The organism is Rhodohalobacter halophilus (assembly GCF_001715195.1).
GTDB lineage: Bacteria > Bacteroidota > Rhodothermia > Balneolales > Balneolaceae > Rhodohalobacter > Rhodohalobacter halophilus.
On the sequence record NZ_MDWE01000012.1, the window covers coordinates 1 to 167,391 of the forward strand.

156 protein-coding genes, 2 tRNA genes and 1 riboswitch are annotated in these 167,391 nt (G+C 43.9%); of the genes, 74 read left to right on the forward strand and 84 right to left on the reverse strand.

Features of this window, described 5'->3' with window-relative positions:
• Together BG260_RS04280 and alr are read left to right on the forward strand one after the other, a co-directional pair.
• Positions 1 to 724, forward strand: a 724-nt coding sequence (locus tag BG260_RS04280) for a hypothetical protein (protein WP_218089721.1), incomplete at its 5' end; no start/stop codon positions are given.
• Positions 725 to 814: 90 nt separating this feature from the next.
• Entirely contained in the window at positions 815 to 1,993 is a 1,179-nt protein-coding gene (gene alr / locus BG260_RS04285; protein WP_069130713.1) for an alanine racemase, read from the forward strand.
• 69 nt (positions 1,994 to 2,062) lie between these two features.
• Here alr and BG260_RS04290 read toward each other — a convergent pair whose 3' ends face one another.
• Entirely contained in the window at positions 2,063 to 3,340 is a 1,278-nt protein-coding gene (locus BG260_RS04290; protein WP_069130714.1) for a DUF4236 domain-containing protein, read from the reverse strand.
• A 164-nt stretch (positions 3,341 to 3,504) separates the two neighbouring features.
• Between BG260_RS04290 and BG260_RS04295 the strand changes: the two genes are divergently transcribed.
• Positions 3,505 to 4,617, forward strand: coding sequence for an NAD(P)/FAD-dependent oxidoreductase (locus BG260_RS04295; RefSeq protein ID WP_069130715.1), 1,113 nt, complete (start codon positions 3,505 to 3,507; stop codon positions 4,615 to 4,617).
• A 358-nt stretch (positions 4,618 to 4,975) separates the two neighbouring features.
• Here BG260_RS04295 and BG260_RS04300 read toward each other — a convergent pair whose 3' ends face one another.
• Entirely contained in the window at positions 4,976 to 6,709 is a 1,734-nt protein-coding gene (locus BG260_RS04300) for a DUF885 family protein (RefSeq protein WP_245683893.1), read from the reverse strand.
• Between the two features lie 424 nt (positions 6,710 to 7,133).
• Here BG260_RS04300 and tnpA point away from each other — a divergent pair, with 424 nt between their 5' ends.
• Positions 7,134 to 7,586 (forward strand): IS200/IS605 family transposase, encoded by a 453-nt coding sequence (gene tnpA / locus BG260_RS04305; RefSeq protein WP_069130716.1) that lies wholly within the window; start codon positions 7,134 to 7,136, stop codon positions 7,584 to 7,586.
• A gap of 271 nt (positions 7,587 to 7,857) precedes the next feature.
• Here the strand turns inward: tnpA and BG260_RS04310 are convergent, their stop codons facing one another.
• The 4 genes from BG260_RS04310 to BG260_RS04325 all read right to left on the reverse strand — a co-directional run bounded on the left by BG260_RS04310 (position 7,858) and on the right by BG260_RS04325 (position 13,701).
• Positions 7,858 to 9,861 (reverse strand): TonB-dependent receptor plug domain-containing protein, encoded by a 2,004-nt coding sequence (locus tag BG260_RS04310; protein WP_069130717.1) that lies wholly within the window; start codon positions 9,859 to 9,861, stop codon positions 7,858 to 7,860.
• Between the two features lie 139 nt (positions 9,862 to 10,000).
• Entirely contained in the window at positions 10,001 to 10,180 is a 180-nt protein-coding gene (locus BG260_RS14015) for a hypothetical protein (protein WP_141691513.1), read from the reverse strand.
• Between the two features lie 231 nt (positions 10,181 to 10,411).
• Positions 10,412 to 12,970: an ABC transporter permease gene (locus tag BG260_RS04320; protein ID WP_069130719.1), complete on the reverse strand. Its 2,559-nt coding sequence runs from the start codon at positions 12,968 to 12,970 to the stop codon at positions 10,412 to 10,414.
• Positions 12,967 to 13,701, reverse strand: coding sequence for an ABC transporter ATP-binding protein (locus tag BG260_RS04325; protein WP_069130720.1), 735 nt, complete (start codon positions 13,699 to 13,701; stop codon positions 12,967 to 12,969). The genes BG260_RS04320 and BG260_RS04325 overlap by 4 nt, the downstream gene beginning before the upstream one ends.
• Before the next feature lie 249 nt (positions 13,702 to 13,950).
• Between BG260_RS04325 and BG260_RS04330 the strand changes: the two genes are divergently transcribed.
• The 3 genes from BG260_RS04330 to BG260_RS04340 all read left to right on the forward strand — a co-directional run bounded on the left by BG260_RS04330 (position 13,951) and on the right by BG260_RS04340 (position 16,108).
• Positions 13,951 to 14,580, forward strand: coding sequence for an arylesterase (locus BG260_RS04330; protein ID WP_083750092.1), 630 nt, complete (start codon positions 13,951 to 13,953; stop codon positions 14,578 to 14,580).
• Positions 14,581 to 14,819: 239 nt separating this feature from the next.
• On the forward strand, positions 14,820 to 15,389 hold the full coding sequence (msrA, locus tag BG260_RS04335) for a peptide-methionine (S)-S-oxide reductase MsrA (RefSeq protein WP_069130721.1): 570 nt from the start codon (positions 14,820 to 14,822) through the stop codon (positions 15,387 to 15,389).
• Between the two features lie 176 nt (positions 15,390 to 15,565).
• Positions 15,566 to 16,108, forward strand: a complete 543-nt coding sequence (locus BG260_RS04340; protein WP_069130722.1) for a DUF2911 domain-containing protein — start codon at positions 15,566 to 15,568, stop codon at positions 16,106 to 16,108.
• A 210-nt stretch (positions 16,109 to 16,318) separates the two neighbouring features.
• Here BG260_RS04340 and BG260_RS04345 read toward each other — a convergent pair whose 3' ends face one another.
• Positions 16,319 to 18,790, reverse strand: coding sequence for a TonB-dependent receptor (locus BG260_RS04345; RefSeq protein WP_069130723.1), 2,472 nt, complete (start codon positions 18,788 to 18,790; stop codon positions 16,319 to 16,321).
• Between the two features lie 80 nt (positions 18,791 to 18,870).
• A riboswitch (TPP riboswitch) is annotated at positions 18,871 to 18,974 on the reverse strand.
• 251 nt (positions 18,975 to 19,225) lie between these two features.
• The gene (locus BG260_RS14140) at positions 19,226 to 19,393 is read right to left on the reverse strand and encodes a hypothetical protein (protein ID WP_176719430.1); all 168 of its coding nucleotides are present in this window, start codon (positions 19,391 to 19,393) and stop codon (positions 19,226 to 19,228) included.
• A 57-nt stretch (positions 19,394 to 19,450) separates the two neighbouring features.
• On the opposite strand from BG260_RS14140, the gene BG260_RS04350 reads away from it, so the two are divergent.
• The 4 genes from BG260_RS04350 to BG260_RS04370 all read left to right on the forward strand — a co-directional run bounded on the left by BG260_RS04350 (position 19,451) and on the right by BG260_RS04370 (position 23,994).
• Positions 19,451 to 20,692 (forward strand): M28 family peptidase, encoded by a 1,242-nt coding sequence (locus BG260_RS04350; protein WP_069130724.1) that lies wholly within the window; start codon positions 19,451 to 19,453, stop codon positions 20,690 to 20,692.
• Positions 20,693 to 20,700: 8 nt separating this feature from the next.
• Positions 20,701 to 21,651 (forward strand): tetratricopeptide repeat protein, encoded by a 951-nt coding sequence (locus BG260_RS04355; RefSeq protein ID WP_083750094.1) that lies wholly within the window; start codon positions 20,701 to 20,703, stop codon positions 21,649 to 21,651.
• A gap of 857 nt (positions 21,652 to 22,508) precedes the next feature.
• Positions 22,509 to 22,582: transfer RNA gene (locus BG260_RS04365), tRNA-Ile, on the forward strand.
• Between the two features lie 233 nt (positions 22,583 to 22,815).
• Complete coding sequence (locus BG260_RS04370) at positions 22,816 to 23,994, forward strand: tyrosine-type recombinase/integrase (RefSeq protein ID WP_069130726.1); 1,179 nt, start codon at positions 22,816 to 22,818, stop codon at positions 23,992 to 23,994.
• A 40-nt stretch (positions 23,995 to 24,034) separates the two neighbouring features.
• Here the strand turns inward: BG260_RS04370 and BG260_RS04375 are convergent, their stop codons facing one another.
• Together BG260_RS04375 and BG260_RS04380 are read right to left on the reverse strand one after the other, a co-directional pair.
• Positions 24,035 to 24,736, reverse strand: coding sequence for a potassium channel family protein (locus tag BG260_RS04375; protein ID WP_069130727.1), 702 nt, complete (start codon positions 24,734 to 24,736; stop codon positions 24,035 to 24,037).
• 28 nt (positions 24,737 to 24,764) lie between these two features.
• On the reverse strand, positions 24,765 to 26,462 hold the full coding sequence (locus tag BG260_RS04380) for a TrkH family potassium uptake protein (RefSeq protein WP_176719431.1): 1,698 nt from the start codon (positions 26,460 to 26,462) through the stop codon (positions 24,765 to 24,767).
• 409 nt (positions 26,463 to 26,871) lie between these two features.
• Between BG260_RS04380 and BG260_RS04385 the strand changes: the two genes are divergently transcribed.
• Positions 26,872 to 27,078: a hypothetical protein gene (locus tag BG260_RS04385; protein ID WP_069130729.1), complete on the forward strand. Its 207-nt coding sequence runs from the start codon at positions 26,872 to 26,874 to the stop codon at positions 27,076 to 27,078.
• Here the strand turns inward: BG260_RS04385 and BG260_RS04390 are convergent.
• The 25 genes from BG260_RS04390 to BG260_RS04510 form a co-directional block, all read right to left on the reverse strand.
• Positions 27,075 to 27,344 (reverse strand): hypothetical protein, encoded by a 270-nt coding sequence (locus BG260_RS04390; protein ID WP_069130730.1) that lies wholly within the window; start codon positions 27,342 to 27,344, stop codon positions 27,075 to 27,077. The genes BG260_RS04385 and BG260_RS04390 overlap by 4 nt on opposite strands.
• Positions 27,341 to 27,604, reverse strand: a complete 264-nt coding sequence (locus BG260_RS04395) for a hypothetical protein (protein ID WP_141691514.1) — start codon at positions 27,602 to 27,604, stop codon at positions 27,341 to 27,343. Before BG260_RS04395 ends, BG260_RS04390 begins: the two co-directional genes overlap by 4 nt.
• A gap of 49 nt (positions 27,605 to 27,653) precedes the next feature.
• Entirely contained in the window at positions 27,654 to 28,226 is a 573-nt protein-coding gene (locus BG260_RS04400; RefSeq protein ID WP_245683894.1) for a hypothetical protein, read from the reverse strand.
• Positions 28,196 to 28,438, reverse strand: a complete 243-nt coding sequence (locus BG260_RS04405; RefSeq protein ID WP_069130733.1) for a hypothetical protein — start codon at positions 28,436 to 28,438, stop codon at positions 28,196 to 28,198. The genes BG260_RS04400 and BG260_RS04405 overlap by 31 nt, the downstream gene beginning before the upstream one ends.
• A 16-nt stretch (positions 28,439 to 28,454) precedes the next feature.
• Positions 28,455 to 28,955: a hypothetical protein gene (locus BG260_RS04410; RefSeq protein ID WP_069130734.1), complete on the reverse strand. Its 501-nt coding sequence runs from the start codon at positions 28,953 to 28,955 to the stop codon at positions 28,455 to 28,457.
• Positions 28,956 to 28,958: 3 nt separating this feature from the next.
• Positions 28,959 to 29,516 (reverse strand): transglycosylase SLT domain-containing protein, encoded by a 558-nt coding sequence (locus BG260_RS04415; protein ID WP_069130735.1) that lies wholly within the window; start codon positions 29,514 to 29,516, stop codon positions 28,959 to 28,961.
• Positions 29,516 to 30,910 carry a hypothetical protein gene (locus tag BG260_RS04420; RefSeq protein WP_069130736.1) on the reverse strand — a complete coding sequence of 465 codons (1,395 nt, stop codon included), beginning with the start codon at positions 30,908 to 30,910 and terminating at the stop codon, positions 29,516 to 29,518. Before BG260_RS04420 ends, BG260_RS04415 begins: the two co-directional genes overlap by 1 nt.
• A 2-nt stretch (positions 30,911 to 30,912) precedes the next feature.
• Positions 30,913 to 31,479, reverse strand: a complete 567-nt coding sequence (locus BG260_RS04425) for a hypothetical protein (protein WP_069130737.1) — start codon at positions 31,477 to 31,479, stop codon at positions 30,913 to 30,915.
• Position 31,480: 1 nt separating this feature from the next.
• Entirely contained in the window at positions 31,481 to 31,903 is a 423-nt protein-coding gene (locus BG260_RS04430) for a hypothetical protein (RefSeq protein WP_069130738.1), read from the reverse strand.
• 1 nt (position 31,904) lies between these two features.
• The gene (locus BG260_RS04435) at positions 31,905 to 32,678 is read right to left on the reverse strand and encodes a hypothetical protein (RefSeq protein WP_069130739.1); all 774 of its coding nucleotides are present in this window, start codon (positions 32,676 to 32,678) and stop codon (positions 31,905 to 31,907) included.
• A gap of 78 nt (positions 32,679 to 32,756) precedes the next feature.
• Entirely contained in the window at positions 32,757 to 33,371 is a 615-nt protein-coding gene (locus BG260_RS04440) for a hypothetical protein (protein ID WP_069130740.1), read from the reverse strand.
• A 95-nt stretch (positions 33,372 to 33,466) separates the two neighbouring features.
• Positions 33,467 to 33,931: a hypothetical protein gene (locus BG260_RS04445; RefSeq protein ID WP_141691515.1), complete on the reverse strand. Its 465-nt coding sequence runs from the start codon at positions 33,929 to 33,931 to the stop codon at positions 33,467 to 33,469.
• Between the two features lie 104 nt (positions 33,932 to 34,035).
• Complete coding sequence (locus tag BG260_RS04450; protein WP_069130742.1) at positions 34,036 to 41,286, reverse strand: helicase-related protein; 7,251 nt, start codon at positions 41,284 to 41,286, stop codon at positions 34,036 to 34,038.
• 3 nt (positions 41,287 to 41,289) lie between these two features.
• A complete protein-coding gene (locus BG260_RS04455) occupies positions 41,290 to 41,571 on the reverse strand; it encodes a hypothetical protein (RefSeq protein ID WP_069130743.1) in 282 nt (93 codons plus the stop codon).
• On the reverse strand, positions 41,549 to 43,057 hold the full coding sequence (locus BG260_RS14335) for an ATPase/DNA packaging protein (protein ID WP_069130744.1): 1,509 nt from the start codon (positions 43,055 to 43,057) through the stop codon (positions 41,549 to 41,551). The genes BG260_RS04455 and BG260_RS14335 overlap by 23 nt, the downstream gene beginning before the upstream one ends.
• A gap of 2 nt (positions 43,058 to 43,059) precedes the next feature.
• Entirely contained in the window at positions 43,060 to 43,386 is a 327-nt protein-coding gene (locus tag BG260_RS04465; protein WP_069130745.1) for a peptidoglycan-binding domain-containing protein, read from the reverse strand.
• Positions 43,387 to 43,389: 3 nt separating this feature from the next.
• Positions 43,390 to 43,791 carry a hypothetical protein gene (locus BG260_RS04470; RefSeq protein ID WP_069130747.1) on the reverse strand — a complete coding sequence of 134 codons (402 nt, stop codon included), beginning with the start codon at positions 43,789 to 43,791 and terminating at the stop codon, positions 43,390 to 43,392.
• A complete protein-coding gene (locus BG260_RS04475) occupies positions 43,788 to 44,471 on the reverse strand; it encodes a hypothetical protein (protein WP_069130749.1) in 684 nt (227 codons plus the stop codon). The genes BG260_RS04470 and BG260_RS04475 overlap by 4 nt, the downstream gene beginning before the upstream one ends.
• Before the next feature lie 3 nt (positions 44,472 to 44,474).
• Positions 44,475 to 44,750, reverse strand: coding sequence for a hypothetical protein (locus tag BG260_RS04480; RefSeq protein ID WP_069130750.1), 276 nt, complete (start codon positions 44,748 to 44,750; stop codon positions 44,475 to 44,477).
• Positions 44,751 to 44,753: 3 nt separating this feature from the next.
• Complete coding sequence (locus BG260_RS04485) at positions 44,754 to 45,083, reverse strand: hypothetical protein (protein ID WP_069130752.1); 330 nt, start codon at positions 45,081 to 45,083, stop codon at positions 44,754 to 44,756.
• Between the two features lie 11 nt (positions 45,084 to 45,094).
• A complete protein-coding gene (locus tag BG260_RS04490) occupies positions 45,095 to 45,517 on the reverse strand; it encodes a hypothetical protein (protein ID WP_069130753.1) in 423 nt (140 codons plus the stop codon).
• Between the two features lie 7 nt (positions 45,518 to 45,524).
• Positions 45,525 to 46,475, reverse strand: coding sequence for a transglutaminase-like domain-containing protein (locus BG260_RS04495; RefSeq protein ID WP_176719432.1), 951 nt, complete (start codon positions 46,473 to 46,475; stop codon positions 45,525 to 45,527).
• A gap of 74 nt (positions 46,476 to 46,549) precedes the next feature.
• A complete protein-coding gene (locus BG260_RS04500; RefSeq protein ID WP_069130756.1) occupies positions 46,550 to 46,771 on the reverse strand; it encodes a hypothetical protein in 222 nt (73 codons plus the stop codon).
• A gap of 1 nt (position 46,772) precedes the next feature.
• Positions 46,773 to 47,204: a hypothetical protein gene (locus BG260_RS04505; protein ID WP_245683895.1), complete on the reverse strand. Its 432-nt coding sequence runs from the start codon at positions 47,202 to 47,204 to the stop codon at positions 46,773 to 46,775.
• Between the two features lie 8 nt (positions 47,205 to 47,212).
• Positions 47,213 to 48,022 carry a hypothetical protein gene (locus BG260_RS04510; protein WP_069130761.1) on the reverse strand — a complete coding sequence of 270 codons (810 nt, stop codon included), beginning with the start codon at positions 48,020 to 48,022 and terminating at the stop codon, positions 47,213 to 47,215.
• Between the two features lie 340 nt (positions 48,023 to 48,362).
• Between BG260_RS04510 and BG260_RS04515 the strand changes: the two genes are divergently transcribed.
• Genes BG260_RS04515 through BG260_RS04525 form a run of 3 tightly spaced genes read left to right on the forward strand, consistent with a single transcriptional unit; the run spans position 48,363 to position 52,036 of the window.
• Entirely contained in the window at positions 48,363 to 49,607 is a 1,245-nt protein-coding gene (locus tag BG260_RS04515; protein ID WP_069130763.1) for a hypothetical protein, read from the forward strand.
• A gap of 6 nt (positions 49,608 to 49,613) precedes the next feature.
• Positions 49,614 to 50,147: a hypothetical protein gene (locus BG260_RS04520; protein WP_176719433.1), complete on the forward strand. Its 534-nt coding sequence runs from the start codon at positions 49,614 to 49,616 to the stop codon at positions 50,145 to 50,147.
• Entirely contained in the window at positions 50,132 to 52,036 is a 1,905-nt protein-coding gene (locus BG260_RS04525; RefSeq protein WP_069130765.1) for an AAA family ATPase, read from the forward strand. The genes BG260_RS04520 and BG260_RS04525 overlap by 16 nt, the downstream gene beginning before the upstream one ends.
• Here BG260_RS04525 and BG260_RS04530 read toward each other — a convergent pair whose 3' ends face one another.
• The 9 genes from BG260_RS04530 to BG260_RS04575 form a co-directional block, all read right to left on the reverse strand.
• Positions 52,037 to 54,559: a DEAD/DEAH box helicase gene (locus BG260_RS04530; protein ID WP_069130767.1), complete on the reverse strand. Its 2,523-nt coding sequence runs from the start codon at positions 54,557 to 54,559 to the stop codon at positions 52,037 to 52,039. It lies immediately after the preceding gene.
• A gap of 1 nt (position 54,560) precedes the next feature.
• The gene (locus tag BG260_RS04535) at positions 54,561 to 56,246 is read right to left on the reverse strand and encodes a site-specific DNA-methyltransferase (protein ID WP_069130768.1); all 1,686 of its coding nucleotides are present in this window, start codon (positions 56,244 to 56,246) and stop codon (positions 54,561 to 54,563) included.
• Between the two features lie 5 nt (positions 56,247 to 56,251).
• A complete protein-coding gene (locus BG260_RS04540; RefSeq protein WP_218089722.1) occupies positions 56,252 to 56,578 on the reverse strand; it encodes a helix-turn-helix domain-containing protein in 327 nt (108 codons plus the stop codon).
• Positions 56,579 to 56,672: 94 nt separating this feature from the next.
• Positions 56,673 to 56,921 carry a hypothetical protein gene (locus tag BG260_RS04545; protein ID WP_069130772.1) on the reverse strand — a complete coding sequence of 83 codons (249 nt, stop codon included), beginning with the start codon at positions 56,919 to 56,921 and terminating at the stop codon, positions 56,673 to 56,675.
• 431 nt (positions 56,922 to 57,352) lie between these two features.
• Positions 57,353 to 59,704, reverse strand: coding sequence for a hypothetical protein (locus BG260_RS04555; RefSeq protein WP_069130776.1), 2,352 nt, complete (start codon positions 59,702 to 59,704; stop codon positions 57,353 to 57,355).
• A complete protein-coding gene (locus BG260_RS04560; RefSeq protein ID WP_069130777.1) occupies positions 59,695 to 60,462 on the reverse strand; it encodes a CHC2 zinc finger domain-containing protein in 768 nt (255 codons plus the stop codon). Before BG260_RS04560 ends, BG260_RS04555 begins: the two co-directional genes overlap by 10 nt.
• 48 nt (positions 60,463 to 60,510) lie before the next feature.
• On the reverse strand, positions 60,511 to 60,741 hold the full coding sequence (locus tag BG260_RS04565) for a hypothetical protein (protein WP_141691517.1): 231 nt from the start codon (positions 60,739 to 60,741) through the stop codon (positions 60,511 to 60,513).
• Positions 60,738 to 60,995 (reverse strand): helix-turn-helix domain-containing protein, encoded by a 258-nt coding sequence (locus BG260_RS04570; protein WP_069130779.1) that lies wholly within the window; start codon positions 60,993 to 60,995, stop codon positions 60,738 to 60,740. Before BG260_RS04570 ends, BG260_RS04565 begins: the two co-directional genes overlap by 4 nt.
• Positions 60,982 to 61,182, reverse strand: coding sequence for a hypothetical protein (locus BG260_RS04575; RefSeq protein ID WP_141691518.1), 201 nt, complete (start codon positions 61,180 to 61,182; stop codon positions 60,982 to 60,984). The genes BG260_RS04570 and BG260_RS04575 overlap by 14 nt, the downstream gene beginning before the upstream one ends.
• Before the next feature lie 134 nt (positions 61,183 to 61,316).
• On the opposite strand from BG260_RS04575, the gene BG260_RS04580 reads away from it, so the two are divergent.
• The 3 genes from BG260_RS04580 to BG260_RS04595 all read left to right on the forward strand — a co-directional run bounded on the left by BG260_RS04580 (position 61,317) and on the right by BG260_RS04595 (position 62,804).
• Complete coding sequence (locus BG260_RS04580; protein ID WP_069130781.1) at positions 61,317 to 61,742, forward strand: hypothetical protein; 426 nt, start codon at positions 61,317 to 61,319, stop codon at positions 61,740 to 61,742.
• 226 nt (positions 61,743 to 61,968) lie between these two features.
• Positions 61,969 to 62,042, forward strand: a tRNA-Ile gene (locus tag BG260_RS04585).
• Between the two features lie 552 nt (positions 62,043 to 62,594).
• Complete coding sequence (locus BG260_RS04595) at positions 62,595 to 62,804, forward strand: YgaP family membrane protein (RefSeq protein ID WP_069130868.1); 210 nt, start codon at positions 62,595 to 62,597, stop codon at positions 62,802 to 62,804.
• A 170-nt stretch (positions 62,805 to 62,974) separates the two neighbouring features.
• Here the strand turns inward: BG260_RS04595 and BG260_RS14145 are convergent, their stop codons facing one another.
• The 8 genes from BG260_RS14145 to BG260_RS04635 form a co-directional block, all read right to left on the reverse strand.
• Positions 62,975 to 63,130, reverse strand: a complete 156-nt coding sequence (locus BG260_RS14145) for a hypothetical protein (protein WP_176719434.1) — start codon at positions 63,128 to 63,130, stop codon at positions 62,975 to 62,977.
• 466 nt (positions 63,131 to 63,596) lie between these two features.
• The gene (locus BG260_RS04605; RefSeq protein WP_069130784.1) at positions 63,597 to 64,076 is read right to left on the reverse strand and encodes a hypothetical protein; all 480 of its coding nucleotides are present in this window, start codon (positions 64,074 to 64,076) and stop codon (positions 63,597 to 63,599) included.
• 83 nt (positions 64,077 to 64,159) lie between these two features.
• Positions 64,160 to 65,278, reverse strand: coding sequence for a trans-sulfuration enzyme family protein (locus tag BG260_RS04610; protein ID WP_069130785.1), 1,119 nt, complete (start codon positions 65,276 to 65,278; stop codon positions 64,160 to 64,162).
• Between the two features lie 232 nt (positions 65,279 to 65,510).
• Positions 65,511 to 65,966 (reverse strand): OsmC family protein, encoded by a 456-nt coding sequence (locus BG260_RS04615; RefSeq protein ID WP_069130786.1) that lies wholly within the window; start codon positions 65,964 to 65,966, stop codon positions 65,511 to 65,513.
• Positions 65,953 to 66,285 (reverse strand): thioredoxin, encoded by a 333-nt coding sequence (gene trxA / locus BG260_RS04620; protein ID WP_083750103.1) that lies wholly within the window; start codon positions 66,283 to 66,285, stop codon positions 65,953 to 65,955. The genes BG260_RS04615 and trxA overlap by 14 nt, the downstream gene beginning before the upstream one ends.
• 88 nt (positions 66,286 to 66,373) lie before the next feature.
• Complete coding sequence (locus BG260_RS04625) at positions 66,374 to 66,619, reverse strand: hypothetical protein (RefSeq protein WP_069130787.1); 246 nt, start codon at positions 66,617 to 66,619, stop codon at positions 66,374 to 66,376.
• Between the two features lie 134 nt (positions 66,620 to 66,753).
• Positions 66,754 to 67,398 (reverse strand): Crp/Fnr family transcriptional regulator, encoded by a 645-nt coding sequence (locus tag BG260_RS04630; RefSeq protein WP_218089723.1) that lies wholly within the window; start codon positions 67,396 to 67,398, stop codon positions 66,754 to 66,756.
• A 29-nt stretch (positions 67,399 to 67,427) separates the two neighbouring features.
• A complete protein-coding gene (locus BG260_RS04635; protein WP_069130871.1) occupies positions 67,428 to 67,898 on the reverse strand; it encodes an SRPBCC domain-containing protein in 471 nt (156 codons plus the stop codon).
• A 189-nt stretch (positions 67,899 to 68,087) separates the two neighbouring features.
• Here BG260_RS04635 and dat point away from each other — a divergent pair, with 189 nt between their 5' ends.
• Both dat and BG260_RS04645 read left to right on the forward strand, forming a co-directional pair.
• Positions 68,088 to 68,936 (forward strand): D-amino-acid transaminase, encoded by an 849-nt coding sequence (gene dat, locus BG260_RS04640; RefSeq protein WP_069130788.1) that lies wholly within the window; start codon positions 68,088 to 68,090, stop codon positions 68,934 to 68,936.
• Positions 68,937 to 69,172: 236 nt separating this feature from the next.
• Complete coding sequence (locus BG260_RS04645) at positions 69,173 to 69,610, forward strand: TraR/DksA family transcriptional regulator (RefSeq protein ID WP_083750096.1); 438 nt, start codon at positions 69,173 to 69,175, stop codon at positions 69,608 to 69,610.
• A gap of 121 nt (positions 69,611 to 69,731) precedes the next feature.
• Here BG260_RS04645 and BG260_RS04650 read toward each other — a convergent pair whose 3' ends face one another.
• Positions 69,732 to 69,950 carry a cold-shock protein gene (locus BG260_RS04650; protein WP_069130789.1) on the reverse strand — a complete coding sequence of 73 codons (219 nt, stop codon included), beginning with the start codon at positions 69,948 to 69,950 and terminating at the stop codon, positions 69,732 to 69,734.
• A 463-nt stretch (positions 69,951 to 70,413) separates the two neighbouring features.
• Between BG260_RS04650 and BG260_RS04655 the strand changes: the two genes are divergently transcribed.
• Positions 70,414 to 71,844, forward strand: a complete 1,431-nt coding sequence (locus tag BG260_RS04655; protein ID WP_069130790.1) for a sugar porter family MFS transporter — start codon at positions 70,414 to 70,416, stop codon at positions 71,842 to 71,844.
• A 281-nt stretch (positions 71,845 to 72,125) separates the two neighbouring features.
• Here BG260_RS04655 and ppc read toward each other — a convergent pair whose 3' ends face one another.
• The 12 genes from ppc to BG260_RS04715 form a co-directional block, all read right to left on the reverse strand.
• Positions 72,126 to 74,918 carry a phosphoenolpyruvate carboxylase gene (ppc, locus tag BG260_RS04660; protein ID WP_069130873.1) on the reverse strand — a complete coding sequence of 931 codons (2,793 nt, stop codon included), beginning with the start codon at positions 74,916 to 74,918 and terminating at the stop codon, positions 72,126 to 72,128.
• 148 nt (positions 74,919 to 75,066) lie between these two features.
• Positions 75,067 to 76,782: a Na(+)/H(+) antiporter subunit D gene (locus BG260_RS04665; protein ID WP_069130791.1), complete on the reverse strand. Its 1,716-nt coding sequence runs from the start codon at positions 76,780 to 76,782 to the stop codon at positions 75,067 to 75,069.
• Positions 76,775 to 76,987, reverse strand: a complete 213-nt coding sequence (locus tag BG260_RS04670; RefSeq protein ID WP_069130792.1) for a hypothetical protein — start codon at positions 76,985 to 76,987, stop codon at positions 76,775 to 76,777. Before BG260_RS04670 ends, BG260_RS04665 begins: the two co-directional genes overlap by 8 nt.
• Complete coding sequence (locus tag BG260_RS04675; RefSeq protein ID WP_069130793.1) at positions 76,984 to 78,471, reverse strand: monovalent cation/H+ antiporter subunit D family protein; 1,488 nt, start codon at positions 78,469 to 78,471, stop codon at positions 76,984 to 76,986. Before BG260_RS04675 ends, BG260_RS04670 begins: the two co-directional genes overlap by 4 nt.
• Positions 78,472 to 78,528: 57 nt before the next feature.
• Entirely contained in the window at positions 78,529 to 80,010 is a 1,482-nt protein-coding gene (locus tag BG260_RS04680; RefSeq protein ID WP_069130794.1) for a complex I subunit 5 family protein, read from the reverse strand.
• Positions 80,007 to 80,375, reverse strand: coding sequence for a cation:proton antiporter subunit C (locus BG260_RS04685; protein ID WP_069130795.1), 369 nt, complete (start codon positions 80,373 to 80,375; stop codon positions 80,007 to 80,009). Before BG260_RS04685 ends, BG260_RS04680 begins: the two co-directional genes overlap by 4 nt.
• The gene (locus tag BG260_RS04690) at positions 80,368 to 80,808 is read right to left on the reverse strand and encodes an MnhB domain-containing protein (RefSeq protein WP_069130796.1); all 441 of its coding nucleotides are present in this window, start codon (positions 80,806 to 80,808) and stop codon (positions 80,368 to 80,370) included. The genes BG260_RS04685 and BG260_RS04690 overlap by 8 nt, the downstream gene beginning before the upstream one ends.
• On the reverse strand, positions 80,805 to 81,107 hold the full coding sequence (gene mbhE, locus BG260_RS04695; protein WP_069130797.1) for a hydrogen gas-evolving membrane-bound hydrogenase subunit E: 303 nt from the start codon (positions 81,105 to 81,107) through the stop codon (positions 80,805 to 80,807). Before mbhE ends, BG260_RS04690 begins: the two co-directional genes overlap by 4 nt.
• Positions 81,104 to 81,349 carry a Na(+)/H(+) antiporter subunit B gene (locus tag BG260_RS04700; protein ID WP_069130798.1) on the reverse strand — a complete coding sequence of 82 codons (246 nt, stop codon included), beginning with the start codon at positions 81,347 to 81,349 and terminating at the stop codon, positions 81,104 to 81,106. The genes mbhE and BG260_RS04700 overlap by 4 nt, the downstream gene beginning before the upstream one ends.
• The gene (gene mnhG, locus BG260_RS04705; RefSeq protein WP_069130799.1) at positions 81,346 to 81,675 is read right to left on the reverse strand and encodes a monovalent cation/H(+) antiporter subunit G; all 330 of its coding nucleotides are present in this window, start codon (positions 81,673 to 81,675) and stop codon (positions 81,346 to 81,348) included. Before mnhG ends, BG260_RS04700 begins: the two co-directional genes overlap by 4 nt.
• On the reverse strand, positions 81,668 to 81,943 hold the full coding sequence (locus tag BG260_RS04710) for a monovalent cation/H+ antiporter complex subunit F (RefSeq protein WP_069130800.1): 276 nt from the start codon (positions 81,941 to 81,943) through the stop codon (positions 81,668 to 81,670). The genes mnhG and BG260_RS04710 overlap by 8 nt, the downstream gene beginning before the upstream one ends.
• A gap of 6 nt (positions 81,944 to 81,949) precedes the next feature.
• Positions 81,950 to 82,498: a Na+/H+ antiporter subunit E gene (locus BG260_RS04715; protein WP_069130801.1), complete on the reverse strand. Its 549-nt coding sequence runs from the start codon at positions 82,496 to 82,498 to the stop codon at positions 81,950 to 81,952.
• A 322-nt stretch (positions 82,499 to 82,820) separates the two neighbouring features.
• On the opposite strand from BG260_RS04715, the gene nuoL reads away from it, so the two are divergent.
• The 18 genes from nuoL to folE2 all read left to right on the forward strand — a co-directional run bounded on the left by nuoL (position 82,821) and on the right by folE2 (position 103,513).
• Complete coding sequence (gene nuoL, locus BG260_RS04720) at positions 82,821 to 84,839, forward strand: NADH-quinone oxidoreductase subunit L (protein ID WP_069130802.1); 2,019 nt, start codon at positions 82,821 to 82,823, stop codon at positions 84,837 to 84,839.
• A 23-nt stretch (positions 84,840 to 84,862) separates the two neighbouring features.
• Positions 84,863 to 86,482 (forward strand): complex I subunit 4 family protein, encoded by a 1,620-nt coding sequence (locus tag BG260_RS04725; RefSeq protein ID WP_069130803.1) that lies wholly within the window; start codon positions 84,863 to 84,865, stop codon positions 86,480 to 86,482.
• A 4-nt stretch (positions 86,483 to 86,486) separates the two neighbouring features.
• Positions 86,487 to 86,777 (forward strand): 4a-hydroxytetrahydrobiopterin dehydratase, encoded by a 291-nt coding sequence (locus BG260_RS04730; RefSeq protein ID WP_069130804.1) that lies wholly within the window; start codon positions 86,487 to 86,489, stop codon positions 86,775 to 86,777.
• Position 86,778: 1 nt separating this feature from the next.
• Entirely contained in the window at positions 86,779 to 88,218 is a 1,440-nt protein-coding gene (locus BG260_RS04735; protein ID WP_069130805.1) for an NADH-quinone oxidoreductase subunit N, read from the forward strand.
• A gap of 205 nt (positions 88,219 to 88,423) precedes the next feature.
• Positions 88,424 to 88,810, forward strand: a complete 387-nt coding sequence (gene rpsF / locus BG260_RS04740; protein WP_069130806.1) for a 30S ribosomal protein S6 — start codon at positions 88,424 to 88,426, stop codon at positions 88,808 to 88,810.
• A 20-nt stretch (positions 88,811 to 88,830) separates the two neighbouring features.
• Complete coding sequence (gene rpsR, locus BG260_RS04745; protein ID WP_069130807.1) at positions 88,831 to 89,082, forward strand: 30S ribosomal protein S18; 252 nt, start codon at positions 88,831 to 88,833, stop codon at positions 89,080 to 89,082.
• 17 nt (positions 89,083 to 89,099) lie between these two features.
• The gene (rplI, locus tag BG260_RS04750; RefSeq protein ID WP_069130808.1) at positions 89,100 to 89,546 is read left to right on the forward strand and encodes a 50S ribosomal protein L9; all 447 of its coding nucleotides are present in this window, start codon (positions 89,100 to 89,102) and stop codon (positions 89,544 to 89,546) included.
• A 43-nt stretch (positions 89,547 to 89,589) separates the two neighbouring features.
• Positions 89,590 to 91,512, forward strand: coding sequence for a protein-disulfide reductase DsbD family protein (locus BG260_RS04755; protein ID WP_069130809.1), 1,923 nt, complete (start codon positions 89,590 to 89,592; stop codon positions 91,510 to 91,512).
• Between the two features lie 297 nt (positions 91,513 to 91,809).
• Positions 91,810 to 92,520, forward strand: coding sequence for a MotA/TolQ/ExbB proton channel family protein (locus BG260_RS04760; protein ID WP_069130810.1), 711 nt, complete (start codon positions 91,810 to 91,812; stop codon positions 92,518 to 92,520).
• 36 nt (positions 92,521 to 92,556) lie between these two features.
• Positions 92,557 to 92,826 carry a hypothetical protein gene (locus BG260_RS04765; RefSeq protein WP_069130811.1) on the forward strand — a complete coding sequence of 90 codons (270 nt, stop codon included), beginning with the start codon at positions 92,557 to 92,559 and terminating at the stop codon, positions 92,824 to 92,826.
• Positions 92,827 to 92,830: 4 nt separating this feature from the next.
• The gene (locus tag BG260_RS04770; RefSeq protein ID WP_069130812.1) at positions 92,831 to 93,373 is read left to right on the forward strand and encodes an ExbD/TolR family protein; all 543 of its coding nucleotides are present in this window, start codon (positions 92,831 to 92,833) and stop codon (positions 93,371 to 93,373) included.
• Between the two features lie 5 nt (positions 93,374 to 93,378).
• Complete coding sequence (locus BG260_RS04775; RefSeq protein WP_069130813.1) at positions 93,379 to 93,825, forward strand: ExbD/TolR family protein; 447 nt, start codon at positions 93,379 to 93,381, stop codon at positions 93,823 to 93,825.
• A gap of 76 nt (positions 93,826 to 93,901) precedes the next feature.
• On the forward strand, positions 93,902 to 94,933 hold the full coding sequence (thiL, locus tag BG260_RS04780) for a thiamine-phosphate kinase (protein ID WP_069130814.1): 1,032 nt from the start codon (positions 93,902 to 93,904) through the stop codon (positions 94,931 to 94,933).
• A gap of 133 nt (positions 94,934 to 95,066) precedes the next feature.
• Positions 95,067 to 97,163, forward strand: a complete 2,097-nt coding sequence (gene ftsH / locus BG260_RS04785) for an ATP-dependent zinc metalloprotease FtsH (RefSeq protein ID WP_069130815.1) — start codon at positions 95,067 to 95,069, stop codon at positions 97,161 to 97,163.
• A gap of 195 nt (positions 97,164 to 97,358) precedes the next feature.
• Positions 97,359 to 98,840: a hypothetical protein gene (locus tag BG260_RS04790; protein WP_069130816.1), complete on the forward strand. Its 1,482-nt coding sequence runs from the start codon at positions 97,359 to 97,361 to the stop codon at positions 98,838 to 98,840.
• 143 nt (positions 98,841 to 98,983) lie between these two features.
• Positions 98,984 to 101,899, forward strand: coding sequence for a TonB-dependent receptor (locus BG260_RS04795; RefSeq protein WP_083750099.1), 2,916 nt, complete (start codon positions 98,984 to 98,986; stop codon positions 101,897 to 101,899).
• 262 nt (positions 101,900 to 102,161) lie between these two features.
• Positions 102,162 to 102,593, forward strand: coding sequence for a 6-pyruvoyl trahydropterin synthase family protein (locus BG260_RS04800; protein WP_083750100.1), 432 nt, complete (start codon positions 102,162 to 102,164; stop codon positions 102,591 to 102,593).
• Positions 102,594 to 102,613: 20 nt separating this feature from the next.
• The gene (folE2, locus tag BG260_RS04805) at positions 102,614 to 103,513 is read left to right on the forward strand and encodes a GTP cyclohydrolase FolE2 (protein WP_069130819.1); all 900 of its coding nucleotides are present in this window, start codon (positions 102,614 to 102,616) and stop codon (positions 103,511 to 103,513) included.
• Positions 103,514 to 103,679: 166 nt separating this feature from the next.
• Here folE2 and BG260_RS04810 read toward each other — a convergent pair whose 3' ends face one another.
• Entirely contained in the window at positions 103,680 to 107,330 is a 3,651-nt protein-coding gene (locus BG260_RS04810; RefSeq protein ID WP_069130820.1) for a multifunctional oxoglutarate decarboxylase/oxoglutarate dehydrogenase thiamine pyrophosphate-binding subunit/dihydrolipoyllysine-residue succinyltransferase subunit, read from the reverse strand.
• Between the two features lie 361 nt (positions 107,331 to 107,691).
• Here BG260_RS04810 and BG260_RS04815 point away from each other — a divergent pair, with 361 nt between their 5' ends.
• From BG260_RS04815 to BG260_RS04845, 7 genes are all read left to right on the forward strand, one after another.
• Positions 107,692 to 109,485, forward strand: coding sequence for a M3 family oligoendopeptidase (locus BG260_RS04815; RefSeq protein ID WP_069130821.1), 1,794 nt, complete (start codon positions 107,692 to 107,694; stop codon positions 109,483 to 109,485).
• Between the two features lie 17 nt (positions 109,486 to 109,502).
• Entirely contained in the window at positions 109,503 to 110,966 is a 1,464-nt protein-coding gene (locus BG260_RS04820) for a hypothetical protein (protein WP_069130822.1), read from the forward strand.
• 18 nt (positions 110,967 to 110,984) lie between these two features.
• On the forward strand, positions 110,985 to 112,148 hold the full coding sequence (locus tag BG260_RS04825) for a phosphopentomutase (protein ID WP_069130823.1): 1,164 nt from the start codon (positions 110,985 to 110,987) through the stop codon (positions 112,146 to 112,148).
• A gap of 270 nt (positions 112,149 to 112,418) precedes the next feature.
• Positions 112,419 to 113,273: a sigma-70 family RNA polymerase sigma factor gene (locus BG260_RS04830; protein ID WP_069130824.1), complete on the forward strand. Its 855-nt coding sequence runs from the start codon at positions 112,419 to 112,421 to the stop codon at positions 113,271 to 113,273.
• A 341-nt stretch (positions 113,274 to 113,614) separates the two neighbouring features.
• On the forward strand, positions 113,615 to 116,497 hold the full coding sequence (locus tag BG260_RS04835) for a sensor histidine kinase (protein ID WP_069130825.1): 2,883 nt from the start codon (positions 113,615 to 113,617) through the stop codon (positions 116,495 to 116,497).
• Complete coding sequence (locus BG260_RS04840) at positions 116,494 to 117,150, forward strand: response regulator transcription factor (protein ID WP_245683896.1); 657 nt, start codon at positions 116,494 to 116,496, stop codon at positions 117,148 to 117,150. Before BG260_RS04835 ends, BG260_RS04840 begins: the two co-directional genes overlap by 4 nt.
• 385 nt (positions 117,151 to 117,535) lie before the next feature.
• The gene (locus BG260_RS04845; RefSeq protein ID WP_083750104.1) at positions 117,536 to 118,792 is read left to right on the forward strand and encodes a mechanosensitive ion channel family protein; all 1,257 of its coding nucleotides are present in this window, start codon (positions 117,536 to 117,538) and stop codon (positions 118,790 to 118,792) included.
• Between the two features lie 89 nt (positions 118,793 to 118,881).
• On the opposite strand, the gene metH is transcribed toward BG260_RS04845, so the two are convergent.
• Positions 118,882 to 122,577, reverse strand: a complete 3,696-nt coding sequence (metH, locus tag BG260_RS04850) for a methionine synthase (RefSeq protein ID WP_069130826.1) — start codon at positions 122,575 to 122,577, stop codon at positions 118,882 to 118,884.
• A gap of 142 nt (positions 122,578 to 122,719) precedes the next feature.
• Here metH and BG260_RS04855 point away from each other — a divergent pair, with 142 nt between their 5' ends.
• From BG260_RS04855 to BG260_RS04875, 5 genes are all read left to right on the forward strand, one after another.
• Positions 122,720 to 123,673 (forward strand): methylenetetrahydrofolate reductase, encoded by a 954-nt coding sequence (locus BG260_RS04855; RefSeq protein ID WP_069130827.1) that lies wholly within the window; start codon positions 122,720 to 122,722, stop codon positions 123,671 to 123,673.
• 18 nt (positions 123,674 to 123,691) lie between these two features.
• The gene (locus BG260_RS04860) at positions 123,692 to 124,549 is read left to right on the forward strand and encodes a hypothetical protein (RefSeq protein WP_069130828.1); all 858 of its coding nucleotides are present in this window, start codon (positions 123,692 to 123,694) and stop codon (positions 124,547 to 124,549) included.
• A gap of 29 nt (positions 124,550 to 124,578) precedes the next feature.
• Positions 124,579 to 125,346, forward strand: a complete 768-nt coding sequence (locus tag BG260_RS04865; protein ID WP_069130829.1) for a TatD family hydrolase — start codon at positions 124,579 to 124,581, stop codon at positions 125,344 to 125,346.
• Positions 125,347 to 125,669: 323 nt separating this feature from the next.
• Positions 125,670 to 126,890, forward strand: coding sequence for an MFS transporter (locus BG260_RS04870; protein WP_069130830.1), 1,221 nt, complete (start codon positions 125,670 to 125,672; stop codon positions 126,888 to 126,890).
• Positions 126,891 to 126,933: 43 nt separating this feature from the next.
• Complete coding sequence (locus tag BG260_RS04875) at positions 126,934 to 128,712, forward strand: SLC13 family permease (protein ID WP_069130831.1); 1,779 nt, start codon at positions 126,934 to 126,936, stop codon at positions 128,710 to 128,712.
• Positions 128,713 to 128,724: 12 nt separating this feature from the next.
• On the opposite strand, the gene BG260_RS04880 is transcribed toward BG260_RS04875, so the two are convergent.
• The 3 genes from BG260_RS04880 to BG260_RS04890 form a co-directional block, all read right to left on the reverse strand.
• Positions 128,725 to 129,615 carry a hypothetical protein gene (locus BG260_RS04880; protein ID WP_069130832.1) on the reverse strand — a complete coding sequence of 297 codons (891 nt, stop codon included), beginning with the start codon at positions 129,613 to 129,615 and terminating at the stop codon, positions 128,725 to 128,727.
• Positions 129,612 to 130,118, reverse strand: coding sequence for a hypothetical protein (locus BG260_RS04885; protein ID WP_069130833.1), 507 nt, complete (start codon positions 130,116 to 130,118; stop codon positions 129,612 to 129,614). Before BG260_RS04885 ends, BG260_RS04880 begins: the two co-directional genes overlap by 4 nt.
• Positions 130,119 to 130,235: 117 nt before the next feature.
• Positions 130,236 to 131,234, reverse strand: coding sequence for a potassium channel beta subunit family protein (locus tag BG260_RS04890; protein WP_069130834.1), 999 nt, complete (start codon positions 131,232 to 131,234; stop codon positions 130,236 to 130,238).
• A 554-nt stretch (positions 131,235 to 131,788) separates the two neighbouring features.
• On the opposite strand from BG260_RS04890, the gene BG260_RS04895 reads away from it, so the two are divergent.
• From BG260_RS04895 to BG260_RS04920, 6 genes are all read left to right on the forward strand, one after another.
• Positions 131,789 to 134,293 (forward strand): efflux RND transporter permease subunit, encoded by a 2,505-nt coding sequence (locus BG260_RS04895; RefSeq protein ID WP_069130835.1) that lies wholly within the window; start codon positions 131,789 to 131,791, stop codon positions 134,291 to 134,293.
• A 48-nt stretch (positions 134,294 to 134,341) separates the two neighbouring features.
• Positions 134,342 to 135,082, forward strand: a complete 741-nt coding sequence (gene recO, locus BG260_RS04900) for a DNA repair protein RecO (RefSeq protein ID WP_069130836.1) — start codon at positions 134,342 to 134,344, stop codon at positions 135,080 to 135,082.
• Between the two features lie 3 nt (positions 135,083 to 135,085).
• Positions 135,086 to 136,624: a trypsin-like peptidase domain-containing protein gene (locus BG260_RS04905; RefSeq protein WP_069130837.1), complete on the forward strand. Its 1,539-nt coding sequence runs from the start codon at positions 135,086 to 135,088 to the stop codon at positions 136,622 to 136,624.
• Between the two features lie 5 nt (positions 136,625 to 136,629).
• Positions 136,630 to 137,151, forward strand: a complete 522-nt coding sequence (locus BG260_RS04910; RefSeq protein WP_069130838.1) for a hypothetical protein — start codon at positions 136,630 to 136,632, stop codon at positions 137,149 to 137,151.
• A 48-nt stretch (positions 137,152 to 137,199) separates the two neighbouring features.
• The gene (locus tag BG260_RS04915; protein ID WP_069130839.1) at positions 137,200 to 137,637 is read left to right on the forward strand and encodes a peptidylprolyl isomerase; all 438 of its coding nucleotides are present in this window, start codon (positions 137,200 to 137,202) and stop codon (positions 137,635 to 137,637) included.
• A gap of 140 nt (positions 137,638 to 137,777) precedes the next feature.
• Positions 137,778 to 139,514, forward strand: a complete 1,737-nt coding sequence (locus BG260_RS04920) for a phospho-sugar mutase (RefSeq protein ID WP_069130840.1) — start codon at positions 137,778 to 137,780, stop codon at positions 139,512 to 139,514.
• Here BG260_RS04920 and lnt read toward each other — a convergent pair.
• A complete protein-coding gene (gene lnt, locus BG260_RS04925) occupies positions 139,511 to 141,058 on the reverse strand; it encodes an apolipoprotein N-acyltransferase (protein WP_069130841.1) in 1,548 nt (515 codons plus the stop codon). The two genes, BG260_RS04920 and lnt, sit on opposite strands and share 4 nt — an antisense overlap.
• Entirely contained in the window at positions 141,058 to 141,741 is a 684-nt protein-coding gene (rsmI, locus tag BG260_RS04930; protein WP_069130842.1) for a 16S rRNA (cytidine(1402)-2'-O)-methyltransferase, read from the reverse strand. Before rsmI ends, lnt begins: the two co-directional genes overlap by 1 nt.
• Before the next feature lie 95 nt (positions 141,742 to 141,836).
• Here rsmI and BG260_RS04935 point away from each other — a divergent pair, with 95 nt between their 5' ends.
• From BG260_RS04935 to rmuC, 4 genes are all read left to right on the forward strand, one after another.
• Positions 141,837 to 142,220, forward strand: coding sequence for a VOC family protein (locus BG260_RS04935; protein WP_069130843.1), 384 nt, complete (start codon positions 141,837 to 141,839; stop codon positions 142,218 to 142,220).
• A 137-nt stretch (positions 142,221 to 142,357) separates the two neighbouring features.
• Positions 142,358 to 142,945 carry a nucleotide exchange factor GrpE gene (locus BG260_RS04940; protein WP_069130844.1) on the forward strand — a complete coding sequence of 196 codons (588 nt, stop codon included), beginning with the start codon at positions 142,358 to 142,360 and terminating at the stop codon, positions 142,943 to 142,945.
• A 9-nt stretch (positions 142,946 to 142,954) separates the two neighbouring features.
• Positions 142,955 to 144,112 (forward strand): molecular chaperone DnaJ, encoded by a 1,158-nt coding sequence (dnaJ, locus tag BG260_RS04945; protein WP_069130845.1) that lies wholly within the window; start codon positions 142,955 to 142,957, stop codon positions 144,110 to 144,112.
• Between the two features lie 104 nt (positions 144,113 to 144,216).
• Entirely contained in the window at positions 144,217 to 145,521 is a 1,305-nt protein-coding gene (gene rmuC, locus BG260_RS04950) for a DNA recombination protein RmuC (RefSeq protein ID WP_069130846.1), read from the forward strand.
• Here rmuC and BG260_RS04955 read toward each other — a convergent pair.
• Both BG260_RS04955 and BG260_RS04960 read right to left on the reverse strand, forming a co-directional pair.
• Entirely contained in the window at positions 145,518 to 146,408 is an 891-nt protein-coding gene (locus tag BG260_RS04955) for an anti-sigma factor (RefSeq protein WP_069130847.1), read from the reverse strand. The two genes, rmuC and BG260_RS04955, sit on opposite strands and share 4 nt — an antisense overlap.
• A 142-nt stretch (positions 146,409 to 146,550) precedes the next feature.
• Entirely contained in the window at positions 146,551 to 147,246 is a 696-nt protein-coding gene (locus tag BG260_RS04960) for a pseudouridine synthase (RefSeq protein WP_069130876.1), read from the reverse strand.
• A gap of 89 nt (positions 147,247 to 147,335) precedes the next feature.
• Between BG260_RS04960 and uvrC the strand changes: the two genes are divergently transcribed.
• From uvrC to tkt, 10 genes are all read left to right on the forward strand, one after another.
• Positions 147,336 to 149,168: an excinuclease ABC subunit UvrC gene (uvrC, locus tag BG260_RS04965; RefSeq protein ID WP_069130848.1), complete on the forward strand. Its 1,833-nt coding sequence runs from the start codon at positions 147,336 to 147,338 to the stop codon at positions 149,166 to 149,168.
• A gap of 208 nt (positions 149,169 to 149,376) precedes the next feature.
• Complete coding sequence (locus BG260_RS04970) at positions 149,377 to 150,012, forward strand: RNA polymerase sigma factor (protein WP_083750106.1); 636 nt, start codon at positions 149,377 to 149,379, stop codon at positions 150,010 to 150,012.
• Complete coding sequence (locus tag BG260_RS04975; RefSeq protein WP_069130849.1) at positions 150,009 to 150,590, forward strand: anti-sigma factor; 582 nt, start codon at positions 150,009 to 150,011, stop codon at positions 150,588 to 150,590. Before BG260_RS04970 ends, BG260_RS04975 begins: the two co-directional genes overlap by 4 nt.
• A gap of 178 nt (positions 150,591 to 150,768) precedes the next feature.
• Positions 150,769 to 151,566 (forward strand): ParA family protein, encoded by a 798-nt coding sequence (locus BG260_RS04980; protein WP_069130850.1) that lies wholly within the window; start codon positions 150,769 to 150,771, stop codon positions 151,564 to 151,566.
• A 12-nt stretch (positions 151,567 to 151,578) separates the two neighbouring features.
• Complete coding sequence (locus tag BG260_RS04985; RefSeq protein ID WP_069130851.1) at positions 151,579 to 152,514, forward strand: ParB/RepB/Spo0J family partition protein; 936 nt, start codon at positions 151,579 to 151,581, stop codon at positions 152,512 to 152,514.
• Positions 152,501 to 153,133: a DUF5683 domain-containing protein gene (locus BG260_RS04990; protein WP_245683898.1), complete on the forward strand. Its 633-nt coding sequence runs from the start codon at positions 152,501 to 152,503 to the stop codon at positions 153,131 to 153,133. The genes BG260_RS04985 and BG260_RS04990 overlap by 14 nt, the downstream gene beginning before the upstream one ends.
• A gap of 6 nt (positions 153,134 to 153,139) precedes the next feature.
• On the forward strand, positions 153,140 to 153,850 hold the full coding sequence (locus BG260_RS04995; protein ID WP_069130852.1) for an LOG family protein: 711 nt from the start codon (positions 153,140 to 153,142) through the stop codon (positions 153,848 to 153,850).
• Positions 153,851 to 153,964: 114 nt separating this feature from the next.
• The gene (locus tag BG260_RS05000) at positions 153,965 to 154,993 is read left to right on the forward strand and encodes a tetratricopeptide repeat protein (protein ID WP_069130853.1); all 1,029 of its coding nucleotides are present in this window, start codon (positions 153,965 to 153,967) and stop codon (positions 154,991 to 154,993) included.
• A gap of 116 nt (positions 154,994 to 155,109) precedes the next feature.
• Positions 155,110 to 155,967 (forward strand): DMT family transporter, encoded by an 858-nt coding sequence (locus BG260_RS05005; RefSeq protein WP_069130854.1) that lies wholly within the window; start codon positions 155,110 to 155,112, stop codon positions 155,965 to 155,967.
• A 129-nt stretch (positions 155,968 to 156,096) separates the two neighbouring features.
• A complete protein-coding gene (gene tkt / locus BG260_RS05010; protein ID WP_069130855.1) occupies positions 156,097 to 158,094 on the forward strand; it encodes a transketolase in 1,998 nt (665 codons plus the stop codon).
• A 92-nt stretch (positions 158,095 to 158,186) separates the two neighbouring features.
• Here the strand turns inward: tkt and BG260_RS05015 are convergent, their stop codons facing one another.
• The 3 genes from BG260_RS05015 to BG260_RS05025 form a co-directional block, all read right to left on the reverse strand.
• Positions 158,187 to 159,347 (reverse strand): PP2C family protein-serine/threonine phosphatase, encoded by a 1,161-nt coding sequence (locus tag BG260_RS05015; RefSeq protein WP_069130856.1) that lies wholly within the window; start codon positions 159,345 to 159,347, stop codon positions 158,187 to 158,189.
• A 63-nt stretch (positions 159,348 to 159,410) separates the two neighbouring features.
• A complete protein-coding gene (locus tag BG260_RS05020; RefSeq protein ID WP_083750101.1) occupies positions 159,411 to 159,839 on the reverse strand; it encodes a PaaI family thioesterase in 429 nt (142 codons plus the stop codon).
• Complete coding sequence (locus BG260_RS05025) at positions 159,826 to 161,007, reverse strand: 3-hydroxyacyl-CoA dehydrogenase NAD-binding domain-containing protein (protein WP_069130857.1); 1,182 nt, start codon at positions 161,005 to 161,007, stop codon at positions 159,826 to 159,828. The genes BG260_RS05020 and BG260_RS05025 overlap by 14 nt, the downstream gene beginning before the upstream one ends.
• Before the next feature lie 129 nt (positions 161,008 to 161,136).
• Here BG260_RS05025 and BG260_RS14585 point away from each other — a divergent pair, with 129 nt between their 5' ends.
• Complete coding sequence (locus BG260_RS14585) at positions 161,137 to 161,307, forward strand: FitA-like ribbon-helix-helix domain-containing protein (protein ID WP_408005549.1); 171 nt, start codon at positions 161,137 to 161,139, stop codon at positions 161,305 to 161,307.
• Here BG260_RS14585 and BG260_RS05030 read toward each other — a convergent pair.
• From BG260_RS05030 to paaA, 6 genes are all read right to left on the reverse strand, one after another.
• Positions 161,247 to 162,029, reverse strand: a complete 783-nt coding sequence (locus BG260_RS05030) for an enoyl-CoA hydratase (protein ID WP_069130858.1) — start codon at positions 162,027 to 162,029, stop codon at positions 161,247 to 161,249. The genes BG260_RS14585 and BG260_RS05030 overlap by 61 nt on opposite strands.
• Positions 162,030 to 162,092: 63 nt before the next feature.
• Positions 162,093 to 162,497 carry a hypothetical protein gene (locus BG260_RS05035; protein WP_069130859.1) on the reverse strand — a complete coding sequence of 135 codons (405 nt, stop codon included), beginning with the start codon at positions 162,495 to 162,497 and terminating at the stop codon, positions 162,093 to 162,095.
• A gap of 2 nt (positions 162,498 to 162,499) precedes the next feature.
• Entirely contained in the window at positions 162,500 to 163,009 is a 510-nt protein-coding gene (gene paaD, locus BG260_RS05040) for a 1,2-phenylacetyl-CoA epoxidase subunit PaaD (protein ID WP_069130860.1), read from the reverse strand.
• Positions 163,010 to 163,062: 53 nt separating this feature from the next.
• Entirely contained in the window at positions 163,063 to 163,851 is a 789-nt protein-coding gene (gene paaC / locus BG260_RS05045) for a 1,2-phenylacetyl-CoA epoxidase subunit PaaC (RefSeq protein ID WP_069130861.1), read from the reverse strand.
• A gap of 74 nt (positions 163,852 to 163,925) precedes the next feature.
• On the reverse strand, positions 163,926 to 164,231 hold the full coding sequence (gene paaB, locus BG260_RS05050) for a 1,2-phenylacetyl-CoA epoxidase subunit PaaB (RefSeq protein WP_069130862.1): 306 nt from the start codon (positions 164,229 to 164,231) through the stop codon (positions 163,926 to 163,928).
• A gap of 80 nt (positions 164,232 to 164,311) precedes the next feature.
• Complete coding sequence (paaA, locus tag BG260_RS05055) at positions 164,312 to 165,256, reverse strand: 1,2-phenylacetyl-CoA epoxidase subunit PaaA (RefSeq protein ID WP_069130863.1); 945 nt, start codon at positions 165,254 to 165,256, stop codon at positions 164,312 to 164,314.
• A 212-nt stretch (positions 165,257 to 165,468) separates the two neighbouring features.
• Between paaA and BG260_RS05060 the strand changes: the two genes are divergently transcribed.
• The gene (locus tag BG260_RS05060; protein WP_069130864.1) at positions 165,469 to 166,203 is read left to right on the forward strand and encodes a hypothetical protein; all 735 of its coding nucleotides are present in this window, start codon (positions 165,469 to 165,471) and stop codon (positions 166,201 to 166,203) included.
• Between the two features lies 1 nt (position 166,204).
• On the opposite strand, the gene BG260_RS05065 is transcribed toward BG260_RS05060, so the two are convergent.
• Positions 166,205 to 166,657 (reverse strand): hotdog fold thioesterase, encoded by a 453-nt coding sequence (locus BG260_RS05065; protein WP_245683899.1) that lies wholly within the window; start codon positions 166,655 to 166,657, stop codon positions 166,205 to 166,207.
• 181 nt (positions 166,658 to 166,838) lie between these two features.
• On the opposite strand from BG260_RS05065, the gene BG260_RS05070 reads away from it, so the two are divergent.
• The coding region (locus BG260_RS05070; RefSeq protein WP_141691519.1) for an AMP-binding protein at positions 166,839 to 167,391 on the forward strand (553 nt) is incomplete at its 3' end.

The following is a 167,391-nucleotide window of genomic DNA, read 5'->3' on the forward strand; positions in this document are numbered from 1 at the left end:
ATATCAAATACCTATGAAGACACTTATATCCACGTTATTCATCCTGCTGTTGTTCACAATCGTTCATGTTGAACAGGCGATCTCTCAGGTTCAGAACGAAGCGAATATCTCTTCCAGTGAAATGAGGAGTATGCTTAACTCCAATCAGATCCCGCTTCACCGGGCTACCAACACGGAGGGTTCACCGTACTATTTTGAGGATTTTTTTGAAGGTGTGGTGCATTTAAAAAATGGATTCAGTACCCGGCCTCTTCAGATTCGCTACAACACGCATACTCAGAGTGTGGACTTTATGAGTGGAAACCTGGCCTTTAACGTGGAGGGCGATAACATCGACTCTTTTACATTTTCTGACGGAGAGAATGAGTATAAATTTTCGAAGGGGTACGAAGCGCGCGGTATTTCTGAGGATGATTTTGTTGAAGTTGCTGCTGAGGGAGAAGCGACATTTATTGTCCGCCACTACACAAATTTCTTTGAAGATGCTTCCACATACGGACAGGCCACACAGGAGGATCGGTATGTGACGAGCGCTGTTTTCTATCTGAAGGTAGATGATGATGATTTTAACAGAATCCGAAGGCCGAATGAAAGACGAATTATGAGGAATTTTGACCGGTTTGAAGATGAGCTTGAAACATTTGCCAATCAGCACTCTCTTGACTTTTCGGACGTGAGGGATGTGGCGCGCCTGGTGAAATACTATAACTCACTGGCAGAATAGAGTAGTTACCGGTCAGCTCAGAGTTTGAGCAGCGATCCCAAAACTGTTCGCCATCAGATAGAAGAAAAGGAAACTTGTTTAAAGAAAAGAATGCAACAAAAACTTCGTGATTCTCTACAGCCATCAGCCATTGAACTGAGCCGGTTTGCCTTAGAAGGGAACTTCTCTTTTTTGAAACAAAAAGCGGGTGATGGGGTCCGGATCTCATCTGTAATAAAGGGGAATGCTTACGGCCACGGGATCTCCTCGTTTATTCCGATGGCAGAATCGTGCGGGATTAACCATTTTTCGGTCTTTAGTGCCGATGAGGCGGAGGGAGTTTTGAAGTTCAGATCTGATCCTGATACAGATGTGATGATTATGGGGATGATTCGTGATTCTGAACTTGACTGGGCAATTCAGAACGGAATTGAATTCTATCTGTTTGAAATGAGCCGGCTGAAAGCGGCTGAAAAGTTCGCAAAGAAGAATCAAAAGAGGGCATCTGTGCATCTTCAGCTTGAGACCGGTATGCACCGAACCGGATTTGAAATGAGGGAGTGGAAGGAGCTCTTTAAGCAGACATCGGAAAGTGAATGGATAGATGTGAAGGGGATTTGCACACATTTTGCCGGCGCTGAAAGTGTGGCGAACTATTTTAGGATTCAAAATCAGAATAAGCGTTTTCAGGAGGCGCTGGAGCTTGCTTCAGCCTATTTTGATCCGCTGCCTGCCCGTCACGCCGCTAGCTCCGCAGCATTTCTGACAATGCCCGAAACCCATTACGATATGGTTCGTGTGGGAATCGCACAATATGGATTTTGGCCCAGTCGTGAGACCTACATGCATCAGGCAAAAGCGAACCGTTTTCAAGAGGATGTTGATCCTTTGCGACGGGTAATGACCTGGAAAAGTGAAGTGATGAGCACTAAATGGGTGGCTGCCGGAGATTTTATCGGTTACGGGAATGTCTATATGGCCGGACGAGATATGCAAATTGCTACGGTTCCGATTGGATACACGCACGGTTTTGGTCGAAACCTGACGAATGCGGGACACGTTCTGATCAATGGAGAGAGGGCGCAGGTTTCCGGTCTGGTAAACATGAACATGATCACCGTTGATGTTACAGATATTCCCGGAGTACAAAAGGGGGATGAAGTGGTGTTGATCGGTCATCAGGGAGATGATGAGATCACTGTGGCCTCTTTTGGGGAGATGACCAATAACCTGAACTATGAAATTTTAACCCGTCTGCCGGCTTCAATTCCTAGATTGGTGGTCGCGTGAGGGGATGTACAAATAGAAGACCCGTCAGGTTTCTGAAACCTGACGGGTCTGGCCCAACCTTCAATCAAACTACTTCACTTTCTTCTCAATAATTTTTTCCAGCCTTGCCGCAATGATCATCGGATATTTTGAAGTGAGGAAAATGGGGTTTTTCCGGCCTGAGATGGTGATCTCAATCGTATTGGATTCCAGGTCAGTGATGACATCCAGCACTTTATTTAATCGATATTCTCTCGAACCGGACCCATATATAATCATTCGCCGATCGGTGATGACGAGTTTTCCATCGATCTGAATTTCATAGCCAAGCTTCCGGTACTTTACACGATTCTTCTGAAACCGGTCCTGAACCCGCTCTTCAAGCAGTCGAACATCATCAAAATCTGCATAACAGATCTCACCCTGCACCAAAGGGACAGGTGATTCCTCTTCATGAAGCGGACGCTCCATCTCCTTCCTCACTGAGGAGGCCAAGTCCAGATACTGGAGCTCTTCAAAAATAAACTGATCCGGGAGATCCAGCTTTTTGATCAGCTCCCTGATTTCATTCTCTTCTTCTTCACTGAGCAGATGATCATCGAGAGCGGCCTCCAGATGCCGGGAGAGAATGGCCTGTTTGGTTTCCATGATAAAACTGTCATTTACCGGAAGCTGTTTCTCCAGTTTGTTATAGGCAAATATGTATTCATCTTCCCGTTTTTCCATGGCAATCTGCAAAATTACGGTAAAAAGATCGGGCATAAAGCGCTCATTATATTTACGCGGCGCTTTCTCCTCAAATCGTAACATGGGGTCCAGGTCGACCTGAGATGGATTTTCTTCAAACTTTTTGGTGAGAGACTCCACCATCTGATGACCTTTCCTGCGCCATCGGTAATCCCGCAAAACGGTGAGTAAAATAATGAGGAGTCCAACTGCTGAGATGATCCATACGGTCTGTTCACCCATCAAAAGTGCTGCGGCAAGAAAGATTGCTGCAAGACTCCAGATGAGAGGACTTTTGTAGAGAGGTATGCTCTCGGCAAGCTCCGGCCACGGATGCGGTTCAATCAGATCGTATGGTGAGGAAAAAGTCGAGCCGGTATCTACAAAAAGATCGGTCGGCCCGTTCGGGTTAATTTGTGCCCGTCGGCCGTTCGGTTTGATAGCATCGGGAATATCCTTCCGTCTCTTTTGCCCAAACTTCTCCCGGTAGTAGAGTCCGTGCCGTCCGCCATAAACATAGGCTCCGTTTCTGTTCAGGCCGATTCTTGCTCCGGTAACTCCGCCCGAAACACCAACGCCGCCCTTTGAAAGGTTAATCCGTAGAGGTCCCGCTTTAAATGCTTTTCTTATAAAAAATCCCATGGCGCCAAAACTCTGAAAGTTTTAAATGTATTACAACCTTGTTTTTAGTTTAGAACTACACGGTTTATGTTCATTTGTTTCAGTTTGTCTGAGAATTCATTGCCTCGTAAGTTAAAGGTGGAATGAATAAAGTTTGCTCAGCTAAATCTATTAAATAGAGATATATGTCAGATTACTACGCAGCCATTTTCGGTGCCGGCATTTCCGGTTTGTCGTTGGCGAATCAACTTCATCAAAGAGGAAAAAAAGTTTTGCTGATCGACCCGTTTCGGGCTGACCCCGAAGCTCCCGGACCACCGGCCGCAATGGTCAACCCATCGGCGGGACGAAAAGGAAACCTGGTATGGGAGAGTGAGAAGTGCCTGAATGCATTCCGAGCAAATATTGAGAACCTTGCAGAGAAGTCGGGCAGGGATGATCTGTTTAACGCGACCGGTGTTTTGCGTCCTGCCATTACCGAGGAGCTGGCCGAGAATTTTAAACAATCACTAGAAAAACAGCCGTGGCCTGAGGGGTGGGTAGAGTGGCTTGAACCGGATCAGATAGAGGAGATCAATCCCGGAATTGCTGAAAACTATGGCGGTTACTTCATCAAACCGGGACTCACGGTTTTTGTGGACAACTATCTGAACACCTTCCGAAAAGTATTGACGAATGGCGGTGTAACGTTTAGCGGTTTGAAAACGATGTATGAATTTCGCGAGTCGGATTTTGTTCTTACCGACAAAAAGGGGAAGACCGCAACAGCAGAGCATGTGATTGTGTGCGCCGGACATGATACTCCCGGTTTTGAAGACTGGGCCGAGCTTGGGATACAGCGTGTGAAAGGCCAGGTAGCCATTTTTGAAACGGAGCAAGAATTGCCGTGGATGCACGGACTCTCAGCGCTGGGATATATTCTGCGGCGAAAACCGAATGAACTGATTGTCGGTTCAACCTACGAGCACCATTTTGATGACGTGGAGATCACGGATGAAGCACATAACCGGCTGTTTGGCAAGCTGGAGAAGATTCTGCCGGAGATCAGCAAAAAGGTGAAAAAGACCGGACAGCTGGCCGGAGTTCGAGCAACGGCGCCCAATCATCTGCCGGTTCTGGGAAGACACCGGAATAATCCGCAGTTATGCATCTTTTCGGCCATGGGGTCCAAAGGGTTGATCTATTCGGAGTATATGGCGTCCATTCTGGCGGATCATCTTATATCAGGTTTGGAAATACCTGATGAGCTGGATACGGAAAGAATTTATCGCCGATTGCGTAAGAAAGGAAAGATTTAGGAGAGTGGATTCACCGCGGAGGCGCTGGGAGCGCTGAGTGTTTTTTTACTTGGTGATGGTGGATTTCGAATCTGTCGTTAAGTATCATTCTTATAATAATCTGTAATAATTTAGAACATAACATGAGTTTGTAATATTGTTGTTGAATTTGATAAGAAATCCCCTCCTTCCCAAGGAGGGGAATAAGGGGTGGTTCGAACAGGTCAGGTTCATTTTTCAATCTATATTGAAGGAAAAAATTGAGATCCAACCACCCCTGTCCTCCGTACGAGACTTCGGAAGGCTAGCCTAGCCCCTCCTTCATAAGGAGGGGATTTTACAAGTTTTCTACTGCGATTCCCAGCGCCACTGCGGTGAATCACATCCCTTCGATGTAATCGCCGAATTTCCAATCGGATTCGAAGTCGGGATTGAGCTCCTGTTCAGTTAATATAGCCTTGACCATCGCAACCGGAATGCTGTTATTTTGCAGTATCGCATCGTGAAACTCTTTTTCGTTCATCTGTCCGGATTCAACCAGTTCCATTCTAAGCGAGTAGAACTGCATGGCCCCAACCATGTAAGCGATCTGATAGAGCGGCCCGTAATTACCTTCAAAAGATCGCCGGACTTCCGCCTCGGCATTGGCGTATTCGTGTCCCACCTTATCCACTAAATAATCGATGGACTGCTGGGGTGTCCAGTTCCCGAGGTGGTAGTTCAGTGAAAAGACAATACGCGCGGCTCGGTGCATTCTCCAATAGAGCATCCCGATTCGGTCTTCGGGATTGTTGGCAAATTCTTTTTCCCACAACACAAATTCCCAGTAGAGCGCCCACCCTTCGGTCCAGAACGGGGTTCTGAACATCCGGCGCTGTGTTTCATATCTCTGATTCATAAACTGCTGCAGGTGGTGGCCCGGAATCAATTCGTGGTGAACGACCGCTTTGGAGAAATGAGGGTTGTTGCCCCGCATGCTCATCATCTTCTCTTCGTGAGTCATGGTATGGGTCGGATAGGCAATTCGGACTGTCTCCCCGCCCAGAAAGAATGGAGCGATACGCTGCCATTCCGGGCTCAACATCATCATCCTCCAGGTCTCTTTTGCCATATCGGGGATGGTTACCAGGTTCCGGGATTCGAGAAACGTAACGGCTTCATCGGCCAGGTCCTGCACAAGTTTGGGCTGTTCTCCTGCCGGGAGGTAGGTGGTTTTAACCTGTTCGAGTGCAGCTTTCCAGTCATCGCCAAAGCCGAGTTCATTGGAGGCTTTCAGCATTTCACGTAAGGTCCAGTCATACTGCTCGTTTGCGATGTCTATCAACTCCTGCGGCGAGTAGGAGATCATCTCAAAAGCCAGCCGGCGGTTGATCTCATTTTCTCCGATGGGATTGCCGGTAATTCCGCTTTCATCCACAACTTCTTTATCCTGATCGTAATGGTTTTTAGCTAATTCAGCATAAGACTCAAACGATTCTTTGAGTATTTCAAACGGCGATTCCACCCACCAGTTGAAATCGGGAGAATAGCCGTAGTAAAAATCGTAGACCTCTTCTATAGCATCTTTCAGTTCCTCAATAGCATCCGACAAATAGGCCGCATCCCGCTTGGAGAGATGATCAGCTTCTTCTAGTTGATTCATTTTTCTTTCAATTTCATGATGCCAGCTGTTCATCCATTCGGCTACTTTTTGCCCTTCAATGGAGTGACCTCTTCGGCGCAGCTTAATAAACTCCATGATTTCCTCTGGAGCAGGTACGTATGATGCAATTCGATTATACTGCTTGCGCTCTTCCTGTAAGAAGTAGAGAGACCGGTCCAAACTGTTCTGAAACAGCAGGTAATCCACCTGTTCGGAATGAGAGAGGTCATCAAAAGAGATCTCCCCTAATCGTTGAAGCTGAGTTTCATAAAACTTTTCAAAACGGTCAAAATACTCATCTGATGGCTGAACGGAGTAGAGCCGGTTTAGAGCACCGCGATCGGCCTGGTAGTGGGTGATCAGATCGGTGACAGGCTGGGCAGACAGTGAGGTTGCTGTAGAGACAAAGAGGAATAGAAACAGATATTTTAATATGGATCGCATTGAGTGAAAGGTGTTTTCAAGTTTCATCCATGAAACCAATTATTTTTGATTTCTGCAATTTGTGAGCTGTAATTTTCAGAGTATTTGACTGTCGTCCCCTTTGGGGCTTTCGATCATACAGATTGATAGATCTTCATCGTGCGCTGCACGATGTTGTTGACCGGCGCTCCTTCGGAGCTAAGTTTGCTTAGGCTGAATGGCTCAAGGATTCAAAAGTTCTCTACAAGCTCGAACAGTCGGGTTATGAGATTTGAGTTTGATCTCTTTGTCCTGCAACTGTTTGGGCTTTCGATCAGTCAGATCGGTTGGCTATCTAAATTTTTTAATCCTACATACTGTGTGTTTGCCCCAAAGGGGCAAAGTCAATAACATAGTGCAACGCGCTATGCCGGATACTACGGCAATAGATCTATATAGCCCTGAAGGGGCTTAATCCATACAAAACATTACAATGCCTCAGTCCCTCTCGAAAGTATATACGCATATCATAATCAGCACAAAACACAGAAAAAACCTGATTGATGACAAGATAGAAAGCGATTTATATAATTATATCGGAGGGATATGTAAAGATCTGGAATGTAACCCCGTACAAATTGGTGGATATAAAAACCATGTTCACATTTTATGTCTCTTGTCAAGAAAGATTACTCAAATGAAACTTCTTCAGGAAATAAAACAGGGCTCTTCCAAATGGATAAAAACGATGGATGATCGATACGCAAATTTTTACTGGCAGGATGGATATGGAATTTTCTCAGTCTCTCCGAAAGGAGTAAACTCCGTTATCGATTACATTCAAAATCAGCATGAACATCATCATAATATGAGTTTTAAAGACGAGTATAGAAAATTTTTAGTGAAGTATGGAGTCGACTTTGATGAACGATATGTATGGGATTAACCTGCCAATTCATTCTCGGATCGCTGCCCGCGTTGGGGCAGCTCTGATGGGTTGACATTGTATCATCGTGCGCTACACGATGTTGTTGACCGGCGCTCCTTTGGAACAGAGTTTTCACAGACTGGATCGCTTAAAGATTAAAAAGTTCTCGACAAGATCGAACTGATGGTCGAATTCATTACGAATCTGAACCACCCCTATATCCTCTCCTTAAAAAAAGGGAGATATTTTTTAGATCTTCAATCGTGGTAACTAAGAAGCATAATTAAATTTACCGAATCCGCACTTTCAGGCCACCCATCAGCCACCGTCCGGGCATGGGGGCTCCGAGAATTTCCTGGTACCGGGTGTCGGTCAGGTTTAATCCCTGGACATAGGCGGCCAGTGGCCAGCCGGAGAATGTATACTGAAGCTTCAGGTTGGTGAGGAAATATCCGTCGGGTACATCTCCGGCAATCAGGTCGGCCGACTCTGCATTGCGCACTCTGTAAGAAGATTCGGATGTGATTCGGAACCTGCTCAAACTGGTATCAATGGTGAATGAGAACTGATGCTTTGGGTGATTGGCAATGTATTTTGAAATCTCGTTCTCATTTCCCGAAGTGCGAATCCAGGTGTATCCGGCATCGGTACGAACCGTTTTTTGTGATCCGACATCAAAGCGGTGGGATGCCAGAAACTCCACACCGGCGGTGTTGCTGGATGCGATGTTCAGCGTATAGAAATAGTTCTCGTCCGGCTGCAGGTTATCCGCATTGGTTATGTCAGAAGAATTCGTCAGTGCATAGTCGATCAGGTCCGATGAGGTTCGGTAGAAAAGGGTTGGGGAGATGAGTGTGCGGTTTGTAGGTCTCCAGTCCATGCCGATGTCAAAGGTCCAGGAGCGTTCGGGAAGAAGGTCGGGATTTCCGATGTTTCGCAGCGGTGCAAGATCTTCAATCTGTGAGGAGATAAAGCGCTCGGTGAAGTCACCCACTCGGATGGCTCGTCCCATGGAGCTGCGCAGGGTGATCTCTCCTCGGTTGTATGCCATGCTGAGCTGAGGCAGAAATTCAGGATCATTCTGGGTATCGAACTGCAGACGTGTGCTGGCGGTCAAGCTGAATCCGCTGCTCCACCCGGCAGAACCGATCAGGTAGATACCACCCATTCGGTCTTGATGATTCCCACGGTCTGTGCTTTCAATCTGTTTATCCAGCATCTGAGCTCCGACCATCAACCGGCTGTTCGAAAGGGATGATCTGCCGAGGTCTCCAAGAGAGATTTCGTGTGAGAGATTTACAAAAAACTGATCTGTGATGTGCTCATTTACCGGAGATCCAATCCTTGAATTAAAGTCGAAAATATCCTCCACATTTCGATAGGAGATATTAAACTCCGTTCTGTTCTGACCTGTGTCTCGTGTGATGGCACCGAGCGCCCACCGGCTGGAGATCTGCTCTACGGACTCATCAAACTCACTTCTTGTGTAGAAGTAGCGCGCACTGAAATCCCGCTCATCCGCGCCGCCACGCACGTACCACGACCAGTGATCGTTCATCCGGTAGGAGAGAGAGGTGCTGAAATTGGCCAGTTCAAAGTAGTTTTCGTAGTGAGTTTGATCGGAAACACCCGCTTCAAAACCGGGATTTGGAAGGCGTTCACCGTCAGAAAAGACTCCTCGGATTGAGGTGCTGAGTCTCCACCGATCCTGCTGAAGTTCAAAGGAGAGATCGCCCATGCGGAGATTGTTCTCCCCATAAGCGATATCGGCATCGGCGTAGGAGAGGAGCCCGTCAGGTTTGTCGATCTCTCGCTGCATGTACATTTTTGTTTTAATATGAACCACACCTCCAACGGCATCGGCTCCGAAGGAAGCGCTGGAAGGACCACGGATGATTTCTATCTGGCCGATTTCACCCAGCGAAACCGGTATATTGGTATTGAAATGAGCCGTTAGCGGATCGTTCAGCGGCACATTATCGAGCATAAAGAGAACCTGGGAGAAGGTACTGCCTCTCATACCCACATCGGACTGTACGCCAAAACCCTGCCGTGCATTGACGTTGATTCCGGGAATGGATTTGAGCAGATCATCCACAGAAGTAACAGGCATGGCCTCAATCTGCTTCTGAATGATGACGGCCACACTTTTGCCGCTTTCGGAAATGGTTGAGGTGATTCGGGAAGAGGTTACGGAGATGGAATCGAGTTCGGCGGTGAGCTGGGCAGAAGCCGTCTGAATAAATATAGGAAGCAGTAAAAGAGTCATTACGGTACGAAGAATAACTTTCATAGGAACAGAGCTGTTTTTGAACACTAAAAGATTTTCTTGAATGTGCGCAAATATAAGCGGAGGAATCAGGAGTGCAAAAAGAAATTCAGACAGACCTGGCTTTTATATTTTTCCGGTCGATGATCTTTTTTTTGCGGTATTACGTAAAGTGATCTTTTCCTTTGTTTTGCCTTTTTTTCAGAATCCAATGTATGATGGGAGGCGCAATAAAAAGAGCCAGAACAACTTGACCGGTGTATATGTAGATAAGAAGTGCAGCCAGTATGCAGGCCAATACAATGATGAAGGAAATCAGCCACACTTTTTGGTTTATAGTCATTAGTTAAATTCATTTTGAATTAAGTCTTCAATAAGAGAATGGAATTTGATCGTAAATAAACATTTTAACGTCACTACGAGCATCGTCGAGAAGTCGAAGTGGCTTTACTTTTTAATTTCTCGCAGATGTTCTGCGCAAATCTGCGAGATAGAATAGTTTCCATCTAGTGGTGTAATAAATTTTGTATATGATCCTTAAATCTAACTTATTTCAAAAGACTCAATCGTTATTTCATGTCGCTTCGCCTTCCAGTCTCAGAACCTCAATGGGCGAGTGTTTGAAAATGTGGCGGCTGCCGCTCCATCCAATAACGATGGCCGACAGTACGACCGCTCCCGTAATTATGGAGAGGACAAAGAGATCCGGTCTGAATGCCAGATCAAAGTAGAACCACGCGAGACCCCAGCTTGCGATGAGTGCGAGCAGCAGTCCTGTTAATCCTGCAAGCAGTCCAAGCAGTGCATACTCAATGGTTTGAATTCCGGAAATCTGAGCTTTATCTGCTCCCAGTGTACGCAGCAGAACAGCTTCTCTCGTTCTCTGTTTTCGACTGATGGCAATAGAGCCGCCCAGAACGATAAATCCAGTCAAAATGCTGAAGAGTGCCATAAATTGTACGGCCATGGCAATTTTATCGAGAAACTCCTGCACACTCTGCAGTGCCACCCCAATATCTATGGCTGAAATGTTCGGGTGCTGCCGGACAACCTGCTGCTGTATAGCCGTGGTTTGCCGATCATCATCGGTCTGAATTACAGTCGCAAAAAATTGAGGGGCATTTTCAAGTACTCCGGCCGGAAAAACCACGAAAAAGTTTGGTTCCGGACGGGTGAAGTCGACCTCCCGAATACTGGCAATTCGAGTCGCAACCTGAACACCCTGCACGTTAAAAGTGAGAGAATCGCCAACGGTTACATTCAGATCATCCTCAATATTTGTAGCGATGGAGATGGGAACCACTGAGTTGATTCCAGCAGCTTCAGAAACCCACTCTCCTTCGGTGATCGTCTCAGATTCGCGCAGCTCACTCCGATAGGTGACTCTGTACTCTCTGCCCAGAGCCCAGCCGCGAACGTTAATCGTGGAGTCCTCTCGTACTTCAGTGGGTGTCATTCCATTCCACTTTGCCAGCCTCATCGAAACGATAGGAACATTCTGCAGAATCCTGCCTCCGTTCTCCTCCGCAATATTCAGGATATCCTCATTCTGATCGGTTTGAATATCATAGAGCACAAGGTTTGGCATATCATCGGAAAACTGCAGGTTGATCCGCTGCAAAATGGCATCTTGCGACAGATAGAGCGTTCCAATCAGCAGCATCCCCATTCCGAGCGTGGTCATCAACATGGAGGTCTGATTGTTTGGGCGAAACAAGTTGGCTGCTCCCTGTCTCCAGACGTAGGTAAATGATTTCAGCCGAAACCCTTTAATTCCGGCCATCAAAAATGATGCAGTAACTCGTAAAAGCAAGACAAAAGCGATCATACTGAGAGTGAAAACGGCTGCCACAGTAAAACTTTCGGTGAGAAGCCCTATAATCAAAATGAGTATAAGCAGGGTAGCGCCAACTGTCACGCTTTTCACTTTTTTTGAGAGGGACCGGATGGGAGAGAAATCAGCATTCCGAAGCGTAAGCATTGGGGAGACAGTGCTGACACCGGCAAGCGGCAGAAGTGAAAACACCACGCTTATTAAAATCCCAGTAAAAAGTCCCATGGCAATTGCTTGAACCGAAACAGCCTGAACAATTTCAAACGGTAGCAGGTCGGTAAAGAGGGTGGGCAGGTAGAACTGTAAAATCAACCCGATACCTGTTCCAATAGCGGCTCCGGCAAGTCCCATCATGGAAATTTGTATGGCTACGGATGCGAGAATTTGTTCTGCCTTCATCCCGATACAGCGCAGGGTTGCGACCATGGATGTTTTACGTTTCAGGTAAACATGTACGGCACTGGATACACCGAGTCCGCCAAGCAGAAGCGCCACAAAGGCGATCAAGCCCAAAAAGCGGCTTAAATTTGAGACGATCTCATCAAAATCTTCTTTGCGTGTTTCAACGGTGTCGTACCGAATGCGATGGTCGCCCCGGAATGAGCGTACCCCCTCAACGGCTGAAGCGATCAACTCAGGGTTTTCAAATTGAAAATAGGATTTATAGGTGACGCGGCTTCCGCGGTCCAGCAGACCGGACCCCTCGAGTAGATCCCGCGACAGGTAAATTCTTGGCCCGATCAACGAGAATGCTGCGGCTTCTCCGGGTACAGAGATGAGCTCTCCCGATATAGGAACTCGAATGTTGCCAACCTGAATGGTATCGCCGGGCTGAAGGTTGAACTGCTCCATTGCAGACTGCTCCACCAGTGCGGTGCCATCTCTCTGGTAGTTTTGTGAGGCGTTTGCAGGAAGGGTCTCAATCTGGCCATACATCGGGTAGGGACCGGAAATTGCCCGTATCTGGGAGAGCCGGTTTTGCCCCTCATCCGTGAAAATTACCATAGAGTTAAACTCCACAGCATCTGCTCTGTTTGCATCCAGCGTGTCGAAAAAAGATTGAATTTCTTCCGGATAGGGCTGATCCATCCGTACTTCGAGGTCGGCACCCAAAAGTTCTCGCGACTGATCATCAACTGTGAGCAACACGTCATTTCGAAAAGATAGAATGGCAACCAGTGCGGCAACACCGGCAATGACCGCTGATGTATATAGTAGCAGGCTTTTCCACTGAGGACGCGCATCTCGAAAGGCCAGCTTCCAGCTAAAGGGATTGAATAACTCGCGAATCAATTTCATTCTGATGTGCCGGCCTCAACGCTTACAGTTTCAGGTTCAGAGGTGTATGTGTCGCGATAAATTTCTCCGTTCTTCAGCTCAATAATACGATCACACTTCTCAGCCAGGTCGCGGTCGTGCGTAACAATAACCAGTGTGGTTCCCTGTTTTCGATTCAGCTCAAAGAGCAGATCTTCTATCTGTTCGCCGGTCTCGCTGTCGAGATTTCCGGTGGGTTCATCGGCAAAAAGAATTTCCGGTTTATGGATGAATGCCCGGGCCAGGCCAACTCGCTGCTGTTCACCTCCGGATAGCTGATTGGGGTAGTGATGGAGACGGTCGCCCAATCCTACCTGCTCAAGCAATTCCCGGGCCTGGCTTTCAACCTCTCGATAGGGAACGCCGCGCAGCTCCACAGGCACCATCACATTTTCAAGTGCTGTAAGAGTAGAAATAAGCTGAAAGGATTGAAATACAAAACCTATCTGTTCGTTTCGAACACTGTTCAGCTGATCTTCCTTCATGTCGGAAATTGGCTGACCGTTCAGGATTACGTGTCCCGAGGAGGGACGATCGAGTCCGGCACAGAGCCCGAGAAGTGTGGTTTTACCACTGCCCGAGGGACCGACAATGGCGCATGAAATCCCCTTTTCAACCTCGAAGGAGACGTGATCCAGAACGGTGAGTTTATGGTCCCCGCTTTGGAAGGTTTTTGTTACATTTTCTACAGACAGGATGGAACTGTGATTCATTGATATTCAGTTAGTTGTGAAAAAGTATTCTATGTGATGGTTTCATCCTGAACGGCGTGACGATTCACACGGTTTGATCATAAAAGAGTGTCAGTTTTTAAAATCTATTCAAAAATGATCTGTTATCATCCTGAGAGTTAGGACGCCGCAGTATGTTAATATTAAAAGGTTTTTAGAACTCATTAAGAAACAATCAAACCAACACGTTGTAATACGAAAAACATTCCGCTTAAAGTATCTTATTTAGTTATGAAATGTAAACGGACCGCTCCACTTCAGGTTGCACTCTATTTTGCCTTTTTTCTACTGGCTTCAGACCTTAATGCTCAGAAAAAGCAGATTCTGATTTTTGGGGACAGCATCACCGCCGGTTATGGGCTGGAGCAGGAACAGGCTTTCCCGGCATTTATTCAGAATAAGGTTGACTCACTCGAATTGCAGTACAATGTAGTAAATGCCGGATTGAGCGGGGAGACTTCGGCCGGCGGACTTCGGAGGATTGACTGGGTGTTGCAGCAGCCGGTGGATATTTTTGTTCTGGAACTGGGCGGTAATGATGGTTTGAGAGGTATAGATCCTGAAAATACGAAACAGAACTTGCAGGGGATCATCGATAAGGTATCTGAAAAGTACCCTTCTGCAACAATAATTCTGACCGGAATGGAAGCCCCGCCAAATATGGGCGAGCAGTATACATCTCAGTTTCGTTCGATATTCAATGAGCTTGCCGAGTCGAATGATGTGGTCTTTATGCCTTTTATACTGGAAGGAGTTGCCGGTGATCCGGAGCTCAATCAGGGAGATGGAATTCATCCGACGGAGGAGGGGCACAGGATAATAGCTGAGAATTTGTGGGAATACCTGGCAAATCTTTTGTGAAAATTTCATGCTTCGGGCAGCAAGCACCAAATTCCAAGCATCAGAATCCAATTGCCAAATTTCAGATCGGAAATTGTTTATCTGGAATTGCCGTTATTTGTATAAATGAATCGCAGTGTCGTTGCAGGGAAAGCGGGCACGATATTTAATTGTGTGATGTTAATTGTGTTGAAGGAAATTGACTTGGAGATCTAATTTTTATGAAACTTATTCTAATCTTAATTACGACTTTATTTACTATGACGGATCAAGCGGAAGCTCAAAATGAGAATTATGAAACAGCTGTATTCGGTGCCGGATGTTTTTGGTGTGTGGAAGCAATTTACCAACGTGTAAATGGTGTGGTAGCCGTAGAGTCGGGCTACGCCGGCGGACATGTTGAAAATCCGACCTATAAACAGGTTGTGAGTGGAAACACAGGCCATGCCGAAGTAGCCAAAGTCACCTTTTATTCGAATCAAATCTCATTTGAAGAGCTGCTGGAAGTGTTCTGGCACACGCACGACCCGACAACCCTGAACAGGCAGGGTGCGGATGTGGGCACACAGTATCGATCAGCAATTTTCTACAACTCACTAGAGCAGAAGAAGATTGCCCAAAAGTCGATGAAACGAACGGATGAGTCAGACCTATGGGATGATCCGATTGTGACGGAAATTACACCGCTCAGTAATTATAGTGTAGCTGAGGATTACCATCAGAACTATTTTAACAACAACCCGAATGCCGGGTACTGTTCTGTAGTGATTGCGCCAAAGCTGGCGAAGTTTAAAAAGGATTTCCCGCACCTGCTTCAAGAATCTATTTAAGGGTATTTATATGAAAAGACCTGTCAGGTATTAGAAACCTGACAGATCTGATTTTTCGCAGAGTTTTGCAGAAGAAATCCGGGGTATCAAAAAAGATTGTGGCGTAAAAAATCATTGCATATTAACAGGTATCATATAGTTCAATTCAATTAACTCAAATAAAAAAACCTTCAATTATGAAAGTACAATCGATAATATTTGTTGCAATTCTGGGACTCAGTTTGATTTTTGCATCAGTTTCAACTGCACAGGAACGCGGAAATGACAGCCCGCGGGTGAGTCCCAATGCGTCAGTTTCTCAAACGATTGGCACTACTGTCGTAACAGTCACATATGGCCGACCCGGAGTGAAAGATCGGGTAGTTTTCGGTGAGCTGGTTCCCTACGATGAAGTCTGGAGAACCGGTGCGAATGAATCAACGGTGGTTACCTTTTCTGATAATGTGATGATTGAAGGCGAAGCGCTGAGTGCGGGTACCTATTCACTTTACACCTTGCCAGGGCTGGATGAGTGGAGTGTGATTTTTAACAGTAAGCTTTCGTGGGGTACCCAATATGATCCGACGATGGATGTACTTCGTGTATCTGTGGAACCTCATACCGGAGAATTCATGGAGCAGATGATGATCTATTTTGAAAATGTATCGGAAGACTCCGGCCACATGATCATCCACTGGGATGAAATCAAAGTACCGGTAAGAATTGAAGTGATGAACTAAAATAAACAGACCTGTCAGCGTGCCGATCATTATCGGTTCCTGAGAGCGTCCGGTTTCTCGCAGATGTTCACGGATGAATACGCGGAGTATCGCAGAGTAAAATTAGTGCAATTTCGGGGCTTAATATATGGGCCGGACATTTATGGCTTTTTAAAAAGTATAGACCAGTCAGGTTTTCAAAACCTGACTGGTCTTTTTTATACCCAATAATTAAAACCCAATCTTCATATTGAACATCACATGGCGTTCAGCCTGCGGGTAATAGTAGTTGAAGTGACGCTGTTCGCCGCCGGAAATCCATCCGAAGGTGTATCCGTTGGCTACATACTTCTCATTCAGGATGTTGTTTACGGTAAGTGAAGCCGTCAGGTTTCTGACAAACGGTGCCGTATCCCAGCTGTATCGAACCACCAGGTCATTGATCCAGTACGGGTCGATAGACCGGCTTTCAGTCTGTGTGTTGTCTAAATACTGGCGCGATACATATTTGGATACCCACTCGGTTCTGAATCCGCCGGATTGATAAGTGAGAATGGAGTTGGCAATGGTTGAAGGCGACATGGCGATGTCCACATCTTCAAGTAGGAAACGCTCCTGTCCGCCCTGATCAAAATCATCCAAGAAGTATTCATATTCATTTACCTTATTTCTGCTGAATGTGAGATTTCCATTCCACTCAAAACTGTTTGAAATACGTGCGCCAAGCTGAAGTTCAATCCCGGCCCGGTAGCTGTCCGGTACATTCTCACGGACGGTATTCCCAACATCATTCACCTCACCGGTTGTAATCAGTTGATCTTTGTAGAGCATGTAGTAGAGATTTACGCCCAGGCTGTACCGGCCAAAATCGCCGTGATATCCCAATTCATAGTCGTAGAGACGCTCAGGGTCGGGGCGGCTCTCTTCTGTTGATTCCACGTAATCTCGTCGCGTCGGCTCTTTTCCGCCTACGCTGAGTGATGCAAACGCACGCTGACCATCCGCAAAACGGTAAACCACACCGGCTTTCGGGTTGAAGAAGTTGATGCGGTCGCGCTGGGTTACATCGTTCACCTCGCCGGTGTTTCCGTCAATCCGAAGTCCAAGAAAACGATAAGTCACCGCGCGATACTGCAGATCCAGGTAGGTGTTAAACGAGGAGCTGAAGTAGTAGTTCAGTTTTCCGTAAACGTTGAAGTCGGTTTTAAACCCGTTGTTGTCGTAGTAACGGTCGCCGGGCTGACTATCGCCAGCAAACTCTGCCCAGATCACCTCACCAAAGTGGTCTCCGTCGTACTCATTGTATGCACCGCCCACAATCAGGTTCCATTCATCTTCCAGGCGATATTCACTGGAAGCAATCACACCGTAGAAGTCGTTGTCCAGCCATCGCCGACGAACCAGATCGCTGCGCTCAATGGTCTCACCGCCAATCTCGATTGGGTCGATATTGTAGGTGCTCAAGCGGTCGTTATCGCGGAACTGCTCAAAATAGCCGCGGCCGTACGTGTAGTGCAGAGAGGTGTTGGCGGTCCAGTTGTCGGTTAGTCTGTAGGAGTAGTGCAGCTGGTAGTGATCCTGCTGGTAGTTGTCCACCTGATCTTGATAGGTAAACTCATTGAATCGACGGTTTCCGAGATTATCTCTGAGGCGATCGGCCTCTTCAGGACCAATCCAGAGATCGGTAATGTAGTTCTCGAGCTGATTCGGATTGTTCTCAAGAATCGGTTCCGGTACTCCGTTCCACGCCTGGTAGGTTCGCTCCTGGCCCGAGAAAACATCTGCTTTCAGCAGACTTCGGTCACCGTGTCGGGAAGCAGAGAGATAGAATGAGCGAAGGTCAGATTCCGCTCGGTCGATATATCCATCCGACTCAATTTTAGAGAGACGTCCTTCAATCTGCCAGCCGTTATCCATCAGGCCGGATCCAAGCTGAACCGTCGCTTTTTGAGTGCCGTAAGCGCCAACACCGAGATCCACATCCCCGTAGGCATCGGGCCGCATCAGGGCGGACTGAAGATTCATGGTCGCTCCGAATGCTGAAGCTCCATGTGTTGAGGTTCCAACTCCACGCTGAATCTGAATGTTCTGAGTGGAGGAGGCAAAATCGGGCATGTTGACCCAAAATACACCGTGAGACTCTGAGTCGTTCAGCGGTATGCCATTTACGGTTACGTTAATTCGGGCTTGATCCACACCACGGATTCGCATGTTGGTGTATCCGATTCCTGCTCCGGCATCGGAGGCCGAAACCACGGAAGGTGACGTTGAAACCAGCATGGGTATATCCTGTCCGGTGTTGCGAAGGTCGATCTCCTCGCGCGAGATATTGCTGTAGGCTACCGGTGTGGAGTCGTCCACGCGCAGCGCGCTTACAAAAACCTCACCTGCTGTTACCGGCTGGGATATGAGCTCAATTTCGAGAAAGGAGTCTGTTTCAGTAAATGAAACTGTTTTGGTTCGATATCCGATAAAACTGACTTGGATTTCGTAGTCCGACTCCCGCAGCCTCAGGCTGAATTCACCGTCAGCGTTTGTGGATGTACCGTTGGTGGTACCCACTTCAAGAATGGATGCTCCTGCAAGCGGTTCACCGGTGTTACTGTCGGTAACTCGTCCGTCTATGGTTTGAGAAATGGCTTGAAGGGAAGTCCCGAAGAGGATCGGGATGAGTAATGAAAATAGTTTCAGGTAAAAAGACATGATGCCTCCATCATTTTAAATGCGATTGAAGGAGGAGGACAGTGCGCGGCAATCATCAGCTGAATTTGTTTGTGATGGCCTGCACTGCAGATCGGTTTCCCTACGCCGGTATAACCCGGTTCAGGTTCACAGGGTATGATCTCAGTCCCGATGAGTGACTACCGGGACACCCCCAACCTTATTGGTTAAGTATGTGGTTGAATGATACGGGTGTTTAGATTCAGACTCAAGACGAAACACGAATTTCAAGACCTGTCAGCACCAACCGGATCTGACAGGTCTGTTCGCAGGGATAAATCCCGTGCTCAAATCTTAAACCTACGAATGGGTTTGATATTTCTCCCCTTGATGGGAGTACCCGATTTGTCGGTGAAAAACCTTTCTGCACCCGAAGGTTCTGAAAGCGTCTGAATAATTGAAATCTCGAGTTATAATTTATCGCAGAGTTTCGCGGATAAAACTTTGTGCTCCTTTGAGTCCTGACGACTTGGCGGCAGGATAAAATGAGCAGGCCACGAAGGTAGAGAGTTCCGAAGTTTCACGAAGGGCCTTTTCACTGTAGGCCGCCGGGATATATTCCGTACTTTTATATATTGTTTCCATCAAAGATGTCAGAGCCGTTGGTGTTGGCAGTTCTTTGGAACACTCAATGAAATAAACATGATGAATAAATTTTATCTGCTTCTTCTTACAATTGGCTTAACCTTCATTTCATGCAGCACATCCGAACGGGAGTTAACTGTTGAGGAGAGAGTCAGGGAAGATGTGGAGTGGCTGTCTTCCGATGAGATGGCGGGTCGGCTGGCCGGATCAGAACAGGAAGCTATTGCCGCTAACTATATCGCCGATCGTTTTCAGCAGATCGGGGTCGATCCATTTGGCGACAGTGATACTTACTTTCAGCAGTTCACCCTCCAAGGCCCTATGGCACAATCGATGGGAGTGGAAAATTATATTTCACGAAATGTCATTGGAAAAATTGAGGGAAATGAGCAGCCGGGGCAGTGGATCATCGTTGGGGCTCATTATGATGGACAGGGTCACGGGGGAACCATATCTCTAAACCACGAAACGGCTGATACACTTCATAACTCGGCTGATGATAATGCCTCCGGTGTTGCGGGGTTGCTCTATATTGCAGATAAACTCTCAGAACGCTCCTTTAATAAATCGGTGATGCTGATTGCCTTTTCCGGTGAAGAGCTGGGGCTGCTTGGTTCACGATATTTTACCGATAACTTTTTTATAAACCGAGACTCCGTAGCGGCCATGATTAACTTTGATATGATTGGGCGATTGACAAATGATGAGCTGACAATTTTTGGAACCGGAACCTCCCCGGAATGGGAGGAGATCTTGAATCAAACAAGTTCAAACGGATTGGAAATTCGCCGAAATCCAAGCGGGACGGGGGCAAGCGATCACGCACCATTTCACGATATCGGAATTCCGGTACTTCACTATTTTACCGGTACCCACGACGATTACCACCGGGAGTCTGACACATCTGATAAAATCAATACAGAAGGAATTATACGGATCACAGACCATGCTCACGAGTTGATGCAGAATCTTGACAAAGTCTCTGCCGGTGAAATGGAATTCACTCCAACTGCACCTCAACAGTCAAATGTGATGAGTGGTGATAGTGTGACGATGGGCGTTTTGCCCGATTACAGCTATTCGGGAGATGGGTTTCGAATAGATGGGGTGCGGGATGGCGGACCTGCAGAGATTGCCGGCCTCAGAGCAGATGATATCATTATTCAAATGGGTGAGATTGAAATTTCAGATATCTACACCTATATGCAAGCTCTCGGAGAATTTTCACAAGGTGAAGAAATTGTTGTGAAAGTTCGAAGATCGGGAGAAATTGTAGAACTGCCACTCACATTTAAGTAAACCGAACCATGAAAAACTTTCTTCCACTTATATTCATCTTCACTTTCATTTTCGGGCTCATTTCATGCGGCGAAAATCGCGTGGATTTACCCCCCTTACCGTCGGGTGTTCAAACCATATCTCTATTGGGAGATACACTCACAACGCCGAAACTGTCTCAGGAGGTGTTTGAAAGTCATAATGAAAAATTTCTGGAGGCAATCTCGAATTACCGGATTGATCCGGAAAATGCGGAAAATATCATTTGGCTGGGCAGAAGAGCTGCATATCTGGGAGAGTATCGTGAGGCGATTAAGATCTTTACCGAGGGCACTTTTAAGAACCCCGAGGATCCTCGAATGTATCGTCATCGGGGTCACCGCTACATCACGCTGCGCCACTTCGACCGGGCAATCCGCGATTTTGAGCGGGCTGAAGAGCTGAAGCGGGGAGTACCCGATATGATTGAACCGGATGGACTGCCCAATGAGCTGAATCAGCCTGTGAGCACACTCAAATCCAATGTTTGGTATCATAAGGGGCTGACACTTTACCTGAAAGGTGAATATCATCGGGCGATTGAAACGTATGAAAAATCACTGAAAGAGCTGGATCTGACAGACGATATGCGTGTGGCAATGCTCTATTGGTACTACTCAGCTTTGAAGCGGAGTGGTCAGGATGAGCGGGCCGGTGCGTCGATAGAAGATATTACGGCGGATATGAATTTAATCGAAAATGATGTCTATCTGAATCTGATTATGGTATTTAAAGGATTGTTCAGCCCGGACAGGATGATGGAGGTATCGGATGATGCCCTGCAGAATGCCACATTGTGGTACGGCATTGGCAACTGGCACTATATGAATGGGAGAGAAGAACGTGCAATTGAGATCTGGGACCGAATTCTCGATACCGATGAATGGGCGGCTTTTGGATATATTGCGGCTGAGGCGGAGATAGCAAGGATTGTAAACTGAGTAAGACATGACCTGTAAGCACCAACCGGATCTGACAGCGTCTTGCCAGGAGCCGCGCGGATAAATCTCGCGCTGGCATGTTAAACCCATGAGTGGGTTTGATATTTCTCCCCTTGAGGGGAGTGCTCGATTTTTCGGGGAGGGGTGTAACAAAATGACTGCGTCTTGGTTTTCCATTGAATAAATAAGAGTGAACTCAATATATCTTAGAACTTCTGAGTTTCCCTTGTGGATATATATGTGTTGACCAGAAAAATAGCAAGACAAGAGATTTCAAGAAGGAGATCAATAACCTGAAAGCCCCGGTAAAACACCGCAACAAAAAATAAAAAAAGGCCGATAGCGTCGCCACCGGCCTCTGCAAGGACACTGATGTCAACGCCGGAAAGCTCAATCAGAATCCTTAACCCCAATTGAATATAACTGAATAGTTCATAGAAGGAAAATTTGATTAAAAAGATATAAGTATATGATATTCAGTTTATTACCTTAATTAAGGGGGGCGATTGTCCGATTCGGGTAGGGGTTCGGAAGAACTGATAATCGAATGGTTATCGATTTGGAAAGAGTCGTATACGGATCATACATAAGTGAGGTCAGCTTGTTCTTATGATCGTTTGCAGCCTGCGGCCTTCATAGACAAACGATTGGCCGCAGATACGTGATATTCGATTTGAAAAGGGATACAGCTAGATTTATCGGTTCGCAAAATTTGAATCGATATTCTCCAATCATGTATCAAGAGGCTTTCATATTCGAGGGGGTAGTATAAATCCGCTGAAGCCTCGAAAAACCTATTGTATATGGATATTAAACCTTGTAATTTTACCGCCCTTCAAGATGCTGTATGTATCAAAGGACCCATAGCTCAGTTGGTCAGAGCAGTCGACTCATAATCGATTGGTCGCAAGTTCAAGTCTTGCCGGGCCCACATCCTGCCAAACAGAATGAGAGGGGCTAAAAACCCCTCTCTATTCCTCTCTAAAGCAAAAAAAACCTCAAAAACTAACATTGGTAAGCGAGCAGAAGTGATCAAAAGTGATTGCTTCGCACAGCTCAATTCCCAGTCTTGGTGTCCAAATTGGTGTCCATTTTGGTGTCCAATTTTTGAGGGTTTTGGGAGTCACTCTAAACGAGAACTCTCAAATACTTTGGAGTGGAACTATGGCATTTCTCACAAAACGGGGCAAGTACTATTACGTAAAATGGAATACATCTCAGAATGGCAAAATCAGAGCAGTTCGAAAAGCTCTGGGAACCCGTCATAAAGATGTAGCTCAAAAAATGGTGACAGAGCTGGAGAAGCTGGAATCGCTCGGAAAGATCGATCCATTCTCATCCGGCTTTAATCCCAAACGAGCACTGGCAGATGACAAGCCTGATAAGACGGTTCAATGCGCAACTGTTACGGATGCACTGAATCTATTCTATTCTGCTAAACAACATTTATCACCGGCAACTGTCGATGCATATAAGCGAGCACTCGATCACTTCGTAGAATTGAACGGACTGGATAAGGCAAGTCCTAAAAGTATCCGGCCACATCACTTCGAGAATGTAATCTTCAAACGTGGTATAACAGCAGCTACCCGGCACTATTACTTTCGACATTTCCGTTCGTGGTGGAAATTTCTGAAAAAGAAAAAAGTAGTTGAAGCAGATATCTTTGACTCCCTGAAAGAAGATCTTCCACGTATTCGAGAAAATACACGGCCTAAAATGATTTCAGAGGATGAACTTAAAACACTCTTCAAAACATTCGATTCAGAATTGAAAAGAAAGAAAACCCTGCCGGAATTTGATCCTGAAAGAGTGCAGCACTGGTTCAAACCTATTGTGGCTCTCTATTTCTATGGTGGATTACGAAAGCACGAAGCCGGTTACTCACCTGAATTAAAATATTCCGGGTTGAAAGGCGAAAATTTGATCTATGAGGACGGTGAACTGACTTACATCTACCTTCCCCCAACAAAAGGCCGGAAAGAGCGTCAGATACCGATTATCAAAGAACTGCGAGTACATCTTGAAGATTATCTCAAACAACGGGGTACAGTAAAGCAAAAAGACTTTGTATTTGTTTATAAAGGTGGCACCTCTGATGGACTGCCGGTTCGAGGGGATCGTGTTTATCGTGAATTTAAACGCTACGCAAAGGTAGCCGGGATTCCCACTACCCGCAGCTTACATGGCATGAGGCACCAGGCTGTTACGACCTGGATTGAGAAAGGATTTCATACGGCTGAGGCAAGTTATATGGCTGGTCATTCAAGTCAAAAGGTGACGGAGAAGTACACTCATTTGACTGCGAAAAGGCTGAAGGAGAAGATGGATGGATTAATTTGATTGAATCCCTAAGCCTTGAGTTAAGAATAAATCGCCTATTTTAATTCAATTCCAACATTTTATCGCAATCTTTTTTGTTTCCAAGGATTACGAATTTGTCTCCTTTTTTGACTTTTGTCGAGCCTTCGGGAATTCCTATTGAGTGATATGTATTTTTTTTACTTCTATCTGAATCTTCTGAAGTCAATCGTTTAATTGTTAAGATATTCACGCCATACCTTTTGCGAAGACTGAGTTCGTTCAGGGTATGATTAATCATCGATTCTGGAGCATCAATTTCAAAAATGGATAACCCATCCCCTATTTCCAATAGATCTTCAATACCTTTTCTATGAAGAGTTACTCCCATTCTCTCCGCTACTTGTCGTTCGGGATGAATAATTTCAGTAACACCTACTTTCATTAAAATTTGTTCTTGTGTTTCTGAATTTGCTCTGGCATACACTTGCTTTACTCCGGCTTTGATTAATTCCATCGATATTAATACAACTGGTTCAAAACTTTCGCCGATAGCAATGACCGCAATATCAACTTCAGTAATTCCATGTGATCTTAATTGAACCGGATCTGTTGAGTCAAAACAGATGGCATTAGAGGTAATATTTTTTACTTCATCAAGGTGATCCATGTTATTGTCAACCGCGATGACATCAGCTCCTTCTTTGGAAAGTGTTTTTACAAGAGCCATACCAAATGCACCAAGTCCGATGACAGCAATTTGTGGTGAGTATTCTTTAGCCATAATTAGAATGATTAGTAGTTAGATAAAATCATGCAACCATTACTGATTCTTCAGGATATTTATAATTTCGGCTTGTTATTTTATGAGCAAAGGCTACGGCTACTGTAAGCATTCCAACGCGACCTGCAAACATCGAACAAATAATAACCAGTTTACCCGGATCACTTAGATCACCTGTGATGCCTCGTGATAATCCTACAGTCATAAATGCAGACACCTGCTCAAATAAAATATCAATAAATGTGAATTCTTCGAAGATAGTCAATAGAATCAGACCTATGATCATAACCACGATGGCAAGAAAAACAGCTGTAATGGCCCTGAGAACGACCGCGTTGGGCACGGTTCGATTGGTAACTTCTACTCGGTCACTACCGATGACATTTGCTACCACCGATTTGTAGAGCACATAGATGGTCGTTGTTTTTAATCCACCGGCTGTGGATGATGGAGAGGCCCCAATTACCATCAACATAACAACAATCATCGTGGCACCGGCACTTAACGCACCGGTATCAAGTGTATTGAATCCTGCTGTACGTGAAGTTACGCTCTGAAACGTTGATAAAAGTAATTTATCTCCAAATGTATAATCAGCAAGGACTCCATTCCATTCAATTAGCAGTACAAGCAGAGCGCCTGTAACAATTAGGAAAGCTGTCATTCGAAAAACAATAATACTGTGAATGGAAAACTGTTTTCGTTTACTATTTCCCGTAATTCGATTGATCGATTCCCAGACTGTAGTAAAACCAAGGCCACCAATAATTACCAATACCATTGTCGTAATATTTATTGGTAGAAATGTGGCGTTCATTGGATCAGCAAGGCTATTGGTAAATACCGAGAACCCGGCATTACAGAAAGCAGAAACTGTATGAAAAAGTGAAAACCATAAGCGCTCACCTGTATCAGGAATAGCACTTGCCCAACTGAAGTAGAACGCAATAAACCCGACAAACTCCACTGTAAACGTTAAAATGACAATCCGTTTCATAGTTTTGGAAATCGTATTCACTTCTTCACCTGAAATGGTTTCCTTCAATACATTGCGTTCTGAAAGGCTGAATCCACCGGAAAGGTACATGGCAAGAAAGGTGGCAAATGTAACTACCCCGATTCCACCTAATTGAATCAATACCAGGATTACTCCCTGACCAAACATCGTTAAATGAGTTGCTGTATCCACAACAATTAATCCTGTAACACAAACGGCACTGGTTGCCATAAATAGGGCATCTATGAAGTCCAGTCCCATGCCGTCTGTGGTTGAAGCTGGAAGCATTAATAATAACATACCGACCATGATCACGGAAAAGAAACTAAGTAATACTAATCGTGCCGGATTGATGTTTTTAGCGAGAATATCAGGGATCACCTGAATAGTTTTAACAGCTACTAAAAAAACAAGATAAATTTGAATAATAATCAGAAGAGTTTGTTCTGCTCCCGTGAGGCCGATTTGATTTAACAGTTGAAGAATGTATACATCTTCTACTACCATTAATTCAATACCAAAAATCAGCGCAAGAGTTGCAGCAATTCCCTCAGGCCAGCGTGATTTTAAAAACTGAACTCTTTTAGTTGTGATCACTAATCGCACATAAAAGTAAACTCCAAAGGCAATTAGCAATACTTGATCTATAAAGCGGACAAGATGTAATGACTCATATTCTTCAGTATAGAACAGTGGAGCAAGAAGTGATACAAAAACAGCGATACTCAATATAATCGAGAAAGCGTGCAGCCATGGAGTTGCTTTCCGATTAAATTCATAAAGATCATCTTGCAGAAATCGAAATTTAAAGGAAAAACTTTCGTGAAATGATTTGAAGTGAATAATCCACTCGGCAATTCTTCGCCTCCATCGATAAGGTAGATAATGCCACATTTAGGGTTAGATGATCTATGATTAGTTCAAATTTAGATAGGATGATAACCAATTATTTGGAATATATGTTTCGATAGTGAAAGCATTTACTATGTTTTTAGAATACTCGACTTTATTATTTTTAACAAATTGAGAGTTACATAGGAACTCGTACTTACTTTGAGCTTATCTACACAAATCGTGTAAGGATTTCTCTTTTCAGGGTTCATACTAATAGAACCTTAACCAAGAGAAAGGAGTAATTATGACTGAAGAGATCAGACTAACCAGAGATATACATAATTTTGTCCGCGGCCACCTTAGCTTGGACGAGTCATTGAGGCTTTTAGAAGAGATTATTGAATCAGAGGAATGGATGACGCATTTAGAAATCGATATGCTACTGTATGACATGGCAAGAAAGAAACGGGAAAAGGTAGGTGTTAAACCTCCTATTCCCATCTTTTATTAAGAAGTGATATTCTCAGATTGAGTAACTCCAACCGATACAGCAAAACATCCATACAGATAACCTGCTGCCTCAAGTATTCCCAGGATAAGGAATAAAGTTGTGTCAATTTCACCGATTTGAAGCTTTCCGGCTGAGATTGATCCGGCAATGGCCAGACTGGTAACACCACTTTTAGCTATATCCTTGCCCTCTTCCGGGGTTTTGCCTCTGAGTAGCTTGATGATTGCAGGAACGGCGGTAATAGTTTTTTTAAGTCGTCTGATCATTGTGATGATGGATTTAAGGATTGTTTTGGTGTGATTTCAATTTCGAGTGCTCGTATTCTGTCTTCATGATCTTCAAGCCGGAATGTTGAATGGTTTTGATGGTTCTCCATTGAATTCTTCAGCGTTTCCAGGTCAATACTTTGAATTCGCTGTTCGGCCTGAATATTGATCATCAACTCGTACCACTTTTTGATTTCGGCGGTTTGATTGTTGATCGAGTCATAGATCCCGGTTAAAAAGAGACAGATGATTGTGGTCATGATGACCTCTTTGTACCTGCTGATGTATGATTCAATGTGATATGACAGGTTAGACTGGTCTGGCTGTTGTTGCATGAAGTTTCAGCGCCTCATCAAAGGTTATGGTTTTTCTGTTGGTCTGGCAGAAGAAGGTTCCATCCACCACAGATTGATAGTAGTAGAGACCGTTTATCCGAAGCCAGCGTAATGGCCGCTGTTTCGGAGTAGATCCACTCCATCCATCAACATGTAAGCCAATGGCCGGAATATCTGCTTTGGTTGTCGGGCATTTGTAGCTCCAGTCGAAATACAAGCCCACTCCCTGAAATGGCCAGGTTGTAGCAAGCAGCCAGTGGTTCATCGCAGAAGCCTGTTGCACACGCCATTGAGTAAATAGCAGACAGTCAATGGCTTTGCCTTTTCCGTGCGATCTCTGGTTATTTCTGCGCCATGCAGACGTAATCATAGTTGGGATACCTGTCCACTGTCGCCATGCCAGGAATGATTGCAGGAATCCGGTATCCATTCTTCCGATAGAGTCCTGGATATCAAATTCACTGATCTTAAAGTGGCCACCATAAGCATCAATTAAAGCGAGATAGTCTGATCGAGTCATCGTCTCCTCCTGCGTCTGGATTTCCACCAGCAATATCCAAGACCGATGGCCAATGCTCCGGCTTTATACTTAAATGGAATCTCTTCATTGATGTAGTCTTTGGCAGTTTTGATGAGATCCTTTTTGGTTTCATTATTTGACTGATTATCAACTGGTGATTCACCAAGGCCGGGAGTTGGTTTTGAACAGCCACAACCACAGCCGAGTCCATTATCGTAGATGTATTTTGATTTACTCATGTAGGATGATTTTAGGTTAGAGGACAAGTTTTAGTAGTACAGCAGCTCCGATCAGGCCACCACCAACAAGTGCTGCTTTCTTTTTGCCAATTCGATGATTTCCGTTGATCACAAGTTGATCTCCTTCCACTTTGACAAATGGTTTACGGGGAGTGGTTGCAACTGAAGGTTCACTACCGGCATCCGGTTTCGGATCAACAATGGGGTGACTACCTCCGGTTTTGGGATTTGAAGTAGTCGTGGTAATGATGGGTTGAACCACCGGCTTTGATATTGTGGTAATTACAGGAACAGGCTTTTTAATGGGTTCGGGTTGCAAGACCGGTTGTCTTACCGTGAGAGTTTTTACCACCGTTGGCTCAATAGTTCTTTTGACTGTTGACCCACCGGATGAATAAGAATCAACGGGTTGAAGAATCATCCTGTCATCGTAAAACATTGGATCTGTTTCCCGAATGGCGATTCGTCCGAGACCGGCCGGATGTTCATTGTGCACATAGCTTGATTGTGAGCTCATGGATTATGTTTTGTGAGTTAAAAATTTATAGGAGATGAAACCGGCCAGTACCATTGGAAGTATCATTACTGAAAATGAAGATGCTTTTGATACACCAAGCATCGATTCAATGATCTGTTTTCTCCTCAATACATCTGATCCATAGTCTTTGCCGGTTGTAACCATATCAGGAGAAAGGCCGGAAGAAACTGCGGATCGAACCCTTGATGCTCCGGCATTGTAGGCAGCAACCGCTGGTTGTAGCTCTCCATGAAACTGGCGAATCAGTTGAGACAGAAACTCGGCTCCATAATGGATATTTGCCCGATGATCATTGTTTGCAAACCGATTGGTAAACTCAGGGTGGTATCTGCGATCAATTTGCATGATGCCGATACCATTGCCGTGATCTCCAGTCCAGTTAGAATCCAGATTCAAACCCATGTTGCTCTCTCGTGAAGCGATGGCCAGTAGAAGCGCAATCGGAACATTATGTTTGATTGCAGCCTCATGAAAATAGCCGATCAATCCACGAATGCGGACATAGGTGAGCTGGGAGGAAATTTGAATTGTGCCAGGCATTAAACAACCGCTTTACAGTTGAATCCAACCTTAACAGATTCGCCTGGCTGGATAGTGAACTGATCTACTTCAGCCAATGCTCTTCGAGCTAATAACCGTGGTGAATAAGCATTTGAATTTGTTCTGTTGCCATACAGACCGATCTCTCGCACAGTTATTGGATTGGCACCTCTATTTTCAAATATGCGCTCAACTGGGAAATAAACCTCATTTACTACATCATCGATTACGAGATCACCAATATGCATACCATGATGGACAAGCGCGCCATCTTCATACCCATGAGATATTCCATGTTTGTTGTTATCGTCAGGGGTCAGATTCGTGTCGGTCATTGATACGAATTTGTTGTCTTCACCAAGACGAACACCAAATTGCCATGAATGAACATTCGTTGAGGTTCCGGGTGATATTCCGGTTCCACCTCCACCCAAACCACATGCCAGATTCCATTCAACACCATACGTATGTGATGCATTAGGATTTGCACAACGGTGTAAAGCATGCATGAACTGTTCTGTCCATCCTCCGTTTGAACCATTCAGGTCAGTATCCTGATTGAAATTTTCAATCTCTGATAGAATTTCATAGTCAAGGGATAGTGTTGAGGCATGGTCAAGGTTAACCGGCGAGCCCAATATATCACGAGCCATGAGCATATCGTTGCCATACAAAGCAGATTTTAACCCGATTTCTGCAATTTGTTTAACGACTCCTGATTCGTTTGTAAATGGCCTTGATATAGTGAATTTGGAGCTTTTTTGATCCGTTAAAACACTCGATAAGGAAACATTTCCCTGATTGCACCCTCGTTTGAAATATCCCGGTAAACAAAGATCAGAAGCTTTTACTGGTCTATCGTCAGTTCCAATGATAGGAAACCACCTCAATGGCATACGCTGATATGAATCCCACCACTCAGTTTTATGGTAAGAACCAATACCAATACCTGAAGCTCCATCCCATTCACCAGTTACGGAGGGTGCAATGCCTTTTATTCTCCAGTTATAACGGCTTATGCGTTGATGGATGTAAGGGGTTTCCCCTTCATGAATCGAAAATTGTCCGTTTAGCCCCTCAAGGCCATGAACCCCCTGAATACATAGCATTTGTACATTTCCGCCATTGTAATCAATCCAGTTATCAACTGTGATATCTACGTCTCCGTCTGCTTTGACATTTATGGCTGTGATGTTTCTCTCGCCATATTGAGTGTTCCAATACTTTGGTTCTCTATGGCCGGTCATACACAGACGAATATACTTCATCAGGTTGGCGACAAAGCTCTCACACTTCATTCTGTATAAATGCTGCTCATTCAAGGTAAGGTCGCAGAACATATCAAGTCCAGAGTTTGACCGACCAATGTTTAAATCAGTTATAATTTTTTTCATAATTAAGTAATCGTAATGCTATAAGAGGTTTTAAGATTATTGCCACTCGATGACTGACTCGATTCATTATCAAGTGTCTTTGGCGCATCAATTACAGATTCAATGCTTGCTGGTGAGTCAGAACTCATGGGTTCCGTAGTGGTAGCTGATCTGGTGGTTGGTAAAGATTGAGAAACGAAATCGATGTCAGATAGGGGTATTAACTCAAGCTCAACTTCTGTAGTAAGTTTACCACCAACCTGCATCGTTATTCCGGGAGGAACGATCACCATATAAATCGGTGATTCGCCAACTCTGTCTGAAATTGTTCTTGATCGAACCCGGAAGTAATGACGGGTGTCTAAGTATGTAGTGGGAAACCACAAGCGATGATAGCGTACCATATTTTGTGGTTCAGAGTTGTACTCGGGTGTGGTCATCAAGTCATCTGGAGATATTCCCCAATCCATTTGAGATGATGCTTTTTCACCTGTTGCCCAGCTTACCTGGATAGAACCATCCAATAACATTCCGCTGACAACACGCATTTTGAAGGGTTCTCCAAATTGTTTTCCTGAAATCTTACTCATGTTAATTCGCCCAGAAGATTTCAGTTACCAGTGCCTTGGAGTCTGCTTCAGCTCCGCTTGCATCATCCCATAGCCCCATGAAGGCACCTTTGTATAGTTCTCCATAGGTTCTCAAATCAAAATGGAGAGTTTCTCCGGCCCGGATTTTGAAGGTGTAGTGATTGTCCGTGATTCGCTGGCCGTCAAGTGCAATCATCAACTCCCCATTGCTGTTGTTATGGACAATCACACCCAGTCGGCCCGGATTGGAGTTCACCAGGCGAACCGGGGAATTGCCTTGACGCATCACCGGGGAAATGGACGTACCAATTCGTTTTCCGGAAACGGTAGCCAGAGAACCGGAACCACTGCCACGCATTTCGCTTAACAGGGAATCCAGTTTGGCAGAGAGTTCACAAAGTGCTTGAATGAGCTGATTCCACATATCAAGCCTCTTCGGTCATCAGTTCATCCTGAACCACATAGCATTCACACAAGAAGCTGACTTCTGCTTTCTGTCCATTTGCATTGGTGGCGTACACATCGAATGGTACGTTTGAGCCGACAATGAATGGAACATTGGCATATTTGCCGTCGAACTCATCATTGATCTGATCGATATACAGCTCACTGCGAACCGTAGTGTTATACACCTTCATCGAAGAGGTGACATCCGGCCGGTCACTGCTCATGGCAATTCGCCGGACTTCAACATCTACGCTTTTGCTTTTCACTCCGAGATCAGCGTTGATTCCACCGGCAGGCACCGATGCATGTCCATACAAAAACCGGGGTACCGGAACGGGTGAGCCTATTTGAGCATACGCAGAACGTAGTTTACTCATGGCGTATTGATCGTACCCGATCAATTGGATATTTACAGTCTGTTTGGATGTTGCCTTGTTTTCAAGCTCGAATACGATGTTGTTGTTCTTCTGAATAATGAAAGGAGCAAAAAGTCCGTCAATCGATTTGAAAAGGGTGTGTACCACGGAAAGTTGCACGTCCCTGAACATATACAGGTCTTCGTTGAGCCGTGCCGAAACCATGATCTTGTTCATATCCTGGCTGTATGGAAGAATTCTCCGAATACCGAAGCTTTCTCCACCCATCCCGTTCATGATAATTTCACCCTTGCTACCGGCAGCAAGCTCCAGGGATTTAGAAGGGTTGTAGGGAGAGGATTCTTTAGGGGGTAAAAAGTTCTTTATGATTCTCATATCTATCTGCTTGGTTAGCCACGGTTGAAAAAAAATCACCGGCCACGATTAGTTGTGACCGGTGAATGAGAGGTTGGTTTAAGCGTCCACTTCTGCTACAACCAGCGAGGCACGAAGCCAAAGCTGGCCTTGTCCGGATTGCGTCCAGTTCTCTGCTGATGGGAAAACCGATGCATCGTCAAAATGCACAGCCAGAGATACTGTCTGGTTTACAGCCAGATCGAAAGGATCAGCCAATCGGTATTCACCGGCAGATTTCAAAGTGGCTGTTCGCTTGTAAGCGGCCACCGCATCCACGGTATTGTCCGTAGCGGAAACCAGTTGCAAACCGGTTCCGGCAAAGTTGGAGAACTCGCTGATTGGAGCACGGAGAAACTCTTTGTTGTCGTTGTCAGCCTGGAGCAGAATGGCAGCATCCTTCAGGCCGTTGACGATGGCACGGGCATCGATTCCGTGCTGTGGATCATCCTCGATGAACTGCTTGGTGATCTCAAATGAAAGGCCAAGAATTCGGCGCTTCATCGATCCCGGAAACGGATTGTTTACGTAGTTGTCTCGGGTAACTTTCCGAGTGGCATTGGCAGGAAAGAAGTTGATAACAGAATTGTTCTGTTCAACTTGCTTTGTGTCATAGTAGGTTTTGATTCGTGCAGTTGCAGGAACCAGTGCTTTTTTACTGATACGATTGCTCATAACTCGTGATGTATTAAGGGTTTATTTTTTGGCTTTTAGCCGTTGAGTATTACCAGTACCCCCCTTATGTGCTGTCAGAGCTATGAGACAAATGGTTACACTTCGATGGTGTTCTCCACCTCGAATGATGTCTCCACGTCAGCTACATGCTGAGTGGTTTCGGGAAGCCGGGGCTGAGAAGTATATACGTGTCCGGTATCTGCTCTGCGTTGGCCACCAGTGATATATCCTGATCCATCCATCAAGCCTTGTGATGGTGTCCAGTCAGGCATAATGAATTTGATGATCTCCATTACCCCCTGAACTCCCATACCCATTGCAAGACCACGGATGTGGTTATTCTTGCTCATAAGCGTTAAGAGAACGCCTGCGGTTAAAGGAATTCCGGCTCGTGTTGCTTGCTGGATGGTAGCAGATGAATTTCCTGTCAGTATGGGGACGGCCAGTGCATTCACCTGAGCTGCTACAGCTTGGCCACCAAGAATGTATCCGGCGGTAATCGCCTGCTGTTTAAACTCGGAAACAGCCTTCTCGGTTGTGATTTTGCTTTTTTTTGCCATGTTACTGCGTCTTTGGTTTGGGTTTTCGATTATGTGTAGCTCGGAAGGATTTTTTGCGAATACTCGCTCTTTCATAAGCACCTTCTCGGTTATGTCGGGCGGGCTCAATTAAGAATGCCCCTGCCGTCTATGTTTACGTTAGCGATGATGTACACATCACCGTATTTGTACACCGGTCGCTTTCCGGAGTCGAAGTAGTGGAAGTAATGGTTATCCTTACCTTTTTCATCATCGGCATAGATTACCTTGTCACTTACATACAAGATTCGGTCGGCATTTCCGGCACTGAGTAGTTTCTCGCCCGAAGGTGGAAACAGCTCATAGTCGTAGTCGTCGGCTGGGAAATGGTGAAACTCTTCAAACATTTCAGCCGCTTTTTCACTATTCATCGCTCCTTTGGAGAGCTTCATTAAACTGGTTGGAAATACAAAAATGGTGGTTCCGTCTGCATCGATGATCATAGCCAGATCATCCCGTTCTGCTTCAATTCGCTCCATCATGCCACCCTCATCGATGATCTCCAGCTCTTTTACAATTCCTGCATAGACCAGGGGTTTTTCGTAAAGCGTTTTAAGCAATGCCGGTCGATTTTTGGCTTTTGGTCGCTTACCTGTTCCACCGGAGGAGTTCTCCCGGAAGGTTCCTTTTGAACCTGATTCTCCTTTTAAGGCTCCAACATCACGAACCGTGATGGCCTTTTTGATCTTGTACGTGGGAGCGATTCGGTTGATCTCTTCATAGAGTTCATTCCGGTCGGAATAGCTTACCGCTACCAGCTCGTTGACGACATCATTGAGTTCGATCACCGTTTTCTGGTTTGTATCGAGATCCGTTTTAGCCGTTTCAAGTTCCTGACGGGTGGAGGTAAGCACCCTGCCAAGTTCGGCCAATGTCTTTTCAGTTTGTTTTAAATCGGTGTTCAACAGCTCCAAACGACTCTTGGATGTTCGTTGCCAGGCTCGTTCCAGGGCAAGGAATAGCTCAGCAAGCTTGCGGGTGATAATTGGCTGCCACTTTGAGATTTTGAACATATCCAGAGTTTGTTTGATCTCTTTAAAGCTTCGATCTCCGCCTGACTCGTCTGTTTTCGTCTTCTCCGCTTCGATATCTACTCCATACTCACGATAGAAGTCTTCTTCGGTGGCAATGATATTTCCAAGGTTGCCCGAAATGGATCGTCCTTGGCCGGTCTTTTCTTCCAGTGACCACCCGAAAGTTTCGCCAAGTTCTTCTTTGGCCATTCGTTTAATCGAACCCCAGTTCGCCTTGTTGTAAAAAGCTCTGTCCGGCATATTACTGTCGGGAATCAGATGAAACCACACCCGTCCATTTTGGTTGTTTTCCGGCACATCCAATTCAGCCTTCATCCGGAAGCTGGAAATTCGCTTCGTATCTGATGAAAGCTCAACATCGATTTGATAAGGTTCTCCATTCCATCCGAACTGTAACTGGAAAAGATTCTGCTCGATGGCCTGCTTCGCACTTGCCGGAAGCTGTGAGGTTTGCAGGGCTTTTTCTCGCTGAACTACAGACTGCATCTTTTCCTGCTTCGAAGTGATATCATGAGTCGCCTGCTTCTGGCTGGACTCTAACCGTTGCACTTCAGATTCCAAGTTCCCAATCCTGTCTTCAAGCAGGTTTTTTTGCGCCAAGGCTTCAAAGAATTGCTTTACCCGTGGATCGGAGTTGGTAGCGGCCACCATCTGTTCGTACTCCAGTGATTCGCTGTCACCATCAGTGATGGTTTCTCTGGCTGTTCCAAAAAACAGATCATCGATCCAGCTCTGTTTCTTCGATACAAGTTCCAAGCGGTATTGGTCAAAGGAGTCCTGCATCAAATAGTAGTGGATGTTGACTTCTGGATACTGATTTCCCTGGCGAAGTCCACGGCCATTACGCTGCTGAATCTGTGAAGGCGTATAGGGTACATCCATGTGGTGCATATCGGTTGTCCACTTTTGCAGGTTCATGCCCTCTGCAATGGACTGATTGCCAATCACCACCCGGTATTTGCCTTGGTTAAAATCATCTTGCACTTCTTTCTTCAGTGCTTCCTTATCGTCCTTGCTGCTTACCGAATAATCGGAACCATCTTTATTGGTACCAATGATCGCACCATTAATGATGGCGATCTGTTCTTTTGGAATACCGGCCTTCACCAATTCGGATTTAATTAGCTGATGGAAACTACCTCCCTGAGACTGATGAAGGCTGATCCAGTCGCAGAAAATGATCTGATTGCGGATAGCCGGATTGCCTGGATTTGATCGACTTGCCTTGATCTTCTCCCATTCATCATTCAGCTTCTGAGCACGCTCCTTTGCCTCTTTTTCACTGCCGAAGATTCCTTCATCCCATGTATGTTCAGGCTTCTTATCCTGCAATATGTGTAGGGGTTCATACATCTCCTTTTTATTATCCCATACCACCCAATACCCGGATTTTTCTTTAACCACACCCTTGCTGGTTATCACCTCTACATGAGAAGGGTTTGATCTCATATGTGGCGGTGAAACTGCATTTCGTTCTCTGCCGTGGCGATTGAAGTAATCCCCGTAAATGTCTTCTGATTGAGCAGCCGGTGCCGGATTGGAACGTGCCTGATACGAAGTGGCCACGGAGTCCACCAATGCACCAAGCTTCAGATAGGTTCGATCAATTCCTTCAAAATCCTTGTCATAGACACGCAGATCCGTAGCAATCTTGCTTCCATCTCCGGTAATGACCAGGAAATTATCCCTGGTTTCGCACTGCCGGTCTTTCATGCAGGCAAGTACGTCATTAGCTCGAAGGATGATATCATCGAAGAGAAGCTTGTGAAGGTCACTTGGCTCAATGACCACATTTCGGGAGTTGGCTTTTGGCCGTTTGAATTTCGGCTCCAGTACTTTGGGCTTCCCGTCAGATCCTTTAACCGGCTTGCCGTCACTACCCAGAATGTAGTCTGGATACTCTTTGTAGAATCCAATGAGCTGATCATAGCTCTTAATGTCCATCACTTCATCGATGATCTTCCGCATTTCCGGCAAATTGTAATAACCGGCCACCACTCGTTCAGACCGGTATTCGCCATTGGTCTTTTTAACGATCTTCTCTTCCTCCCGGACAAACAGGTTGATGAAGTTATCCAGGTTTTCGATTTCGTACTCTTTGAGCAGATCAGGGGCGCAAAGGTTAAGCATATGCCATACTTCCACCGGTGAATTAACTACAGGTGTTGCCGTCAGTACAAATACATTCCTGTACCCAATCTTACTGAACAGCCATCGGGTTTTCTGAAGAGCATCTTCAGCTCGTTGCGAAGGCTTATTGGCAGAAATTCCCAGCTTGGCTGCTTTCGCTGAACCGAGTGCATTTTTATAAAAATGGGCTTCATCAAAAAACAGACAGTCCACACCCAGTTCATCGAAAAAGATATCCGTTTCGAGGCGTTTGGCCTGCGCTACATTTCGAAGCTTGGTTTCCCACTCTTCCATCTGCTTTTCCAGGCGTTTCATCATCGAAGTTTTCGCCTGTTTGGAAATTGCTTCATCCTCATCCAGCAGCTCTTCAAAGTTCTCCAACATCTGGTTGAAGTACTCAATGCGCTCCTGGTAGATCCGGGCCTGCTCTTCAGGAGAAAGCGGAAGCGATTTAAACGCATGATCGGCAATGAAAATGGCATCCCAGTTGTAGAGTTGCGCCATTGACAGCTCTTTATGCTTGCTGTCTGATGTCATTTTCATATTCAGAACTTTTGCATCGGGAAACAGCATCATATACTCTTCCACCCATTTTTCCTGAACCTTACCAGGTACAACAAACATTGGCATTTGTGCAGCTCCCTGTTGCAACAGAACCTGTGAGGTAATGATTGAGGCGAGGGTTTTACCGGCTCCAACATCATGGCAGTTGGCACCTTTACCGTTCCAGACCAGCTTTTCAGCGATTGCCCGGTTGTGTTTGTACACGGTAAAATCTTTTACCCCGTAAAAGGTATCACTCATTCCACGAACACGTAGAGTACGGCCGTCAAACGGGGGATTCACAACAGCGTTGTAGGTGTTATTGTAGGCCGATTCGATGAGTTGCCGAATTTCAGTGGAGGCTTTCGTCCGTACCCAGTTATTGAACTTTTTAGGCACATGCGTCAGCATCCGGTTGTTATTCTGCCGCTGAATTTTCCGTGCCCGCTCAATAAGAATCTGCCCTTTATCACCGGACATGGACAATGCTTGCTTCAGCGTCATGTTTGGAAGCAGCTCGTCATTTTCATCGTAAAACTTCAGCGGGAAGGTACTATCCTGAATGTAGGAGTTGATGATTTTGGTAAAGGGAGTCTCGCCCCATCCTAAATTCCAGTCATCATTGGTTTCATCGCCACCGGAAACGTACCGTCCCCACTTTCGGAGCTTCATGTAAAACCGATTACCCAGATCCGCTTTATCTTTCACAAGGCCAATCTCTACCTTGTCGTAGTTCATCTCATCTTTGATCCACTCCTCAATAGCTTTGGCTGGCAGATAGGTAAAAATGTGCTGTGGATCGACTGTGATATTGTAGATATCAATCCACTCCGGAACCACTTCTTCAAGTGCAGAAATATTCTTTTCAAGCTCGTTTTCACGGGCAATGGCCAGCTTTGACCGAACATTTCCGGCCAGGTACTCATAGCGGAATTCATGACGTGAAGACTCCGGGTTCCAGTAAAAATCTGGATGTGATTCCAGAGCTTCCAAAAGTTCGCCAGAGGTAGCCGTGCCTCCTTTGTACACCGACTGGAAGAAATCAATATCAAGCGACTCACCAATCGACCGGCCAAACATGGCCAGCTCTGCCAGATCAGCGGAATCACCGATGGTGGGTACATAGTTACGGTTGAACATGGAATCGGCATCGATGATATCGGCATAAACCAACTCGCTGTTCACCGGATCACGTTTCACCAGGGTAGTTAGTTTGTAAAGCCGGTTGTCGTATTTGAAAACCGAGCGAATATCTTCGTCTTCATCAGGGATTCCGAATGATTCAATGTGGCCGGAGAGAAGCTCTTTAAATTCACTTCTAAGCGCATCCTTTTCGGTAGTTTCCCGTGCCAGTGCAGTAACGTAATCATCGTATTTGTCCAGAAGGTGACAAGCAGATCCAATTCGGTTTTTAAGCCCTTCACCTTTACCGGATAGCGGAAGAGCCTTGAAATACCTGCGCTGTTTTTCATAGAACTTGTTTTCATGCAGGACAATATTCCCCGGATGATACTCCCGGTGAATATCCAGCATGATCCCATCATCGGGAATATCATAAAGTGGCATTTGTTCCGGTAGCGGATAGACAAAGGACATTTCATCCGATAGAGCTTTTGAGATCACAGAATCCGTCAATTGCCCCTTCACGCCCATACGGGAAAAGAACTGGACGTTATGCCCCTGAATGTGTTCACCCAATACGTTTTCAGGATGCTTTTTGTAGTAAGGGTTGAAAGACGCACGATAGGTCTCACCATTATACTCGTGCGTGCTTTCAATCAGATCGTCATATGCAAATAGCCGGTTCAGTGGGCTGTCCACATCCGGATGAACCTCACCGGAATGATCGCCATACTTTTGGAAGAACAGAATATCGGTCGTAACCGACGTGTCGGCATTATCCTTGAAGGCCGAGGATGGAAGCCGGTATGCGCCAATAAACCTGGCACGCTGTACCATTGCTTGGCGAATAGCCGGATCTTTCTTATCCATCGTACCGGTGGACGTAATCACAGCCATAAATCCACCCGGTTTGAGAGAGTCCAGAGATTTAAGAATAAAATAGTCGTGAATCCTTGGGCTAAGGGGTGCAAGCGGATCTCGCTGGGTATGAATCTTCAAATCACCAAACGGCACATTCCCGACAACACCGGTAATGTTGTAGATAGACAGATCACTATCAGCAAAATTTTCATGTCGGACGGTCTGCCTTGGATATAACAGTCTGGCAATCCGTGAACTGATCGCTGATCGTTCAACCATAACCATTCGGTAGGCATCCCGATCTGGCAGAAAGCCCGCAAAATTTCCAACTCCGGCTCCCGGCTCTAAAACATTTCCGCCGGAAACACCCATCTTTTGAAGCTTATCCCAGATGAACTGCACCACCGAGTAAGAGGTGTAGTGTTCATTGAGCAGGCCACGTTTGCCACTGGCTTGTTCATCGCTATAGCCAAGCCCACCGGCTCCGGTATATTTTCGCAGTACATCAATATCGGCTTTGGTGATTGCCCGATCTTCTTTCTGTAAAACCTCAATGGCCAGCTCATTGGCTTTTCGGCGCTCGGAGGCCGTCATTTTGATCGGCTGATAGTTTTTCAGCTCAGCGTCAGAAAATCTGCTTTCAAATTTCGATTCTCCCGTTCGATCTCGTTTACCTTCATGGGATGGGCTGGCTGATTTTTCCGGTTTTTGAGCCTCTTGGAACAGACTGTCAAAATCCACACCGATAATGGAGCCATGCTTTCTGAATAGTTCCAGGGCTTCCTGGCGATGCTCTTTGGGAAACTTATCCAGGGTAAATGCCAGGGCAAGTTTCTTCACGGTTTCGCCGAATGCATTCTGAAGTTCTTTTACTTCATCCGATGGGTTTTCCCGAATCGTTAAATCTTCCTGAAGCCGGTCGAGATCTGCTAAATAAGGTTCAAGTGCTTTGGCTGCTTTAGTATTTCCCATATCCGCTTTCCATGCCAGATCGGTCAGCTCCAAAAGCAGTTCACCATTCAGATTCCCATTCTTGTACGGATAGTGGGAAGCCGCAGAAATCATCGACATTCGCTTGGTTTTGATCTGGATCTCTACCGGTGTGGTTTTATCAACCACAAGAATAAAGTGGTGTGCACGGTATCCATCAGCCGGACGGGCATACTTATCTTCATGTTCCCAGACAGTTCCAAGCTCGCCATCCAGAATTCGTTTAACAATGGCTTCAACCTGCTTTTGAGAATCGAGCACGGCCATGCACCCGGCAATATCTGTGAGTCCGGTCGTGTATTTTTCACCCGGTTGGTCGGCAACTTTTACCGTAAATGGAAATCGTTTACGAATCAGTTTTCCCAGGGTAGAATACATGGTCTTGATCCGGCCTTTTACCAATAGTGGCAATCCGGTATCGATCAGCTTTTGCATGACTGATTTCAATGCAGGCAGATAGGCGTTTTTCTGCTTGATTAATGCTTTGATTTGTGGCGTCAGTTCGGCGCTGTCAATCGGAACCGTATCGCCCGGAACCAGTGGGTTTGGATCGTCAATATTCGCAAGTCCATCCCCATCCCAATCGCCTAACCAGTGATCAAAGTCATCCTGGTGGATTTCCTGAAGCTCGTCGATATTTGTCTTAATCTGCGACATAGCTTAGCTCAACACCTTTTCTAAAAATGCATCCAGCTTATTCTGGCTTTTCCGTGCTGCCTCGATATCGATTCCTTTAGTTTTCGGGGGAGCTTTTTTCCGTTTAGCCGGTTTGCGTTTCGTTTTTGCAGGTGTGGATTCAACAATGACTGGAATCTTCTTCCAGCCGGATCGTTTGGCTACTTCCGTTGTGGCGTTACCATCTTTGATGAGGTACTGACTGCCCTTTTTTCGCACCTGAATTGGTGCCCGTTTTTTTAGGTCACCGTTTGCTGCACGTTTCATAAAACCCAGTGCATTTTCGATGCTTTTTTTCCGGGTTCTTTTTCTTGGATACCAGCTTCTCCAATGGCACAAGCTGTGTACCGTTTGGAAAGTCAAAGTAGTCCCTGTGTTCCTCCGGCAGGTTGTATCGTTTGATCTTGTCGGTCAGCTTTTCAGAGCTTTTTGAAGCCTGATCTGGTGGGCAGTCGTTTCCGGTTTTCTGCGCTTTTTTGAATTTCCGTTCCTGTCGTTTGTACTCTTTAGCTCCGAGAACTTTCTTAGCATGATCCTGCGAATAGATCATCACTTCCAGGTCGCCATACTCTTTTACCAGTTGCCGCCATGATGCTTTAAAACCTCCACTGGCACCTTCCGTGCAAATCTGTGTTTCCAGCCTGCCATCAAGCAGGAGTTCAAGTACATACTTTTTGTTGTTGTAATCAGGGGTATATCGGATGCTCAAATGGGCAGATTCCGATTCTCCTGAATGCGCCTTTGCATAACAGGGCATTTTTGAACCAAACATGGAGTTGGCACGCTTCCATGATCGAACTTTATGCAGCTTATCAATTTCTGATAGTGTGATTCTGAAAGGTACTTCTACCGGGTTAGCTCGTAATGACTTTACTTCTGTGATGAGATTCTCAAGATCGTTAAATGCCATTTCTAAAAGCTCATCAGGATCGATTCCATCGATTTCGTAAACGCTATCGAGTTTAAGCATCTTTAAAAACTCTTCTTCTTCATCGACACTAATTTCTCCATCAACTACTCTCAAAACCTGATCGGCAAAGTGCACATTGCTATCGGAGTGGTACCTGGAGTAGTTCTCTTCTAACCAGTCCAGTTTATTTATAACCTGATCTTTTAAACCTGTTGGATTACTTCGTGAGGTTTTCTGCTTGGTATCGGTTGCAGTAAATGGAACGTCTATGGAGGTTAATGTGCGGTACCGGTTCTTCTCCGCTTCGGCTTGGCCTTCTTTGGTAACTTTGATCTCAATATCACATTCGTGAGCAATACTGGTGTTGCCTTTATACTTCCCGTCTTTGGTAGCATGGGCTACCATGATGAAGCTGATATTGTTTTCCCTGCACCATTGAGCCAGCTCGACCGTTGCCTTGTCGTTGGCTTCAATCACCGTAATCGAATCCAGGACGCAAAAAGCTGTCCGGTTATTCCGAAGGGTATCTTTTAAAGCTTCGAGAGACTTCCACTTTGTGAAGTTCAGGTTCTTGTGAGTGGCATTGAGCCGTTTTACACGATCTACCAGGGTTTTGCCAAAATGCTCTTCAGCAGGGATGTATTCCACCCGGCCATGATCGGCCAATGCATTGGCAAGCCCCAGGCTGAACGTTGATTTTCCTGCACCTTTCTCGCCCCAAATAAACATCACGGCATTCCGCTCGGGTTCTCCCAAAAGCGTCCCGTAAGGTTCGGATACTTTTATTCCCTGAATATTCAGATTCGATAATTCCCGTGCGCTGAGGGTATTCAACTGATCCATCGTTACCCTCTCATCTTATGAGCTGCGAATGCAAGTGCTCCAACCAGAATACCGGCTAAGATCCATTTTTTTACTCCGGGTGAAGCGGTCTGTTCAGCAGGATAATTAGTAGATGTGATATCCGAAATCCCCAATACATCGAACAGTTTTTGATTGGCAATACCGTTGGGTTCCATCAGGAATAACCCTTGCGCCTGTTTAACCGCGGACTCCGTTTCCGGGCCAAAAATACCATCCACTCCATAGACAGGCAGTGCAATTCCGGCTTCCTGAAGAGAAGCTTGGAGTACCATTACTTTTTGTCCTTTATCACCTCTGCGTAATGTCATAACCTATTTTTTTCGATTGTATAATTTAAGTCCGGCCATGCCAATCAGAATTCCAACAGTTAGAAGACCACCAATTTTCAGAATAGCACCCGGTGCATGGCTGGCAATGGCTTTATCTACGTCCAGTTTTTTCGAAAGGGCAACCACATCCACATATTCAAAGTATTCATCAATCACCTGAGCATATTGCTCGTAGTGCCTGCTGATTCCTTCACTGCTGGTGGTTACACCTGCCATGTTCAGAGCAATGGTTGCATATTTTCCACGCCGTCCACTGGTAGCGTTGTTTATCAGTCCGGCAAAATGCAGAAAGGCATTTCGTGAGGTTCGCTCCAGGTAATCACCGATAGCTCCAAGTCCTTCATCCACTACCTCGTAATCTCTTCCTTCGATCAGTTCTTTCACTTTCTGCTGGTTTTGCCGGTTAGTTGTTTCACACCATCTCGAAGGCCGGGGAGTAAGGGAGCAGCAAAATAAAATCCGGCTCCAACACCGGCGATAATGATGACTCGTTTCAGCATGGTATTCACTTCACCTAAAGCTGATCCGGCTTTCATGGTTGGTAGTTCATACCATGAACGGGTAGGTGGAGCATAAATCCCGGACTGCTGGCCATCCTCAACACCCAGATCCAGAGTCATGGCCATTGATTGCTCAATCCGGTCTTTTTCCTGAAGATTGTTGATGTCCACACCATCCGGGTAGAGTTCGAAAACAATTCGGTTCGTTGCATCCGGCCGGAAATCTCGATCAAATACCAATCGGGCCTGGGCACGGCAATTTTCCCATATGGATGTTCTCATTCGTTGCGCACCCCACACCTGCCCATTGTCAGCCGAACGAACCACAACAAGTGCATCCGGGCACGCTCCCCAACTTGCCAGAAATGGGAGAAAGAACACCTTCGCCCAATTGCGAAATGTTTCAATTTCCAGATCCAGTGAAAACGGAACACCCTCTCTGGGGAGTCCTCTTTGTGGATTACGGCCAATAATTCGAAGCTCGGCTTTGTCAGTTGCGATGACATTACCGACAATTCGTGACTCACCAAGGCCGGTTGACGTAAAGGAGGATTGATTGCTCACGGTCTACCTCCTCAATATTCTATACCCACCATAAATGGCCAACACCGTGATGATGGTATTTCGGTTGTTGCGAAACCAATCAGCAATACCAAGATTCACCTCTCCATCGATTCGCTGGCAAATACCTTTTTTGCCATCTTCGACCTCTGATCCTTCACCCATTTCTGTGGTCTCAATATCGGGCTGGATATACATACCTTCTTCGGAATCAAAAACCCGTGGATTTCTCATTCCCGGAATGGTTCCGTCCAGGTATCGTGATTGTCTGACTGTAATCATGGGTTACTTCTTAAAACCTTTCATGACAATAATTCCACCACCAACGGCAACACCGGCAATGGCCAGGTATTTCATGAAGGAACCACTTTGGGGTGCCCTTGCAACATGCTGGCCGGGATAGAGGGGTTGTTGCACAGAACTTTGCTTATCCTTATTGATCACTCCATCAACCGTCACAATGGTATGTGTAGCGGTTTGAAGGAATTGATTGATACTGTTGAGTGCATTTGAAAATCGCGATGGCTGGCGAACGGCCGATTGGCCACCGGATGCAATAGCGGCCTCGGTATTTAACAGATCAAAACTGTCGTATCCACTGGTTTCCTTAATCATAGATGATGTTCCTATTTAGAGGGTTTCGATTTTCTTTTGCTTTTCAGAACGAGAAAAAGAACAGCTCCGGCAAGGGCAACTCCACCTATGGTAAGGCCGGTTTTCATCGCTGAATTAGCTGTCTGCTGTTTTTGAGCTGTACTTGTTACCGTGGTTTGAAGCGCCTGCATCATCTGTTCTCGCTGGCTTTCCCACTCGGCTTTTTGTTCAAGCTGTTTCTGATGTCCCTGGCATAATGCCTGGCTTCGTTCACGCTGTCTTCGGCAGCTTTTCAGTGCGCCAAAAAGTTTCCCCCTGCAACTTTGATTTGCATACCGGCAGGGATCGGTATCTTCCCAACTGCCTAAACCCGTTTCGACAGGTGAATGAGTGAGTACCTGATTGCTGTCAAGAACAAGGTCGCCGGTGCTGGATACGTAACTGCTTCGATTCATAGGGTCATCACTTTTTTATAGTCCAGATCACGATGCCGGTAAGCAGAATTCCACCTGCCGTTAAACCGATATACATGGTCATTTTTCGTTTACTGTTTTGGGCTCGTTGGTCTGCCACAAAGGAGTCCGGCAAATTCCCGAACCGGTTCAATTGATCTACTGCCGGTTTTCCCAGCTCATCAATGATTTGTGCATAGTGCTGAAGAATGTGGTTTTCGGTGTGAGAATAGGAGATCACTTCCGAACGCACTCCCTGCTGCATCAAATAATTTCGCAGGGCACTACGAAGCTGGCGTTCATCTTTATCTCCGGCTGCAAATATCTGTGAAAGGGTATTCTTTGCGCTGATCCCGGTGCTTACCGTGGAAGCAATAGCCGCTACCGCAGTAATCGGATCAAAGCCAAGTCCATCCGGCAGGTGGTTGGGAATGTGCCGGGATTTTGTGATCAGCCGTTCATCAAACGCATATCCCGGATATTTTAGAACAGTGGTGTCGAATGACCTCCATCCGGCCGGTGATTGATAAACAGCATAGATATGATCAAAGTGGTTACCGGTTCGTGATACTATCCGGAATCCGGTTCGAATGCCAAGGCTTTGTAGCAGGGAAGCTCCCAAAATTGCATGATCATCACAATCTCCGGCTTTCTGTCGAATGGTCACATCCGGCGATTGAATTCGCTCAATATTCCAGGGATCTCGAACATAGTTGATATTGCGAACCATCCATTTATAGATGGCATCCGCAATCAGATCAACATTGCGTAGGTCGGGCTGGCCGGTTGCGGAATGCTTACGTACAGAACGGGTGATGTTGAGTGCAAGACTGCGAATTCGTTCATCTCCGGTGTACTTTGCAACCAGATCCGTGGCCGCCTGCATCACGCCATCAATTCCCGGATAGCGGGTCTTTTTCACTGAAAGTGGTGCTGTGGCACTTCCCGAGGAAGTTGCCACAGACCGTGCCCTAACAGAACGCTGTCGGGGTGCTGGTAATAGCGTTGATGATATGTCGCTGAACCCACTCTGCATTAACCAATCACTTTCCGGGTTAACACTGAAACCGTATGATGTGGATTGTGCCTAAGCGAATTATGAAACCTGCTGGCAACTGGTTTAGAAAGTTCTCCGGTGGATATGAATACTCCAACAAACCGCCCACCACGGGTAATGGCAGTCATTCCGGGGGAGTCTGTTTCACTATAAATTCCATCCCGAAACCGGGTAATTGTTTTGGTAGCTACTTTGCTCATGCTATGCCGGTTGAGGGTTCATGTTTCGGCTACTCATGCTGATCTTTTGAAGCTCAGCGATAACCTGGATCAACAGGGTGGTCAAATCGGGTTCGATTTTTTTTGACAGACCTGTGTACCAGAGTAAAAGTTTGGTAGCAGACTCAGCCGGGATGTTGGCGTATTTGGCCAGATGTTGCCCTGATCCATCCAGAATGGGATATATGCTCTCTGCAATCTGCCTTGCGCCGATGTCCTGCTGTAGAGCCTGCTTACCTAACGTTATTGCCATTTGCAGCCAGTCGCCCATCTGCATTGGCCTTCGTTCAATTTGTTCGATGATGGCGATCTGATTGTGAACCCGTTGTGCGTATTTCAGATAGAGATTCCGCTTATTCTTTTCAGCCATGAACGACATGGCCATTGAAAGCAAATCAAATCGGTGTTTTGGCATTTCCTGCATTACAAGCCCTCCATATTCGGTTCATGGTGGCCGTTGGCTTTGCTTGCAAAAAAGTCGTTCAGGCCGATTGCCTCTTCATCAAAAGGAGAGCGGTGAGGGGATTCATCACCCTCACCGCTTTTCGGGGTCTTTGCCTGATTATTAGGGGAAATTTCTTCATCGGCTACGCCTGCATCACCATTCATATCCTGTTCAAAAGCTTGGCGAAGCTGTTCAGTCTGTTGGGGTGAAAGTTCCGTAGAGGCAGATAGTGCAGGTTGCCCCTGGGCTGTTAGTGCTCCACCCAGTATACCGGATAGGTTTTCAAATAAAGTGGGAGCTACATCTTCCAGCATATCCAGAATACGGTTGCCGGTTGTGCGGTCGCCGGATCGGTGTTCAAGCTCCATCTTGAATGCCTGACGTTCCAGGTCTATAATTTGCCGTTCAAACTCCCGAGTGTCTCGACGGTGATTTTCTTTAAGCCTTTCAACCTCCAGCCGATAAGACTCTTTTAAATCGGAAATCTCTTTTTGATGGCTTAGAAGAGTTTCGGTTCGATCTTTCGACAGCTCTCGTTTAAGCTGCATGATCTCATCTATCTGTAATCTAATCTTGCGATCTGAATCGTGAAGCTCTCCTTCCAACCGGCCACACCTCTCACGATAATGCTGAACCAGTGATTCATCTACAAAAGAGGGTTTTTCTCCACCCAGATACGACTCCATTGAAGGGCGACCTGCCGTAGAATTGCTTTTTTCTTTAATGGTTTGACCATTAAGAGGCAGTTCGTTTAAATCTCCGGTATGCGATTGAGAAAGTTCGGCCATCTGTGATTGAGTTTTCGTTCAAACACAGAATAGGAGGGTAAATGTTGCTCTACAACATTCAAACGAAGATTTGGATGGATCTGGAAATGAAAAGAATTACTCAATATTTAAATAGTATTAGGTGATTATTATGCAGCTAATTAGCCTAATTATAGGTATATGTGTGATTTGGAGTAAAATTTACTTTTATGTACAAAATATTCTACTTTACTCACCATTTGTTCGGGGAAATTCTGAATTACTACACATATTTTATGCCGATTTTGGCTTAGCAAGGTAGTTTTTGGACAAAGTTCGATTTGGTATAGTGTTTAATGAAAGTCCAAACCTCCATCTTTTTATGCAAAAGAAAGAAATAATTAACAGAGAAGCTGCTGATAAATCTAAAGGTTTTCGCCTTCAGAAGTTACGGGCTGCAAAACTTGCATTAAAAACTGTGGATGCTATAACTGAATACTCAAAGGGTAAAGTATACTTTGCAACTGAATATTTAGGAGATGTATATATAAACACCCACAAAGGGGATGAACAAATTTATGTTGAAGAAGACAAGAATTATTCTTCAGAAAGAAATTTTTCCCTAAATAGCCCTCAAATTAAAAACGCTCTTGTTGCCTTCTTAGATTTATGGTTTGACTTCAATTTATCTAATAATGTCCGGTTTGGATTTTATACAACAGCAAACATTTCGAAAGAAAAGGAAACTTCCTTTATTAAAAGTTTGGGTCTGAAATTACCAAATCAAGCTCTTTTGGAATCTATAAAAGACGTAGATAGCATAAATTCCAAAACCATAGAACTGTTTAAACAAATAATTACGCATGAATATGAACTACAATATTCCTCTAAAAGTAATCAGGGCAATCTTGGAGGTATAAAAAAACTATCAGATGATGACTGGGCGAAATTTTGTAGTCTTATCAATTGGGAATTTGGACAAGAAGATCATAAATCATTGGAAATTGAATTAATTGATATCATTAAGGAATCCAAATTTTATTCTTCTTCACAGCATGCAGGAAAAGAGGAGATTATTAGATCAATGATTTTGGAATCACTTGATAGCAGTCAAGCAAATGATATTAAAGCTTTAAGGGTTTTGGGTGAGGTAGATCTTAAAGTAGTCTTTTTAGAAGTAGCGTCACTGGATCATAGTCATATGCCTGATGATCCAGTGTATAAAATATGGAACGATTTGACTCCTTCTGACAGTAGAAATCTAAAAGAAAAGATAAGGGAAGTAACTACAGTTTTTAGTGAAAAGAGACTTTCTAACTATGCAATAACCGTATCAAGAAGTTTAATAGAAAGTCAAAAGTTAGAAACGCATAATAACTTTATTGCTATGAGATTTAGAATCTATGAGCACTGTAATAGAACCTTGTTAAGGTGGCTAAATGATCACCCAAATGATATCTATACAGAAAAAGAAATTGATGAGCTTAATGATTATTTGATTACTTCTTGTGTTAATTACATTGAAGGACTTAAATCAGATTTCAATTATTCTTTTTCAAGTAGGGCGGTAATTGAAGGAGTAATAATACAGTTATTTGATACTTGTTATTTATCATATGAAAATTAAATGATCATGACGGAGATCAACAAAAAACGACTTATGTTTGTAAAGGGTGAAGACTTTTATTTTATGTCTTACAATACCTTTCTACTATTAGATATTTTGAACTGTAAATCATCAGACAAAGTTTTTAAAGACTATAAAAAACTGTCTTTTCTAATAGATTTCGTTTCCAACCCATTACTTACTGAGATATTAAGTAATTCAAAATCTAAACATAATTTGAGCATATATGACAAAGAATTGCTGAACGAAGCATACGGTAATGGAGTAACAAGAATGGCTCATTTTAAGAGATTACTCTTTAGTTTAGAAAAGAAAGAGTTTATAGGATTAGTAAAAAATCAGAAAAGAAACACAATTGATATCTATCTGAACCCTGAAGGTGATATTAATTTTCTGAGAAATGAAGAGATTTTTTATATAGAAAGAAAAAACGCAGAAATTGTTAAATCGAGTATCCCTCGATTAACAATCTTAAAATTGGAAAACGTATTGTCTAATCTATTTAACAATTTCGGAATTACCACATGGCCAATTTCTTAATTAAGAAAGCGTATTACAAAGGTGATAATTATTCTTACGAATCCCCTTCGTTTGATGTTGGAGTAAATATAATCGAGGGTGACAATGGTTCTGGGAAATCTACTTTAATGGATTTGATATACTACGCTTTAAGTGGGAATCCTTCGCAATTCAAAATTTCAGCAACTGATAATCATACTCAAATAGTCAATGATTCAAATAATTATATACAACTGATTGTAATTATCAATAATGTTGAGTATTCAATTAAAAGGTTTATTGGGCAAAATGATATTCTTGTAAATGGTGAGGATATAAGTGAAATTTTACCAATTCACAGAAGTCAGAATCAGAAATACATTTTTTCGGATTGGTTTTTAGAAAAATTGGGAATAGAGTCAGTTGAAGTTTTTCAAGGATCAAAAAACTGGAGAATAAATCTCTTGGAACTCTTTAGGCTTATATATCATGATCAAGATCCAAATCCCAGGGATATATTTAAGAAACCTGATATTGAAAATTTCATTACAGACTCTTTAGAGGTTAGAAAAATAATATTCCAACTTCTTATTGGTAAGTCTTATTCCAAGTATTATAAAAGTGTATCTAAATTCAAGGAGTTACAAACTAAAAAGAATAGTGCCAAAGCGACTTTAGATGAGTATAACATAATTGCAGAATCATTAAATCAAGACAATGAGGATTTAAATTTAGTTCATTTAGAAGAGTTCAAAGCTGAGCTTAATCAACGATTAAACCGTTTGATGATACGGAGAGATAGCCTCAAAGATAATAGACCAAATACATCTGAAAATTTTGCAAAAGTTGATTCAAAAAAACAAGAACTTATTAGCTTGCAAATTTATAGAAATGAGAATGATGAAAAAATTAAAGGGATTCTTACTGAAACAATAAAGTTCAGTCAGCTACAAGAAAATTTGATACTTGAAGCAACTCAGATAAAGAAAATTCTTCACATGCATGATAAACTGGATCTGTTTTCACCAAACACTTGCCCTTATTGTTTGCGAAATGTAGATCGTGATCACGGAAAATGTGTCTGTGGCGGAGAAATCGAAGAAGAACAGTATGAAAAGTTTTTTTACAATAGTACTGAATACACTGAAATACTTAAACAAAAACAAAAATCAGTTGAAACTGTAAATGATGCTTTAGAGGAACTTAGAAAAAAGCGAGCCTCCCTTTCAGTAGAGACAAAAAAAATACAAGAAAAGATAAATAGCATCGAAACGGAGATTCAAAAACTAATTAAAGGCGTAGATGGCAAAATCGATACGAATTCTTTAAATGAAATTGATGATGAAATATTAGCTGTTAGAGATAAAGTTAATGTTCTAAAAAGGCAGATCGAGATTGAAAAAAGAAGACAGGCTTATCAAGATCAATATAATCGCTACCTAAAACAGTACGACCGACAAAAGAGAATTATGACTCGCCTTTCTACTGATGCAGAAAATGATATTGAAAACAAACTTGAATTATTTGACGAAATATATAATGAGTTGATGATAAACTCATTGCCTGACTGTAAAACTGCTCGTCTTGATAGGGAAACGTATAGACCAATTATTAATAATGGAGAGTACAGAGAGGCAAGCTCCACAGTTGCTGTTAGACTTATGTATTATTTTACTCTATTATATTTGTCTACTCAAATTGATGAAATTAAATTTCCAAGATTTTTACTCGTTGATACACCAGAAACGGCCGGTATTGATGATGAGAGTTTAATTAAATGTATTGCGCAACTGAAGAATATCGAAGAAAATTCAACTAAAGATTTTCAAGTAATATTTACTACTGGAATTGGAAAGTATCCTGAAGACTACGCTGAAAAAGTTGTTCAAACATTAAAAAAACCTGATCAAAGGCTGTTAAATAAAAATTAATTATTTCAACAGATTTTTTAGCTTTTCTTCTTCATTGCCATCTTTTACAAGATATGCCTCAACAGATTCATTTACTTGATCAAACCTTAATTCTGTTTGATAAACCGCAATCTTACCTTCCTTTTTCAATTCTGTCATTCTGTCCATTACGTTTTTCTTGTAAACGGTATCTGGATTACCTGTTAAGTGCTCACCCTTACTTTCTATAATATAAATTACCTCTATTGTATCATCATCTTTTCTTTTTGCGGCCACAAAATCCGGTTTGATTTTATTTTCTTGCCAACCTTGAATGGAATACCAGTTTTTACCAACTCTATTTCTAAACCACCAAAGCAGCTTGTTTTGATTTTCCAATATTGAAGCAACTCGTTGTTCAAGACTGTTCATTGTTGAAACTTCAACATCTGAGTATAGGTTTTTCGAATACGTATTTGGAATGTTAGTAACCGTAATGAAATCATTCTCAGGTATTTTATAACCTATATTTTCATGGTCGCTTACAGCCAACTTCAGCAATCCACTTTCGAGCAAACTCGAAAAGATTTTTTCTTCCTTCTTTCTCCTATTTTGTTTTAAATCTTTTGTGATTATAGATGTGATATAACTGAAATGCTCACTGAGCTTTTCTTTTCCAATTTCATTTTCAAGCTCTTGAATTACAATATTGGTAAGCTTTCTTGATAAAAATGAATTTTCAACTACCTCTGAAAATCTTCGTGTCATGTAATTTTTGGATATCAGACCTTGACGCCTGAACTCAGTATTTTCTTCCTCAATTACAGTTTTGCTGTCCTCACTGATTGTAACCGAAAAAGTTTTTTGTTCTTTATTCTCTTCACTAAGTGATTCTTTTATTCGATTTATTACCTCGTTGGTTAAACTGTACTCATGAAAATTGATCTTTGGGCGTATATCAAAATCATAATTAAACTTTCTCTTATTATCGTTGTTGTCAACGATTAACCAAACTGGCAAATAGAATGCGTATTCATAGTTTTTAAATTCTTCCCGAACAAAAACCTTTTTGGTAGGATTGATATTTTCTTGAGTTGAGACCTTCATTTTAGAAATGAGATCTTCAAGACCTTCTTCACGGAAGCCAGTACGAACACGCTCTAAAATATTTCTTGTTTCCCCTTTTGAGTAATAAACATAACTCTCATCCAATTCCTTTATCCCAGTCTTTTTTGCCCTCGGTTGTCTAAGTATTCTGCCAATTAACTGTGTTACGCCGGTATTGGAGTTTACGTTGGGTATTATTCCCAATATATATGCGAATGGGCAATCCCAGCCTTCACTTAATGCTTCCTTCGTAATAATAAAACGTATCGGACAAGCACGGGTTAGTAAATCAATATTTTCAATGTCATTCTTTGAGCTTGATTTTATGGCGATTTCATCTGGATTTACCCCCATATCAATTAAATGCTCTTTCACATCTTCACTATGCACAAACCCACGCCCTCGTTGATCTTTTCCAGTTCTTTCAACCTGGATTAGGGCTATTGGCCGTATATACTCTGATGTGTTTTGTCGATATTCTATCGCTTTTTTTTCAAGCTCATCTCGATGTTCGGAAATCTGATTAATCATTCCCTTCCAGTCATCTTCTTCACTACTATCCGGGGGATGAATATGCAGATCGAGTTTTACCATCTCTTCATCTTTTAGCTCTAAACCACTAACAGTTGATAAGATATTCATACCCTCCCTGGGAGTTGCAGAAAGCCCCAGAACCATTTCTGGATTTAGATTATCAATAGTTTCTTTTGCTAAAGGAGTAAAGACTCTGTGAATTTCATCAATAATCAACAATGGCTTTGAAACTCTGATAGCGTTGCCGAGGCTTGTGAGAAGCTGTGCTTGTTCCCCATTTTCCCACATTACATCTAAATTTGGAACCTTGTTCTTCCAATCTTTATGTAGGTCATATCTATTGTCCTGCGGGAAAAAGCTTTCATAGCCCCCGCTATCCTGAAAAACTTTCAAAGCATCAAGGCTGTTTGATCTGCTTATAGACTGAATCATAATGAAGAGAACCACTAAATTCTCCTCTATATCCTGTATTGATAGCTTTTGTCCTTTCTCTTTTATGATTGTTCTACCGCCACTTGCCTGATCCAGTAACTGACGGTATGGATGGCTTTTATCCCGTAATCGTTCAATTGTTTGATTGTAGATAATTTCTTTAGGCACAACCCATACTACAAGGCCGGTCTTCTTTTCTTTAAAGTGAGTTTGGAACTCCCGTATAGCCTCAACCGCAAGAATTGTTTTACCTCCACCGGTCGGTACTTTTAGCGTTGTCCGTGGATAAAAATTACCTAATCCGTTTTTGCAATGATCGTGATATGGTTTTTTTATTGACTCGAACGTTTTTTGCACGTAGTTCAAACTATCTCTTAAGTCCTCCGGCAGATGCTCAGAAGCTTTTTCAATAGCAACTTTATTTTCTTTTGCTACTTCAAAAAAGTGCTTTAACTCGTTTACAACTCTTATTTGATACTTTTTTAAGTACATATTAAGCTTCTAAATTTCTTTCAAATAAGTTGTAGGGGATAGAAACAAATTCAACCTGATTTGCTGACATGTATTCTTCGTCTAAGAAGCAGGCCGGAGCATAAATAACTCTTCTTTTACCAGGGCTTTCCTTAATGATCTCTTGTGCAATTTCAAGTGTCAGGGCAAGCCGGGTTAATTTCTCAAAATCTTGTTCATAGATAAGAAATATTGATCGACTACCATTATTACCCACAAAATGTTTATTTGGATCTATTTTTTCTTTTTCAGAAAGATTACTGCCGGTTGCTAAATAGTAAACATACTCTGCAAATTGATTATATGTCGGTAGCTCACCTTCCAATAATGTATCCGGGTCAATTGGTGATCCAATTTTTAAATATTTAAAACCTTCTTGAAATTTATATTCTTCAATTACTTTTACAATTCTTTTTCTGGTTTTATCATGACAAACATTCTTATCAGGCTCCTGTTCTGAATTCTCTTTCATCTGGACTAAAATGAATTGCCTGTTCCCGCCATCATCTTTATTTAACTGCATAACCGATTGTCCAGTTGTCCCTGATCCGGCAAAAGAGTCTAAGATAATGTCATTTTCATCTGTTGTATACTCGAACAGTTTTTTTAGAATTTTTGGTGATTTTGGGTTCTTAAAAAAATCTTTTTCAAATAGTTTTTCCAATTCTTTTGTAGCAGCTCTGCCATCCTCATAGATTATACTTCTCAATCTGGCAGTAACTGTTTCCAATCTTTTCTTTGGTTTTATTAAAGTAGTTTCATCCTCACCGAACATAATATTATCATTGCCAATCATCTCTATCATTGTTGATTCAGGATAGCGAAATCCTTTTTCAGGTATTTTGCATGGCTTTTTAGTTACAGGATGAATCACTTCATATTCATATCCTCCAAACTTTGTATTCGCAACATCACCATCGTGGAAAACACCTAAATGATCGACATTATCATAGTGAGTAACTTTATCTAATCTATCTTCGTTATCCCTAATCCATTGCCTAAGTTCTACTTGAATACTATCAATGTCTTCACCAAACTTTTCTTTGAGTTCAGTGTATTTCTCTTGAATCCTCTCTGCTCCCTCTGATATTGCTGTCCAATTTTCCTGAAATTCTTTATTGCCTGCATAACTAAATATATATTCATGCTCAGTTGCAATTTGAGTTGGATTATTATCTGTTGCTGTTTGAACTACTATAACACCAAGGAAATTTTCTTCACCAAAAATTTCATCGGCTAATAATTTAAAATTAAACGCTTCATTGTTATCAAGACTTATAAAAATTACTCCATCATTCCTGAGTAACTCTTTTAGAAGCTTGAGACGAGGAACCATCATGCACAACCATTTATCATGCCTGGTTAAATCCTCTTTTGAAACTTCTTTATCCAGCCATTGTTTAATGAGAGGGCTATTTACTTTATCGCTATAAATCCATTCTTCTTTTCCAGTATTATACGGCGGATCAATATATATACATTTCACTTTGCCGGAATATTTTGGAAGTAATGATTTTAGAGCTAATAGATTATCTCCTTCTATAATTAGGTTTCCATTGCCTTTGTCTTCTTGAAAGTTTAATTCAGAAGCATCCTCAAGAGAGTGGTATGGAACACTTAAGTGATGATTCCATATTATATTTTTTCCTTTAAACTGAAGGGTTGGCATAACCGTTAATCTTTTTTTGTTGAGTATTTAATTCCTTCTTCCGCCACTTTTAATACCTGAGCGGCAACATTTTCATCTTTCACTATTTCATATACTTGATCAGCAAGCCACAAAATCAAGAGCTCTTCTGAGTCAATATTCAATACTTCTGCAATTTTGTGTATTTGGCTACGCTTAGCTTTTCTTTCACCACGTTCAATTTTGCTGTAGAGTGGTGTATCTATTTCAAGTGCTGTGGCAACTTGACGCTGCAAGAGACCTTGAGTTATTCGTTTATCTTTTATTTTTTCACAAAATTGCATCGGTTGACTGTACAGGATGTGACTTGTCAATTTTTGTGCAATTTATGGATGCTAAACCACAATCAAAAATGCCACTCCAAATGTTTTAAGGTTAGGGATTAATAAATATAAATACGTCTCTCACTTAAATTATTCGACTTTTCATTTTGGCAATTTCCTTATCAACTTCTTCTTTTCGAACTACCAAATGAGCCGGTCGATTCGTTCGAAAATTCTGAGCGATTGGTTTTGGATTTAAAAGCGGACGCACGCACTCATAAAACATGCTGCTTCGCATTCCGGTTTTCTCTTCTACATAGACCTGGGCCTGCTTTATTGTCATTACTTCAAGGTTTACCAGGTATTCGATATTGGTGGTGTCTTTTTTTGTCATTTTTGTGGGTATTTAGGTTGTTTGTTGATTTTAGGTACTGCCTTAATTATTAAACCTTCTATTCTTAAAAAATCTGGTTTGTGTGATTGTCGCTGTAATTTGTTTCAAAAAGGGAAAAACGACGTTTAATCGTATGAAATGGCCGTTTTTGATGAAACAGTTGTGGAAACATTGCTGTTTCAGGTCGATTTTAGTTCTAAATGGATATAATAAAAACAGATACTTACGATCTTCGATCTTGAAACTTTCTTGAAACATGAATGTTACCGTTTCAGGAGCCAATGTTTCATTGGGTTTCAAAGAAGTTTCAAGCAAATGTTTCATAAAAAGTGTGTTTATGATGATTTAAAGTTCGTTTTATACCTTTTGAAACATTGAAACAGAGCTTTTCCAACTTTCACCGATCTTATATTACTGGTTAAAAAAATATGTTAGAATGGGGCTGACTCTTCATCAAGTGACTCCGTGTTTTTTGGTTGCAGGTCATCCTCTTCTTCAACGATTCCATATTTCATCTTATAGGTTGCCCAGTCCGAGCTTCCAACTGGTCTGAACTTGTCCCAGTTAAAGGCATTTCTGAAAATTTCGATCTCTACCGCTTTAGGAATGGAGTAACCTCTCTGCCGGGTATAACCCAGCGCAATTCCGGAAGCTGACTCACTAATCGCCCAATTAACGACCTTTAAATCGCCATTTTTCCCTAAATCGCTTAAGTCTTTCAGCTTCTCATCTACAATATCCTTTCTGACAAGGCTATCGGTGCCACGTTTCTCCTGTTCATAGATATCCCATACCGCTTTAGCCCAGAACTTCAATCGGCCATCTTCCATCCAGTTAAAATGAACTGTCGTGATTTTCTGCGCCTGAATAAGCGTACCAATAGAGTCGATGTAATCGGAAAGCGGATCATGTCTTGCAGCAATTACCGCATTTCGAACGATCTCTTTACGTATGAAGCCAAAAAGCTTTTTATCGATTAGCCCATCAATGCGATCATGTAGGTTCTCCTGAATCAATGTTTTGAATGATTCATCATCACTCTTTTCCAGCTCCCGAAATTCCAGCTCCACACTGCTGATCTCTCGTCTGTACTCCGGTTTTAACCAATGGTACACGGTAAGAAGTGAGGCAAACTGACTGATCTGACGATCCTGAAGAACCGCATTTGAATCTCGTTGAGCAATATCCTGCTTAACCGTATCCCGGAGAAAAGAACGCATTCGATCCAGATCCCAGACAAAGAGCTTTCGGTCAACCAGATAATAGTTCTGCATGTAGGAGATCATCAAGAGCTGAAGGATCTCCTTATTTTGCATGAGCCATTTCACATGCTGCTCCGGGCCTCGGATGCTTTTTTTGTATTCATAGATCAGCGACCGGCTGAGCAGGTGATCCGTGGCCGGTTTAAAGTTGCTGCAAAAAAGAGGCATGGTGCGAACCTCTTTGCGCTCCTTTCCCCATTTATTTCCCTTTTTGATGTTCGTTGGCCGGGGTTTAAGTTCAAACCAGGAGTTCCAGGTCTGATCTTCGATCTTCGCCTGTTTTCCCGGTACCTGGGGAACGTGCTCATCAATCCATTGAGGAATCTGAGATTTCATCTCCAGGGCTTCATCCACCGAACGTGGCGGTGGCGTATTCAAACTGTCCAGGTAATTAATTCCAAAGAAGTCCAGAATACGTTTTGCAACTTCACCTTTCCCTACGTTTCCCTCCCCATACAGGTACAGGAAGATGATATGCTTGAAGTGGCCATAGATCTCATCAAAATAGATATAGCTGAAGATGTATGAGAGAATGAGCTTTCCCCATTGATCAAACTCGCTGTCTCCTCCCACCATTTTACAGAAGTGAAACTCTACCTCTTTAAACTTCTCTTCGAAGCGTTCATCATCAAACAGCATCCGCATGGCTTTCTTGTAGTGCCCGGACGGATCGGCAACCCCTAACTCAAAGTGGGGCAGGTGTACGGCATCATCCGGTGGTTTAATGAACTTGTTATCGCCAACGGGGAATGCGCCATCCTGAAGCGCAATTAACTGTAGTTGCTGGCCGGTTTTCTTGGGAAAATTGATCAGAACATTTCCGGCCAGAAAGTACTTATCTTTTTCAAACGAAATGAAGCCGTAGTGATCATATTCCCGGACGATCCTCGGTTTGTAGTAATGGTTGACATGCGACCAAAAGCTGCGCATCTCTTCATTCCTCATGTTTTTCACTTCCAGGACATCCTTTTCCCAAACAGCTTTGGAAAACTCCTCAACGCTGTGTGTTTGGCCTGGCTCAAACAGAAATGGTTTGTAGATCGCTTCTTTAAACTTGAAGTATCGAATTCTACCTTCATAGCTTCGATCCCAATCCTGGGTTTCGGAGTTCCACTTCTCAATGATCGAGTCCAGTAAGAGGTCAAATTCCGTCACTACAATACTGTCACTGCCTTTTCTTCGAAACCATCTGTAGGTTTCGTAATCTCTATAATACTCCAGGCTATCTTGTTCGGCCTTCCACTGATCTTTCCACCGTTCAAATTCAACCTCCAGGCGAATCTCGGTTTCCTGAATTGTGGCATCGTTTTTAAAAGCCACATACTCTGGCAGGGTGTAGGAATTTCCTTTAGAATCGTGGCACCGGCCTTCATCCAGATTGATTTCCAGATCAAAGCCACCATGAATGATATTTTCTGCATTCGATATGACGGTCTGGTTCTCGTAGATATGTTGAAAATCATCATACTCTCTTTTGAGCAGCCACCGCCAAAAATCTGCGTTATACGTTTCTACCGGCATACTTCGGCCTCGCTATTTTGGGAGGCTAAGTTTGAGTATTCTGTCATGTAAACAGATCGGCTGATGGAATCAGGAATAGCGGCCAGCAGTTTGATGATATCACCCCGTTCCGGTTGCGCGACTTCAGTTACATAGTAAATCCAATCCATTGATTGTCCATTTGATAGAATGGTTACAGAGAATCCTTCTGTCAAACCTGTTTTAATACTTTCACGAACATTCTCCCAGGCCACTTCACCTACCACCAATTCACACCGGTTGGTAAACTTTCGCAATGCTTTTGCCTCTTCTGGTGTAAATGATGCAGGGATGTTAACCGCTGCTTTGTTATCAATTTCATCTGTTGGTGAATCACCACAAATCACGGTAACAAGACCAGCCTTTCTGATTTCAGACCGTACCTTTTTTAAACCGGGAATAGGTTCCGGGATTCTTGGTTCCTTTTTATCCGTGCCGGTGCTACTGTTCTCAATGGTGATGTGAAACCGGTCAGCGAACTGGTAGATCACCTCATGAAACTCCTTTCCATCGATACGCATCACAAAATCAATGGCATCACCACCCAGTCCGCACCCGAAGCATTTATAAATGCCTTTCTGATCGGATACGTGAAAGGACGGTGTCTTTTCATCATGGAATGGGCAGCAGCCTTTCATTCCGTTACCGGATCGCTTCAGCTCTACATAGTCTGAAACGATACCGGTTATGTCATCACGGGAGAGATCCCGGATCTGTTTGATTGCCTGTGTAAATGTCATAGTACAGGTACCCCGTAAATTTTCTTCATCCCAATAATCAGTTACTTTTTATCGATTGTTATGGTAGTTCCGCAGTTCGAGTTGAGCCTTAGCTAAAATCTCTGCGGTTGTTTTAATGTCCAGTGGTTCGGTAGGCGCAACGGTAGATGCAAACAGTTGAAGGTCTTCAGCTTCATATAATATGGAAGCGATAAACCAAACCGTTGCCCTGATGTCATCCCGGCCAATCGTGATGTTCTTGTCTTTTGCAATAATGGTCATGCTATTTATGTTGCTCATTTCCCCCAACGCTCCAGTTCGGAAAAATGAATCAGATAGCGACCGGTCGGTGATTTTTTAAATTTCGTGATGTTACCCTTGCCTACGTAGTTTGTGACGGTTCGATGCTGAAGCTTGGCTCGTTCAGCAAACTCTTTCGTATCTAACCATTCAGACTGTGGAATTGCATCGTGAATTAATCCCTTGAGGTATTCAAGCTGACTCTCCAGGCTATCTATGGCTTTAAATAGTTTTTGTTGTCTATCTGCGCTCACCGGCCACCTCCATATTTTGCCAAAATGAAGGATTCTCTCTTTTACTGTCTGCAATAAAGTTTTTGATTGCATCTCGCAGCCAAGGTGTGCTTTCGTGATGTTGTGCTACTCTTATGACTGCTGTGTGACTTACTCCTCGTACCCCGTTTGGTCTGACGACACTTTCTGCAAAATCCTTGAGTTGCATATGCTTTAGTGTAAGTGCAAGCTTCAAGTCCCAATGTAGGTTCTGTTTTTTAATTGACATAATAATTCGTTAATTACATATGTTAGTTACAACTGTTAGAAATCAGCGAAGAAAATAATCGTAAATACTCAATTTTGCCAAGTAAAAGATCAGAAATAAACGAAATAGCCAGCCGAATAATCGCTGTTAGTGCACTTTACCCATCCAACCGTGAATTCCTCGAAAAATGTGGGATTACAAACCATTCGTTAATAACCGATTTAAAGAAAAAAAGAATTAAAAATCCGGGTGCTGATATCCTGGCCAAAGTGGTACGGGGTTCGGGATGCAGTGGCTCCTGGTTGCTTACCGGACTTGGCGGCATGTTTGATAAGGAAGCTGACTATGTGGAAGAAGAGGGGGTTAGCTATGTGATGATAAAAGGTGCCATCAGTCTTATCGAAGAGTTTGAGAAACGAATTGAAGAAGCCGACGACGCTGAACTCACAAACGAATTAGAAGTAAAGCTTGGAAAACTGCTTGTACGGATTTTGGAACGTCGTGGGGATAAAATCAACTGAATAAACTTTTGAAGTAAACAGGACTTTATTCCTATATTTGAACGCTAACAAAAGTTAGCGAGTGGCAGTGATCGAAAATGATGATAGCAAACAAACGACATATCGCTTTTGGTGTCCATAACCGAACAATCGGAATGGATAAGAATTGCTTTGGTGTCCAAATTGGTGTCCATTTGAAATCACAAATCCCTGCGAGAGGGATAAAATCACTGTTTATTACGTTGTAGGACCCATAGCTCAGTTGGTCAGAGCAGTCGACTCATAATCGATTGGTCGCAGGTTCAAGTCCTGCTGGGTCCACTCATTTCCTTCTCTTTATGCCAACCCCAAAATCTGGGTATTGTTTTTGGATGAACCATTTTATCTGTGTTGTGAAAACAGATCTGCACTTTCACAACTAGGTTTGTACTCGACTCCCAGGATTTGAGTATTGTTTTTGGCTGAGGCCATCTTATCTATATTGCGAAAACAGTGTTTTCGCGGTTCAAGTCCTGCTGGATCCACTCCTTCGCCAAGGATTCGAAGTGCGCGCACTAAATTACCATGGCTACGATGGACACATACTCCTTTTTTGAGTAGAAGTTTTGTAATCAGCGAGATGATGGTTCCCATAATGAACACTCTTTTTATAAATTTTTGTGAGAGTACAACCAATCGACATTCGGTTTGTTAATTTAATAGCGACTTTAGTACAAGAAGTGAAGAGGTTATTCTAATCTGCTAAAAAAAGATATTAACTAGAGATAAATTACCTGAGTTGAAGTTCACTGCTTATGAGTGGTCCAAAAAATGGGAAGCTTACAAATTCAATTCAGCCTGTCCTTTAACAAACTCACCGGAGGAACAACTCACATGAAAAGTAAAACTAAAATTCACGATGGAATTGTCGGAGTCATATATCTGACAAGCGTATTGTTGGCCGTTTATATCAATTTGAACTGGCTCTATCTGGCTGGTGCTGTGGCCGTTCTTCAAATTATGAGTATGTTTACCGGGTTTTGTCCGGTTTATTATCTGCTTAACAGAACCATGTCGGATAAAGAACAGGTGAATGTTGCTTAGTATCATTTACCATTCAAGTGGTTATAAAAAAATGAAACGACACAAATGCCCAAAAGCAGAAAACACTAAATGTAGTAATTCCTTTGGGCATTCTTTTTTGCATTAGATTAAATGTAAGCTATAACCTATTCTCAACAATCCAGCATCGTGAATTTCTTCTGAGCAATTGATTACTCCTCATTTTCAGCCTCATGGCCGGGACGGGTACGGGATGGCGGATCGCTGGCAGGAAATGTTTGTTCCAGCTCTCTATTTAGTTTCCTATTCTTATTTGTGGATTTTTCATCCTTCGTTCGCTCTGTACTCTTATGATTCTCTTCACTCATAATCTTAGGATTGGTTATCATTCTCTGCATCGTTTGTTTATGAAGCTATTATCTAAACAGGAGATTTGCTGGAAGCATTCAATGAGGATTATCTGAAAAATGAACCGGTTCTGAGAACGTTTGAGCGTTTATGCTCCTTTGTTATGCTTGAACTCGGTCGATTAAAAGATCTCCAGTCGATATAAAAAAAGGGATTGAGGTTTTCAGCCTCAATCCCTGAATGGTTGTTGAGAAGCGTGCTCAATCGCTTCTCAGATAGTAACTCTTGTTTTTTATTTGTGTATCGTGGTTCTCTGCATATAAGACACAGAAAAACAGAAACCCTTACACAAATTTTAAATTTAATATTGAGCCTCTTTTTTGACCTTTAACCTTATGATATTCAGTAACTTAAATTGAACTTTGCAAACCTTTCAACTGTCTGAAATAAATTTTCTGAACAATTTGTATCAAAAATTGAGAGTGTTTATTCACGTGTTGAAAAATCCTGATTAAAAGGATTAACCTCTGCCCGATCTGTTACAACCACCTCCGAATGACCTGTTGATATGTGGCAACTGTTGCACGCCTGTATCATTACGAGATTTCGATCTCTGACCCGATCCCAATCACCTGACTCAACGGCATCTTCCAGGTCTTCGATAGTGGGTTCGAGCATCGTCTGTGTAAGCTGGCCAACCGGCTGATCGTGATAAACCAGATCTGCCAGAATCAGCTCTTCAGTAGCCTCTTCCAATTCGTGAATGTAGAAATCAAGCAGATCTACGTTTTGGTTCTCTATCGCGTATGAAATTTTATGAATCACCGTCTGCATTAAGGTCATTGTTTCATATAGTGCCGGTTCCTGAAGTTCAGCAACCCGGTTTTCAAGGTTGGTAACTTTTACCCAAAGATATCCACTCAGTACGACGAGAAATATGCAGATGGCGGCTAAGGCTTTATTCATAATGGCAAGGATTTTAAAGATTTCAATTGATTCAATTATCAAAATAGATAAAGCACGGTAAAGAACTAACCTTCATACCGATTTTAACCAAGTGCATGTGTCAGGTCTTCGATCAGATCGTCGGGATGTTCCAGTCCAACGCTCATCCGGATCAGGTTTTCAGGTGTGACAGAGCCTTCACCTTCACTGCTCTGGCGGTGCTCCCATGTGCTCTCCACACCGCCCAGGCTGGTGGCCCGCTTAATCAGTTTTGAGCGCCCAACGATGGCAATCGCTTCTTTTTGATCGGCATCAACCTGGAATGAGACCATACCCCCAAAACCTTTCATCTGCTTTTTGGCAATTTCGTGACCGGGGTGAGAGGGTAGACCGGGATAGATCACCCTGGAGATTTTTGCATAATCACTCAGAAAGTGAGCAATTTTTTCGGCATGTTCATTGTGGCCCTTCATTCTATAAGCCAGCGACCGGGTACTGCGGCTCAGCATCCAGCAGTCCTGTGGCGAAGGAACAGCCCCTCCCATTTTCTGGATCAATTTGATCCGTTCAAACCACTCATCATCTTTTTTGGCAACCAGAGCACCGCCCAGAATATCGCTGTGACCGCCAAAGTATTTGGATGTGGAGTGCAGAACGATATCCACACCGAGCTCCAGCGGAAGCTGATTAACCGGTGTGGGCCAGGTGTTGTCGGCTACTGTTTTGAGCCCGTGTTGATTTGCTAAAGTGGTAACTGCTTGGATATCCGTTATGCGCATCAGCGGGTTGGATGGCGTTTCGATCCAGATGAGTTTGGTATTTGGTTTGATATGTTTCTCTATGTTCACAAGATCGGTCATGTCGATGAAGCTGGATTCAAGACCCCATCCCGTCATAATTTTTTTGACCATTTTGCGATTTCCCGCATACACATCTTCGGGGATGATGATATGATCGCCCGGATGAAGAGATTGCAGAATCGCCATTCCTGCCGCTATTCCTGACGAAAACGCCGCTGCAGCTTCACCGCCTTCAAGTGTGGCGATCAGGTGTTCGAACTGTAGCCTGTTGGGATTACCCAGCCGCGTATAGTGCAGATCCGATTCATCCCGTCCCTCCGCGTCGATCTCATAAATTGTACTGGGTGAAATTGGAGGCACAATCGATTTGGATGGATTGTGAATATCGAGGCCGGCATGGATGGCTTTGGTTTCAAATCGCATAGTCTTCCGTTTTTTTGAGTAAGGTGGAATTAGTGAATAAAATAGTCTTTACAGTTCCTCTCCTTTGCAATGAGGAGGTAAAGGGAAGGTCCAAGTTAAATAGTCAATTGTCCTTAAACCTTCATAATAGTACCAAAATCACGCATCTTTATACAAAAAAATTGCAGACCCTTTCCGGAGTCTGCAATCCAATAACCACAACCCTCTTGATGAATAGTTAAGGAAAATATTTCTATACAGCTACCTTAATTTGTACGGATGGAATCAGCTTTACCTCAGCTTTGATCGAGCGGGTAATCAGACAGATCTGTTCCGCTTTTTCAAGAAGCCGATACGCTTTCTTCTCTTTAGATTCATCGTTGATGGTGAGGTCAGCCTCAATCGTAACTTCACTCATAATATATTTACCGTTCTCATCGCGACTCATTTTTCCGGTACTCCGGATCTGCAGGTCTTCAAAATCGAGTTTTGAATACTCAGCCACGGCAGTGAATGATGTCAGAAAACAGCTGCTCACCGATGCCGTAAAAAGATGCTCCGGCGACCAGATTCCCTCAACTCCTCCGGGAAATTCCGGTGGAGTGGCAACATCGAGTGAATCTTCAAGTATGGGAGATTTCATCGTTCCGATGCGCCCTTCCTTCCACAAGATGTTTACTTCATAGTTATGCTCTTTATCGCTGCTCATATTCGGCCGTTTTTTGATTAATAATCTGTTCTAACTGTGCAGGTTGAACAACTCCGGCCTGCTGCCATAAAATCTCTCCATTCTTGAACAGGATCAGTGTAGGCACTCCGCGTACCTGATATTTGATCGCCGCCTGAGGGTTCTTCTCTGCATCGATTTTGATGATATTGATATTATCACCCAGACGTTTTTTCAGGTCTTGCAGAATCGGGCCCATCATTTTGCAGGGACCACACCAGTCTGCATAAAAATCAACTAAAACGGGAGTATCCCCGCTAATTATGTCATTGAATGTCATCTGCTTTGTTTCTGTACTCATTTCGTTCATTCTCTTTTGGGTTATTGGTGTTTAAACTTGTCTGCCATAAAATTCCTTTCATTTTATGCAGGGGGAGACTAAGACTAAACTATTTTATCTCCTCATATTCCACATCTTCAATCGGCTCCTCTGATGCAACGGCTCTGGGTGCACATTGTCCGGCCATGCAACCTGTATTGGTAACGGCCTGAAACAGGAAAAAGATTGATAGTGCCCCGGATAGGGGTGCATTGTGAGCCAGCCAGTTATACCCAAGTGCAAGGCCAAAAATCAGGGCAACCCAACGCATCGGATGCCAGTTTGTAAACAACTGTTCAGATAGATTTGAAAACATGAATGAAAATTGTGGTTATTGAAAAAAATGTGACAGTGTGTAGAACGTTTGTATGCGATATTTCTTACCTATTAAACGTCTCTGTTAATGAATGATAAACTACTGAGCAGAAATGCAAAACTCAGTTACAATTGTTACAGAAGTGTGATTTTGTTACGACTCAGCCTTACCAGCTTATTCCCCTCCATCTGCTTTAGCAGACGGCTGATGACAACACGCGCAGTTCCCAGCTCGTTGGCAAGCTCCTCGTGGGTGATTTTGATGGATCTTTTGCCACTTACTTCAGATCTTTTTTTCAGAAAACGAAGAAGACGTTCATCCATCTTTTTGAAAGCGACCGCATTCACTACATCAAGCAACTCCTGAAATCGCTGATGATAAATACGAAAAATGTAATCGATCCACTCCGGATGGTTTTTTGTGAGGATACCCAGTTTTTGCACAGGCAGAAGCAGAACCTCACTCTTTTCGTTAGCCACAGCTTTCAGCTGGTTGCTTTCATTATACAACCCGTTCAGTACCGACATAATACAGGTGTCTCCCTCTTTTAGGTAGTAGAGGAGTAGCTCTTTAAAATCGTCATCAGATTGGTAAACCTTTACACTGCCTTTAAGAATGATAGGAATTGCGCGAATTGAAGTATTTTCTTCAAACAGTATATCCCCGGCATCCATTTTTTTAATCTGCCCGTAGCGCTTTAAGTCGGAGAGAAACTCTTCTGAAGCTTTAAATTCCGAAATACTTTTCAGCTTGTTGATAGACTCTTGTTCTTTAATCATATTAAAAAATATACAAGAGAATCTGCATTTCAGCCACTTAAGTTGTCGGGATTTGGAATCGCTTTAAATCGCTCTTCACACAACTCCTTCAATGCCATATTCATCTGCTTAAAGCCCAACTCGGTTTTACGTAAGCCACTCTTCAGAAATGGAACCATCACTCCGGAAAACGATTCGCCATGTACAAATGCCGTGCTGCCATTCGGCAGCTTGCTGAGTCTGAAATAGTGCTCCCCGTCAAAAAGTCCTTTCATTAAGAGTTTACCTTTCCACCGAAACTCCTTCTGGGTTTCATGTCTCAAAATACTGGGGTTAAACTTCATAGGCTTTTGTGAATCCGGGGGGAGGATGGTGATCAATAACTGCTCCTTGGAATCGGATGCCCATTCAATACTTCGTATAAATGGGTTCCAGTCAGGATAATTCTGAAAATTCATCAATGCATCCCAAACAATGTGAATCGGGGCGTGAATATGTACAATCGTTTTGATTTGCTTCATTGAAGACCAAATGTAAAAAATTAGCAGTGCAGAACTTGCCATAATTACGGTAAAAATCGATAGTTGTTACAAATCGTTCATTTTTTGATTGCACGATTTAACAAATTTGTTTCAGAATTGAGGGTATAAAAAAGTATTTTTACGGTTGAATTTTACATTGAAGAATTAGACAAAAACGAAAGAATCTATATGCAGGTATATTTGAACGGTGAATTTTTAGATCAAAAAAAGGCGGCGGTTTCTGTAGCCGATCGCGGCTTTGTGTTTGGAGACGGTGTGTATGAAGTAACACGGGTTGTAAACGGGAAGTTTTTCCAGGAGAAGGAACATCTTGATCGTTTGGATGAAGGGTTGAGGGGGCTGAAAATTAAGCTTCGGAGTGAGATCAGAGATTCAATACCGAACATCAGCCGTGAACTGATTCAGCGTAATGGACATGCAGAAGGTGAAGCGACAGTTTATCTTCAGGTGACAAGAGGGGCCGCATTTCCGCGAACACACACGTTTCCGGAGCCAGAGGTGCCCGCTACGGTTTACCTCTCATCAGGACCTTTCAAGCCGCATAAGGAGCTTCACGAAAAAGGAGTGGATGTGATAACCGTACCCGATGTGCGCTGGACACGGTGTAACCTAAAGACAGTGAATTTATTGCCTAACACGCTGGCACGCCAGCAGGCAAAAGAGGCGGGAGTCAACAGCGCCGTGATGATTCGGGATGGCGTTGTGACAGAAAGCCCGAATGCGAATATCTTTGCAGTAAAAGATGGAACACTCTACACATTTCCTGCATCGAACTACATTTTGAACGGCATAACCCGTAAGGTGATAATCGATATTGCCAAATCACTTGATATACCTCTGGTTACCGAACCGGTTCGCCAGGATGACCTGTATGAACTGGATGAACTCTTTTTTACCGGAACTACCACCGATGTACAGCCTATCGTCCGAGTAGATGGAAGAGAGATTGGAAATGGAACTCCGGGAAGAATTGTGAAATCGATTCAACAGGAATACAACAGCCGACTTTACGGATAGAGGCTTAGAAAAATTTGATTCATTTTTATTAACCGCGTTTTTGGAATCACACCGGAGCGCGGTTTTTTATTTATTGAGGGGGATGTTGAAATGGAGTAGGAGAGATCCCTACCGGATTGGAAACCCGTACTCTAACACCTCAATAGACCATGGGGAGTTTCCCTATTTTAGGGAATCACGATTCTCGGTATCCTGATTGTAGAACATAACAACAGGAATTTATAAACCCCGAGACAATGAAATCGATGAAGAATTTTCCACAATCAACTGAAGACCTTAAGACAAATCTGTCACCTGAAGAGCTTGCTTATTTTGAAGCGATCATCTTGAGAAAGAGAGAAGAAACACAGGATGAGCTGGAGTATCTGCAGCGGCAGGTTGAAGAGATCCGTTCATCTGATGATGACGATGCTTCCAGTTTAACACATCATATGGGAGACCTGGGGAGCCGGGAAGAGAGCCTGGATTTAACATATCGGCTGATCCAGAGAAATCGAAAGTTCATCAATGAGTTGAACCGTGCACTGGTACGAATTGAAAACGGAACGTACGGAATTTGCCGGGCAACAGGAGAGCCAATTGAGAAGGGACGCCTTGAGTTTGCACCGCATACAAGATATAGTATTGCCGCCAAAAAGAGCGGATTAGACAAGAGAAGAGCAGCATTTGCGTAAAATGCAGAAAAGGGAGATATAGATATCCGGTTAGGGGTTCCGGGTATAAAGAAAAAAAGCCCGTCCTGATGAAAATCGGGACGGGCTTTTCTGTTTCCGGTTGAGCCGGAAAATAGGTCGCTTATTCGTATGTAAGACTGTTTACATCAACCGCGCTAAGACCTTTAGGTGTCTCTTCAACATCAAATTCGACTTCTTCGCCGTCTTCTAGTCCCTGGTTTGGAGCCAGGTTATTTACGTTGTTTCTGTGAACAAAAATATCTTTGCTTCCGTCATTTGGCTTGATGAATCCAAATCCTTTTTCTGCATCAAACCACTTAACTGTTCCTTGTTGTGTCATTGTATTGTATTGGTATTGTTAGTGCACCCAAGAAAGGGTATTTCAGAAGAGTAGAGTTGAATGAACGCGTCAGTCTCAAGAAAGGCTTACCGGGTGTTATTGTATTGTGAATGGGTAGTATAACGGATTTATTGATCAATACCTAACATTTTGCAATAGCTGAAATGAAAATATTTTCCGTTACAACGCTTTTGACGGGGGATCGATCAAGATGAATCTGAAAACCGATCAAAATATTCTCATTTTGAGAGTATGACCGTCCATACTCAATTCAATGGAAGTTTTTATAGACAACCGATTTTTCACCAAGACTCCAAAATTTTGAAAAAGTTAGGTATGTCACTCAGAAAAAAGTAAATTTTCAACCCGATAGATAGGGGTAGGAAACTTAAGTTCTGTCTAACGTCTGATCTACCGCTCGACAGGCACCTGCCTGAAATGAACCATAACAAAATGATTACAAATGGATAGTGATAATATCTCTGCAGAGGTGAAAATTGATAATATGGGGAGAGTTCTGTTTCTCTCTACAATTGCCGCCATCGGCGGTTTTCTTTTCGGCTTTGACAGTGGCGTAATTAATGGAACCGTTGGTGCACTTCAGCAAGCTTTTGATTCGGATGCAGTTGGAACCGGTTTTAATGTAGCCTCGATGCTGCTTGGTTGTGCTGCGGGGGCCTTTTTTGCGGGTACGCTGGCCGATAAATTTGGCCGAAAACCGGTACTCTTGGTTACAGCCGTGGCATTCATAATCAGCGCCTGGGGTTCGGGATCTGCGGGCTCATCAATGGCATTTGTATTTGCTCGCATTCTCGGGGGACTGGCCGTAGGAGCTGCCAGTGTACTCGTTCCGGCCTACATCAGCGAGATTGCTCCGCCAAAAGTTCGGGGGGCATTAACTACGTTGATGCAGTTGATGATTGTGATCGGACTGTTTATTGCGTTTCTGAGTAACTATTACATTGCCGGAACAGCCGGTGGTGCTACCGAGACTTTTTGGGGTGGATTCGACGCATGGCAGTGGATGTTTTGGGTTGAAGCGTTACCTGCTGCGATCTTTTTTCTGGGTTTGATTTTTATACCTGAATCGCCGCGCTATCTGGTGGCTGCCGGCAAACTGGATGAAGCTCGAGAGGTGCTCACAAGCCTTTCCAATGGTGAAGATGCTGATAATAAAATTCGTGACATACAGTCTACTCTTGAGGAGAACCGAAAACCAAGGCTGTCTGATATCATTTCTGAAAAGACAGGTAAAATTCACCCGATTTTATGGGTGGGTCTTGGATTGACGACCCTGCAGCAGTTTACCGGAATTAATGTGGTGTTCTACTACGGAGCCACGTTGTGGCAGGCTGCCGGATTCACCGAAGAGAATGCACTGCTTCAAAATGTGATTAGTGGGTCAGTAAATGTTCTCTTTACATTTGTGGCTATCGCGCTGGTTGATAAAGTGGGCCGAAAACCGCTCTTGCTGGTAGGGGCTTTGGGGCAAGCACTTATGCTTGGAATACTCGCGTTAATATTTGGAACGGCAGCCGTTTCTGATGGCGGTTCGCTTCAGCTTGAAGGAAATATGGGGCTTTATGCACTGCTCTCAGCAAATGGGTACATCGCATTCTTCGCCTTTACCTGGGGGCCAATTATGTGGGTGATGCTTGGAGAGATGTTCCCGAATCAGTTCCGGGGTGCAGCACTTGCAGTTGCGGGTCTGGTCCATTGGGGCTCCAACTTTACCATCACCATGACCTTCCCGATTCTGTTGGCTTCAATTGGCTTGGGCTTGTCATATGGAATCTATGCGGCGTTTGGTGTGATCGCCTACTTCTTTGTGAAGAAGTATATCAAAGAGACAAAAGGACGTACCCTGGAGGATATGTCCCGCGATGTGCAGTAGAAGTATTGAACCCGAGGATTAACATGTTTATTTAAACAACCTGAGAATGATGAAAACTTGAGGCCCACCTTTAACCGGGGAGGGCCTCAAGTTTTTATGGTAATGGCGAACTCATGGAGACAAATTGAGACAGAAGCAGATATTCAAACTGTCTAAACCACACATCATTCCAATGCCGGTTCAAATCAAATAGATTAAACTTGAACCCGTTTTACACCCAATTTAAGTGGTTCCTCCACTAGCACTTCATACTTAGAATATAACACCTTCCCACTGAAGACTTATCCTGTACTCTGCATCGCAGCGGCAACACCGTTAATACTGAGAAACAGAAGCTGTTTGAGCTCTTTCAACTCCTCCTCACTATCTGCTCTGTCTCGTCGATTCAGCAGTTCAACCTGAATTAGATTGAGCGGGTAGGTAAAGTTATTTCTGAATCGGATTGAGTTTTGGATCACTTTGCGGTGATCAAGGATATTATCCTGTTCTGTAATAGAGAGAATGATCTGTCGCGACTGCTCATAATCGTTCACAATTTTGTTGTGAATTTTTTGATCTGCTCTGCGGCTGTACATCTCTGAAGTCAGCATATGAGTTCGCGCAAGTTCTCGCTGAGCGTTGTCTACGATGGTTCCGAAGAAACTCCACTCGCGATACCACTTTTTCAGAAGGTCCATGATTTCCGGTTTCTCTTCGAGCAGTGGTTTAAGTGCTGCTCCCAAACCATACCAGCCTGGCACATTGTAACGTACCTGAGTCCAGCCAAAAACCCACGGAATGGCTCTCAGGTTTTCGAATTGGAGACCACTTTTTCCGCCTCGTGAAACCGGGCGTGATGCGATAGGCAGATTCCCGATATGCTCAACCGGAGTGATCGTTTTAAACCATGGCCAGAAATCATCATCATCAATGAGGTCGCGGTACGCTGCCATCGATTCAGATGCGATGCGGTTCATGATTGATTCTGTCTCATCACCCTCCACGATTGGCTTCTGGCCTTCACCCGCGGTTACACGGGCAACGGCATTTACAATCTGCTCGAGGTGACGCCGTGTAATTTCGGGAAGTGAGTAGCGGAAGGAGATAATTTCACCCTGCTCGGTAAATCGGATACGTCCGTTGTTACTGATGGAGGGCAGGCCCAGAATTGCGCGATTGGATCGTCCGCCTCCCCGGCCAACAGATCCGCCACGGCCATGGAACAGTCTGAAATCCACATTCTGATCTCGCAACACTTCACCCAGCTCAAGCTGTGCTTTTTGAAGTGCCCAGTTGGCCATCCAGTAGCCGCCATCCTTATTACTGTCGGAATAGCCAAGCATAATCTCCTGGAAATTACTCCTGGCCTTCACCTGCTCTTGATAAACCGGGTTAGTCAAAATGCTCTTCATCTGACTGGCACTCAAGTCGAGGTCTTCGATGGTTTCAAAAAGAGGCACAACATCTATTTCGCTCTCAACCTGTCCCTTTTGGAGTTTCCAGAGTCCGGTCTCCTTTGCAAGCAGCACCACCTCGAGCATGTCACTCACTCCGTGCGTCATACTGATGATATAGCTGCCGAAAGCATTTGGGTCAAGCTGTTTCAGGGTGCTGATCAGTTTGAATACGTCCAGAATTTCAACGGTAGGTTCACTAAAGGCTGCGTTGATGGGGGAGAGTGGACGCGGATTCCGTAGCTCCTGCATCAGCAGATCCACTTTCTCCTGCTCATCTAATGAAGCGTAATCTTGATGTACATTCGCGGCGTTCAGCAGTTCGCTAACAGCGCTCTCATGCCTTCCGCTGTGCTGTCGGATATCGAGGGCGGCAAGGTGCAGTCCAAATGTATTAACCCGGATTCGTAGATCGTTGAAATTTCCATAACGGGCTACATCCTCAAGCCCGGCCTCTTTTAATGAGTCAGCAATTAAATCTAAATCCTTTTTGAAATCACTGGCAGAGTAGGTGGCTGAACTCAGTACCTCTTGTTCGGTTCCGTTTAGCGCGTCAAGCATATTTTGCAGGCGATGCATGATGTGCGTTAACTTTTGGCGAAACGGCTCATTTTTGTAATGTCGCTTATACTGATCGCTTAGCGGAACTTCTTTTTCATCTTTTTGAAGTGAATGAAGAAGTTTTTCGGGAACATTCACAAAATTTTTGGAGACGGAAAGATATCGCCTCACCATTCTCAACTCGTTCATATACTGCTTCAACGCCACACGCCGGTGATCGAGTAAGGTTTTCCAGGTTACATCACGTGTAACATTCGGGTTGCCGTCTCGGTCGCTGCCAATCCATGAACGATATTTCAGAACGATGGGGAGGTCCGGGGTTTTGCCATACTGCTGAGAAAAAGCAGACCGGATATCATCGTAGAGACGGGGAACAGTGTTCCAGATAGCGTTTGAAAAAAAGTAAAGCCCATTTTCCACTTCATCTTCAACCGTGAGCCGTTCCGGACGAACTTCGTCAGTGGAGATTAGCAGCGCAATTTCGTTGATGATTTGATGGAGATACGCCTCCTTCTCATTTGGTGTGAGATTTTGATCATCCAGATGATCTATTTTTGAGGTAATGCTCTCCTGTTTATAGAGAATACTTCGGCGCCGTGCTTCAGTCGGGTGAGCCGTAACCGTTGGCTGTATATCGAGTTTTTTAAATAGATCCAGTGCGTCTTCAAAACTCATCCCTTTCTGTTTAAAATACTTCAGCGCATCAGCAATACTTTCGGGCCGCGGGTTGTTGACGTCTATGGTTTTGGACCGTTCACGGTTAATTCGGATAATTTCGTGCTGTTCCAGAGAATTGACAAGATGAAAGAAGATGGTTGTTAATCTCAGCAGGCTGCGAATCTCATCATTCGTTAGTTGACCGATCTTTTCGGAAAGCTCACGATTGGCTTTTGTCCCGTTGCTTTCGAACGAGGATGCTGCTTTCTGAGGAAGTTCAGCAGACAACTCACTTAGCGATTTTTTGTCTGTATGCTCAAGGTAATCTTCAAGAAGTGCGGTAAGTGAGGTCAGTTTCTTGGTGAGAGACTCACTGATGTTAGATCTCTCTGCGTATTTTTTGATTGTTTCTTTCCACTTCATATGAGATGAATCCGTTTTTACGTGATTAATAATTTTAGCAAATGCAGCCATACCCCACAGGCCAGGGTTATAAATAATCAGCCTGCATTGGGATGAACAAAAACAATTGCATTTGCAGTCCGGCAGCCGTTAAACGACTGCCCGTATCTCATATAAGGTAGAGGAGCGAGAACACCAATACGGTGAACAGTATTAAACTCATGACAACTTCCATTGCCGGGCTGTATCGAGTTGCTTCATTATTTCGGTCAGTGAACGGATTCAGCCAAGTCATCGGATTTTTAAACTTCTGTGTGAGGAATCTGGCGATATCCCAAATTTTATCTTCGACACGATCATAGAAGTTATCTACACCGTTCACAAAAACCTTTCGTGTGAGTGGAGCTGCTTTTCTGTAAAACCAGTCCACATCAAGCGCGATAATCAGCTCACCGGCAAGCTTTTTGCGCAACAGCCAGAATCCGGCAAAGGTCATCAAACTAATTTGTGTAATCTCCACAAAGTGATACACCGTAAAGGGATTATAGTCATATTCGAAAGGGAGGTACATGTAAAGCGCTTGCGGATAGAGGCCATAAAAAATACAGGCGAATGCCGCAATTCCCATCCCGATGTACATATTCTTCGGGATCGGCTTAACGTCAATATCGTTATCCTCCTTCCCGAACCAAGTGTAGTAGGGAAGTTTCAATCCAACACTCAGGAATGTGCCTACCGAAGCAAACAGGAGCATCAGCATTGCCATTTCGTTATGGGCATAGCCGGCTGCGCTAATCGTCATCGATTTACTGATGTATCCGTTAAAAAGCGGCAGACCTGAAATGGAAAATCCGCCTACGAGGTAGAGACCCAGAACATAAGGCATTTTTTTGGCGAGGCCGCCGAGATGCACCAGCTTGGAGGTGCCTGTTGCGTACAGAACAGCTCCGGTACTCATAAAGAGGAGTGATTTATAGAGAATATGGCTATAAGCGTGTGCCGTAGCCCCATTCAGTGCCATGTCGGTACCTATCCCGATACCGCACACCATAAATCCAACCTGACTGATAATGTGATAGGCCAGAATTTCGCGAATGTCTTTACAGATTACCGCGTAAACAACGCCGTATATGGCCATGGCCGCACCGAACCAGATGAGTAATTCCCATCCCGGAAAAACACGTATCAAAACATAAACGGCGGATTTGGTAGTAAAGGCGCTCATAAATACCGCACCTGTAATGGTTGCCTTCGGGTAGGCATCTGCCAGCCATGTGTGCAGCGGAATGACTGCCGCGTTGATGGCAACACCCACAAGCATCAGCACATTGGCAATGGTGTAATTTTGTTCGAGGGACTCCACCATCAGCGAACCGGTGGTCATATAGTGCCAAATGATTCCGGCCAGGAGCAGTCCTCCGCCCAATATGTGATAGAGCAGATAGCGTGTACCGGCTTTATCGGATGCTTCTGTACGGTTCGCCCAGATCAACCAGGTGGAACTGACGGCCATCAACTCCCAGAATATGATGAGCGAGAGCAGGTCGCCTGCGTACGTAACGCCCAAGGCACTTCCTGCATAAACCAGAGCGTTGATCTGCTGACCAAGATCTTTGATATGCCAAGCATAGGTTCCCGCAACAAATGCCGTAATGGCAAAGATAATCCCAAATACACGGCTCAACGCATCCACTTCCATAACAATAAGCTCAAAATTACCCAGAGATGCCGTTACGGAGTATCCGTCGGGACGGGTAAGTACAAAAGCAAGCGCAGCGATGGGGAATATTAGAAACGCTGAGCTCCTGATTTTTTGTGGAAGCAGCGAGAGCAGAACCGCTCCGATAATTAAAATGACACCCGGTATGGTTAAAATCTCAATCATAGTAGTTGATGTCGCGGTTTACAATATTTTTAGCAATGAACTTGGCAAAGTAGATGATCACGATACAGCTTACAAAACCGAACAGCGCATAGAATGCAGGTATTGAGTTCCACCAGTGGCTGTCATAATCGGCCAGGTAGGTGAACTCCAGCACAAGCGTGACCAGAAACAGAATTCCTAATATGATCCAATGCCAGTTTTTCATGGTGATACAGAGTTAAAAAGTGATGTGCTGATTTGTGAAGCAAGATCGAAAAAGTTGAAAAACAGATTCGGGAAAAGGCCGAACAGAACAGAAAGTGTTGCCGTGACGATTATCGGGACTACCATAAACGGCGAGGCTTCCCCATATTTTTCGAGGCCTTCCCCTTTTCTGAAGTACGCCCGGTGAATGATCGGGAAGAAGTAACCTGCATTCAGCAGACCACTTACAATTAATATGATTACAGGGATCATCATATCCCCCTCAAGCGAACCGGAAACAAGGAAAAATTTACTGAAAAATCCGTTGATGGGTGGGATTCCGGCCAGTCCCATCGACCCGACGACAAATGCTCCCATGGTCCAGGGCATCACTTTGGCGATCCCGTTCAGGTTACTGATGTTTTCCCGATGAAGGTTTACAATGATGGCACCGGCGCAGAAGAAGAGGGTAATCTTCATGGTAGCGTGTGCCGCAATGTGCATAATGCCACCCTGAATGCCGAGTGGAGTTAAGAGCGCAATACCTAATACAATGTAGGACAGATGCCCTACGGTTGAATAGGCAAGCCGGCGTTTGAGATTATCCTGCGCAAAGGCGATCAGTGATGCAATCAGAATTGTGGCACCGGACAGTACAATTAAAATTTCGTTGAAGCCGTAATCGCCCATTACATCCACGCCGAAGACGTAACCGACAACACGAAGTACGGCAAAAACACCCGATTTTACAACGGCAACTGCGTGAAGCAGTGAACTAACGGGTGTGGGAGCTGCCATCGCTGCAGGCAGCCAGCCGTGAATTGGCATAATCCCCGCTTTAACGCCAACTCCGCCCAAAAACAGGATAAACATCACCAGCATCATGTGGTAGGGAATGTCGGCATCACCGAGAATTCCTCCCGGTGTAAAATCGAGGGTTCCGGTATAGTAGTAAACCATTCCGGCTGCAGCAATCAGGAGAAGACCGGCTGTAAGCGTGAATGCCAGGTATTTCCGTCCGGCTTTAATGGCATCGTCCGTTTCGGTATGAATAACCAGCGGATAGGTAGCAAGAGTTAAAAGTTCATAAAAGACAATAAAAGTAAGCAAGTTACCGGAGAAGGCAATCCCGATGGTTGCAGAGAGACAGATAGCAAAACTTGCGTAGTATCTCGTCTGTTTGTGCTCTTTGTGTCCGCGTACATAGCCGATGGAGTAGAAGGAGGTGAAGATCCATAGGCCGGATGCGATGACTGCGAAGAAAACTCCCAGAGGATCAGCGTTTAGTGCCAGCGGTAAACCCGGAGCCAGATCAAACAGATGGAGTGTAACACTCTCCCCATTCAAGGCTGATGGAAGCAGTGTCATAACCAGGCCAAACTTCACAAGTGCGGCAATAATTGTCCATGTCTCCCGAAGGTTGGGTTTGGATGAACTCCACAGTATGAGCGGAACCGCTGCAAGCGATGATAAAATTGCTAATAAAGGTACAAGCGTAAGATCCATCTATTTTGTGTGTAATTAATATCTTATAAACTGAATCTGATCAAAGTCATTTATTGGTTACATCGGAAATACATCAAACAGAATTCCCACAATGGCAGCATTTGCAAACCCAATCACAAAGAGTGCAATTGCGAGGACAGATGTTGGAAACATCATGCTGAAACTCACCTCATTTCGCTCTGCATCGGCTGCCTCTTTCTGATCTTTCTTCGGATTCATCATATATACATTTTCAAGAATTCTGAAGAAGTAGACTGCGTTGAGCAGCGAACTGATCAGAATTACAGCGAGGAAAATCCAGTTCTCATTATCAATGGTTCCAAGAGCGAGGTACCACTTGCTGAAGAATCCGGCAAGAGGCGGAAGGCCAACCATCGAAATGGCTGCAACGCTAAACCAGGCCATAGTCCAGGGATATTTTTTTCTGTAGGTGTCATCGAACAGGCTGATATCGGAGTGCCCCTCTTTCATCCGAAGGCTTCCGGCAATCAGGAACAGGCACGCTTTCATGACGGCGTGGTTGAGAACGTGGAGCAGTGCCCCGGCAAATCCAAGCGGATTGGCAAGGCTGAGCCCCATAATAATGTACCCGATCTGTGAAACACTACTGTAGGCCAGCATCCGCTTCATTTCTGTTTGAGCGATAGCCATAATGGAACCGTAAAGAATACCGACGGCCGCCAGGCTTCCGATAATTGTGGTCATCGGTATCACAGCATCTGTAAGTTCAACCCCAAACAGGTAGAAAACGATACGGAAGAGAATATAGGCGGCAACTTTTGTGCCGATAGGTGCAATGAGTGCAGTGGAGCTGGATGAAGCGTAGGTGTACGAATCGGGCAGCCATCCGTGCATTGGGAAGAGCGCCGCCTTAACTCCGATACCGACCACCATCAAAATGAGAGCGGCAACCACAGACGTATCAGCTGCAAAGTTTGGCAGCATGGCCGCCATGTCAATAATATTTAGGGTACCGGTAATGGTGTAAAGGAAACCAACTCCCAACAGGTAGAGTGTACCGCCTGCAGTACCGATTATCAGATATCTGAATGCGGCGTATGGGGCCGGCCGTGAACCAATGGCAATTAATGCATAACTGGCCAGTGAGGATATTTCAAGAAATACATAGAGATTGAAGAGATCGCCGGTCAGAATCATGCCGTTAAACCCGAGTAGTGCGAGCATCGCAAGCGCGAAATATGGCATCTCTTTCCCCGGATACTCCGTTCGGGCAATTTTACGAGAATGGATAAATACAAAAAATGCGACCGTATTGATCACCAGAATGAAGAAACCGGAGAGTCCGTCGTAAACAAATTCGATCCCCACCGGGGGCTCCCAGCCGCCAAAAAAGTAGCGGATGCTACCCGTTTGAAGATAGGAGGCAAAGCCGTAGAGAGAGAGTACGGACGCAATACCGGACCCTAAAACGGCAAGGGGCTGCGATGTGGATGGTCTCCACAGGCCGAATGCCGGAATCATAATGGCAAACAGTACAAATGTAAGGGCAATTAATGCGGGTAGGTGCGACTCAATCATTGAATTTCTTCTAACAGTTCCTGTTCGTCGAGGGTACCGTATCGGTTATAGATGGCCATCAAAAGGGTAAAGGCAACACCCAGGGTTGCCACACCAACAACAATGGCAGTAAGCATCAGTGTATGCGGCAGGGGGTTGAGATAGTTTGCAACCTGTTCAACCGGAATGTTTGCATCTCTTACGGGTACAGTTGCGTCCCATTTTGAAGCAATGGAGACAAAGTAGAGCACTACCGAGACCTGAAATATGGCCAGACCAATGGTTTTCTTTACCAAGTTCTTTTTAAATAGGATGCCATAGAGCCCCACGCATAGCAGAATTACCACAAACCAATAAGCGTAGTGGCCCAGAAAAAAATCAAGCATAATCTTCACCTTTTACCATGTTATCATAAATCATTACCAGGATTGCCATGACGGCAAGGCCGATACCGACTTCAATGATGAGAATTCCCCAGTAACGAACCATTGCGGGTTCCATTCCTGTAAATGGCAACAGTTCGTAATCCAGGAAATATCCACCCATAAGCATGGCTACCAGGCCTGTTGCAAAGTATATGATGACTCCGATTACAGCCAGGGGGGTAGTGGCAAACTCCTGAATTTGCAACCTTGAAACCCGGCGCCCGCCTGATATTCTGATTAATAAAACCGATGCGGCAAGAAGGGTTCCGCCCTGAAAGCCTCCGCCGGGGCTGTAGTGACCAAAAAAGATCACATACCAGCCAAAAAGCATGATGTAAGGTGTAAGAAGTCGGGACCCGAGCAGAACAATCGGGCTTTCATCCTGATGTCTCATACTACCCTCCGTCGGTTTCTCAGGATTAAAATAGTTATCAGGCCGGCTGTAAAAACCACAACCTGCTCACCAAACGTATCAATACTTCTGTAATCGCCTAAAATAACGGTTACAATATTGGGTGTTTTGGCATCATTATATGCCTCTTGAATCACGTAGCTTCCAACAACCGTTGTGCCTGTGATGCTCTCCTCGGCATGCATCAGGTTATCCGGATCACCCCGGTATGGGAGGTCGCTGGCCGCATAGATTAAGACAGATGCGAATAAAATCAATATGATGATTTTTAGTGCTTTCAATCGTTTGAATGTCTTGTGGTTTGATAGATTACAACAACATATAGTACTCCGGATACACCGGCACCGATCACGGCTTCAGTAAATCCCACGTCGATAGCGCCCATGGCTACAAAAAGAAGGGCCATCAAAAAGCTGAATACGGTAGTCATCACCACGGCAACCAGCAGGTCTTTCACCTCGAGGGCAACAATGGCCGAGATTAACAGAAATAGATAAATGACAAGCTCTAATTCCCAGATCATGATGTTTCTCCTCCTTTTTTATCGTCGTGAAGGAGTGGTTTCAGACCTTTTTTAAGCGCAGCTCTTGCAAGTGCGTGAGTACCGATGGGATTGGAGAGTGCAATAAAAAGGACAATTAAAAACAGTTTTCCACTGCTGAGCGTAAACCCCTCATAGATAATGAGTCCTACTATAACGAAGACAACTCCGAGTGTATCACTTTTACTTACAGCATGTGATCGTGAGTAAAAATCGGGTAATCTCAAGATCCCGATACTACCCACCAGCATGAAGATGATACCGAGCGATACAAACAGAATGGTGATAATGGATTGCGCTTCAAGCATTACGTCTTACTTTAGGTGATGATAAATATTTTGCGATGGCCAATACACCAATAAAGCCAAGAATGGCGTAAGCCAGGGTGATATCAATAAACATATCGATACGCCCGAACAGAAAGCCGATCAGGCAGACCAGAACAATGGTTTTTGTGGCAATGGCATTGGTAGCCAAAAGCCGGTCAAATAGGGTTGGCCCCTTCACAACCCTGATCAGCGGAACAGCGATAATAATGGTGAGTACCACAGCACTGTATAGAAAAAAGTTTTCCATTAAGAATTAGTTTTTAGTCGTGATTTCAATATCACTGATTACCTGGCGCTCTTCCGTTTCAAAAAGTTTAAGTACTTCCCGCGGCATTTCGTCCGAAATAATCCCGGAATAAGATGATTCGTCAAGAGCGTGCACCAGAAAGTTGTCTCCGTCAATGTCTACGGTCAGTGTTCCGGGGGTAAGTGTGATGGAGTTGCCTAAGATCATTTTTGCGTGTGCACTCGGGAGATCTACTTTAAACGTAACCACACTCAGTTTTGTAGGAAGTGCGGGATTTGCGATCACTTTAACTACATGAAAACCTGCTACAATGATTTGATAAATCATCCAGAAAAAGTAGTAAACCGCTCTGAAGTAACGCAGTTCTTTCAGGTCGTCCATGTCGTCTTCGAAAAAACGGTGCGTCTTAAGTTTGTAGTTGATAGCCATCACACCGGCTACGGAAAGCACACCCATGGTTAGATGCACTGCATCAAAAAAACCGCTCATAACCACCCAGAACAACATCAAAGAGATGAACGAGAGCGATAAACTATATAGCGAGAGCTTATTCATTAGTTAGCGTTAAAAAATTGATGACGTTTTGTTTTTCGGCCTATAAACTATCAAAAAGGTGATATCAACCGCAATAAAAATCGAACGGTTTAGGATTTGTTTACAAATTTCAAAAAAACCAAGATTCGTTATATCCTTCAGTAAAATGTTTCTTAAATTTAGAGCTGAAATTGAAAAAGCACTTGAACGGGGATGTACAGTTTTCCTTCGTCTGAGGTTTAACTTGGGGAAGAATTTTGTATCTTTGCCACCTGAAAAAGAGGCTGCATTACGGCAGCGAAATAAAAGATTAAGTGCTCAACATTTTAATTAACCTGTTTGAATGGAGTCACCTACAGCGCTTGTAAGTCTTATTGTTGGTTTACCGCTTCTCGGTTTTTTAATAAACGGGATTCTGGGCCTTTCATCAGATTCGTACCGATCTAAAAAAAGTGTAATTGGTACACTTGCCAACTTTGCGGTATTTATCCCTTTTTTAATCACACTCTACCTGTTTTTTAACTTTAATCCGGAAACAGGAGCTCTGAATGCGAAGCTCTTTACCTGGATTGAGGCCGGCAGTTTTAGTGTCGATATTGCTTACCAGATCGATCAGCTCTCGCTGATTATGATGATGGTGGTAACCGGTGTCGGCTCACTGATTCACCTCTACTCGATCGGCTATATGTCGCACGATCCGGGCTTTTGGAAGTTTTTCGCCTATCTGAACCTCTTCATCTTTGCGATGTTGAATCTGGTGATGGCAGACAATCTTCTCCTGCTTTTCCTCGGATGGGAAGGCGTGGGTCTCTGTTCGTATCTGCTCATTGGGTTCTGGTACACCGATATGAGTAAATCGGACGCCGCCAAAAAAGCTTTTCTATATAACAGGGTAGGGGATTTTGCATTTCTGATTGCAATTTTTGCCATTTTTGAAGCTGTAGGTAGTCTGAAGTTTGATGTGATTTTGGCAAACCTCGACGCATTTTCGGCAAGCTGGTCGTTCTGGGTTCCGTTCCTGATGTTCATTGGGGCAACCGGTAAAAGCGCTCAGATTCCGCTATTTGTTTGGCTGCCCGATGCGATGGCCGGCCCGACTTCCGTCTCTGCCCTGATTCACGCGGCAACGATGGTTACATCCGGAATTTATCTGATTACCAGACTCTCACCAATGTATGTGTTGAGCCCTGAAGTGATGATGATTGTGGCTGTGATCGGTGCACTTACAGCTATTGTGGCTGCAACAATAGCCATTACACAAAACGATATTAAAGGGGTTCTGGCCTACTCTACGGTTTCTCAGCTTGGTTTTATGTTCCTGGCACTGGGTTCAGGTGCATTTACTGCTGCGCTTTTTCATGTGGTAACTCATGCATTTTTCAAAGCTTGTCTCTTCCTGGGTTCCGGTTCAGTTATTCACACCATGGAGCATGTGGAGCATAAACTCCACGATGATGGAAAAGATGTTCATTTTGACCCGCAGGATATTCGAAATATGGGTGGTCTTCGAAAATATATGCCATCCACCTACAAAACCTTTTTGATTGCAACGGTAGCCATTGCCGGAATTCCGCCACTGGCCGGATTCTTTTCAAAGGATGAGATCGTAATGCACGCCTTTAATATGGGTTTTGGTGAGTTTGCCGGTGCGATGTACTTCATCCTTTGGGGTGTAGCCACAATTACTGCATTCCTGACCGCATTCTATATGTTCCGTTTAACGCTGACCACATTCCATGGCTCGTTTAAACTTCCGCAAAAAGTGAAAGGTGCAGAAAATGCAGAGTCATATCTGCACGAGAGCCCATCAACTATGACGATTCCGCTTTGGGTTCTTGCAGGGCTTTCCATTGTGGGTGGTTTTATCGGGATCCCGAACTTTATTTCAAAAACGTTCGGCGGCGACGGGCACATCAACTGGCTCCACGACTGGCTTTCGCCCATTGCATCTGATATTCCGCTCACGCTTTCAATTGCGGCGGAATGGGTTCTCATGATCTTTGCCATTGCAGTGGCTGTTGGTTCTGTTATGCTGGCTTTTAAAATGTATGGAAACGATCAGCAGGAGGAGTCGGATGCCAAAATCGCCAACCGGTTTGGTACTCTTTATCAAATCTGGAAGCAGAAGTATAACCTCGACGAAGCATACGAAGGCGCAGTGGTTCATCCCACGGTACGGTTTTCAGACAAAGTGCTGGCTGTATTTGACATGAAAGTTGTTGACGGAATTGTAAATGCAGTAGCCGGAATTGTTCGTCTGATCGGCAGTCTGCTTCGATATATTCAAACCGGAATTACCACCAATTACGCACTCTTTCTACTGCTGGGCGTGATTTTGGTCCTCTCAATGATACTCTTTTAAACGATTTTGTAGATTAGGTAAATATGGAGATCCTACTAAATATTACGATCTATCTTCCGCTATTAGGTATAGCGGCAATACTGTTGATGAAGAACGAATCGGCTGTGAAATGGAGCAGTTTGGTGGTGACTACGGCTACGTTCCTGTTATCCCTTCCACTCTTCTTTAATTTTGATATTGCATCCTCATCCGTACCGCAATATGTGACGGAAGGCGGGGCAATTTTTGCCGGAATGGATGTTAAATATCTTGTCGGTCTTGACGGACTGAGCATGTTGCTGTTTATGCTTACTACGCTCATGGGGCCCATTGTGATACTTTCATCCTGGAACTCCGTTACGAAAAGCCTTAAAGGATACTATGCGATGCTGCTTCTGCTTCAGACGGCATCTCTCGGTGTTTTTGCCGCACTCGACCTGGTTGTGTTCTATGTGTTTTTTGAACTATCGCTGATTCCAATGTACTTCCTGATCGGAATCTGGGGCGGGAGTGACAAAATCCGTGCTACCATCAAATTTTTTATCTACACACTGGTGGGTTCGCTTATCATGCTTGTTGCACTGCTCTATCTTGGCTTTCATGCCGGCGCAGCAATGGGGGGTGTAGACTTCACCGCTGACTGGAGATTTATTTCAAGTCCGGAATACACGATTGGTTTGGTTGAGCAGACATGGCTCTTTCTGGCATTTTCTCTCGCATTCTGTATTAAAGTGCCACTCTTCCCATTTCATACATGGTTGCCATATGCTCACACCGAAGCACCCACTGCCGGTTCTGTCGTACTTGCGGCAATAATGTTGAAGATGGGAACGTACGGTCTGATTCGTGTTGTACTTCCCGCATTCCCGAATGCGTTCATGGAGTTTGCTCCATATATGGCCGTATTGGCTGTCATCGGAATTATTTACGGTGCGCTGGTGGCGATGGTTCAGAAAGATGTGAAGAAATTAGTTGCCTACTCATCAGTAAGTCACATGGGGTTTGTAGTACTTGGAATTTTTGCTCTGAATGACATTGCAATGCAGGGCGCTATCATTCAAATGATTAATCACGGGTTGGCTACCGGAGCTCTTTTCCTGATTGTGGGTATGATTTACGATCGCCGGCACACCCGAATGATTTCAGACTATGGCGGAATAGCAAAGCAGGTACCTGTATTTGCCGTCATGTTTATGATTGCAACTCTTGCATCTATCGGTCTTCCCGGGTTGAACGGATTTATCGGTGAGTTTTTGATTTTGAACGGATCATTTAGCTCGGCACTCTATGCAAATAAAGTGTACGCCATTCTTGCCGCCACGGGTGTGATTCTTGCAGCAGTCTATATGCTCTGGATGTTTCAGCGTGTACTTTTTGGGCCAATCACCAATGAAGAGAATAAAAAGCTGACCGACCTTAATATGCGCGAAATCGGTCTGTTGATTCCTCTTGTACTATTTATGGTGTGGATTGGAATTCGCCCGGTTGATTTTACACAGTATTCTGAAGAGTGGGTAGAAACTTTTATTACAACTTCTGAAGAGAAAAGCATGGCAGTGTTAGATCAGGCCGACATGAATGAGCTTCCAAACTGGACGACTAAAATCTACAATGTGGAAGAGCATCAGTCAGGTTCTCAATTTTTGGTAAATAAAACAGACTAATACTATGGAGCCACTCACAAAAGAAGAGATTGAGTCGCATTTGAAAGAACTGAGTAACTGGTCGTTCAAAGATGATCAGATCGGAAAAGATTTCAGTTTTGACAACTTTAAAGATGCACTCGCTTTTATGGTGAAGGTTGGTTTTGAGGCTGAAGATCTTGGGCATCACCCCAACTGGAGTAATGTTTACAACTCCGTCTCTATTCAGCTTAATACACACGATGCAGACAACAAGGTTACGAAGAAAGATATTCAACTCGCAAAGGCGATAGACAAGATTTACAAAAAGAACTGAAATGAACTATTTGCACGATATTCAATCCTTTTTGCCGGGTATAGTTGTTGCGATAACCGGTTTAACCGCTATTCTTATAACAGCTTTTAAGAAGAGTACCGGCCTGGTTTACAACGTATCATTGGCCGGTCTGGTTGTGGCTACAATATTAGCGATCCAATCACTTTTTGGTGAGGCCGGCACTTCCTTTTCCGGAATGATTGTATATGGAGGGCCTGCTGCATTCGGCGGAGTGATTATAACTCTCGGTACGCTGTTGTCTCTGATCTTATCCCGGGAATATTTACAGTCAAAAGGGCTGGAGTCTGGCGAGGTGTACGGTATGATGCTTTTTGCAACCACCGGTATGCTGGGGCTGGCTGCATCCAACGATTTGATCAGCCTGTTTGTAAGTCTTGAGACCATGTCTATTAGTCTTTATGTACTGGCCGGTTTGTGGTACTCCAAAAACTATGGTGCAGAGTCTGCACTCAAATACTTCTTGCTTGGTGCATTTTCGACCGGATTTTTACTCTACGGAATTGCCTTGATCTACGGAGCAACCGGTCATACCAACTTCATGGAAATTGCTGCTGCCGCAGATACTTCTCTGCTGTTTTTAGGAGGAGTGGGGATGCTATTGGTAGGGTTGTTTTTTAAAATATCTGCAGTTCCATTCCATATGTGGACTCCGGACGTATATCAAGGAACTCCCACCACACTTACCGGATATATGGCAACAGCAGGTAAGGCAGCCGCATTTGTTGCCTTTATCCTCGTTCTGTCCAGAATGCTTTCAGGATCAGAAACAGGCGAATGGAGTCATGTAATTTCCGTTGTGGCTATTCTAACTATGATTGTCGGTAATCTGATTGCTCTTGCGCAGGACAATGTAAAGAGAATGCTTGCATACTCCAGTATTGCTCATGCCGGCTATTTGATGGTTGGCCTTGCGGCAGGTACGGCAGCAGGCTACAGCGGTGTGCTTTACTATCTGTTTGCATACACACTGATGAACATAGGTGCTTTTGGAGTTATTGCGTTTTATGAAAGAAATAAAGAACTCGATTTTACGGAGATCGACAGTTATGCAGGACTGGGATATAAAGTTCCTGCCATGGGTGTAATGCTCTCAATATTTCTCTTCTCTCTGGCCGGAATTCCCCCGTTTGTAGGCTTTGTCGGTAAGTACTATGTGTTTGCTGCCGCAGTTCAGGCAGACATGGTTATGTTGGCAATTGTAGGTGTACTCGCGAGTGCGGCCAGTGTTTACTACTATCTGAGAGTGATGGTATATATGTACTTCAAAGAGGCGCACAAAGAGTACTCTCTCAAATCTCCCGGAATGCTGTTCAAGCTTCTATTGATCCTGCTTGCGGTTCTGACGGTTTATTATGGAGTGGAGCCGGTACTGCCAACGACCGGTCTTTTCGAGCTTCTTACATCTTTTAGCTACGTGTAGCAATAAAATACTTGCTCAGATTTTAAATGGTAAAAAGGCTCTCACTTGAGAGCCTTTTCTGTTTGTGAGGCAGGTGAGAATATCTGAGTGCAATAGATTGTGGATCTCCGTTTCAATCCGTATCTTTATAGGCTCTGTTGTCGGCGTAACGTACGACGACTGTTTTCAAACAGAAAACAACCAAAGATAACCTACATATTATAGAATGAAGAAAGATTTCTACGAACTGACTTACATTCTGAATCCCGTTCTCGACGATGAGAAGTTTTCAGAGCTTGTAAGTTATGTGAACAAACTGATTGAAGATAACGGCGGTGACGTCGTTGAAGTTGATGAGTGGGGTGTTAGAAAGCTCGCCTACGATATCGACAAGAAAAGTTCCGGTTACTACGTGAACATGTACTTCAATGCTCCGGCCGATGCGATTAATGTGGTTGAGCGAAATATGAGAATTCATGATGACATCATGAGGTATCTCACGCTCAAGTACGATCCGAAGATGACTCGTTACTATGAACTCAGAAAGAAAGGCGAAGTGCCAACTATTTTTGAAGAGGTAGAGGAAGAGAACGACGATAACGACGACGAATAAATCAAATTAGGGAATAGATTATGATTAACAATCCATCGCATCCAAAGAAAGGGCACCTTAAAAGTAAAGAGTGCAAGTTTACTAAAGCAGGTATTGAATATATCGACTACAAGCAGACTGATGTTTTAGAGCGCTTTATGAACGATCAGGGCAAAATACTGCCTCGCCGGGTAACGGGTACCAGTGCACGGCATCAGCGAATGCTCTCCAGAGCTGTAAAAAGAGCACGATTTTTGGCTCTGATTCCATATGTAACCGAAAACATGCGATAAGACACAGATATTAGATTATGAAGCTTATTTTAAAAGAAGACGTAGATAAATTAGGTTCTGCCGGTGATCTAGTTGACGTGAAACCCGGTTACGGACGAAATTTTCTGATCCCAAAAGGGAAAGCAGTTCTGGCTACTGAAGGTGCCATTCGACAATATGAGCACCTCAAACGAGAAGCAGCTTTGAGAGCTGAACTTTCTGTAGAAGCAGCCAAAGAATTGGCGCAACAACTCGAGAACACCTCCGTTACAATTCCTGTAACAGTTGGCGAAGACGAAAAAATTCACGGCACGGTTACAAATATCCAGGTTGCAGAGGCTCTTGAAGAGCGGGATATTTTGGTTGACCGACGTAAGATTTCGCTTGATCAGGATATCAAAACATTGGGTGAATACACCGCAACTGTTGAAGTTCTTGGAGAGCTTAAGCCACAAGTTAAGGTTTGGGTTGTTAAAGAGGACTAAGATTGATGTTCTGAGAGTTTAATCTCTTAATTCGATTTATTAAATGAATAAAATTGGATTTTTAATGGGGATCGTCTTTATGGCGTTATCCCCATTTTTTGTATATGGACAACTTCTCGATCCGGTAGATTACCGTATCACAAATTCTCCGGAAACCGCTCAGGCCGGGGAAATTTTTAGCGTTGAGGTCGAGGCAACGATCGAAGGTGACTGGCACCTCTATTCCGTTTTAAATGATCCGGATGCCGGGCCTTATCCAACAACTTTCTCTTCTGGTTCAACCCGAATGGCAGTAGCCGGGCAAGTGGAAGAGAGCGAAGCAGTAATTGCATTCGATCCTAATTTTCAGACAGAACTTGGCTGGCACTCAAACGGAGCCGATTTTAAAATCCCAGTAGCCTTTCGGTCAGAGCTGGAAGGTGAACAAACCATTGTGCTGGAGGTTCTCTACCAGGTATGTGACGATGTCTCCTGTTTACCGCCAAAAACAAAAACGATTGAGGCATCAATCGTTCTGGATGGAGTTGCAGAGAACCCATATACAGATTTTGAAGAGATAGGGGAAACAGAAGAACTTGTTGCATTCGAATTAACCAGTTCAGGCGGCGTCCCTCTGGATGATCTTTGGGGGTATATCTGGATTGCAATTACTGCCGGCCTTGCGGCGCTCTTAACGCCCTGTGTATTTCCATTGATACCTCTTACAGTGTCCTATTTTTCCAACCAGGGCTCAGGACAAAAGGGAGAGAAGAAATCCAATATTGGGCAGGCGTTAATTTTTGGACTCTCCATAATTTTAATATTTACCGGATTGGGAGCTATCCTTTCCGTAATTCTCGGAGTGAGCGGTGTAAGTCAGTTTGCATCTAACCCGTGGGTGAATCTGTTTATCGGCATGCTCTTTATCTTTTTTGGGGTGAGCCTTCTTGGTCTATTTGAACTGAGGCTTCCCTATCAGCTTACCAACTGGCTGAACAGAAAAAGCAACGAGAGCGGTGGTGTGACAGGTACCCTTTTTATGGGCTTTACAATCAGTGCTGTCTCTTTCTCTTGCACAGCACCATTTGTGGGGGCTATTTTAGCCGCAACGGCAGGAGGAGAGTGGTTCTATCCAATTGTGGGGATGCTGGCGTTCTCAACGGCTTTTGCGCTGCCATTTGTACTCCTGGCACTATTCCCGAGCTATTTAGAGTCTCTGCCCAAAAGCGGATCCTGGATGAACGTGGTAAAAGTGATTCTTGGGTTTGTAATTTTAGCAGCATCCATCAAGTTTTTGGCGAATGCCGACATTATTTGGGATTGGGGAATTGTTACGAGGCCGCTGGGTATCGCCGCCTGGATCACATTCTTTCTGCTTGCCGGATTTTACATACTTGGATTTTTTGCACTTCATGGCGAGGAGCGCCCAAAATCAATTACAACCGGTCGTTTACTGCTTGCGATTCCATTTTTGCTCTTTAGCCTTTATTTGACCCCCGGTATGATGGGCGCATCACTTGGAATTTGGGATGCGTGGCTTCCTGCTTCCAAGGCAACGGATGTAAGTGTCGTTCGCTCAATTAGCAGTTCAGGAGGCGGGGCTGCTCAAGAGTCCATCTGGTCGGATGATTACGATGCCTCTGTTGAAAAAGCGATCGCAGAAAACCGCCCGATATTTATCGATTTTACGGGGTATACATGCACCAACTGCCGGGCTATGGAATCTACTGTTTTTCCATTGGAAAATATCCAAGATAGGTTTTCCCAGATGGAAAATGTAAAGCTCTACACGGACGGCGGCTCTAAAGCTGAAGAGAATCAGCAGTTTCAATTCGATCTTACCGGTACCCTTGCTCTTCCCACCTATGTAATTGTAGATCCGCACAGCGGACAAGTACTGGATCAATTGATTGGCTTTACAAGGGCTCCAGATTTTGAAGAATTTCTAAATAGAGGAATTGAGCGATATCGGCAGGTTCGATCGTAAAAGTGAATTCAATGCATCTCTGCACAGAAAAAAGTGGCATTTAAAGTATCTAAACGTTTTTTTACATAAAAACTGACTCACAGATAAAATTTAGCAAAATAAATAGTGATTCAGTTTGGCAGTTAGGGATATGATCTAATATATTCCACGATACGAACATGTAAACACAGTCGAACACAGATTTTTAATATTTATTCAGTATTAAATTAAGGATCTGTCTTTGACATTGAAGTGCAAATGATCTATCATTTTGCTTCAATTTTAGCTCTTAACCAAAACTTAACGCGGAGTAATAGTATGACTTCATCTTTAGCTCTCTTTTTTCTTCAAGCTGGAGCTGATGCTGGCTTTTTTAACGTAATCGTCGAAAAATTTAATGAAGGTGGTGAATTCATGTGGCCTGTATTGATAGCCCTGATTCTTGGATTGGCTATCTTTCTTGAGCGCATCATCACATTGAACCTGGCTGATATCAACACCAGAAAATTTATCCTCGAGGTGCAGGAAGCACTGCAGGAAGGCGGTATTCCAGCTGCACAAGAACTTTGTGCTTCTACAAGAGGTCCAGTTGCATCAGTATTTCAGGCCGGCCTTATGCGTGCGGATGAAGGTGTAGAGGCTGCTGAAAAGGCCATTACAACTTACGGTTCAATTGAAATGAGTTTCCTTGAAAGAGGACTTGTTTGGCTTTCACTCTTTATTTCTATTGGTCCGCTACTCGGATTCCTCGGTACTGTAGTAGGTATGATTGAGGCGTTTGATGCCATTGAAGCAGCAGCGGATATTTCTCCGTCTCTTGTAGCTCGCGGTATTAAAATTGCGCTTTTGACAACTGCAGGTGGTCTGTTGGTAGGTATTATTCTTCAGATCGGGTACAACTACTGTGTATCAAAAATTGACCGAATTATTTCAGACATGGAAGAAGGCTCCATTACTCTGATCGACTCTATTATTCTTCTGAAAGAAGGAAAGCAAATTGTTCCTGACAACGACTCAGACGAAGCCTAAAACAAACCATAACCCAAACAATCAAAGGAAATTATTATGATTGATAATTTAGCTATAGGGTTAGTATTAGGCCTGATTGGTATAGGAGTAGTAGGAATACTGGTTTCCGGAATTCGAAATGTAATTAACGGTAAATCAGACCTGAAGCGAGTAGGTATTATGGGTGTTCCCGTAGCCGTTTTCGCAATCTCCTATGCTTCGCTGGGTACAGCTAACCAGGCGGGTGTTGCCACCATGTTATTTATGATTGGTGTCATGCTTGTCGGTATTGTGATAACAGGAACCCGCGGAACATTTAAATTTTAAATGTATGCTTAATAAAAAGCGAAATAGAGAAAGCGGTGAGATCGACGGTTCATCCCTTGCGGATATCGCCTTTCTTTTGCTCATCTTCTTTCTTGTTGTAACCACTATTGATGTCGATACAGGTATTGGTCTGGTCTTACCTCCCATACCTGACGATATTGAACCCCCACCGGTACGGGAGCGTAACCTGATGAATATTCTGGTTAATGCTCAGGGTATGATTCTGATTGATGAAGAACCTGCTTCAATCGGCGAGGTGCGAGATCGTATCAAGCGCTTTGTTGATAATAATGGAGTAGATCCTGATCTGTCTGAATCTCCGGATGATGCGATTGTTTCTATCAAGACAGACAGAAGAACGCCATACAACATTTATATAGACATGCTTGATGAAGTTATGGGTGCATACGCCGAACTCCGCCATCAGGCATCTATGGACAGATTTGGTGTGCCGTTCACGTCACTTGAACAAAACAGTGAAAGACACACTGAGATACGTGATGCGTATCCTAAGAAAATCTCAATCGCAGAACCTGACGAGGGGTAACGGATATGGCACATTTTAAGAAGAAACAAGCAGGAACTAAGCAGGGTGTACCAACATCTGCAATGCCTGATGTTGTATTTATGCTTCTCATTTTCTTTATGGTAACAACTGTATTGAGAGAAGTTGAGCTGCAGGTGCAGGTAAATTACGCTGCTGCCGAAAACATTGAAAAAATCGAACAGAAGCGTCTTGTGAGTTATATCTACATCGGGCCTGAAAGACTCTCAGGCAACCGGTTAGGTGAAACTCGTGTACAGATTGACGACGCTCTTATTGATGACATGGGTTCCATCAGGACTATTATGTATGACAAACTGATGGAAGAACCCCGATTGATCGTTTCTCTGCGTGTTGATGAAGACTCTGAATTCGGTATTATTACTGATGTCCAGCAGGAACTTCGACATGCCGGTACACTGAGGATAAACTACTCTACCCGACGAGAGATCTAAATCAACATTATTAACTAACATTTTAAAAGGCATTTGCCCTCACTATCGGGTAACTGCCTTTTTTTATTTAATCACCATGGCAAAAAACAAAGAGTTTCAGCAGATACAGGATATCGGTTTTAAATCGATGATTGATAAGTTTAAAGACTACACCGGTAGCAAACGGAGCAAGGTGGTAAAAGGAATTGGGGATGATGCTTCTGTAGTAAGAGAAACCGACGGAAACTTAACATGTACCACCTCTGAGATATTTTTGGAAGGAGTACATTTTGATCTGACCTACACACCGTTTACGCACCTGGGCTATAAAATCGTTACGGCAGCCGTTAGTGATATTTATGCTATGAATGCTGAACCTCTACAGATTCTGATTGATGTAGCTGTACCCAATAAGTACTCTGTCCAGATGATAGAAGAGCTCTACAAAGGGATTGACGCGGCAGCTAAGGATTATAACGTTCAGGTTACAGGCGGGGATACAACGGCATCACATCAGCTTTTGGCAATCTCTGTAACGGCCACAGGTTCTGCTGCGGAAAAGGATATTATTTTTCGGGCGGGTGCTAAACAGGGAGATATTATCTGTGTGACCGGTGAACTTGGAAGTGCCATTGCCGGTTTGAGAATTCTGCTTAGAGAAAAGAAGGCGTGGCAGGAGAATCCTGAGCAGCAGTTCCAGCCCGACTTACAGGCTTATGAACATGTTGTTCAGCGTCAACTTCTCCCAAAAGCCAGAATTGATCTTTATCAAGCTCTTGGAGAGTCTGACATTAAGCCCAACTGCATGATTGATTTGACACAAGGACTTGTGGCAGATCTGACAGAAGTTCTTAGGCAATCGGGGGTAGGTGCAGAGATCTATTCTCCCGCTGTTCCAATCAGTCTCGAAGCGCGAAATGTGGCCGATGAGATGAATGAGGACGTTGATAAGTATGCTTTTTACGGCGGTGAAGATTTTGAGATGCTGTTTACTTTACCTGAACCACTCGTGGAAAAATTCAAAGCTGAGTTTGATGATTTTATTGTAATTGGACGTATTTCAGATAAGGATAAACAACTCACCGTTAATACGGGAGAAGAGCACAATTATCAAATTGATTTGAACTAACCGGGCATGAAAATGAGGTCAATTACGTTGTAACGGGGTGCATGAATCACGTCAGCGTAAAAAAGTGAAACTGCATAATGTTACAGAAAAGAGTTATATTTAATGCTCTTTTAGTTTTACCAAAGAAGATTTAATGGCTAAGAAAAATATATCAAAAAAAAGCTCTAAAGATTCTAAATCTGACGAGTCAAAAAAAGCGCCCAAATTTCCCAACTGGATCTATTTAGTCCTGTTTTTGGTACTGATTGCTTTTAATTTCTATTTCATCCCGGGAGAAAGCTCTGAGCGAATTAAGTACAGCGAATTTCTGGAATATGTTCAGAAAGGGTATGTAGATGAAATTCTGATCACTAATGGAAAAAACATCCAGGGTGAATACTCCGAAAAAGCTTTCGAGGAGGGAATTGCAGAACGACCGGAGCCCTCTGAAAATCGATGGGATCGATCGGAAGGCAGTGGCAGTAAGTTTACAACTACTATGCTTGAGGGAGATGATATCCGCTCTACACTCGATGAACATGGTGTGGTTTATGATGTTCGAATCGAGGAGAATTGGTTTAGCGGAATTCTCATCTGGTTAATACCCATAGCTCTGATCATCGCTTTCTGGGTATTTATTTTCAAACGGATGAATCCGGGTCAGCAGGTTCTGAACATTGGCAAAAATAAAGCTAGTCTTTACGATAAACAGACAGAAAGTAAAGTATCTTTTAAGGATGTAGCAGGGTTACAGGAAGCAAAAGCAGAAGTTGAAGAAGTTGTAGAGTTTCTCAGTAATCCAAAGAAATTCACAAACCTTGGTGGTACGCTTCCAAAGGGCGTTTTGTTGGTAGGCCCTCCGGGAACCGGGAAAACCCTGTTGGCAAAAGCTACAGCCGGTGAAGCGGATGTTCCGTTCTTTTCTCTGAGTGGCTCCGATTTTGTTGAAATGTTTGTAGGTGTTGGTGCAGCCCGGGTTCGGGATCTGTTTAAACAGGCAAAGGAGAAGGCACCATGCATTGTATTTATAGATGAGATCGACTCCATTGGACGTACGCGAGGACGCGGAATGCAGATGAGTTCCAACGATGAACGCGAGAATACACTGAATCAGCTGCTAAGTGAGATGGATGGTTTTAACAGTGACAAAGGTGTGATTATCATGGCGGCTACCAACCGCCCGGATATTCTCGATTCGGCACTCCTGAGGCCTGGGCGATTTGATCGACAGATCATGATTGATAAACCGGATCTGAATGGCCGAATGCAAATTCTGGACGTTCACTCCAAAAAACTGAAGTTATCTGATAAGATTGACATGAAGGTCCTGGCATCTCAAACTCCGGGGTTTGCCGGTGCAGATCTTGCGAATCTCTGTAATGAAGCCGCATTGATGGCCGCTCGCCGAGGAAAGAAGGCTGTGGAAATGATCGATTTCCAGGATGCTATCGAACGTGTGGTTGCCGGCTTAGAGAAGAAAAACAAACTGATCAGCAAGGATGAACGAAAGATTGTTGCATACCATGAAGCCGGACACGCAATCGTTGGCTGGTTCCTAGAACACACTGACCCCGTTTTAAAAGTGAGCATCGTTCCGAGAGGTTTTGCTGCACTTGGATATACGCTTCAAACACCGCTTGAAGATCGATTTTTGATGACAACCGAAGAGCTCGAAGATAAAATCTGTGCACTTTTGGGAGGGCGAGTTGCTGAAGAGATCATATTTGGAAAAATCTCCACCGGAGCTCAAAATGATCTGGAGCGAATTACCAATATGGCGTTTGCAATGGTTGCCGAATATGGGATGAGTGATGAACTTGGCTATATTTCACTGAAAGATTCCAACAGCCCGAACGACAGCTACGGATTTAATAAAAAATATTCCGAAAATACAGCTCAAAAGATAGATGATGCGGTTCGTGCAATCATTCAACGGAATTACACCCGAACCATCGAATTGCTGAATGAGCATAGGGATAAGCTTGAGGAGATGGCCGAAACACTTCTCGATAAAGAAGTTCTGAATCATATAGATCTGAGAGAGATGCTCGGAGATCGACCCAGTGGAAATTACCCTGAGGGGATTTTTGAGAGCGAAGATCAGAAAAAAGCAATTACGAATGGATCGACCTCCTCTGAAGATAGCAACGAGCAACCTGAAGAGGGAGATCGAAAGGAGGAAGTAGATGTAACTGATTCAACATCTGATTCTGATTCGGTAGATGACACCGAGGAATCAGAGAAGTCTTGATTAATGACAGTTAATTGTGTTTAAAGAGCTGCTTGCTGTCGGTAAGCAGCTCTTTTAGTTTGTCATTACCCTGAGAGTGTTACTGCCACTTCTTATTATTTTGATAACATATCAGTAACGAGTTCATAATGTAGCGGGGATAAGTTGTAACTGTTGAAACTCAACAGTAATCAAAAACAACTTTTTCCAAATATTATGGACATCAAAATTTTAGTAAAACCACTTCTTATTGCTTCGCTTGCAATGGGTATCTTCGTTTCATGCGGTGATGATGATAACCCGGTTGGACCGGATCCGGAACCGGAGCCGGAAGAGCAGCACCCTTATGCTGATGATATCGTTGAGAATGGAGTCATAATTTCGGGACCAATTGACGGAGACAGAACATTCAGTGCAGACTCTGTCTATTATCTCGATGGTTATGTTTTCGTAGAAAGCGGTACCCTGACGATTGAGCCCGGAACAGTCGTGATGGCGTTTGAAACTCCATCATCAGTAGCCGAAGGAAACGAAACCTCCCTCATTATTACCCGAAACGCTCAAATCGACGCACAGGGAACGCCTGAAAATCCTATTATATTTACATCGGAATTTGATGAAGAGCCATTAGGAGGAAGCATTACTCTTGATGAAACGAACTCCAAACTTTGGGCCGGAATTATTATGCTGGGTAATGCTCCTGCCTATACCAACGGGAATACAGATTCAATTCAGATTGAAGGAATTGTGGATCCTGACGAAAGATCACAATATGGCGGTGATGAAGAGAATCATAGTTCAGGAATTATGCGCTACGTTTCCATTCGATTTACCGGTGCAGAGATTGGGCCGGGTGATGAGATTCAGGGACTGACCCTGGGGGGTGTTGGTGCCGGAACAACTCTGGAGTATATCGATATTTTTGTCTCAGCAGATGATGGAATTGAGATATTCGGCGGTACGGTTGATATCAGACATATTTCAGTTGCATTCTCTGAAGATGACTCTTTCGATTTTGACTTGGGATGGACCGGAACAGGTCAGTACCTTTTTGCAATGCAAGGCGGTAACGATGCAGACAAAACTGCAGAGTGGGATGGCGCCTCACCTGATAATGCCCCACTCTACTCAAACGCCAGGCTTTATAACATGACCCTTTTGGGTACCGGTTACAACGCTACATTCCCGGGTGACGGTAACCCAACAGTAATTATGAGAGACGGTTCTGCCTACTCCATCTACAACTCTATTATTGCTGAGGCAAATGGATTAGGGATTGAAATTGAGGACAGGGGAGAGTCTGAAGATTCTTTCGATAAAACGGTTCTTGATGTAAATGGTGACGGTGCCGCAGTTGCCGGTAACATCTGGTACACAGGAAATGCAACCAGCATTGAGACGATGATTCATGTGACTGATCATCCGGATGTTCACGATGCTGACGGCTCTCAAATTGCAGCATGGCTTACAAATCTTGGTAATGTGTTTGAAGATCCTGAATTGGGGGGTGTTTGCCGAACTCAAGGCTGTGGAGTGTTAAATCCGGTTCCTGCCTCCGCATCAGCCACAACGATCGCTGCCACCGTAGCAGACTCTAATGTAGATCAAACAACGTATGTTGGTGCGTTTGAACCCGGACAACCACTTTGGATTTCCGGATGGACTACCTTAGCTCGATACGGATATCTTGCTGACTAATCATCCTGAGAACCTCCGTAAAAAGGGAAGCTGATTCAGCTTCCCTTTTTTGTTTACACAAGCTTAACAAAGTGATAACGCTGAGGAAGCATTTGTCAGGTAATTTTAGACAGTTATAAAACCAACCATTATTTGATAATTCGATGAAATACTTTATCACAATTCTATTTAGCATGCTGTTAGCCGTTTCAGCCTATGCTCAAAAAGGAACTCTTACCGGAACGGTAGTGGATGAAGAGACCGGTGAAGAGATGATCGGTGTCAATATTTTTGTCCCAAGCGCATCTGATGGAGGGGTAACAGATGTGACCGGCAAATATAATATCCGGCTTGATCCGGGCAGCTATACTGTAGAGTTTTCCTATATCACCCATCAAAAAAAAATAGTAGAGGATGTTGAAATTCGCTCGGGTGAAGTTACACAGCTCGATATCACATTGGCTCAATCCAGCCAGGAACTGGATGAGGTTGTAGTTTCTGCAAGAAGAATTGATAACAACGAGGTATCACTGCTTCGGCTTCAAAAGCGCTCTCTTCCGGTTCAGGATGGAATTTCATCAGAAGAGATTAACCGAATAGGGTTTAGTAACTCTGCCGAGTCGGTTCGTCAGGTAACAGGAGCTTCAGTTGAAGGCGGTAAATTTATAGTGATGCGTGGATTGGGCGATCGCTACAGTATTTCAAGTATGGATGGGATTGTACTGCCTACTACAAATCCGTATCGAAACAGTGCCAGCCTCGACCTGATACCATCGAGCATGGTGGATAACATTGTAGTGAAGAAGACTTTTTCACCCGATCTTCCAGGTAATTTCACAGGAGGAGCGGTGGATATTACCACAAAATCGCTGCCCGATCGCTACTATCTCAGACTCAACACGTCCATTAGTTTTAATGATCAAACCACGTTTAACAACAACTTTCTGACAGACCCAATTAATAATAGTCTAAGCAGACTGGGGTATGATGACGGTTCCAGAAAACGCAATTCAGATTGGGCAGATAATGAGTACCTAAACCGACTGAATTTTTATTTAATTCAGATACAGAATAACAACCTTTCAGATCAGCAGATTCAGGGGTTCAATTCAACCATGCAGTCATTTTCAGAGAGGCCATTTCATGTCAATCCCCGAACTCCCGGACTGGATCATAGTCTAAACGTATCATTTGGAAACCGGCACTTTTTTGGTGATACACAGCTTGGATACAACGTTGGAATAAATTACAGCAAATCGTATTCACAATACGATGAACGTGAAATTAATAACTACTCTGCACGTATTCCGGATGGTAGCGGCAGCCGGATGCAGGAGTTTCAGTTAAACAGAGGGAGCGAAAGTATAGATGAGGTCAATAACGGGTTGATCGGCTCCGTTACACTTCAACTTAATCCGACAAACGAAATTACAACAACCTCAATCTACAATAACAATGCAACGGAGTCGGTGTTGGATATGCAAAATGGCGCCTATCCCGGTGCACTCTCATCAGGTTCTTATAACAACAGGGTGATCTCATTTGTGCAGAGAGAGCTTTTTAATAATCAATTAAAAGGTCGCCATACCTTTGATAATCTGGAGGTTAAATGGTCGGGTAACTACATTCTTTCCAGTCAGTATGAGCCGAACACGAGATTTATCGGATCTCCGGTTGATACACAAGGGCGATACTTTTATGTACGTGAAGTCCAGCTTCCATTCCACTTTTTCAGAGATTTGAATGACACACAGTATAACGCAAAACTGGATGTGGAGTATAAGTTTTCGAACCGGTTTAGTGTAAAAACCGGTGGGTTCTATACACAGAAAGACCGCGAGTTTAATGAGTATCGATATCAGTTAGAGAATAACGGTACAAACGCCTCAAATCCTGAGTTTTTGAGTTTTGGAGAAGCATCGGGAGATTTTGCGAACTATTTCTCTGCGAATAATACAGGAATTCTGGGGAGGAACAGCGAGGGGGATCTGATTCTTGGATTAACCTACCGGGATCAGACCCGACCGGAAAATAGCTATACGGGAACTGAAGGAATTTCCGCGGGATATTTAATGGGAGTTTGGGATGTAACGGATCGATTGAAACTCTTTGGCGGTGTCCGTATTGAGCATACAGATTTCTCTGTACTCTCGGGATCGAGAAATGAAGCACTTCGGGAAGGCAGTATTAATGAAGTGGATGTACTGCCATCCATGAATCTCATTTTTGCACTGAATGAGGATTCCAATCTCCGGTTGAGTGGAAGTCAGACTCTTGCCCGACCAAATATGAGGGAGCTGGCACCGTTCGCTTCGTTTGATCTTTTAGGAGGTTTCCCGATCGTGGGGAATCCCAACATCGACCGGACAAATGTGATGAACTTTGATGTTCGGTATGAAATTTTTCCGAGTGCGGGCGAACTTTTTGCCTTGAGTGCTTTTTATAAAGACTTTACCAACCCGATTGTAATGGAGCTGGATGTTGCGACAGATCAGCCTCAGTATCAATATATCAACACTAATAATGGACTCCTCTACGGTTTTGAAGTTGAATTCAGAAAACAGCTTGGATTCATTGCCTCTGCACTGGAGAATGTTAAATTCTCGACAAACTTCACCTACACAAACTCGAGAGTGGACCTGAGTGAACGGGAGTTTGAAACACGAGAGTTACTCGATTCATCCATCAAGTCGTACAGGCCGTTTCCATACCAATCCCCGTACCTTATCAACATGATGTTGGTTTATGAAAACAGCGAAACCGGATGGGACGCTGCACTCTATGCAAATATGGCAGGGAAAAGACTGGCGGCCAATGGGGCGGGTGCTGCACCGGATGTGTACGAGGTGAACGGAAAGCTGGATAATAATGGTCGGGTGAAAAGTGAAATCCCGACGCCGGATATGAGTTTCAGGGTTCAAAAAACATTCCTGAACCGATTGTCAGCAGCATTGAGCGTAAGTAACCTCTTGGATTACAGCGTGGTTCAGTATCAGAAAGATGCAGATCAGTACTTCACGAACAGTGCATTAAATCCGGGCAGAACATTTAAGCTGAGTGTTACCTACCGGATAAACTAATCACGAACCTTTATTACTGACTTCGATTTATAGTCAGATTAAGCATTTCCATCCCGGAAGCCCGAACAGAGTTGGTAACTGTTCGGGCTTTTTGATTGTTGGAACGTTTCTGCTCAAATCTTTTATTACATTCTGTCTTTAAACTGGCGGGAACCGTATTCTGTTTGACGGTGTTTCTACAGTTGATCGAAGAGTAAAATAGACGGTAGTCAATGATATCAACCGTTTTCGATTAATTTGAAAAAAGACAAAGATACAGACAGTGATTTACGTAACAAGAAAGGCGCATTTTAACGCATCACACCGGTTGCATAATCCTGAAAAATCCGATGATTGGAATAAGGAGACATTTGGAAAGTGCAATAATCCAAACTGGCATGGCCATAACTATCAGCTGGAAGTAACCGTTGCGGGTGAACCCAACCCGGAAACAGGTTATGTAATCGATCTGGGAAAACTTAAGTCGATTATACACCGGAAAATTTTGGAGCCATGTGATCATAGAAATCTCAACTTGGAAGTGGATTTCTTAAAAGGAATGATTCCCACCTCAGAAAACCTGGTGAAAGCCTTTTTTATGGAGTTACAGGATGAAGTGAATGAAGCCGCGTATGGAGAATCCGGACTCTACTCTGTAAAGCTTTTCGAAACTGAACGAAACATTGCCGAATATTGTCCTAATCGGGCAGTTTAAATTCTGAAACAGACAAACCTATGATTTCAACAAATCTCAAAAGATTTTACGATCCTACATTTGTGGTAACAGATCAGTACAAAGAGAGTTTACCCGATTTGCAAAATGGCCCGGCATCCCTTATCGAGGGTGCAAACGTGCCGATTCAACAGGTAGGTATTTCCAACTTTAAACTACCGTTGAAATATCCAACACCATCCGGTGAACTTCTGACACTCGAAACATCAGTTGATGGATATGTTGGGCTGGATGCCGGTAAAAAAGGGATTAACATGAGCCGTATTATGCGAACGTTTTACAAGTTCCAGCATGATGTTTTTCATCCCGATAAACTAAGAGAAGTACTTGAACAGTACCGGGAAGATCTGGAGAGCCGGTCGGCATTCTTGAAGTTATCATTCAGTTACCCAATGCTTCAGGAAAGTTTGCGGTCAGGGATGAGCGGCTATCAATATTACAATGTGGCTATAGAAGGAAAATTGGATGAGAACGGCGTATTTACGCGATTTGTCCATCTCGATTTTGAATACAGCAGTGCGTGCCCTTGCTCGTTTGAACTGGCTGAGCATGCTCGTGAAACACGCAATGTGGCTGCAATTCCCCACAGCCAGCGGAGTGTTGCAAGTATTACGGTTCAGCTCAACAGTGAAATGATGATTGACGACCTGGTTGAAAGCTGCAGAACTGCTTTAAAAACGGAGACCCAGGTTATGGTGAAACGTGAAGATGAACAGGCTTTTGCTGAATTGAACGGTGCGTACCAGAAGTTTGTGGAGGATGCAGCTCGACTTCTGTATGACGAACTCAATACCGATGAGCGCATTCGCGATTTTGTGGTTCGTTGCGCTCACCTCGAAAGCCTTCACAGTCATGATGCCGTTAGCCGAATTTGTAAAGGTGTTCCAAACGGATTGAGATAGTAAACATTATTTGAAATAGAAACAGTTCAGGCAGGCTTAAATCCCCTCTAAGGTTTTGAGGTTGCTTTCTTGTAATTACTTTTTCGAAGCCAACGCTTTGAGCGGGAAATAAAAAAAGGCGATTGAAATGAATCAATCGCCTTTAATTTTGAACTTTGATTGAGGATTAAACCGACAGAGCCTGGTCCACGAGATTATTTTGTTCAGCTTCGTGAATTTTCTTCTGTCCGGCCGCCGGAGAAGCTGATGCTTGTCTTCCAACATAGCTCAAATTCTGTCCCTTCTTAAGAACTTCCATGAACCTTGGGGCAGCGTAACTCCAGGCACCCATGTTTTTCGGCTCTTCCTGGCACCAGACGATATCCTTCACATGCTTCATCTCGTTCAGGTAGTTCTCAATATCTTTATCCGGGAACGGATAGAGTTGCTCGAGGCGTGTGATCGCCACATTTCCAAGTCCTCGCTCTTCCCGCTCTTTGTATAGATCGTAGTATACTTTTCCTGAGCAGATTACAATGCGGTCGATCGCTTTTGGATCTTCAACTTCCTGATCTCCGATAAAAGGCATAAACTTGCCGTTTGCCAGCTCTTCAACATTAGAAACAGCAAGCGGGTGCCTTAACAGGCTCTTCGGCGACATGATAATCAGAGGTTTCTTCTTCTCCTGAAGCGTCTGCTTTCTTAACGCATGAAAATACTGCGTAGGGGTTGTGAAGTTTGCAATCTGCATATTGTCTTCAGCACAGAGTTGTAGGAAACGCTCAAGGCGGGCAGAAGAGTGCTCCGGCCCCTGTCCTTCATATCCGTGCGGAAGTGTCATAACCAACGCAGAATTTTGACCCCACTTTGCTTCTGAAGAGGATATAAACTGATCGATAATGATTTGAGCACCGTTCACAAAGTCTCCGAACTGTGCTTCCCAAATAACAAGCGCGTCCAGTTTTGCTGCTGAGTAGCCAAACTCAAATCCGAGGGCAGCAAATTCACTCAACAAGCTGTTGTAGGGATAGAAAGGTCCCTGATCCTCAGATAGATTGTTTAATGGAATAAATCGCTGTGCTGTTTCAGTTCCGTGCAGAACTACATGACGATGTGAGAATGTACCTCTCTCCACATCCTGCCCGACTAACCGAATGGTGCGGCCACTTTTCAGAAGTGAGCCGAAGGCGAGTGCTTCAGCAAAGCCCCAGTCTATTTTTTTGTCATTTTTCTGAGCAGCATCAGCACGTTTTGCAAGCTGTCGGAGAAGTTTAGGGTTTGCATCAAAGTTTTTCGGAACCGTGTTCAATTTCACCGCAATCTCTTTCAGTTCCTCCACAGAGTAAGTGGTGTCCGGGAACTCGTCCCGCTCTTTTTGAAGCTCTTCCGAACGGTCAAGCATTTTATCGGTTACCTCAAGGGCCGGTGAGCTCTTGGCATCTTCGAACGCTTTGTTCAGAAGTTCATCAAACTCATCAAAAATAGCCTGAATTTCCTCTTCACTGAACTCGCCTTTACGCAGGAGCTCTTTTACATAAATATCTCGAACCGGATCGTGATTTTCGATCTCTTTGTACATACCGGGCTGAGTAAAAGCGGGTTCGTCACCTTCATTATGCCCGTGTTTTCTATAGCAGATCAGATCAATAACCACATCCTTTCCAAACTTCTGGCGATACTCCAATGCGAGGTTCATTACGTGAACAGCAGCTTCCGGATCATCTCCGTTTACGTGGAAAATGGGAGCCAGTATCATTTTGGCTAAGTCCGAAGCGTATTCAGTTGAACGAGCATCCTCAGGCAGAGTGGTAAATCCAATCTGGTTGTTAATAATCACATGAATGGTTCCGCCGGTTTCATAAGCTCTCAATTGAGACATGTTTAATGTTTCGGCTACCACTCCCTGGCCGGCAAACGCTGCATCACCGTGCATTAAAATTGGAACAATCTTTTTCTTGGCGTTACCTTCACCGTCAAAATGGTCCTGGCTGGCACGTGTAGCACCCTCAACAACCGGATTTACAGCTTCTAAATGACTAGGGTTTGGCAAGAGTTCAAGCTCAATCGATTTACCGCTCTTGGTTTCATAAGCGCCTTTTGAGCCGAGGTGATATTTCACATCACCTGAACCCTGAATACTGTCCGGATCGATGTTGCCTTCAAAATCGGCAAAAACTTTCCGGTACGGCTTATTCATTATGTTAACAAGAATGTTGAGTCGTCCTCTGTGAGCCATCCCGAGGAAAAACTTCTCAATATCTTTCTCACCGGCTTTTTCCATCAAAAAGTGCATCATCGGGATGAGCGTATCGGCCCCCTCGAGTGAAAAACGTTTGTGGCCGATATACTTTTTGTGCAGGAACTGTTCAAAAGCCATCGCCTGATTCAGCTTATGAAGAATATCTTCTTTCTCCTCTTTGGAAAGATTTGGACTGTTTGTGGTCGACTCCATCGATTCACGCAGGAATCGCCGTTCATCAAGATTGAGAAGATGTTTGTACTCTGCACCAATCTTGCCGCAATAAGTACTTCTGAGCAGCTGGATGATATCACGAAGCTTCGCAGTTTTCTTACCTCCCAGGCCATCACAGAAAAATTCACGATCCAGGTCCCACAGTGTGAGTCCGTAATATTCAAGATCGAGCTCGGGGCTCTGTCCCGGGCCTGATCCCAGAGGATCCAGATCGGCCAGAACATGACCTCGCATTCGATACATGTTCATCAGGCGCCAAACAGCAATAGCACGGCGATCTTGCTCCAGTGTATTCGCTTTTCCGCTGAGCTGTCCTTCATACTTATCTTCACCATATGGCAGAGGCTGGTAAGGGATTTCCAGATCACGGAAAATGTTGTCATAAAAATCTTCTTCACCGTTCAACAGGCTGTGAACTTTTTGCAGGAACATGCCTGACTCAGCGCCCTGTATAATTCTGTGATCGTAGGTACAGGTGACGGTCATCACCTTACTCACACCAAGCTGGTTCAGTACATCCTGGGCCATCGACTGAAATTCTGCCGGATAGTTGATGGCACCGGTTGCAATGATGGCACCCTGACCTTGCATCAGACGCGGTACGGATGATACTGTACCAATTGTACCGGGGTTTGTAATACTGATCGTTGTGTTTTGAAAGTCAGATACTTCCAATTTGCCATTACGGGCTTTGTCTATGATCTTAGCATAAGCGTAGAGAAATTCCTTGAAGTTCATCGTATCCACGCCTTTTATGTTGGGTACAACAAGGTTGCGGGATCCGTCCCGGCTTTCAAGGTCAACCGCAATCCCCAGGTTAACCTGCCCCGGTTTTACTTTATAGTGTGTTCCTTCTTGTTGTGTATAAAAAGAGTTGATATTTGGAAACTCTTTCAGTGCGCGAATCACTGCCCATGCAATAAAGTGAGTGAACGACGCCTTCGGTTCACCCCGCTTTAGCAGGTGGGTGTTGACAATAGAACGATCTTCGGTGAGCATTTTTACCGGAAGAACACGCAGTGAAGTGGCCGTAGGCACCTCAATGCTTTCGTCCATGTTATCTACAATTTTGGAGGCAACACCTTTAATTTTTTCAAGCTCGGCACCTTCAGGAATAGATGGAGTATCATCTTTCTGATCCGTTTTCGCTTTTTTAGCAGGGGCCGGCTTGCTCTCTTTCTGTTTCCTCTCTGATGGTGCAGGCTGTTTGGTTTGCTGATCAGGAGCCGGTATTTCATTTCCGTCAATCTGGTCAAAATATTTTCGCCAATGATTGGGTACGGATTCCGGGTTGGTTTGATACTGTTCGTATAGCTCTTCAACAAGAGCAGAATTTGGGCCGAATACAGATTCAAGTGATTTCAAAACGACGTATGGGTCTTTAATTGAATTGGGTTAAATGTATGGTAGATTGCAGTCTCACAATCCTCAATAGATAAAATTTTTTTTTGTTTCGTTTGGTTCAGCCAAACGAAGCTGGGGCTCGTCTGTTTTACCATAATCTAATGTTCGAATGTTTTACCATAATCTAATGTTCGAAACAATCCTGTTGAACATTAAAGGATTAACAAGTCAGTAAATTAACCATTTAACTATTAAAATACGATGAATATCACATACTTTTAATAGCATTTGAAGTTCTGAAATCTGAGTTCATCAAAGGCTTTTCATTCATTATATTCAAACCGATAAGTTTAATTAGTTTCATTTGATTTAAAAGGAGTTTATGAGCGGTAAAAGCAGTGAAAAAACAGGGGCGGAGAATATTACATGGGATCTTTCCGATCTTTATAAATCTCCCGACGACCCAAAGCTGAACAGTGATAAAAAGAGTATTCTCCGGGAGGCTGAGAAGTTTGCAGGAAAATATCATGGTCGAGTCTCATCACTTTCTGCCTCTGATTTTGCCGAAGCTTTGAGAGCATACGAGAAGCTGATCCAAAAGGCAGGAAAAATCGGTTCGTACTCCCACTTGATCTGGTCAACCAACACTGAGGATGCCGCTCTGGGTAAATTGTTACAAGAGGCAAATGAGCTGGGTTCAGAGCTTAGTCAAAAGCTGGTCTTTTTTGATGTGGAGTGGATGAAAGTGGATGATGACCGCGCAGAAGAGTTGATCAACTCTGAAGAGCTGTCAGGGTGGAAGCACTACCTGACCGTATCCCGGCTCTATAAGGATCACACACTATCGGAGGATGCCGAACAGGTGATGAGCGCCAAATCGGTAACCGGCCGCTCTGCCTGGAATCGATACTTCGATGAAACTCTGGGTGCGGCACGGTTTGAACTGGACGGTGAAGAGATGACCGAGCAACAGGTATTGAGCAAACTGCACAGCCCGGACCGTGATCTTCGCAGGAGAGCTCACGCATCATTGACCCAAACATTTAAAAAACTTTCCAGAACGCTCACCTTTATTTTCAATACCCTGCTGGCTGATAAGCACACAAATGATAAACTCCGCGGGTATGAAAGCTGGATAACTTCCAGGAACCTATCTAACCAAACAGACAGTGAAACGGTGGAGGCACTGATTTCTGCCGTAACCGGCCGTTACGAATTGGTGCAGCGTTTCTACAAGTTAAAGCGCCAGTTGCTGGATGTAGATGAGCTGTTTGATTATGACAGATATGCTCCGATCGCAAAAAACCGGGAGACAGTAAAGTGGAAAGAAGCACAGGCAATGGTGCTTGAAGCCTACGGTGATTTTCACCCACAGATGAAATCGATTGCTGCAGAATTTTTCGACAAAAAGTGGATTGATGCGGCCATACGACCCGGAAAGCGGGGAGGTGCCTATTCGGCAAGCACGGTAACCAGTGTTCACCCTTATGTATTTATGAATTTTGACGGACAGCTGCGGGATGTCCAGACATTGGCGCACGAGTTGGGGCACGGAGTGCATCAGTATTTATCACGAAAGCAGGGTGAGCTTCAGTCATCTACTCCGCTTACAACCGCAGAGACGGCATCTGTTTTTGGCGAGATGCTCGTTTTTAACAAACTGATGGAAAAGATAGATGATCCGAGGGAAAAGTTGGCGCTTTTGATCAGCAAGATTGATGATACGATTGCCACTGTTTTTCGTCAGATCTCCATGAATCGATTTGAAGACCGAATTCATACAGAACGTCGAGAAAAAGGTGAATTGACAACGGAACAATTTTCAAAACACTGGTATGAAACCCAGCGCGATCTATACGGTGATTCTATAACCATTACAGATGAATACCGGCTCTGGTGGTGCTATATACCGCACTTCTTACACACACCGGGGTATGTGTATGCTTACGCATTTGGAGAGTTGTTGGTGCTCGCTCTCTATGACTCATATCGTAATCAAAAGAATGGTTTTGCCGATAAGTACATCGAACTGCTGGAGGCCGGCGGGTCGGACTGGCCGCACGAAATTGTTGCCAAATTGGATATTGATATTCGGGATGCTGAGTTTTGGAATCGCGGACTTGATCTATTTGAATCTATGATTGAACAGGCGGAAGAACTTGCAGGTACTCTTTAAAATCACCCCTACACCTTATGGATAAAAAACGTGAAGAAAAGGCGCTATTCGAGTTTAAGCACGCAGTGGACGACATTGTGCAGCTACTCCGGAAATCAACTGAGGCAGATACGGTTTACATGTATTGGGTAAACCGAACCCGCGGGCAGTTTGTGCTGGAAACCAACTCCACAATATTGCCAAACGTGATGTTCAAAGACCGCATCAACTTTGACGAGTTTTTCCTGAATGGTTTTAAAGAGGTTGAACAGGTGATGCAGCTTAAAGTGGATGAAGATCTTGAAGCCGTAGAATTGAGTCACTATCACGATTTTGTTCCTGTTCGTTTTTTAACTCTTGTGCCATTTATAAATAATGGAGAGACGGTTGCCATAACGGTAATAGAGACAGAATTTCAGATCAATCTGACGGATTATGATGATGTGATCTCATCGTACCGGAATGCATTGGTAAACTTATTGAATACCTACCTTGAGCTCACAGATCTTTATGACAAGCAGAAGGAGTGGATTAAATATGACCTCGGGCTGGACAAGATCAATCCCAAAATGCATAAAGCGGAAATTTTAGAACGAACCGCCCTCGAAATGCAAAAACTTGTGCCAAATGGCGGTGTTACGGTTGTTGCACGGGGCATGGAATGCTGGAGCAGTGTTTACCGAACGGTTAACTCTCCTGACCATCCGGCTTTGGGGCTGATGGTTGAGGAAAAGAGCATTGCCTATGATGCTTTACAGAAGGGGAGCGACCAATTTGTCATCCATTTCAATCAGAATCCTAAACGGATTTGCAGTGCAGAGTATAAAACAGATGGCGCAACGTATGCCATTCCTATTTTGATTAACGATCGCCGACATGCTGTTGTGCTTACCTACCATCACAACCCGTTGGTATTTAAAGATTCAGTGAAACATAAGCTGAAGAACCTTGTTCGGGTTGCGTCTCTGAATATTCAAATCAACCAGGGCAGAGTGGATGTGGATCAGGATCTGTTAACCAGCGAATACGGAAGCTTTATTCCTGAACTGTGGGAGCGAAGCCTGAACGTTCAAATTAGGCGATCGGGTATAACGGACGAACGTGCATGGTTCGGGTTTGTGTCGATCAACAATTTGCAGGAGATTCGTTCCAGGCTCCGCCTTGAAGATCTTAAACGACTTCAGAAATCTGTAGTTAACTTGCTCAATCCCGCCCGATATGGACAGAAAGGCCTGATTGGGTTTAATACCGATTACATCTATGCCGTTCTATTATCTGGGAGTGATCCTGAAAGTGAAGCCAAGTGGAAAAATTCCGTGCAGGAACAGCTTAAGGATCCCGTTGAACTGTTGGGCGGACAAAAAGTGCACCTCTCCATGACATTCGGAATGACGGAAGTGGACGTATCTGTGGGGGATGTTTATGAGCATATCAAGCGAGCAAAAAAAGTGCTTTCCGACTCAATGAAAGATCAACAGTCGAGATCTGCCAGTAATTTTTAAATCAATCGGATATTCAGAATGCCAAGATTTTTTACGATCGTCATTGACGGACTCGGAATTGGAGCTCAGGAAGACGCAGCCGACTACGGCGATGAAAATGCCAACACACTGAGGCATGTGTGTGAACAGACAGGGTGCCGGCTTCCAAATTTTGAAAGGTTGGGACTTGGCAACATAGAGCCACTGGGAACTGTAGAGGAGTGTCAGCAGCCGATTGCAGATTTCGGAAAAATGAGAGAAGTATCAGCGGGAAAAGATTCTACAACCGGTCATTGGGAAATTGCGGGAATTCACCTTGAAAAACCGTTCCCCACATATCCCAATGGATTTCCGGAAGAAGTGATTGACGCCTTTTGTAAAAAAACAGGAACAGAGGGTGCTTTGGCAAATGTACCATACTCCGGAACGGATGTGATCCGTGATTTTGGAGAGAAACACCTGAAAACCGGTAACCCCATAGTCTATACTTCGGCAGACAGCGTTTTCCAGGTGGCATGCCATGTAGATGTGGTTCCACTCGAGACACTTTATGACTGGTGTGAATTTGCCCGTAATGAAGTGATGGTCGGAGAGCATAGTGTTGGCCGGGTGATTGCACGCCCTTTTCATGGCGAAACAGGTAAGTTTGAACGATTGTCAGATGATCGGCATGATTTTTCTTTATCACCTCCAATACCAAACCTGCTATCTCTGCTTAAAGAAAATGAGGTTAAAACCTATTCTATTGGAAAGATCATCGATCTGTTTGCTGAAGAGGGATTTGATCAATTTCGCAGAACAAAAAGCAATGCCGAGGGTTTATCGCAAACCCTTAGTCTGATGAGTGCCAACATAGACAATAGTTTTGTGTTCGTAAACCTGATCGATACAGATCAGAAATATGGCCACCGGCAAGATCCGGATGGTTTTGGGCAAGCGCTTGAGGAGATCGATCGGGCGGTTCCGGCTCTGCTCAATAAACTGAATGAGGGAGATGTGTTAATATTTTTGGGCGATCATGGTAATGACCCAACCGATGAAAGTACCGACCATACTCGCGAGTTTGTGCCGCTGATTGTTGTCAGAGGCGGTAAAGAGTCAGGACAGAGTTTAGGAATTCGGAAGACTTTTTCGGATGTATCAGCTTCAGCGCTCGAATTTTTTGAGATTGATAATAATCTGCCCGGTAACTCATTTCTTTGATCCGTGAGATTTGTTATTACCTCGGATGCATTCCATTCGATACATAATTCAGTCCATTATATCACATTGCAGGAGGGAGGTTTTCAGGAGGGAATGTGATCTTTTTGGTGTGGAGGCTGATTTGATGAAATTCATTTCAAAAAAAGTGATTTTGTTTGTATCTTAAACAGTTCGAGTTTCGGCTGAAATAAAACATTCTTCAAACCCGCTCGTTTACTAGTCAGATCACACAGGCGCAAGCACAATTTTTTAATCAAATCTTCTTAAAACGTGGCAAAAAGTTCAGGAATTTCTACCCGCGAATCTGAATCTTTAGATCGATACCTTCACGAAATTGGAAAAGAGAAACTCATTACCCCGGATGATGAAGTCCGTTTGGCAAAAGAGATTCAAAAAGGATCGCAGAGAGCCCTCGAGGAGCTGACCAAGGCGAACCTTCGTTTTGTTGTATCGGTTGCCAAACAGTATCAAAACCAGGGATTGTCGCTGGGTGATTTGATTAACGAGGGGAACCTCGGCCTGATCAAAGCAGCTAAACGGTTTGATGAAACTCGTGGATTTAAGTTTATCTCTTACGCCGTATGGTGGATTCGTCAATCTATTCTTCAGGCACTTGCCGAACAGAGCCGAATTGTTCGACTGCCGCTGAACCGAGTAGGTGCACTCAACAAAATTGGTAAAGAGCTTTCCAAACTGGAACAGGAGTATGAGCGTGTTCCTTCTGCTGCTGAGCTGGCTGAAAGTTTGGACATGACGGTATCTGAAGTAGCGGATACACTCAAAATTTCCGGTCGCCATCTCTCGATGGACGCTCCGTTTGCTCAGGGTGAAGATAACCGATTACTTGACGTTCTCGAAAACGAAGAGATTCCAAATCCTGATAACGACCTGATGGGCGAATCGCTCAAGGTTGAAATTGAACGGGCACTATCCAAACTAACCAAACGAGAAGCGGAAGTTATCCGACTCTACTTTGGAATCGGGCGCGAGCATTCGCTCACGCTTGAAGAGATCGGCGAGCGATTTGACCTTACTCGAGAGCGTGTGCGTCAAATTAAAGAGAAGGCGCTTCGTAAACTGCGACACCATAACAGAAGCGCTGCGCTCAGAGCTTATTTGGGGTAATGACAACGTTCTCGTCTGGAGCTCCGCTCCGAAGACGACCGGCAGCAGCTTTGCAGCATGATCTCTTGGCTCAATCTTGGCGGGTGTTTGTAGATAATATTTAAACCCACTCGCCACTATTCTGTTTTTCATTTAAGCCATTCTCACTATTCGGCGATGATTTTTTGCTCATTTCCATTCGCTACGCATGTGCTGTACCGATGGGACAGGGGAATTAGAATGACGAATATCGATTGATGAATAATTGTCAATCCCTGAATTAGCTTGACCGTTGAAGCCTGTAACCTGCTTCACATGAACATGTGATTTGCAGGTAAGCTCGAAGTTGTTAGCTTTCCTGAATGACTTGGCGATTATTACTTATCACATTTTACCTGTTTCTGACCGTCGGTTTAGAGCCGCTATTTGGCCAGTTGCTTCCATTTCGCACCTACTCCATCGAAAGCGGATTGAGTGAATCCGGAGGCCACGACCTTCTTCAGGACTCTAAGGGCTACGTTTGGGTAGCTACAGGCTATGGTCTGAATCGGTTTGATGGGAAACTGTTCCGGCAGTATTATGAAGATAATGGGCTTGCCAATAATCGGGTTCATGCGTTAATGGAAGATTCCGGGCATAAAGTTTGGGCAGGCACTGAATCCGGCATATCAATTGTTGAGGGGGATACACTCCAAACCCCCGACTATCTACTTGAGCTTTCAGGTAGTTCTATACAGGCACTTTTTGAAGATCGAAATGGTGCAGTTTGGATCGGTACAACTTCGCGGGGTCTTTGGAGGTTAACCAGAAACCGGATCCTTGAAAATATCAGCGAAAAATATTTTCCCGGGATCAGGAATGTTCATGCAATCGGGCAGACAGAAGACGAGGCGATCTGGATAGCATCTACCGAAGGTTTGGTTCGCTTGGAGGCAGACAGTGTACGGATCTTTTCAGAAGAAGACGGGATAGCCGGGTCAGGTTTTCAGGAACTTACAGTAGATCGCTACAATCGAGTGTGGGTTGGTTCATCCGATGGACTGATTCGGTACGATCACGACTCATTCAGGCTATTTGGCCGAGATGCAGGACTGGACAATACGCAAATCACGTCTATTTCAGTACAGGATTACAGAACGATTTGGGTTGGAACGGAAGGCGGCCTCAACCGATTTGACGGCAGCAGATTTACCGGATATACTCGTGATCAGGGTTTACCGGTGACCATCATTCGGTCGTTGATGATTGATCGTGAAGATAATCTTTGGATCGGTACTCTCGGCTCAGGAATTTCGCACTATTCCGGCCCCGTTTTTGAAAGTTTCAATATCGATACCGGTATTCCCAATAATGTGGTAACCGGATTTATTGAAGATGCAGATGGTGCCATTTGGATCGCAACGTACGGCGGCGGAGTGACTCGTTATGACGGCGAGAGGATGACAGTGCTGGACGAATCTGATGGATTGATAAACAACAAGGTCTATACTTTTTATCGGGACAGCAGCGACCGGATCTGGATTGGAACAAGAGAAGGGATCAGCATCTATGAAAATGGTCGTTTTACAACATTTGAAGCTTTTGACATTGAATTCAGGTCTGTTCGAAAAATTTATCTCGATGAAGCGTCCGGAGAGATTTGGATTGCTACCTATAACGCTGGCCTCTACCGGATTGATGATGATGGCTATGATCAGTTTAATACGTCAAATATTTTTCTCAATGATACGGTTATGGACATCAAAAAAGATGAGGATGGAATCTATTGGTTTGCTACCTATGGAGGGGTAGTCCGCTACGATGGAGAAGAGTTTCAATTTATCACCATCGCAGATGATCTTCCAAGTAACGGTGTAATACAGATATTTATTGATGATGAGGGAGAAAAATGGTTTGCCACGTTCAACGGCCCGGCGCGCTACAGAGATGGAAAGGTTGAGAGATTAATACGTACCCGGCAAATTGATACTATATTCTATTTTACCATTCAGGATGGTGATGGCCGTTATTGGTTTGGAACAAACAGAGGCTTAGCCCATCTTCGCAAGGAGGATATTTATGCAGCCCAAACGGAGCTGGATAGAATGACTTCCTACCGATTTTATACTACCAATCAAGGATTGATAGCAAACGAACTGAATGCCGGTGGTTCATACCTTGCATCGGATGGAAGTTTATGGCTCGGTACGGTTGAAGGAGTCAGCCGATTTAACACGTCTCTTTTAAAAACAAATTCTGTAGCACCGGGGCTGGAGTTTGAAGAGATCCTTATCAGTGGTAATCAGGTTGATCCCTTTAGAGAACACACATTTTCGCACGAGCATAATTTTCTTCAGGCAACATTTTCAGGCCTGACGTTTGAAGCACCTGAGCAAATTATCTACGAGTACAGGCTCAGAGGTTTTGATGAGGGGTGGCAGCTGGGCCGGGAAAACTCTGTCAGATATCCCTCACTACCGCCCGGAGAGTATCGGCTGCAGGTAAGGGCGTATAATGCCGATGGAGCGGGCGGAGATAAAACTGCACAATTCGCATTTAACATTTTGCATCCATTTTATCTGCAATGGTGGTTTATTCTCTTTCTGCTGATACTTTTTATTGGTTTTATACTATTTACAATTCGTTACTACCGAATTCGAAAACAGGTGGATATTGAAAAGATGCGGGTCCAAATAGCCAGTGATCTTCATGATGATGTGGGATCTTCATTAACCGAGCTTGCTCTGCAATCAGACTTTTTGCAGGCGTTTGAAATCAGTGACGATATGCGCGGTACTCTTCAGCAGATGGGTGAGCAGAGTCGAAAAATTGTGAGCAGTTTGGATGATATTGTTTGGTCGATTGATTCGAGAAATGATACCGCCGGAGATTTGACTGACAGAATGCAGGATTATGTGAACCAGATGTTCAGTAATGGAAAATGTAAGGTCATATACGATTTTGATGATCTGGATATGGATGAAAAACTGCCGGTTCAGATTAAAGAGAATATCTATCTGATTTTTAAAGAAGCCGTGAACAATATTGTGAAGCATTCAAACGCATCGAGAGCCGATGTTCGTTTTTCGTTTGATGGAAAAGGTTTTGATCTGCTGGTTTCAGATAATGGAACCGGAATAGATAAAAACCGCAAGAGCGGTCAGGGTCTTAACAATATTCAGATGCGAGCTGCTCGGGTAGGTGCGGATGTGGATATTAACTCGAATGATGGATTTTCAATCAGAGTAAAGGGTAAATTGTTATGAATCGAGATGTAAAAAATGGTATGATCGAAGTTGGAATTGTAGAAGATAATACAAAAATTCGGGATCTGATCCAGCGCTACCTGGAGATGCAGGAGGGCATTAGCTGTAAAGTAGCGGTTGAGTCTGTTGAGGATATGCTGGAACATCTAAAAAAAGAGAATAAACCCAATATTATTCTGATGGATATTCAACTTCCGGGAATGTCGGGAATTGAAGGTATCGGTATTATTAAAAAGGATTTTCCTGAGATCGATATTATTATGCTCACTGTTTACCACGACTCTCACAAAATTTTCGATTCTTTGGTTGCAGGTGCATCCGGCTACCTTTTAAAACACACCTCCCTGCCTGAAATCAAAGAAGCGGTGGAGGATCTTGCCAAAGGCGGAGCACCGATGTCGCCACAAATTGCACGGAAAGTGATTCAATACTTCAACAAACCGGCAACAAAGAAAAAGCCCGAGAGTGATTTGACAAATCGGGAGCAGGACATTGTGAATGGCTTGGTTGATGGACTCAGCTATAAAATGATTGCCGATCGATACGATATCTCCATCGATACGGTTCGGGCACATATTCGCAATATCTACAAAAAGCTGCATGTAAACTCCAAGGCTGAAGTGATTGCAAAATCACTGAGAGGAGAAATTTAACGACTGCCGGATTAAGTATTACAAGTCTCTGTTCGTCTAACGCCTGGGTATAAAAGGACCCATTTTACCGATTTATGTTGTCAGATCTCTTTACATAATTTTCATGATAACCTCTCTTTAATCACTGATAAACAGTGTTTATAAAATATAGTGATACATTAGTTATACATTAAAAGTGTGTCGTGAAAATGATTTGGTTCTAACCGGCAAACCGGCTTATATTAGTGGGTGTTACATCATAAAACAGTGGCCAATCTTCAGATGTAACCGTCTCAAACCCTCCAACCCCACTCGAATTATATCTGCTTCATTCCCTTATAGTTCATACATTTGCCCATCTATTTGATTTACAAACATTGAATGAAGGCACAATTCCATGAACTTGATGCAATCCGATTTTCTCCACAGACTCACAAACCTTTTACCTGAACATATGAGAGGGGAGAGTGCAGAGGCAGCACTCGGACTGGCTCTTATTTTTCTGATTGCGTCTCTGGTTCATCTAATTATTCGGGTATGGATTGTTCGTTTATTGACGAAGTTTGATGAAAAAACAGAGACGGAATGGTATGCCATCATTCTGAGGCACAAACTTCCACAGCGGGCACTTTTTATGATCCCGCTGTTGATTATATACAACGGGTTAGAACTTGTGCCGCAGTTTCATGAGGATGTAACGAGTTTCATATTAAGAGTCACCGCAGCCTTGATGATTCTTGTAGGTGCCCGGGTTTTCGATGCATTTCTATCATCCATGCACTCACTGTATCTGCTGCGGCCGGATGCTCACTTGACGCCCATCAAAAGCTACATACAATTAGGAAAAGTAATTGTGTATGTTTTGGCAGGTTTCTTCATCATTTCAAGCCTAGCAGATAAATCTCCCTGGTATTTCCTGAGTGGAATTGGTGCCGTTATGGCGATTATTCTGTTGTTATTCAGAGATACCCTGCTCTCGCTTGTAGCCAGTGTTCAGTTAACAAGTAATGATTTAATACGGGTTGGGGATTGGATAGATATGCCACAATTTGGTGCAGATGGTGATGTGATCGACATTGCGCTGAATACGGTTCGTGTGCAAAACTGGGATAAGACAATTACCGTCATTCCAACTCACAAATTTCTTGAGCACAGTTTCCGTAACTGGCGCGGGATGCAGGAATCAGGTGGACGAAGGGTTATGCGATCTTTAAAAATAGATTTATCCACAGTTCGGTTTCTATCCTTTCGGGAAATAGAAAAGCTCAAGGAATCGCACCTGCTCAAAGAGTACATAGAGGGGAAGATGAAGGAGATTGGAGAGTACAACGAAAAATATTTGAAAGGGCATTCCTCAACACTTACAAATGGCCGGTGGTTGACCAATATTGGAACATTCCGAAGATATGTGATTGAGTATTTGAAAAAACATCCCAATGCGCGTCAGGATATGACGATGCTGGTACGTCAGCTCGAGCCGACTGAAACCGGGTTGCCCCTTCAGATATACTTTTTTGCTGCCACTACTGTTTGGGCAGAATATGAGGGTATTCAGTCTGATGTATTTGATCACCTGTTAGCCATCGCTCCGGAATTTGGGCTGAAAGTATTTCAACAGCCTACTGGTTACGATTTCCGTGAACTGAAGCACCAGAATGGATGAAATCAGCCTTGTTGGGATTTAGATCCCTACTCGATTCATGCGGAAAGTACGAAGACAGAGGTGCTTCCCATAGCAGAGGCTCAGAAACCCTATGCTTCATAAGCAAGATTAGGACTCAGCCACTGCTCTATCTCTTTTACGCTCATTCCTTTCCTTCGTGCATAATTCTCAATCTGATCTTTCTGAACATTTCCCAGGTTGAAATATTTTGCCTCAGGATGAGCGAAATAGAGACCGCTTACAGAAGCTGCAGGGGACATCGCCAGATGTTCGGTAAGGCTGATCCCCGTGGCGTTCTCTACATCTAACAGATTAAACAGAGTTCGCTTTTCGGTGTGGTCGGGCTGAGCCGGATAGCCGGGAGCCGGACGAATACCCCGATACTTTTCACGGATCAACTCATCATTATCAAAGTCTTCTGACGGTGAATATCCCCATAAGTTTCTTCGAACTTCTTCGTGGAGAAACTCGGCAAACGCTTCTGCTAATCGATCGGCGAGTGCTTTGGCCAATATTGCGTTGTAATCATCGTGATCCGCCTGAAATTTCTTTACGAGTTCATTTACTCCGTGCCCGGTTGTAACGGCAAAAGCTCCGAGGTAGTCCGCCCGTCCCAAATCTTTCGGAGCAATGTAATCGGCCAACGCTTTATTCGGTTGTCCGGATCTTTTTTCAGCTTGCTGGCGAAGAGTATGAAATGTAGCGATCACCTCTTTTCTCTGTTGATTTTTGTAAAGCTGAATATCGTCACCAACTGAATTTGCAGGAAATAGTCCAACCACTCCATTCGCCGTATAGAGTTTTTCATCAATGATTTTATCGAGAAGATGATTCGCTTCATCAAACAACTTACGGGCTTGTTCGCCTGATTTTTCATCCTGCAATACATCCGGAAATTTTCCTTTCATCTCCCACGCGATAAAAAACGGTCCCCAATCAATGTAGCGACGAAGCTTTTCAAGGGGAAAATTTTTAAACTCAGTCACCCCGGGCGAGCAGGGCGGAGTGATACTCGTTTTTTTCCAGTCTATGACAGTTCGGTTTTCCCGGGCTTCTTCAATTGAGAGATACGTTTTTTTCTTGTTCCGGCTGGAATACTGTTTTCGTAAGCCTATGTATTCCGATTTTATTTCATCCAGAAATCCTTCTTTCAGCGTTTGAGAAACAAGCCGGTTTACAACCGTAACGCTGCGGGAAGCGTCCAGCACATGAATAACCGGTTCATCATAGTTGGGAGCAATTTTTACAGCTGTGTGCATTCTGGAAGTTGTAGCACCTCCGATTAAAAGCGGCGTTTTAAAGCCGCCGTGATTCATCTCTTTGGCAACGTGAACCATCTCATCGAGTGATGGGGTGATCAGCCCGCTGAGGCCTATCACATCTACAGCATGCTCTTTTGCCACGGCCAATATCTTATCGGCCGGATTCATCACACCAAGGTCAATCACTTCGTAATTGTTACAGCTTAGGACAACAGAGACAATATTTTTTCCGATATCGTGAACGTCTCCTTTTACGGTTGCCAGCAACACTTTTGCCTTCGGCTTACTCTCTTTGTTTTGATCTTTCTCCGCCTCAATATATGGGATCAGTATCGCGACACCTTTCTTCATTACCCGGGCGCTTTTCACAACCTGAGGCAGAAACATTTTGCCGGCGCCGAAAAGATCACCAACCACGTTCATGCCATCCATCATCGGACCTTCAATTACTTCAATCGGATGGTCGTACTTCTGCCGGGCCTCTTCCACATCCTCCTCGATGTAGTCCACAATTCCTTTTACCAGCGCATGCTTGATGCGCTCTTCAACGGGACCATTGCGCCACTCATCCTTTTTCTTTTCTGTTTTCTCTTCACCTTGGTCCTTGATGCGGTCGGCATACTCAATCAGTCGTTCGGTGGCGTCATCGCGGCGGTTCAATAGTACATCTTCTACAAGCTCCTTAAGCTCGGGCTCAATCTCCTCATAAACTTCAAGCTGAGTGGGATTGACAATTGCCATATCCAGTCCGGCCTGGATGGCATGATAGAGAAATGCCGAGTGCATCGCCTCCCGCACGGTGTTGTTACCACGAAATGAGAATGAGATATTGCTCAAACCGCCGCTGGTCTGCGCCTTCGGCAGATTCTGTTTAATCCACCGAATCGTCTCAATAAAATCGACGGCATAGTTGTTGTGCTCTTCAATTCCGGTGGCAACCGTAAGGATATTCGGATCAAGGATAATATCCTGAGGAGCAAACCCTACGTCATCAACCAGAATATCGTACGCTCGCTTACAGATCTCTTTCCTGCGCTCAAGGCTGTCGGCCTGACCCTCCTCATCAAACGCCATCACAACCACGGCAGCACCGAAATCCAGAATTTCTCTTGCCTGCTTTTTAAAGGCCTGTTCACCCTCTTTCAGGCTGATGGAGTTCACCACACTTTTCCCCTGCGTGGTTTTGAGTCCCGCTTTGAGTACACTCCACTTTGAGCTGTCTATCATAAAAGGGATTCGGGCAATATCCGGCTCAGCTGCCATTAGGTTGATAAAATCGGTCATAACCTGCTCGGAGTCGAGCAGGCCTTCATCCATATTTACATCGATGATCTGTGCTCCGCCCTCAACCTGATCGCGCGCAACCGAGAGTGCTTCTTCATACTCCTCATTTTTGATGAGTCGTTTGAATTTGGCCGATCCGGTAACATTTGTTCTCTCACCAATGTTCACAAAATTGGTGTCCGGCCGAACAACCAGAGGTTCAAGACCACTCAGACGAAGGTAGGGCTTGGGCTCAGCTTTTGTTCTCGGCTTGTGGTTGGCAGCCTCCTCGGCAATGGCCCGGATGTGATCGGGGGTGGTTCCGCAGCATCCGCCCACCAGATTCACCAATCCCTCTTTAGCATAGTTTTTCAGCTGCTCAGCCATGTAGTTTGGAGATTCATTATACTCACCCATTTCGTTTGGCAATCCGGCATTAGGGTAGAGGCTGGTGAAACAACTGGCGTGTTTCGATAGCTCCTGAATGTAGGGACGCATCTGGCTGGAGCCGAGGGCACAGTTCAGGCCAATACTCAACAGCGGATTGGCATGTTGAACAGAGTTCCAGAACGCTTCGGTTGTCTGGCCTGAAAGGGTTCGGCCGCTCTGATCGACAATGGTTCCGGAAATCATTATCGGTAGCTGCCGTCCAATTTTTCGCATGTGGCGGTGTGCTGCATAGATAGCCGCTTTGCAGTTCAGCGTATCAAAAACGGTTTCAATAAGAAGAGTGTCCACGCCGCCATCTACCAATCCACGGATCTGTTCTTCGTAGGCATCTGCAAGTGTATCGAACGTGATGGCCCGATAGCCGGGATTTTCAACATCGGGGGAGAGGGAAAGGGTTTTGTTGGTGGGTCCGACCGCTCCGGCGACGAATCTTGGTTTGTCAGGATTCTTTTTGGTGAAGGCATCGGCCGCTTCCCGGGCCACCCGCGCCGAAGCAAGGTTTAATTCATAAGCCATATCCTGAAGCAGGTAATCTTCCTGCGAAATGGGATTGGCATTAAAGGTGTTGGTCTCGATCATATCCGCACCGGCATTTAGAAACTGAGAGTGGATCTCTCGGATAATATCGGGTTGTGTTATGCTCAACAGATCGTTATTCCCTTTGAGTTCATTTTCGGCAGGCTTGAATTTTTCACCACGGAAATCCTCTTCCGTAAGCTTATAGCCCTGTATCATGGTTCCCATTGCGCCGTCGAGAATGAGAATGCGCTTATTGAGTATAGAGAAGAGCGGATGAGCGGAACGAGACATAGATTATTTTCTTTATTTACTGCTAAATTTACTGCTAAACGAATGAGTGTGAAAAATCTGCATTTTTAGCCTTAAAAGCATGTTTTGATTTCGTAAGTTTGAAACTTAGAATTGATATAAGATTTTAGACGGTAGATCACCAATGAAAGTAAGTGAACATTACGACAGAGCAACGGAACCACTCATTTCGTTCGAAATTATCCCTCCCAGAAGAGGCGGCGGAATTAAAACCATTTTCGAATCACTTGATCAAATCGTGGAGAAAGTGAGCCCGCCATTTATTGACGTTACCTATCACGCTGCTGAATCGCACGTTGAGGAGCAGCCGGATGGAACATTAAAAAGAGTTGTCCGAAGGAAACGCCCCGGTACCATTGGGTTGTGTGCCGCAATTCTTCACAGGTACAATATCGATCCGGTACCTCACCTTATTTGCGAAGGTTTTACCAAAGAGGAGAGTGAAGACGCCCTTATTGAGCTTAATTACCTGGGGATACATAATGTACTTGCCGTGCGGGGTGATAATACAGGAACGCAAGTACCGATGCATACCAACGGAACAGCAAATAAGTATGCAATTGATCTCGTGAAGCAGATTCAAAACATGAATAGTGGTGAATACCTGGAAGAGCTGGTGAATGCAGAACCGTCAGATTTTTGTGTGGGTGTGGCCGGATATCCGGAAAAACATTTTGAAGCTCCAAATCTTGACTGGGATATACAGCGCCTTAAGGAGAAAGTAGATGCCGGCGCGGATTATGTTGTTACCCAGATGTTTTTTGATAATGATGTCTATTTTAAATTTGTGGAGAAGTGCAGGGCAAATGGAATAGATGTGCCAATTGTGCCCGGTTTGAAAATATTGAGAACGATCAATCACCTGAAAACACTGCCTCGCCATTTTCATCTAAACATCCCTGATGAACTGACCGAAGAGGTCGATGCGAATCCGGGCCGCGTAGAGGAGATAGGCGTGAAGTGGGCACAAAAACAATCGCTTGAACTGATGGAACATGGCGCCCCCGGTATTCACTATTACATCATGGGAAATCCAAAATCGGCCCTCGATGTAATCGATTACATTCAGAATAAATAATAAAGATAATTTTAATTCATGCAGCAGAAGATTCTGATTGCGGACAGCGGCGCTACCAAAACCGATTGGCTTTTTTTTGAAGGCGAGATTCAAAAATTATATCGTACCGGCGGTTTACACCCGGCATATATAGATCCGGTTGCTGATGCCAATGAGCTGCGATCTGAACTGCCGGATATTCAGCCTGACAGGATCTATTTTTATGGTACCGGATTAGGAAATCAAGTTTCAGATGAAAAGATCCATGCTTTTTTGCGTGATGTATTTCCCACTGCGAATAAGATCGTTGTGAAAAGTGATCTTGAGGGCTCAGGGCACGCTTTTTTTGGGGACGAGGATGGTGTAGTAGCCGTTTTGGGAACCGGCTCGGTTTGTGCCAGGATTGAATCGGGCAAGCCGGTTCAGAAATCTGCTGCTTTGGGATATGCCATTGGTGATGAAGGGAGTGCAGCAGATTTAGGCCGGAGAATTTTACGAGGCTATTTCAGAGAGCAGTTTTCAGAAGAGACACTTCATTTTTTGAAGCAGAAGTTAAATCCGTCGGATTACGGCAGTATGATGGCGCGAGTCTATCAAGCCGAAAAGCCCAATCGCGAGCTTGCATCACTTGCAGGTGAAGTGTTGAGCGGATCGTTACCCGAAGAGCTGAACAGTTTAATAGCTCTGGCTTTTGAAGAGTTCATTCATCAACAACTATCGATGTTGAACTTGAACGGCAGTGAAAACATTATTTTTACCGGTAAAGTAGCGGATTCGCACAAAGAAAAACTGCTAAATGTGATGGAAAAATCCGGCTTTTCCAATGTTGAAGTGCGATATCCCGTCATTGAATCATTTCTGGAAAGAGTGAAAAGTCGTTCGATCAAAATCTGGTAAGTTAGAATCACAAATTAATACAATTTCTTTTGATACTCACAGATACCCACTGTCATCTCTACCTCGAACAGTTTAATGAAGATATTGAGGAAGTCTATCGCCGATCGGTAGAAGCGGGAGTTACTCACATATTCCTTCCTGCAATTGATTGGAAATCGTTTGAAAAGATGGATGATCTGTATCATCCGGAGATCACGTTTTACAAAATGGCGGGAATCCATCCTTGCAGCGTGGAAGATGTATGGCCGTTTGAGGAACAGAAGCTGGCTGATCTTTGTGAACGGGATGATGTGGTAGCTATTGGCGAAACCGGACTGGATTACTACTGGAGTACCGATTTTGTGGACCAGCAGAAAGCCAGCTTACGTATGCACTGCAACATAGCCAAAGCTACCGGAAAACCTATTGTACTGCACAATCGAGATAGCACAACCGACCTGCTCGACATGATTGAAGAAGAACAAGATGGAACTCTTACCGGGGTGTGGCACTGCTTCACCGGTACGGTTGCTGAAGGTAAACGGGCTATAGATTTGGGGCTTCATCTTGGAATTGGCGGGGTGTCTACATTCAAAAATGCGGGTGTTAACAAAACCGTATCGCAGCTTCCGCTTGAAAAAATGATACTCGAAACAGACGCACCCTACTTAACACCGGCGCCACATCGCGGTAAGCGGAATGAACCCTCTTACATTAAATTGATTGCGGAAAATCTGGCCGAGTTGCACGATCGATCTTTAGAAGAGATTGCAGAGATTACGACAGAGAATGCATTCAGGCTTTTTGGTGTGAAATAAGGATCATTATCGTCTTTCGAATCCCGAAGAGTTTTTATATCGGTTTGCCCGATGAGTCATAGATTGCAGGTCTCAAGTGACAAGCTCACAAACATATTCAACATTCATTATTCAAAATTTCCTTCTCCTCCCAATGTTTTGCATCGGCAATGATAACCTCACAACTCTGTGACAAAATAGATGATCTATTTGGTAAAACTGCCTCATCAGATCTTTCTATCAATAAAATCTGTAGCTTCAATCGGAAAACCCGTAATTTGTAAGCTTAATTAAAATTATACTACATCGATCTGCAAAACGATCACATTAACAGACATTCCCTGATGACTTACTTTGCATTCGTCCGTAAGGAGAGGCGGCTTCTGACCTTTGCAATATCTTTCACATTTTTTTCGAGTTTTGGCCAAACGTTTCTGCTCTCGCTGTTTGTACCCTATTTTCTGACGACCTTTGAGCTGAGTAACGCTTCTTTTGGTACCCTGTATTCCTTAGCTACACTAACCGGCGCGATCGCTCTTCCCTACCTTGGGCAGTACATCGATCGAATTCCATTGCGAAACTACAGCATGTACGTGGCCGGAGGGCTTTTTCTTGCAGCCGTAATGATGGCGATCTCTTGGCACGTTGCCATCCTATTTATTGCCTTAATCTTCTTGCGATTGGCCGGACAGGGGCTGAGCGGCCATACCGCGCAGGCAACAATGGCTCGCATTTATGATAAAAACAGAGGAAAAGCACTTAGCATTTCAGCAATTGGTTATCCGATAGGGGAAGCGATCCTTCCATCTTTGATCGCTTTTATGATGGTGTATATGCACTGGAGAACCGTCTGGGGGTTTGTAGCGGGATTGATTGCACTTTTCTTCATCCCATTTTTATGGGCACTCATCAAAAATGAGAGTACCACGGTTGAGGGCAGTGAAGAAGAGGTTGGAAGCACTAAAGAAAACTACTCCAAAATTTTTCATGACTACCGTACCTATTACACCATACCGGCAATTTTAATCCCTCCGTTTTGGGTAACCGGTCTTTTTCTATACCAGGTTTCGGCAGCAGACGATATGGGGTGGACAGCCGCAATAGTTGCATCGGCATTTGTGGCATTTGCAGTCAGCCGAATTGTTGCCGGTCTCATCTCCGGTCCGATGATCGATCGTTTTTCTGCTCAAAGCCTATTCCCATTTCTGTTGCTGCCAATGGTCATTGGATTAGCCATAGCTATTTTCTTCTCAGGCACCTGGACCGCGTTTGTTTACATGGGATTTGTTGGCGTTACTCTCGGTTTAAGCAGCACCTTTAAATCCTCATTATGGGCAGAGCTTTACGGAACTCGGATGATCGGAACGGTGCAAAGCCTGTTTGCCTTCATCATGGTATTCAGTACGGCCATGAGTCCATTTTTGATGGGCTGGATGCTTGATAACAATTTTACACTGACATCCATTTTTGTGATTGCTCTCTCTACCGGACTGTTCTCTACTCTGCTTTCGTGCCGTCTTTTGTTTAAGAGTAAAGAATTCCCGTTTTTACATAAAAGCTTATAAACTGAACCGGACGGAAATCATCCTGATTTGAAAGATTGACGGAATGACATTTGAGATTCTATTTGTAATTGTACTGCTAATTGTTGCCGTATTTCTGTTCGTTACAGACTATGTAACGTTCGATGTTGCCGCGATTATCATCATGGTGAGTTTAATGATTTCCGGAATTCTCAGTCCGGCAGAGGGATTATCTGGATTCAGCAACCCGGCTACCATTACGGTCGCTGCCATGTGTATTTTAACTGAGGGAGTGAGACGAACGGGAATTCTCTCACAGGTGGGCGATTTCTTTTCCGGTAAAATTCAGCAGAATTTTAAGGTCTGGTTCTTCACACTTTTACTATTTATTGCTGTGATTTCCGCCTTCATCAACAACACGGCGGCCGTGGCAATCTTTATTCCGGTTATCATGAGTATCGCATCAAAAGCCGGAGTGAGTCCCTCTAAAATGCTCATGCCCCTCTCTTTTGCAGGAATGATAGGCGGGGTAACAACCCTGATCGGAACATCTACAAATATTCTGGTCAGCTCTATAGCTGAGGAGCGGGGACTGGGTGCCATTGCCATGTTTGATCTCACCCCGATGGGACTCATCTTTATGGCCGCCGGATTCATTTTCCTGTTCACCGTTGGTATCAAAATGATTCCTGAAAGAAGAGAAGAGGCGGAGTTGACGAAGCAGTTTGAGCTTCAAAGCTATCTGACAGACATAATCATCAATGACTCTTCGGAACTGGTTGGGAAACTTCTTAATCATAAAAAGTTAACGGAAGCTCTCGATATTGATGTGCTCCGCGTGTTTAAAGACGAAATGGACTCTTCGGCACAGCGGAATGAGGTTTTGATTGAGGCGGGTGATGTTTTGAGAATTCGAGGGAATCCGGAAGAGATTAAAAAACTATTGGATAGAGAGGATATAACGATCAAACCGTCAAAAGAGTGGGTAGACCGGGATTTGGAGCATGGACAGGATTGTGTGGTGGAGGCAGTGGTGACCCCGGAATCATCGTTAGACAGAATGGTTTTAGGCAATTATCCATTCTTTGAACGTCATGGAGCTGTTCCGCTTGCTGTTCGTCACAAGGGAGATTTGAAGCATGAAAATATGAGTCGTGTGAAATTATCCGGCGGGGATACAATTCTGCTCAGTATGAGCAAAGACAGGGTTTCTGAATTGGAACAGGATCCATCATTTTTAGTAGTATCCCGGTTCGATTCAACTTCTCACAGGAGAAAGAAAACGCCGATTGCTCTGGCAATTTTGGCAGGAGTTGTTGCAGTAGCCGCATTTGGGTTAACCTCGATTGTGGTGAGTGCAGTTACCGGGGTAGTTTTAATGATTCTTACAGGATGCCTGAGAACTGAGGAAGCTTACAATTCAATCAACTGGAAGGTGATAATGCTGCTGGCCGGTGTTTTACCCCTGGGAACAGCCATGGATAATACCGGAGCTGCTGAAATGTTAGCCGGTTCAATGGTAGATGTTCTGGCCGGTTATGGTCCTACTGTGTTGATGTCGGGATTTTTTCTGTTGACTCTGATCATTACAGCGGTGATGTCGAACAATGCGTCGGCGGCACTTTTAGCCCCGATTGCCATTGAGGCGGCTTCATCAGTTGGGGTGGCTCATGAACCGTTTTTATATGCCGTTACTTTTGCCGCCTCGTTGAGCCTGATTACACCATTTGGCTACCAGACCAATATCATGATTTACGGGCCGGGCCAGTATGAAGTTGCCGACTTTTTTAAAGTGGGAACGCTGCTCAACGTGATCTTCTGGATTTTAGCTACTCTCTTTATCCCTGTGATTTGGCCTTTTTAGCAGGAATGGAGATCAAACCATTTTTTCAATCCACTTCGGTGTGCTCTTGACAAAACGGTCAATGAGCAGGTACCAGGGAAATCCTATGAGTATCAGCTGCATCACAAATGCATCAAATCGAATATTCATGGTAAGTGTGATTCCGACATGCATGCCAATAAGCATCATTGTGGTGTATGGCCGGATTTTTTTCCACCACATTGTAAAACCAATCAACTCTGTTAACCAGCCGATGAGTAGTATAAGGGATGCTACAGGAAGATGGTTGAGCGCGAGTTCCTGCAGAAAATTTGGTTCGTAATAACCAATGGTAGAGTACACATCGATACTCTTTTCACTGATCCAGAGCCAAAGGTGTCGCCCATCAAACCAGTTTATTCCGGTACCGATCAGTTTCGCAAAAAAAGCAGAGGTGTATCCTAAACCGATGAAAAAGATGGTTGACCCGATGACAAAGCGCGGCATCTGTTTCTTATCGGGGAACCAGATGGAACCGATTGCAAAACAGAGAACAGACATTCCAATCAGGTTCATGCTGTGGGGTATTTCACCCTGCGAAAACCTGGCAACATATTGAATGTGCAGAAGTACCATTACTGCCATGTAAAACCAGTTTAAACCCATGCGGGCAAATGCAATAACGGATAGGAGAGTAATTACAGCCGCATTGATTAAGGCTAAGTTCCAGTCAAAAAAGATGGAGATATCGATATAGTTTGCAATGCCAAGAGGGAGCACTACTTCTGTATTTCGAAGTTCTGTATAAATACCCCATTCCCAGGCGTACTTGATGGTATAGATTAACACAAATAGCTCAAAAATTTTAAAGAAGATCAACTCGCCGGGGGATTGATCTCGGTTTGGTTCAAAGAGTTGATGGCCAATTTTCTCATACCAATTCATCTATCGCCTCCTTTCATATATTCAGCGGCGTTGATGTTGGGATTCAGTTCAGTTCCATCTTTCGTTAGCAGAATCCAGGGAATAATATCAACTGCAACTGAATCTTTGCCGGCAAGATGCCCGTGAGCTTTGACAACCAGCCATTTGTTCTCTTCAAAATTCTGGAGTCCAAACATAATCCGAAGAGCTTCCCTGCGGTTATCCGTCCAGTTCTCAGTTTTGGATACATAGTTGGCAAAATCAATTTCATCTACGCCGTACTCTCTCACGGCGATGGGATCCCCTATAAAATCTTCATTGGTTCGCTGCTGCCAGATCTCTTCGGTGTCGTAACCCGTAACATCCAATACCATTGCGCGTGTCCATGGATTTCCGGCCTGTGAAAACATCGGATAGATACTGAACGGCCAGAATTCCCCTTCATGAGGTGCCACCAGAAGTGCCATGATGAGCAGTGTCACACCAAGTACCTTCATTCCGCGCTTAGACTCATTTTCTGTCATACAGAATTGTGTTTATTGTATTTATCTATAAATGTACAATAGACTGATTCAAAAGAAAAGGCGCAAAACATTAATTCTGCGCCTCTGTAAGTTACGTAGTTATACTAGAAAAACTTCCTACCTTCTGAAGTCCTTCTCCTCTTCAGGTTTGTTGTCCAGAATTGTTTCGATTTCGTTCAGTACATCGTCAGTTAACTTATCCAGCTTGTCGATAGTTTGCATATTCTGCTTAACCTGTTCAGGTTTGGATGCACCTGTAATTACTGTACTCACATGCTCATTTCTCAGGCACCAGGCAAGAGCCATCTCAGGCATAGTAAGACCTGCTTTATCCGCTACGTTTGCCAGTTTACCTACTTTTTTAAGCTTTTGTTTACCCGATTCAGTTTCGAGCAGATTTTCACGCAGCCATTTGTATTTTTCCAGAGAGAGACGGCTGTCATCAGGCACACCGTCATTATATTTTCCGGTTAACAGTCCACTGGCTAAAGGACTCCAGATGGTGGTTCCCAATCCAATCTCATCATAAAGACGTGCATACTCTTTTTCTACCCGGTCGCGATGAAACATGTTGTACTGCGGCTGCTCCATGAGTGGCGGGCGCAAATTCTCTCTTCGTGCAATTTGGTACGCTTCACGGATTTGTTCGGATGACCATTCACTGGTGCCCCAGTAGAAGGCTTTTCCCTGCTGAATCACCTGGTTCATCGCCCATACCGTTTCTTCAATCGGGGTGAACTTGTCGGGCCTGTGACAAAAGATCAGGTCTACATAATCCGTTTGCATCCGTTTGAGAGCAGCATTTGTTCCTTCGATGATGTGCTTGTAGGAAAGTCCTGAATCGTTTGGACCTTCACCGCCCCAAAATATCTTAGTGGAGAGTACAAGATCTGTACGTTTCCATCCTGCTTTCTTTATGATGTTTCCCATCATTTTTTCAGACTGTCCCTCGGAATAAGCTTCTGCATTGTCAAAGAAGTTAACGCCTGCATCGTATGCCTCTTTCATACAGTTGTAGGCGATATCTTCATCAATCTGATCTCCAAATGTAACCCATGAACCAAAGGAGAGTGCTGATACTTTTAAACCCGAGCGGCCGAGAAATCGATATTCCATGATCTAAGTTTGATTTGATTTGCATTTAGCTGTTTCAACAATGTATGAAACTGTAACGTTCTGAGCTTCAGTGAAATTCAGATAGCGTATTCGTTCGGTCAAAAAGTATTCCCATGGTATGACAGTACGCTGTCACCGTCGGGCCTTAATTTAGGAATGGCACGGATACACGGAACAAAACAACGTGCTAAAACTTAAATATTCAACGATCAAGAGAGGAGAACACATGTAGCCGAAGCGGCTCCCACTGCTTCGGCTATTTTTTTATGATCCTTCCGGATCAAAATTAAATTGTAATAATTTTGACAGCCAAATGTTTTAGACGAACAGTTGGCCCGGCATTTAGCATGAGATGATTCTGCATTGCCCAACAGTTATAAAAACAAACCTTACATTGTAGCCGGATCAAGTTGCCATTTATGTTAAAACCATCAGCCAATAAGAACATTCAGGCAGGAAAGGTGTAGAATCGTACTGAATGATCTGATTACTAAAATGATTCAAATTTTATGTAATTTACCCACTTAAAATTTTTCTGACCGCAAACTGATCTGATGTCTAAAATTATTCGATTTTTCTTACCGGTGGTAGATTTAAGCAATCGCCGGCCATATACGGTTATAGTCACTGCACTCCTTTTAGCAATTTTATCAGGCTTTTTTGCATCCAAACTTACGATTGATACGGATATCGCCAACCTTCTGCCTCCATCAAACGAAAATGTCCAGGCATTAGAAAGGTTGAAAGAGACGGCAGGCGGAGAAACAGAGATGCAGGTTGCCATTAAATCACCCGATTTTGATGCAAACATTGCTCTTGCGGAGTTGCTGGCCGAGCGGAGTCTGGAGCTCTACTATCCCCGTTACGAAGACAGCTTTTTTAGCCGCGCTGAGCTGCGAAGAGATACCGAAACCTTACAGGATAACGCTCTTTATCTGGCAACGGTTACGGAGTTGATTGAAATCAAAGAGTACCTCCAGGATGAAATTGACCGGGCAAGGGAAGAGGCGAACCCTTTCTTTATCGATTTTTCTGATGAGTTTGATGATGAGGAGGAAGAGGATAGCTCCGACATCAGCAGATTTCGTGACAGTTATGATAAATTGATTCCACCCGAGTACGCAACCAATGCCGACAGTTCTGTGGTGATTCTTACTCTCTACCCGAATGGTCCGCAAAGTGATATTCGCTACCTGGAAGATATGTTTGAAGAGTATCAACGGATGCTCGACGGGATTGATATTGCAGCATTTCATCCCGAAATGGAGGTTCAGTTTGGAGGCCGTCTGAAACGCCATCTCAATGAATTTGAGTCGATCATGAACGACGTTTTTAACAGCTTCTCATTGGGAATAAGCAGCGTGATTCTGCTCGTGATGTTCTACTTCTTCATTAAAAAATATATTCACTACCGAAAAGGGTCTAAGCTGGGGCAGAGGCACTCATTCTGGTCCCATTTTGTCAGAATGCCGGTTCCCGTTCTGGTGATCGGAATCCCGCTGCTTATCAGTTTGATGTGGACATTTGGGATTACTTATCTGCACATCGAGGTTTTGAACACGATGACCTCAGTACTTTTTGTAATTCTTTTCGGTCTCGGAATCGATTACGGCATCCACTACTATGCTCGATATATTGAGTATCGGTCGATGGGAAGATCGGTTGAAAATAGCGTTTTGCTTGCGTACGATAAAACCGGCGCTGCAATTATTGTAAGTGCATTAACAACGGCATCTGCGCTGTTTGTGTTGATGTTCGCAGACTTTAGAGGTTTTTCTGAATTTGGATTTATTGCGGGTTTGGGTATTCTCTTTGCGCTTACGGCAATGCTGTTTGTTCTGCCTGCGCTGCTTGTCATATTCGAACGTTGGAACTGGATACTGACCAACCGTATTGATGACGATTTTGAGCGATCGAAAGCAATTCATCGCTACCCATATGCTCGCTCAATTGTTTCAGCTGGTCTTTTAATCTCTATCGTTGTACTGATTTTTTCCGGAAGTTTAAGGTTCGAATATGAATTCGGAAATCTTGAACCTACGTTTGAGGAGTATGAGCAGTTCAAAGAGTTTACATCCGGGGTAGATGAAAACGGTCGCCGAAATCCGGCATACATCATTGCAGATACAGATGATGATGTGTTTGAAATTCTGGATACCCTGCGAACTCGCCGCGATCAAAATCCGGAAACGATTATTCGTGATGTAGAGGCATTACAAGAGCGTTTTCCCCCTGATGTGGAGATGGCGAATGAAAAGTTACAGCACATAGCCGAAATCCGTGAGCTGCTTCAAAACAGTTTTATTCGCGACCAGGAGGATGAAAACCTGGATCTGCTTCGGAGAGGCTCTCAAACTCGCGAACCTCTTGATGAAGAGATTATTCCTGATTTTCTGAAAAATCGTTTCATGACACAGGATGGAGAGATTGGACGGTTTGTCATTATCTACCCCGACAGTGGACTCTCTGATGGTTTACGTTCCATCGCTTTCAAAAATGAAGTTGGAGAAGTGGAGCTTGCCAGCGGAAAAAAATATTACTCTGCAAGCACATCTATTGTTGCTGCCACAATGTTAGACCTGATGCGAACCGAGAGTCCCTACATGGTTTCGGCTACATTTCTCATCGTATTTCTGTTTATCTGGTTCAGCTTTAAAAATCTTCGCTGGGCACTGATTGCACTGATCCCGTTAATTATCGGCCTGCTCTGGCTTTTTGGTATCATGATGTTATTTGGACTGAAATTCAACTTTTACAACCTTGTTGTACTTCCCGCCGTACTTGGTATTGGCTGCGACAATGGGGTTCACCTGGCTCACCGTTATCGTGATGAAGGCCAGAAAAGCATGTGGGAAGTGCTTTCGAGTACAGGACAACATATCACCGTAGGATCATTTACAACCATGATGGGTTTTGCAGGTTTGCTCTTTACAAATCATCCGGGGCTTCAGTCCATCGGAATCATGGCTGTTGTGGGTATCGGGATGACCCTGTTATCAGCACTTACGTTCCTGCCGGCAATGGTTCAGTTTTTGGAAGACAGAGGCTGGATACATTAGTTTTCCGGATTGATTTGGTATTTTACGCAGAATTAAAATTTTTGCTCGATGATAACGAAATCAGAAGCCATCGTTTTGCGCACGGTTGAGTACCAGGAGTCGAGCATCATAGCCACACTTTTTACCCGTAAACACGGCAAAATTGCCGTCATTGCGAAAGGGGCTCGTAAACCGAAAAGTAAATTTTCAGCCTACCTGGTTCCCGGTCAAATTTTAGAAGTGGTTTATTACATGAAGCAAACCCGGCAGGTTCAAACCCTTTCAGATGCTTCCTATGCCCAAAAGTTAGATAATCTTCGCTTCGATCTGGAGAAGATGGCACTTGCAACGGTTACGCTCGAACTGGCATCACAACTTTTGCACGACAATGAAGTTAATGATCCGCTATTTGAGTTTCTTTCTGTGATGCTGCCCTGGATGAACCATCAAGAAAAAGTATCCCGAATCATGTTTCCCTATATCCAGATTCGGCTAACCCAGCTGCTGGGAATTGGGATACAGAATATCACCGAGGAACATCAGCAGATTAAAGAGGGTTATATCAATATTCAATCCGGAACGTTGACAGGAGATTCGGTTGAGGGAGAGTCGGTACGCCTTACACCAAAACAGTTTCTGTTTGTAAGCGAGTCGCTCCGCTCTATGAAATCAACCATTTTTGATATAAGTTTATCAAAGAGTGAATTAAACGCGCTTATAGATCATTTGGATAAATATTTTCGTTATCATATTGAAGGGGTAAAACCGAGAAAATCGGATGCCATTTTTGAGCAACTACTTGCAGATTAATCCATGAAAACCCGAGATAAATTTCTTACCGGAATACTTTTAGTACTCATTGGGGTATTGCTCGGGATGATTTTGACTTTTTTCCGTGATGGAGCGATCTCAATTGATCTTGCCGAAGTACGGGTTACGGATATTAATCGCAGTGATCAGCCATTTTTAACCACCGAAGATCTCGAAAAAATTGACGACCGGTTTCTTTTTAGATCCGTTGCCCGTTCTGTAACTCCTACGGTTGTCTATATTGAAACGGTTGTTACCACTCGCAATCGACGGGCAAGAAACGAAGAGGGGGAAGAGGAGAATCGATTCTGGGAGCGATTTGTACCACCGCGGATTCAAACCGTGGGTTCCGGAGTTTTGATATCTTCCGATGGATATATTCTCACCAATAACCATGTTATTGAGGATGCCATCAGGAATGGAATAACGGTAACCCTTGACGACAAACGAACGTTTGATGCACGGGTTGTGGGAGGAGATCCAAGCACAGACCTGGCAGTTTTAAAAATTGACGGTGACAATCTGCCCGCGGCAACCATCGGGAATTCAGATCGGTTAGAAGTTGGCGAATGGGTGTTGGCGGTTGGGAATCCTTTCCGGCTCCGATCAACTGTAACAGCGGGGATCATCAGCGCGCTGAGCCGTGATGTTCAGATCATCGAGAATGCCAGACGAATTGAGAGTTTCATTCAGACAGACGCCGCAATAAACCGTGGAAATAGCGGAGGTGCGCTTGTCAATACCAGCGGTGAAGTAATTGGAATTAATACAGCTATTGCCACTCAGAATGGCAATTACCAGGGGTATGGCTTTGCTGTTCCGAGTAACCTTGCCCTGAAAGTATCCCGCGATCTAATTGAGTTTGGCGAAGTAAAACGCGGTAAGCTGGGTGTGAGTATTCAGTCCGTTAACGACCGAATGGCCCGGAGAGCAGGTCTGGAAAATATATCCGGTGTGATGGTGATGAGTATTGAACGAGAGAGTGCTGCAGACAAGGCAGGGCTTCGGCAAAATGACATCGTTCTTGAAGTGAATGGCGAAATGGTAAACGAGTCGAATCAGCTGCAGGAGAAAGTGGCCATGTACAGGCCGAATGAAGAAGTTTCACTTACCATTTGGAGGAATAATGAAATCATTCAAAAAAGCGTTCTGTTGGACGAAATGGAGCAGCCTGAACCTCCACGATCTACGTTCGACCCCGATGAAAATGAGCTTGATGAGTGGGATGAAATTCCCGAAGGCGGAAGGGAACGTGGGGTTGAGCAGCAGCGGTTTGAGTCGCTTGGAATGACGCTCAGGGCACTGGCAACACCGGAAGACCCCGGTCAGTTTAATATTTACATTCACCGGGTGGTTCCCGGATCAGAGGCCTGGAACCGTGGTTTGAAAGAAGGATTTGAAATTATTGAAATTGATGGAGAGCCGGTTTCAGATTTACAGGTTGTGGAACAAAAGATTACCAATTCTATAAAAAACAACCGATCTTTAACGCTTAAAATTTTGACATCCGAAAGGGCTACCGGCTACTTTCAAATAAACTAATTCTGATGAAATATTTACTTCTGCTTGTAATCTCAGCAGTACTGCTCACCAACTGTTCAACAACTGAAAACGCTACACAACAGTCCGACTCTGTACCTGATGCACCACCGGTTGAAGAGGCGGATCGTTTCCATCCGGAGTGGTACAACGGGGCGGTGAAGTCTGAATCTGACTCCCTGCATTTTGTTGGATATGCACACGCTGTGGATGATACAGAGGCGAAGGCGATGGAACTGGCCAAAAATTCAGCAAAAGCTAACTTGATCTTTGAAGTGGATAGATTTGCAGAAAACGTGAGGGTCAATTTGGCCGAACAACAAGGTCAGTCATCCTATGCGGCTCCACAATATATTGTCAACTTACGGAATGCCGTGCAAAATCTGGATCTTTCTGAAGCCGATATTCAGCATGAGGTGAAAACAAAAGAGGGTTTGCAGCATGTTTTTATACAGATGAAAATTTCAAGAAATAACATTTCTGAGCAACTATCCGACTACATTTCTGAATCGGAATTTGCAACACTTTGACAAGATCTTATTAACTAAACGTATTAATTGAAAAGGGAAAGAAGTTTCATGCCAGAAGCAATTATTAAGACAGAAAAAGGGGATATGAACGTGGAGTTTTTCCAGGATGATGCTCCCGGAACGGTCGAAAATTTTGTTAACCTTTCGAAAGATGGGTTTTATGACGGGTTAACATTTCACAGGGTAATCCCCGATTTTGTTATTCAGGGTGGGTGCCCGAAAGGTGACGGCACCGGAGGCCCAGGTTACACAATCGACTGCGAACTGGATGGTGATAATCAGTATCATGACCGAGGTGTTCTATCCATGGCGCATGCAGGTAGAGATACCGGAGGGTCACAATTCTTTATCTGCCACAGCCGTAAAAACACGGCGCACCTTGATAGAAATCATACAGTGTTTGGCAAAGTGGTGGAAGGGCTGGATGTGATTGATGACATACGCCAGGGCGATAAAATCCAATCCATCGAAATTATTGAAGAGTAATATTCATTTATGAGTTTGAAGGCCGGCAGTAAAATGACCGGCCTTTTTTATATTTTAAATTTTACAATAACGAAATCTCGAACTCTGAATAATTTCAGAGACTTAACCAAGAGAATGTAAACCAGGTAATCACTACATCGATGAAAAATCTTGACGAAACCGTACAAAAAAAGATAAATAGCTGGCTTGAAGGGGATTACGACGAAGAGACAAAATCTAAACTTCGTAAAATGATTGATGAAGGTCAGTCGGATGAACTAACCGATGCTTTCTACAAAGATCTGGAGTTTGGAACCGGAGGACTTCGGGGGATCATGGGAGTCGGTTCAAACCGTGTGAATAAGTACACATTAGGTAAAGCTACACAGGGTCTCAGTAACTATCTCAAGAAAACCTACACTGACGAGCAGATAAAAGTTGTAATTGCTCACGACAGCAGAAACAACGCAGAAGAGTTCGCATCCATTGTGGCAGATGTGTTTAGCGCCAATGGAATCAAGGTTTACTATTTTGAGTCGCTTCGTCCCACACCGGAACTCTCATTTGCCATTCGGGAATTGGACTGCCACAGCGGGGTGATGCTGACGGCATCGCACAATCCTAAAGAGTACAGTGGCTATAAAGCATACTGGAGTGACGGTTGCCAGGTGATCAAACCTCACGACAAAAATATCATAGCAGAAGTAAACAGAATCGAATCGGTTGAGCAAATAAACTTTAACCGAAACGATGAGCTTGTGAAGGTGATCGGCGCAGAGATGGATGAGATGTATATCGATCGCGTGGTTTCTGAGTCAGTTTACCCGGAAGCTGTGAAGGCTCAGCATGATCTGAAAATTGTCTTTTCACCCATTCATGGAACGGCCGTGGACATTGTACCTAAGGCACTAAAAAGACTTGGTTTTACGAATGTGAACCTGGTGGAAGAGCAGTGCACACCGGATGGAAATTTCCCGACCGTAGTCTATCCAAATCCCGAAGAGAAGGAAGCCCTTTCCATGGCATTACAAAAAGCTGAAGATCTGGATGCAGATCTTGTGATGGCTACCGATCCGGATGCTGATCGTGTGGGTATTGCCGTGAAAAATGAAGCCGGAGAGTTTGAACTTTTAAATGGAAATCAGACCGGGGTATTGTTGTTTAACTATCTGCTCTCTGCTTGGGAAGAAAAAGGCATTTTGCAGGGAAATGAGTATGTGGTTAAAACCATCGTCACATCCTATTTGATGGATAAAATTGCGCGTTCAAAAGGGGTTAACTGTTACAATACACTTACCGGATTCAAATACATCGGTTCACTGATGACAGAGCTTCAGGGACGGGAAAAGTTTATTGTTGGCGGTGAAGAGAGTTATGGCTACTTGATCGGTGATCATGTACGGGATAAGGATGCTGTTGTTTCCTGCACAATGATTGCTGAAATGACTGCCTACTACAAAAATGAGGGGCTTTCACTTTATGATGTATTGCTGGACATTTATGAAAAATATGGTCTGTACAAAGAGGAGTTGATCTCGGTGAAAAAAGAAGGAAAGAGCGGTGCTGAAGAGATTCAGAAAATAATGGATGGTCTTCGCCATCAGGCACCGGAGTCGTTTGCAGGCCGGAACGTAGTAACTGTAAAAGACTACATGCATTTAACTGAAACAGACGTGGAGAGCGGCAGGGTCAATAGTCTCGATTTTCCGGCATCGAATGTTCTTCAGTTCATCACGGAAGGAGATTATATCATCTCTGCACGTCCTTCCGGTACGGAGCCGAAAATTAAGTTCTACATAAGTGTGAATGGGCAATTATCTGATGAGTCGGAATACAGACAAACGTCTGCCGAATTGGATGAAGTGATCGGCAAAATTAAAAGTGAGCTGGATTTTTAATCCCTTCGTCTTTTCAACCATATAATACCCAATCCGCCTGCCGTGGATAGCAACATAAGATAACTGAACCAATCCCCATATTTCGTATAGAATGTGGGGATTTTCCGGTCGTAAATGGTAAACGTGAATGCGTCTTCGGTCCAGTATTCCGTTTCTACCTGCACCTTGCCATCGGGCGAAATTATTCCTGAAATACCGTTATTGGCCGATCTGGCAACCCATTTTCGATGTTCGATGGCTCGCAATCTGGCGTAGGCAAAATGCTGAATGTGGCCGCCGGAATCCCCCCACCAGCCATCGTTGGTAATGATCGTCAAAAAGCCGGCCCCTCCCTGTGCAAACTGATTGACCCAGCTTGGGAATACCGAGTCATAACAGATCAGAGCCGGTGTTGCTGAACCGTTTACGTTAAAATTATTGGCTTCAACCCCGAGTCCGTAACCTACAATTCCACCCCAGTCTACCCATCCAAAAATGTCGATCGCCTGAAAAAACTCCACAAACGGGAAACGCTCAACAATGGGAACAAGCCGGCCTTTCCGGTAAATATTCGCTGAACTACCGGGTTGAAAGTGGAATGCAGCATTGTAAACATCATAAACCCGACCCGTTTGAGAGACTCTAGCCACCTTCGGTCTGTTTGATTCATCATAAAACTCCACATATCCCGATCCGGTAATCAGGGTGGTGTTCCACTGTTCGAGGGAGTCTTCGATGGCGGTAAAATAGCGGTTGTTGATAGGCAGTGCAGAATCTATGGCATTTTCCGGCCAGATCAGTACATCTGTGTTCTCAGTCACCGTTTCACCGGACATTCTCAAGAGTTTGGCAAGCAGGTCTTCCAGGGAATCCATTCCGCCGTAATCCTGGTAGGAATCTGAGTTTGGCTGAATAATGGCTACTTCAACCGGCTCACCCTGCTCTTGTGTCTGCATAATCATGGAAAAAATAGAGAGAACTGGAAATGCCAGAAAGATGGTGATGGCTGCATATAATATGGGTTTCGACGGTTCAGCGATATATCGGTAGAGCAGGGCTGATGTGAAAACGACCCAAAAAGAGATGCCAAAGACTCCGGTCGTTGAGATGTACTGTATGATGTTGACCAGGTTTGACCATCCATTACCAAGTGTGAGCCACGGCCAGGCAAGGTCCCAGTGATGGTGGAGAAATTCGTAACTCACCCAGAATGTAGCTGCAAAAAATGATGCGCCAATCGGGTTGAAATCTGTTTCAAAAAGTTTTCTGATGAGGAGTAGTGGAATCAGCATGATGGCAGCATTTGCGAGAATGGCAGCCATTCCCCCGGCAAAAGTTGCCATCATCAGCCAGTAGGTAACAAAGAGATTCCACAAAACAAACGCCGGATAAGTATAGAGAATCGTCTCGCGGGCAGTTTGACTGATTGCCGCAATTCGAAATAACATGATAAATGCCGGAATCTGAAGTATGGCCAGATCAAATGGAGGAAATGAGAGGCTTAACAGAATTGCAGAGGTAACGGAGAGGATCCAGGGGGAGTTCCAAAAACGTCTGTTCTTCATTATTCGCTATAACTTTTTCCGGCAATGACGATTGCAATTTCGCCTTTAATGGAGTCTTTGTTGCGCCATCTTTTTAAAAGTTCACCCAATTGAGCCCGGTCTGTTTCTTCAAATTTTTTCGTCAATTCTCTGGTGATGCATACCCAACGGTCGTCTCCGGCAAATTCGTGTAATTTTTCTAAAAAACGTACCAGTTTGTGAGGACTCTCATACACAACGGATGTAATATCACTGTCTGCAATTTCTTGAATTCGAGTCTGCCGGCCCTTTTTGGGTGGGAGGAAACCTTCGAAAGTAAATCGATCGCTTGGTAAACCGCTAACTGCCAAGGCCGTGGTTACGGCATTGGGCCCGGGAATGGCGATAACGCTGTGTCCGTTTTGATGAGCAGCGCGTGTAGCTAAAAATCCCGGATCGGAGATTGCCGGCATTCCCGCATCACTGATCAGAGCGATATTTTGTCCGCCATCCAGCAGATTGATCAAATGCTTAACTTTTTGGTGTTCATTGTGCTGATGAAACGAAAATGTCGGTTTATTGATTTGAAAGTGCTGCAACAACACGCCGGACGTTCGGGTGTCTTCACACGCAATCTGATCAACAGACTGAAGCGTAGAAACAGCACGAGCAGAAAAATCCTCCAGATTTCCGATAGGTGTTGCAACAAGATAAAGAGTTGCCAATAGACTGTGGTTGATTAAAAATTCGGTTCAAAATATAACCGAAAAACCGTTAGTTTGTCGGGTGCGTTTAAACTAATAAAAGAAAGTGAAAAACTATGGACTTTAAACCCTCCGGAATTAATCATATTACCATTCGTGTGAATGAAATTGAACGAGCCGAAGAGTTTTACGGAGAAATTCTCGGTTTTGAACTGGTACGAAAAATGGGCCAGAGTATGGCCGTGTATAAGATCGGGAAGGAAGACACGTTGGTAATCGTGGAAGCGGAGACAAGTTACGATCCCAACTCAAGAGATTTCCGTGTCGATCATATCGGCTTTTACCTGAATTCTGCAGAAGAGGTGGATGAAATGGCACAATATCTTCGTGATAAAGAAGTAACTATTTTAAGTGGCCCCGCTAATCGCAAAAAAGGTCGATTTGTTTTTGCTTCCGATCCGGACGGGAATATGATCGAATTTTTCTTCGAAGGGGAGTAGTCGAAACGGCAGGGTTTTGAGTGATCTGTGACGAACTGTTAGAGTTCGCTTTGATGGCATGCTATTTGCACATCATTGCTCGAAACATAGATAATATAATTTGATTCAAAGGATCGAAATCTAACGAATAGAATTCAATGAGTAGCAAAGAAGATAAAATGGACACTGCTGAGCATCAGCAGACAGTTGATAAAGAAATGGAAGCTGAAAAAACAGCTGCAGACTCTTCAGAGAATGAAAACAGTTTGGATGAACTGATTGAAGAGCAGCAGAAAAGAATTAACGAGCTGGAAGAGGAGCTTCAGCAGACGAAAGATCATCATCTGCGAAAGATGGCAGAGATGGAGAATTTTAAAAAGCGCCTGCAGCGGGAACGAGACCTGGTGTTTCAAAAGTCCAAAGAGACGGCTGTTGATGCATTTCTGCCTGTATATGACGATTTACAGAGAACACTGGAAGCTCTTCAGCAATCAAAGGTTGATCCATCCTTTATCGATGGAGTTAAACTTGTATCCGATAAGTTTCAGGACGTGTTAAACCGTTACGATGTAGAGCGAATTGATGAAACAGGTGTCCCTTTTGATGTTGATCTGCACGATGCAATGATGCGCAAACAGGCGGATGATGACTCCATAGAAAGTGGAACGGTTCTTCAGGTGCTTGAAAGCGGATATAAAATGGGTGATAAAACACTCCGGCACGCAAAAGTAATTGTAAGCGAGTAATCACAATTCATGTCAAAACGAGATTATTACGAAGTACTTGGTGTAGATAAGAATGCGGGTGAAGCGGAGCTGAAAAAAGCCTACCGTAAATTGGCGATGAAGTATCACCCTGATCGGAATAAAGGGGATGACAAAGCGGAGATAAAATTTAAAGAAGCATCCGAAGCGTATGAGGTGCTTCGGGATCCGCAAAAACGTCAGCGCTACGACCAATTTGGTCATTCCGGAATGAACGGTGGTGGATTTGGCGGAGCATCTGACTTTACCAACGCTGATTTTGAAGATATCTTCAGCCGGTTCAGCGATATTTTTGGTGGGGATATATTTGGAGGCGGCGGACGCCGACAGAGCAGAAGCAGAAGAGGAACCGGCAGGCCCGGCAGCGATATGAAACTTCGGGTGGAATTGACACTCGAGGAAATTGCCGAAGGTGTTGAGAAAACCCTGAAAGTAAAAAAACAGGTGAAGTGCGACTCTTGTAACGGTACCGGCGCAGAAACAGAATCCGATTTTGAGACATGCAGTACCTGTAATGGTGTTGGCGAAGTACGCCAGGTATCTCGAACCATGTTTGGACAGTTTGTAAATGTTCAGCCATGCCCGTCATGCAGCGGGGAAGGGCAGATTATTAAGAATAAGTGTTCTGATTGCGGTGGTGAAGGCCGTAAGCGAAGTGAAGAGAACATTAAAGTGAATATCCCATCCGGTGTTTCGAAAGGAAATTACATCACGTTGAGACGACAGGGGAATGCAGGAGTTCGTGGCGGAGAACCCGGTGATCTCATCGTTCTGATTGAGGAAAAGGAGCACGAAAACTTTGAACGAGACGGGAATGATATCTATTACGATCTGCATCTGAGTATTCCGGATGCGATCCTGGGTACCGAAGTTCAAGTGCCAACATTGAAAGGGAAAGCGAAAGTGAAAGTGGAACCCGGAACTCAGCCCGGAAAACTACTCAGAATGCGCGAGCGTGGTATTAAAGGTCTGAATAACAGCGGAACCGGTGATCAATTCATCAAAGTGCATGTTTATGTACCAAAAGATCTTACGGATGAAGAACGGAAGCACGTGGAAGCTCTGCGCGGTGAACAGCATTTTGACCCTTCTGATGCTGAAGAGCGCGAAAAAGGCTTCTTTTCAAAAATTAAGGATGTCTTCAGTTGACGTTCAGGTTGCTGACATTTAGTTAAAAACATTCCGGAAGGGTGACAGGTTCTGTCACCCTTTTCTTTTATCTTCAGGTAAATCGATTATTAAAACAAAGGTTTATGGGACTTACTGAACTGATTATTGCATTTGTTTTTGGAGCTATTGGATTTGTACTTGCCTGGTTTATAGCCCGGCCAAAACTGTCGCAACTCGAAGAGCGAAACAGAAATCTGGAACAGGCTCGAGATGAAGCATTGTCAAAGCTCGAAACCGAGACCAAACGTGCAAATGGGGCAGAGAATGATCTTGCAACCGTAAAAGCGAATTTCCAGAATCTGCAGGTGAGGCTGAAAGAGCAGAAGGAGGATTTTGAAAAACTGGAGGAGAAATTCAGAAATGAGTTTAAGAATCTGGCCAATGAAATTCTGGAAGAGAAAACGAAAAAATTTACGCAGCAGAACAGAGAGAACCTGGATACACTCCTGAAACCGCTTGGGGAGAAGATCACCGAATTTCAGAAGCGCGTAGAAGAAACACATAAAGAGGATCTTAAAGGCCGTGCCTCACTCGATCAGCATCTTAAGATGCTTCATAGCTTAAACCAGGAGATGACGGATGAAGCAAGGAACCTCACGAAAGCATTAAAGGGGGATAACAAAAAGCAGGGCAACTGGGGAGAAGTTGTGCTTCAGCGAATTCTGGAGAAATCGGGATTGACGAAAGATCGGGAGTACGAGATACAGTCCAGTACAACCACGGAAGACGGCCGGCGCCTTCAACCCGACGTTGTCGTTCATCTGCCGGATGATAAAAAGCTGATAATCGACTCAAAAGTGACCCTGACGGCTTACGAAAAATTTACCTCTGCAGAGAGTGATGAAGAGCAGCAGGATGCACTAAAACAGCATATTAACTCGCTGAAAGCCCACGTGAAAGGATTGAGCGGAAAAAATTATCAGCAAATTCATGGTTTTAACAGCCCCGATTTTGTGCTAATGTTCATTCCAATTGAGCCTGCATTTGGATTGGCAATGCAGCACGCTCCGGATCTCTATAATGAAGCGTTCGATCGAAATATTATTATAGTAAGTCCAACCACTTTATTGGCAACACTTGCCACTATCGATAATGTGTGGAAGCAGGAATATCAAAACCAAAACGCGAGAGATATTGCAAAACGGGGCGGGCTGCTGTACGATAAATTTGTTGGGTTTATTGAGGATATGAAAGATATTGGGACCAGAATTCGTCAAACTCAAGACAGTTACGACAACGCGATGGGTAAGCTCAGTGATGGAAGGGGGAATCTTGTCCGTCAGGCTGAAATGCTGAGAGAATTGGGGGCAAATTCATCTAAAAAACTTCCGTCGGAGTATCAACAGGATGATACGGTTCTGCCTGAACCGGAGAACGGGGAGGGTTAATCCCGATTCAGGGGGCCAACGATCGCAGCTAAATCGTGACCATTATGATTTGATACTGCGCTGTACCAATTATTATCCCACAGCCAGGAGACCACATGTGTACCGTTGATATCATTGACGAAATAATCAGTTTGAGTGGTACAGGATTTTGCGGCATTCTCATCACGGATCATGTTACCTGATTGGTTCAAGCGTTTCAGATCTACTGCAAATATGTAGATATGTTCATCGATACTGTCCTGAATGTATTGCAGAAGGGGCAACTCCATGCCATCGTGGAAATCAGCCAGTACGATTCCTGCAAATCTGGCTCCCTCCAGGTCGGGAATTTTTAGGTTAAACCCATAGTGTTGTGCAAGGTAAGATTCTGCCTCAGCTGGAGATTCCGTAGCAAAATCGGGATCAATCAGGCCTCCGTCAAAATTTGTAAAGTGCTGCGCTGTGATGTTTTCCATCACAAAAATATTAGTGTTCACCGATCCGGTTGATCGTTCAAGCAGTTGAACAACCATTAGCGTAAGCAGCAAGATGATTGACGCTGCAGCAATATATCTTAATCCGGAATAGAGAACTGAACTCCATGTGGACTGAAGCTTTAAGGGAGTGCCAATTTGATTGAGTGGAGTACCGGGCTTTCGAAGTTTTTCGGATTCAATTTCCTCATGCAGTTGTTGCATGATTCGATCTTTCAGGTAATCAGGTGCAGGTTTTTTGGGCAGATGTTGCGAAAGCAGCCGTTTAACCTGAAGCATTGCGTAAAACTCTCGTTCAACATCCGGGTCGTGTTTGATGTATTCATAAAATGCAGCTCTTTCCTGTTCCGTAACCTCATTATCAATTACGGCCGGCAGAAGTAATAGTGCCTGTTGTTTGTTCAACCTGTTCATAACTGCATTACAGAATTTGCGAGAGGTGGAGTGGATTTTTTCCAATGCAATAACAGAACATCGACTCAGATTCAATCATTCAAAACAGAATGAAGGTATTTTATCATCTTTAAACTGTGGTAAAACATCGGTTACGAACAAGTTAGGAGTGTTTGGAAAAGTTAAATGGGCTCCAGGGAAAATTTTCAGGTGGTTTTGCACTGAAAATCTGCTCCTTTTTGAGCGTGGGATGATTTAACTGAAAGCTGAAAGCGTGAAGAGCAATGTTTCCTTTTTTTGTCTTTCCATATTTTTGATCGCCCCAAATTGGATACCCCTCGGCAGCAAGCTGAACCCGAATTTGGTGGGCGCGCCCCGTTATTAATGTAACCTGCAACAGAGAGAGCCCTTTTTGTTCGTCTAGTTTCTCAAACATCAATTTTGCCTCTTTTGCATCACGACTGTTTGGTTTAGCCGTTTCTACCCTATTTGAAGCTGAGTTCTTCTTTAGAAAATGTGTGAGAAATGCATTAGGCGGAGCAGAACCTTCCACAACAACCAGGTATCTTTTTTTAACACTTCTTTTTCGAATTTGCTCACTGATTCTGGAAGCGGCCTTGGAAGTTTTTGCCAGCACCATAACACCGCTTACCGGACGGTCGAGACGGTGTAAAAGCCCGAGAAAGGCATCCCCGGGCTTGTTGTACTCTTTCTTTAGATATTTTTTGCAGAGTGTGAGAATATCCGGCTTGCCGGTGTGATCTTCTTGCGAGAGAACACCGCTTGGCTTGTTTACTACTAGTAAATGATTGTCCTCAAATATGATTTCAATATCAGGATTTGTCTGGATTGTTTTCATAGGGTAAACATCGGCATTTTTCATGGCAAATTTAAACGTTTCAATCGGCTTGATCGTTTTTGTATTTTGGGTGTGAAGAGTATACATACATGTCCATATCCTTAGAAGAAAAAATTGCACATCTGCCGCTCAGTCCCGGTGTCTATCAATTCAAAGATAGCCGGGGGAATCACCTCTATGTAGGCAAGGCTAAGAAACTTCGTAACCGGGTTCGATCCTATTTCCAAGACTCGAGATATCATGATGGAAGAATCCGAGTGATGGTATCGAAAATTGATGATGTGGAGGTGATCGTTACCGATTCTGAGGCGGAAGCCCTGATACTTGAAAACAATCTGATCAAGAAACACCAGCCCCGCTACAACATCATGTACAGGGATGACAAGTCGTATCCCTATATCTGCATTACAATAGGACGCAAACCCCGTGTTTACCCTACACGTACGGTGATACGGGATGGAAGTAAATATTTTGGACCTTACGACCATGTTGGCCACATGCGGCGGATGCTGGAGACGATCCGAAAAGCGTTTGACTTATGTACTTGTGCTGTCTCTCCGAAATTGGTAAACAAATCACGCGGAGCTCCAAAATGGCACTCCTGTTTTGATGATTACCTGCAAAACTGCTCGGGTGATTGGGATGATGATGTTTATCAGACCACAATTGAGAAAGTGGAAAGGTTGCTATCCGGTAAAATTGGCGAACTGATTAAAGATGTGAAAGAGGAGATGGAGATCGCTTCGCAGGCGCTGGAATTTGAGCGAGCCGCAAAGTTGCGCGACAGTATGCAGTCGCTGGAAAAGTACAATCAGAAAATGAAGATTGTGGCCAATCAAAAAGTACACAGAGATGTGTTTGCCATAGAAGTAGATGAAGAGGTAGGTGAAGCGTGCGGCGTTCTGTTTAAAATTCGGGAAGGTAAACTGATCGGGAAATTTCATCGGTTTTTGAAGAATATTGAGGATAAACCCCGAAGTGTGATGATGCAATCATTTGTGGAGGATTACTATACGGGGCAAATTGTAGGCACAATGCCGGATGAGGTTTACATCAGCGACCCGATGGAGGATGATGATCCGCTGCTGGAATATCTTTGGGAACAGCGTGGAAAGAAGGTGCCGATTCATGTGCCGCAAATTGGGGAGAAGAAGCATTTGATTGATATGGCGATTACCAATGCCAAACTCAATTTAAGTGAACGAAAACTGGAGAAGCAGAAAGCAGAACGCGACAGAATTCCGCAGGCGGTAAAGGATCTGAAAGAGTATCTCGGGCTGCAGCGACTGCCGCGTCGTATTGAGTGTTTTGACAATTCAAACATCCAGGGAAGTGATCCGGTTGCTTCAATGGTCAGTTTTGTTGATGCCCAGCCCAGAAAAAGTGAATATAAGCGGTTTAAAATCAAAACTGTAGAAGGTCCCGACGATTTCGCTTCAATGAAAGAGATAGTTAAACGGCGGTATTCAAGAATGAAAAAGGAGAAACTTCAGCCGCCCGATTTGATTTTAATTGATGGCGGAAAAGGACAGCTGAATGCGGCATTGGAAGCGCTGGATGAGATTGGCTATCGGGATCATGTAGAAGTTGCGGGATTGGCAAAGCGGTTGGAGGAGGTTTTTCTGCCACATAAAGCGGATCCGATTATGATCCCCAAAACGTCATCGGCGTTAAAGCTTTTACAGCGGGCACGGGACGAAGCTCATCGATTTGCGATTACCTATCACCGGCAGAAACGTTCAGAACGAACTCTTAAAACCGGCTTGACAGATATAGAGGGAATAGGAGAGAAGACTGCTCAAAAACTTCTCAAAGAGTTTGGCTCGGTTGATCAGATTAAGAAATTGGAATTGAATGAGCTTCAGAATTATTTAGGTACAAAAACCGGCAAAAAGGTATTTCAAGCACTTCAGAAAAAGTAGTGTTCACATGAAGATGCGATTGTTTTGAAAGTGTGTATGTGTCAAATTATGTTTACAGCGTGCCTAAAGACGTATTGACAGAATTTACGTACGCATTGAAACATTGGCACAGTCTGTGCAGTAGATATAGAAAGCACACTTGATGAATGGAAAATCAGAAAAAACTGTTTTTGAAAGTGTGAAGCAACACTCTAAATTACGCACTGATATGAGACTCAACAATTCAGACCACATACCGCGCCGATACGAGCAGATGGAAGACAAGGAGTTGGTTCATCTGTTTCGCAAGAAAGATGATCAACTGGCCTTTCAGGAGCTTATGAATCGTCACCAGGCGAAAATCTATTCGTACATATACAGTATGATTCAGAATAGAGAAACGGCCAATGATATCTTCCAGGAAACTTTTACAAAGGTGATTACCAAGATGGATGACACCTACAATGAACAGGGTAAGTGGATCGCCTGGGTGATGAGAATTGCGCACAATGCAACAATTGATCATATCAGAAAACAAAAACGGTTTGTCGACGTTAGCAGTTCGTACGACAAAGAGTCGAAGACCGATTTTTATGACAGATTGCCGGATGAGGATACTCCCGGACAGCATGATCAGATGGAGCTGGATGAGTCAACCTCACGGCTGCTGAAGCATATAGGAAATCTGCCTGAAGAACAGCGTACAGTTGTCATGTTGCGACACTACTATGAAATGCCGTTCAAAGAAATTGCAGAGTTGACTGGTGTATCAATAAATACTGCACTGGGCAGAATGAGATATGCTTTGATTAATCTTCGTAAAATGTTTGATGAGGAACATGAGAAGGAATCAAATAACGTATGAGTATAAAGAAAACAGACAGTATATCTTATCTGTATAACGAGATGGATCCGTCGGAGCAGGTTGAGTTTGAACGCCTGCTTGAAAAGAACGAAAATCTGCTAATCGAAGTTGAGTCTCTTCGGAATGTTAGCAGCAAGCTAGAGAAGCTTCCGGAACTTTCTGCCCCCCAGGGAGTAATCCAATCTGTATGTGAGGAAGCTTCACATAAAACTGCATCCTCGAAACGGATGGTAAAAAAACCTATCTATTTTGCAACTGCAGCTCTACTTACAATCGGTTTTATGGCCGGTGCGTTGATTTATGAATCGAACGAGAGTACAGGTAATGTCGGAGCGGCTGTTATTGGCAGTTCCGGTAGCACAGAGTCAGTTCAGAATCAAGTTCACACCCCTCAAAACAGCAGTAGAGAGATAACCCCATGGGTAGACCGAAATGACGTGTTACATTTTTCCGGCTTAGATAATGAGCGTTCGGATTCCCTTCTTCAAAATAGTTACCAGCGTCTAACGAGGGTTAACAACCCATCACAAAACAGCATTTATCAGCGTAACTTACAACTCACCGGCAGTCGTCAATAGCTCTGAAAGAAGCATGTTTTTTGTGTTTATTGATATCTGTAAAGATAATTTAATTAAAGACTTGTAAGCTCATTGAACGAAGTTATCCACGATTTTATGTGTATAACTTCGTTTGGTTAGGTACCCTCTGAGGGTTATATTCATTTACAAAATTCATCCTAAGTTACCTTGAATACGAATGGGTAAAATTATCTCTATTGCTAATCAGAAAGGTGGTGTTGGTAAAACCACAACGGCTGTAAACTTGGCTGCAAGTCTTGCCGCCATCGAGCACCCAACCCTGATTATTGACATTGATCCACAAAGTAACTCTACCAGCGGGTTGGGAATAGAATCGAAAACAGTATCCAACTCTGTGTATGAAGTAATGGTTGGTGGTGTGGATGTGAACGATTCCATACGAGAAACAGAGTTACCCTATCTGGACTTAATTCCCTCTCACATCAATCTTGTCGGTGCAGAAATTGAAATGGTTGACCGAAATGAGCGGGAACGGATACTATCCAAAGCTATCGAAGGGGTGGCCGATAAGTATGATTTTGTAATTATTGATTGTCCTCCGTCTCTTGGGCTGTTGACGATAAATGCACTAACGGCATCTGATTCGGTATTGATACCGGTTCAGTGTGAATATTTTGCACTGGAAGGACTTGGCCAGCTTTTAAATACCATCAAAATTGTAAGGCAGCACCTGAATCCTGAGCTCGAAATTGAGGGTGTTCTGCTGACGATGTATGACAATCGGACACGTCTATCAAATCAGGTTGCAGATGAGGTGAAGCGCTATTTTGATGATCGGGTTTTTTCTTCGGTCATTTCCAGAAATGTACGACTGGCAGAGGCACCAAGTTTTGGCAAGCCGGCCATTCTCTATGATGCAACAAGTGTAGGTGCTAAGAACTACCTTGCTCTTGGCCGTGAAATCATTCAGAGAAATAAAAAAATGTTTAAGAACAGTCCCGTTCTTTCAAAGTAAAAGGGAGGCAGTATGTCCAAAAAAGTTTTAGGTAGAGGCTTGGGAGCATTTTTCCCGGAATATGAAGAGGAAGGTAAGGAAGCAACCAGCGAGGGGGGGCAAAAAAAGTCGCCTAAAACAAAAACTGCTGTTCCGATAGAACCTGCAGAGCGAGTAAATGTAGTTCTGAATATTCCGGTTGATCATATCCGGCCCAATCCTCATCAGCCGAGAAAAGATTTTAATGAAGAGGCCTTGGATGAGCTATCCTCCTCCATCAAAAAGCATGGACTGATTCAACCGATTACCGTTCGGTACCTTGGTGAAAAAAGGTTTGAATTGATTAGCGGTGAGCGAAGACTGCGGGCTACAAAACTGGCAGGTTTGGATGAGATTCCGGCCTACATCCGGGAAGCTAATGATGAACAGTTGATCGCTTTTGCCCTGATCGAAAACATTCAGCGGGAGCAACTGAACCCGCTCGAAATATCGATGGGTTACAAACGCCTGATCGACGAATGTGACTATACCCAAAGTGAAGTTGCTGAACGAGTGGGTAAAAACCGTTCTACAGTTACCAACATGTTAAGGTTGCTTCAACTGCCGGATTTCATTCAGGCCGCACTTCGGGATGAGAGCATATCCACAGGTCATGCCCGCGCACTTATTAACTTGAAGAGTGAAGATGATCAGAAAAAAGCTCTCAAAAAAATAGTTAAGAACTCACTTTCCGTTCGACAAACAGAAGATCTGGTTCGCTCGTTAGATAAAAAAAGTGAACAAAAATCGAAAAAACCGGAGAAGAAGGCATCTAATCCCTTTTTGGATGAATTCTCTAAAAGACTTCGTCAAAACCTAAGTACGAAAGTGGATATAAAACAAAAAGCAAAAGGCGGTGAAATTCGGATTGAGTACTATTCCGATGATGATTTAGAACGATTGATGCAACTTTTTGATGAAATGGGTTAGTCTCATATTCATATTTCTGATGCTGGTTTTTCAGGATCTGACGGCTCAAAACAGATCGATTACACATACGGATCGGTTTTTTCTTCTTGAACAGCGACTGGGTTACTCAACTTTGAATGAACAAGCACTCCAGAATAATACAGAAAAAGAGGAGTTTCCCGACCCAAAGTCTGTTATGTATAAGTCGATAATGATACCCGGATGGGGTCAGATTGTGAATAAACAGGCATGGAAAGTCCCGATAATTTACGGACTGTTTGCCGGTATCGGATACTATACACATCACCTGCACACTCAATACACTGATTACAGAGCGGCTTATTACAACAGTTTTTCCGAAAATGATGATTTTCGATTTGGTCCGACTCCGGATTATCTGGAGGGAGTAAATGCCAATCAATTACAGTCGAACAGGAACAGTTTGCGAAATCGGCGAGATTTCATGTATGTAGTACTTGGATTGGCATATGGGTTAAATATTGTAGACTCTTATGTGTTTGCCCATATGCGTAGTTTTGATGTCTCGGATGATCTTTCAGCACGAACTATATTAGGCCCCGGTTTGATGGCTGATGGAAGTCCGGGTATTTCACTGATCTTCACTCTTCAAACAAGATAATAGCCAATGGAAGCTTCAAATTTTTTCAAATTCAATAAACAGCAAGATCAATTCGAAGGCGACAGCAGTAAAGACCTTTGGAGTATATTTAAAATCATGGGGGAGTTTGTAGAAGGGTATGATAAACTTTTTCGTGTGGGGCCGTGTATCTCTGTCTATGGGTCCGCAAGATTGAAGCCGGGCAGTAAATATTATGAAATGGCCGTAGAAACTGCTGAGTTAATAACAGAGAGCGGTTTTGGCGTGATTACCGGCGGAGGGCCCGGAATTATGGAAGCCGGAAACCGTGGTGCTCATAATAAAGATGGAAAGTCTGTAGGGTTGGGAATTGAGCTGCCGTTTGAGCAAGGAGTGAATGACTATGTTCACCCAAAGTATGAAATTAACTTTAAGTATTTCTTTGTTCGGAAAGTGATGTTTGTTAAATATGCACAGGCATTTATCGTTTTTCCCGGTGGCTTTGGCACGTTAGATGAACTTTTTGAAACCCTTACGCTCATTCAAACTGAAAAGATTAAAAAAATACCTATCGTATTGATCGGGTCGGAATACTGGGGTGGTTTAACCGACTGGATTACAAATCAATTGGTAGAAGGGGGATTTATCAACCCGGATGACACCGAGCTGTTTTACCTGACGGATGACCACGTTGATGCGGTTAATTATGTGTGTGACTTCTATAAAAAACAGAAACCGGAACCAAATTTTGACTACTAAGAAACTTTTTTTAATGCTTTGGGTTTGAAATAATGAGGTTTAGTGATTTTCTTTACAAAATTTCATTAAGTTAAGCCCGTTTAATCGGACAGAATCATAAACAATCAGAAACCCATGAAATCATTGAAATCCACATTACTATTGATTGCTGCATTCTCAGTGACGTTGTTTGCAGTTGAACAATCACATGCTCAAGATGCCAGAAATCAGGCAATCGAGCTTTACAACCAAGCTCAGGAGTTGGCCGGTTCAGGTGACTTTACGAACTCTATTGACGTGTACAGAGATGCACTTGAAATTGCACGGGCAAACGATTTAAATGATATCACCGAATTAATTGTGGAGCGAATTCCACGAGTGGCTTCAAGCCGGGCATCAAATGCTTACCGTGGATATCAGAACGAACGAACCATAGAATCTGTTAACCGTGCTCTTCAGGCATTTCAAGAAGCAAAAGACATTGCCGAAGAATTTAATAATGCTCAAGTACGTCAGCAGGCAGAAGCAGCAATTCCTCAGCTCTATTACATCCGATCAGTACTACATTTCAGAGCTGATAATTTCGATTCTGCATTGGAAGATCTTGATACAGCAATCGATTTGAATCCAAACTACGCTGTTGCTTACTATCAAAAAGCTTTAGTTACAAAAAATCAGATTCCTTCTGAAGTAGAAACATGGTTAGGACTCTACGATGAAGCTATTGAAGTTGCAGAAAGAGTAAATGATAACCGAACGTTGCAAAACGCACGGCAAAGTGCCGCTGAAGAACTTATTTATAGAGCTGTTAATCTCGCAGAAGAACGTCAATATAATCGTGCCATTGAACTGCTTCAAAGAGTTGAGCAGTATGATGGTCAATCAGCTGATGCTCATTATAGATTGGCAGAGATTTATAACGAAAGAGGCAGATGGGATCAGGCACTTCAGCATGCAACCAAAGCCCTCGAGTTTGAAAGCGGCGGTGTGAACGACAGAGCTAAGATTTACTTTGAGCTCGGTACCGCCTATAAAGGCCAAGGACAGGTTGATAATGCATGCGAAGCTTTTGAAAATGCTCGCTACGGTGAATTTACTGAGCCTGCAAACCACGAGCTTCAATTTGAACTGAAATGTGAAGGACACACACCGACCGGTCGGTAATATTATCCTTCACTGATTATGACTTTAAAAAGCCCTCAAAAATTGAGGGCTTTTTTTATATCTAAAATAATCTGAAAACATTGAATAGGGGACAACACAGTCTAATCCCATATTTTATGGTGGCCGGAGCAGCCGCACTTTGGGGAGCTATAGGCCTTTTTGTTGATAAATTGTATCAGACCGATTTTACTTCGGTTGATATCGTTGCATTCAGGGTTTCAGTTTCTGCAATATTGTTGTGGATTTATCTGAAGTTGATTAATCCGGATTTATTAAAAGTGTCGTGGAGAGATGCATACCTGTTCTTTGGTACAGGTGTGTTGAGTATTGTATTCTTTAACTGGAGTTACTTTACAGCTATGAGAGAGACATCCTTATCAGTAGCCGTAGTTCTGTTATATACGGGGCCGACTTTTGTGGTAATCATGTCCCGTATATTTTTTGGTGAAAGGATTACAAAAAACAAACAGGCTGCTCTTCTGTTTACCTTGATTGGAGTTGTTCTGGTATCAGAGTTATACCCCGAAAGCGGAGAGATCTCAATGTATGGACTGGCCGTTGGAGTGGGGGCAGGTTTTGGATATGCTCTTTACAGCATATTTAGTAAAATAGCCCTGAAAAAATATCGACCTCTTACAATTCTCTTCTATACATTTCTTGTAGCTTCTCTCTTTATTCTGCCCATAAGTGATATAGCTACTCCCGAAGCTGCTGAAAAACTAATGAATCCTGTAAACTTAGTTACAGTCATTGGTTTGGCAATATTCCCAACAGTACTCGCTTATCTGTTATACACCGAGGGGTTGAAAAAGATTGAAGCCGGTAAAGCATCCATTACTGCTATGACCGAGCCGGTGGCTGCTACGTTTATCGGTATTTTTATGTTTGGTGAAACGCTTTCATCACTTCAGATTGCGGGGATTGTTCTGGTAATGCTTTCAGTGTTGTTGATTCAGCAAAAGCGTCTGAGATAACTTTTCCTTCATGATTGAGTCGGTTCATTAGAGGTTGGAATATCCGGGAAGATTTCTTTTTTCCTTGTTCTGAACTTGGGTATCTTTTGAGCCCATAACAAGCACTCAAATTTACCCTTAAATTCTATCATGTCTGATCAACTCGCTCAGCGTTGCGTTAATACACTTCGAACCCTTTCTATGGACGCCGTACAGAAAGCAAACTCCGGTCATCCGGGAATGCCAATGGGAATGGCTGATGCTGCGTATGTACTCTGGACCAAGTTTTTAAAACATAACCCTAAAAACCCACGCTGGTCAGATCGAGACCGATTCATTTTGTCTGCAGGTCACGGTTCGATGTTGCTCTATTCACTTCTTCACCTTACCGGTTACGAGGTTTCCCTCGATGAGATCAAGAATTTTCGGCAGTTGGGAAGTATCACTCCCGGGCACCCGGAATTTGGCATGACACCGGGTGTAGAAACAACAACCGGTCCACTTGGGCAAGGATTCGCCACCGGTGTAGGAATGGCCATGGCAGAAGCGTATCTGGGGGATAAATTCAACAAGAAAGATCACACAATTGTAGATCACTTCACGTACGCTATTGTAAGTGATGGCGATTTGATGGAGGGGATTTCTCATGAAGCGGCTAGTCTTGCCGGGCATTTGAAATTGAATAAGATGATATATCTGTACGATTCGAATAGAATTTCCATTGATGGATCTACAGATCTGGCTTTTACGGATGACACACGAAAACGGTTTGAGTCGTACGGGTGGGATGTTCAGACGGTTGACGGACACAACCGAAACGAGATTGAAAAAGCTATCCTTGCGGCTCAAAAAACAGACACTCCTTCACTGATTGAGTGTAAGACGCATATCGGTTTTGGCAGTCCGAATAAACAAGATACGGCTGATTCACACGGTGCCCCTTTGGGGGAGGATGAGATTCGCCTGACAAAGGAAAAGCTTGGTATGGATCCGGATCAAACATTTCAGATCGATGATGATGTGCTCCGGGAGTTTAGAAAAGCTGTAAAACAGGGTGAAAAATTTGAGGAAGAGTGGAAAGGCCGTCTAAAAGAGTATGAGAAGGTTTATCCGGTAGACGGGGTTAGTTTTAAAGAACATCTGTCCAGAACGTTACCGGATAATTGGGATGAAATACTTCCAAACTTTGAAGCAGATGAAAAAGGAATGGCAACCCGAAAGGCGTCCGGATTGATTCTGAATGAGATGGCAGACCATCTATTTAGCCTGATTGGCGGTTCAGCCGACTTAACCGGCAGTAACAAAACCGATATGGATGGCAAGGGAATATATTCTGCAGATAACTACAGTGGCAGAAATATTCATTATGGCGTTCGGGAGCATGCAATGGGAGCTGCAATGAATGGAATGGCACTACACGGCGGTTTGATTCCGTTTGGAGGCACATTCCTGGTATTTTCAGACTATAATAAACCAGCAATTCGTATTGCAGGATTGTCCAAAATTCCAACTATATTTGTCTTTACACACGACAGTATTGGTCTTGGGGAAGATGGACCTACGCACCAGCCGATTGAGCATCTTGCATCCATGCGGGCTACACCTAATGTGAATGTGATTCGTCCGGCTGATGCCAATGAAACGTCGGTTGCATGGAAGAGTGCTATTCAGAAAGATGACGGGCCAACGCTTCTCGTATTAACCCGGCAAAACCTGCCAACTATAGACAGATCGAAGTATACTCCGGTAAAAGAAGCTGAAAAAGGAGCATACATTCTGAAAAAGGAGGAGGGTGAGTTTCCGGATCTTATCTTGATGGCTACCGGTTCCGAAGTTCAACTGGCTCTGGATGCTGCAGAAAAACTGGAAGCTGAGGGAGAATCCGTACGAGTTGTAAGTATGCCGTGCTGGGAGATTTTTGAAAGTCAGCCAAAAGCTTATCGGGATAAAGTTCTGCCACCTCAAGTGATTAAGCGCATCTCCATTGAGGCAGGATCTACAATGGGGTGGCACAAATGGGCTGGAACCGAAGGTGTTGTGATGGGTATTGACCGATATGGTGAATCTGCCCCATATGAAGAGGTGTACGAACACCTCGGACTCACGGTTGATAAGATTGTTGAGAATGCTAAAACTCTGCTTCAGTAATTACAGGTAGAAAAAACAGATCAATTCACCCGTTCAAATTCAGTTTTGAACGGGTTTTTTTATGAATGTCTTCAACAAATAATGGTGATTGTTTAATCAGCCCGATTTATTTTTGGCTCGTTTTTGTGGATTGTTGTAAAGGTAATGTCGTCCAGCGGTTTTTCATCACCGATGAACTGCTCAATGGAGGACTGAACTTTCTGTGTAATCGATTTGGCGTGGAGTGATCCATAAATGGACATGAGTCCGTCCAGGCGATCCTCACCATACTCTTCCCCCTGTCTGTTCCGTGCTTCAATCAATCCGTCTGTGTAGAGGAGCAGACTGTCACCGGGTTCAAACTGAAACTTTTTTTCTTCAAGCGTACTCTTGAGCATTTGAGAGGAAGTCATCCCAAGTGCAAAACCTTCGGTATGGAGCTTAAAAGTGCTGTCGCGACGGTTATTAAATACAATCGGTATATTGTGGCCTGCCCTGGAAAAGATGAAGTGGTCTTCACCTTTTGGAAAAAAAGCAGCACACGCTGTGACGAACGTTTTGTCTGTTTTATTCGATTTCACATAATCATTCAGCTCAAGGAAAAGTTCTTTGGGGCCCGGGCTCTGTTTTTTGATTATCATGTGAACCAGTGCTTGTATCCGAACCATATAGAGTGCCGCACTAACACCTTTTCCGGAAACGTCTGCAATGATCACGTAAGTTCCTTTCTCCGATTTGATGATATCTACATAGTCTCCACCCACTTCGCTGGCCGTAGCCGCAAATGAATGGGCTTCAAGTTGGTCCCAATGCATAGAAGAAGGAGGCAATAGACTGAGCTGAATATCACGGGCAAAGTCGAGCTCTTTCTGTACATCTGACTTTTCAAGCAGTTCAATAAGTAGAATGAAGAGAATTCCCAGAAATGCTACCGGAAGCAGCAGCGGCTGGATCGGGAAAATATAGAAACCAAGAAAATTTAGGAGAAAGTGTAGTACAAAGCTCACCAACGATACTCCAAAAACCAACCTTCTGACTGGATTGAGTCGTTTGGTTAGAGCGGAAAGCAGACTCAGAAATTTCTGCATGAACGGAATTTTCTGAGGCGGCATATCAGGATTGGTTTCCCGGAGTGCATCAAAATAGAGAGATTTAAGCCGCTCGGAATCGGACTGGAACTCCTTGCCAAGTTGCCGCGAATTCATCCCGCTGACGTACTCTTTGTAGAACTGTTTGGTATCGTAAGTTGATTTAGTTTCGTTCTTTAGTCCCATCTACACCGGTTTGGTAAATTTTGAGTACAATACGGATAATCTCTGAAAAAGTTATAGCATCCACTATACGTCAAAGGAATCGGATGTTCGATACACAGTAGCTTTCATGACTGCAACTAATTTTTCGTTTTGTTCATGTACTTTTACTTCAAATAAGCCTGTTTTATGAGTTAAATGAATACATCTCGATTCAGCCGTAATCTCATCACCCTCAACCGATTTTTTGGTAAATGAGATGGAATTCTCAATGGCCAATGAAATACGCCCGTACGTTGCGGCAGAGAAGGCGAGTGCACTGTCGGCCAGCGAGAAAACGATTCCACCATGTGTTACAGAAAATCCATTCAGCATCTCTTTTCTGATGGGGCAGGTGACTTTACAATATCCTTCGTCAACTTTCAGAACTTTAACACCCATCCAGCGGCTGAATTCATCTTTTTCCATCATGCGGGCTACAATTCTCTCCGCCTTTTTTTGATCAAATGGATCCATAAAATGTTTCCCCGTTCTTGTATTTCCGTTTCAACAGTGGATTGGGCCGATAGCGATCTTCACGATATTCAACCTGAAGTGTATTCATCCAGTGATAGACTGTTTCAATTCCAATTTCATCCGCCCATTTCAATAACCCCTTAGGATAGTTCACTCCGTTGGTCATTGCCTGATCTACATCCTCAACGGATGCCACATTCATAAAAACGGCATCGGCTGCTTCGTTGATCAGCATAGCCAGAATCCGGTTCAGGATATTTTCACCGAGCTCCTTATCTCGGCTAGGTTCAGCTTTTGGGGCGTCTTCCCGGTAGTCGTAAAACCCGATGCCGGTTTTTCTGCCCAATCGTCCGGCTTCTACCAATCGTTTCTGAGCAAATGAGGGTTTGAACCGCGGATCGTAATAAAACTCTTTGAAGACCGATTCGGTTACTTTGTAGTTCACATCGTGACCGATCAAATCCATCAGCTCAAAGGGTCCCATTTTAAAACCGCCAAGTTCTTTCATTGCCCAGTCGATTGTAGCATGATCGGCAACTCCCTCTTCATATATTCGAAGGGCTTCTCCATAAAAAGGGCGGGCTACACGATTTACAATAAAGCCGGGAGTATCTTTGGCCTGAACGGTTGTTTTTCCCCACGCATCGATTAAGGAGCGGGCAGCGTAAGTTGTGTCTGATGAAGTTGATATTCCGGGTATGATCTCAACAAGTTTCATTAGTGGAGCAGGATTGAAAAAGTGAATCCCTAAAAATCGTTCCGGATGTTCCAAAGATGATGAAATTGAAGCGATTGAGAGAGAAGAGGTGTTGGATGCAAGAATAGCTTGTTCATCTACTAATTGTTCAATCTTTTGAAATGTATCCTGTTTGATTTCCAGGTTTTCGATGATCGCTTCAATGACAAACTTGGATCCTTCGATCAAGTCCAGATCACCTGTAAAGCTGATATGACTCAAAATTCCATCTACTTCATCTTGAGTCATTCGCTCCTTTTCAACCTGACGATTCAGGATTTTCACCAATCCATCTTCAGACTGTTCAAGCTGATCTTGATTGACATCATAAAGATGAACCCGGTGCCCGAAAGTTGAGGCAATTTGTGCAATTCCGGTTCCCATGGTTCCTGCTCCAATAACGGCTACGGTAGAATGTTTGTCTAAACTCATGAAGAGAATTAATCTGGTTACAATACTCTGAAATTTGATTCAAAAATAAGCAATCAACCGTCAAAACCAAGCGTTTTAGATTTAGCTTAAATGTGATATCATAATGATATCAATCAATCCGGAGGAACGATGCCCGATGTACTGATCAGAAATATTGACGAGAAAACACTCGAAAATCTAAAAAAGAAAGCAGCAGAGAACAATAGGTCGCTAGAAGCAGAGTTGAATAAAGCAGAATTCTATTTCCCTTTATACTCCGGTTTTCTCTTCTCTAAAAAAGCCTCGACTCCCTCTTTATAGTCGTCCGTATTTCCTGCTTCGGTTTGGAGGTTGGCCTCCAGTTCCAGCTGTTGATCGAGATTATTGCTGAAGGTCTCATTCATCGCACGTTTGTATATACCAAAACCTTTCGTTGGCATTTTTGAGAGCTTTTGCGCGATTGTGTTGATTTCATTTTCAAGCTGTTCATCATCTACAGCTCTGTAGATCAATCCAAGCTCAACGGCTTGTTCTGCAGAGATCTTTTCATCCAGCAGATACATGGCATTAGTTCGTGCAAGGCCAACCAGTCGAGGTAGGAACCAGGTTCCACCGCTGTCAGGGATCAATCCGATTTTACTGAATGCCTGTACAAACTGAGCACTTTTTCCCGCAACTACGATATCACAAGCAAACGCGATATTTGCTCCGGCTCCGGCTGCCATTCCCTGAACTGTACAAACTACAGGCTTTTCCAGTTTTCGGATAGCCCGGATAATTGGATTGTATGTAGTTCGAACCGTATCGGCCAATTCATAGCTTGAGTCTTTGGCTCTCTCAACTACTTCCGGCAGGTCTTGTCCGGCACAGAATGCTTTACCGTTCGCTTTCAGGATTACACATCTTATATCCTCCAATTCTGCTTTTTTTAGTGCGTCTTGAAGCTCCAACGCCATCGGTTCGGTAAAGCTGTTATACTTTTCCGGACGGTTCAGGGTAATGGTCAAGATGTTCTGATCGAGGGATAATTGTATGAATGACATGAAATTGGCGATAGAGTTTAAGCCGAATAAATCAGTTATAATTTCGTGAAGTGTAATACAAAATTACCATCTGAACGGTGGTAAAGACCTTCTTTGCTGGCTAGTCGGTTCAGCCATGAAAAACTGCTGCCTGATTTGCCTGTTGTAATCTGAAACCGTAAACGGCGTAAAGGAACCGGAGCTTTGTAAATCATTTTTATTTGCTAATAAAGACCTGCCTAAAACTAGAGAAAGTTTGGTGATCCTATTATCAAAAATAGGTGCTAATTCCTGATTTGTTTTCCCTGCTGTTGGCAAAGAGTTGAAATTAAACTGCGGCGATGCATCAAAAAACATTTCTGGCGTAAGAAGTGTGGTCCTTTGAATGGTAGAATCTTCAGGTGGATTTATCATACTTTTGAGCTGTCCAAAAGCAGTACCGATAGAAAGAAACAGAGAAAAAGTGATTGTCAGGCTTAAAGTTCTCATGATCAGATGCATTTAAAGTGTTCAAAGGGTTGGTGGCACTCATTGCAATAGTACTGTGATTTGCATGCTGTGGACCCAAACTCACTCTGCAGTTTCGTATCTATCGAATCACAATAGGGGCAAGGTACTATTTTTTGTGATCCTTTCAGCGAGGTGAGGAAATCGGAGTCATCGCCGGTTTTTTCAGGCGGTGCAATACCGTACTCTTTCAGTTTTTTTTTGGCGTGATCTGTCATCCAGTTTGTGGTCCAACTCTCTTTGAAATCTGTTACCACTTTGAATGACTCGATACCTTTTTCTCGTAATTTCTCGTGAATAGCCATCTCTATTGCATTCATTGCTGGACAACCGGAGTAGGTGGGAGTGATTTTTACAACAACTTGATCCTCATCAAACACAACATTCCGCACAATCCCCATCTCCACTACATTAAGCACAGGAATTTCCGGATCGATAACCTCCTCGAGGTACGACCAGAAATCCTGTTTCGATATGGTGTGATCTGTTTTCATATAGTCCTGAGTCTTGAGAATCTTAGGACTCAAGACTCGAATCTCATGTCTAATTACTTCCACTCCGCATCCGGATAGGATCGTCGCAAAAACTGCATTTCTGCTAACAACCTTCCAAGATGCTCGGTGTGTCGTCCCTGTCTCGAACCTGAAAACATATACTGTTCCATATCCGGCACATTCAAAGTGGCTTCTTCTAATGTATCAACGACAAGCTTCTCCCATTCTTCTCTAAAATCCAATGTATCAACAAAAAGATTTTTTTGAATGGCAACTTGATCCACTTCATCCAGGTTAAATAGTTCACCGGTGTACATCCAGATCTCATTAAAGGCGTCCTGAGCTCTTTGATGACTCTCATCTGTACCGTCGCCCAGTCTCAGAACCCACTCCCGGCTGTGGCGCAGATGGTATTTTATTTCCTTGAAGTGCTTTTGCAGCATTCCATTGAACTGTTCATCCTCAACGATATCAATGAGTTTTTGATAGAGAAAGTAACTGAAAGTGCTAAAAAGGAATATTCGTGCAATAGTAAATGCAAAATCTCCTCTTGGTAGCTCACAAAGAGCAATGTTTTTGAAATCGATGTCATCACGAAAGTAGGCGTAATGATCTTCATCCGCTTTTCCTTCCAGTTCTGCTGCATAGGTGTAGAGTGCCGAAGCGTGTCCAATCATATCAAGGGCGATATTTGCCAGTGCAAGATCTTCTTCCAGTTCGGGTCCGTGACCGGCCCACTCAGAAATTCGATGGCCTAAAATCAATCGGTCATCAGCCAGCCGAAGCAGTGTTTCTACCAATGCTTCTTGTTTTGTTTTTGGAATTGTGTCGAATGTACTCATATAGATAGTCTTGAGTCGTGAATCCTGAGTGATGAGATTCTATTATCTCAAGACTCAGGACTCACGACTATTCATTATTTTCTTTTTTTTACGGCGCGTGGAACGCTGTAGAATTGTGGATGGCGATAGGGCTTGTCGTTTGCGGGATCAAAAAACGGTCCTTGATCTTCCGGGGAAGAGGCAACGATCTGGTCACTTGGAACCACCCAAAAGGCAATCCCCTCATTTCTCCGGGCATACGTATCGCGTGCATTTTGTAAGGCCAACTCGGCATCCGGAGCATGAACACTGCCGGCATGTTCAAAGGGTTTCCCGTCTTTCGGCTGATAAAACACTTCCCACAAAGGCCATTCCGTATTTTCTGAAGAATTCTTGGTCATGATTTGAATAGTCTGATTTAATGTATTATAAAAGTAAGCAGCTGATTATAAAGAATTATTCTGTTTCAGCTTCAAGTTAATCAGGATGCTTTTTCGTCTTGTAAACGTTTTTTTCGGGCGTACTCTTTGGCGGCTTCGCGCACCCATTCGCCCTCTTCGTACGCTTTACGTCTTGCTTTCATTCGTTCACGGTTCATGGGACCGTCACCTTTTACAACGCTCCAGAATTCATCCCACGGAATGTCACCGAATTCCCAATGCCCTGTCTCTTCATTGTAGGTCAGGTCCGGATCAGGAAGTTCAATACCGATCGCCTCGGCTTCCATTACCATGCGATCCACAAAATGTTGGCGGAGTTCATCGTTAGTTTTTGTCTTAACACCCCATTTGATGAGCTCGGCACTGTTTGGAGAATCGGTATCGTGTGGGCCGAACATCATTAAAGTTGGCCACCACCAGCGGTTCACGGCATCCTGAGCCATTTTTTGTTGTTCCGGAGTACCGTCAGCCATTTTGGCGAGCATCTCATAGCCTTGCTTTTTATGGAAGCTCTCTTCCTTACAGATTCTCACGTTAGCGCGGGAATAGGGTCCATAAGATGATTTCGCTAGCATCGTTTGATTCACAATTGCAGCCCCGTCAACCAGCCAGCCGATTACACAAATATCTGCATAGGTAAGCGTGGGGTAGTTGAAAATACTTGAGTATTTGGCGTTTCCGTAGAGATAGTCCTCAACCAAATCCTGCCGTTTAACTCCAAGCGTTTCAGTGCCGCTGTAGAGATACAGGCCATGACCGGCTTCGTCCTGAACTTTGGCCAGTAATACCATCTTTCGTTTGAGAGACGGTGCCCGGGTGATCCAATTCCCTTCCGGCAGCATTCCGACAATTTCGGAGTGTGCATGCTGACTCATAATCCGAATCAGTTGCTTCCGGTATCGTTCAGGCATCCAATCCTTTGGCTCAATCTTTTCGCCGTTGTCAATGCGTTGCTGAAATTCTTCAAGTTTCTCAGGACTATCCATGAAAGCGCTTTTTTAGTAGTAAAACGTAATGTTTTTGTGAATTATGATAACGTCAATATAGTAAAATCAGTTCAAAGTAGAGGAGTGGTTTCACAAAAAAATCAATAAATTGCATACACAAGGTTTTGAACAGAGCGTTATACTCTTGATTAATTCCAATCAATTAGATAGTGTTACACAACCATCGTTAAAATCATCGCAGGAGGTTGTCTATGAAAGAGGAGTTTAACCTTTCTATCGATCTGTTCACCAGTGTTCAGGATGATGTTGAAAAACGGCAGTACATTATTCTGGGGGAGCTCAAAAAAGTCTCAGAGCAGTTTAAATTCTATAAAATATATCCTCATTTAAGCCGGATGATAGAACTGCGGAGGGTACTGAAAGACGTTACTGCAAGACTTTCCGATCTTCGGTCAAAATTTCCAAAGCGTATCCGTAAGGTAGATTGGGTAAACCGTACCATTGAACATGAAGTGATATTTACAAGCGGCACAGATATCTCGGCGGTGGAAACCCTGATTGAATGGGCTCTTCCTCATATTGAAAAAGTAATTGAAGAGGGGATGGCCATTCATGAGTTTGTAGAGAGTGAACTTACGGTTGAACAGGTGGGGATTTTGCCGAGCTACAAAGAGGAAGGATATCTGTTTGTACCCGACAATCAGCATAAATCTTTGAATCTTTTTAGGTTTGAGGTATCAATCTTCCAAAGTGCAGAGGACCAATACCGCGCTCTGAAAACCCGATTTTTGAAGCAGATTGAGCAGGCTCGTGCGAAATTGTCTCCGGGTTCGATTAAGCTTGAACTCATCCAGGAAAAGGGTGATTTACCAAACCCTGCAACCTACGCATTTGATACCAGTCTCGATTTTCCTTTTAGAGATACGATTTTTCCGGTTGCCAAACGCCGTCTGATGCATATCCTCAGCGACGAGATGAACAGCTGATCTATCTCCTGGTTTGGATAATGGCAAGCGTACAGCGTGAAATGCAGACCAGCTTTCCCGATTCAGTCTCGATTCGGGTTTCCCAGACTTGAGTTTGGGCTCCTCGATGTATCGGTTTGGCGATGCCAATCACTTTGTTTCCTTTCCGAACTGCTTTGATGTGATTTGCATTGATCTCCAGTCCGACAGCCGTCTTGGAATCATCCTGCAGATTTAACCAGGCACCAACTGAAGCCAGTGTCTCAGCGAGTGCCACAGAAGCCCCGCCGTGCAAAATCCCGAATGGCTGAACGGTATTATCGTTTACCGGCATCTCCGCAATCATCTCGGTTCGGCTCAGTTTTTGAAATTGTATGCCGAGCGCATCGCCCATATTTTTATGATTTCCGTTTAGCATTTGGGAAGCTTTCTCTTTGATGGCCTCTTCAATCTGGATGTCTGTCCTGTCGCTCATTATTCAATTTGTTGAATGCATTTTTAGGGCTTACCCATCAGGGTTCCTATTTAATTACGGCTAATGATCTGAAAATTCTAAATAAATTTTATATCTGATTTTTAAAAGTCGTTTGAAAGTGTAAATTAATAGGGTAACAGTGTTAACCTCCTTTATTTGACTATAAGCCAAGGTTTTGACTATGAAATATTCACCAACCACTTTACCAAAACTTCTCTACAATGGATTGAAAAAATATCCGGATGAGAGATTTTCAGTTACAAAAAGAGACGGGGGGTGGATAAAAACGTCTTTGGGTGAATTTCAGGAGATGGTTCGTCACTTTGCTATGGGGTTATACGAGTTAGGGGTACGGCCCGGTGATAAAGTCTCCATTCACTCAGAAAACAGTTCGGAGTGGCTAATTTGCGATCTGGCAATACTGAGTATTGGCGCTGCGAATGTGCCGATCTACTCTACCCAGCCCGGAGATCAGATCAAATATATTCTGGAGAACTCAGAATCTAAGGTTCATATCGTATCCGACGATGAGATGTTTGCCGAGACAAAATCTCTCATTAAGGAAATTGAATCAGTAAAGGCTGTAATTATACTTACACCATCTAAACATAAAAAACTGAAGCAGTTTGAAGATGTCATTCAATCCGGAAAGGAGTATGAGAAGAAATACCCGGATTTGTTTGAGGAGCTAAAAAACTCTGTAGATCCGGAAGATCTGGCAACCCTGATCTACA

Bases quoted from the DNA above. Each gene is read 5' to 3' on its own strand.
- BG260_RS05025 (WP_069130857.1), bottom strand. From the start codon at position 161,007: ATGAGTTTAGACAAACATTCTACCGTAGCCGTTATTGGAGCAGGAACC.
- alr (WP_069130713.1), top strand. From the start codon at position 815: ATGCAACAAAAACTTCGTGATTCTCTACAGCCATCAGCCATTGAACTG.
- BG260_RS04710 (WP_069130800.1), bottom strand. From the start codon at position 81,943: ATGGAAAACTTTTTTCTATACAGTGCTGTGGTACTCACCATTATTATC.
- BG260_RS04630 (WP_218089723.1), bottom strand. From the start codon at position 67,398: ATGATTAAAGAACAAGAGTCTATCAACAAGCTGAAAAGTATTTCGGAA.
- BG260_RS04405 (WP_069130733.1), bottom strand. From the start codon at position 28,438: ATGAGTAAATCAAAATACATCTACGATAATGGACTCGGCTGTGGTTGT.
- BG260_RS04725 (WP_069130803.1), top strand. From the start codon at position 84,863: ATGGAGATCCTACTAAATATTACGATCTATCTTCCGCTATTAGGTATA.
- BG260_RS04715 (WP_069130801.1), bottom strand. From the start codon at position 82,498: ATGAATAAGCTCTCGCTATATAGTTTATCGCTCTCGTTCATCTCTTTG.
- BG260_RS04690 (WP_069130796.1), bottom strand. From the start codon at position 80,808: ATGAGACATCAGGATGAAAGCCCGATTGTTCTGCTCGGGTCCCGACTT.
- BG260_RS04990 (WP_245683898.1), top strand. From the start codon at position 152,501: ATGAAATGGGTTAGTCTCATATTCATATTTCTGATGCTGGTTTTTCAG.
- tkt (WP_069130855.1), top strand. From the start codon at position 156,097: ATGTCTGATCAACTCGCTCAGCGTTGCGTTAATACACTTCGAACCCTT.
- uvrC (WP_069130848.1), top strand. From the start codon at position 147,336: ATGTCCATATCCTTAGAAGAAAAAATTGCACATCTGCCGCTCAGTCCC.
- BG260_RS04450 (WP_069130742.1), bottom strand. From the start codon at position 41,286: ATGTCGCAGATTAAGACAAATATCGACGAGCTTCAGGAAATCCACCAG.
- BG260_RS04480 (WP_069130750.1), bottom strand. From the start codon at position 44,750: ATGATTACAGTCAGACAATCACGATACCTGGACGGAACCATTCCGGGA.
- BG260_RS04350 (WP_069130724.1), top strand. From the start codon at position 19,451: ATGATGAATAAATTTTATCTGCTTCTTCTTACAATTGGCTTAACCTTC.
- BG260_RS04870 (WP_069130830.1), top strand. From the start codon at position 125,670: ATGACTTACTTTGCATTCGTCCGTAAGGAGAGGCGGCTTCTGACCTTT.
- BG260_RS04675 (WP_069130793.1), bottom strand. From the start codon at position 78,471: ATGGATCTTACGCTTGTACCTTTATTAGCAATTTTATCATCGCTTGCA.
- BG260_RS04505 (WP_245683895.1), bottom strand. From the start codon at position 47,204: ATGCCAAAACACCGATTTGATTTGCTTTCAATGGCCATGTCGTTCATG.
- BG260_RS04835 (WP_069130825.1), top strand. From the start codon at position 113,615: ATGACTTGGCGATTATTACTTATCACATTTTACCTGTTTCTGACCGTC.
- BG260_RS04670 (WP_069130792.1), bottom strand. From the start codon at position 76,987: ATGAAAAACTGGCATTGGATCATATTAGGAATTCTGTTTCTGGTCACG.
- BG260_RS04815 (WP_069130821.1), top strand. From the start codon at position 107,692: ATGAGCGGTAAAAGCAGTGAAAAAACAGGGGCGGAGAATATTACATGG.
- rmuC (WP_069130846.1), top strand. From the start codon at position 144,217: ATGGGACTTACTGAACTGATTATTGCATTTGTTTTTGGAGCTATTGGA.
- BG260_RS04760 (WP_069130810.1), top strand. From the start codon at position 91,810: ATGACTTCATCTTTAGCTCTCTTTTTTCTTCAAGCTGGAGCTGATGCT.
- paaA (WP_069130863.1), bottom strand. From the start codon at position 165,256: ATGGATAGTCCTGAGAAACTTGAAGAATTTCAGCAACGCATTGACAAC.
- BG260_RS04860 (WP_069130828.1), top strand. From the start codon at position 123,692: ATGCAGCAGAAGATTCTGATTGCGGACAGCGGCGCTACCAAAACCGAT.
- BG260_RS04510 (WP_069130761.1), bottom strand. From the start codon at position 48,022: ATGGCCGAACTTTCTCAATCGCATACCGGAGATTTAAACGAACTGCCT.
- BG260_RS05030 (WP_069130858.1), bottom strand. From the start codon at position 162,029: ATGTCATTCATACAATTATCCCTCGATCAGAACATCTTGACCATTACC.
- lnt (WP_069130841.1), bottom strand. From the start codon at position 141,058: ATGAAGAACAGACGTTTTTGGAACTCCCCCTGGATCCTCTCCGTTACC.
- paaD (WP_069130860.1), bottom strand. From the start codon at position 163,009: ATGAAAACAGATCACACCATATCGAAACAGGATTTCTGGTCGTACCTC.
- BG260_RS14015 (WP_141691513.1), bottom strand. From the start codon at position 10,180: ATGACTATAAACCAAAAAGTGTGGCTGATTTCCTTCATCATTGTATTG.
- BG260_RS04615 (WP_069130786.1), bottom strand. From the start codon at position 65,966: ATGAGCAGCGATAAAGAGCATAACTATGAAGTAAACATCTTGTGGAAG.
- BG260_RS04455 (WP_069130743.1), bottom strand. From the start codon at position 41,571: ATGAAACGTGCAGCAAACGGTGACCTAAAAAAACGGGCACCAATTCAG.
- recO (WP_069130836.1), top strand. From the start codon at position 134,342: ATGATAACGAAATCAGAAGCCATCGTTTTGCGCACGGTTGAGTACCAG.
- BG260_RS04635 (WP_069130871.1), bottom strand. From the start codon at position 67,898: ATGAAGCAAATCAAAACGATTGTACATATTCACGCCCCGATTCACATT.
- BG260_RS04685 (WP_069130795.1), bottom strand. From the start codon at position 80,375: ATGCTTGATTTTTTTCTGGGCCACTACGCTTATTGGTTTGTGGTAATT.
- BG260_RS04970 (WP_083750106.1), top strand. From the start codon at position 149,377: ATGAGACTCAACAATTCAGACCACATACCGCGCCGATACGAGCAGATG.
- BG260_RS04520 (WP_176719433.1), top strand. From the start codon at position 49,614: ATGACGGAGATCAACAAAAAACGACTTATGTTTGTAAAGGGTGAAGAC.
- mnhG (WP_069130799.1), bottom strand. From the start codon at position 81,675: ATGCTTGAAGCGCAATCCATTATCACCATTCTGTTTGTATCGCTCGGT.
- BG260_RS04430 (WP_069130738.1), bottom strand. From the start codon at position 31,903: ATGTGGAATCAGCTCATTCAAGCACTTTGTGAACTCTCTGCCAAACTG.
- BG260_RS04490 (WP_069130753.1), bottom strand. From the start codon at position 45,517: ATGAATCGAAGCAGTTACGTATCCAGCACCGGCGACCTTGTTCTTGAC.
- BG260_RS04955 (WP_069130847.1), bottom strand. From the start codon at position 146,408: ATGAACAGGTTGAACAAACAACAGGCACTATTACTTCTGCCGGCCGTA.
- BG260_RS04530 (WP_069130767.1), bottom strand. From the start codon at position 54,559: ATGTACTTAAAAAAGTATCAAATAAGAGTTGTAAACGAGTTAAAGCAC.
- BG260_RS04605 (WP_069130784.1), bottom strand. From the start codon at position 64,076: ATGAATAAAGCCTTAGCCGCCATCTGCATATTTCTCGTCGTACTGAGT.
- BG260_RS04790 (WP_069130816.1), top strand. From the start codon at position 97,359: ATGGACATCAAAATTTTAGTAAAACCACTTCTTATTGCTTCGCTTGCA.
- BG260_RS05000 (WP_069130853.1), top strand. From the start codon at position 153,965: ATGAAATCATTGAAATCCACATTACTATTGATTGCTGCATTCTCAGTG.
- BG260_RS04700 (WP_069130798.1), bottom strand. From the start codon at position 81,349: ATGATCTGGGAATTAGAGCTTGTCATTTATCTATTTCTGTTAATCTCG.
- BG260_RS04665 (WP_069130791.1), bottom strand. From the start codon at position 76,782: ATGATTGAGATTTTAACCATACCGGGTGTCATTTTAATTATCGGAGCG.
- thiL (WP_069130814.1), top strand. From the start codon at position 93,902: ATGGCAAAAAACAAAGAGTTTCAGCAGATACAGGATATCGGTTTTAAA.
- BG260_RS04845 (WP_083750104.1), top strand. From the start codon at position 117,536: ATGCAATCCGATTTTCTCCACAGACTCACAAACCTTTTACCTGAACAT.
- BG260_RS04935 (WP_069130843.1), top strand. From the start codon at position 141,837: ATGGACTTTAAACCCTCCGGAATTAATCATATTACCATTCGTGTGAAT.
- BG260_RS04485 (WP_069130752.1), bottom strand. From the start codon at position 45,083: ATGATTAAGGAAACCAGTGGATACGACAGTTTTGATCTGTTAAATACC.
- BG260_RS04910 (WP_069130838.1), top strand. From the start codon at position 136,630: ATGAAATATTTACTTCTGCTTGTAATCTCAGCAGTACTGCTCACCAAC.
- BG260_RS04395 (WP_141691514.1), bottom strand. From the start codon at position 27,604: ATGACCACAATCATCTGTCTCTTTTTAACCGGGATCTATGACTCGATC.
- ppc (WP_069130873.1), bottom strand. From the start codon at position 74,918: ATGAAGTGGAAAGAAACAATCAAAAAATACGCAGAGAGATCTAACATC.
- ftsH (WP_069130815.1), top strand. From the start codon at position 95,067: ATGGCTAAGAAAAATATATCAAAAAAAAGCTCTAAAGATTCTAAATCT.
- BG260_RS04960 (WP_069130876.1), bottom strand. From the start codon at position 147,246: ATGAAAACAATCCAGACAAATCCTGATATTGAAATCATATTTGAGGAC.
- BG260_RS04890 (WP_069130834.1), bottom strand. From the start codon at position 131,234: ATGGAATATCGATTTCTCGGCCGCTCGGGTTTAAAAGTATCAGCACTC.
- BG260_RS04425 (WP_069130737.1), bottom strand. From the start codon at position 31,479: ATGAGTAAGATTTCAGGAAAACAATTTGGAGAACCCTTCAAAATGCGT.
- trxA (WP_083750103.1), bottom strand. From the start codon at position 66,285: ATGAGTACAGAAACAAAGCAGATGACATTCAATGACATAATTAGCGGG.
- BG260_RS04525 (WP_069130765.1), top strand. From the start codon at position 50,132: ATGGCCAATTTCTTAATTAAGAAAGCGTATTACAAAGGTGATAATTAT.
- dnaJ (WP_069130845.1), top strand. From the start codon at position 142,955: ATGTCAAAACGAGATTATTACGAAGTACTTGGTGTAGATAAGAATGCG.
- rplI (WP_069130808.1), top strand. From the start codon at position 89,100: ATGAAGCTTATTTTAAAAGAAGACGTAGATAAATTAGGTTCTGCCGGT.
- BG260_RS04645 (WP_083750096.1), top strand. From the start codon at position 69,173: ATGAAATCGATGAAGAATTTTCCACAATCAACTGAAGACCTTAAGACA.
- BG260_RS04555 (WP_069130776.1), bottom strand. From the start codon at position 59,704: ATGCCGGTAGAAACGTATAACGCAGATTTTTGGCGGTGGCTGCTCAAA.
- BG260_RS04310 (WP_069130717.1), bottom strand. From the start codon at position 9,861: ATGAAAGTTATTCTTCGTACCGTAATGACTCTTTTACTGCTTCCTATA.
- BG260_RS04375 (WP_069130727.1), bottom strand. From the start codon at position 24,736: ATGGCTAAAGAATACTCACCACAAATTGCTGTCATCGGACTTGGTGCA.
- BG260_RS04515 (WP_069130763.1), top strand. From the start codon at position 48,363: ATGCAAAAGAAAGAAATAATTAACAGAGAAGCTGCTGATAAATCTAAA.
- paaB (WP_069130862.1), bottom strand. From the start codon at position 164,231: ATGACCAAGAATTCTTCAGAAAATACGGAATGGCCTTTGTGGGAAGTG.
- BG260_RS14145 (WP_176719434.1), bottom strand. From the start codon at position 63,130: ATGAGTGAAGAGAATCATAAGAGTACAGAGCGAACGAAGGATGAAAAA.
- BG260_RS04440 (WP_069130740.1), bottom strand. From the start codon at position 33,371: ATGAGCAATCGTATCAGTAAAAAAGCACTGGTTCCTGCAACTGCACGA.
- BG260_RS14585 (WP_408005549.1), top strand. From the start codon at position 161,137: ATGCCCGATGTACTGATCAGAAATATTGACGAGAAAACACTCGAAAAT.
- BG260_RS04610 (WP_069130785.1), bottom strand. From the start codon at position 65,278: ATGCGATTTGAAACCAAAGCCATCCATGCCGGCCTCGATATTCACAAT.
- BG260_RS04980 (WP_069130850.1), top strand. From the start codon at position 150,769: ATGGGTAAAATTATCTCTATTGCTAATCAGAAAGGTGGTGTTGGTAAA.
- BG260_RS04420 (WP_069130736.1), bottom strand. From the start codon at position 30,910: ATGAAAAAAATTATAACTGATTTAAACATTGGTCGGTCAAACTCTGGA.
- rpsR (WP_069130807.1), top strand. From the start codon at position 88,831: ATGATTAACAATCCATCGCATCCAAAGAAAGGGCACCTTAAAAGTAAA.
- BG260_RS05015 (WP_069130856.1), bottom strand. From the start codon at position 159,347: ATGGGACTAAAGAACGAAACTAAATCAACTTACGATACCAAACAGTTC.
- BG260_RS04535 (WP_069130768.1), bottom strand. From the start codon at position 56,246: ATGCCAACCCTTCAGTTTAAAGGAAAAAATATAATATGGAATCATCAC.
- BG260_RS04820 (WP_069130822.1), top strand. From the start codon at position 109,503: ATGGATAAAAAACGTGAAGAAAAGGCGCTATTCGAGTTTAAGCACGCA.
- BG260_RS04435 (WP_069130739.1), bottom strand. From the start codon at position 32,678: ATGAGAATCATAAAGAACTTTTTACCCCCTAAAGAATCCTCTCCCTAC.
- BG260_RS04880 (WP_069130832.1), bottom strand. From the start codon at position 129,615: ATGAATTGGTATGAGAAAATTGGCCATCAACTCTTTGAACCAAACCGA.
- BG260_RS04345 (WP_069130723.1), bottom strand. From the start codon at position 18,790: ATGTCTTTTTACCTGAAACTATTTTCATTACTCATCCCGATCCTCTTC.
- BG260_RS04915 (WP_069130839.1), top strand. From the start codon at position 137,200: ATGCCAGAAGCAATTATTAAGACAGAAAAAGGGGATATGAACGTGGAG.
- metH (WP_069130826.1), bottom strand. From the start codon at position 122,577: ATGTCTCGTTCCGCTCATCCGCTCTTCTCTATACTCAATAAGCGCATT.
- BG260_RS04545 (WP_069130772.1), bottom strand. From the start codon at position 56,921: ATGACAAAAAAAGACACCACCAATATCGAATACCTGGTAAACCTTGAA.
- BG260_RS04770 (WP_069130812.1), top strand. From the start codon at position 92,831: ATGCTTAATAAAAAGCGAAATAGAGAAAGCGGTGAGATCGACGGTTCA.
- BG260_RS04595 (WP_069130868.1), top strand. From the start codon at position 62,595: ATGAAAAGTAAAACTAAAATTCACGATGGAATTGTCGGAGTCATATAT.
- BG260_RS04875 (WP_069130831.1), top strand. From the start codon at position 126,934: ATGACATTTGAGATTCTATTTGTAATTGTACTGCTAATTGTTGCCGTA.
- folE2 (WP_069130819.1), top strand. From the start codon at position 102,614: ATGATTTCAACAAATCTCAAAAGATTTTACGATCCTACATTTGTGGTA.
- BG260_RS14335 (WP_069130744.1), bottom strand. From the start codon at position 43,057: ATGGATCAGTTGAATACCCTCAGCGCACGGGAATTATCGAATCTGAAT.
- BG260_RS04500 (WP_069130756.1), bottom strand. From the start codon at position 46,771: ATGAGCAAAGTAGCTACCAAAACAATTACCCGGTTTCGGGATGGAATT.
- BG260_RS04575 (WP_141691518.1), bottom strand. From the start codon at position 61,182: ATGCAACTCAAGGATTTTGCAGAAAGTGTCGTCAGACCAAACGGGGTA.
- BG260_RS04650 (WP_069130789.1), bottom strand. From the start codon at position 69,950: ATGACACAACAAGGAACAGTTAAGTGGTTTGATGCAGAAAAAGGATTT.
- BG260_RS04840 (WP_245683896.1), top strand. From the start codon at position 116,494: ATGAATCGAGATGTAAAAAATGGTATGATCGAAGTTGGAATTGTAGAA.
- BG260_RS04370 (WP_069130726.1), top strand. From the start codon at position 22,816: ATGGCATTTCTCACAAAACGGGGCAAGTACTATTACGTAAAATGGAAT.
- dat (WP_069130788.1), top strand. From the start codon at position 68,088: ATGCAGGTATATTTGAACGGTGAATTTTTAGATCAAAAAAAGGCGGCG.
- BG260_RS04565 (WP_141691517.1), bottom strand. From the start codon at position 60,741: ATGAGCAACATAAATAGCATGACCATTATTGCAAAAGACAAGAACATC.
- BG260_RS04340 (WP_069130722.1), top strand. From the start codon at position 15,566: ATGAAAGTACAATCGATAATATTTGTTGCAATTCTGGGACTCAGTTTG.
- BG260_RS04680 (WP_069130794.1), bottom strand. From the start codon at position 80,010: ATGATTGAGTCGCACCTACCCGCATTAATTGCCCTTACATTTGTACTG.
- BG260_RS04775 (WP_069130813.1), top strand. From the start codon at position 93,379: ATGGCACATTTTAAGAAGAAACAAGCAGGAACTAAGCAGGGTGTACCA.
- BG260_RS04755 (WP_069130809.1), top strand. From the start codon at position 89,590: ATGAATAAAATTGGATTTTTAATGGGGATCGTCTTTATGGCGTTATCC.
- tnpA (WP_069130716.1), top strand. From the start codon at position 7,134: ATGCCTCAGTCCCTCTCGAAAGTATATACGCATATCATAATCAGCACA.
- nuoL (WP_069130802.1), top strand. From the start codon at position 82,821: ATGGAGTCACCTACAGCGCTTGTAAGTCTTATTGTTGGTTTACCGCTT.
- BG260_RS04300 (WP_245683893.1), bottom strand. From the start codon at position 6,709: ATGAAACTTGAAAACACCTTTCACTCAATGCGATCCATATTAAAATAT.
- BG260_RS04905 (WP_069130837.1), top strand. From the start codon at position 135,086: ATGAAAACCCGAGATAAATTTCTTACCGGAATACTTTTAGTACTCATT.
- BG260_RS04765 (WP_069130811.1), top strand. From the start codon at position 92,557: ATGATTGATAATTTAGCTATAGGGTTAGTATTAGGCCTGATTGGTATA.
- BG260_RS04735 (WP_069130805.1), top strand. From the start codon at position 86,779: ATGAACTATTTGCACGATATTCAATCCTTTTTGCCGGGTATAGTTGTT.
- msrA (WP_069130721.1), top strand. From the start codon at position 14,820: ATGACGGATCAAGCGGAAGCTCAAAATGAGAATTATGAAACAGCTGTA.
- paaC (WP_069130861.1), bottom strand. From the start codon at position 163,851: ATGAGTACATTCGACACAATTCCAAAAACAAAACAAGAAGCATTGGTA.
- BG260_RS05035 (WP_069130859.1), bottom strand. From the start codon at position 162,497: ATGAGAACTTTAAGCCTGACAATCACTTTTTCTCTGTTTCTTTCTATC.
- BG260_RS04655 (WP_069130790.1), top strand. From the start codon at position 70,414: ATGGATAGTGATAATATCTCTGCAGAGGTGAAAATTGATAATATGGGG.
- BG260_RS04730 (WP_069130804.1), top strand. From the start codon at position 86,487: ATGGAGCCACTCACAAAAGAAGAGATTGAGTCGCATTTGAAAGAACTG.
- BG260_RS04895 (WP_069130835.1), top strand. From the start codon at position 131,789: ATGTCTAAAATTATTCGATTTTTCTTACCGGTGGTAGATTTAAGCAAT.
- BG260_RS05065 (WP_245683899.1), bottom strand. From the start codon at position 166,657: ATGAGCGACAGGACAGACATCCAGATTGAAGAGGCCATCAAAGAGAAA.
- BG260_RS04625 (WP_069130787.1), bottom strand. From the start codon at position 66,619: ATGTTTTCAAATCTATCTGAACAGTTGTTTACAAACTGGCATCCGATG.
- BG260_RS05005 (WP_069130854.1), top strand. From the start codon at position 155,110: ATGGTGGCCGGAGCAGCCGCACTTTGGGGAGCTATAGGCCTTTTTGTT.
- BG260_RS04920 (WP_069130840.1), top strand. From the start codon at position 137,778: ATGAAAAATCTTGACGAAACCGTACAAAAAAAGATAAATAGCTGGCTT.
- BG260_RS05020 (WP_083750101.1), bottom strand. From the start codon at position 159,839: ATGGATCCATTTGATCAAAAAAAGGCGGAGAGAATTGTAGCCCGCATG.
- BG260_RS04355 (WP_083750094.1), top strand. From the start codon at position 20,701: ATGAAAAACTTTCTTCCACTTATATTCATCTTCACTTTCATTTTCGGG.
- BG260_RS04465 (WP_069130745.1), bottom strand. From the start codon at position 43,386: ATGACATTACGCAGAGGTGATAAAGGACAAAAAGTAATGGTACTCCAA.
- BG260_RS05060 (WP_069130864.1), top strand. From the start codon at position 165,469: ATGAAAGAGGAGTTTAACCTTTCTATCGATCTGTTCACCAGTGTTCAG.
- BG260_RS04290 (WP_069130714.1), bottom strand. From the start codon at position 3,340: ATGGGATTTTTTATAAGAAAAGCATTTAAAGCGGGACCTCTACGGATT.
- BG260_RS04410 (WP_069130734.1), bottom strand. From the start codon at position 28,955: ATGAGCTCACAATCAAGCTATGTGCACAATGAACATCCGGCCGGTCTC.
- BG260_RS04560 (WP_069130777.1), bottom strand. From the start codon at position 60,462: ATGACATTTACACAGGCAATCAAACAGATCCGGGATCTCTCCCGTGAT.
- BG260_RS04975 (WP_069130849.1), top strand. From the start codon at position 150,009: ATGAGTATAAAGAAAACAGACAGTATATCTTATCTGTATAACGAGATG.
- BG260_RS04795 (WP_083750099.1), top strand. From the start codon at position 98,984: ATGAAATACTTTATCACAATTCTATTTAGCATGCTGTTAGCCGTTTCA.
- BG260_RS04390 (WP_069130730.1), bottom strand. From the start codon at position 27,344: ATGATCAGACGACTTAAAAAAACTATTACCGCCGTTCCTGCAATCATC.
- rpsF (WP_069130806.1), top strand. From the start codon at position 88,424: ATGAAGAAAGATTTCTACGAACTGACTTACATTCTGAATCCCGTTCTC.
- BG260_RS04330 (WP_083750092.1), top strand. From the start codon at position 13,951: ATGAAATGTAAACGGACCGCTCCACTTCAGGTTGCACTCTATTTTGCC.
- BG260_RS04885 (WP_069130833.1), bottom strand. From the start codon at position 130,118: ATGACAGAAAATGAGTCTAAGCGCGGAATGAAGGTACTTGGTGTGACA.
- BG260_RS04445 (WP_141691515.1), bottom strand. From the start codon at position 33,931: ATGGCAAAAAAAAGCAAAATCACAACCGAGAAGGCTGTTTCCGAGTTT.
- BG260_RS04995 (WP_069130852.1), top strand. From the start codon at position 153,140: ATGGAAGCTTCAAATTTTTTCAAATTCAATAAACAGCAAGATCAATTC.
- BG260_RS04825 (WP_069130823.1), top strand. From the start codon at position 110,985: ATGCCAAGATTTTTTACGATCGTCATTGACGGACTCGGAATTGGAGCT.
- BG260_RS04415 (WP_069130735.1), bottom strand. From the start codon at position 29,516: ATGCCTGGCACAATTCAAATTTCCTCCCAGCTCACCTATGTCCGCATT.
- BG260_RS04940 (WP_069130844.1), top strand. From the start codon at position 142,358: ATGAGTAGCAAAGAAGATAAAATGGACACTGCTGAGCATCAGCAGACA.
- BG260_RS04385 (WP_069130729.1), top strand. From the start codon at position 26,872: ATGACTGAAGAGATCAGACTAACCAGAGATATACATAATTTTGTCCGC.
- BG260_RS14140 (WP_176719430.1), bottom strand. From the start codon at position 19,393: ATGGAAACAATATATAAAAGTACGGAATATATCCCGGCGGCCTACAGT.
- BG260_RS04295 (WP_069130715.1), top strand. From the start codon at position 3,505: ATGTCAGATTACTACGCAGCCATTTTCGGTGCCGGCATTTCCGGTTTG.
- BG260_RS04985 (WP_069130851.1), top strand. From the start codon at position 151,579: ATGTCCAAAAAAGTTTTAGGTAGAGGCTTGGGAGCATTTTTCCCGGAA.
- BG260_RS04320 (WP_069130719.1), bottom strand. From the start codon at position 12,970: ATGAAATTGATTCGCGAGTTATTCAATCCCTTTAGCTGGAAGCTGGCC.
- BG260_RS04855 (WP_069130827.1), top strand. From the start codon at position 122,720: ATGAAAGTAAGTGAACATTACGACAGAGCAACGGAACCACTCATTTCG.
- BG260_RS04325 (WP_069130720.1), bottom strand. From the start codon at position 13,701: ATGAATCACAGTTCCATCCTGTCTGTAGAAAATGTAACAAAAACCTTC.